The organism is Roseivirga sp. (assembly GCF_965216855.1).
Classification (GTDB): Bacteria; Bacteroidota; Bacteroidia; order Cytophagales; family Cyclobacteriaceae; genus Roseivirga.
The window spans coordinates 2522303-2752988 of record NZ_OZ244204.1 but is presented as its reverse complement, the minus strand read 5'-3'; the positions used below and the strand labels follow the sequence as shown (position 1 = coordinate 2752988).

Below are 230686 nucleotides of genomic sequence, written 5' to 3'. Positions count from 1 at the left end.
TCTTCAGGCACTCCGGCATGAACTTGTTTCTCCCTGTCAATCAACCAGAGTTGATCTGAGAGAGACAGTGCAGAGTCAAGGTCATGTGAACTGATGAGTATAGCTTTGTTCTTTTTGAAAGCCAGGTCACGCAGCAGATGCATCACCTCCAGCTTATTCGGAAAATCGAGATGAGCTGTTGGCTCATCGAGAAGGATCAGCTCTGTATCCTGAGCCAATGCCCGGGCAATCATCACTTTCTGTCTTTGTCCATCACTCAACTGATCGATATGCCGATTCGCAATATCTACAATACCCACCGCCTCCAGGGCATCGAAAATCACTTCTTTGTCTTTAGAGGTAAGCCCTCCCATCCAGCTGGTGTATGGGAAACGACCCAATGAAACGAGCGCGTAGACGGTTAAATTACCAATGGCTCCGGCCTGAGCTAACACCAGGCTCATTAACCTGGCTACTTCATTTGGACTATACTGTTCAAGACTCTTTCCTGCTATAGATATTGTACCTTCCAGTGGTTTTTGAACCCCGGCAATTGTTCTGATGAGTGTAGACTTTCCTGAGCCATTCGCTCCTAAAAGGCTGGCCAATTGCCCTTTTTCCAAATTCAGTTTAACTCCTGAAAGAACTGTTTTGACTTCCTTCTTGGATGTATAACCGACACTCAAGCCGGACAGGCTCAATATGGTTTGAGATAAACTCATGAGCCAAATGAGGATTTAAGGTTTCTTCTTCGAACAATAATCCAGATAACTATAGGGGAGCCTATCATAGCTGTAATAGCGTTGACCGGCAATACGGTGGATGTACCAGGTACCTGAGCGATGATATCGCAAACCAACATCAGCATAGCCCCTACCAGAATACATGAGGGAATCAGGATTCGGTGGTCTGAGGTATTTAAAAAACTTCTGGTTAAGTGTGGAACTGCAATTCCCACAAAACCGATTGGCCCACAGAAGCCGGTAATAGCGCCTGCTAACAGGCTGGTTACTGCAATGACATAGATTCTGGCCCATTTAATATTCAACCCCATACTCTGGGCATAGGACTCGCCTAACAGCAGAGCATTGAGTGTCTTTGATAAAAAGAAGCTGAGCAAAACACCAACACCGACAATAATGGCCAATATGCTGAGCTGTTCATTGGTGACTCCACCAAGGCTACCGAAGGTCCAGAGAATATATTCCTGAATCTGTTCCGGATCGCTGAAGTACTGCCAGATACTCACCACAGCTATGGTGATATTGGCCACCATAATTCCAACAATGAGCATCACCACATTATCTCTGATCTTAAATGAGATAAGCAGAATTAAGAACAGCACGAGACCCGCCCCCAGAGTAGATGAGAGTATAATCAACCAGCTTCCACCAATGCCTAATTGCTGAATACTGAAAATGGTGGTGGCTGACCCTGCCGCCAGCATTACTGCGGCTACACCAAGGCTGGCGCCTGCTGTGATACCCAAAACAGATGGTCCGGCCAGCGGATTTCTGAAAAGGGTTTGCATTTGAAGGCCACCAATAGATAAGGCAGCTCCTGCCAGAATTGCTGTGATGGTCCTTGGCAGTCTGATTTTAAGAATAATAGATTGCCAGGCAGGGTTTTCAACTGAGCCTCCTGTCATGATGTTGAATACCTGATCGAAAGGTATTCTCACAGAGCCAAGGCTGAGGTCGAGAATCATCAATAGCACAACACCTACAACCAATGCGGGTATTGCATAGGGCTTGAAGAGTCTGCCTCCAAGTTCAATATGGTGGTTGCTTTGACTCAACTTATCGTAAGCGGTTATAGTAGACCAACTCGTGCTCTGGAAATAAATCGGGATGGAATATCTTAATGATATCCTTCAGAACCACATCAGGATTAACTACAGCCGATTCATAGAAATCATTGCCTCCACCGGGTGTGTAGCGACCATATATGTTATAGATATGTTGGTTCTTGTATGATTTGAAATCGGCATAGCGACTATCCGCAGCCAGAATTTCATCCATTGTTGTGGCAGTGCTGGGTACCATCCAATATTCAGCTTCAAGACCGTATTCATATACAGTTTCGAAGTCAAGCCTAAGGCTGCCTGTTGATTCATTATCTGACCAGGGGTAGTCTACATTGGCGAGCTTCAGTAGTTGATGGGCAAAACTTTTACCTCCTGCTACGTACCATGCATCGCCCTCAGCAAGGCCGGTTATGGTCAATGGAGCTTCTTCCACCTCCTCTAGCTTTCCAAGTACCTCATTGTAGGAGCTTTCTATTCTGGCAAACTCTTCATTCACCAACTGCTCCTTATTCAAAAGTGCCGCCAGCATCTTGACCCATTCGGCTCTTCCTAACAAGGATCGCTCCTGCCAGTCTGCATTGAGAAGAACGGGTATTCCGGCATTTTCCAGCATCTGATAATTATCGTTCTGCGAATTGGGATACCCCACGCCCAACAAAACATTGATGCCTGAAGCAATCACCTCTTCCACGTTCATCATCCCTGCTTTCGCCATCTCACTGATTTTTCCCTGATCAATCAATTGGCGAATGGTATCGCTGGATACATAGCTTTTGGACTGAACCGCCTTGAGTTGAGGAAGGGCCTGCAACATTTCGAACATGCCCAAATGAGTAGTTGAAGTAGTTGCCAAACTGGTTGAGGGTATTTCAATTGTTCTGATGGCTGAATAACCATCAGGCTGTGGTGCCCCTTTCAGGACCAGAGCAAAGCGTACCGTGTCAACCAGGTCATTATAATGCCTGAAGAGTCGTAACTCCTTCCAGTAGTTATGATACTCGATATCAAAACCAATGGCATGTTGTATGGCTACTTTATGGGGAAAATGATCTTGCTGTAAGTCAAGCGTCCCGGCTTTGTCAGTGGAGCTTCCAGAAGAACAGCTGCCAACCAAGGCAGCGAGAAGAAAACACAGAAGGAGGCATTGCGCTCCACTGCGCGTAATTTTTTTTGTCAGTCTTTTCATACTATTGGCTTTTCCTCAGAAAGCGTTTTAGTGAACAATGACAAAGGCAGGTCTTCTGACTCTCCCGGTTTTCGTTGGCCTTCCCATCCTGCATATTCAGGACAGTGGCATTTCAACAAAACCCTTGAATGGGATTACAGCAGCTGGGACTGTTCAGGACTTTCACCTGATTCCCTTTTAATCCATACCAGCAACCCTGGCATGAAACCCCTGTTTGCTACAAAGGTAGAGAAATAAATTTTAGATTTGGAAATGACTTTTTTCCGAATACTCATTTTGGTCTTTCTGTTCACCGCCTCAGTTGATTCCATGGCTCAGCGTGTAGTAGAGAAATATCCTAACGGACAGAAGAAGTATCAGGGCCGGACAGAAAACAATTTAAAAACCGGCACTCACAAATACTGGTACGAAAACGGTGAGCTGCAAAAAGAGGAAAAATACAATGACCTGGGAGCTGTCATCCGGCTTAGAGAATGGAACGAACAGGGCGAGTTGATCAGAGACGAGAAACCGGAAGAAGTACTGGAAGGGTTTCGGGAAAAGCTATTCAATGAAACCAATTGGATTGGCCAGGATGGCATCTTTTTCCATAAACTCAAGGGAGCCAATGAGCTTCAGCAACGTACTGATTACAATGGTATCGTCATCCATTATGCTACTTATTTGGAGAATGGAAAGGAACTGGATAATTCATTCCGAACCAAAAGCCCATTATTGGTTCAGTTCAATTCAAAGAATCTGGTAGATGGCTTTCTTCGTGGCCTTCGCTTCTTTGAAAAAGGAGATAATGGGTATATCAAAGTACCTTATGATCTGGCTTATGGAAAAGATGGTGCTCCTGGAATTCCGGGTTATGCCAACATCTACTTTCACGTATTGGTATTGGATATTCGCTAAAATTCCTTCAGAAGCTTTTCAACTCTTTCTTTTAAAACCGGTAAAGCATCGGCTGGCTCGGTGAAATCAATATCATGAACCTGCCAATATTCAATACGATCTGAAAACTCCGGGAAAAACTGCTCCATCATTGGGCGATGCTCTACCTCATCCATTGCAATGATTCTTACTCCTGAACTAAAATGTCTGTGTTCTATTTGTTCCGGGAACTTCATCTTACCCGGGCTCAGATTGATTTGATGCAGGTATGATTGAGTATGAACAGAGAGCATGCCTTCATTGATCTTTCTGTAAGCCAAAAGACCTTTGGAATCGGCCTTCAAACCAAGACCTGTTGTCAGATGATTGAAATAGATTTCACAAAATCTGCTTCTATAGTAGTTGCCTGTACAAAGAAAGAGTACGTGAGGAGGGGATAGGTTTTTTTCATGCCCCAGCCAAATACTGAGGGCAGCCAGGCTCTGAGCATCAATGATCTGGCCTGTATCAATTAAATGCCTGATTTCTGCTTTATCGAACCAGAAACAGTCATGTTCAGGTGCTCCCTGCTTGTCCAAAACCTCTGCCATGAAAACAGAGATATATTCATTGGAATAACCTACTGAAGGACTTAGGGTAAGTAAATGATGGGCATAGCCGATTGCATAACCTGTTTCTTCCAGGAACTCCCGATGCGCTGCCTGCTCATGAGTCTCATTGGGCTCACAAACACCTCCCGGAATTTCGTAGGTCTCGAATGGAAAATCATGGCGCTGCAATCTTACCAGCAAAACTCTCTGGTCCTTAGTACCAAGTACAGCACCCGACCCTGGATGGTCGATCAGTCCACTAAACTCTGCTCTGGGAATACGCTCTTTCATGAACTGACAAGTAATGGATTTAATGTGAACTGTATATGAATTCAGTCCACTTCAGTGATATTTATTCTGGCTTCAGAATATAAGTCATAAACAGCAATGGTTGTGCTATGACCTCCGTGGCTTCCCCAAAAAGGGTATTTGCCAATCTGCTTTCTGTTTTCCACATATTCAGCGTGATAATCAGCTTCCAGGTCATCCCAGACTACCAGCATATATTCATAGCGCATTTTACTCTCTCTACCCTCTTCCAGCCACTTTTCAAAAAGTTCTTCATCAAGGGATTTAGGATATTCTCTGCTATCGAACATATTAAATTAAAGCTTAGGTGCTGACTGATTGATCATTTGTGAGGCAAGTTTAAACAATCACAGCGAGAATTAGTATCTGGCGATGCATCGCACCGCCAGACTTCTCAACAATTACCCGCCTTTTTGATTGATCTTAAAAAGATACCGTGGCAGCGGTTTCTTACTTTTTCCAATCGCATCTTAAAAAGCGGGGCTCGGAAGTTATCAGCCTTCTGCTGATAACCATGGTGTGCAACCATTAACTTTAGGGCTGGTAAAGCGGGTGAAAACACGGACCAGTGATTCATCAACATCTGCTTTACTCAACTCCCTTGAAAAAATTTTTCTATAGAAAAAGTCTACTTCTGACAACGGCACATGCATCAGCATTACATTTTTACCCAAAAGATTACTTTGAATATTACCTGCCACAGCTTCCAGTATCAGCTCAATCATGTCCTTTGGCAGCCAGGGAATCTTTCTTACCCTTGATGCCCTGAGTTTATCGTGACCCCAGTTATTATAGAAAATCAACAACTTCAATGAAGAAAATGGAAAGCCTCTCCGCTGACTACCATATAAAATGGCGTTGACAGGTACCTCTATATAGTAGGACCCTCCCATCAAACGGGCATAGAGTTTTAAAAGTGACCTGGCCTCATATTTAAAGAGGGTGCCGTCAAAGCTATATCTAAAAAATAGATTGGAGTACCTGATCTTCATCTTCAGCGGTTTTTAATTAGACACTATGATTTTGAACCTGACATGCTCTCCATTCACAAGCATGGTAAGGAGGTAAATACCCTGAGGCGCATTGTGCGGGACTATTTCCAAATGGTCTCTGGTTCTTATTATTTCAATGAACACTTCAACTCCATTGAGCTGCACCAACCGAATATCATCTACACTTTGATTTTCCGGGATATCTACAAAAATGGAAGCTCCTGAGGCTACCGGATTAGGCCTTGGCAAAAAGACCATCTTATCATGATAAAAGCTTGCCCTGACTACTTCAGAGTGATTCTCGTTCCCTACATTATCTACATCTACAAGTCGATAGTAATTAATGCCTTGCATGGGATTCATGTCCTTAAATGAGTAGTAAATTACTTCTGAAGACTCTCCTGCTCCTTCTTTATAGCCTATGGGTGAGAAGTTTTCACCATCCGCAGATCGCTCTAATCTGAAAAAGGAATTGTTGCTCTCCGAAAGTGTTGCCCACTCCAGCATAATATGGTCTTTGGATGGCTTTGCAGAGAATGAGAGTAAGTGAATATCCAGAGCAACATCTTCCGTAGAAGCCAGGGTGAAGAAAGCTCCGTCCGGTAAGTCGAGGTTAAAGTTCACAAAGCCATCATCTGCGATAACAAGAGATTGCATTACCACCTGGGCATCTCTGGAGAAATCACCATCGGCATCAATGAGCAATACAATCTTACTTTCGTCATTGGTGCCTGTGCCTGTAGGTCCTTCCAGGATACCTACATTAAATCGCATGGTGACATTACCTACAGATCCGGTTTTTTGGACCTTCCACTCCCGATTGAGTCGTGACTTCACTTGCAATGGATCGAAGTCAATGTTTTCATCTCTATCGTATAAGGCCTCTCCATCATGCCCCCACATTAAGGCTGTGAAATTGGTAGAGAAACTGCTTTCGTTCAGTGCGTTCGAAGTCTCCAGTCCATTGACTGAATCATCCAGTCCGATGCTCACAATGGCATCGGCTTGATCACTAACAGACTGAAGTTGAGAGAGGCAGTATCCATCATCCCTCACAATTCCGGCAATGCCATGGTGGTATGCAGTATTAGCCGATGCATCCCAGTAAACTGTAGTGCCATCTGAAGCAATATAATCTCCCTCGCCAGCTTCAAATGTACTTCCATCGCCATCAGTGTCAGAAGACATGGTGACACCGTATTTCAGAGCTAGGTAACTCTGAATCTGCTTCATGTCAGTTTCGGAGCTTAGCAATTGATCGTAGACAATCATTTCAGCAATGACTCCGCTAAATCTGGCCGTTGAATTTCCCAGGGCACCGACTTGAAGGTTGTTTGAACTGCCTGCTGCCTGATTGGCTGTGAACGTAGCCGACTGGCCTCCATTAATCAATACTCTTGAGCCACTACTGATGCCATCATCATAAATGACCGTTGAAATACTTGTGACTCCTGGAGCGAAGAGACCATTGACAGGAGATAATGCTCCGTCTCCTTTACCCACCGACTCCTCAAATCCGGCCGGAGATGAGCTGTCCTGAATAAAGCGGTCGTTGCCTCCGTTTTCTTCTCCCCAGACCGATCCTGCAAAGTCAGCAGTAGGTTTGTATACTGCAATCACTGCCAGGTCGGGTCGGGTTCCTGCATTGATATTCAGGTTGGTATTGAACAGGTCTGCTCCATCGAAAGTGAATGCCGGGTTGTAGTTGAGCAAGGTAGCTGTCGTTGAACCGGTTTCATTCACGGCATAGAAATTACCTGACAGGTCAGACCAATTGGTGCCCGGCTGGGCCATAAGCCAGAAAAGGAGATTGGTTCCTACATCGCCAGGTTTACAATCGATGATGATGACCTCACGCCAGTCTCTTTCAGTAGTAAGAGAAGCTGTAGTTACATCCGGAAATGAGCTGGAAGATTGATTATTATAGACGTTAGTGGTACTGTTCGGCCCTGTTACCAGGTCGAAGGCATCGTCCAAGCCATCACCGTCAGTATCTGACCCTGATGGTGTAGTATTGGCGGTGTAGTCTCCATTCGTATCCCAACCTTCAATCAAATCGGGAAGTGCATCATTGTCTGAGTTAATATCCAGATAGTCTGGAGTTCCGTCACTATCAGTGTCTCTGATGATAAGCGGATTATTTTCAAATGCATCGTCTATTCCATCTCTGTCGGTATCCACTCCGGTAGGTACTGCGGGGCTGGAAGTTGACGATTGAGCTTCGATGATATCGACTATCCCATCTCCATCGGCATCTATGTCTTTGTAGTTCGGTTTTCCATCTCCATCGAGATCGGGAATGGAGAGCGGTGTGCCTCCATGGTCTGAGTCAAACACATCGGCCCATCCATCACCATCTGAATCAGTGGTTGTATCTACCCTACCGTCCTGATTGGTATCAATTCCTCCGGCTTCAAGTAGATCGGGGATACCATCATTATCGGAATCAGTGTCGTAAGCATCTTTGAATCCGTCACCATCTGAATCGCCCACAGCCAGAGGGGTTCCGCCATTGTCTGAGTCGAAAGTGTTGGCCAGGCCATCTCCATCGGTGTCTGTAAAGCTATCTACACGGCCATCTCCATTGGCATCAGTTCCTCCTGCTTCAATGATATCGGGAATACCGTCATTGTCAGAGTCCAGGTCGAATTCATTGGGTACTCCATCCAAATCACTATCGCAGAATTCAGTAGGGCTGAGAATGCTGAAGGGTACCGGAGTTGTAGATATAGTTGACGAGGAGTAGGAAACAGTCAGGCCGCTTGAGAAGGTATTCTCAAAATATAGTAAGGTAAAACTATGAGCTCCTGCGGTGAGAGAAACTGTGCCTGGGACTGTAGTTCCGATTCCATGCAAACCATCATGATTAATAATCTGATTGCCATCAATCAACAATCTGGAGCCATCATCGGAAGAGAGGTAAAAAGTATAAGTGTCTTCAACATCAATATGAATGTACCCTGTGTAGCGAATGGAGTAAGTATCTGCATCTGATGGTGTATGTAGAACCTGAAGGTAAGTTGCATTAAAAGACCCTACTACTCCGGTAGCAAGAGCTCCTGAGCTTGGAATATTGCTAACCGTGTTACCGGATGGTGCTGAATCGTAAAATTCGTAGTTCAGGTAGCCGTAGCAATCTCGTTCGGCAGTATCCGGAATACCATCATTGTCATCATCCAGATCATTGGTATCCAAAACTCCATCTCCATCATGGTCGTTAGACTCCCTCCAATCCCTTTCAGGGCCACGGCCTGCTGTTGTGATATCAGGAAAATCATCAGAAGTCTGACTATTGTAGATATTGGTTGTTGAATTCGGGCCAACGACCAGATCAAAGGAGTTATCCAAACCATCTTCATCAGTATCAACCAATGAGGGAAATAGGTTAGCTATCAGGTCTCCGTCTGTATCCCATCCTTCAACACTATCGGGATATCCGTCATTGTCGGAATCCAGATCACGGTAGTCGGGAATACCATCTCCATCTGTATCGGTAAAAGGAAGGGGTGTTGCCTCGAAGACATCATCAATGCCATTTTCATTGGTATCAGTTCCTAATGGCACTATTGGGCTACCCGTTGAGGGTTGTGCTTCAATGATATCTACAATACCATCACCATCAGCGTCAATATCCTGAAAATTGGCTTTACCATCACCATCGGTATCAATGGCTGTGAGAGGAGTGCCTCCATCGTCTGAATCGTAGAGGTTCACCAGGCCGTCTCCATCAGTATCTGTCAAGTCGTCTACCAGTCCATTATGGTCTGTATCGGTTCCTCCTGCTTCTACCAGGTCAGGAATGCCATCACCATCAGAATCCAGATCACGCGAGTTGACGATACCGTCTCCATCGGCATCGCATCCCATGGAAACGGAGAGGATACTGAAGGGGATAGTAGTTTTTGTTATCCCTGAAGAGGCATAAGAAACAGACAAAGATTTACTGCTATTGCCTTGGAAATATTCTACCCTGAACAAATGATACCCCATGGAGAGAGAAACAGTTCCTGATCTTTCCTGGGCCAGATGTAGCCCATCGTTTTCCACAATCAATACATCATCTATATAGAGTCTTGACCCATCGTCTGAATTGGTGTAGAAGGTATAGCTGTTTGCAGTGCTTATTCTGATATAGCCGGTGAAGTATATGGTAAAAGTTGTGGCATCTACACTATGTGCTGTCTGAATCGTACTTACATCGAAAGAGGTTGCTATGCCATTAGCTACTCCTGAGGTGGGAGGGTTGGCTAAAGTAAAACTACCTGGTGCCTCGTCATAGAAAACATAATTGAGTTTGCCTTCACAGCTTGCTTCAATGGAATCGGGTATTCCATCATTATCATCATCCTGATCAAGTTCGTCAACAACACCATCCCCATCGTGGTCATTAGACTCCCTCCAGTCCTTTTCAGGGGTTAAATAGAAACTGGTAATATCAGGAAAGGATTCTGAAGTCTGGTTATTGTAAACGTTGGTCGTGGGGTTGGTGCCTGAAACCAAATCAAAGGCATTGTCTAATCCATCAAGGTCTGAGTCTGTGCCTGAGGCAACCGTATTAGCAACCCGGTTGCCATCTGCATCCCAGCCCTCTACTGCATCAGTAAGTGTATCATTGTCACTATCTGTATCGATATAGTCTGGCACTCCATCAGAGTCGGTATCGGTAACCGGCAATGGATTGGCTTCGAAGTTATCATCTATACCATTCTTATTGGCATCTACACCGAGTGGCAGATAAGGGCCGGGATTACTGGGTTGGGCTTCAATTATGTCCACAATACCGTCTCCATCTGAGTCTATATCCAAAAAGTTGTGAATCCCGTCTCCGTCAGCGTCAGGGCTGGCCAATGGAGTTCCTCCTGCATCTGAATCGAAAATATCCATCAAACCATCTGAGTCGGAGTCTACAGTGCTATCGGCAATACCATTTCCATCAACGTCTACACCTCCAGCTTCAATGATGTCATAGATCCCATCATTATCTGAATCGAGATCAAGGGAATTGGGTACACCATCGTCATCGCTATCGCAGTAAACAGAACTGGAAAGCAGGGAAAAAGGAAGTGCTGTTTTACTAATGCCTGTAGCAGAGTAGGATATGTTCAGGCTGTGAAGACCAGTATTCTGAAAAAAGAGTATGGTTATGGAATGGACTCCTTCAGTCAAGGTAATCGCACCGGTTTTTTCAGCTGCAGCACTGTGGAGTCCATCATGGTTCACTACTGTAGTGCCATCTATGCTTAATCTTGAGCCGTCATCAGACTTCAGATAGAAAACATAGGTTGTTAGGGCACTGACATAAAAATAGCCGGTGTATCTGATGGCGTAAGTATTGACATCGGCTGGAGTTAAGAGATTCTGGAGGTAAGCCACATTGAAATCTGAGACCAACCCTGTAGCAAGCGCACCAGTAGTTGGTATGGCGTTAACTGTATTTATAGAAGCTTCAGCAATATCATAGAACTCATAATTCAACCAGCCCTGGAATTTAAAAAGGCCCATACAGTTCTGCTCGTCCACATCGAGAATACCATCATTGTCATCATCAGGATCGAGATAGTTGAATATGCCATCATTGTCTGGGTCATTCGATTCTCTCCAGTCTCTTTCTGAAGTAATATGCCTTGTGGTAATATCAGGGAAATTGGCAAAGCTCTGATTGTTGTAAATATTGATAGTGCCGTTGAGCGTAGAGACCTTATCAAAAGCTGCATCTATGCCGTCACCATCCATGTCTGTGCCTGAGGGAGTGGTGTCAGCTGTAAAATCTCCATTAATGTCCCAACCCTCTACCTGATCAAGCGCACCATCGCCATCTGAGTCAGTGTCTTTGTAGTCCGGAATCCCATCACTGTCTGTATCGGGAATAGGTAAGAAGGTGGATTCGAAGGTATTGTCAATACCATCCGCATCTGAGTCGATACCCACCGGCCGAACCGGAGTTGAAAATACGGTGAGTTGGGCTTCCAGTATGTCGACAATGCCATCGCCATCAGAATCCATATCGGCAAAGTCTCTGATTCCATCGCTATCTGTGTCAGGTACAAGCAAGGCTGTGCCACCATTGTCGGAGTCGAATACATCGGCATAACCATCACCATCGGTATCTACAAATGTATCCACAAGCCCATTATTGTCAGCATCAATACCTCCGGCTTCAATGATATCCATAATGCCATCATTGTCTGAATCCAAATCATACTCATTGGACAATCCATCCCGGTCTACATCACAAATGGTGGTAGAAGTAAAGAGAGATCTTGGGATGACCGTTTTGGTGATAGTACTGGAAGAATAAGAAATGCTCAATTCCTGACCATCAAACTCTTCAAAATACTCTACTCTAAATGAGTGAATACCTGATGCCAGAAAAATAACTCCAGACTCTTCTATGGGGCCGTGAACACCGTCATTATCAACTACCAGAATATTGTCTATGTAGAGCTTCGAACCGTCATCAGAAGTAACATAAAACGAATAGGTATCTGTGGCACTTAGTTCTATGTAACCTGTAAACCGAATGGCATAGGTATCGGGGTCACCAGAACCCGCATTGAGTTCGATTTCGGCTACATCAAAATTATGATGCCTGCCAGTTGCCAGTGCTCCAGAGGTGGGAATATTGTCAACAGTGTTTCCTGAAGGCACACCATCATAAAACTCATAGTTGAGATAGCCCTGATATCTGACGGGGGCAGGACAACTTTTCTCCAGAGCATCAGGAATACCATCATTGTCAGAATCAAGGTCTACTCCATTGATTACTCCATCACCATCCTGATCATTGGTAGAGCGCCAGTCTCTTTCACTACCAAATTCACTGGTGGTGATGTTTGGGTAAGAGTTAGAACTCTTATTATTGCTCACATTATTTGCCCCGATAGTGCTCACCATGTCGAAGGCATTGTCGATACCATCTAAATCGGAGTCGGAGCCAGAAGGCACTATGTCGGCTATGTTGTCTCCGTCTAAATCCCAGGCTTCCACCTGATCTGGAATGGTGTCATTGTCTGAATCGGTATCCAGATAGTCGGGAATACCATCACCGTCAGTATCCGTCAATGGCAGGGAGTTGTTCTGGAAGTTATCATCTATTCCATCACCATTGCTATCATTTCCTGAAGGTAGCTGAGGGTTAGCGCTTGAAGGCTGCCCTTCAATGACATCTGCAATTCCATCGCCATCAGAATCAATGTCCAGAAAATCATATAACAGGTCTCCATCAGTGTCTGGAACGGGCAGATTTGTTCCGCCATTATCGGTATCGAAAGCGTCTACCAATCCGTCAGAATCAGTATCGGTGAGTGCGTCCGCGATGCCATTATCATCAACATCTACTCCTCCACCTTCTATGATGTCGAAGATTCCATCATTATCAGAGTCCAGGTCAAATTCATTATAGATTCCGTCTCCATCAGTGTCCGGATGAAGGGTGCTTTGAAGTACAGAAAAAGGAATCTCGGTTTTGGTTATGCTTGAGGAAGAGTATGACACAGTCAGTGCTCTACCCCCGGTGGCCTGGAAATAAAGGACTGTGAAAGCATGTAAACCCTGACTGAGTGATATAGTGCCTGTTCTTTCCGTTGCTCCATGAATTCCGTCATGGCCTACTACAGTATTTCCATCAATCAGCATTCTTGATCCGTCATCCGAAGTAAGGTAGAAGGTGTAAGAACCGGGTTGGGTAATATTTATGTAGCCTGTATAGCGAATGGAATAGTTTTCAATATCACCAGGAGTAATGACCTCTTGTAGCGCGGCAGCATCGAAACTGGTAACAAGGCCGGTTGCCAGTGCGCCTGTGGTAGGAATGTTGAGTGTGGAACTTCCCGAGGGAGCTGAGTCATAGAACTCATAATTCAACTGACCGAAATACTGCGTTTCCAAACCATCCGGCACACCGTCATTATCATCATCAGGATCTACATTGTTCACTACACCATCACCGTCATAGTCGTTGTTGACTCTCCAGTCTTTTTCACTGCTTAGGTAGTCGGAAGTAACATTGGGGAAAAAGGTTGAATTCTGATTGTTGTACACGTTGCCCGGAGTGGCCAGGGTACTCACAATGTCGAAGGCATCGTCCAAGCCATCGTCATCTGAATCTGTGCCGGAAGCAAGGGTTTCTGCAACATTGTCTCCATTAAAGTCCCAGCCTTCAACGCTATCAGCCAGTCCGTCATTATCTGAATCGGCATCCAGGTAATCTGGAGTGCCATCACTGTCAGTATCTGTCATGGGTAGCGTTGTACTTTCGAAGGCATCGTCTATGCCATCCTTATCAGCATCTGTTCCAGATGGAATTATAGGGCTACCGGTTGATGGCTGCGCTTCAATGATATCGGTGATACCGTCTCCGTCTGAATCTATATCTACAAAATCCAGAACTCCATCTCCATCCTGGTCAGGGTTGCTTAGAGGCGTTCCCCCAACGCTGTTATCGTAAATATCTGCCCAGCCGTCACCATCAGCATCTACAAAGACATCTACTTTACCGTCATGATCGAGGTCTGTTCCTCCAGCTTCAACTATATCGAGAATGCCATCGTTATCTGAGTCCAGATCAAACTCGTTGGGAATTCCATCTCCATCCGAATCACTGATTTCCGTGGTTGATAAGATGGAAAATGGGACAGCTGTTTGAGCAAAGGAACCTCCGGAGTAAGAAAAGTAAAGCACTTTACCTCCTGTAGATTGAAAGTATTCTATGGTAATCGGGTAGATACCGGCAGCAAACGGTATTGGCATCTCGAAAATACTTGTTCCCTCAATTGCTTCATGTATTCCATCGTTAGCAACCACCTCCAACCCATCTACAAACACAGTAGAACCATCGTCAGAAGTGGTAAAGAACTCGAAACCAGGTTCAATGCCCAGATGTATGTATCCAGTATACCGAACTGAAAAAGAGTCAGGGTCACCCGGGTCCACCGCCTCCTGAAGAGCCGAGACATCGATTGATGTTACTCTACCTGTTGAAAGGGTCCCAGTAGTGGGTATGTTGGAAGTAGAATTGCCGCTTGGAGTACCATCATAGAATTCGTAATTGAGGAAACCAATTGAAACCCTTTCCTCATCGTCTGGAATACCATCATTGTCATCATCCAAATCGAGCCTATTGATTACTCCGTCACCGTCTGTATCATTCGATTCGCGCCAGTCTCTTTCGCTGGTCATGTATTTGGTGGAGTAGTTAGGGTGAAATGATGAGCCCTTTCCGTTGTTAGTCACATTGAGACCTGTACCAGGAATAAAGACGTAGTCATACATACTGAGTAGCCCATCTGCATCAATATCACCTGTTTCGTTGTATGGGTGCTCTGGTATACCATCATCATTTGTATCCCACCCCTCAATTGAGTCGGCTATGCTGTCATTATCCGAATCGGTATCTAAGTAATCTGGAATGCCATCCGAATCTGTATCTGTCAGTGGTTGTGTGAAGCTTTCAAAAGCATCATCTATTCCATCACCATCTGTATCAGTCTCTGTAGGAAAAACAGGGGTGGAAGTGGAGGGTTGAGCTTCGGTAACATCTACTATTCCATCATTGTCGGAATCAATGTCCAGGTAATCGGCATAACCATCCCCGTCAGAATCCGGAATACTTAAAGGAGTTCCTCCAATACTGGTATCATAGATATCGGCCAGTCCATCATTATCCAGATCTGTAAACGTATCGACTATGCCATCATGATTACTGTCGGTTCCCCCAGCCTCTATAATGTCGAAGATTCCATCATTGTCCGAGTCTCTATCCAGATTGTTTGAGATTCCGTCTTGATCAACATCACAAAAATCGGTGGCTGAAACTTCTGAGAAAGGAACCAGGGTTTTGGGAATAGTTGGTGTTGAATAACTTAACTCAAGAATTTCATCACCAGATGATTCAAAATACTCGATACGGATCGGGTAAACACCAGGAGTCAGGGCTATGCTTGCAGATAATTCTAATTCTGAATGGAGACCGTCATTGTCAATGAGTAAAGAATTGTTAAATGAGAATCTGGATCCATCATCTGAATTGAGATAGAAGGTGTAGGTCTCTGTGGTGTGGATGGTAATGTATCCGGTGTAAAGCACACTAAAGGTGTTTACATCACCAGGGCTATGAGCATTGACGAGTCCGACCAGGTCTATGGAAGAGGCAAGCCCCGAACCAACCGAACCCGAAGTGGGCATATTGACCAATGTATTGCCTGAAGGGACTGAATTATAGAACCAGTAGTTCAGATAGCCCTGATTAGTGAGTGAGCCTGCACAACGATAGGCTTCATCCTTGTTCAGGATACCATCATTGTCATCATCAATATCCCGCAGGTCTGGAACACCATCACCATCATAGTCCTGATGAGCTTTCAGCATAGCAGGACTACCCAGATGAATGGAAAGAATCAACACCCCTAAAGTGTAGCTTCTTCTACAGGCAAGTTTTTGTAATGTGAACTTCAGAAATTTCTCCAGCCACTGAAATCCACTGAATGTTTCAGAATTTGTCATATTGCACACCGATCTCCTGAAAAACCACCACTTTACTGCTGCCAGCTCGAGTGGTTGTTTTTAGTCAATCCCATTTTTGAGTGAAAAAACTTTTGGCTTCTTCGGTTGAGGATTTGAAGGTATGTGCAAGGGCTGCTGTCTATCTCACGGACTTCCGTGAAATCCATGAAATACAGTTTTTATGACATAAAAAGCCGTAATCTGTATTTTAACTTTCTGAAGACTTGTTGGGGCTTTCTGGGGAAACGCGTGCTTTATTTTGGCAAATTACTGTTCAAGTTTCGAATGAGGGGATTAATAATGGTATTGACCAAAACAACTCGTTTTGGCAACAATCTAATGGTCTAAGTCCAGGTAAAATATAGAAGCTACGCTAGCTCATACTCCTTACGGAGTCTCCATTGATCGTAACATGAGGCTCACAAGAAATCTCAAAGTTACAGGAGTTCGCTATGAAACACATTTTGTGAGCTTCCTTGTGCAGACTTATCGCCAGGGGAATCATCCTCTCCTCTTCCACAATTATCTCGGGGCTTAATGTCACTGATTCAAAAGCACCGCTACCATCTTTATGTTCCACCATCTTACCCTTGGCCATATCTTTATAGGACAGCACATTGATCTGATTGGCCGAGCACAAGTGAAGGTACCAGAGCATATGACAAGTAGAAATTGATGCCAGAAACAGTTCTTCAGGATTATATCTGCTCTTATCTCCGCGAAATGCCGGGTCCGATGAACCGGGGATTGTTATTGATTTACCTTCAGCATACAATTCATGACTTCTTTCGTAGCCAGAGTAGCTTTTCGTTCCATTGCCCAGATTTCCAGTCCATTTATTCTCTAATTGATAAGCGTGATATTTCATAAAGATCGGTTGATGTCCTGATTCAAAGGTTAGACAAATGAACCAGACTTCTTGTGACATTTTACTAAGAAACCTGTCACGGCCAACGAGGTTCAATTGTCCCTATTGGACAATATCCATAAAGCTAAAGCAAACTAAGAATAGAGAACAACCCAAAGTCGGAAACAGGTTATTGTACAAAAAGACTGAATAGCGTCACTTCAAAAAGCAGTTTAAAAGAGAACTTTAATGGCTACCCGTTGATTCTTTTACCAAAAACTTAAAGGGTGTTGTATAGAAGAATAATTAATGCAAAATGAATATAGAAGACAAATTAGCAGAGCGAGGTTTATCATTACCAGATGTTTCTGTACCCGGAGGAAACTACGATTCAATCAACATACGTGGCCATGTAGGCTACATTGCTATCCAGTTTCCGATACAGTCAGGTGAGTATCTGTTTACCGGAAGACTTGGTAATGAAGTAACGACTGAAGAAGGTTACCAGGCCATGCAATTATGTGCATTGAATGTGCTGGCTCAAATCAACAAAAAGATAGGTATTGAAAAGCTATTGGGCATCAACCATATTGATGCCTATTATCAGTCGGCAGAAGATTGGGATGATGCTCCTCATGTTGTCAATGGAGCTTCTGACCTTTTCGTCAATGTACTGGGTGAAAAGGGTCGCCATTCCAGATCAATTGTTGGTATTCATAAATTGCCCAGAAATTTCAGCGTGGGACTAACCGTTAATTGTACGTTAAAAACAAGTGAGTAATAAAACCTGAGACTGTTTAATGATCCATGAATTACAGACTACTGTTTTAATTGTTCAGGCCATTACAGACCTATGATGCTATTAGAAGACGATTACCAGGCCAAGTTATTCCCTTATGCCTACAACATCCTGGGTTCAATTGAAGATGCCAAAGATGTTGTTCAGGACATAGTGGTACAACAGGTAAATGAAGAGTCAGTAAACATTGAGAAGCCAATGGCTTACATGGTAAAGTCCGTAATTAACCGTTCTATCAACCTCAAAAAACGGAATAAAAAACTGACTGATGATACTACCTGGTTACCAGAACCGGTGTCTACCGATTCGGCAGACTCTCTGGTGAACAGGGATGAAATTATATCCTACTCCTTACTCGTAATTCTCGAAAATCTAACAGCCAAAGAACGGGCCGTATTTATGCTGAAAGAGGGTTTTGACTACTCTCATGAGGAAATTAGTCAGGTGATAGAGATTAGCATTGAAAATTCCAGGAAGTTACTGAGCAGGGCTAAACAAAAAGTACAGGGCAAGCCTGTAAAAGAGCCCCATTCAAAATCAAAACGAGAATCCTCATTTTTCAAAAAATATGTGGAGATATTAAAGAATCGCGACATCAGTAACCTCGAAAAACTGCTGTCTGAAGATATTGCCTTAAGAGCAGATGGGGGTGGAAAAATAAAAGTAGTCAAAGATCTTTCCATAGGGAAAGCATCTACTCTTGACCTGCTTATCTATGTTTATCATACTTATCAGATTTCTCACGAAGTTGAATTGCGTTATATCAATCATCAACCGGCTCTGTTATTTCTCCAGAATGGCAAACCAGTGAATTGTCAGGTATTTGAATTAATCAATAACACCATTACCAACATCTATTCGGTAGTCAATCCAGACAAACTCAGACACCTCTAGTTACCGGTAATTGTCACGCTTTTACCGTGAGTTCTGTCATTCTGTTAACAACAAAATTAACAGATGAAAACATTACTCAGAATCGATTGCAGTTCCAGAACAAAGGATTCCCATTCGCGGCAAATGGCAGATTTCTTTGAATCCAAATGGCGCGGATCAAACCCTAAAAGCCAGGTGATTTACAGAGACCTTGCAAACAGTCATATTCCTCATATTCAAGAAAAGACAATCAGTGGTTTTTATACCCCTGAAGAATATATGAGTACAGAAGTCAGAGAAGCTACGGCCTTGTCTGACGAGCTTATTCAGGAATTGGAGCAGGCTGATGAGATTCTCATCAGCAGTCCGATGTATAACCTGAATATCCCCTCCAGCCTGAAAGCATATATCGATCAGGTAGTCAGAGTAAATCGAACCTTTAAAGTCGATCATAACGGTTATCATGGTCTTCTTTCGGGTTTAAAGGCACATGTACTAACCGTTAAGGGAGGAAGCATCAAAGGCACTCCCCTGGAAAAATATGATTTTCAGGAACCATACCTACAAGCCATTCTAGGCTTTATGGGTATAGAACTAGAGTCACTCTTTTCTCTCGAGGGAACTTCACATGAAGAACATATAGAGGACAATGTCAAAGCTGTAAAAATGAAGATCTCCAATCGATTCAATTAGACTGATGGATAATCAAAACAAAATACCTGCCGCGGTAAAGAACTTCATCATTGGTGGAGACACAAGCAACATCGAATTGTTGAATGCAACACTTCATGAGGATAATACCAATGTACAAAACGGTTTTTTGGAGAGAGAGGAGTTTATGTAATCAACAAGACACAATACCTGACCCTTATCGAGGAAAAAACTTTCGGTGGAATCCCCCGAGAAATAGAAATAGAGCCAATCGATGTTGAAGGAAATATTGCCATGGTTAAGGCTAAACTTAAGAGTGAGCAACTCACCTTCAAATCTTTCATCTCTCTCGTGCAATTAGAAAATAAGGACTGGCAAGTCATCGGAAATTTCCCTCATATCATACCCAATCAATAATGTCTAAGATTAATCGAATGACTACCAAAAACTATTTTGAAGATACTCTTGAAGATAAAGGCCTGATCATCAAACCTGAAGAGGGAGAAAAGTTGACGACTAACGGGATGTCCATACAATTCAAAGTTGAAAGTGAATTAACCAAAGATCAACTGGGTGTCTATGAAATTACATTGGCCCCTAAAACTATTGGAGCCAAACTACACTATCACAGGTTTATGGATGAAACCTTTATTGTTACTGAAGGCAAAGTCAATATTCATGTCGGAATGAAGGAATATGAGGCAGAGAAAGGAACCGTTGCTCATATCCCCAGGTTTACACCTCATGCCTTTCGTAACGACAGCAACCAGGAAGCAAAGCTCATTCTGCTATTCAACCCGGGACAAAGGCGCGAAGGTTTTTTTCATGGTTTACATGAAACCCTCAGCGAAAACCCTGTTGATCACAATAAGTTTCTGAAGCTTTATAATAAGTACGACAGCTTTCCGGTAGATGTAGAGAATATGGTACAAATAGAGCAGTAAATTGGGGATCAGATAGAGCTATCAGGATTACCAATCATACAGCCCGATAGGTGTGATCCACTTTCTAATACCTTTTAGAGAAAATTGAATAAGTCTGACTGGTAAAAAACAGCCCTGCTGGAGTTTGGAAAAACTTAACGAAACAAATTAAGATAGTCTTTGAAGAGATAGGCTCTCCCTCGTTGGCCGCCAGTAAATTCATTAAGTATTTCTAGCTTTTCTAAATCACTTATAAGCTTATAACAGGATGGCATTGAAGTACCTGTTATCTTTTTCACCACCTCAGCATTAAGATATGGTTTCTTATACAAGTAGTTAAGTACCTTTTGCCCGTTAGCCCCCCTGCTTCCAAGTGACTGAACTTTTGCCTCTACCGTTTTCTGTAGTTTTAATACCTGATCAAAAGTATCTATTCCGCTTTTTGCCGTATCAATGACTCCAACAAGAAAAAACTTCATCCATTGAGTGATATTATTAGTGTCCCTAACTGTAGTAAGATTGTCATAATATAACTTCCTGTTCTTCTCAAAAAAGTCAGATAGGTATAGGACTGGCCTTTTTAATATACCTCTACTTACCAAGAATAATGGTATCATTAGTCTCCCCACCCTTCCATTACCATCAAGAAATGGGTGAATAGTTTCAAACTGATAATGAACTAAGCCTATCTTCATTAATTCTGGAAAATAGACTACTTCATTATGGAGAAAACTCTCGATATCTCCCATGAGCTCTGGAACAGTCTGGTGAATAGGTGGAATGAAAGTAGCATCATTAATACTTGCTCCTCCAATCCAATTTTGGCTAGTTCTAAATTTTCCACGGAGTTTTTGTTCACCCCTTACGCCTTGTAAAAGAATTTCATGAGTATTTCTTATTAGCCTAGATGAAAATGGAAGGTTATCCAATTCGGCTATAGCCCAATTCATAGCTTCTGAATAATTTTGGACTTCCTCCCAATCATCACGTTTATCCAAGGGAATGTCCTCCTTTTCTAAAAGAGCCTCTTCAATGTTAGTCTGGGTGTCTTCTATTTTGCTACTCTGAGTGGCCTCTTTTAGTACATGCATACTTATAAACAGGTCTATATTCGGAACATACTCAGAATACATACTCTAAGCGTCCTAATTGCCTATCCGCTTTACTCAAAAGACTAACAAGTTCCATATCTTCAATCTGCCATTCCCTATTAATCGGATTGGGCTGAAAACTCTTATAATAGCCTTGATTTACATATGTGCCAGCTTTGAAATTCTTCATTTAAGTAAGCTTAAGTAAAAAAGTCCTTATTTAAGATTTTTTCCAAAAACTTAAATAAGGGTCTAGGTTATTTAAAAGTTCATCGGTTTTCTTAAGTAAGGATGCTGACTTTGAAAATCTGTTGAATAGATGAAAAAGAAAAAGTAGCCCCGCTAGGAATCGAACCTAGATCTAAAGTTTAGGAAACTTCTATTCTATCCATTGAACTACAGGGCCAAAGGGAAGGCAATTTTCAGGAATAGATTATCAAATTCCAAATTCAAGGATGGTAGAATCAACATTCCTTACCTCCTATTTCGGCTTAATAATAACTATCCTTCAGGTAATTAGGGAAGATGGTGAAATGCCTCTTTTTCACCTTCTCCATCAGTACCTCTCTGAACTCTTCCATATTGGTTTTATTGGTGGCAGAGATAAAAACAGAGCTATCTTCTCCTTTACCAATATAGGTTCTCTTCAGTTCTTCTAAAGTAGGTGGAGGGTTATCCATCTCTTCTCTCAACTCTTCATCAATGATCTTGAGCTGATCGATCTTATTGAACACCAAAATGGTAGGTTTGTCAGTAGCTCCTATATCCACCAGGGTCTGATTAACCGTAGCCATTTGATCCTCAAAATTGGGGTGTGAGACATCCACGACATGAAGCAATATATCCGACTCCAATACCTCTGCCAGTGTCGACTTAAACGATTCAATCAGGTGTGTTGGTAGTTTTCTGATAAACCCTACCGTATCGGAAAGCAGAAAGGGAATCTGATCGATAACTACTTTTCTTACGGTTGAATCTACGGTAGCAAATAGTTTATTCTCGGCCAGCACATCGGCCTTCGTAAGCAAACGCATGAGAGTAGATTTACCCACATTGGTATAACCAACCAGGGCAACTCTGACAATGGTACCTCTTGACTTTCGCTGAACTGCATTTTGTTTCTCGATCTTCTCCAGTTTCTTCTTCAACACAGAAATCTGATTTCGGATCATTCGTCTATCCGTCTCAATTTCTTTCTCCCCGGCACCACCACGAGTACCTGTTCCACCTCGCTGTCTTTCAAGGTGTGTCCACATTCTGGTCAATCTGGGAAGAAGATAAGTTGATCTGGCTAATTCCACCTGAGTCTTGGCCTGAGCCGTCTGTGCCCTTTGAAGAAAGATGTCGAGTATAAGTAAACTTCGATCATAAATCTTGACCTTCAGCTCCTTTTCAAGATTGCGGAGCTGAGATGGAGAAAGATCATCATCAAAAATGACCACCTGCACTTCTTCTGCCTTAACATAAGTCTGAATATCTTCCAGCTTGCCCTTACCTACAAAGGAACGAACATCTGGTTTATCCATTTTTTGTGTGAATGACTTCACCACGTTCAGCCCCAATGTCTCAGCCAGAAATGCTAATTCATCGAGATATTCAACAACCACCTCTTCTGTTTGCTCCCGGTTTACCAGGGCAACCAAAACAGCTTTGTCGTCTTCATTCGGTATAGTTTCAAATCCTCCCATAAACAGGGCAGCAATTTACCATTAATCGGCTCATTTGTGAAATGGACATTAAGAATCCGTCATTAGTCGAAGCTCAACAGCTTATGTAAAAAAATGAAACTAGCTTTGGCCTGAATTATCGTTAGTATTAAACATATTTGAATGGAGAGATTACCATGAAAATAATTGAAACAGGATTTAATGGTTTATATGAACTTGAACCTAATGTCTTTGGGGATAAACGAGGGTATTTCTTCGAATCATATAGAAGAGAGGTCTATCAAGAGTTAGGGATAGAGGATGATTTTGTTCAAGACAATGAGTCATTCTCCCTTAAGGGAACCCTAAGAGGTCTTCACTATCAAAAGAGGCCATATGCTCAGGCCAAACTGGTAAGGGTAGTAAAAGGTAAAGTACTAGATATTGCTTTAGATATTAGAAAGGACTCTCCCACCTATGGAAAACATCACCAAGTATTACTTGATGCAGATAGACATAATATGTTTCTCATACCTGAAGGGTTCGCTCATGGATTCGTTGCCTTAGAAGACTCTGTATTTTTCTATAAGTGTTCTAATTACTATAATAAAGAAGCTGAAGGTGGAATTTTATGGAATGATACTGACTTGAAAATCAGTTGGGGAATTGACAGTCCCATAGTCTCTGAAAAGGATCAGGTTTTACCTAACTTTGCCGCCTACAACGAGGAGCCGGTATTTTGAGCATTTTTTCCTTCCTATCGAAAAACAGAAATTCTGAACCTGATCTGGGGTATCTCCATACGGATATCCATTCGCACCTGATTCCTGGAATAGATGATGGTATACAATCAATCTCTGAGGGCCTGGAAATCCTTAGAGAGATGGAGACTCTTGGCTATAAAAAAGTCATTACTTCTCCCCATACCATGTGGGGTACTTACGACAATACTCCAGAGACAATTCTTGGCGGATTGGCTCAAATGAAGGAAGCTATGGCTCAGGAAGGAATTAATATTGCCCTGGAAGCCGCAACAGAATACTACCTCGATGAAAACTTTATGGAAAAGGTTCATTCAGATGAACAGCTTCTTGCCTTTGGAGAAAATCATGTGCTGGTAGAAACCGGCTTTATCAATGAACCACCGGAATTGAAAGAAGCCAGTTTCCATCTGACCATGAAAGGCTACAAGATGGTGTATGCTCATCCTGAGCGATATTTATACCTGCTGGAAAAACCTTCACTCATTGAGGAACTTTTAGATCGTGATATCATTTTTCAATTGAATGCCGTTTCACTGACAGGTTGTTATTCAAAACCTGTTCAGAAACTGGCAGAAAAACTAATTGATATGAAAGCGATCAGGCTGGTAGGCACCGATTGTCACAATATGGTACACATCAACCTACTGAAAGAAGCCACCACAACGAAATATTGGAAAAAACTGTTAGACCTGGAGCTATTGAATAATCAGTTATAGTATGAGAGTATTCATTACCGGAGCCACCGGTTTGTTGGGAAGTTTCATTTGCAGAGAACTTCTAAAACAAAATCATCAGATCAGAGCAGTCAAAAGAAACTCAAGTAAAATGACATTGCTTGAGGATATTGCCGATAAAATTGAATGGGTGATTGGTGACATGAATGACACTGTATTTCTGGAAGAGGCCCTTCAGAATATAGATGCCGTTATTCATGGTGCTGCCATCATAAGCTTCGATAAGCGATATGAAGACAGCATGTACGAAACCAACGTATTGGGTACTGCAGACTTAGTAAATGCCTGTCTGAAAGCCAATGTAGAGACCTTCCTCCACATCAGTTCAGTGGCTGCCATCGGGAGGAAAATGACACAAAAAGATATTACAGAGAAAGACCGATGGGAAGGAACCAAGTATGATTCTATTTATGCCAGGTCGAAGCACCTCCAGGAACTCGAAGTCTGGAGAGGAGCTCAGGAAGGCCTAAAGGTGAAAATCATTAACCCTTCTGTAATCTTAGGGCCAGGTCTTTGGGGACAGAGTGGTAGCACCTCAGTTTTCCATTATGCTTATGGAGAAAAGAAATTTCATCCGGCCGGAAACTCCAATTTTGTTGACGTAAGGGATGTTGCAGAAATAACCGTCAAGCTGCTGGAATCTGACATTCATGGAGAAAGGTTTATTGTTAGCGCGGGTTCCGCTCCATACAAGGAATTCTTTGGTACTTTGGCAAAAGCATTTGGTAAAAAAGGGCCATCAACACAGGTTAAACCCTGGATGTTGAAAATAGCCGTGAGCTTCGAGTACCTTCGCTCCAGAATCACCGGAAATGAGGCCATGATTACCAAAGACACTGCCATTCTGAGCAAGACCAAATTTCACTTTAGAAATGATAAAATAAAAAAGGCACTGAATTTCGAGTTTAGGAGTCTGGAAGAGTCCGCTAACTGGACGGCAGGAGAACTCCAAAAGAGGTACAATCTATAAATCAGTCTGTTGCCAACCAGGCCTTCGTTCAACATTAAATTTTAACAGAACTAAGTGGTTTTAATGTTCTGTTATTCGTACTTTAAGAAAACCGATTGACATAAATGCAGGAAGACTATCCGAGTAGAGAAGAGGAACGTGGGTTGATCAGTAAGTTTGAAGAGCTTCTCAAAAACAAAGGTTTTCATTTCTTCGATATTGAAGAATACGAAACAATCATTCACTATTACATCGACCGTTTACAGTTTGGAAAGGGATTGAAAGCCTGTCGCATGGCTTTGGAACAATACCCCTTCAGCCTGGAAATCAGTATTCTGATGTCCCAATGCCTCGTTGGAAAAGAAAAATACGATGAGGCCCTGCAAGTCATTGAAGAAGCTGAAAACCTTCACCCCAACGATGCAGAGCTGATGACCGTAAAGGGTAACATTTACTCCATTCTTGGCGAGTTCGAAAAGGCTGTTCAAATACTTTTGGAAACCCTTGAGTTTGCTGAAGATAAAGCAGAAGTCTACTATAACGTTGGTCTTACATACCAAACGAATGGCAAATATGAAGAAGCCATTGACTACTACAAGCAGGCTATAGAGACAGATCTCAATCATGAATCTGCTCTCTATGAACTGGCCTATTGCCTGGATGTCACCGGTAAACTGGAAGACAGTGTAGCTTATTATAAAGAATTCATAGACCGGGACCCCTATTCAGCTTATGCCTGGTATAACCTGGGAATTGTCTACAATAAGCTTGAAAAATTTGATGAAGCGGTAAAAGCCTATGACTTTGCTCTGGTTATAGATGATACCTTCTCATCGGCCTGGTTCAACCTGGGAAATTCCTACATGAATCTGGAGCGTTATCAGGATGCTCTTGAAGCCTATAAGAACACCCTGAGTAATGAAGGTCCATCCTCAGAAGTGTACTGCTGTATTGGTGCTGCCTATGAAAAAATGGAGCAGTATGAATATGGCATCAAATATTACCGAAAAGCATCGAAAATAGATCAGTTCTATGAAGATGCCTGGTATGGCATAGGCTGCTGTCTTTCCGCTCAGGAAAAATATTATGAGGCCATACATTTTCTCAATAAAGCACTGAAGCTGGACCCTGAAAATGCCAACTACTGGATGGCCATCGCCACTGCCGAATATAACGTGGGCAATGTAGTTTCAGCCATTGAAGCCTATCAGGAAGCCGCAATTTTAGAACCCGTCAATAATGAAATCTGGTTAGACTGGTCTTTTATTCATTACGAACAGGGAGAAATGAAAAAAGCCATTGAGCTGGTAGACAGGGCTTTGGAAGAAATTCCGGAAGATGCAGAGCTTATGTATCGAATGGTAGTTTACCAAATCACGGCAGGACATTACCGCGAAGCCTTTACTTATCTGGAAAATGCCTTAATTTTGGATTTCGAAAAACACGAAGTGCTCTTCGAATTTTTTCCAAAACTTGAAACGCAGAAAGCGCTCTTCAAGATTATCGATCAATACAGAAGTAAGAATTAAATGCATTACTTTTTAACAGATGTGCCCGAAAGGACACAAAAGCCAAGAGATAAAGGGTTTACAATGGCCATGGACAAAGGCCTAAGTGTAAGACAGGCTGAAGACTTCGTCAACGTTTGTGGCGACTATGTAGATATTGTAAAACTTGGGTGGGCAACCTCATATGTAACTCCAAGCCTGGACGCGAAACTCCAGGTGTACAGAGATGCCGGCATACCATTCTATTTTGGCGGGACTCTATTCGAAGCCTTCATTGTGAGAAATCAATTTGATGATTATCGCAAGGTGCTCGATAAATATGATATGCCCTTTGCCGAAGTATCTGACGGCTCTATAGAATTGGATCACGACACCAAGTGTGAATACATTGCTAAACTGGCAGAACAGGTTACCGTACTCTCGGAAGTCGGTTCAAAAGATGCTGAGAAAATCATTCCTCCTTATAAGTGGATTGAATTGATGCAGAAAGAACTCGATGCCGGTGCCTGGAAAGTAATTGGTGAAGCCAGAGAAAGTGGAAACGTTGGTTTATTCCGTTCAACCGGAGAAGTAAGGTCCGGTCTGGTTCAGGAAATTCTAACCAAAATACCTTTCGAGAAAATTATCTGGGAAGCCCCGCAAAAAGCACAACAGGTATATTTCATTAAGTTGATCGGTGCCAATGTGAACCTTGGGAACATCGCTCCTGAAGAGGTCATTCCGCTGGAAACCCTTCGACTTGGACTAAGAGGAGACACTTTCGATCACTTCCTCGATCGTAAAGTCTAAACCATGCGCAGGTTTGTTGATTACTTTTTGCTTTACCTAAAGGGTATTGCCATGGGAAGTGCAGATGTTGTTCCCGGTGTTTCAGGAGGTACTATTGCCTTCATTACAGGTATCTATGAACAACTGCTTAACAGCATTAAAAGTGTTGATAAACAGGCCTTTCTATATCTAAGAAGTTTTCAGCTTAAAGCGCTTTGGGAACATGTTAATGGTACCTTCTTATTAGTCTTATTGGCTGGAATAGGTACCAGTATAGTAACACTCGCTAAGGTAATTACTCATCTTCTGAGCTCTCATCCCATACAGGTTTGGGCGTTCTTCTTTGGGTTGATAGTCATTTCCGCACTGATCATTCTTAGAGAAATCAAGCAGTGGGGAATAGGAGTTATCATTGCCATACTTGTTGGTATTGCTGCTGCCTATTTTATTACCTCCTCCACTCCTGCAGAAACCCCTGATGCCAGCTGGTTTCTGTTCATTGCAGGAGCTGTAGCCATTTGTGCCATGATATTACCCGGGATTTCCGGAGCTTTTATTCTCCTGTTATTCGGGAAATACGAGTATGTGCTCAATGCCATCAAGGAGTTGAAAATTGTAGATATCTTAATTTTCGGCTTAGGCTGTATTGTAGGTATTCTCAGCTTTGCAAGAGTAGTCAGTTGGCTTTTCAATAAGTTTCATAACCTGACAGTTGGCGTATTATCTGGCTTTATGATTGGCTCTCTCTACAAAGTATGGCCATGGAAAAAAGCCGTTGAAACCTATGTAGACAGACATGGTGAAATAAAACCTTTGTACGAAGTCAACGTCATGCCTAATGACTATCTCAGTCAAACCGGGCTGGAACCTCATTTTATTGAAGCACTGGGCTTTGCTGCAGGAGGGTTCCTACTAGTGCTGGCCATGGACAGAATTGCTGCTTATCTTAACCCAAAAAACTGATATGAAACGCTTCGGATTGATTGGCTATCCACTCGGTCATTCTTTCTCTAAAAAGTATTTCACTCACAAGTTCGAGAAAGAACAGATCACAGACTGTGAGTACGAATTGTACCCTCTGGACTCTATTGATGAGCTTCCCGAATTAGTAAAATCTGTCAAAGGGCTGAAAGGGTTAAATGTCACTATCCCTTATAAAGAGCAAGTGCTCAAATTCCTCGATGAGGTTGATCCCAAAGCTGAAAGCATAGGTGCAGTGAATTGCATCAAAATCCAGGGCAAAAAGCTAATAGGCTTCAATACAGACTATATTGGTTTCAAGGAATCACTAATCAAGTTCGTTGGTCCAAATCCAATGCCCGATAAGGCACTTATTTTGGGAACAGGTGGGGCTTCCAAAGCAGTAAAAGCGGCCCTGGAAGACCTGAGCATTGAGCACCAATTCATATCGCGCAACCCTGCCGAAGGCCAATTGAATTATGAACACCTCCACAGTGAACCCTCACTTTTCAAGACAACAAGGCTAATAATCAATACAACCCCTTTAGGGATGGCTCCTGCCACCGAATCATTACCAGACCTGCCATATCATCTGCTTACAGAGCAGCACTATCTTTACGACCTGGTTTACAATCCATTGGAAACTGCCTTTATGCAAAAGGGGATCGATGCCAAATGCTGGGTGAAGAATGGACTGGAGATGCTTTATGGCCAGGCTGAAGCTGCCTGGAAGATCTGGAATTAAGCACACCTTCCTATTCTAAGTTTATAGAGCACGTATTATCTCTGAATTCTATTTTTAATAAAAAAAGAGTTAATAATATTTTATTATGAAATTTATTATTTAATTCAGCACTGTAAGGGGCTAGATATTACTCATTCAATTTTCAAAAAACATGAAAAAAGTATTTAGCCTGGCAATCCTGCTAATCGTTTTAGTGGGATGCCACCCGGAAGATCAACAGCCAGAACTGGTCAATCCTCGATCAGAAATGTTGCAGGTATTGGACTTTACAGCCCAACTGGTCAGTCATGCCGTAACTAGCAATCAAGCAAGAAATGAAGTTTTGGGGTATTCCTTTATAGAAAATGACGGGGAGGTTGAAGTCTCGTTTCGTGACCTTTTATCATCAGAACCTGTTCAGAAGAGCCTCGTAAACGGTGCTCCCTCCGGAAGTTTTGCCCAAGTCTTCAGGCCGTTGGCTGAACGCTGGCAATCAGATGAAAGACTTACACCAGGTGCTTCGACCGTCAACACCCTCTCTGATCTAGAAAACTATTTGAAGAAGAATAACCTGGGTCTATTTGGCCCTTATCTTTCAGAAAACCATGCTAACTCCAGCGAACCAATTACAGTTTCTTTCGACCCATTGGATGATACAAAAGAAACCAACTATGGCTACAGGTTAATCCCAAAAAAACAGGGAAACGCTTCGGCCGATCAAAATTTAAACCAAGTCACAAACTTCGACAATTATGAATTGGAAGTAGTTCAGAATATAGATGACGACTACGCGTTTAATCATCCTCTTCTGGTAATTGTCCCCATCGATGACGATGATGACGACACCGGTAACTATGTAACTCCTCCTTCTCCGGTATATGGTCAATCTCCCATGCCTATCCCTAGCACGGGTATAATATGTTCAGACTTATTAGAAGATGATTTACTAATGCCAACAATGGCCAGATTTAGACTACTGGACAATTTGAGAGGGGGGGTCTGGAACAGAAACCTGATTAACATGTACGCCATTACTAAGGATGACATAACCTTCGACATTAATAACAACGCATTGATCAACTCAGCTGTAGCTCAAGTATGGAAAGAATACAGAGTTAGCAGGAAAAACGCCAGACAAAAGAATTGGATTGTGACCAATACTCTACTTGACTCGAATTGGAAGCTTGATGAAGATAACATCTTCATTGCCTTTTCTTACAAAAGAACAAAAGTCTCCATCGATAAAGTTACTGCAGAGGTCTCAGGAACTTATGGAAATCCTGCAATAAATGGTAAGGTTGGGGTGGAGTTAAAATTCATGTCGAAGCATGAACTGCTATATTCATTCCCGTACGACAAATGTGCGACCCTGGCTCTGTACAAGACTCCTTCAACAAATGGACTTGAACAAGGCCTAAGAGTTCAAAGCGGAAGTGGTAAGCTTGAGTTCACTTTTGATATGTCTTGGTACAGATGAGAAAGGCCGTAACAATTATTACTTTATTTCTCTGTACACTAAGCCTTCACTCGCAAGAAAATCGCCTTCTAAGCAGATTTGACTTTGACGTGAGTTTTTCAAGAGTTAATGGTTGGTATAGGGTTTTGGATCAGGATGTTCAGGAAAACGATGATGGAAAAGCTTTTGGTATTTCAACCCACTTCGGGCTTACATCCAAAGTGTCTTTGCAGTTAAAATACCAGAGAGCCGAACTCAACAACGTAGACCTTCAGTCAATCTTCAGGCTAAGCTTTTACACATTGACAGCCGGAAGAAAGTTCAAGCTCTTTAGCTATGGCACCATCACCCCTAAGGCAGGAATAAGTGTTCAAAACTATCCACTCTATCATACCTGGATACTAAGCTATACATCTCCAGGAGGGAATGTTATAAGAAATGTTCAAAGAGAATTTCTCGGAACAGGTAGTTTTCGTTTCTGGACTTTAGGTATAGATTTCAGTTATCCCCTAAACAGTGAACTGGCCATTGGTCTGGCTTTGGACTCCTATTATTCGGCTTCTTCAGGAAAAGGGACGACCATCTCATCCATTTTTCTGAACATGAAAATATTCCATTAGATTCTTCTAATTGGTCTCTAACATCTCACACTAAACATGCTATGAGTTTCATTAGCATGTTTAGCTTTGTGTAATGGACTTCAAAATCACTTCTGAGTTCGAGCCAACGGGTGATCAACCCAGGGCCATAGAACAATTAGTTAATAATGTCGAAGCAGGCGAACCAGCACAGGTTCTGTTAGGTGCCACCGGTTCAGGAAAGACCTTTACCGTGGCTAATGTCATTCAGCAAACGCAAAGACCAACTTTGATTTTGAGCCATAATAAGACGCTCGCTGCACAGCTCTACGGAGAGTTTAAACAGTTCTTTCCTGAAAATGCTGTAGAATACTTTATCTCCTACTACGACTACTATCAGCCTGAAGCCTTCATTCCTAACAGCAATCTGTATATAGAAAAAGATCTCTCTATCAATGACGAGATAGAGAAGCTTAGACTCAGTGCCACTTCTGCCCTCCTTACGGGCCGAAGAGATGTAGTGGTCATTGCCTCCGTCTCTTGCATATATGGTATCGGTAACCCTGATGAATTTGGTAAAAATGTAGTCAGGCTTCAGGTAGGTGATATAGTTCCCCGAAATCAATTACTCTTTGCCCTGGTAGACATTCTCTATAGTCGTACCGAAGCAGAGTTCAAACGAGGTACTTTTAGGGTCAAAGGAGATACAGTGGACATCTTTATCGCCTATGGTGATTTTGCTTATCGCATATATTTCTGGGGTGACGAAATTGAAGCTATTCAGCAAATTGACCCGGCAACGGGGAAGAGATTGGCTGATGAAAAAATCATTACTATTTTCCCCGCCAACCTCTTTGTAACCGGCAAAGACGTACTGCATACAGCCATCAATGAAATACAGGATGATCTGGTAGAACGGCTCAACCAATTCGAAGAGGACAGAAGATTTCTGGAAGCCAAAAGGCTAAAAGAGCGGACTGAATTCGATTTGGAAATGATACGTGAACTTGGCTATTGTTCAGGAGTAGAGAACTACTCACGCTATTTCGACAGGCGCCATAAAGGACAACGTCCCTTCTGCCTGCTGGACTATTTTCCAGATGACTACCTCCTGGTAATTGACGAAAGCCATGTAACCGTACCTCAGGTCAGAGCCATGTGGGGTGGTGATCGTTCCAGAAAAGAGAACCTGGTAGAATATGGTTTCAGACTCCCCTCTGCCCTGGACAACAGACCATTGAAATTCGATGAATTTGAAGCCCTTACCAACCAGGTAATTTACGTTTCGGCTACTCCCGGAGATTATGAGCTCAGTAAAACCGAAGGAGAAGTAGTGGAACAGATTATTCGTCCGACAGGTCTTCTTGATCCAATGATTGATGTAAGGCCAAGTGTCAATCAGATCGATGACTTACTGGAAGAGATTGACGACAGAGTAAAGAAAGAAGAACGGGTTTTGGTTACAACGCTCACTAAAAGGATGGCTGAGGAACTAACCAAATATCTGGAAAGGGCCCATGTGAAGGTTCGGTACATTCACTCTGAAGTGAACCCACTAGACAGGGTTGAGATATTGCGTGAACTCAGACTAGGTATCTTCGATGTCCTCGTAGGTGTTAACCTGCTACGTGAAGGGCTTGATCTACCTGAGGTTTCACTGGTCGCCATTCTGGATGCCGATAAAGAAGGTTTCCTTAGAAATCAGAGATCACTTATTCAAACTATTGGCCGGGCTGCCAGAAATGAAAACGGCAGAGTCATCATGTATGCTGATACAGTAACACAGTCTATGCAGGAAGCCATTGATGAAACGAACCGTAGAAGAAGTATCCAAATGGAATACAATGAGGCTCACGGCATAGTCCCAAGAACAGTTCGCAAATCGAAGGAAGCTATCATGAGCCAAACCAGTGTAGCCGATTCAAAGAAGAACAAGAAAAACTACTATGCAGAACCGGAAGAGCATTCCGTAGCAGCTGACCCGGTAGTGGCCTACATGAGTAAACCAGCCCTGGAAAAAATGATTGAGAAAACTCAAAAGTCAATGGAGAAAGCCGCTAAAGAACTAGATTTTATGGAAGCCGCCAGACTCAGGGATGAGTTGAATGAGTTAAAGAATCTTCTCGAAAACAAACAATAAAATATTTCCTTCAATGGGATGTGACCTTTCAAAACTCAAGCGTCCAATGCTTTGAATTTTGATCGAAATATGAAAAAATACCTAATTGCCTCTTTGGTAGCCGTCTTAGTGATGAGCTGTAATCAGGAGAAGAATTTATTAATTGCCGAAAACACTGAATTAATTACCAAACTTGACAGTGTTTCTGCTGAACTTGAAAGTGCCCAGAAAGCCAGTGTTACATTAATGGAAGCTATGAGTCTTATGGATTCGATTAACCTGGGTAGGGAGATGTTGAAAGTGACTTTGGAAAGCTCCAGTCAACATGAAGATTTCCTGCTGCAAATGAATGAGTTAAAAGGTTATGTAGAAGCAACGAGCCTGCAGATTGATCAACTTGAAAAAGCAGCAAAGGAATCTAAAAGCATTCAGTACTCCTTTGCACAGACGATCAAGACGCTAAAAGCTGAACTTGAAAGCAAAAAGGCCGAAATAGCTTCTATTGAATCACAGCTCAAATCTGTTCAAGACAATAATCAAAAATTGGTTGTAATTAATAAATTGCAAACAGAAACCATCAGCAGTCAAGATGCAGAAATTGCAGCCAAATCATTGGAGCTTGAAATGCTGAATCAGCAGATAGTTGATCTGAGAGCTAGTTTTAAGTTAAGTGAGGCCGATGCTTATTACACACAAGGCGAGGCATATGCCTTGGCTGCACAACGAACCAAGTTAGCTCCGGCAAAAAAGAAGAACAGCTATCAACAAGCTTTGACTGCCTATCAAAAAGCCTACGATTTGGGTAAAGCTGAGGCTCAGCCAAAAATCGAGGCCATACAGGCTAAACTGAAATAAGTTTAGCCTTAAACTCTTTTTAACGTCATTCTGACAAGTAGCCCTGCATAACAGGGTTATTATGATTGCATTCAAACAATCATTCACTTGTTCAGAATGACGTTTTGTTTTACACTGAATTTCAATCGATTTACTTCAATTTACTTCTGAACCGGTGTAATTGACACCCAATTTCATTTAACTTTCATGTTTGACAGACATAAAGACTATAAAATTCAACCTTAATAAATCAAACTGACAGAAAATGAATAAGAAATGGATTCCAGGATTTTCCCTTTTGATCCTTGTTGCTCTGGTGTCACTGCTAGACTCCAGAACATTGGACGGACTGGATGACCCAAACATCAACGGAGCCGATACTGCCTGGATGTTGGCCGCGACCGGTCTGGTACTATTGATGACCCCCGGCTTGTCATTCTTCTATGGAGGAATGGTAAGCAGAAAGAATGTCATCTCTACAATGGTTCAAAGCTTTATCTGTATGGGAGTCATTACTCTTGTATGGATCACTTTTGGTTTTAGCCTCGCTTTCGGAGATTCAATTGGAGGTTTCTTTGGCGACCCTACTACATTCGCGTTCTTTAAAGGCGTTGGTGCGGCCACTCAATCGGAACTCGCCCCGACTATTCCCTTTGTTCTTTTCGCCTTGTTCCAAATGAAGTTTGCCATTATTACTCCTGCCTTGATTACTGGTAGTTTTGCGGAAAGAGTCAGATTTTCGAGCTTCCTCCTTTTCATCATCCTCTTTAGCATTTTCATTTATAGCCCTCTGGCTCATATGACCTGGCACCCGGAAGGTTTTCTGAGAAAATGGGGAGTACTGGATTTTGCAGGAGGAACAGTGGTACATATGTCTGCAGGATTTGCAGCCATTGCTGCTGCGATTATTCTGGGTAAAAGAAAAAATCATGGAGCCGCTCATAAGCCCTACAATGTACCTTTTGTACTCCTAGGAACCGGATTACTATGGTTCGGTTGGTTCGGTTTCAATGCAGGTTCAGCCCTGGGTTCTAATGGTGCAGCAGCATTAGCTTTTGCAACGACCACAGTAGCCTCAGCTGCAGCCATGCTCGCCTGGGTGCTTTATGATGCCTTTATGGGCAGAAAGATTTCCGGGATGGGCGCGTCTATTGGTGCCGTTGTAGGCCTGGTAGCGATTACACCGGCAGCAGGATTCGTGACGATTGGGCAAAGTGTATTTATAGGAGTGGCAGCAGCTATCGTCTCGAATATTGTAGTCTACTACAAAAATAAAACAGGTATCGATGACACCCTCGATGTGTTCCCATGCCATGGTGTTGGAGGTATTGTAGGGATGGTTCTAACCGGAGTTTTCGCTCAGGAAGTAGGGCTGATATACGGAGATACCACTACCTTCTTAAGACATATTGCAGCAGTATTCCTGGTAGGAGGCTTTACCTTTGGCCTTTCCTATCTATTCTTCAAGTTAACTAACCTGATTATTCCAATGAGAGTGAGTGAAACTGCTGAAGAGATTGGATTGGATATTACACAGCATGCGGAAAGTCTTTCAAAAAGCACGACTCCCGAGCAGATTTCGGAAATGATAAAAGCCGCTTCAGCGAAAAAGTAAACTGAACATAAACTACTGACTAAAACTAAAAAACCCGACTCGATGAGCCGGGCTTTTTTTGATATTAAGTTCTTCTTATTTACCGTCAACGTATCGCTTACTTACTTCATCCCAATTAATTACGTTGAAGAACGCGGCAATGTAATCAGGTCTTCTGTTTTGGTAATTCAGGTAATAAGCATGCTCCCAAACATCCAGACCCATGATAGGGTGACCTCCGCAGCCTACATTCGGCATTAGTGTATTGTCTTGATTAGCAGAAGAGCAAACCTCTACTCTGCCACCTGGATGAACGCATAACCATGCCCAGCCTGAACCAAATCTGGTAGCAGCAGCATTAGAAAAGGCATCTTTGAATCCATCGAATGAGCCATAAGCCTCATTAATGGCATCCGCAAGTTCTCCACTTGGAGCACCACCACCGTTAGGAGACATAATGCTCCAGAATAAAGAGTGATTGTAAAAACCACCACCATTATTCCTTACTGCTCCGTTATCGCTGTGATTCTCTAAAAGGTCTTCAATGCTCTTACCTTCCATTTCAGTCCCGGCAATTGCATCGTTCAATTTGCTTGTATATCCTGCATGGTGCTTACCATGGTGAATTTCCATCGTTCTTGCATCTATGTGCGGCTCAAGCGCATCATAAGCATAAGGTAATTTTGGTAGTTCAAATGCCATATTGTTTGTTTTTAAGTTTATACAAAAAATAAATTCTTATCTCAGTCGAGCAAAGAACTGCTTCAACAACTCCTCACTCTGTGTTTTTAACAAGCCATGACTTGTTTCTGTTCGCGGATGCAGTATTTTTTTGGGATGAAGAGAAAAGCCCCTTTTACTATCTTCAGCTGCATATACTAACCTTCCCAACTGAGCCCAATACAGAGCTCCCGCACACATAACACAAGGCTCTAAGGTAACAAACAAAGTGCATTCATTCAGGTATTTTCCTCCAATGGCATCGAAAGCAGCGGTTATTGCCAGCATTTCTGCATGGGCAGTCACATCTGTCAGTTGCTCTGTCATGTTGTGTGCCCGTGCGATAATTCTGTTTTCAGCAACGACCACAGCTCCCACCGGAACCTCCTCTTTTTCAAAGGCCATTTCAGCTTGCTTAAGTGCCTGCTGCATAAAGTGCTCGTCTGAATGAATACTCAGTTCCATAAGCTTTGTTTTCAGATCAATATTAAGCCCAAATGCTAAAACAATTGCTAAATTTGCCACTCATTTTTAAGACAGGAATATGCTGAGAACACATAATTGCGGAGAGCTTAGAGAAGAAAATGCAGGAACTGAAGTCACCCTTTCAGGATGGGTTCAGAAAATTCGTGACAAAGGAGGCCTGATGTGGGTCGACCTGAGAGATCGTTATGGAATTACTCAGCTTACATTGGAGGAAGGTAGAACTCCGTCACCTGTTATCGAAGCAGCGAGAAAACTCGGTCGTGAGTTCGTCATACAGATCAAGGGGAAGGTAGTAGAACGTTACGCCAAGAACGACAAGATCCCTACCGGAGCTATTGAAATTGACGTAGAGGAATTGAATATCCTGAATGCTTCAAAAACCCCTCCTTTCGTTATTGATGATGAAACCGATGGTGGTGAAGATTTAAGAATGAAGTACCGCTACCTGGATCTAAGAAGAGGTACTGTAAGAAGAAAGCTGGAACTAAGAAGCCAGCTTGCCATTGCGGTTAGAAACTATCTGGCCAATCAGCAATTCGTAGAAGTTGAGACACCTGTACTCATCAAATCTACCCCCGAAGGTGCCAGGGACTTTGTCGTTCCTTCAAGAATTAATCCGGGAGAGTTTTATGCGCTTCCTCAATCTCCACAAACTTTCAAGCAGCTATTAATGGTCTCTGGTTTCGACCGATACTTCCAAATAGTTAAGTGTTTCAGAGATGAAGACCTCAGGGCCGATCGTCAACCAGAATTCACCCAGATAGACTGTGAGATGTCTTTTGTAGATCGTGATGATGTGCTGAACACCTTTGAAGGATTAACCCGTCACCTTTTCTCCAGCATTAAAAATGTTGAACTGGGAGAATTTCCAAGAATGAGTTATGCTGATGCCATGAGTAAATATGGCAGCGACAAACCAGATATACGCTTCGGAATGGAGTTCATTGAACTTAATGATGTTGTTCAAAACAAAGGCTTTAATGTGTTCGATCAAGCTGAATTAGTGGTTGGTATTTGTGCCAAAGGTTGTGCGGAATATACGCGCAAGCAGCTGGATGCCTTAACCGACTATGTCAAGCGTCCACAAATTGGAGCTAAGGGACTGGTATATGTCAAATGCAATGAAGACGGTACTTATAAATCGTCTGTCGATAAATTTTATTCACAGGAAGACTTAGCACAGTGGGCAGAGAAAGCCGGTGCCAAAGCTGGTGACTTACTACTCGTCCTGTCAGGCAACATCAATACTACCAGAAAACAGATGAATGAGCTTCGTCTCTTTATGGGTTCTGAATTAGGATTGAGAAAGTCAGACGAATTCAAACCTCTTTGGGTGGTCAACTTTCCATTGCTTGAATGGGATGAAGAAACCAGACGATTCCATGCCATGCACCACCCATTCACTTCTCCATTAAAAGAAGACATTAAGAAATTGGATACTGACCCCGGTAGTGTACGAGCCAATGCTTATGACCTTGTGATTAACGGGGTAGAGATTGGCGGTGGTTCTATCAGGATACATGATAAAGCGACTCAGCAATTAATGTTCAAGCACCTTGGCTTTACAGATGAAGAAGCTAAAGCACAGTTCGGATTCCTGATGGATGCTTTTGAATATGGCGCTCCTCCTCATGGTGGAATTGCCTTCGGCTTCGACAGACTTTGTGCCATGTTTGGCGGCTCAGAAACTATTCGCGATTATATCGCCTTCCCAAAAAACACCAGCGGCAGAGATGTAATGATCGATTCGCCTTCTACCATAGCTAATGAGCAGTTGGTCGAACTAGGGCTAGGTTTGCGCTAAAAAACGCGCATATATCAACCGAAAGGTATAATTTGTAACTTCGGCCGATACATGTCACTTAGCTTTAAACTTACACCGAAGTTCTACATGCGCCTGAGTCTGGTTCTTGCCATACTCATCTGGCTCATTGTGTCTTTGATTGACGTGTTACAACTACTCGCATTCAGGAGTGGTGTTGATCTGGGAATAAGTCGCGAAGTACCGGTATTACTCATCGACTTTTTCTATGTCTTTGTCATTATATACTATAGACTTAGGATAAGAGAAGTCGATGGTGGAAACTTCGTAGATCTTCTTTGGAGGGTCTTTGCTACCGGTCTGGTTACAACCATCATTTCGCTGGTATTTAAGCTCTTCTACTCTTCTATTGCAGACTCGGTACTGGCCGAAAATGAATTTCTCAGAATATTCACCAATGGTATTAGTCAGGCAGTTATTTCCATATTCCTGATATCAACCTTCATAGTCTGGAAGAAACTCATTCTCTATCAGAAAAGCAGAAGGCTGGTTATCTATTGGAATACCTTTGAATGGCTGGTGATTGGCTCCATATTCTTTAACCTGAGCGGAAGCGAATTGCAATCAAGCCTCCTGTTCCAGATAATATTTATCGGCATGGCTCTAATGGCCATTATCCTTTCAGGTAATTTAAAATGGGTTGCCTATTTAAATTTTAAGCAAAAGTGGAAGGCCATTCTTCTGATTGTACTGATCACCATTTACGTCTTCTACTTCTTTGCTGAGCTGTATGTACCTCCTGCTGAGTCTTTAGCTTTCCTCAATTCTATAGATAACCTCTTTATCATTACGCTATTTACATTCCTCCTTTTCTACAGCGTATTCTCATTGTTGGTTATCCTATTCAATCTGCCTACTTCCTCTGTCTTCGAGAGGAAAATGGAAGAGGCCATTAATTTCCAGCGACTGAGTCAGTCTATACAGAGTGGCGAAAGTGAAGAACAGATATTCGACATTCTGCTTACCTCATCAATGAACGCTGTTTATGCCGATGCCGGGTGGATTGAAGTAAATCAGGACGAAAGCAATACGCAATTCATCAACCGCAATATCAGCAGAGAAAGTATTAATAAGATTAAAGAGCAAATCTTTAGCAGCAAGAGCCGCACGGTGATGAAAAATCCATTGAGCAGTTCCAATTCCGAAACTGATCGTGTACTGGTAGCCCTGAAACGCTCTAATTTCAAGTCTGTTTTTGTGGTTCCTCTAACTGTTCAGAACAGAGTGACAGGCTTTATGTACCTGCTCAATGAAGTGAGTGATGGCTTCAACAAGGAGATGATTAACATCATCAATACCTTCGCCAGCCAGGCAAGTGTCTCTATAGAGAACTTCAAACTAATGGGTGAAGCCATCTCCAATGAGCGATACAAGGAGGAATTGAATATTGCGAAGCGGGTACAAAGAGCCTTGCTTCCTGAAAAGCTGGATAGTGATAAGCACTTTAGTATTCATGCTTTTACCATTGCCGCTGCTGAGGTTGGGGGTGATTATTACGACACCTTCAAATTGAGTGACCACAGGTTTGCCATCGTCATTGGAGACGTTTCCGGTAAAGGAACTTCAGCCGCCTTCCACATGTCTCAGATGAAAGGGATTTTCCAGTCCTTGGCTCAGATGGATTTACCGGCAGATGAATTTCTATTCCGGGCCAACAAGGCCTTAAGCCAGTGTTTGGAGCGAACTTCATTCATTACTCTGACATATTTTATTCTGGACACCGCCAGTAAGAAATTACAGTTTGCAAGAGCAGGACATTGCCCCACACTCTACTACGACAAAAGCAAGAAAGCAGCAGAGTACTTCCAGAATAAAGGCCTTGGTTTGGGCATTTTAAGAAATGACTCGTTCAAGAAATTCATTCATGTAAATGAGTTGGAATTCGATAAGGATGATATCCTCGTACTCTACACGGATGGTATTTCTGAGGCATCAAACAGTAAAGGAGAAGAATTCGGGTTTGACAGAATGAAGTCATTGCTGGAAAAGAATGCCCATTATGATCCGGTGATGATTCAAAAAATATTTATAAGCAAGCTCTATGAGTTTTGTGGAACAAAAGACTTAGACGATGATTACACTTTGGTGGTGATCAAGTTTGACTGATATACGTTAGATAAAAAGGACATGATTGAAATTACAAAAGAGCAGGAAAACAATTATCTGCAACTATCCGTAGAAGGAGAGGCAGATGCGAGCTCAGCCATCAATTTAGATAAGGCCATCAGAGAAGCATTCGATGAAGGGCATCAAAGCATTCTGATCAACTGCACCAATCTTAACTACATTTCTTCTGCCGGACTTGGCGTGTTCATGTCGTACATAGAAGAGATATCATCGAACTCAATCAACTTCATACTATACGGATTGTCTGAAAAGGTTCTCAAGGTCTTTGGAATCCTGGGACTCGATCAGCTTCTGACCATAAAAGAAAACAAAGAAGAGGCACTGGAGGCACTCAATGGCATATAGTTTCGACATACCAAGCAGCAAGAATAAGCTTAGGCTCATGCGTAAGTTCGTCACCGATGTGTTGAATTCACATGACATACCGGAGATTGAAACCAACATGATGGTTTTAGCAGTAGATGAGGTATGCGCCAATATTATTATTCATGGGCTCCAATCAAACCCTCTGGAAAGTGTAAGGCTGAATATCAATTTTGCCCCGGATGGCGTTTGGTTCGAAATAGTAGACCGAGGAGATGGTTTTGACATCATCAACTATAATGAGCCCAAAATCGAAGACCTGATCAAAAAGAAAAACAAGGGCGGCATAGGCATTATGCTTGTTAAGAAAATCATGGACAACATTGAATTGAAGACAACTCCACAGGGCAATACCTTGCGGTTGTTCAAAAAAATTGATTCATAAAATGAGATTGCTTTTTATCGCAGGTATAGCATTTCTGCTTCATCTTGCCTGCCTCAACTCTCTTTTCTCTCAAACTATTGCCTCCATTGATGATGTTGAAATCAGCTCGGACGAACTGCTCTATGCCTATAACAAGAATAGACCGGTAGGCAACCAGATAAACCGGGACTCTCTTCTGAACTATCTTGAGCAATACATCAATTTCAAGTTGAAAGTAAGAGAAGCCAGAAAGCTGGGTTTAGATACCTTACCATCATTTCAGAATGAACTTCAGGGATACTTATCACAGATCAAAAAACCCTATCTCGAAAACCCTAATGCCGAAGAAGATCTCATCAAGGAGACTTATAGGCATATGCAAACTGACATTAATGCTGCACACATACTCATTAAAGTCTCTCCCACCGCCCTCCCTCAAGACACCCTTAGCGCCTACAATTTCTTAGATAGCTTAAGACAAACCATCGGCTCTCGTTTTGAATTCGAAGAAATGGCCAGAAAATACTCACAAGACGGAAGTGCTCAGGCTGGTGGAAATCTGGGCTGGTTTACGGCACTCCAAATGGTTCCTCCATTTGAAGACGGAGCCTACAATACACCCATAAACAAAGTATCAGAGGTGGTGAGATCATCATTTGGTTATCACCTCATCTACGTGATTGACAAAAGAGAAAACCTAGGAAAAGTAAGAACATCACACCTGTTTTTCAGCAAACAACGTGGTAGTGAAGCTGCCAAAATAAGGGCAGAACAGGTCTATGACTCCCTAATGAATGGGTCTGACTGGGACAGAATGGCCAGGAAATTCTCAGACGACACCGGCACCAAAAATGATGGAGGGAGATTACCATGGGCAGGTGTGAAACAGCTTCCCGATGATTATTTGGAGATAGTGTATAACATCGAGGAGTTAGGAGCCTTCACAAAACCAAGTGAAACCCAATTTGGATGGCACATCATAAAGCTCAATGATATTCAACCTTTGGAGCCTTATGAAATCAAAAAGCCAGAGATTGCTGCCACACTTAAGCGAATGGGTAGAAACACCCTAGATGAAAAGAAGCTTCTTTCCAAACTCAAGTCAGAGTCTAACTTCAATCAGAATCTGGACTCTCTAAATCTGATTCTTAACGCTTTAAGTTCTAAAGGTCTTAATGATGCCTATACTTCTGGTTTGGAAGGCGCTGTTCTATTCAGACACGGTAACCAGAGAGCCTCTCTTAAAGAGTTCCTCGAGGAACTACCTGCTTTTAACATTCAGTACTCTTTACCACAGTTGACAGATTTCTATCAAAAATTCGAGAAGGAATTCATTTTGTCTTTTGAAGACTCAATTGCCCCGACTAAATATCCGGAGTATAGATTCCTGCAGCAGGAATATGAAGAAGGATTATTATTATTTGAAATAATGCAACAAAGGGTATGGGACAAGGCCGCTCAGGACTCTCTCGGACTAAAACAATATTATGAGGATCACCAAAGTGATTATATCATAGAAGATAGAATAGGTTGTCTGATCGTGCAGTCACCCGACCAGGAGCTTCAAAGTGAACTAAAAGCAATTAAGTTCTCAGCTGACTCACTTGATTTTGCGCAGGAAATAGTAATCAGAGAAATTAATGACAGGCTGAACAAGGAGTTAAAATTTGCTAAAAGGAATCTTTTGGCTAGTGAATTCTCTAATTTTGAAGGAATTAAGAAGGAATTTGGAAGCTGGACTCCCATTAGAAATACTGATGATCTGTGCCTGATTCTTGAATATCTACCCAAAGGACCACAAGCATTTGAGGAAATCAAAGGTCTGGTTATGGCAGATTTTCAGGAACTACTGGAGACACAATGGGTCGAGGAACTCAGGAGTTCAGCGGAGATTAAAATCAACAAAAAAGAACTCAAAGCAATTACTAAAAATTGAGGTTTAAGATTTACATAGCGACAATCACCATGGCCATGGTAGCCAGTAGCTGTGAATATATCACTAGTGAATCAGGTCAAACCACCTCTAACAGTGAAACTCTTGTTGCCAGTGTTGGCAATTCTTACCTCTTTGAGGCCGACATAGCCAACCTCATAGAACCAGGCATGTCTATTGAAGACAGCTCAAGAATAACACAGCAATATGTCCGCAACTGGATTAAGAAGGAGCTCCTGATCAAAGAGGCAACGAATAATGTACAAATCGATCAATCTCAAATTGAGCGAAAAGTTGCTGACTATAGATACACCCTGCTCTCTTATGAGTACCAGAAACTAAAAGTGCAACAGTTATTAGATACCACGGTTACTGATCAGGAAATTGAGGAGTATTATCTAGAGAATCAGGATAACTTCGAATTAAGACAAAACATTATCAGAGGGCGTTATCTGAAGATTAACCAGCAAGCTCCAAAGAAATCAGATGTTAGGAGGTGGATCAAATCCTCAAGACCTCAGGACCTCAGTTCATTGAAAGACTATGCCTTTCAATTCGCCAATAACTACTCTCTGGAAGATTCTACCTGGTTAAAGTTTGATGATATTACCAAAAACTCACCCTTCTCTACTTTAACTAATAAGATTCAGTTTCTCCGAACGACTCAATATGCTGAAGAAACAGATTCTCTATATCTTTACCTACTCAAAATCGATGAGTATAAAATTTCCGAAGAAACCTCTCCGTTGGAATTTGTAAGGGCAGACATCAAGAACATTATTTTGAACAAGCGAAAAGTGGAGTTGGCAAAAAGCCTGGAGAATGAAGTTTTTCAAAACGCTAAAGAAAATGAAGATTACAAGATATATCGCTAGTGTGGTAGTATTGCTAAGTCTAAGCACGACAATGCTTGGACAGCAAGGTGAAGTGGTTGATAAGATCATCGGTAAGGTAGATGATAAGATTATCTTGAAAAGTGAGTTGGAGCAGGCATACCTTCAGTTCCTTAGTAGTCCAAATGCTCTCCAATTTGACGGGGATGCCCGTTGCTTCTTACTAAAAGACATGGTTGAAAGCAAAGTAATGCTAGCCATGGCAGAAATTGACTCTGTAATCATTGATGACGCACGAGTGGATTACGATATCCAGGGTAGAGCCCAGCAAATCATGCAAAGATTTGGGTCTGAAGATGCTATTCGTCAGGCATACGGCAAGTCTCTAGACCAAATCATGGAGGAGTTAAGACCTGATATTGAACAGCAACTACTGATACAACAGCAGGAGAGAGATATTGTAGCCGATGTAACGGTTACTCCCAATGAAGTTAGAAAGCTTTATAACAACATCCCTAAAGACAGCTTACCACTCTATTCAACAGAATACGAGGTTGGTATGATCGTAAAACAGCCTGAAGTAGATAATGATGAAATTGAGCAGTTAAAGAAGAAACTACTCGGCATAAGGGAACGCATACTCAAAGGAGAAAGCTTTGAAATTATGGCCACCCTAAACTCTGACGGGCCAACCAGCGCCAATGGAGGTAACCTTGGTTTCAACCAGAGAGGAACCATGGACCCTGCATACGAAGCAGCTGCCCTTTCCCTGAAACCGGGAGAAATATCTATGCCTTTCGAATCATCTTTTGGTGTGCACATTACCCAATTGATAGAAAAGAGAGGAAATGAATATAACAGCCGTCACATAATTCTTATTCCTAAACCGTCTCAGAAAGATGTTCAGGAGGCAGTTCAGTATCTCGATAGCCTTCGAGAACAGATTATTGCCGAAAAAATAACTTTTGAGGAAGCAGCGAAACAATATTCCGATGATGAGAGTACAAGTGTGAATGGTGGCTTTATGTCAGGTCAGTTTGGGTCTCTAAGAGTTCCGGCTAATGGGTTAGATCCTGAACTATATTTTGAAATAGACAAAATGAAAGAAGGTGAAATCTCAAAAGCAACTACCGTACAGGTAAGTGCTGATGATCAGGTAGCCAGAATTATCTATTTCAAAAAGAGGATTGCTCCTCACAGGGCAAACCTGAACGAAGACTATGAAAAACTGAAGGCGGCAACCATTCAAATGAAAAAAAGTCAGAAACGGCAGGAATACCTTCAAGACAAAATGAAAGAAGTATATATTGAAGTAGCTCCGGAATATAACCGTTGTGGCATCATCAATAACCAATAAGTATGAGCAACACGTCTGATGTGGCATTAGCCGACAAGTTCTTTGAAGACTTTAAAAAACTCAAGGCAGAAATTTCCAAGGTAATTATAGGGCAGGAAGAAGTAGTTAACCTATTACTAGCTTCAATATTCTGTCAGGGACACAGCCTTCTGGTCGGTGTTCCAGGCCTTGCCAAAACGCTTCTAATTCAGACTATTTCCTCAGCATTAGACCTAAGCTTTAAAAGAATACAGTTTACTCCAGACCTGATGCCTTCAGACATCCTGGGGGCGGAAACCATAGATAAAGACAGAAACTTTAAATTCATTCAGGGGCCAATTTTCGCCAACATTATTCTGGCAGATGAGATTAACAGAACCCCACCCAAAACACAAGCTGCCCTCTTAGAGGCAATGCAGGAATACTCCGTAACAGTGGCCGGCCAACACTTTAAATTGGATAGACCATTCTTTGTTCTGGCTACACAGAACCCAATAGAACAGGAAGGAACTTACCCATTACCGGAAGCTCAATTGGATAGATTTCTTTTCAACATTACCCTCACTTATCCTTCTTTTCAGTCGGAGGTAGATATTGTTAAAAACACCACTACCGATGAGACCCAAACTGTAAATCACGTGCTAGGTGCCAAAGAAGTGATTGAATATCAGCATCTGGTACGAAAAGTACCTGTTGCAGATAATGTGGTCGAATATGCTGTAGGCTTAGTTCATAAGACACGTTTCGAAAGCGAAAAAGCACCTCAAATTACAAAGGACTATATTGAGTGGGGAGCAGGGCCAAGAGCATCTCAAAGTCTGGTGATTGCTGCAAAATGTAATGCACTTATCAATGGAAAGTATTCTCCAGATATAGAAGATGTTCAGGCAGTTGCCAAGCCCATTCTAAGGCATAGAATTGTGAGAAACTTTAAGGCAGAAGCAGAGGGGCTAACTATTGATAAACTGATCGACAGTTTGCTCTAATCATACTTATAAAATCCTCTTCCTGATTTTCTTCCGTGATGCCCAGCATCCACTTTTTGTTGCTGGATTCTGGATGGTCTGAATTTAGAATCCTGATGAAATGCGTTGAACATAGAATCAGTCACAGAGTAGTTCGTGTCGACACCAATCAAGTCCATCAAGCGATAGGGGCCCATTTTGAACCCACTTGTTTCCAATAAGCGATCGATACCATTTACATCACTAACTCCTTCTTCCAAAACTTTTAGCCCTTCAACATAAAAGTGCCGGGCCACTCTGTTCACAATGAACCCGGGAGCATCTTTAGCATGAACCGGTGTTTTACCCAACTCAATTGCCAATTGATAAACTAATGATGCTACCTCAGGAGCAGTTGCTGCACCAGAAATTACCTCAACAAGCTTCATGATGTGAGCAGGATTAAAGAAATGCATTCCCACAAAATTCTGAGGCCTTTTTAGCTGCGCTGCAATTCTGGTAATTGGAATAGACGAAGTATTAGAAGCCAAAATGGTATGCTCCTCATTAATTTCCTCCAGCCGCTGAAATAGTTGCTGCTTAATCTCAAGCTTTTCAATAATAGCCTCAATGATCAAATCGGCCTTTAAGCTGCTCTCTTCAATGGCTAGTGTCAGGTTAGCTAATGCATCAGTCTTCTGTTGTTCCGTAACCTTACCCCTTTCAATCCCTTTATCAAGATTTTGTACGATCCGCTGCTCTGCCTTAGGTAACATGTCAGCATTGACGTCATACAGGATGACTTTGAATCCAGCCATGGCACATACCTGAGCTATTCCCTGCCCCATTGTTCCCGCTCCAACAATGGCTATTGATTTGATATCACTTAACTGCATTACAAGGAATTAAATTGCTTCAAGAAACGGATATCATTCTCGGTAAACAAACGAAGGTCTTTAATGCCATACCTTAACATGGTAATCCTTTCAATACCCATTCCGAAAGCAAATCCGGAGTATACTTTAGAATCAATCCCACAATTCTCCAATACATTTGGATCCACCATACCGGAGCCACCTATTTCTACCCAACCAGTGTGCTTACAGATGTTACAACCATCGCCATGGCATATCTGGCATGAGATATCAATCTCGGCACTCGGCTCAGTAAAAGGAAAGTAACTTGGCCTAAAACGAATCTGCGTATCACGAGTAAACATTTCTTTGACGAAATGATACAATGTCTGCTTCAGATCAGCAAATGAAACTCCCTTATCAACATAAAGCCCCTCCATCTGATGGAACACGCAGTGTGCTCTGGCAGAAATAGCTTCGTTTCTGAAAACCCTTCCAGGTGAAAGGGTTCTAATCGGTGGCTTTTCATTTTCCATTACCCTAATCTGAACACTGGAAGTATGCGTTCTTAGTGCGATATCAGGGTTCTTTTCAATGAAGAAAGTATCCTGCATTTCACGAGCCGGGTGGTTTTCCGGAAAGTTAAGGGCAGTAAAATTGTGCCAGTCGTCCTCAATTTCCGGACCACTTGATACATTAAAGCCTATTCGTTCAAATATCTGAATGAACCTGTTTCTGGTAGCCGTTAATGGGTGAATGGAACCAAACTCTCCAGTCACTGGAGGTAAGGTAAGGTCTGGATGGTCTTCTGTACCACCGCTTTTGCTTTCCAGGTTTTCAATGAGCTCTTGAAACTTGTCTTTAGCCAGATTTTTAAGATCATTTACTGCCTGACCAAATGCCTTCTTTTCTTCATTAGGCACATGCTTCATCTCAGCGAACAGGTCTGCAATTACATTCTTTCTGCCTATGAACTTTAGACGGTAATCTTCCAGTTCATCCTTGGAATTAGCTACAAACGCCTCTATCTCTTGAGAAAGCTGCTTTACTTTTTCATTCATAGACTCTGTATTATGATTTTCACACAAAAATAACAGGACTTCATAATTAACTGCCCTTAAAGGCCTATTTTTGGTTATGGAACACAACATTCTTGTAACGGGCGGTGCTGGCTATATCGGGTCACATGTTGTCGTCCGACTTCACGAAGAGGGTTTTAATCCCATTATTTTAGATGACTTTTCTAATTCAGAAAAATCAGTTCTCGATAGGCTTCATAAAATTACAGGAAAACACTTCAAATCATACGAAGGTGACATTCTTGATACTGGCCTGCTTGAGCAAATCTTTTCTGACAATCAAATAGAAGGTGTAATTCATTTTGCCGCTAAGAAGGCTGTGGGTGAGTCTGTTGAAAAACCATTGAAGTATTACAAGAATAATGTTTCAGGACTCCTCACTGTCATTGAAGCCATGTTGGCAGGTAAGGTGAAAAACCTGGTGTTTTCTTCTTCTTGTACAGTATATGGCGAGCCTGATGAGTTGCCTGTAACAGAGGCTTCTCCCGAAAAGCCAGCCAATAGCCCATATGGTAACACAAAACAGATTGGAGAAGAGATAATTCAGGATACTGTAACGAGTGGAGTTGCTCTCAAGTCCATCGCATTAAGATATTTCAACCCGATTGGAGCTCATCCTAGCGGAGAAATTGGAGAGCTACCTTTAGGTATTCCTAGTAATCTAGTTCCCTTCATTACCCAAACCGCTGCCGGAATTAGAGAAAAGATCACTGTTTTTGGCAACGACTACGACACTCCTGACGGAACTTGTATTCGAGATTATATTCATGTAATGGATCTGGCGGATGCTCATGTTCAATGCCTGAAGCATCTCGATAATACAGAATCTGACAACCACTTTGATGTTGTTAATGTTGGGACCGGAAAAGGGAATACTGTTTTGGAAGCTATAAAAGCATTTGAGGCGGTTACCCAAGTGAAACTCAACTATGAGATAGGACCCCGAAGAGCAGGTGATGTCGAAAAAATCTATGCCCAGGTTGACAAGTCTCGAAAACTGTTAGACTGGAGTACTAAATACTCATTATCGGACTCAATGAGGGATGCATGGAACTGGCAGAAAAGGATCTCTGACCTTTAAACTTATATACGCAACCACTAAACGAAGGAAGTATGCTTCCTAACGAACCTTATTATACTATTTTTGAACCCAAATTAGATTTGTAAAAAAGTAAACTATGAAAATAACAATTGTAGGAACCGGTTATGTTGGTCTTGTAACCGGAACATGTTTTTCAGAAGTGGGTATTGATGTCACATGTATTGACATTGATGAAAAGAAAATTGAAGGGCTAAAGAATGGCATTATGCCTATCTATGAACCCGGTTTAGAGCCTATGGTGAAAACTAACCTGGAGAAAGGTCGCCTACATTTTTCAACAAGTTTAAAGGATAACCTTAAAGACACTGAGGCCGTTTTCATTGCTGTAGGAACACCTCCTGGTGAAGATGGAAGTGCAGACCTTAAATATGTTCTGGCTGTTGCCAGAGAAATAGGGCAGCATATGAGCGACTACCTGGTTGTTGTAACAAAAAGTACTGTACCAGTAGGAACTGCCAAAAAAGTCAAAGATGCGGTTCAGGATGAACTCAATAAGAGAGGTTCAGACCTCAAGTTCGATGTTGCCTCTAACCCTGAATTCCTGAAAGAAGGGGCTGCAATTCAAGATTTCCTTAAACCTGATAGAATTGTAGTAGGTGTTGAATCCGAGGAAGCCAAAAAGATAATGGAGAAGCTATATAAGCCATTCCTATTGAACGGCCATCCAACAATCTTTATGGATGTTCCTTCAGCAGAAATGACCAAATATGCCGCCAACTCAATGCTCGCTACTAAGATTAGCTTCATGAATGACATTGCCAATCTATGTGAAATTATGGGGGCTGATGTTAATATGGTGCGCAAAGGTATAGGCAGCGATTCTCGTATAGGTACCAAATTTATTTACCCTGGAGTTGGCTATGGTGGCTCATGCTTCCCTAAAGATGTTAAAGCTTTAATCAAGACCGCAGATGAAAACGGGTATCAAATGAAAGTGCTCAAAGCAGTTGAAGATGTAAATGATACACAGAAATCTGTCCTGGTAACAAAAGTCAAGAAGTATTTTGGAGATGACCTGAATGGTAAAACATTTGGCGTTTGGGGTCTTTCTTTCAAACCTAAAACTGATGATATGAGAGAAGCTCCTTCTATCGTAATCATTAATCAGTTAATAGCCGCTGGTGCCAAAGTCAAAGCCTTTGATCCCGTAGCCATGGAAGAAGCTCATAGGGACCTCGGTGAAACAATCACTTATGCCAAAGACGAATATGAAGCACTGGTAGATGCTGACGCTCTACTGCTGGTTACTGAATGGCCTGAGTTTAGAGTGCCTAATTTCAATGTGGTAGGTAAACTTCTTAAAAACAAGGTGATTTTTGACGGACGTAATATTTACGACAGAGAAGAGCTTAAAGAATTAGGCTATACCTATTATGGTATAGGACTACAATAAAAAGAATATGAAAAGAGTATTAATTACCGGGGCGGCAGGTTTTCTAGGTTCCCACTTATGTGATAGATTCATTGCAGAAGGTTTCTGCGTTGTCGGAATGGACAACCTGATCACCGGAAACATGGAAAACATTGAGCATTTGATGCCCAATCCCAACTTCGAATTTTATCATCACGATGTTTCCAAGTACGTGCATGTCCCCGGTAAGCTCGATTATATTTTACACTTTGCCTCACCGGCTAGTCCGATAGACTATCTTAAAATACCAATCCAAACACTTAAAGTTGGCTCATTAGGTACACACAACTTGCTCGGATTGGCCAGAGCAAAAAATGCCAGAATGTTGATTGCATCAACTTCCGAAGTTTATGGAGACCCACTGGTACATCCACAAACAGAAGAATACTATGGCAATGTAAATCCTGTAGGCCCCAGAGGAGTATATGACGAAGCCAAGCGCTTTCAGGAAGCTATGACCATGGCTTACCATACCTTCCATGGCCTCGAAACAAGAATTGTGAGAATCTTTAATACTTATGGCCCAAGAATGAGATTAAACGATGGCAGGGTTCTACCTGCCTTCATTGGTCAGGCTCTCAGAGGTGAGGATTTGACAGTCTTTGGAGATGGAAGTCAAACACGTTCGTTTTGTTATGTAGATGATCAGGTGGAAGGTATATTCAAATTGCTAATGTCTGACTATCCCTACCCAGTTAATATTGGTAACCCAGATGAAATCACCATTGCTCAATTCGCAGAAGAAATAATAAAACTTACTGGAACCGATCAAAAGGTAATCTATAAGGACTTACCCAAAGATGACCCAATGCAAAGAAAACCGGACATTACTAAAGCCAGAGAAATTTTAGGTTGGGAACCGAATGTAAGCAGAGAAGAGGGTTTAAAAATAACCTATGATTACTTCAAGTCCTTACCTGAAGACAAGCTTTACAGAAAAGAGCACAAGGATTTTACCAAGTACATTAACAGGTAATTAATACGCTTTTTCCTGCCCCTTTGCAATACCAAAAATTGTCAGGAAAATGATCTTAAGGTCCAAAAGAAATGACCAATTCTGAAGATAGAACCTGTCTAGCTTGACCCTGGAATTCATCTGAAAGTAATCTGTAATTTCTCCCCTATAACCCATGGCCTGAGCCAAGCCAGTAACTCCAGGCTTGGATTCATGTCTTTTGGCAAATTTATGGACTGTGTCCTTGTATTGATTATTTAGAGAGATAGGGTGTGGCCTTGGACCAACAACCGACATTTGACCAAAGAGTACATTAATAAATTGTGGAAATTCATCTAAAGAACTTCTTCTCAGGAACATCCCGAACCTTGTCGTTCTTGGGTCATCTTTAGATGCCCATTGGGAATCTGCCTCATCATTTAGAAGCATAGTTCTAAACTTCCAACACAAGAAGTGTTCTCCATTCTTACCTTCTCGCCACTGTTTAAAGAGCACCGGACCTTTGCTTTCTAACTTAATTATAATAGCAAACAGAGGATACATCCATGATAGTACCAAAGCCACAACAAAGAAGGAAAAAACAAAATCAAACGATCTTTTGACAGCTCTATTGGCTGTATTGTCTAAAGGAAGACGATTAACATCTATAACAGATATAGACTCATACTTTCTCAGTACAAAGGTTTTGAGAATGTCCGTCTTAATTTCAGGCAGAAGTTTTACTTTTTTTGCGTTATCATCAGCAACAGCTATAATTTCATTCCTCAGATTTTGTGGTAAGTTTTCACTGATATAGATGAAATCATACTTCTTAAACCCAGAAGACATTATTTTTCGAACCGACCCAAGAAATGGATACTTATGCTTCCTTGTCGGTTTATCTAGTTCCGAAAAAATTCCTTCACAACGAATTCCATAATGAGGCTTTCTCTTTAGCAGATCATACAAGTTAAACCCCAGCCGATCATATCCGACAATAGCAGCATATCTAATATTCCCTCCAAAGGCTCTGTACCTGTCCAAGACCAGATGTATAAAAACACGATAAATAGTGAGCCAAACAAAAAGAAACAAGACAAGAGCCATCATAAAGTGACGATTGATTTCTGTTTCTCCGGAATTGAAAAGCCAAACAAGAGCAATTATCGACACGAAAATAAAGACACTAGTGAACGCCTTCTTGAAAGTACTGTAGTAGCTAACCGCGCGACCTATTTTGAAATCTTTATTCAGATATGAGAAAATGGGCCAAAGAGTTATGTAAACCAAAAAAATGTAAGAGTATGGTCTATTTAGTTGAAATGAGCCAAAAGCGACATAAAGCGAAACGAAAAAGACAATACTGAGAACCAGTATCTCACCCAGAATAAAAAGGAATGGAAAGTACCTATTGAATCGCTTTTTCACTTGTTTGTGTTTAATTCGATGATTAAAAATAGCATTGGAAAAAGTAATTTTCTCTATCTAATAATGAATTAATATGTTTTTAACATGAACTCCACCGCCAGCTCTATACCCGAATTCGAGTATAAATCTCCAGTATCAAATGCCATTAAAGCCTTGATTTTAGCAGATTGTTTTAACAACATGGTTTCAAACTGCCCTTCAATCAAAGAGTAAAACTGGTTTTTCCCATTTCGAAACACATAATTGAAATCGGAATCAATAATTACACCTTTCCATTGAAACCTGCCTTCGTACAGTCCTGCATAAGTTCCATAGTTCTCAGTATAAGTGAACATGGTTCTAATGCTAAATTTTTGAGATGGTTCAAAGAACATTCCAATATGATATGACCGAATTCTGTTGTTAATTATTTCATTCTGATAATTAGGAAAAGTACCTAGAAAATTCATGGCTCTACTGTAAGTAAGAAATAACGGGTTGGAAACAATGTTTCCCCTATATGTCCAACCAGACTGATATAGATAATTATTATAAAAATCGTCTCTTCCACCATATCTATATCCAAAATTGTCTTCAACAGTGACTACATCTTCTGTTGCGTCTGGAAGTCCCGGACCGCTCTGCCACTTGGTTTGTATATACTCCAGGTAGACTTTGCTCAAAAAAGAATTTTTTGGACTAGTGAACTCTAACCCAATCAAGTAGTCCGTAAGACTTATATATTGCATACTACCTAAGTCTTCAAAAGGCTTTTGATAATTCAGCCTCAAAAGTGACTCCCCTAATTTTTTTTCTATAGTCCACTCTGAAATACCTAAATGATTACCTATGGCATTAAATTCTGCAGCCGTCCCTCCCATGGGATCTGGATTCGGAATGCCTTGCCCCACAAACAATCGCAAGAAATCTTTAAAACTACTGGGTTGTTTTTCACCCTGAGGAGAGGTACCACCGTACTGAACAAAATGTATTAGAGAAGAGTAAATTCTTAAGCCGATAAGTTCCTTCAAATCGAGTATTACCCCAAAGTACTTTTGATGTAACAATGTCTTGCTGATGTACCGATCCTTCTCAAACTGCCCAATACTCATCCCTCCCTTAACTTTGAAATAACCATGAGTGAGAGGTAAATCGAAATAGTCAATATCAAGACCTATTTGAGGTACAGGAACAGCATTGGCACTCATCGCCATAGACCCGGTAGTCAACTGATTGTTCGGAATACCTCCCAAGACCTGACCTTTTCTGCCAACATAGAAGGAAATATTCTGACGTTTTATTTCAGCAAACAATTCTGTTATTACCTTATTCCTAAAAGAAAGTGAAGACTGAAAGGTCCAGTTTTTATTGAGCTTATTATCATACTCAATACTACCTTGGACGAAAAACCTCTGTTCATCGTTTACTCCTCCCCAGCGATTATAAACCAGATAAAAAGGAAGATAATCCTTTGAGGCTATCAATGCTCCCGTTGATATTTTAGCCCTTACTGAGTCTGTTTGGGCCTGAGAATGAACAGCTTGCACTAGACAAAGAGTGCTGAAAACATAGAACAAAGTTTTTACACTTATCTTTTTCACCAAATCTGATTACTTTTAACGCAATATAGCACAGACAAACTTGAAATGACTCTTTCCAGCCGAATGGTAATTTGATCAAAACTAAGGGTGATTAAATGAGATTAACCAATACCCAAAAAACCATTGGATTCTTTTTGTTGCTTTGTGTCATTTATGGCTGCTCAGAAGAAGACTTTCCAAGTATAGAAGACTTTTACTCTTACGACTTTGAAACAGACTATACCAATATAGACAGTGTATATGTTTCTGAATTTGATGGTGATAGAGTATTAGGCCCATTCAATAATTCTGGATTCTCAGTTCAATGGCAAGGCCTCCCCATGCACGACTATGTCAAATTGACCTTTGATCTTTACATCCATGATACATGGGAGGGAAATTCTAATGACTCTGGTACTGGCTTACCTGATCATGATGCCTGGATCATTGAGTTTGATCCTCACAAAAAAATTAAGTCATCAGATAAAATCTACTTTGAAACTACTTTTTCAAATGGTCCTTGTGAGCCTGGTTGGTGCTTTGGCCAGTCATACCCAAATGAATTTCCATTTTATCATGATGCAAGAACTGGGGCAGCAGTGAAATATATGCAGGGAAGATGTCTCTATGCTGATTCACCTTATGGTACATCTATGTATAAAATTGAAAAGATATTCCCTCACCGAGAAAGCTCAATGGTAATTGCTTTCTATGACAGGCTCAAACAAGATGCCCCATTCTCACCTCTTTGTGAAGAGAGCTGGTCTCTTGACAACTTAAACATATCATTAATCAGAAGGTAAATTGATGAGAAAAAACGTTTTCCTGATCCTTGTTGCTATCCACACTATTGCTTTTCTGAAAGCACAAACAATCCCTGTTGGCTCTCCTGTGATAGAATCTTACCTCAGGAGACAACAGCTTTTAGGTAAATTTGATTCATCATTTTCATTTAATTATAGGCCTATTAACCTTTCAAAAAATGGCTTGAGTATTGACACAGCGGTTTTTAACAAATACGATTACTTTAAAAAACTGTCTAACAGTAAGGGAGATACTCAAATAACTCTTCTACCCATTAGTCTAAATCTGGCCTTCGACAGCAACCATCCTGATAGTAGAAATGATGGCGCAATGATCCGGTCCAGAGGTATACAAACTCTTGTTTCTGGGGGAATTTATACTGAGGTTGGTCCACTATCGATACAAATCAAGCCTGAACTTATTATTGCAGAAAATAGAAACTATCAAGGTTTTCCATTATGGCCAAAGCATTACGAAAGTACCTGGCAAATAAGGTACATATGGTTTAATCAAATTGACCTCCCCGAAAGATATGGGACAAGCCCATATTATAATCTAGCTCCTGGCCCATCAAGCATACGTTTGAATAAATGGGGCTTATCTCTAGGTTTATCAACGGAAAACATTTGGTGGGGACCTGCTATAAGGAATAGCTTAATGATGAGTAATAATTCCCAAGGATTTCTTCATTTTACTTTTAATACACAAAAGCCCATTAAGACTCAAATAGGATCATTTGAATGGCAATTTGTAACAGGAAAGCTTGTCGGCTCTGGTCACAAACCTCCTGCCCACGATGTTGTATTTAGAGGAAGAATTCTCTACAGCCCTAAGCCCGATGATTGGAGATATTTCCAAGCCCTTTCCTTTTCTTATGCTCCTAAATGGATAAATGGTCTTTCATTGGGAATTACTCGATGGGTGCAGCAATATAATGAGAATGCAAAGTCAACTGGAAGTTACTTTCCTGTTTTCCAGAACCTTTTTCGTAAAAATGATAAAGAGGAATTTGGTTTCAATCTAACACAAGATCAGGCATTTGGCATATTTGGAAGATGGGTTTGGTTTGATTCTAATGCCGAATTTTATTTTGAACTTGCCAAGAATGATGCACCAATAAATTTCAGAGATTTATTGGTAGATACCGATCATTCAAGAGCGCTGACTGTTGGAGTTAGTAAGTTGTTTCCAACCATAAAAGAAAACGAGTTTTGGCAATTTAACTTTGAATGGACTCAAACTTCACAAACTGAAAGCCGCCTACTAAGAAATTCGTTGAGTTGGTATATTCATAGTAGGGTTAGACATGGTTATACTAACAATGGCGACATCTTAGGCTCTGCTTTAGGCCCGGGTGGTAATGCCCAGTATTTAGAGATTGCAAAAGTTAAGGTCTTCGACAGAATTGGCGGTGCTTTTGAACGCTATGTTCATAACAACGACTTTAATGTTGAAGCTTTCAGTAACGACTTCACGCGATATTGGGTAGACTATAACATCTATGGTTTTTATGAGCGTCAGCTAAAGAATTTCTTCATTAGCGCTTCATTATTCTATACCTATTCATTGAACTATCAATGGGAAGTACTATTTGACCCTAATGACCCTAAGGCATTCCCAGACACTCCAGGTGTTGATAGAAATAACTTAAACTTAGATATTAAACTGACTTACTCATTTTAAGCGGGATACCCAGGAGTCGTGTATTTCCTGAAAGGTCGTTTTTAAATCTTTGGTGATTGCCCAGCCAGGATAGTGATCTTTCATTTTGGACAGATTTGAAATATAACACATATGGTCCCCCGATCTATTTTGATCACTGTAGACATAGCTCATCTCCTTGCCTGAAATAGACTCAATAAGTGCGAAGGCTTCCAAAATAGATACTGAGTTATCTCTTCCTCCCCCAAGGTTATATACTTCACCATTTCTGGGATTATTCAGGAAACACTCTATAAAAGTCGAAACGTCATGAGAGTGAATGTTATCTCTAACCTGCTTTCCTTTATATCCAAAAATCGTGTATTGCTTACCAATGATATTGCATTTGATCAAATAGCTAAGGAAACCGTGAAGTTCTACTCCACTATGATTGGGCCCTGTTAAACAACCTCCACGAAGGCAACATGTTGGCATACCAAAGTATCTCCCATATTCCTGAACCATTACATCAGCTGCCACCTTAGAAGCACCAAAAATGCTGTGTTTTGACTGGTCTATAGTAAAATCTTCACTTATTCCATCAAAGTATTCTGGATCAGCATAATCCCACCTGGAGTCATTTTCAATCAAATTAAGGTTGTTAGGAGCATCTCCATAAACCTTATTGGTAGACATGTGAACAAATGGAATTTGAGTAGAATACTTTCTGGTAGCTTCGAGAAGGTTCATGGTGCCTACCGCATTAACATCAAAGTCGTCATAGGGTCGTGAAGCTGCCAAATCATGACTAGGCTGAGCTGCAGTATGAACAATGGCGTCAGGGCGGTTTTCCTTTACAAATTCCTCTAAGCCTTTCCTATCTCTAATGTCTATTTGAAAATGCGTATAGTTTTGAAACACACTAACCAACCTCCTTGCGTTCCAGGTCGTATCTCCTCCTTCACCGAAGAAGTCAGCCCTCATATTATTATCAATGCCGATTACCTGCCAACCCTTATTTGCAAAATGACTTACTACCTCACTGCCTATCAAGCCGGCAGACCCAGTCACCAATAATTTCTTCATCCTTATGTTTATTTGAGCCGATAAGGCTGCTTGTAGAATATCTTATATTTCAGGAATTCAAAAATAAAGCGGGTATTGGTAACAAAGTACCTTTTTGCCAATCTTTTCGGTTCCATCATTAGTCTGAATAGCCACTCTAAACCATTTTTTTGCATCCAAGATGGGGCTTGCTTTAAAGTACCTGCATGAAAATCGAAAGCGGCCCCAACAGCCATCATTGCCGCATTCACCTTATCCTTATGATTTGCAACCCATAGTTCCTGTCTTGGGCACCCTCTTCCTACCAGAACAATATTTGCTTCGCTCTCATTGATCTTGACAATATCTGCCTGATCTTCTTCCGGAGTTGCTTCTCTAAACCGATCAATGTGAACACCACTAATGATTACATTGGGAAATTGTCTGTCTATAAACTTTTCAAGTAAACCAAGTGTGCTTTCTGTACTTCCAAACAGATATACTCTCAGGTTTTTCTTATTCGCCTTTTCTAAAACCCTCAAAGTTAGTTCAGGACCATAAACCCTATCCTTCATACCAAGCTTATAAAAGCTATTTAATGCCCAACGCACTGGTTGACCATCCGGCACAATCATGTCAATCTGATCAATAACATCTCTTAATTTTGGATTAGTAATGCTTTCGATGAGGCCATGGACAGCCAATGCCGAAACACCGAAACTATTTCTTTCCTCAGCATGCCCAATGATGATGTCAGAGGCAGAGTCGTAGTCCACGTTGGCATACTCAGGCACAAAAAGCTTATGTTTTGTATAATGCTTTAACATTTACAGTATCCTATTATCTGGTTAAACCTTAGCTGTCTGTTCAAGAATCTTTCTGGTCTCTTTTCCCCATGAACTCCAATTGAGTTGAGACTCAAATTTCCTTCTGGCATTCAGTGAAAGCTCGATGTGTAACTCCTCATTGCTAATGAGCCTTTCAATTATTTCCACATAATCATTATAAACTGCATGGTGTGGAAGTAAAAAACCTGTTTTGCCATCTTCAACTATTGAGGAAACACCTCCGGTATTCGTTGAAACTACAGGTAGACCATAAGCCGCTGCTTCACAAAAGACTATACCGTATGTTTCGGCTCTTGTGGGCATAAAGTAAATATCAGCTTCTTCATACAACCGCCTCATCTTCTTTACATCTTCTTCAATATTTTTATTCAAAAATGGGATCACTTTCATATTGGGATGTTCATTAGGGGGAACACAACCACAAACTGTCAATGAAACTTTGTACCCTTTGTCCAACAAAGATTTAAAAGTCTTATGTACAATTGTTCCTCCTTTCCTATTCCAGTCTACCCCTATGAATAATAAATTGATTTGGTCTTTTAATGATCTGGAATTCAAAGAGAGATCATTATCCATGTCCATATTGGCTCCCAATTGTGTTACAAACACAGAATTTGCACCATAAAAATTCACGGCATATTGAGCCGCCCATTCCGAAGAAAAAACCTGAGAGGTTGAATTATCAATTGCCAACTGTTCAATTCTATTGCCCAGTTTTTTTACTAGTGGAGAAATTCCTTTTTCATCATGATAGTAGCTCCATAGCTGACCAAAAGTGGTATCTGAAAAATAGCAGATAGGAATGCTCGTTTTCAAGTAGGCAATCTCCAATGAAGCCACCGGAGCAAAAAGAACATCAACATTGAGATGTTCTAATTTCCGTTCAAAAAACCTTGAGTATGCTTTGCTTCTAGCCGGTAAATGAATGCTTTTTGTTTTAGTACCATATCGAAAAAGATGATAAACTTTGAACAGAAGAATACTCAGGTTCATTCTGATAGTGTCTACAAGGTTTAGTCTGATTGGACCCAGAGCATTCACTTCCTCAAACTGCTCGTTTAGCGCCTGGTACATTCTATAGTAAATGCCGGACCAACTTCTTTTATCTTCTGGATCAAGTGCTGTAATAAACCCAATACGTAAGTTACTTTTCAAGCTATTCTGATTTGACATCTATTTCTCTACTTCTGAGTCAATGCACTTTTTACCACTGTGTGAAATGTTTCGGCAAAGCTATCTTTTGAAAAGGCCATAGCCCTTTTGCTACCCTTTTTTATCCAAGACTCCTGTGATTCTTCATTTTTTAATTGAAGCATACACTCAACGAGTGAGTCTACATCATCCATATCGAAAATCAAAGCAGAAGAATTTGCTACTTCCATTAGCGCGCCTTGATTTGAAATGATAACCGGTATTTCTGACCTCATTGCCTCAATTACCGGTATTCCAAAGCCCTCCTCTCTGGAAGGAAATACATAGGCAAATGCATTTTTATATAAAGCACCCAATTGATGATCTGGCACAAACCCAGGCATCAGCACTCTATGACCGATTTCCAACTTATGTATCAAATTCAGAATCTTGGAATAGTCATCATGAAAAATCCCGACACCCCTACCTCCAGCCAAGACTAAATAGAAGTCCTTAAAATAGTCTCGTTCTATCAATTGAGCGAATGCCCTAACTAATACATCAATGTTTTTTCTACTTTCAAAAATACCAACATGAAGAAAGTATTTTGCTCCTTCAGGTAGATCAGAGATACCAGGTTTTTCGTCTGACAGAGGTAGCTCTTTAGGAGCCTGATAAACCACCCTTAGCTGATGTTCATCGGTAATAATCCTTTTTACCTTATCTCCAATATGATTTGTTGTGACGACTATCTGTGTATCACCATCAAGTCCTGCTTTTACAGATTTCAAAAAATAGGCTCTCCACAGCGGGTTATAGTTGCCTTTTAATTCCCAATAAAATGTATCGTGAAAAACGGTAATACTCCGGGCTCCAAACTTCGTGTATGGCAAGAGATAATCTATAGTTACTACCAGATCGACTCTTTTGAATAGGATTAGAGTAGGCAATACAACTTGCTTCCAAACAAAGTATAAAACGTGGTTCAGGATTTTCTTCAGTGGGTTAACCTTTCCGCGAAGAAAGCTTGTACTATTGAGCTTCCTCCAGTTAGGATATATAATGTATTCGACTTCCGATTGGTCCAACTCCTCCAGACCAGATAACAGCTGAACCGTATAGGTTCTAATCCCGGTTAATGCCTGAATTAAGTGAAAAGAATCTAAAAGTACTCTGGGCCTATTCTTCATCTGCTCATCTCAAGTCTCCCAGTGCTCATACCTTCTTCCCTAACTGACCTTCTAAATTTTTGATATAGGGTCTCCGCATGACCTATCAGCCACCATGAAATTAGGGAAACATAGATATAAGCTTCTGCATTAGCCGTGAAGAGTGGCAATAGCATACCAAACTTAACAGAAGCCGCTACAAATGGGATAACTCCATCCCTTCTTGAAGGCGAAAGTCTGAATGCTCTCCAGGAATTTCTAATGCCATAATACAGCATACCAATATAGAGAAGCATGCCAATGACTCCCATTTGCACACCATAGATCAGATATTGGTTTTCACCTCCAACTATCAGGTCCTTTTCAACTCCTCCTGCATTTCCACTCATAGCCAAACCAATACCCATAGGGTTTGAGATTATACTGTTTACTGCATTCAGCCAGTCAACTATATGTGTGAGACTTGATGAGTTCTGAAATGTTAAAGTATCCACCACAAAATATAGAATGTCATTCGCAGCAAAGAATACTATGTAGATACCAATGATGACTGATATGCTCAAAGCAACACCTATTAGCTTATAATATCTCAGCATCAGTGCCATAAACCCTAGCAAGAGAAAAAAGGAAGCAAATGATGCTCTTGAGTAGGCAAATAAGAGACAAATAAATGCGCAAAAGAGGAAGCCCAAGTATTTGAACTTATTCGACCTATATGGCACCGAGACCAGATATATTACACCAATAGATGCTACAACTAACATAGAAGCGGCCAACTCTAATGGGTGTGCAAAGAAGGCTCCATACCTAGGCCGGCCTCCTTCAGCTTCAAAAGTCCAGGCCAAACCGTAACTACCTTGTGGCTCTTCTCCGGTGAAAAAGGTATTATACTTAGCGTATCCAGCAATGGTGTGAAAATGAGTACCAATAGCTTTTTCAAAAGTCACTAAAACACATGCCAGGATAGTAGTAATGAATATTACCTTAACAACCTTATTCCACTCTCTGAAACTGATATTGACATTGCGCCCAAAACAGTAAAAAATACCGATTAGGAATATATTCTTAAGATAAATAGCTCGATTGGTTACTGTTGCCTCACCCAGGCCCAGAGCGAAAAAGAGTATTGCCAGCCCTATAAACGCCAGAAAAATTTTATCTAATCCTGAAATATCCCATGTCTTATCCAGAAGTCTCCTTTGACCAAAAATCCACAGTCCAAAGGCACTAAAAATGATAACCTCTTTAGAATATTGAATCAGCTTAATTATCAGAGGCGATCCAAAAGCATCAAAATTACTGGTTAAGAAAAGAGCATAAACTGGAAAGAAAGTAACGGCATACAAAAAGACACTTTGTAGATTTCCCCTTATTACCTGATGTATCGTATAGCCAAAAAAAGCTATATAAAGTATAAGAAGTATGGCGGCAACTAAAATCATCAGATCGACTCAGGCTAGAACCAAATTTATTAATAAATCAATGACTGAGCACTGAGCTATAGATATTAAGTAGGTTCGAATATCCTTTATCCTTTGAATACTTTTCGAAATAAGACTTAAGAGCATTTTTTCCAAAAGACTCAACCAAATCTTCGTCTTTATCCAGTCGTTCTACGGCCTTGAGGAAATCCTGGGTATGGTCGTATTTCAAACCATTAATTTCATTTTCAATCATGGAAGACATAGCTCCGGTATTTCTGGCGACTACCGGTTTCTGATGAGAAAATGCTTCAAGTATTACCATAGGCATTCCCTCATAATACTTAGAAGGGAACAATACTGCTTTACACTTTCTCATGTGTTCTAAAACTACACTCCTCTCTTGTTCACCCAAATAATCTACATTTTCGAACTCTTCAAATATTGCCGGCTCCTCAGCCTTACCTATGAGTATGAACTGAGCAGTTTTGTTGTGCTTAAATAGTTGCAGCAAATCCTGAAGACCTTTCGAATCATTGAGTCTTCCAACAAAAAGAAAGAATGAACCATGCTCAATATTTGTTCCTGCCTGAGTTAAAAAGTTGGGTTTAACTACAGCTTTTGCCTCCGGTAGCCCTCCTGATACAAGCTTCTGTTTCTGGAACTCGGTAAGGCAAATATATTTGTCTATTAAATTGTCCCAGGTACCCTTATTTCTATGATACTGAATAACATGTGCCTGAGCAGCAGTTGCGAGGTATGAACCCCGATAACACTTGTACTGAATAGAATGATAAAGACTCTTATTGATGCACAGCTCACAGACCTCACCTTTCTGGAATAGCAGACTGTTGGTGCATATCATTTTATAATTGTGCAGGGTTTGAACTACAGGAATATTCCGGGACCGACATACCTCATAAACAACAGGTGTAATTATTGGGAATGTATTATGCACATGACAGACATCAGGCTTTTCAGTATCGAGTAGTAGTCCAAATTCATTAGCAATCTTTGATGAGGCATTGAGAGAAAGTAACATTCTAATCCGCTCAAGCTTTGAAAAACTATCTAAATCGGAGTTATCCTTGATGAATTGGATTACCTCATGGCCATTTTCTTCCATGACTAACTTCTCTTCATTCAGTACGGCTTCCTCTCCCGTTTTTCCCTGATAAATATTATGAACCTGAACTATTTTCATTGATTTCTAAAAGTGCTTCATTCAGATATTTAGCGGGTCATACCATGTTTGACACCCCTCAATGCAAACCTTAGCTTTTTAAACCTTCCCCTTATCACAAAATACCCGAGCCTCAATACTATTTTACCCGTGAGGTTTAACCAGGCCCCGATTAAATTGACACCCCTTGCATACCTTCTAACCATGTATAAGTGGTTTCTGATGACCATGTAATGAGCAAATGGAGAAACATTACCCTCATTATGCCCCTTTCTGTTTTCTTCAGACATTCCAACTTCATGATAAACTATGGAAAAACCATCATAGACAAGCTTATACCCTAGTTTTCTGATCTTAAACGACCAGTCACTATCCTCATAATAGATAAAGAATTTCTGGTCTAACAGCCCAATTTGTTTGATAATCTCTGACCGGGTCAGGAAGCAGCAACCCGTGATCCAATCTACTTCATTAGACGTGTCATATTGTCCTCGATCCTTCTCATTAAAGCCTCTTGTTTTAGAGGTAAAAAAGAAATTGTTAAAGAAACCTCCCGCATTCCAAATTACATCTCTTTCCTTATTGTAAAGAATTTTAGGTTGAACAGCGCCTATATCCGGGTCAGAAACGAGCCTTTTCACCAACGAACTAGCCAAATCTGGTGTGACAATTGTGTCGTTATTCAGAAGCATGACAAGCTCAAAATCATTTTCGAGAGCAAACTGAATTCCAGTATTGTTGCCTCCGGTGAATCCTAAGTTTTCAGTATTTCTCAAAAGTGTAATCTCTGGAAAACTGGACATTAGTCGATCACCCGAGTCATCCTCTGAACCATTATCAACTACCACTACTGTAAACTCGGGATAATCCAGAGACCGAAGAGATTCCAAACAATTGGCAGTAACCTCATAACTATTCCAGTTAACTATCACTATGGCCAATGATGGGAAATAAGATGGGTCGGGGAGACTCATTTCTTTAATCTTCGCTTTGTATGTATGAAATTCAATACTTTTGAGATCTTCCTGAGAAGGGTCAAAGATGAAAAAAAATAGCGATTATTTAGAGTACCCGGATATTGATAAATATGCCCTAACCGAAAATCTGTCCAGAGAGGTTTTAGTTAAGGGCTTTGAGGTAGAGAAGCACTACCATCAATTGTTGAAAATTGAGAGCAATCCTGAAAAAAGAAGCCTCTTATATGATGAATTTTATTCGAAGCTTTTACCCATCTATGCTCGGGATAATAGTAAACTCTCTGGCAAAAATCCAAAGGAGAAGTATGTCAAACTATTTAAGCCAGAATTAAAGAATAAGTCAATTGTTGATTTTGGTTGTGGACAGGGTTTTATGCTACAGAGCATTGATGAGCGTCTTCCTGTTAAGCAACTTGTCGGTATAGATGTGTATATACCAACAGAGCTTAAAAAGCATTCGAAAATTGATTTTGTAGAAGCGAATATTGTCAACTATCAACCTGACAAACACTTCGATGTGGCTCTTTCTGACAATGTAATTGAGCATTTGGTGTATGATGATGCCAAGACACACCTCGGAAATATCTATGGGAGCCTAAACAATGGGGGGAAATTAATCATCATCATGCCCAACCGACTCTTCGGCCCATGGGATGTTACCCGAATCAAAGACTTCTCTCAATCAGGAAGAACTCCTGCACAAGGAGGTCATGTCAATGAATCTACCCATTCTGAGATGGTTAAACTATTACAAGAAATAGGCTTCACCAGGTTCTCAACTATTATCCCTGTTCCGAAACTTAAATATTACTTATTCAGAAGAATAAGAGTCAGTTATAAGTGGATTACGTTTATTGAAAGCTCTCCATTAATCATGAAGCTAATTAAGTCAATCAAGTTCAAGGGAGAGTGTATACTCAAGTTTCCTGTTCTGTTGATTGCTGATAAATAGGAACTTTTTAGGGAGCTGAAAAGGCCTTATTTGGCTTTTTCCAGAAGTCATAAATCCCCTTATCCAGTTCGTATTCAGACCAAACAAACCGCTCCCTTGAAGGCTGCGATTTTGCCCAGCTCCACATTTCCTCTAAGCCTTCCTGAAGAGTCGTTTTATCATTGAAACCAAGAATCTCGACTGATTTTTCCCAGGTGGGGTGCGCATTCTTCACTTCATGTCTCTGCTCCAAATATTGGATTTCTCCGCCTCCCATAACATCAATAAGTAATTCGGCTGCATTCTTAATGGAGTATTCTATACCAGAACCAAGATTTATAATTTGTTTAGAAGCCTCTGGTGCAGAAGCCGCATTCCAAAGTGGCTCCAAGCAATCGTTTATACAACTAAACGCTCGCTTTTGACTACCATCTCCAAAAACGGTGAGCGGCTGATCATTAATGTACTGGTACATCCAAATACCAAGCACATTGCGATAAACATCCCAGATGTTCTGTTTGATACCATATACATTATGAGGTCTTATGATACACCAGTCCAGACCGTGCTGTTCACCCGCTACCTTAATGTCCATTTCACAGGCATACTTGGCAATACCATAAGGGTCTATTGGTGCGGGCTGATGCGACTCATCAAATGGAGGCTCACCATCTCCATATACAGCCATAGAACTGGTGAACACTAATCTCTCCACTCCAAACCGAATACACTCATTAACTAAATTGGCGGTCGCTAATAGGTTATTTTGATAGTTATATTTACGAATAAATGGAGAAAGCCCTTCTGCTGCATAAGCCGCCAAATGATATACATACTGTGGCTGATGCTTTTTAAATATCTCGCGAATTTCTTCTGAAGCACAATCAGTCTCATAAAAAATCACCTTATCATTTACATTAGACTGATAGCCTCCACTTAAATTATCAATTCCAATAACATCATATTCCTTCTGATTATCGATCAACCAATCGGCTAACCTGCTACCAATTAAACCGGCCACTCCGGTAACCACAACACTCTTTCTCATTAAACATCTGTATTACTACCAACAAGCTTTAAAACTATTATTGATAGGCTTATCATTCTTTCACAATTTGAGGATTAAATTCTAAGCTAAAATCCACATTCGCAAGCTAAACCATTAAATTTGAAACCATCAGAAAAAGTAATCCTTTAAAATTTGACAGGATTGATTATCTATGACCCTTCAATATGAGTTTTGATAGAACAAAGTTAGGTACCTCTGACCTGGAAAAATACTTTCACAATAACGAAAGGCGACTAATACACAAATGGAATCATTACTTCGATATCTATGAACGTCATTTTAACAGGTTTAGAAATCAACCCATTGTAATCCTTGAAATTGGGGTTTTCCATGGAGGCAGTTTACAAATGTGGAAAGACTACTTTGGAAATAAAGTTCAAATCCATGGTGTTGATATCAATCCTGACTGTAAAAAACTCGAGGAAGACCAGGTTCAAATCCACATAGGTTCTCAAACAGATAGAGCGTTTCTTCGGAAACTGAAAGAGCAGATACCAAAAGTAGATATTCTAATCGATGATGGTGGGCATACTATGAAGCAGCAGCAAACCACCTTTGAAGAACTTTATGACCATGTCAAAGAAGATGGCGTCTATCTGTGTGAAGACACCCATTCGTCTTATTGGATTGAATATGGAGGAGGGTTAAAAAGAAGAAAAACCTTCATGGAATTTAGCAAGAACCTGATAGATTCACTCAATGCATTCCACAGCAGACAAGGTAGTTTTAAACCTGACTCCTTCACAAAATCTGCAGACTCTATTCATTTTTATGATAGTATCGTGGTCATCGAGAAAAGGAAACGGTCTGCACCAATTGATCTCAAGAGTGGCGAGGAGAGTTTTCCCTATGATTATCATCACAATGGATCTAAAACGAAATACAGAATCTTACTGTCAATCAATAAAGTCCTTCAGTTTTTGAGACTTCCAGGTTTTATTTGGAGGTAGCTTTTCCCCTCAACCCTGCTTTTCCGATTAGGTAATGATGTATCCAATAGTTGAAGAACTCTGATATGATTAAGGCTATAGCCAAGCCAATACTTCCAAAATAGTAAGAGCCCAGACTACTTAAGCACAGCATTAAACCAGTAGTTATCCAAATTGCTTTGGCCAAAATCTGCTTTTGTTCAGTTACCAAAATCTTGATCATATTTGGCACATTCAGCATACCAATGAAGGGCAGGAAAGATAACAACCTCATCAGGGTGATACTCAACTCTACATGTTCACCTGTCAGAAATTGAATAATCCACGAAGCGGTTACTGAAACAGCCACTCCAACCGCAAATGTGATTAAAAGTCCGTTTTTATAACTCCTATTCAAGTACCCCTCGTACGCTTCTATATTCTCGCTATAAAGCCTGGTGGCATTTTGAAGAATAGATTGAGTAAGAAAAACAGGAATCATCCTTAAGAGAATCGATACTCTTTGAGCAACAGCATAATATCCCAATTCGGTGTTGCTAACGAAGCTTCCTAAAAGGATGAAGCCTCCGTTCACAAGAATATAGGATGCTATAGTTGAGGAAAAAAACTGAAAGTTATCGGCAATTCTCGAACCTACTCTTTGAAAAGATACCCACTGAAAACGAATGGCTTCATATCGGTAGATAAAAAATAGTAAGAGACCATTCACCCCTACTCCTGTGACCCCCAGGCTGAAGTTTACCCACTTGGCATCGTCCGGATTTTTAACCAACAACAAAACCAAAACGAGATACAAAAGCTTAGCTATAGCATTCGTCTTAGAAATCCACGACAGACGATCAAAGCCCTGCAATATAAACATTGGGTATAAGGCATCATTGACAAGAAGCAAAACTGAGAATAGCAGAATCGTTGAATAGTCGGAAAAGAAGTTAGAGTACCCAGTCAGGATGTACACTATGATCATCAATAGAAATGCAATAGCCAAACGAGTGACTATTATTTCATTGATAATCTGCTGTTTCGATTCCTTTTTATCCCTAACCAGGGCAAGTTGCTTAGGCACATTGAGGCCAAAACCGTAGTTGACAAGAATACCAAAAAGTAAAATGACAGTGAGTGCCAGACTAATCAAGCCGTATTGATCTTCACCAAGCCTTTTGAACAGATAAGGAGTAAGAACAATGGCAGTTAGTAAATTGGCCCCGTGGTTGAGTGAGAGATGAAGGAAATTTGAGAACGTTTTCCCCTTAATTAACAATAAGATACGTTGCTGAAATTGACTCAAGTGCTTCTCTTTAATCTACTTCCTTCAGCGCACTCAGGTATATCTGCCTCAGCAAGAAATAGAAGGTCATAATGAGTACACCAAGAAATCCTCCGATAACAAGAGTCTTAAACAAACTCCATCGGTTATCATTTAGAGGGTAAAGTGGCTTGTCAATAATCTGAATCAAAGGCATTTGATTCCTATGAGCTACCTTCGCCAACTCCAATTGCTTTACAATCTCCTGATAAATAACACTATTGGCTTGAACATCTATTAGTGCCTTCTGATAAGGCACTTGCGAAGTTTTATATAGTGGGTTCGGATTGGGTATGTTCTCATCAATTTGGGCCAAATTAAAAATAGAAGCATCGAGCACACGCTTAACACTATCAGCCTGAGTTTGCAGAATATTTAAGTTAGCTGCGGTCTTCTTAGTCTTGGTTTCCAGATAGAAGCTATTTACATTTTTTACATGTTCATCAGTAAATAGCTTTGCTAAAACCTCATCCTTATGAGTAAAACCAACTTCAAGGATAGCCGCCCGTCTATTTGGCTTACCAACCGTCAGGAAGGTTTCATTAATCAGCTTCACTGATTCCTTCATTAGGCTATCCTGAGTTCGGCTAAAATTGTCTCTTGGCCTGGAAAAGTCTGTAAGCTGAATACCTTCCTTTTCCCAGGCTGACTCGAACTTATTGGACCTGGCGAATCTATCAATCATCAGTGCTTCCTGTCCATCGATATCTACTTGAGTCAATAAAGTCTTTTCAATCATTCTTCTAGACCTGTAGAGTTCCTCAATATTATCCATCTGAAACAGTACACTGCTCTCTGATAAAGAACCTATATTGACCCCTGCTAAAGAAGCTAAAGAGCCTAACTCTCCAAGACCTCCTCCAGAATCCTTGTCAAGAACAAATGTAGTTTTAGCCTCATATGATTTTGGCTTCAAGTAATTAAAAGCCAACAATAGAAGTATCATCACTATGGTACCAATTCCTATTTTTAGCCATTTAGACAAAAGAAATCTGATCCAAAACTGAAGTCTTCGAATCAAAAACCCCAGAGATATTTTCTCTTCTTCGATATAATGCTTTTCCTGAGCCATTTTAATTATTCTGGCTGATTTGATTAACAACTAAGGCCAGGGTAGCAAGACCACTGGTTATTGCCAGCACATCCTGAAGGCGCACGGGCACCTTTAATGGCTTTGTCGGTACGATTATCTCTGCACCAGGAGCTGGCTTTGGATAAAACTTCAGAAACAGGAAGCTCTTAGTTCTGGCCACTTCACCATTGGCATAAACCACATAAGTGCCTTTCTTTTTAGCTCTATAATCGAAACCTCCTGCATTATTAATGTAGTACTTAAGAGACTTCCCTTCTACAAACCTGCTCGTGGTTGGATAGAGAAGCTTACCTCGCATTCTGACTGTTTCAGATCTCTTGGGAACAATCAGAACATCTCCTTCTTCCAGTAATAGGTCTGAAACCGAACCAGGAAATTGAATAATTGACTGCAAATCAATACCTATTGCTTCTGCCTGTTTCAATTCAATATTGGTTGTTAGTGCATTTCTCTGTATAACTTCTTTAATTCTCTCCCGTTTGGCATAGTTTGAAAAGCTCTGATTACTCTCATTTCTCATTTCCAAATCAGCAATATCTTCTTCAATCCTAGAGATCATGGCCATTTCAGCTTCTGTCAGTAAGTCTGGAGACCTATCAAATTTTTCCTGTAACCTGATAAGATCGTCTATCTGCTTCTCAATATCCGTTGGCTCTTCATAGAATTCAGTCTTTCTAATGAGGGTCGCCCCTTCAATGAAAGCAAATTGGTTAAGCCCCCCGGCCCTTTCCAACAAGTCTGAAATTCTCTCACCTTGATTTTTGATTGAATATTGCCCTGGAGAATTTACCTGGCCTTCAACTGTAACCAACTGCTGTCTTGTATAAACAGGATTTCTTCTGATAATTACCTGATCATAGGGTGTAAGAATAAAGTCCCTACCTGTCTCCAGGTCTCCATTCAGGTCGATATTGAAAGTGAAAGTATCGGAAAGACCATAGGCCTCATCAGAAGCAGAAATCACCCTTCTTGAAACCTCTATATTACCCCCAAAAGCAGAAGAGGTAAGTCCTCCTGACAATAACAGTGCATCCCTTACAGTAGTCCCCTGAGAAAAGTCAATCAACCCTGGTTCATTAACCTCTCCAATTACTTCAATGAATGATTCCTCCTTCAAGTCATTGGTTGAAAAAATTGTCACTACGTCTTCTCTCCTCAGCTCGAAATCATCAGAGCCATTCAGCACGTTCGAGAGGTTGAAAGAAATAGTTTCGGTTGTTAAATCATCATTGGACCTCTTCACCAATGCTCTGGACAGTAAAGCATCTGGCCTGACTCCTTCTGTTTTTTCCAATAGCTGGCCGATAGTAAGCCCCTCTCCTATTGAATAATTCCCAGGCCTAAAAACCGCTCCCGTCACTACCACTCTATTAGCAAACCGGTTCAATACTTCCGCCACAAAGAATTGATCTCCAGGCTTTGTACTAAATACCTCAAATTGATCGGCATTTATATCTGCAACCAGTTTCTGTCCATTTTGAATCCGGTTTAATTTGACAGATTCTGTAAATGCATTCTCAGAAAAGCCTCCGGTATAGTTCAGTAAATCAGAGACAGTTTCATTCTCTAATAGTTCAAACCTTCCGGCTATTTTAACTGCTCCCGACACTGAAACTCTATTGGTGTAAGGTGCCACTAAGATCACATCGCCATTTTCAACCCGATTATCTCCTTCAATAAATCCATTCTGCAGAAACTGATACAGGTCAATTTTAGAAAGAAGCTGCCCCTTTCTGAAATGTCTGATTTCCCTTAAAGTACCGTTCTCAGTAACTCCACCCGCGGCATACAAAGCATTGAATACGGTATTTAGAGCACTCAAATTATAGGTACCAGGAATGGCTACCTGACCAACTATGTTCACACTAACACTTCTCACCTGACCTAATGAAAGGTTAAGGAATGTATTAGGGGTATTTCCCTTCAACCCATCATACAAAGTACTTAATCGTGCGATAACCCTTGTTTTAGCTTGCTGAATTGACAGACCACTTAAGGAAATAGGCCCAATATTCTCCAGGAGGATATTTCCATCTGGATTAATTTCTGCCTGATAGTAGCTTTCTGAAGCTCCATATATATCTATGAAGACCTCATCTCCCGCTCCCAACACATAATTATCTGGTGTGGGTATATTCTGATTGGTCTGAAATGAGAGGAATGAGCCCTTTCTGAAAACATCTAAGCCATAAATATCAGAATTGACATCGTTGAGCGCTTGAAGAGAATCAGTATAAGATTGTCTTAGCCTTGTAGATTCTACCGGAGCCCCTTGCGCCCTACTGGCTCTGGCTGTCTTTACTGAATTAATCCTTTCATTCAGCAGAGAAATATCAGAGGCCGAAAGACCTTGAGACTGTGCCAAACTAATTAAGTCCTGTTCGGAGTAACCCATAGCACGGGCCTGTTTAATATATGACTCAATCTGCTGATCTGACAATGATGAGATATTCATTGACGAAAAATCAGGCAACGTCTGGCCAATCAATTGACCATTAAAATAAATTAATCCAAAGAATAAAAGGAAAAGATTAGTTAAAAGATATGATCTCATTCTTGCGCTTAAACTTCAACGCAAGATAAGAGATTAAAGGAAAAGAGAGGGAATTGAAAGGAAGGAAAACTACCCAGCGTTTTTAGAAATAGAAACCACCTTTGTTTCTTCTCTCGAAACACGATTTCTTTCTTTAAGTTCTTCCTTACGTCTTTCAATTGCAGCCTTAAAGATAAGGTCAAGAATAGTCCCCAAAGCAACAACAGTTATTAAAATGGAAGGTATAACAACTGAGTCAGAAAAGTCTTTTAAAACTAAGGCAAGCAAGACAAAGATTATGTTAACCGTTACCAATATGCCAGTTGCCTGGGCATGATTACACCCTAGCCTGAGTAGGATATGGTGAACATGTGTTCTATCAGGGTGCATAGGGGATTTTCCTCTAAGCACCCTCTTTACAAAAACCCTGAACGTATCGGCCAATGGCAGTATCAATACCGCTACTGCAGTACCGATAGATCCTCCAAAAGAATACTCACCACCAGAAGTATGGTTAAAATCAATAAATTCGATAGCCATTATCGAAAGAAAGAATCCAATAAATAGAGATCCTGTATCACCCATAAAAATTTTCGAAGGGGCCCAGTTATAATTCAAAAAGGCTAATAGCGCACCGCAAAGAGAAAGGGAAATTAATGCAAACCCTGTTTGTTCATTCAAAAAGAAGAAAACCCCAAAAAAGAGAGAAGCTATTACACCTACCGAACCAGAAAGTCCATCAATGCCATCAATCAGGTTATAGGCATTGGTAATCACAATGATGGTAAAAAGACTCAGGATATAACTTAATCCAAGAGGAATTTGTTCAACTCCGAATAGGTTATAAAGTGAAGTAAATCTAATATCACAAATAGAGACAATGATCATAGCTGCAGCTACCTGTCCTATAAGTTTTTGATAAGCTCTCAGATTAATTAAGTCATCCCTAAAGCCAATAATAAACATGATAGAAATAGCGCTGAGCACATATTTTACCTCTCTCAAAGTTTCAAAAGGCGACCAAATGAGCACAGCAATGGCAAAACCAATAAAGATTGGAAGTCCCCCCATAGCCGGAGTTCTAGCCGTATGTATTTTCCTTCCTCCTGGATCGTCTAAAAAATTCCTCCTTTTGAAGAATTTAATGAATACTGGAAACATTAAGAATGTTAAGAGAAAAGAAGTGCCAGTTATGAGGAGAGTTTGTTCCAAGTCAAACTAATTTTGCGCAAGATAAATATTCTTAATCAATAAGACGTTCTTAACTCTAAAAGCATTTTTTTAGCTAGTTTCTTTCTATCAAAGTCCTTAGCAAGCTTTTCACAACCAGCTTTGAGATCATCAATTAGGGTTTTGTTTTCTCTAAGCTTGTTCAAAGCGTTGAGGAATGATTCTTGATTCTCAGGCTCAAAAAAAAGCCCAGCATTATAGCCTTCCACAATTTCACGAGCCTCACCATCAACACCAAGTAGTATTGGAACCCTCATTGCCGAGGTTTCAAATATTTTAGAGGGAATGACAGTTTTGAATAACTCAGACCTTTTAAGGGGAACAATCATTGCATCTAGAATACTTATGTATCTCCAGACATCCTTTTTTTCAATTGGATCAAGAAAGGTGACATTAGATAGATTATACCCTCTGGCTTGACTTACCAAGCCATTCTTTATTGCTCCAGAACCAACAAATAAAATGTGAATATCTGAATCTTCCAGAGATTTGGCACAATCAATTATGAAGTCCAGTTTATGAGCAAGTCCATGTGTTCCTATATAACCCAAAACAAACTTTCCTGCTAAACCTAAATTCTCTTGAAGTAGCTCATCAGACTTACTACTATCATATAAATCCAGGTTTGCACCATTTTTGATTACGGCAATCTTCGCCTCATTAATACCTCTATTTATTAAGTTATATTTAAAACTATCTGTCACAGTAATAACTTTCTTTGCAGACTTGTAAAGACTCAATTCCAATCTTTCTAGGGCTCTAAATAATATACCATCCTTCATGGCTCCTACGGTCTTGATAGATTCAGGCCAAAGGTCTCTCACCTCCATTACCCAAGACTTCCTTTTAAAGAAGGAAAGCCAACGACCTGAAAGGGCCACAAAAAACTGTGGTGATGTAGCAACGATAACATCCGTCCTGACAAAAAGCCCTGCGAAAAATGATGTGATAGCAAAGCTTATGTAGTCTAACGTTCTCTTTAAAAACCCTTCATTCGAAGCTATATAGCTCCATACACGCACTACCTTTATTCCATCAATTTCCTCTCTCCTATAAAACTTGTTCTTGTATCCCGGATAAACTTTTCCCTGCGGAAAGTTAGGAGCGCAAGTAATAACGGTAACATCAACTCCCTTGCTTACCCATTCCCTGCAATGCTCATATGTTCTAGTAGCTGGAGCATTTACTTCAGGAGGAAAATTGTCTGTGATAAAGAGTACCCTCATTATAACTTTTCCAGAATAGAAACAATCCTCTCTGCAGTTTTACCATCCCATAGCTCAGGAATACCTCCCTTTTTCCAATTTCCAGAGAGCAGTTTTTGCATAGCCGAAGGAATGGCATTTACATCTGTTCCTATCAATTCATTTGTTCCAATTTCACAGGTCTCAGGTCTTTCGGTATTATCTCTAAGTGTCATGCAAGGCACGCCCATTACTGTCGTTTCCTCAGTTATCCCACCAGAGTCTGTAACAACGGCCAAGGCCTTTTTAACTAAGTAATTAAACTCCAGGTATCCAAGAGGCTCTACTAGTTTAAGTTTTTCACTATTCAAGCCCAATTTTTCAAACACCTTGGCTGTTCTTGGATGAACTGGAAAAACTATTGGAAAATCTCCTGAATTGACGATTATCGTATCCATGAAGTTCTTGAGCTTGGCCTCTTCATCCACATTAGCAGGCCTATGCATTGTCATGACTAAGTACTTCTTTTCCTGAAGACCCAGCTGATCCCAAACATCTGGCTTTTGAAGTCGAGATTCATTCGCTCTTAAGGTGTCAATCATGGTATTGCCTACGAAGTGAACTTGCTCTTTAGAAGCACCAGCTTTATAAAGATTCCTATTCGCAGTTTCTGAAGTGGTAAAGAAAAAATCTGTTATGCTATCTGTAACCATGCGATTAATTTCTTCCGGCATAGTGAGATCAAATGATCTAATACCTGCCTCAACATGAGCTACCTTTATATTGAGTTTTTTTGCCGCAATTGAACAGGCCATTGTGGAAGTTACGTCACCTACAACAAGAGTAAGATCGCAAGGCTTCTCTAGAAGTAGTGCCTCATATCTCACCATAATTTTTGCTGTCTGTTCTGCTTGAGTACCAGATCCCGATTCTAGATTAACATCGGGTTCAGGGATATTTAATTGTTCGAAAAAAGAGCCTGACATTTTTTTATCATAATGCTGCCCTGTATGAACGAGGCGATATTGCAAAGTACCTCCTTCTTGTTGTCTCTTTTTTATCCGATGTATAATTGGAGCCACTTTCATGAAATTCGGTCTGGCACCGGCAATAATATCAATGAGCATAGTCTATTCTAATTATATTTTTTTTACTCCCTTTGATAATCAATTTTTTAGCTTGAACAAGTCGATTATAACCTGCAGCAAACATATAGTTTTCTAAATAGCATTCACCTACTGGGTCCATGAAAATCTCAAATCTTCCAACTCGAAAAGTATTAGTAGAGATTTCTGAAACTGAAACCTCTGGATGAAAATGAAGGTGGGATATGGAATCCAACTGATTTATTCCGTCAAGATTGGATTGGATCATGAATCCTCTAGATGTTACCTCAAATGTCCTTTGAACAAGAACGCCAAGTCGTTTGTAACCGTTATGACTTGCCGATATTATGGAGCTATTATCTTTATTCAAAGAGACGATGGCTCTTCTACCAACTCTAAATCCCCCCCAAACCTGTGAAGAGTTTTCATTACTTACTACCAAACAATTATGACTCCTTGATGAGCGCTCTAACTGCCTTTGTTCATTCTTCTCATAAGTTGAAATACCAGTATCAACTATAACGGGGCTTCCTTCATCAAATAGTAAAAAGTTCAGCTCATCTGCATGGGCATGTCCTGGTTGATAAGAAGGGGTTACCTGACCAACATCAACCAAAAGTCTAGCATCTCCCGACTCAAGCCATCTATAACCTGATTCCTTAAACAGGATATTATTTTTTAAACTCAATCCTAGGCTCTCAGCATAGTTTAAAAGCTCAGAGCTCTTCGGGGCGATGTTTGGTGCCGAATCTTTAACAAAGGGAATATCACCAGAAGACAATGTAATATTAACTAGCCAGTCCACCATTGCTTGAGCCTTCGACCTTAATTCAGACAGTATTTCTTGATTTTTCCATGGGTTGCCTTGAACAATACTCACAACATCGAGCAATCTGAACAACATGATTTGATGATACATCGGAGAACGTTCAAAGTGCCCACCATCGGCTAGAATTTGCTCTTTGAGTTCTTGCAGTAACAAAGCTTTTGCTCTAGCATAAATCTGCTCATCTTGAAAGTAATAGGCAGCAAATATTAAGGCAAATGCATTTTCAAGTAAATGATTTGCCAAAAGATGGTATTCTAAGTTGTTGAGGAGTAATTGAACCTGATGATACAACCTTTCATCAATTCCTTTATTTGTGACTTTATTTTTAGAAAGAAACTTAATCCAATTGATGATTCTTAAAGAAATAGGAAAGGGCTCGACCCCATCCTTTAAGTGATCCCAGTTATCTATATAGTTTTCAATAAGTGAAATTCCTTCCTCATAAGACAGGTCATCCGACAGAAGGAATTCAAAGTAATTAAGATTATATGTCCAAAGCTTTCCATACTCGTTGAAGTTCCAATCGATTTTGTTCCTGTCAAATTGCTTAGTGAGGTTTAAAAATTCAAACTCAATCTTATTCTCTTTATAGTTAATCAAGTCATCAAAAAGAGCTGCATTTAGATGTCCTACATGAATTTGATCTTTTGGCCTCGAAACATAATTCTTCAACTTAGGCTTTAACCCTAGTTTTCCCCTTAACCTATAAAACACCTGATATTGGATTTGAATCCACTTCAGGTGTTTTACAGTATTTAAAATGAGTTGAAACTTACCCCACATTTATCCAGCTACCAGTCTTAAGGCTCTGAATTGCAAGAATGCTCGCTTTGCTTACATTTATAACTTCCTCAAACGGAATGATTGGGTCACCTCCCTGCTTGGCGAATTGACTGAGCCTTCTAAACTGCTCAACATGCCCTTTATCTTGTTTAGTTTTAACCTTACCAAAACCTTTCACTCCATACCCCTTGGTCAATCTAAAATTGTCACAGACAAAAGTTCTCTCTTGAGAGTATACTTCAACTCTTTCTTTAGAGTAGGACTTTGAGCCATTAGCAAAGTAATTTATTGTTCCCTGAGATCCATTTTGAAATTTCACAAGCAAAGAAGCATTATCTGTATTTTCTTGAGGGTTGTTGCCTAAAGCGCTCATACAAATGGCAGCCACTTTACTTCCGGATAGATAAACCATTAGGTCAATGTAGTGACATGCTTCACCAATAATTCGGCCTCCACCAACTTCCATATCATGCACCCAGACATCTGATGGAATGAAGCCAGCATTCATAGTGGCTACCATATTAATAGCTCCGGCTCCATCTCCCAGAGCTGATTTTATTTTAGTCATGTGTGGGGAAAACCTTCTGTTAAAACCAACCACGACAGACTTACTATTGTCTAATGCAGCCTGCTGTATTTGATCTACCTCCTCTAAGGTTAGGGCTAAAGGTTTTTCAACAAATACGTGTTTACCAGCCTGCAATGAATCCAAAGTCATTCTAGCATGCATGTTGTGTCTGGTTGTAACCAAAACCAGATTTACATCTGAATCGTTGAGGATTTCGTTATAGTCGCTTGTAGCAAACCCAGCATTAAACTTCTTTGCTAATGTTTTAGAACTTAAACCTCCAGAACTGGCGATATATTTTGCCTGTACACCGTTCTTTTGAAGTGCTGGTAATATCATGGCATTAGTAAAATTACCAGCTCCGATAATGCCTAGCTCTCCTCCTTTAGATTGATATGGCCCAACAGCCACTTTGCGATCTAATTGCTTCTGATCGCTGCTATATTTTAATAGAGTAGCAATTGATTTGGAGGATCCAATATTGCCGTAAATCTTTTGGAAATCCTCTAACGGCAACTCTTCAGTAATGAGCGACTGAACGTCCAACTTCCCGCTCGCTATAGCGCTTAGTACCGCCTCAAAGTTTCTTTTTTCTGTCCATCTTACAAATGGAAGTGGATAGTCTTGACCTTTTTGTTCATATGCTTCATCATAACGACCAGGGCCATAGGAACAAGAAACCTGGAAGGTCAACTCCTTTTCATAGAAATCGGCTCTAGAAATATCCAAACCAATAACGCCAACAAGAATAATTCTTCCTCGCTTTCTACTCATTTGAGCAGAATTCGAAATGATGTCGTTAGATTTATTTGAAGCGGTAATAATTACTCCATCTGCACCCACACCATTGGTATGCTCTTCTACAATCTTTACCTGGTCTCCTCCCTGAGCTAAGTTAAATGCTTTGACTCCTTTAGCCTTTGCCAAATCAACCTTTGCTTGGTCAAAGTCGAAACCAATTACTTCGCAACCATTGGCCAGGAGAAGTTCGGCAGTAATTAAACCGATTAGACCAAGACCAATAACCACTACTTTTTCTCCAAGAGTTGGATTAAGTAGCCTAATGCTTTGAAGACCTATTGCGCCAATAACTGTAAAAGCCGCTTCTTGGCAGGTTACATTATCTGGAATTTTCGCAACCAAGTTCTGAGGTATACTCACATACTCAGCATGATTTCCATTTGAAGCAACCCTATCGCCTACCTTGAACTCTTTTACTCCTTTACCAACCGCAATGACCTCTCCTACATTACAGTAACCCAAAGGCAAGGGCTGATTAAGTTTGTTAAAAACCGTCTCGAGTGTCGGCATTAAACCATCAGTCTTGATCTTATCCAAGATCATTTTTACTTTATCTGGCTGCTGACGGGCTTTTTCAATCAAGTTGGCCTTTCCGAATTCAACTAACATTCTTTCTGTACCAAGGGAAACTAAAGAATTGGTAGTTTTTATAAGAACTGCGCCACTCTTAACTAGTGGCGCAGGAACTTCTTCTAATATCGTTTGACCAGATTTAAGGTCTTGTATGATTTGTTTCATTCTGCTGATTGATTGTAAAGGGCGTATTTGTCCTTTTCGCCCGGATAGTTTATTAGTACAGCCCTGTATTTACCCTTAAAAACAAACAGACTACCAGCTGCTGCTCCTACAGGTCCAAATACATCTATTAATTGGCGTATATCATTTAAATTTCCAGCACCACCAAGAAATGTAATTGGCAAATCAAGAAGATCTCTCATTTTTTCATTGAGCTTCATATCATAACCAGTCATGGTGCCATCATTGTCGATCGAGTTTACTACAATTTCACCAACACCGATAGACTGAAGTTCAAGTGCAAGGTCGAATGGATCTGACTTTATTTCATTTTTGCCGTTATTTGTGAAAAGCCTATATTTCTTATTCCAACCGCTCTTTTTTATATCTAGAACCGCAACAACACTTTGTTGACCTACAGCATCTGCCATTTCTTTGGCAAGGTTTGGCTGATCTACTAAAGCACTGCTCATAGCAACCTTTTCCACACCAAGATTGACTAACTTTAAGGCTTCCTCTGGAGTTTTTATTCCTCCGCCATAACAAAGCGGCATACGACATTCTGACGCCATCTTCTCAATTAAAGTGAAGTCGGGAGTTAATCCTTGTGAAGACCTGTCAATGTCAATCACAATCAATTCATCAACTTCCTTCTCATTAAAAATTCTAACTGCATTCAACGGATCTCCAACATATTTTGGATCCTTGAACTTCACAGTCTTAACTAAACCATTTTTATGGATAAGGAGAACGGGAGTAATTCTTGATCTGAGCATCTAAATATTAGCAAAATTTTTAAATACTTGAATGCCGTTATCATGACTCTTTTCGGGATGAAATTGAATTCCAACAACATTTTCCTTTTTAACAACACAAGCAAACTCTTGTCCATAATCTGCTTTAACCAAAACGTCCTCTTCATTACTTGGACTCATAAAGTAAGAGTGTAAGAAATAGAACCCCTTATTAAAGTTTACATCTTCAACAATCTCATTCGGCTTTGCTAAAATCACACTATTCCAACCCATATGGGGTAATTTTGGCTTATTATGAAGTTTATTTTGATCGATTTTTTTTACTCTTCCACTTATCCAGCCAAGTCCTTTTTCAGCTCCTTCTTCACTAGACTCTGCCATAATTTGCATTCCTACACAAATTCCCAATACGGGTATCTTATCGTTAAGTACCAGTTTATCTAAGACGCTTCTCAAACCAGATTCATTCAAGAGATTCATTGTTTGATCAAAAGCACCAACACCAGGGAGAATAAGGCGTGTCGCTTCCTTTAGCTTTCCAGGATCACTAGTAATAAAATAATCTAGATTAAGCCTCTTATAAATATTGGCAATGGCCTTGACATTACCAGATCCGTAAGCTATAATACCAATCATCTTTTACCACCCCTTACTAAACCTAGTCCCCTCATAACTTTAGCCCCAATATTATAAATGGATTCTTGGTTTTTATAATCCTTGTATGTCTTATTAGGCGCATCGAAGCATGCCTGTAGTTGGGAGACCTCCATATCTAATTTATTGGCCACAAATTCAAAATCATGATGAATATTCAAAGGATCATAAGGTTTTGATTTAAGTTTTTCCATTGCCTCTTCTCTTGTCATCTGGCCTGTGAGAATTAAACTGGTATACTGTACTTTCCTTACATCATAACCAAACTTTTCGTAGAGCCAATAACTCTCGTAGAACTTGGTAAATCTAGACTCAAAGTGTTTTTGAGGATATTCTTGCCAACCAAATTTTTCCTTCAATAATTGAACGGCCTCTGTTTTGATATAAGGCATGTAGTTGAGTGGAGTAACTACCTTTATATTCTTAATATACGGTAGATAAACTTTGTGCCATATAATATTAGTTAATGGGTAATTCTTGAGTTTACCCTCTCCGAACTGATTGAAAATGTCTTTAATCTGTCTTGAATCGGATTGGAAATACATCCATTCTTTAGGGTTACGAATACACTCCGTGGAATAATTTGCCCCAGTCAAAATATTATTGACCTTGTACTTGTCAGCAAATTTATACATGGTGGCAAAAAAAGCATGATCTTGTGGAGTGTCCACATGTGGAACCCCAGACCTAAAAAAGGCTCTTTGCAAATCCTTCATTTCCTCCCAGTCAATCACCTCAGTGAATAAATCAAGGTTGAGTTTCTCGATCATCACCTCAATATTATTTACTGCGGTTTGAGAGTTCCAGCCAGCATCAACATGAAAAACCAGTGGTCTTAAGCCAAGTTTTTCTACTGCCAAATACAAAAGATATGAGCTATCTATTCCTCCACTCATACCCATTATACAATCGAAATCTTTCCCCTTCCCTTCCTTCTTGATTTGCTGAACAATTGACTGGAGTTTATCCCATCCCTTTTGTCCTGTATTCCAATTAGGCTTTATATGACTATCAAATGTGTGACAATGGTCACAAACACCTTGTTCATCGAATGTAATTTGGGAGTCAGTCGTGTCCATTACACAATTAATACATACCTGTGGTTCTTTCAATGCAATATAAATATTAGTTATAATCTGAATTTAGCGCCCTTTTGGCGATCTCTGTATAGCTAAACTCTTTCGGACCTTTAAGTTGAGCCACACTCCGCATTCGGTCAAAAAGGGCATTATTATCTATCAATCGATTAATTGTTTCTATTATTACCTGTTCAGTTACTACATCTAAAAACATGCAATTGCCTCCAAGGTCTACATGCTCTATACCATGCCACCGTTTAAACACGCAAGGCAAACCAAGCCCTGTAGCTTCCTCCCACAATACTGAGTGCGTCCCAGGAAAGAATCCTAAATCAGCACACAGAAAGTACTTGTAAATCTCCTTGGAGTCAACCCAATCTTTATAAATAATGGTTGGGTTTTCTTTCATCTTATCTACAAATTCCTTTAGCTCCACGGTCGGTTTTCCAAACAATAAAAGTTTTACCTTATCACTTGTATAGGCTATTTTCAAGACGGCTTCCATTAAAACATGAATGTTCTTGCGTAGATCAATTTTCCCTCCGGTTACAATTACCAAGTCAGTTTCTTCTAACCCTAATTGTTGACGCATTTCTTTCCTTATAAACGCTTTTTCACTTGTTTTAAAAAGTGTGTCATCAGTACCAAATGGTAGTAATCCTATTTTTTCCTTAGTAATGCCATATACCTCATGAAGAAACTCATTTCTCAAGGGAAGTGTCCCATAAAACCTAGTTACAAATGGTTCAATTAGCTTTGCACAATATTTGTATATGATTCCATGAAGGATATTTCTTGAAACCAATCCCTTAGCACTATTGATCAGGTCTGTATGACAGTCTACATAGATTTCAACTTTGTTCTTCTTCGCATAATCTTTGACAGCACTGATACTGAGAAACTGACAATCATGCATAAAGATAACATCGGGTTGAAATTCGATAATTTCCTTTTTCAGTCCTTTGTATAACCTCAATTTACTTATCACCTTGTGGGGTAGCCATTTTTGGTAAGCTAACCTAGTGACAGGAATATTGTCTGATGAAATGTAGCTGGAAGCTTCTACATACCCCAGTTTCATAGAAGTGAGATAGGTTTCGGTACTGGCCAATATTTTCACGTCATGCCCATGCATTCTATGAATTTTGGGCAAAACGTTTTCTTGATAACCAAAATCATCAATATAGAAGGCTGCTAGACAGCAATGTAGTACTTTCATGATTCAACCTTGCTTAAAAAAATATCTGGATCATTGAAGTAGTCACCCATGCCGGCAATTTTATCATCAGTCCAATCCCACCATGCTGAATCAAGAAGCTTTTTAGCAGTAATTTCATCAAATCTCTTGCGGATCTCCCTGGCCGGTACGCCTGCCACTATCGAATAAGGTGCAACATCTTTTGTGACCACACTTCCCATGCCTATAACGGCACCATTCCCTATACTTACTCCTTGTTTAATCAATGTACATTCACCAATCCAAACATCATTACCCACCTGTGTTCTCAAAGGCGTTTCTCTCTTATGTTTGGCAAATTTAGCCTTGATGCTATCTCTTCCCTCATAGAACGCTGGTGACATTGATACCCATTCCATGGGGTGCATCCCCCCCCCAATGATGACTTTATTTGCAATCGAACAAAAAGCTCCAATATCAGTATTGATAATCTCACAATCATATCCACAAAATGAGTGTTTTCCAAAACTGGAATTTACCACCTCACTTCCTGCCTCCACTGTAGAAGTAGGATGAATATCAGAGTTAACTATAGCCTTTCCTCTAAATTTTTTAAAGAACTTAGACCAAAAATAAATTAGCTTACTCATTGTAATTGTTTGAAAAGAATAAATTTTTTTTAATCAAAGAACAAGATTTCTCAAAAGTCAATTTAGCCAAAAAGCAAAACGATAGGGGCAGCACATATTAGACCCATTATAAACAGACGATAAAAACAAAAAGAAATAAAGAACTATTCCAATTACAATAGGTGTTTGAAACACTCTATTCTTCCAATAATATACTACCGTCAGACTCAGTATTATGGATTTGACAAAAAGGAAATAGTTAAAAACCCTTGCTATTAATTGAAACTCGTAAAAAAGATTGAAAAGAATTACTCCAAAAAAAAATAAAACAAAGTAAATACTCAATTGCCTATTTTCTTGGAGTATTTTAGGGCTTAGCCAAATCAAAATGAAGTTTGTAACTATTTCAAAAAAGTACCCTAAACCAAGTGAAGTTTCATCAGCAGCCAACTTACCAGATTGATAATACCAAAAAAATTTGGCAAACATACCTCCTTGTGGCCCTAAGAATTCAAAAAATGAAGCAAAAGCCCCCATGAACATATTTCCATTTATTAAGAGAAATGTGACTACAAACAGAACTAGCCAAACCGCTCTGTTCGTTAGGCATCTATAAGGCAAAAAATATAGAGGAATCAAAAATAGTATACTCAAATGAAACAATGCACCAAGCAAGATAAAAAGCAGATATTTGATAAAATTTCTCTCAACCACATACCTTAATGAAAAAACCCAAATGGTCATCGCAGCGAACTGTCTCACACCGTTAAGAGACCAAAAGAAAAACTCATCTACAAATAGAAAATAAACGAACAGCGGTAAAATAAATCTTGGGACACTCTTGAACAGGAAATACCAGCTAATTAAAGCCATAGCTGCAAACAACCAAATATAATTTAACCCTAAATAAGCAATCACTTTCATCAGGTGAAAAAATGCCCACTCATAGCTTTGATCCGAAAACTTTAGCCCCTCCCTGATTTCAATTTGCTGAAAATCCAAATAATAACCCTGCCAATCTACTCCAACATCGTACCTAAAACCGACAATAAACGTGATCAAAATCAAAGCCAAAAAAGGACCTATTTCAAGCTTTGTTGGGTAAGAATAATGAAAATTAGAAATACCTACTCTTGATTCTTGCTCTGAAGTAAGTAATATCAGAAGAAAAAGTAGACCTAAGTATATGAAGAAAGTAAAAAAATCAAACACTGCTCAATGCTTTCTTAAATAGTTCTTGATAATCTTTCCCGATATTTTCCCAAGTCAGTTTTTCAACTACTTGTCTAGACTCCTTTTGGTATATATTTAAAGCTCCATTTAAAAACTTATTCATTACATGCTCCAAATTGTCCTCTATTGTATTTCTGTTTACAAACAAGGCTGATTTTTTATGTTCGAACAAGCCATCTATCCCTGTATTTTCATGACCTATGCACAAACAACCTGCCGCTGCCGCTTCTAAAAACACCCTTCCTAATGTTTCCGGATAGCTGGGCATAATAAAAACATGTGCAGATTTATAGGAATTTATGACATCCTCTTTAGGTAGAAACCCCTCAAGGTGGACACAATCATCAATTCCCAAGTCTTTGATAAGACCTCTTAAATTCTCCATCTCAGCCCCATCTCCTATAATTTTATACTCGAAGCAAAAGCCCTTACTTTTCAGGTTGGCTAATGCGTTAAGCACCATATCCAAATTTTTCAATTTCAAAAGTCGACAAACGCTTAAGAACTCAAGCTTGTCTGTTCCCTTTTCAGCTTGCGTAAAATATTCTTCATCTAGCGGATGTAGAATAAGTTTAGCATCCATTCCGCTCTTAACTAAATTATGGATAGATGGACTATGTGTGTAAACTGCTGACGAGTTCCTAATTACATTTTTAACAATCGGCAAGTTTTTGAATAGCCTCCATTGCGAATTAAGAATTCTCAAGTTGATAACATATGGAATAGAATATGCTCTATTCAACCAATATGCAACAATTGAATCTGGAAAAATATTTTGAGATAAAATAAGATCAACTTTCTCGAGAGAAGCAAAACTTTTTAAAACACGCTTTTTGAAAAAAAGTTCATTAATCGGCAATAGTGCCCAATTAACCCAAAAATTACTGGTGGGTAACACCAACCATGAATAGAAAATAACAACCTGGTTCTGAATCGTTATCCCCCCCATTTTTTTTAGAAATAAAAACTGTTCCCAACGCTCTCTCCTTTTAGCTATAAATCCAGGAACATAAGGTAAGTACTTCAAAATTCGAAACTCAATATTAAATTGGTTCGATAAATTCTTCTGCACTAATAAAATTATATCATTCTCTCTGTGAAGCTTAGGCAGTGGAATAATTGAAGCAATATTCAAAATCTTCAAAACCGAACTATTCTAATTATAATTCAACACTAATGGCCGACTTAAGACAAATTCTTAACAAACGGCACAAGATAATTTTTAAGATATATTCTTACCGGGATTACGACCAGACCCACAAAAGTAAACATTATCACAATTAATTTTCTACTAAGTCCTGACTTTGAACTTGGAATTAAAACAGGTTGGATAATGGCCATAGTAGGTGTGTCTCTGTTTATTTGTAGTTTTGCCTGCTCAAGTTCCTTAGCTAAGCTCAAATAAACCTCATAAGCAACATTATACTCTGCTTGAAGCTGTTGTAATTGAATTTTTGCGCTTTCAGTATTTATGTTTCTGTTTCCATCAATAAAGACTGCTAATTGTTCCTGCTTTTCAATGAACTGTAGCTTCTTATCATTATAGCTTTCGATGATAAAGTCTAAAGAATGTTGAGCGTTTTTTACCTTGTAATTAATCAATTCTCTTTCAAGAAGATCCTCAACATATTTTGCAAGCTGTGCTGCCAGTTCTGGCTCTGGCATTGAGACTGAAATTGTTACAAACCCATCCTTTAAATTGGAAACAATTGATATTTGCCCATCAATTCTTGAAAAATGTCTGAGTTCCTGTTCGGTCAGCTTAACCATGGACTCCCCATTTTGATTGAGAGTTGTTTTACTTTGTTCTTCCTCTTCAGGTTCAAACAAACTCAATATCAAACTAGGAAGACCAACTGTGTATTTTTTAATCGAATACAATAATGGGGGCTGATAATACTCTTCAAAATATTCACGATATGAAACTTTCTTATTGAATCTCTTCAAAAATAAGGGTGCTTCAAGTATTGAGAGTTTAAAATAGACATTGTTGAGAATATTGGGATATAGACTAGGAGGGAATTCATCATTACCTGAGGCGGTACCTAAATTGATTCCTGCCAAAGAGGCCAAACTACCCAATCCAGAACCATTTCCTCCTGTCGTCCCATTGGAAACTTGCGGGATAAAAACCGAGCTTGCTGTATATTCATCACCAGTAGACAGAGCAATTCCTATTCCGATTAAAAAAAAGATCCCTCCGTATAAAAGTATTGATCTTCCCTTTGTCAAAACCTGCTTTAAAAATTGAAAAACACCATCCTCCTGGAAGTTTTTGCTATCTTTGTTCATCCTTTTTTAAGATTAATTATCTTGAGACAAATTCTTCAATCTGTGAATATAATTTCAGAGAAAAGTCCTCGAAATTATTTTTTTTGAGAAGCTCCAAGAGTTGATTTCGATTGTAGTTCTTTTTCTCCTCCGAAAGGAAAAAGTCCTCTGATCCCAAGTCTCTAGCGAAGTCCTCTAAACTAAAGATGAGAAACCCTTCCGACTTTAACCACTTACTATGAATATTAGCAGTGTTCATGTATATCTTCAAGCCAAATTCAATTGCTAGGAAAATAGTGGCACCTGCACATTGACGTAAGCTATTGGTTACAAAGGCAGATGAGTACATAATATACTTTTTAAACTCATCTCTTGACATAAAGTCTTCGATAAAATGAACAACCGTATCTTTTCCAAATTCTTTAACCTTATCCGCATAAATCTTAGGTCCTCCGTAATTAAACAATACCTCGAAATTGGTATTGGAATAAGGTTCATTTTCCCTTATTAAATCGAATAATTCGATATGGTTATTTATCGAGTTCCTACTGTGACCTATTATTACTCGTTTCTCCCTTTCTTTTGAATTGTTTATAAGCTGATTAAGGTCTAGAACACGTTCGGAAGATGGCATTACTAAAAGACGTGGTAATTTTCCACTCCAATAAGTATTAAGCATCTGATATTCCATTTCTGAGATCATCAAAACAGTATCCACTCTTTCCAATGCTGCTCTAAATGACACTTTCATCTGGATCAGGTGACGGAATTTATTTATAATTCTTTTAGGAAGATTTCTAATCTGACTTTTCTCCGACAGGATGGCTTTGGTCTTTTGTGTATAAATTAAAGATGGGATTCTACCATAAAGCTCGTAACCAAAAAATCTCCAAATTACTAATACGTTGCCAGGGATAAATCTAAACAACCTGAGTACCCAATCATTCAATCCCCAAAACACAACAATGTTAACATTTGCAATTTTATGTTTGAACTCTCTATCCAGCTCTCTGAGTGTTTTTGCGTAAGTAACTATGTACTCTGACTCAAAATTCTCACTACCAAAAAATAAAATCTCATTTTCAAAAAAGTCACCCCCAAATAGGTTTTTTGAGCCTTTTATAAATTTTGGATCACAATGAATATGGAGTGCTTTCACCGTGTGAATTTGGACTTATTGAAAGATTAAAGAACTAATCTAAAATTGAACAACAGATATAGAAATAAACTTCCTTTACAATGGTTTGATTTCTCCAATAAAGGGCTTTGCTGGATTACCATAAACCTTTTCACCTGAATGAATATCTTTTATGACGTTTGAAGCCATCCCTACAAAACAATTATCCCCCACTTTCAAATAATTATTGAAAGTACTATTCAGACCAAAGAAATTGGCTCTCCCTATTTTACTATTACTACCAATAACATTATGTGCCGCCACAAAATTATAATCACCCAATGAGGAATCGTGCCCAACCAATGAGTTAGAATGTATAGTACAATGATTGCCAATTTGAACATTTGAATTTATAACACAATTGGCAAGAATAACAGAACCACAACCTAGCTTTGCAGATGAAGACACTATAGACGAAGGGTGCACAAAAGTATGAAACCTCTCTAGCGGAATCCCATAGCTGTTTAAAAGATCAATGCGCTCTTCCATAAGGTCAGGTCTATACAACTGAAAAATAAATTCAACATCAGTGAACGACTTATATTTATTGAAAACACTTCTAGTTTTTGACACAATAGGAAAGCCATTAATTTCAAGACCAAAACTTGGATCATCAAAAGCAAACCCAAGAAATTCAACATTTGCGTCCTTAATCTGAGCATCATAAATCTGCTCTGCTACGACAACTGCACTTCCTTTTCCTCCAATAATGATTACTTTTTTTCTCATTGTTCTTGTAGAATAAGCCTTACCAAATAGTCAATATCAGCAAAAGAATATCTTTGATCAATAGGCAAATAAACAACATTGTTCACGAATTGATACTCTAAATCTTTCTCATTGCAAATATCCAAAACATTTGTCCAGTATATGGGAGTGTATACTTTCCTAGATCTAAGTGAACTTCTTAAATCTACTCTGTTAGTCCAAAATGGATAAATCATCGGAACACTTTCTGCACTCAGTTCAAATGTGAAAAAATTTCCTTCCGACAGTCTCTCATGGATTCGTAAAAAGTTGTTCCTTCTAATTTCTGCTATTGATTCATAGTTAATGGACATCAAAATATGACTTGTAAGATTCGACATGAGTTTAATTGGTTGGTTCTTAAGTCTACTCTCATTCTTAGCAAAAGAAGTATATCCAGACTCTGCCCCTGTGTCTATTCGCTTCAATAAGTGTTCACTCCTGTCGCATGAAACATCTTGTTTTAACTCAACCTTCAAGGTCTCATCAATATACAAATAGGCTCCATCTGGCACACCAAAAAACTTACGAGGAGAATAAAAGGTATCTACATGCGCTATCGGCTTAGAGTAAAAAGACTGAGAATTATCAATTATTAGATTCTCACATCGACAGACAAGTTCTTTGATTAAATCATTCTTTAATCCAAAATAATTCACATACAACAAGGCTTGGTTCTTACCGACTTTAGAAAAATCAAAAAGGGGTTCAAAATTTTTGTCAATATGATAAAGCTCAATCTCAGTTTCAGTCCTTTTTAAGGGCTCAAATATGACATCACAAATAAAATATGGTAAATATACCTTGTCATACCCTCTTATCATAAGAATGTACTCTAATGCATTTCGAGCTGTGTTGAGTTTAATAGCTCCTTCATGAAAATGGTAAAAGTTACCAGCTTCCAGTCCAAAGTAACCCCCTATACTCTTCACAAAATTTCGTATTTCTTAATCAAGAGAGCAACTTGCTCTACGGAATTAAACATTATCACATCAATTATGGACAGCCATGGAATAAATTCATTATTCATTTGATCGTACACAATTGATTGAGGCTTAATGAAATATAAATCTAAATTTTTCATCCTAAAATCTTCTTTACTATATAAGCCTGCTCCAGAAATAGGGTTAACATATTGCGTTGCCGCTTCCTTCATACATATGTCCATCACTCTTTCCTGTCCAGACAAATTACTGTTATTATAATCAGAAGATGAATTAACAAATTCAACCTTCAAATCAAGGTATTTATTAATACTCTTTAGGCTTGAAATTGCTAATTTAGATATCAAAAAATCATGTTCTGAACCTTCAAGAACGACATGTAAAAGCTTAAAGGCATCTTCAAAAAAAGGGGCTCTCTTATAATTCTGCTCCACAGTTTTATAAAACTTATCCTTCCACCTATCATAGTGCTTAGAACTTATTCTAATATCCTTAATTTTCGTAAATGAACTTTGCCTTTCAAGCGGAACGCTGAACAAATAAGACCGATTATTTACCAATATATTATTTCGATTAATCCACCCCTGCTTGATAAAAGTAACATCATCATAGACTACAAAACGATCTACTGAGTTGATCAATTGAAAGTACCCTAGATAAGGGAAAACATAAGGTTGCATTATAGCTAATCTCAATTTCCTACTTTTTATTATTACAATTTTCTTGAGTTCTTTGGATTAGCATTTTCTTATCAATTATTTTCTTAGCCTTCAATATCATGGGAGGCCCAATAAATTTGCCATTCATTATTGCTACGCCTTTACCTTCCATTGTAGCCTTTTTAGATAATTCAAACAAGTCCAAGGCATTCAAATACTCCTCCTCGCTAGGTGAATAATATTGATGAATCAAATCCAATTCCTTTGGGTTTAAAGCTAGCATCCCTTCAAATCCTAATTTTTTCGATAATGAAATATTCTGTTCAAGGTCTTCAAGGTCATGTACATTGACATGAACCGTATCAATTGGAATAATCCCTTGAGCACGAGCCCCCATGGCAATCATAGCACGTGGTGTAAATAAACTAAGGTGCTCATCATCATGAATACCTTCTAAATCAGATATAAAATCTTCTGATCCGTAAGCAACAGCCACCAATCGCTTAGAAGCCCTACATATTTCTTGAACATTCATAACTGCTGCTGCCGTTTCTATAAGAGCAATAATCTTAAATGCGCCAATTGGCATTCCTTTTTCAAACTCTATTGTCTCTAATAACTTGTCAAAGAAATATATATCCTCTGCAGTCTTAGCCTTTGGATACATAAAACCATTAATTCCTTCAATGGTTAATTGATATACATCTTGAAGTAAATGACCACTTTCGCGATCATTAACTCTTGGAAAAACCACTCGATCATCTAACTGTCCATTTTTAACCAATTGGAGAATCTTATCCCTAGCTACTTGTTTGTTTTCCTTTGGTTGTACAGAATCCTCAATATCCAACAAAAGAACATCCGCCTGAGTTTGCAGTGCGCTCTTGAGTAACTTATCATTATGGGACGGTACGAAAAGCAAACTACGCATCAAAAAATTTTCCATTATGGTCGCTTTTTAGGAATTAGTATGTTTCTTCTAAAACTAAGCACCTCTTGTTTTTCTTGATTGAATACTCTGCTTTCCACAGTAACAATGCCTCTATCCCCCTTTGATTTAGAACTTCGCTTACTTAAAATTTTAGTTTCCACATAGATTGTGTCATTTACAAAAACAGGACCCTTATGTATTATATTTTCATAAGATAAATTGGCAATTGCCTTTCCACTAATATCAGGAACCGTAATGCCTACCGCTAAGCTAAAAACCAAAGTCCCAACTACCAGAACTTGACCGTGCTGCTTTTGAGAAGCATAATTTATATCCAAATGAACAGGATGATGATTCATGGTCAGCAAACTGAAAAAGTTATTATCACTTTCAAAGATTGTCTTGGAATTTGCATGCCTGATTACAGAACCTACTTCGAACTCCTCAAAATAATTACCGAACTTACTTTCCATAATTTCCTGCCAAAATTTGCTCTGATTTAATTATATGGGGTCTTTCAACTACTACTCCCTTATGTATAAAAGGTTCGTACCTCAAGTGAATCGGCTTATTAGATATGATCTCTACTATTTCTTTAGCCCTCTCGATATTCTTTTTATTGGTTTTAGAGTTAAATTCACTTAGCATCTCCAACTGCTTGGGGTGTACTATAAACTTAGACCTAAAACCCATGTCATATACATTTTCCAGCTCATCTTTGAATGAAGAATCAATATTCATAGAAGCCGTATCAATTGCCTTTAAACCAAAACTTCGTGCTAAATATAATAACTCATTACGAGCATAACTTGTATTTAAAGGGTTATGATTAGCTCCTATAAAAGACAGGAGATCATGTGTTCCCAAACCAAGACCAAATACATTTCTTTTTAAAGAACTCAAAAAATCTGGTAGATCATAGAAAAGTCTTGGATGCTCTATTAATATGATTATATTAAGGTTAATACTATCTGTTTGTAATAACTCTTGAATTTCCCTTTCACTTTTAATCTTAGGCAAAACAAACTTATTATAACCAGCTTGTTTCAGTCTATCGAATTGACTAGCGTCAATCGGCTGATTAAAGTCTGATCGTAAATTAATTCTGATCCATGACTCCAAATAAGTCTCTGGATTTTCGATTAAAAAATTGAGACCGACCTCCTTTTCTCTATCAACAACACTATCTTCCAAATCGATAATGATTTCAGCATTATAACTTCCCCTAACACGGTTAAACTTATCAAGTTTAGTTGACGGTAAGAAGAAAAACGAATCCATCATTTGATCAAAAAATTATCAATTAATCTGCAAACTCTTTCGATGTCATATTCTCCCAAATTCATAAACAATGGTAAACACAAAATTCTTCTAGAAACATCTTCAGAGATAGGGGTTTTTTTGTAATCGACCACATGTGAGTAAGTATTAACTGAAGGGTAGAAATATCTTCTAGGATAGATCTTGTGCTCACTAAACAACTCAATGATTGATACGAGAGTCTCTTCAGAATCGAAAATAACAGGGAAGTAGGAGTAGTTAGGTTCTCCCAACTCAAGCCTTTGAAAGTGTATGCTACCCAAACCACTCAAGAGTTCTTTATAGAGTTTATACTTTTTCTTTCGGTCTGCCAGAACTTCATCATAGTATTTTAGATTGGCCAACCCAAGTGCAGCGTGTACCTCAGTAACCTTACCATTAAAACCATCTTCAACAATATCTTTATCTTCGTTATGGCCGAAGAACCTGATTCTCCTTATCTTTTTATCTAAGCTCATATCGGATGTAATACAAGCCCCTCCCTCTGCCGTATTGAATAGTTTAGTAGCGTGTAGGCTTATAGCTGATATATCTCCAAACTCCAAAAGGCTTTTACCATTATAAGTTGAACCTATAGCATGTGCTGCATCATAGATAACCTTAAGATTGTGTTTCTTAGCTATTTTATCAATCGCCTCAACATCACAGGGATTACCAAAAACATGCACCGGCATTATAGCCACCGTTTTATCTGTGATACACTCTTCAATCTTACTTGGGTCAATATTAAGGGTATCTTGGTCTATATCAGCAAACACAGGTGTGCAGCCCTCCCACTTTATAGCACTTACAGTAGCAATCCAAGTAAAAGAGGGGATTATGATTTCTCCCTTTAACTCCAAGGCCTTAATAGCCATTTGTAAAGCCACAGTACCATTAGATACCAAGGTTAGATACTCTAGCCCTAATTTACTACTAAGGTCATGCTCTAGTTTCTGAACTAACGGTCCGTTGTGGGTAAGTATTCCTCTTTCCCAAACACCTTCTAAATAATGTACAAACTCGTTTAATGGAGCCAACGAAGGCTGAGTTACGTATATGGGTTTTGGCTTAGACATTTAGCTTTTCTTTAAATTGATGCAATAACCTTGATTGGTTCAGGTTTTGAGAATACTCACATTCCCTTAGTTCAGTTTGATTGCAGGATATTAAATCATAAAAATGTTCTAGCATATTTCTATATGCGTTGTCTGGACTGACTTTGATTTCTTCTGATTCAAAACCATGCTCAAATAATATACTTATCTCATTATCTGGTTTTGCTGTAAAAATTCGATTAGTTGTAATTCTGCCTTTTTGACCAATAAGTTCTACGGAGCATCTATAAAAGTTGTCGAAGCCAAATGATATTTGTCCGAAGCTACTATTTCTTGAGTGACTGAGGAAAGCCCCCCCCCAGAGGTCTATACCAGTATGAGGGTCAATATGGTTTTTAGCCGTATTAACATTCAAATCATTTCCTAAAATAATTTGAGCCAGCTTAATAGGATAAGCTCCTGCATCTAGTAAAGCACCACCACCAAGTTCTTTTGAGTACCTTATATTCGACTTGTCTGCAAAGGGTGGAAAACAAAAAGTAGAATTAAAGACTCTTAATTCTCCAAACTCCTTTCTTTGAAGCAAATCTTGGATAACTGACAACTGTTTATGAAAACGAAATTGAAAATTCTCAACTATTACGAGATTCTTAGCCCTAGCCAGTTTAATCAAGCTTGCTGTTTCTTTGTAAGAACAAGTCAAAGACTTTTCGCATAACACATGAATACCGTTTTCCAGGCAAGCCAGAATGTATTCATAATGAAGTGAGTTAGGTAAAGGAATGTAAACTGCTTCACAGCCGCCATTTTGAATCAATTCAAGATATGTTGGATAGTAGTCTATATCATTACGAAACCCTTGGGTAAAAGCATCTACTTTGGCCTTATCCCTACTAGCTATGGCTTTCAACTTGAAGATCGGTGCCTCTATAAGATTAGGAATGATTGCTCTTTTAGCAATATCCGCCAAGCCTAAGATTCCAATTGAAACACTCTTCATCTAAGCGAGTGTTAACGATGCAATGAGACTTCTTGACTGAATATTCAAGAAATTATTGAAACGAAGAAACGTTAGCATTTGATTAACAGTCATCCACATATAATTCTCTGGTAGATCCAAATCAATATCTTGAAGATGTACAATCATGTTTCTATTTTCCTCTTTGTAAAACCTTCCTCCTTCTTCGGACTGAAGAGAATCTACTAATCGATTTTGAGGCTCAGATCTCAATACTTCATCTAAGAAAGGGAGTTTTCCTTCTCCAGTTTCCCGATAATTGCCGGTTAAACATTGAACCGTAGGAGCCAATTCAACTACATCATGGTTACCACATTCTAGCTTGAGCTGAACTATAAAATGCATAACATTATTAATTTTTTTACAAACGAAGGCACACAACCCCGATTGCGCAGGTTCTACCATTGGTTGACACCACTGACTCACCTCTCTATTGCTAATAGTGACCTTTACTGGTATTACCGAGAAAAACCTCGAGTCCTTGTGATAAATTTTCTCATCGCTTAACACCCAGTCCTTGATTATTCCAAGTGGTACTTTACGAACCTCCAAATCAAATTTACTTTTTCTATCCGTAATTAGGCTGATGATCTTATCTAATGGATTGTAGCTATCTACATTTGCAAGAAAGGAATTAAGAAATGGCAAATCATTACTATCACTTCTACTAATCAAGTACTCGTAGAAATCAATAGTTTTCAGATCATACGAACCATATGAAATACCAGAAATGACTGTTCTCGTATCCATATTTACCAAATTATCTTCCTTCATTAGTTCTTTGAGCTGCCTAAGAGTAACCCAGCAGAACTCTTCTTTTACTCCTATCTCCTCCTCTACCTTTATAATAATATTTCTATTACGCTTTTTCAGAAAACGGCCACCTTGCTCAGATTGCAACTGATCAAGCAATACTGCTTCAGGTTTTGCATTTTGAAAGTATTCTAGGTATGCTGGTTTACGACCTTTATGAACTTGGCTATAATTACTTCTTGTTGCCTGAAGAGTTGGAGATAATTGAACATGGTTGATATTACCTGGCTCGATTTTAGCCTGTAAGAGAAAATGTAATACTCCATCAAATTCCTTTGTTAAGAAACCTAAGTAACCAACTTCTGGTTGGTTAATGATAGGTTGTTCCCAATAGTGTCTATTTCCCCAATTGGTTGAAACAGATATACCATCTATTGAAAAGAACTTTCCTGATTCATGCCTGAGTGCATCTTCCCTATTTAATATCCACTTGTCAAGTTGGTTAAAGGTGACTTTCTCTATTGAAACATTCACCTTTTCATTCCATTTTTTTGCCCAAGTTCTTATTTGTTCAACTGACATGAACTTAACCTGAGTTGAAACTGCACTTTTTAAAAAAAGAAACTCCTTACTCATTAAATAATGCCTAATAATTTCTACGATACTTCAATATAGCCTTCAGTTCATTGAAAATTTGGAATTTCAGAATATAGGCACCTCCCAAATACAAAGACAAGAAAAGTATGGTTGTAATAAAGACTTTAGAAAAGTCAGTTAAATTATGTAATAAACTAAAAGAATAATAGGTCAAAAAATAAACAAACAGAGCCAATAAAACCGTAGGTATTAGATCTTTAAGCTGCTCAATCAGACCATAATTGATTAATCTTCCTGAGTAGTAAGAATTTAAGATTACTGCAATAAACGAAGTTATTACACTCAGAATGATTAGGAATAATATTCCTTTAGTAAGGAACATAATTAAAAAAATAGTAATATATGATTTCTTTATTATTTCTAGCTTCAAAAAAAGATCACTTCTGCCTTTAATCTTTAAAATACCCAAATTGTATGAGCTCAGAGGATAACAAATTCCTGCAAAGCAAAGTAGTTCAAAGTATGGAATGGATTCACTCCATTTCTCTGTGAAAAGAAGATTGAATAGTGGTTCTGATGAAATATTCAGAATCAGCATAGCTGGTAAAACCCAAAATACCACCTGAATCATTAGTGCCTTGTATGATTTTTTAAGTTTCTCATCATCATTCTGAATCATAGCGAACATTGGAAATGTAACTTTATTCAACGCCGCCGATAAGTTACTTACAGGTAATCTTTGAGTCTCAAGTGCGCGAGTATAAAAACCCAAATCAGTTGAAGAGTAATATTTACCGATTAATATCTGGTAAATATTTTCATATATAGTGGTTACCAAACTGGATAAAGTAAGCTTTATCCCATAGTTGAAATGATATTTTAACTTTGCAAGATCAAATATTGCCTTAGGCCACCAATTACTTGAAAACCAAAGCAATAATGAATTAATAAATACTGCTGAAAGGTACATATAAACCAAAGACCAGACTCCAAAACCAGAATATGCCAAGGCTATACCAAGAATTCCAGAAATCAATTTGGATGGAATTTGGATTAACATTTGCTTTCGAAACTCCATTTCCTTGGTTAAGTGAGTTTCTTGAATGGATGTGAATGACGCCAAAGGAATCTGTAATGACAAAACTCTAAGAATTTTTACCAATCCTGGCTCAGAATAAAAGCTGGCAATAAATGGGCTTAGAAAGTAAACCACACAATAAATAAATACGCTAACGACTACATTCAGTATGAAGACAGTCGAATAATCACCATTATCTAAATTTTGACTTCTGATAAGCGACTGTGTCATTCCACTATCACTTAATGTCTGTCCTAGAGCAATAACTATGCTTATAAGCGCTATCTGACCAAAATCACTTGGCAATAACACTCTTGCCAGTACTACAGAAACGACAAAAGCAATACCCTTTGAAAGAAATTTCTCACTAAGAGACCAAAGAAGTCCCCTTAATGCTGTCTCTTTTAGATTTGACAATTATGCCTTTTGTAAAGAAGAATTATAAAGTAAATCATTCAAATATTCTCCGTAGCCTGATTTTTCGAGAGGGTTGGCTATTTCTTGCAGTTTTTCGGCCGAGATATAACCCATTCTGTAGGCAATCTCTTCTATACAGGAAATCTTGATGCCCTGCCTTTTCTCCAGGATCTGAACGAATTGGCCAGCCTGCATCAGTGAATCTATGGTCCCTGTGTCGAGCCAGGCTGTTCCCCTGTCCATGGTGCTCACCTTCAGCTTGCCCATTTCCAGGTACTTTTTGTTCACATCCGTTATTTCCAGTTCGCCCCTCGGGCTAGGTTTCAGGTTTCTGGCTATTTCCACAACCTGGTTGTCGTAGAAGTAGATGCCCGGCACAGCCCAGTTGGACTTGGGGTTGGCCGGTTTCTCCTCAATGGAAATGGCATTCATCCCCTCATCAAACTCCACCACCCCATAGCGCTCAGGGTCGTTCACACGGTAGGCATAAACAATACCGCCATCGGGATCGGCATTTTCCTTCAGAAGTTTGGGCAGCCCTGAGCCGTAGAAAATGTTGTCTCCGAGTATAAGGGCCACCTTGTCATTGCCAATAAAGTCTGCACCAATAGTAAATGCCTGTGCCAACCCCTCAGGCTTTGGCTGCTCGGCATAACTAAAATTACAACCAATTCTGCTGCCATCTCCTAATAGTAATTTGAAGTTAGGAAGGTCATGAGGTGTTGAAATGACGAGGATGTCCCTGATCCCAGCCAGCATGAGTATGGAAAGTGGATAATAGATCATTGGTTTGTCATAAACCGGCATCAGCTGTTTGCTAACAGCATAGGTCAAAGGATACAACCTCGTACCAGATCCTCCTGCTAGAATAATTCCTTTCATACCTGATATTGTTTTTGATAGTAGTTCTGATAGTCGCCGGAGGTGACATGGTCAAGCCATTCCTGGTTGTCCAAGTACCAATCTACGGTTTTCTCAAGGCCTTCTTCAAACTGGAGTGAAGGTTCCCAGCCCAGCTCATCCTTGATCTTTGAGGCATCTATGGCGTATCTTTTATCGTGGCCGGCCCTGTCCTTCACAAAAGTGATGAGTTTCCTTGACTCACCCTCTTTGCGGCCAAGCTTTCGGTCCATCACATCGCAGAGCAGCTCTGCAATGTCGAGGTTCTTCCACTCGTTGAACCCACCGATATTGTAGGCTTCGCCCACTTTGCCTTGATGAAAAATCACATCAATGGCCCTGGCATGGTCCACCACAAAGAGCCAGTCACGGATGTTGTCCCCCTTTCCATAGATAGGAAGGGGCTTGTTGTTCTTGATATTGTGTATGCACAGGGGCAACAGCTTTTCCGGAAATTGATTCGGCCCATAGTTGTTAGAACAGTTAGAAACCACCACCGGGAGATTGTAGGTATTGGCATAGGCACGGACAAAATGGTCTGAGCTTGCTTTGGAAGCAGAATAAGGGGACTGCGGATTGTAGGAAGTGCTTTCCAAAAAGAAGCCTGTATCTCCCAGGGAGCCGTATACCTCATCAGTGGAGATATGGTAGAACTGTTTTCCCTCAAAATTACCAGACCAGAGCTTTTTGGCCGCATTGAGCAAGTTGACAGTTCCGATAATATTAGTCTTGACAAAAGCCAGCGGGTCGGATATCGAACGGTCCACGTGGGATTCGGCAGCGAGGTGGATCACGCCATCAAACCCATGGGCAGCAAAAAGCTCATCGATAAAGGCTTCGTCAGTGATGTCGCCCTTAACAAAGGTATAGTTGGAAGCCCCCTCAATGTCTTTCAGGTTCTCAAGGTTTCCTGCATAGGTCAGCGCATCGAGGTTGTAGATGCCGTAGCCAGGGTACTTGTTCACAAAAAGGCGCACCACGTGGCTGCCAATGAAACCTGCTCCCCCGGTGATCAGTATTTTTTTTATCATCTAGAAAGTCTATCCACAACCAATGCTAGTGTAGCCATGGATCCTGCAACCGCGATAATTGACTGAAAATTAACTGGCTCCCTGTCCGGCTTTCTGCTCACGAAAATAGTTGATCCTGGTTCTACCTTTGGGTAAAATTTGAAAAACAAAAACCTTTTAGTCTGCTTCCTTCTGCCATTAGGGTATTGAATGTAGCTCCTACCTTTTTTGGCTGTCGATGTGAATCCTCCAGCATCATTGATGTAGTCTTTAAAACTGAACGTTTCGTCAAATCGAACATTGAGTGGAGAAATTACTTCACCAGCAATTCGAACCGTTTCCAACTTAGAAGGAATGGAGATCACATCTCCCTCTTTCACAATAAAATCATATTTAGAACCTGGGGTTTCGAGAATTTTAACCAAGTCCAAAACTGTAGGCTCTTCTTCTCTAATCTCTACATCCCTAATTAATGAATCCTGCTCCTGAATATCTTCGACAATTTCACGCTTTATCCGACTTCCAACTACATCTGCATCATTATCAGGTGCAATTTTATTCTGGATTTTATTTAGCCTCTCAATCAATCTGGTTTGACTGATGTTTTTCAGCTCGGACTCATCACTCAAGAGTTTAACTCTCAACTGTTGCAGATACTCTTGTGAAACTTGATCATTTGATTTAGCCGAAGAAAATTCAGTCTTTCTTACCAAAATAGCGCCTTCTGGATAGGCATAAGTAGTAAGTCCCTGCGCTCTTTTGATAATATCAGATATCCTCTCATCCTTCCTGCTGATTGAATAAGTCCCCGGAGTAATTACCTCCCCCTCTACTGTTACTTGCTGCTGTACAGTATAGCCTGGCGTTTTCCTGATATATATTTGATCAAAAGGTTCCAATAATTGATTCCGATCTTCATTATCCAATTCAAGAGACTTATCAATTTGAATGGTTAAAATTTCTGCTGTAGTGTTAAGCGAGGGATTTTTATTTCTCCTGGATATCTCTACCATAGCACCAGAAGCACCTTCGGTTAACCCTCCGGCTAGGATGATCAAGTCCTGAACAGTCATCCGTCTAAAGAATGGGTATACTCCACCCTCCAGCACTTCACCTGAGATTTGAACATAAAACTCCTCTCTTAAAGAGTAAATTGAGCTAATGCTAACAATATCTTCGCGAACTAAGGGTACATCCTCAATTTCACCGCTCATCAGGTCTTCTAAGTCAATAGGTATTACATCTTGAGAGAAGTCCTCATTCATCCGGTAAATGGTGGCTCGATTCATAAATACATCACCTCTCAAACCATCAGCCTTCTCAATCAATTGCCTCAGAGTTAAACCCGGGGTCAACTCATATTCCCCCTCTCTATAAACTGCACCATCAATCTGCACCCTGTTTCTATAACGATCAAGGATAGGAGTGATCTGAAATATATCTCCATCCTGGGGTTGAAATTGATCAAACTCAGAGGCCGTGACATCAACAACTTCTCTTTCTCTTAAGCCGTTTCTTCTAGCTGTCACTAGTGCCTTATAGGCTGTATTATTAAATCCACCAGCATAATCGAGCAAATCAGAAAAGGATTCTCCTGGTAAAACTTCATAGTAGCCAGGGCGTTTCACCTCTCCATCCAATTCTACTCTTGATTCATAAGGACGAACGATGATGACATCACCACTTTTCACCCTTAGGTTATTATTCTGAATCCCACTGATTAGGAAATCATATAAGTCCACTGTTGACTTGAGCTTCCCTTCTCTGACCAGTTGCACTCTTCTGAAAGTGCCTTTCTCAGTTGGGCCTCCGGCAGCATATAAGGAAGTAAAAACAGTAGAAAGTGATGACAACGCATAGTTGCCTGGTTGATTCACCTCACCCACTACTGAAACATTGACTGTTCTTACATTACCTAGACTAACTTGATAAAATATGGTAGGGTTTTCTCCCTTCAAGCCGCTATATATCTGACTTAAACGATTAATGATTTTCTCCTCTGCCTCCTTAATAGAGAGTCCGTTAACATATATTGGGCTTAACTGATCTGGTCTAATAGTCCCCTCTGGTGAGATTTCCAGGCGATTGTAAACTTGAGTTGCTCCCCAAAGGTCTACTACAATTTCATCACCAGCACCTAAGACATAGTCCTCAGGAGTAGGGATATTCAAATTGGGGGCAAAAGTTAAATTCTCTTTCTGAAATAGGTCAAACCCAAAAATTTTCTTTTGCTCTTCGGTCAAATCCGACTGTGATGATCCATAGGGTTTCTTGCCAAAAAGCTCACTTTCTGGCTGCAAAGTGGTTTGCCTTCCGGTAGCTAGTCCGGCTTTATCTAAATCTGAAGCTCGTTCCGGTTGCTGGCTGCGCAATTGCTCCACCCTTCTCCTCAGTTTTGTGATTTGCGACTCGGACATGCCTTGTTGTCTGGCAATGGCTTCTATCTGCTGTTCTGTATAACCACTACCTTCGGCTTGTCTCATATATTTGAGAATTTCTTCATCCGACAATTCATCTACATTAATTGTCTTCAAATCTCTTCCCATAAATGATTGGGCTTGCGTTTCATTTAGATGAAGCATTAAAAACAAAAAACAGATGAGGTATAAGCCTCTCTTGATTAATGTAGGTAGCATAGATATTTTTTGATTCGCAAGAATAAGCATTTTTAAACCTCTTGAACTTTTAAAGCAGAAATTTCTGCCTGAAGAGAATAGTTAAGCGATAAAATATTGAGTATCACCTTGCTACCCTTCCTCTTAATTAATTCACCTTTTTCACCCTTAAGAGGCCCTTCAGAAATCTCTAGCCTCTGACCCTCTTTAAGTTCAAGGTTTTCTGCCTTGGCTTCTGGGTAATCCTCCAAAAAAGCCCTAATGGCCTGAATTTCATTATCACGAATAATTACAGGCTTACTAAGCCAAAAAACAGAAGAAACAATACCCTGATCGCGAAGAACTTCTTGCCTTTCCAATTCGTCAACTTCCGCGAAAATGTAGGAAGTGAAAACTGGTTCCTTCACTTTTTTCCTTCGATCGGACCATTGCTTAATGACTGTTCTAGTCGGACAGTAAATATGTAACCCCTGTTCAGAGAGTCTATCTGCCACTTTCTTTTCATTTCTGGGCTTAGTATAAAAAGCTGTCCAATATTTTGAACCCAACTTATTCATTCCACAAAAGCAAATACTTCTCGTTTTCAAAATCCAAAGCAACGGATTCCTCCTCTGAATAATTGAGGTATTGTATTTTCTTGCTAATCATCCCTTCCACTTTCTCCACTAAATGCGTAAGATAGATTCGATCAGGATTACCTACAAAAACTAAACTGATAATATCGCTCTGTTTCCCTTTAGCAAGGTCTCCTGTGAGATAAACACTTTTCAAATCTCCAAGCTTTTCGATGACCTCTTCAACTATAGAACTAAGACCTGTTTGCTTCAGAAGAATCCCTCTTACCTCATTGAACAAAGTAAATTTGGTATTGGCTTTGTAGAACTTCTTATTTCCAATCAGTTCGCTCTCTACCATGCCTGCCTCTTCAAAACGTGACAGCTCTAATCTTACCGAGTTAGTACTTTCCTGAAACTCATCAGCTAAGCCTCTTAAATAAGACCGACTTTCTGGATTCAGAAAAAGCCTGAGCAATAGTTTAATTCTGGTTTTAGACGAAATGAGAGCTTCTAACATCTTAATTTATACAGCTTCGCCCGGTCAGTCACAACAAGCAACCTAGCAGTGAGTAGTAAAACTACTCATTCTTTAATAATCCCTAAAATAAACTGGAATAATTTTGTCGTTCAGAGTTCATCTCTCTGAAAACAATGGCTGAGCTCACCTCAGATAATTGAGCACGTTATGGATAATATGTTCCTGCTGATCGACTGTCATCTCAGTATGTATAGGAAGAGAAATAACCCTGGAGCATAAATCTTCAGTATTTGGCATATCTCCAGATTGATAGCCAAAATAAGAGTATGCCTTTTGTAAATGGTTAGGCACAGGGTAATAGATCATTGATGGAATTCCCAAAGAGCCTAGGTGGTTTACCAGACCATTTCTATCTACTCCATCTGATAATTTTAGTGTATACTGATGATAAACATGGGAACTAAATTCGGACTCGACCGGAGGTGTCAACCAATCAGCGTTTTTGAAAGCGTTTGAGTAAGTTGTTGCCACCTGATGTCGAGCAGAATTATACTCATCCAAGTATTTCAATTTAACGTTTAGAATAGCTGCTTGTAAGCTATCTAGCCGAGAGTTAACCCCAATAGAATCATGATAATACCTTTCACTCTGACCATGGTTCACAATCATCCTTAGCTTCAGAGCTAATTCGTCATTATCGGTCATGATAGCACCGCCATCACCATATGCACCTAAGTTTTTGGAAGGAAAAAAAGAGGTCGCGCCAGCATCGCCCATCGTACCGGCCATTGACTTGATTCCATTTGAGAAAGTGTACTGCGCCCCTATCGCCTGCGCTGTATCTTCAAAAACCAGGAGATTCTTATCCTTTGCCACCCTAAGTAGTCTTTCCATATCTACACACTGTCCATAAAGATGAACAGGGACTATTGCAACAGACTTATCGGTAACCTTAGACTCTAAATCTTCAATATCTATATTGAAAGTGTCAGGATACACTTCAACAAAAACAGGAGTATAACCTAGAAGGGCTATGACTTCTACTGTTGCCACATATGTATAAGAAGGTACCAAAACTTCAGATCCTTTTGGAAAATCGTAGGCCATCATTATACACTGAAGAGCATCAGTACCATTCGCACATGGAATTACATGTTTTACGTTAAGATATGCTTGCAGATTAGCCTGAAAATCCTGAACAGCCGGGCCATTAATAAATGCCGCTGAATCGAGTACTTTGTCTAATTCGGACTTAACCTCTTCTTTGATTTTAGCAAATTGACCTACGAGGTCAACCATTCTGATTGGCTCCATTATACCTGATAAAATTCCCTATACCACTTGATGAATTGTCCTACCCCGTACTCCAAGGAAGTCTGAGGCTTATAACCCAGATTATTGATCAAATCTTCAACGTCTGCATATGTTGCTGCCACATCACCTGCCTGCATAGGCATGAAGTTCTTCTCAGCTTCCTTGCCAAGTGCTTTCTCAATGATCGAAATAAAATCCATCAATTTGACAGGAGAGTTATTGCCAATATTATAGACTGTATATGGTGCCTTAGCTGTTCCTGGATCAGGGTTCTTGCCACTCCATTCTGGATTTCCCGTTGGAGGATTATCATTTACTCTTATAACCCCTTCAACAATATCATCTATATAGGTAAAGTCCCTTGACATTTCACCGTTATTGAAGATATTAATCGGTTTACCTTCCAAAATCGCCTTGGTAAATAGGAAAAGGGCCATATCTGGCCTGCCCCATGGCCCATAAACTGTAAAAAACCTTAATCCAGTGGTTGGCAAATTAAAGAGATGACTATAGGTGTGTGCCATCAACTCATTGCTCTTCTTACTGGCAGCATAAAGGCTTATAGGGTGGTCTACATTGTGATGAATTGAAAACGGCATTGTTTCATTCAACCCATAAACGGAAGAACTACTTGCATATGACAAGTGCTTCACCCCATTATGTCTGCAGGCCTCTAATATGTTTACAAAGCCGACTATATTGCTGTCAATATAAGCTCTGGGATTTTCAAGACTATATCTTACACCCGCCTGAGCCGCAAGATTAATAACCTTATCAAACTTCTCAGAAGCAAAAAGGCCATTCAATGCCTCTGAATCTTCTAGTTGCAATTTTATAAACTGGTAATTAGGGTGTACTGAACTCTGTACCAATCTACCGTATTCAACAGCTTCAATATCAATACCTGTCAGCTCCAATCTACCATGCTTAACACGAAGGTCATAATAGTCATTGACAGAATCTAGACCGACCACCTGATCTCCTCTCTCCAGAAGTCTTTTGGCAAGGTGAAACCCTATGAATCCAGCTGTTCCGGTAATTAATACTTTTGACATTATAGTCTTAAGGTTACTTTTTCTCTGGGAAGGAATGATTTCACATCGTAGACAATCGGATTGCCATTAAGCACGTCTATAAACGAGCCGCCAAATTCTTTGTGAGCTACAGCCAACACAACTCCTTCATAAGAAGTTTGATCTAACGTATCTTTGTTGATCAGATTCAATCCGTATTCATGGCTAACTTCACCGGCATTAGCCCATGGGTCATACACATCTACATTCACGTCAAAATCCTGTAGCTCCCTGATAATATCAATAACCCTTGAGTTTCTAATGTCTGGACAATTCTCCTTAAATGTAATCCCAAGAACTAGGACTTTAGATTTACTCACCACCGAACCGGCCTTCATTAACAGCTTTACCATGGCGCTGGCTACATATGGACCAATCGAATTATTAAGCCTTCTCCCGGCAAGCAAAATCTGAGGATAGTAACCCACTTTTTGAGCTTTCTGAGCCAGATAGTATGGATCTACTCCAATACAGTGTCCTCCAACAAGTCCCGGTCTAAAAGGCAGAAAATTCCATTTAGTGCCAGCTGCCTCTAAAACATCAACCGTATCGATACCCATCTTATTGAAGATCATCGCCAATTCGTTAACAAAAGCGATGTTAATATCTCTTTGGGAGTTCTCAATTACCTTTGCCGCTTCGGCTACCCGAATAGAGGCTGCTTTAAATGTCCCAGCTGTAATTACCGATTTATACAACGAGTCTACTCTCTCAGCTATCTCAGGAGTAGAGCCTGAAGTAACCTTTAGTATTTTTGTAACTGTGTGTTCTTTGTCTCCCGGGTTAATTCTCTCAGGAGAATATCCACAATAGAAATCCTGATTATAGGTCAGGCCTGAAGCTTTTTCCAATTCAGGCACACAATCCTCTTCAGTGGCCCCTGGGTAAACCGTAGACTCATAAATCACAATATCACCCTTCTTCAAAACCACCCCAACAGTCTGAGAAGCTTTAATCAGAGGAGTTAGATCAGGGTTATAATCATCGTCAATAGGAGTAGGAACTGTAACAATGTAAATGTTACAATCTTTGATATCATCCAGATGACAAGTGTTATAAAGACCTGTAGAGTCATCCTTATTAATCAAAACTGATTTGAGCAGGTCATCTTCTACTTCTAATGTATGGTCTTTACCACTATTGAGCTCTTGAATACGTCTCTCATTAATATCAAAACCAACTACGCTATATTTCTCTGCGAAGGCAACGGCAAGCGGTAAGCCCACATAACCCAAACCTATAACGGCAATCTTATCTGTCATTGTTCTTAGTAAACCTTGAAAAAAGGATTTAGAAGATTTGATTTATTATAATTCAATTCCTGGCCATCGATTGTTCTAACATGACCACCCAATGCCTTAATTATAGCATGGGCAGCCGCTGTATCCCATTCCATAGTCGGTGCAAATCTAGGATAAATATCGGCTTTGCCTTGGGCAATCATCATGAATTTTAATGAGCTTCCCATACTCACAACTTCTGGAGAATTAAGTTTATCAAGAAATTGTTCGGTCTCAACACTCAAATGTGACCTTGAAGCAACAACTTTGATTCCTTCAATTGTTTCATCCAATTCCCTAATTTCAGATAATGAAGTTGTTTGTTCTCCTTCATATAGAAAAGCACCCAAACCTACAGCACCATAAAACTGCTGACCCAATACCGGAGCTTCTACTACTCCCAATAGGGGTCTGCCTTGTTTAACAAGGGCAATATTAACGGTAAACTCTCCATTTCTTTTGATAAACTCCTTGGTTCCATCCAGAGGGTCGACAATCCATAGTAAATCCCATGCTAACCTTTCCTTTATGGAAATATCCTTCCCTTCCTCACTCAATATCGGAATCCCGGTTTTCTCAAGATATGATACAATTATCTCATGACTAGTTTGATCAGCCAGAGTCAATGGTGAGTGGTCTGACTTCAGACTAATCTCAAAATTATCCGAATTGTATATAGTCAATATGGCCTTACTTGCCTCCGAAGACGCCAGTCTCGCCATTTCTAGTAAATTTTCAATCTCCATTATTTAGATGATCATACCCGCAGCAACCGTCTCATTAGTTGTTTCATCAACAAGAATTATCGCCCCTGTTGATCTGTTTTTACGATAACTGTCATGTAGCAATGGTTTTGTCGTTCTCAAAGACACTTTGATTATATCATTAAGTGAAATCTTCTCAAATTCCTGCTCTCTATGAAGAGTGTTAATATCGAGCTTATAATGAATACTCTTAACCATGGATTTAACCTCATTGCTGGTATGCAATAATGTGTATTTGGATCTTATCTGAGGTTCTGAAGAGGAGAACCAACATAACATAACATCTACATCTTGAGAAACCGTAGGTTGATTTCCAGACCTTACGATCATATCACCCCTTCCAACATCAATGTCGTCTTCGAGGGTCATTGCTATGCTCATTGGTGCGAAGGCTTCTTCAATCTCTTCGTTCATTAAATGAATATGTTTGATGACAGAAGAAAAACCGGAGGGTAAGACTGTGACACTATCTCCCTTTTTAAAAACTCCACCTGCAACACGTCCGGCATAACCTCTGTAATCGTGATATTCATCACTTTTAGGTCTCAATACAGTCTGAACTGGAAACCTACAGTCTATATGATTGTGATCACTCGCAATATGAATTGTTTCTAATGTATAAAGAAGAGTGGAGCCTTTATACCAAGGCATGTGCTCTGACTTGTTTACTACATTGTCGCCATTGAGGGCGCTAATCGGGATGAATCGAATATCCTTTACATCCAGTTTGGCTGCAAAGTCCTCATAATCTGACTTAATCTTTTCAAATACATCTTCACTGTAATCCACCAAATCCATTTTATTGATACATACAATGATGTGTGGTATTTGAAGTAATGAGGCAATAAAGCTGTGCCTGCAGGTCTGTTCTACAATGCCCTTTCGTGCATCGATTAAAATGAGGGCCAAGTTAGCCGTTGAGGCTCCCGTAACCATGTTACGGGTATATTGAATGTGACCCGGGGTATCTGCAATAATGAATTTTCTTTTGGGTGTGGCAAAATATCTATATGCCACATCAATTGTAATACCTTGTTCTCTTTCGTCTTTCAATCCATCTGTTAACAAAGCCAGGTCAGTGTGACTCAAGCCTCGCTTTTTACTGGAAGAGGCAACATGCTCCAATTGATCTTCAAAAATTGATTTACTATCGAAAAGCAACCTGCCAATCAAAGTACTCTTACCATCGTCAACACTTCCCGCAGTTGTAAAGCGAAGAAGCTCCATATCCAAATAAGAATTATCCATTAGAAATAGCCCTCCTTTTTTCTATCCTCCATTGATGTCTCAGACCTTTTATCATCTGCCCTGTTTCCGCGTTCTGTTTGTCTCGCAGCAGCCACCTCGCCAATAATCTTTTCAACAGTATCAGCATCAGATTCGATGCCTCCTGTTATAGTAATATCACCTAGCGTTCTGAACCTAACCGTTTTATTCAGAACCTCTTCACCTTCACGCAATTGTAAGAACTCTGAAACAGGTAGCCAGGAATTGTTTCTCCAGACCACATCTCTTTTATGCGCAATGTATAACGAGGGGATCTCAATCTCTTCGGCAAGGATATATTGCCACACATCCATTTCAGTCCAGTTAGAAATGGGAAATACTCTAAAATGCTCTCCGTAATTTTTCTTCCCGTTAAAAAGATTCCATAGTTCAGGTCGTTGATTCTTTGGATCCCATTGCCCAAAATCGTCTCTATGCGAAAAGAACCTTTCCTTAGCTCTGGCTTTTTCCTCATCCCTTCTTGCTCCTCCCATTAGAGCATCGAATTGATACTCCTCAATCGCATCTAATAGCGTAGTGATTTGAAGCCAATTGCGAGAGGCATCTTTTCCAGTTTCTTCTTTTACCCTGCCTTTATCTATAGACTCCTGAACCAAAGGGGCAATCAATTCTGCTCCAATTTCATTCGCCAATTGATCGCGAAAAACAATTGTCTCAGGAAAGTTGTGACCAGTATCAATATGAACTAATGGAAAAGGTATTTTGGCGGGCCAAAATGCCTTTCTAGCCAGATGTGTAACAACAATAGAATCTTTACCTCCAGAAAACAAAATACCAGGCTTCTCAAATTGTGAATAGACCTCTCTTATCACATAAATGGCTTCCGCCTCTAGTTCCCTTAAGTGTGTTAAATTATACCTGGACATTTTGCCTTACAGATATTTTAGGTTCAACAATTTCAAGTAATCTATGAAGAGACTCTTTAGAAGGCTCTTCTGCCGTTTTAATGACTAGTTCGGGAGACTCAGGACGCTCAAAAGGAGAATCAATACCGGTAAAGTTCTTGATTTTCCCTTCTCTGGCTTTTTTATAAAGCCCCTTCACATCTCTTTGCTCACAAACCTCTAATGGACAATCTACAAACACTTCAACAAACCGGTCCTTCCCAACCAAGTCTCTCACCTTCTCTCTATCGGACTTAAAAGGAGAAACGAATGAAGAGAGAATTACAACTCCGGCATCCAGAAAGAGTTTAGACACCTCTCCGATCCTTCTGATATTCTCTACTCTGTCCTCTTCTGTAAATGCCAAATCCATACAAAGTCCATGTCTGATATTATCGCCATCCAAGGCATATGTCTTATAGCCAGACTCATGTAGTTCGTTTTCCAAAAGGTTTGACAGTGTTGACTTTCCAGATCCCGAAAGACCCGTAAACCAAACCAAAATCCCTTTTTGGCCTAAAAGCTTTTCACGCTTCTCTACATCAACCTTAAACTCTTGCTTAACTATATTCTCGGATACAGCCTCAGCACGTTTTAACCTTCTTTTCCTCTCTTGCTTTCTATCTAAACCAAAGTTGATTCTGTACCAAATGCGCTCATGCAAATAGTAAAGAAGCATCTTTGTCACAACCTCAGCGGCACCAATTTTGAGCCCGGTAGCCGGACTTCCGGAAATAACCCAAGCCAATATCATGGTATCGATTGTACCTACGATCCTCCATGTTATTGTCTTGGCCAAATGCCTTACTCTGCTATCCGCCATATCATTGGTTTGAAAATCACAAACCTAATCAATTAATAGCAAGTCGGGTAATTTTAAATGGTGACTATATCCCTTCTTACCCTATCATTATTATAGACTAATAATGTCGCAAACATAATATATATTTGAATTCCAGATGAACAATTCACTGATATTTACTCTAATCGGCAAAGAATTTCGCTCAGAATGGCGTCAGAAATATGCTTTGAACGGGATGGTCCTCTATCTAGCATCTACAATCTTTGTCTGTTACATGAGTTTCAACCTCAAAGTTGGCACTATCTCGCCACTAACCTGGAACGCCCTTTTCTGGATAATCATTCTATTTGCCGGGGTTAACTCTGTAGCCAAAAGTTTCATCCAGGAAGCGAATGGGAGACTCTTATACTACTATTCGATAGCCAAGCCTGAACAAATTATTGTATCTAAAACCATCTACTATGCCCTGTTGATGATGGGGCTAACTTTAGTCGGCTATTTTTTCTACAGTGCTGTAATGGGCAATCCTGTTTTCGACAAACCCATGTTTCTGGTAACCATTCTCCTTGCCTCAACTGGCTTTGCTTCTGCTTTAACCATGCTTTCAGGAATCGCCTCTAAGGCTCCAAACAGCAGTACTCTGATAGCGGTACTGAGCTTTCCTGTAATTATTCCGATGCTTCTGGTTATAATCAAATGTTCCAGAAATGCCATTGATGGCATAGACAGAGCTATATATCTCGATCAGATCCTGACTCTGGTTGGCATAAATGCCATTATAATTGCGGTATCCTACCTCTTATTCCCCTATCTTTGGCGCTCATAAGTCAAAGATAGTTGACCATGAAAAAGAAGTGGTGGAAAATCCTCTGTATTGCGCTCCTCACCTACGCCATAATAGGGGCTCTTTTGTTTGAAGTTCCCAGGCTGAAAATACTAAACGAAACTATTCGAAATCTTCACTTTCACGTTACCATGTGGTTTGCCATGATTATTCTGCTCACCACATCCGTTGTGTATGCCATCAAACATCTTCGGTCCAACAAACTCGAGCATGATCACATTTCTGTGGAGTTCGCCAATGCTGGAGTGTTATTTGGAGTGCTTGGAATTACAACCGGAGCTATCTGGGCTGGTTTTACCTGGGGAGAACCATGGAGTGGAGACCCTAAGCAGAATAGCAGTGCTATAGCCCTTCTTATTTATTTTGCCTATCTGGTTCTTAGAAATTCTCTTGAAGACCAGCAGCAAAAAGCAAGAGTAAGCGCTATTTACAACGTATTTGCCTATGCTGCATTAATACCATTATTGTTTATTCTACCCCGAATGACAGATAGTTCTTTACATCCTGGAAATGGTGGCAATCCCGGCTTTAATGCCTATGATTTGGATAGCAGACTTCGACTCGTCTTTTACCCTGCGATTATCGGATGGACACTGTTAGGGGTTTGGCTGGTATCATTGAGAGTGAGAATAAGAAGAATAAAAACGGCTCTAGAAGATTAGTAATATGAAAAAGTATTTGATCACACTCCATTTGTTCATGTCTCTGAGTGTTGTTGCCCAGGACGGAGCTTACTCTATTAATGAAGATGACTATGGCAACACCTCTGTTGAAATGGCAGATACCATGAGGTCCAATGGTAAAATTTATGTGGTGGTAGCAGTAGTCATGACCATCTTCACGGGACTCATTGCCTATACCATTGTCATCGACAGAAAAGTCTCCAGAATTGAGAAGGAGGTTTTCAACGAAAAAGGTTAATTCTTAGGCATTTGTGTTGTAGTTTTGCCCTATCTTAAGAAACCGAGGAGGAGATGAAAAAGTCAAGTATAATTGGTTTGGTAGTAATAGCGATTGCAGTAGCTATTATCATTTCAACATCTGGTAATGCCAGCTCATACGCCAACTTCGATGAGGCCTATTCTCTAGCCGCCAGCGGCAGTGCTGAATCCATTCATGTAGTAGGTGAATTGAAAAAAGATGCCAGAGGGGAAGTTGTCGGCCTACAGTCTAGTGACGACATGCTTTCTGTTGAATTTATTCTGGTAGACGAAAACCAAAAAGAGCAGAAAGTTTACTTAAATCAGCCAATGCCAACCGACCTCTTGAAATCTGATAAAGTGGTAGTAATTGGCGGTTATCAAAACGACAAGTTTGTTGCTAACAAAGTACTTCTCAAGTGTCCTTCCAAATACGAAGAAACCTCTCTCTAAGGCCTAAGGGTAAAGGATGAAAGGGTTTAGAAGTTTAATAGTCTGGCAAAAAGCTCATCATCTGGCGCTTGAGGTTTATAAAGCCTCTGAATCTTTCCCTAAGCCTGAACAGTTTGCAGTTACTAATCAGCTGAGAAGAGCGGCACTTTCGGTACCAACCAATATTGCAGAAGGCAGTGGTAGAAAAAGTAAAAAAGAATATGCCCAGTTTTTAAACATTTCTATGGGCTCGATTCATGAAACAGAATATTTACTGGAGTTCTCGAAAGACTTAGAATACATTGAAGAACCCCTGGCTACAGCATTCTTTGAGAAAATTGAAGAAATCAAGTCAATGTTATTTGTCCTTATAAAAAACCTTAATTCTTAACCCTTGATCCTTGCTACAGTTCATACCACAATAGGTAATATCGGTCATTTACTAGTTATCATCTCCTTTGTTACCTCTATTATTGCCGCGTTTGCCTATGGCAAAGCAGCTTTAAATAATGAAATAGGCAATGCTTCATGGATCAAATTTGCGAGATACACCTTCTGGATTCATGGTACGGCTGTTTTAGGAACTGCTGTTACCCTCTTCCTAATCATCTATAACAATTACTTTGAGTACCATTACGCCTGGTCTCACGCTTCCAAAGATCTGCCTGTTCATTATATGATAGCCTGTTTCTGGGAAGGGCAGGAAGGTAGTTTCCTCATCTGGTCTGTATGGAACGCACTGCTTGGTTTTATTCTCATAAAAACTAACAAAAAATGGGAAGCCCCTGTAATGACTGTTTTCGCAGCCGTCCAGGCTTTCCTTGCCTCAATGATCTTAGGTGTAGTAGTCTTTGGCGACATGAAACTGGGCTCGTCTCCATTCCTTCTTCTAAGAGATGTAATGAACGATACTGTCTTCTTAATCAACCCTGACTTTATCCCTGAAGATGGTACTGGATTGAATCCTCTGCTTCAAAACTACTGGATGGTTATTCACCCTCCCATGACATTTTTGGGCTTTGCCCTTACACTGATCCCTTTCTCATTTTGTATAGCCGGCCTATGGCGTAAGGACTTTAAAGACTGGATCAGACCAGCTTTACCATGGACGATTTTCGGAGGAGTAATTCTGGGAACGGCCATCGTAATGGGTGCTTATTGGGCTTATGAAACACTCAACTTTGGTGGCTATTGGAATTGGGACCCTGTTGAAAACGCTGTCTATATACCATGGCTTACCTTGATTGCCAGTATGCATACCATGATCATTTTTAAGAAAAATGACACTGCTTTAAAGACTTCAATAGTATTGGTGATTTCAACCTTCATACTAATATTATATGCAACTTTCCTAACCCGAAGCGGTATTCTCGGCAATACATCTGTTCATTCATTTACTGATTTGGGGCTATCCGGTCAGCTCCTGCTTTATCTCTTATTCTTTATCGCAGCTTCCATTTTCATTGCGGCAAGGGTTTGGAAACAATTACCAACCTCGGAAAAGGAAGCCAGTGCTTACTCAAGAGAGTTCTGGATATTTATTGGTGCCCTGGTACTGTGTCTTATGTCCTTCCAGGTCCTAATTCCTACTTCCTTTCCTGTAATTAATAAGATTGTAGAATTATTTGGAGGTATTTCCAGCCTGGCCCCACCAACCGATCAGGTGGCCTTCTATTCCAAATGGCAGGTATGGTTCGGAATAGGTATAGCGCTATTATCAGGTACAGGTCAATTCTTCTTTTGGAAGAAAATGGATAAAGAAAAGCTGAAAACAGCTATGACTTTCCCTGTTCTGATTTCTCTTGTCTTGTCAGCCCTCATTTTTGTTTTGGAAGACATTTATAATCCGCTCTACATTGTGGTATTGGTTGCCGGTATGTATTCCATTGTTTCCAACTTCAAGATCATGATCGATCTCATCAGGTCCAGAAGTTACAAACTGACAGGTGGCTCAATTGCCCATATCGGTATTGCCATGATGCTTATTGGTATTATGTTTTCAGAGGGTTACTCGAGAGTGATTTCTAAAAATACCACGATCATCAGCCGGGAGTTTACTGAAGAGCAAAACACCAATAACGTAGTCCTCTTCCTTAATGACCCCAAGCCTATGGCTGGTTACTCACTACTTTATAAAAGTGAAGGCCTCAAGGCTGAAGGCATTCCTGGTTATATCAGAAAGTCTTATCTGGACAACACTGAAAATGCCCATTATAAAGTTACAAGAGTAAACATTTCCAAAAACGGAGAACAAGTTGCTGCAGCTGGGGATACATTGTACTTCAGAACTCCTGAAAACACCTATCACGAAGTAGAATACACTTCCCTGAGTTCAGGCCGTAAGTTTACTCTTTATCCAAGAACTCAGAAAAATGAGGAAATGGGCCAGACTGTGGTGTCCCCTGATATTAAAAAACAATGGAATCGAGACCTGTATACTTTTGTAGCCCTAGATTCCGACTTTAATGATGAGAATACAGAGTGGAGCGAAAAAGAAATTATCACTGTAAAGCCGGGTGAACGTTTTTTCATCAATGATTATGTAGCCGACTTCAAGGGACTTGAAAGAATTCCCCGGGTTAATTTTGTAGACATGGGACCCGAAGATGCAGCCGTTAAGGCGAACATCGAGGTATTCATAGAAAATGACCAGAGGCTCTATTTGGAACCTAAGTTTATCATTAAAGACAACAACCTCGGTAGACCGCCTGAAGTAAATCAGGAAATAGCCTCTCGCGTTACTTTGGAAAATATCAACCCAGAAGATGGCTCCGTGGAACTTGGCATCGAAACCACTCAAAAAGACTGGATTATTCTACAAGCGATAGAGAAGCCTCAGATCAATATCTTGTGGATAGGCACCATTGTTATGATTGTTGGTTTTATAGTTGCTACGAGAAGACGCTACATAGACTTCATGAAAATGAGGGATAAAGGAATGGCGTAAATGAACAGTTGGTCTTCAAGTTTCTTTATCCCTTTCCTAAAGTATTCGAAACTTGAAAACCTCCTGGCCTCTTGAAGGTCAGGACTAATCAGGTAGCCTTCACTCCAAATAATATCATTTCCTCTTCCCTTCAAATTTCCCTATTTTGAAAGAATCAAATAGGGACTCATGACCAACAGAAGATCATTTTTTAGAAAAACCTTCCTCACCGCAGGAACACTCTCTCTTACCTCATTTTTTCAAAAATCACTGGCAGAAGATATCTCACAGGCTCTATTAGACCTGAATAATTTAAGCCCTGAAGCTGCCGCCCAGGACGAAGAACTATGGAGGCGAATTCAACAAGCCTACACTACATCTAACAGCATTATTAACCTGAACAACGGAGGAGTAAGCCCTCAGCCCAAAGTGGTTCAGGATGCCGCCAACAGGTATTATACTTATTGCAACGAGGCTCCTTCTTACTTTATGTGGAGAGTTCTAGACCAGGGAAGGGAACCGTTGAGGGCAAAGCTGGCTCATCTGGCCGGAACAGACCCTGATGAACTGGCTATCAACAGAAATACTACGGAGGCGGTCAATACAGTCATCTTTGGCCTTAATCTCAAGGCTGGTGATGAGGTCATCCTTACCAAGTATGACTACCCCAACATGATGAATGCCTGGAGGCAGCGTGAGAGGCGCGATGGCATTGTTTTGAAGTGGCTAGACTTTGATATCCCAATGGAAAGTGATGACGAAGTAGTTGCTAAGTTCAAAGCAGCCATAACCCCCAGAACCAAAGTGCTTCACATCACCCATATGATCAACTGGACTGGGCACATTATGCCGGTGAAAAGGCTTTGTGACTTGGCCAAAGCCAATAATCTTTATTCAGTTGTTGATGGCGCTCACACCTTTGCTCATCTTGACTTTAAAATAAGCGACCTGGGTTGTGACTTCTTCGGTACCAGCTTACACAAGTGGCTTTGTGCCCCATTCGGTACTGGTTTGCTATACATTAACAAACAAAAAATAAAAGATGTCTGGCCTCTGCTGGCTTCACCTGAGGGGCAGGAAGACAATATCAGAAAGTTTGAAAACATAGGAACCCGCTCTTTTGCCATAGAGCAAGCCATTGGCTCAGCCATTGACTTTCATCAAGCCATTGGTTCAGCCAGAAAAGAAGCACGCCTAAAATACCTTAAGCAGTACTGGGTAGATCAGGTCAGGGACATCGATAAAGTGAGGTTCTATACTTCCACAAAACCTCAATTCAGTGGAGCCTTGTTCAATTTTGGTATCGATGGAAAGGATGCCGGGCCAGTGCATAATTCACTTTTCAGCACACACAAGGTACATACCAGTCCCGTGAAGTATGAGAAAGTGAACGGACCCAGAATCACTCCACATGTATACACCTCTATATATGACTTAGATCGACTGGTTGAAGCTATTCATATGGCCGCAAAAGTATAGTTTCACTAACTTCGCTACGTGGCAAATCGAATTGCAATTATTGGCACAGGCAATGTCGCCTGGCACTTATCAAGGAGCCTGGAAAATGCTGGGCACCTGATCAGTCATATATATGATCGGGATTCTGAGAAGGCTCGTAAGTTTGGAATGGATTATTTCAACGCTACCACTGGTAGCAGTCTGAATATGTCTGAAATTGATGCTGAGATATTCATTCTGGCAATTGCCGATGACGCCATAGAGGACGTAGCCTCACGGATAAGCCTACCAAAAGAAGCTATTCTCTGCCATACCTCGGGCTCAAAGCCTCTTAGTACTTTGGGCTATGCCCCAACTGACAATGTTGGGGTCTTCTACCCTCTGCAAACCTTCAGTAAAGGGAAGGCGGTTTCCTTTGAGAATATTCCCATTTGCGTGGAAGGAGAAAACCGATTTACAACCGATGCCCTGCTTCGCCTCGGCCAATCCATTAGTGACAAAGCACAGGAAATATCGAGTCAGCAAAGGAGAGCTATTCACCTGGCGGCTGTTTTTGCCTGTAATTTCACTAACCACATGTTCACTGTGTCACAGAATATTATGCAGAATCAGTCCCTCGATTTTGAGATGCTCAAACCACTCATTGCTGAAACTATTAACAAGTCTTTTGAAATTGGTCCTAAACGAGCCCAAACAGGACCTGCTATTAGGGAAGACCTCAAAACGCTGGACTTACAATATGAGTCTTTGAAGACTGATCCGGAACTGGCTGAAATTTATCGACTTATATCTCAACATATTATAGATTCATACTCGAACTGAAATATCTTTGCTGCGTAAATAAGCGCAATGCGAGTCGCTAAGATTTTCAGACCATCATTTATCTATAACTACCTCAAACTCATTAGAGGTATCAATCTGTTCATTGTAGCACTGACACAATATCTTACGGCCTTATTTCTTTTAACCGACCGAGGAGATTGGTCTGAAATCTTTAGGGACCTCAACTTTTTCCTCATGGTATCCGCAACAGTAATGGTCACCAGTGCCGGATACCTCATTAATGACTACTATGATATCAAAATAGACTTTGTCAACAAACCGGAAAGGGTTGTGGTTGGTAAAGCACTAAGGAGACGCTGGGTCATCTTCGGTCATTCTGCACTCAACATTACGGCTATTGCCATTGGTTTTTTTATTTCGATACAGATTGGAATAATCATGTTTGGCGCGGCATTCATGCTGTGGCTGTACTCGAACCAATTGAAGAGACTTCCCTTTATTGGAAATTTTGTCGTGGCTGTCCTCACCGGAACAACTCTGATATTAGTAGCGGAATACTTTCATCAAAGGGCCTACATTATTGCCTGCTACGCCATATTCTCTGCATTTATCACCCTAATCCGTGAAATCATAAAAGATACTGAAGACATGAAAGGTGATGCGCGATACGGGTGTAAAACCATCCCCATTGTACTGGGTGTGGCCAGGACCAAACAAATTATTTATGCCATCATGATCGCCTTTGAAATTACAGTGATCTGGTTGCTTTGGGACTTGTCTTATATACTGCCAGTCATTCTCGCCATTACTTTATTACTTTTGGGACTTGGTGTCCAAAGAGCAGACACCATCAAAGATTTTCACAACCTCAGCACTTACTGCAAAGTGATTATGCTTTTAGGAGTGCTAAGTATGATTTGGATATGAATAAAAAGAGACTTTCAATTTTTGCTTCTGGGAGTGGTTCCAATGCTGAAAAATTCTTTGAGCACTTCAAAAGTCACCCAGAGATTGAAATCGTTTCGATTTTTACCAATAATAAATCGGCCGGGGTGATTCAAAGAGCAGAACGCTTTGGAATACCTCATCACATCTACAATCGTACTTATTGGGAAACCGGAGAAGTGATTATTGACATTCTCAAACATGAGCAGGTAGACTTTATAGTTTTGGCTGGTTTCATGCTTCTAATTCCGGGACAGCTAGTCAGTGCCTTTCCCAATCGAATATTTAATATCCATCCTGCCCTGCTACCCAAATACGGTGGCCAAGGCATGTACGGAATGAACGTGCATAAAGCGGTAAAAGCAGCAGGAGAAACTGAGTCAGGACTTACCATTCACTTTGTGAACGAGGCATATGACGAAGGACAGATTCTCTTTCAGGAAAAATGTCAACTCGATTCGACAGATTCTGCCGAAGACATTGCTGCCAAAGTGCTCAAGCTGGAGCACAAAAATTATCCAAAAGTGGTTGAGCAAGAAGTTCTCAAATCGATATAAAATCCCTAGTTTTGCGACTTACTTAATTCCCCTTCGTAATGTCGCAGGTAAAAATCCAATCCGCATTAATCTCAGTATTTTACAAAGACAATCTCGCTCCTATCATTGAGCTGTTGAAAGCCAATGGAGTGACCATATACTCCACTGGTGGAACTCAGAAATTCATTGAAGAACAAGGTGCTGAAGTAGTCCCTGTTGAAGACCTCACCAGCTACCCTTCAATTTTCGGTGGCAGGGTAAAAACACTTCACCCAAAGGTCTTTGGCGGTATTCTTCATAGAAGAGATAATGAAGGTGACATTGCCCAGGCTCAGGAATTTGAAATTCCTTCAATCGATTTGGTCATTGTAGACCTTTATCCATTTGAAGAAACGGTAGCCTCTGGTGCTGCTGAGCAAGACATCATTGAGAAAATAGATATCGGGGGAATCTCTCTTATCAGAGCGGCTGCCAAGAACTTCAAAGATGTACTGATTGTATCAAGCAGAGAGCAGTATCCTGCTGTCGAAGCTTTATTGAAAGAAAAGAATTGTGCAACAGATATGGCTGACAGGAGAAGGTTTGCGGCTGAAGCCTTTGATATCTCTTCTCATTACGATTCAGCTATCTTCAATTACTTCAATCAGGAAGAGAACCTTGACAAATTTAAGGTGAGCGAAAGATCAGGAAAGCAACTGAGATACGGTGAAAACCCTCATCAGGAAGGTCACTTCTATGGTCCATTGGAAGACCTTTTCGATCAGCTGAACGGAAAGGAGCTTTCATATAACAACCTGGTAGATATCGATGCTGCTGTCTGCCTCATCGAAGAGTTTGATGATTCTGAAAATGCTTTCGCGATACTAAAACACACCAATGCCTGTGGAGTATCCATTGGTTCTGACGTTAAAGATGCATACCTGAAAGCTTTTGCAGCCGATACAGTCAGTGCTTTCGGTGGTGTGCTGGTTTCTAATCAGCCAATCGATATGGCTGCTGCTGAAGAACTCAACAGCCTTTTCTTTGAAGTACTCATTGCTCCAGGATTTGATGCAGATGCTCTTGAATTACTCAAAGGCAAGAAGAACAGAATATTGCTGGTTAAAAAGCAAAATTTAACCGCGAAGAAACAATATAAGAGCCTTTTGAACGGTGTTATTGTTCAGGATAGAGACCTGGTAACCGATCAGGCTGCTGACTTCAAAACAGTAACCAAAAAAGAGGTTACCGAAGCTCAGAAAAAGGCTCTCGTATTCGCTTCCAAAGTTTGTAAACATACTAAGTCAAACACCATTATTCTGGCGACAGAAAATCAAATGTTGTCCAGTGGTGTGGGACAGACTTCAAGAGTTGACGCTTTAAAGCAGGCTATTGAAAAAGCCAAAGCGTTTGGATTCGAGTTGAACGGAGCTGTTATGGCATCTGATGCATTCTTCCCATTCCCTGACTGTGTGGAAATTGCTCACGGTGAGGGAATTGACGCTGTTATCCAGCCTGGTGGATCAATTAAAGATGAATTGTCCATCAACTACTGCGATGAACACGACATGGCCATGGTATTTACCGGCACAAGACATTTTAAACACTAATTTTGATTAGGCTAGGTTTTGATGAATCATTACATTAGTCGAATTATTTAAACGACAAGGAGACCAACTCAAATGGGTTTTTTCGATTTTCTAACCAGCGACATTGCCATTGACCTTGGAACGGCCAATACGCTGATTATTCATAGAGACAAAATCGTGGTAGACGAGCCGTCTATCATCGCAATAGATAAAAATACCAATAAGGTTTTAGCCATTGGTAAAGAGGCCATGAACATGCACGAAAAAACGCATGAAAACATTAAAACCATCAGGCCTCTGAAAGATGGTGTTATCGCTGACTTTGAAGCAGCAGAAATGATGATCAAGGGGATGATCAAAATGATTGACCTGAAGAAAAGGAGCTTTATGCCTTCTTCTCATCGTATGGTCATCTGTATCCCTTCAGGCATTACGGAAGTAGAAAAGCGTGCTGTACGTGACTCTGCCGAGCACGCCAATGCCAAAGAAGTCTATATGATTTACGAACCAATTGCAGCAGCCATTGGTACCGGAATCAAAATCGATGAACCTGTAGGTTCCATGATTGTAGATATTGGAGGTGGTACAACCGAAATCGCTGTTATCGCATTAAGCGGTATTGTTTGCGACCAGTCTATTCGTGTAGCAGGAGATACCTTTACCAAAGACATTCTCGATTATATGAGAAGACAGCACAACCTGCTCATTGGTGAAAGAAGTGCTGAAAAAGTAAAAATCGCTATCGGCTCTGCTTTGACTGAGTTGGAAGATGCTCCGGAAGATTATGAGATCAGAGGTAGAGACCTGATGACGGGTATTCCTAAGGTGATCAAGATTTCTTATTCTGAAATTGCTTTCGCACTAGATAAGTCAGTATCCAAAATAGAAGAAGCTGTGCTCAAAGCCCTGGAGATTTCGCCACCAGAACTTTCTGCCGATATCTACGACAGAGGAATTTATCTGACAGGTGGAGGTGCTATGTTGAAAGGACTGGACAAACGACTGGCCCTGAAAACCAAGCTGCCAATTCACATCGCAGATGATCCGTTAAGAGCTGTAGTCAGAGGTACCGGAGAGGCATTGAAAAACATCAATTCATACAGAGCAGTTTTAATGACATAATCTGAATGAATGGGTCAGCTACTTTCATTCCTATATCGATTTAGGGCATTTTTTACCTTTTTGCTCCTTGAGCTCATTTGTGTTTGGCTCATCGTACGGCATAACGATTATCAGAGAAGTAGTTTCACTAAGACCACGGCAGGTATCTCAGGTTCGATCAACGAGTCGACCAACAATATCTCTGAGTACTTCAGTCTGAAGAAAGTCAATAAGCAATTAGCTGAAGAAAATGCCAGGTTACGCTCCCTCTTGCTGTCGCAAGAGACCTTGCCAACAGACAGCCTTGTCGAACCTATTTTGGTAGCCAGTGATTCTCTGGACAGCCTGACGTTCGAACTCATCACGGCTGAGGTCATTAGAAACGATATTCGTAATACCAATAACTTCTTTATGTTGAACAAGGGCAGCTCTGATGGCCTTGAAGAAGGAATGGGGGTAATTAACTCTTTTGGAGTCGTTGGGAAAATCAGAGGGGTAAGTAAGAAGTTTGCCGAGGGTATTTCTTTACTCAATACTAAAAACCCAATTTCTGCTAAGCATAAAGCGTCAGGAAGAATGGGGACTGTGCTTTGGGAAGGTGTAAATCCGCAGGAAGCCAGGCTACTTTATCTTACTCCTGATATCAGGATTGAACCGGGAGATACAATCGTCACTTCCGGCTTTAACCCCATTTTTCCAAAAGAAGTAATGATTGGAACGGTGGTTAGTAGCTCACCAGACAAGAACAATACGTACCTGAACACGGTAATCAAATTGAGTGTAGACTTTGGAAGTCTTTCTTATGTCTATGTCATTAAAAATTATGATAAGCCTGAACAGGATTCTTTAATCATCGCAAACGAACAACTATTCCAATGAGCAAGCATGCCCTGCTTCTTATTATATCGTTTATTCTGTTGATGACCGCACAGGTCTTCATCTTCAGAAACTTTGTGGTTTTTCAGGTTGGATTTTCCTTTGTCTATCTACTCTTCTTGTTAAGCTTACCCAGTGAAGCCGGATTTACAGGAGGTATGGTGCTGGCTTTAATCAGTGCTTTAATTGTAGACTTATTTTCTCAGACGCTGGGCATACATGCTTCAGCAGCCGTCTTTATCATGTTCATCAGACCTTTCTGGATGGGCATAATCCTCCCCAGAAGTGGTTATGAAGTGAATGACCTGATGATCTTGAATAACTATGGAGTTCAGTGGTTTTTGGCCTATGCTGCCCCTCTGATATTTTCTTATTGCTGCATTGTCTTTTTTATTGAGGCAGGTTCAGCACAATTCTTCTGGCATACTATAACAAAGGCCCTGGTTTCCACCGTTGTAACATTGGTATTTGTTGTCTTTACGCAGTATCTTTTTTATCCGAAATCCAGCTAGGCCATGTTAGAAAACAGAAGATATATTATTCAGGGTATTTTCATTTTAATTGGAGTCGTTTTCCTGGTTAAGCTTTTTGCCTTACAGGTTGTAGATAAAACCTATCAGATGAAGGCCGAAAGGAACATCATTCATACCATCACTGAGTATCCCTTCCGAGGATTGATGTATGACAGGAACAACAAGCTGATTGTTTACAATGAGCCCATTTATGATCTGATGGTAGTACCCAGAGATGTTTCTGTTAATGACACTACTGAATTCTGCCAACTGTTCGAGATTACCGAAGAGGAGTTTGTGGCTAATATGAAGAAGGCCCGGTCCTATTCTCCTGTGAAACCCTCTGCTTTCCTAAAAAAGCTTTCGCATGAGAAGTATGCCAAAATTCAGGATCATATGTATCAGTTTGGTGGCTTCTATGTGAATCCCAGAACGGTAAGAAGGTATACCCAACCTATTCTCGCTAATGAGGTCGGTTACATTGGAGAGGTAAGTCCACAGGATTTAGAAAAAGACACCACAGATTACTACAAATCTGGAGATTACAAAGGCATAACCGGCCTGGAGGAGCACTATGAAGAAATACTTCGGGGAGAAAGAGGTGTTAGCCGAAAAGTCGTAAACGTTAACGGCATCGAGAAAGGTAATTATCGCAATGGTGAACTGGATACTGCTTCTATTCCAGGCAAAAACCTTATCACAACCATAGACCTGGACCTTCAGGCCTATGCGGAAAAACTAATGGCCGGGAAAAGAGGCAGCGTAGTGGCTATTGAACCTTCAACAGGGGAAATACTGGTGATGGTTTCTGCCCCATCTTATGACCCTAATCAGCTATCTGGAAAGAACTTTGGTAAGTATTTCGATGAAATCAAAAATGACACTACAGCTCCATTATTTAACAGGGCCATTCAAGCGAAATATCCTCCCGGATCAATCTTTAAAACAGTTCAGGCCCTCATCGCACTCGATGAAGGTGTAATAAATACAACTGATCCTATTAAGGTAAATCTGAATAATCTCGGAGATCATGCTCCTGCCGGTCTGTACGATGTATCTCGAGGGATTGAGTATTCTTCCAATAACTATTTCTGGGAGGTGATGAGACGAACAGTAAACCAGGGGCTTTCCAGCAGCTACTTTACAGATACTCATATCGGCATGGAGAAGTGGGCTGAAGCGGTTAGAAAATTTGGTTTTGGAAACAAGCTTGGTCTTGATATTAAGGGTGAAGTTCCTGGAACTGTCCCTGATGCCGACTATTACCATAAAATATACCCTAAGGAAAAAGGAAGCTGGGCATATAGTACCATTTACTCTTTATCCATTGGGCAAGGTGAATTAGAGGTAACACCTCTTCAGGTAGCCAACCTGGCCGCCATTATTGCCAATAGGGGTTATTATTATACTCCGCACCTTGTGCGGGAGCTGGAAGATAATGGAGAAGTGACTCAACTGGAGTTCGAAAAGCACTATACCGGTAAGGGAGATGACTACTACCCGGCCATTATTGATGGCATGACCAAAGCAGTGAAAAGGACTGCAGGAAGAGCCGTTATTTCAGACATTACCATTGCAGGAAAAACAGGGACAGCCGAAAACGGTGTTAAAGATGAGACCCTGGATCACTCCGTGTTCATGGCTTTTGCGCCAGCAGAAGACCCTAAAATTGCCATCGCAGTCTATACCGAAAACTCCGGATGGGGTGGTGGTGCATCTGCTGTTACGGCAAGTCTTATTATTGAAAAGTACATCAGGGGCTATATTAAAAAGACCTGGTTCGATAAAGAGAAGTACATTCTCAATAAAGAATACCTGATAGGATTAGAAACTGAAAATTGAGACGAGAGGGCGGACTTTTTGGAGACCTGGACTGGCTGGTTGTATTCCTGTATTTTATACTGGTTACCTTAGGCTGGTTCAATATTTTCGCCTCCGTTTATGATCCTGTTCAGGAGCAAAGCATTTTTGATCTTACTCTGGAGTCGGGTAAACAATTACTCTGGATAGGCACATCGGTTATACTGATTACCGTCATTCTTCTTTTGGACTTCAGAATTTACGAGTCCTTTGCTCCTATCCTCTATTTTGTAATGGTCTTGTTACTAGCGGGAGTTCTGGTATTTGGACGAGAGGTGAATGGGGCCAAAGCCTGGTTCGAAATTGGAGCCTTCAGGCTTCAACCTGCTGAATTTACCAAATTGGCCACAGCCTTGTTCATGGCCAGGTATGTTTCTACCAACCATGTTAAACTCACCGATTTCAGTACCCAGGTAAAGGTGTTGTTAATGATTATCATCCCTATTGGTCTGATTCAATTACAGCCAGATACAGGATCTTCAATGGTTTTTGCCGCTTTACTCATTCCTCTTTACAGGGAAGGCTTTCCTGCCATCTACCTGATTCTGGGAATCAGTATAGCCGTACTTTTTATACTTACTCTTCTGCTTCCACAGCAATATATCTTTATCGGTATCGGCACATTAACGCTACTGGCAATCCTGTTTCAGGAGAAAACAAGAAAGAGAATTTTCGCCACCTTAATTATGACCATTGTTGTCTCAGGTTTCGTACTGGGGACAGACTACTTTCTAAATGAGGTACTCAAAGAATATCAAAGAAAAAGGATTGAAGCCATTTTCCGTCCTGAGCTAGTAGATCCTCAGGCAGAGGGTTGGAACCTGGAGCAGTCTAAAATTGCCATTGGTTCCGGTGGTTTTTCCGGCAAAGGTTTTCTGGAGGGAACACAAACCAAGTTTGGTTATGTACCTGAACAGAGTACCGATTTTATCTTCAGTACCCTGGCAGAAGAACATGGCTGGCTGGGTAGTGCTGTCATGATTTTCCTTTTTATCGCACTCATATTAAGAATAGTTTTTATAGCTGAACGGCAAAAGTCAAAGTTTGCCCGATTCTATGGCTATGCCGTGGCAGGGATAATCTTCTTTCATTTTACCATTAACATCGCCATGACCATAGGGCTCTTCCCGGTTGTTGGTATTCCTCTGCCATTCTTTAGTTATGGGGGCTCTTCACTATGGTCATTTACCATTATGCTCTTTGTCTTGCTCAAAATTGATATGCATAGAGCTCAGGTGCTTTCAAGAAGTTAAATTTTGAGATATTAATTTCTTGCTCTGTTATACTGATTTCTGATAACTGATAGTCGACTTAAGAAAACCGTCTCTCCAACACTCCCATGAAAGCTTCAACTTCCTCGCTATCCATATCCCAACCATCGTTGAAAGCATTGGCTCTATTTAGAGCGTCCTGAAGGCTCATGGCCTGATCAATAGCTGCAAAAGCCTGTTTCATACGGGCATTATCGCCATGAAAGAGGTTATTCTGGAACATGAACTTTTCATTAAGGGTTAAGCTGGCCTCAATTGACTTGTTGACTTTTCGTTGAAGCTTTTCCGCCAGAGTCTGTCCTTTCGAGGATGATTCAAATCGATCGTTCAGTGTCGATGCCTGTTGCTCATCAGAAGCCTTTCGCACCGGCTCAGGTTGGGATGGCTTCGCAGGTTCAGGCTGAACCTCCTCTTTTGTCTCTTCAACCGGTGGAACCATTGGTTCAGGAATTGGCTTGGGCTCTTCCTTTACATCGAACAATGACTCCAACACCTCTAATGAATTTAGTTTATCTAAAAATGCCTTAGGATCGATTTCTTCCCGATCCGTGGCTTTCAGATCATCATAAGCCTGAAGAATACTGGCCTTCGTATCGAAGTCTCCAATCTGTTCAATCAGGTTTTTAAAAAGCTCCCGGTTATTCTTAATGTATTTAAGTTGAAGCTTAAAATCCTGTGGTTTGGCAGACCGGTCCAACACATGCTCAAGAAAGAGCCTGGGTTCAAAAGCGATAAGAATTGTATCGGAAATAGCCTGGGTTAGTATCGGTTGTAAGTGATGCCTGTCTATGCTAATATGGTTAGAAAGTACATTCATGAAGTTCTTCAGTGCCTCCTTTACCTTCTCATGCTTAAAATCAAAATAAGGGCTCTCCAGTTTCTCAACCTCCTTTCTCCATTGAGTAAATAAAGATCGAATGAGAAAGGAATTGACCTGCCTTGAATTGGTCAGGGAAATCAAATGTTCGCCATCAATTTTTGTATAATTTTGAAAGGTTTTATCGCAAATGGTTTCGCCAATTTTCTGGCTAACCGAAGGTACTTCTGACTGTTTTAGTTGATAAAGCATGTACGGCAGTTTTTCAAAGTTAAATTAAGCATAATGCCCAAAATCCTAATCCGAAATCTAAACAATACACTAATAGATGTTCCATCTAGTAACGACTCTATTCTTAAAATTATTCATGACAATCAAATAGATTGGATGTTTGCCTGTGGAGCAAAAGGTAGATGTACCACTTGCAGACTTGTTGTTCACAAGGGCATGGAGCATTTTGGTGAGCTCAAAGAGTCTGAGCAAAAGTTCAGCGATTTGGGTAGATTGAAGGAAAATGAAAGGCTGGCCTGTCAAAACACACTGAATGGAGATATTGAAGTGAGTGTTGCCGAACAAAATAAGTTTCCACATTTAACCTATACGGACTAACATGTTCATTGAACCGCAAAGCAATATTCCGGGAGAACATACTACAGGTAGTATCGAGGTCATCTGTGGCTGTATGTTTTCGGGGAAAACAGAAGAGCTGATTAGAAGACTCAGGCGTGCCACCATTGCCAAGCAAAAGGTTGAGATCTTTAAGCCGGCTGTAGATACGAGGTATGATGATGAAGACGTGGTGTCTCATAATAAGACAGCCATCCGCTCCACCCCCGTTCAGTTTGCCTCTGACATACTCTTACTGGCTGGTGATAGTGACGTAATCGGAGTAGATGAAGCTCAGTTCTTCGATCAGGAAATTGTAGATGTTTGCCGTAAACTAGCGAACAATGGCAAGCGGGTCATTGTAGCGGGACTCGATATGGATGCCAATGGTCAACCCTTTGGCCCCATGCCCTTCTTACTGGCCATAGCAGAGTTTGTCACAAAACTCCACGCCATTTGTGCCATAAGTGGTTCACTGGCCTCGTTCTCTTTCAAACTGACCGATAGTGAGAAAACCGTTGAGTTGGGTGAACAAGATATTTACCAGGCCAGGAATAGAAAGTATTTCTATGAAGGTCAAAAGGAAAAAGCAACGCTCAAAAAGCCAGGTGGGAAAGCATAAATTCATCTACATCTTTGCCATCATAGGCCTGTTGGTTAGTCCTGCGATATTTGGCCAAAACACCCCTGTATTGGGTTGGAAAACCCATTTCAGCTATGACCATATTCGTCAACTTTCACTGGGCTCCAATCAATTGTATGCTGCTACCGAGAATACCATTTTTGCCATAGATCGTGAAGAAGGGAGTGTTGAAAGACTCAATAAAATTAATGGATTAAGCGATGTGGGAATAGGAGCCATTCAGCTTCTTAATGATGGTGAAACCTTAATTATCGGCTATAATAATGGCAATATTGATATTGTAACCCCTTCCAGCGTCAACAACATCACCACGGTGCTCGACTTTGAAACTACTCAATCTAAGCGCTTTTCATCCATTCAAATCGATGGTCAGCTGGTCTACATGGCCGGTGGGCTTGGTATCATTGTTTATGATCAGAATCAGAATGAACTTCGTGAAGCTTATCAGAATCTTGGTCCGGGTGGAAGTCCGTTAGCCATCAATTCCGTAAAGATTTTTAACGATAGCATTTTCGCAGCAACCGACAACGGTCTTATGGCTGCCAGTCTGGCTTCTAGCATCAACAGGCAGGATTATAATAACTGGGAAAGAAGCCTGGAAGGAATCCGTTTTGAGCACTTGGCCATAACTGATTTCGGCTTTTTTGCATCGAGCGAGAATGACCTGTTTCTCCGACAAGGTGACGATTGGATCTTTTATCAGAATTTTTCAAATACGATCAGCTCACTTGAAAGTGTGGGTAATGAACTCCTGGTCGTCACCTCCTCAGAAATCATATCATTAACCGAGTCAGACCAAACCACTATTTATACCAGAGATAACTCTTCATTTAGTATCAATACGGTTTTGACTGAAGGCTCCTTCCTATGGATTGCCACAGAAGGTACGGGTCTGCTGAAACTGGCCAGGGGAACAACAGATCCCGTGTCTTTTAATATCAATGGCCCTTCTGTAGATATCTCATATAAAGCTGAGCGATTTGGGAAAAATATCTACACAGTCCCTTCTTCATTTACCAACCTGAATGACGAGCACACGCTCAACTGGTATGATTATAATGAAAATACATGGAAAAGCCCTTCCTTAGTCACTACCTCAAATACACCTATCGGTCAGATAATAGACGCCCTTGAACTGAACCAGGAAACCTACTTCGCTTCATTTAATCAGGGCTTGTTTAAACTGGACGGTTCCCAAGCACTTATAGACCCGAGCTCAGGCCCTGAATCAATCGACAATAGTTTTAACCTAAGCTCCATTACTACAGATGAAAATGGGCTGATCTGGACAACATTCTACGATCGGTCAAACTCAATCTTCACTTATGACCCTTCCAATGATTCCTGGCAAAACCATAGCCCTGATTATCCATTGGCAAGATTCTCCACAGATCTTTTCATTGGCCCTAATGGGGACAAATGGCTTACGGTAGACCCTGAAGAAGGAGGTGGTATTGTCGTGTTTAATGAATCTTCCAACCGTGAGAGATACCTGAACCGAAATGGTGGGCAGGGAGGATTACCCTCAAATGAGGTGACGGATATTGAACTGGATCAGGACTTCTTTGTATGGGTGTCGACAAGCCAGGGAGTCGCATTTTTCACTAATCCATTTACCATATTGGAAGGAGGCTCCCTAACAGCCTCGGTGCCCATTTATGAGAACAGGCTTTTGCTGCGCAATGAGTACATCACAGATATGGCCATTGATCCTGCCAACAGGAAGTGGTTTGGAACCCGAAATAACGGCATTTGGCTTTTCTCTTCTTCGGGTGAAGAACTCATCTACCACTTTACTAGTGATAACAGCCCCCTTCCATCCAATCTGATTCTTTCCGTAGCGATTGAACCCCAGTCAGGCGAATTACTCATTACCACTGACAAAGGGGCTATTGCTTTCAGAAGTGATGCTACTGAAGGGACAGACACGCATCAAAATGTTAAGGTTTATCCCAATCCTGTTTCTCCTAGTTTCAATGGTCAAATAGTCATTGAGGGGCTTGTCAACAATGCGCAAGTCAAAGTAACAGACATCTCGGGTAAACTGGTGAAGGAAATTAGGGCCAATGGCAGCACCGCCATCTGGAATGGCAGAGACCTTAATAACTCGAGAGTTAAGTCTGGTGTATACCTGGTTTTTAGTGCCAGTAGTGATGGCCTGGAGACTTATGTGACCAAAATTGTTGTCATCTAATGCTGCATCATACTCAAGGCATTGTGCTTGGCACCATCAAATACAGTGAGACTTCCATCATTGCGCGCATATTCACCCGGAAATTCGGGATGCAATCATTCATCGTGAATGGGGTAAGGAGTAAAAAATCGAGAGGTAAAACTGCCCTTTACCAACCCCTGAGTATTCTGGATATGGTAGTTTATCATAAACCGGATAAAGACATTCAGCGTATTTCGGAAGCTAAGTTTCAGGTTAGCTATCAGAGCATTCCTTTCGACCCAACCAAAAGAGCCATTGGTATTTTTCTGATGGAGATATTCGGCAAAGTGTTAAGGAATGAATCTGAAAACGAAAATCTCTTCGACTTCCTTGAGCAAGCCCTGATCTATTTCGATCATCAATCTGAAGCACTGAACAACTTCCACCTACAATTATTACTTAAAGCCACCACCTTTTTGGGATTTGGTCCGGAAGATGGAAAAGACCTTATTCATCAACTGGAAGAAGCGGGTTATCATTACAACCTGGTTAAAGATGAATTGGCTCTGCTCGATCGGTTGATGAACGAAAATATTGGGGCAGCTATCAGTATCCCCAATAGCTTCAGGAGAGATGTGTTAGACCATATCATCAAATTCTACCAAAGTCATACAGATAGTCTGAAAGAAATCAAATCAATTGAGGTATTGAAAACCATTATGACTAGCTGAATTCAACACTTATTGCTTATTTTGAATCTCAAACGTAATACTCATGAGCTCAATTCTATACGATGAAGTCCCTTCTTTGGACTTAGCACATTTCACCCAGGGTACAGCGGAACAGAAGGCTGCCTTTGTTCAGGCATTGGGAGACGCCTACAACAACATCGGTTTTGTGGCTATAAAGAACCATGGCCTGACTGATGAGATGACTGAAAAGCTTTACTCAACCATCAAGAAATTCTTTGCTATGCCTGACGAGGTGAAGCAAAAATATGAAGTTCCGGAACTGGCCGGACAAAGAGGATACATCGGAAAGGGAAAAGAGCATGCCAAAGGTAGAAGCACTGGTGATTTAAAAGAGTTTTACCATGTAGGCCAGGATGTAACCGATGGTGATCCTATCAAGGAACAATACCCTGACAACATCTGGCCGGATGAGATTCCTGAAATGGAGTCCATTGCTCTTGAGGTTTATAAAACCCTGGAGGCTGCCGGAGTGAAAATGCTTCAGGCCATTGCCCTCTATCTGGAGCTTGATGAGCACTACTTTGACAACAAGGTTCATAACGGGAACAGCATTCTAAGACCGATTCATTACTTCCCAATCGAAAATCCTGATGAGGTTCCAGCTGACGCAGTAAGGGCTGCTGAGCATGGAGATATCAACCTCATCACACTGTTGATGGGAGCTAGTGCGGATGGTCTTCAGGTATTGAGAAAAGATGGTGAGTGGATTCCCATCACTGCCCTTCCAGAACAGCTTGTGGTGAATGTGGGAGATATGCTCTCCAGACATACCAATAACAAATTGAAGTCTACTATCCACAGGGTAGTAAACCCTCCAAAAGAGAAAATGAGTACATCTCGTTTCTCTATACCATTCTTTATGCACCCGAGGTCAGAAATGGATCTGACTTGCCTGGAAAACTGCATTGATGAGGACAATCCGAAATTGTACGAAGACATTACTGCAGGCGAATTTCTGGAAGAGCGTTTACGTGAGATAGGCTTAAGAAAGAAATAAGCCTTGGGAGCGGTTAAGCGCATCCGATATTTCATCTTTCTTAAAGATGTATTTCTACTGGCCATCAGTGCTTTTGGTGGTCCGCAGGCTCATCTTGCTATGCTTCTCAAAATTATGGTGAAGAAGCGGGGTTATATCTCAGAAGAAGAACTGATGGAACTCTATGCACTTTGCCAGATTCTACCGGGACCAACTTCAACTCAAACCATTACAGCGATTGGATTCAGAATAGGAGGCGCCAACCTGGCTTATCTGACTTTGCTTGTCTGGATGATTCCGGCTGTAGCCATAATGACAACAGCTGCCATTCTGGTCGATAATTATCAGACCAAGAACTTCTCTCTCGAATTCACCAAATTTATCCAACCCATGGCGGTAGGTTTCATTAGTTACGGAGCCTATGTCATTGCCTCCAGAATGGTTACCACCAAAACGGCCGGAGCACTCATGGCTCTTTCCGCCATTGTCACTTATTTCATCTCTAAGCCGGCTGCTCTCCCTATTGTCTTGGTTTTTGCAGGAACGCTTACTGCCTTCAAATACAAGAAGCAGGAAATTGAGGTGAAGGAAAAGATTAAAATCAAATGGGGAAATTTCACACTTTGGGGTCTCGTACTTATTGCGGCCGCTATTCTCGGAGCCATTACCCAGGACAGAATTGTATTGCTCTTTGAGAATTTCTATCGTAATGGTAGTTTGATCTTCGGAGGAGGACAGGTTTTGATCCCCTTCCTCAACAAAGAGTTTGTGGAGTTCAAAGGTTATTTGAGTTCTGAGGAATTCCTATCGGGGCTGGCCATGGTTCAGGCCGTTCCCGGACCAACCTTCTCGGTTAGTTCCTTTGTAGGAGCACTTTCCGTACGCGACCTGGGAATAGGGGGGCAAATCCTGGCAGGTTTTATAGCTGCCTGCGGTATATTCCTCCCAGGCACATTTCTGATCTTCTTTGTTATCAGGTTTTGGGACAGCCTCAAGAAGTACCGTGTGGTACGCGCTTCATTAGAGGGTATTCACGCAGCGAGTGCGGGCATGGTGGCCGCAGCAGCCTTCCTCCTGTTCGAACCTATAGACAACTCTGTGCTAAACGTCTCGGTAGTAATTGGGACCTTCCTACTGCTCACTTATACCAAGGTGCCTCCACCTTTAATCATTCTGGCTGGTCTTCTGGCCGGATTCTTGATTTAGACATATTTGAGATTCAACCTTTCAGGCGTAATGTTTAATTGAGCATTCTGATGGAAAATCAATGGTACATTTCGTTTTTCATGACCTGCCGGAAAACCAAATACTTTTGGGCAACTCAGGTGATCAAAGTAAGAACTGATCAATTCGTTTAAGCTCATACTGAAGTAGCCATTAGAATCCTTCACATTTGTAAAGTCTCCAACCAACAAGCCCTTGAGATCATTCAACTTACCTGTCCTTTTCAGTTTATTAAGCATTCGGTCTACCGAATAGAAATCTTCTCCAATTTCTTCAAGGAATAGAATTCTTCCGGCAGTATCAATCTCATTACCTGCCCCAATAGATTCATAAATCAGACTTAGGTTACCCCCTGTTATTTGAGCCGAAGTAGTTCCTTCTATATTATGAGAATTTGGACTCAGATCAATTTCAAAATCGTGCTGTCCAAAGAGCAAGTTCCTGAGGAGAGCATCAGACGGCTCATCCTGCCCCAGAGTGTAAGCCATGGGCCCATGTACTGCGGGGATAAATAACTGACCCGCTTGTAGCAGGAAACTGGTTAAATCACTGAAGCCTATGGTCCACTTAGGAAATTCTTTAAATGCCGTAAAATCAATCTGGTCCAAAATACGAGTAGTGCCATATCCTCCCCGAGCAAAAACAATGGCTTTAATCTCCGGTGAATCTAATGCCCATTGCAAATCCTGAAGCCTTTGTTCATCTGTAGCGGCAAAGTAATCTGAATCGGCACTCAGGAATTGACCTCTATGGACTTTCAACCCCCAACTTTCCAACAACTTCACCCCTTCATCAATAGACTTCTCCAGTCTCTTGGCTGTGGCCACAACTGCTATTTGATCTCCTGATTGAAGGGGGGTTAACATGAATTGAAAATAAAAAAACCTCTTCGAATGAAGAGGTTTTGGCTTAAATATGTTTTTTAATCTTAGTTGCCTTTGCCGGTGTCAGTACCAGATATTGGTGCTGCACTGTCTTCCGGCTGATTCTGAGGCATTGGAACACCTAATTTTTTGAATACTAATTCAGTCACATCCAAAGCTTCATCAGCGGCCAAGATAATACCTGCTGAGCTACCGATTCTTGAGTTCAGGATCATAGCAAAACCATTTTCTTTTCTCACTTCTTCGATCGCATCCTGAACCTTAGAATAAACAGGGTTCATTTTTTCAGCTTGTTTTACAGCGTAAGCCTGATCTGCCTGAGCTGTGAATTTATCGAGCTGATCTCTGAGGTTGAGGATCTCGTTCTCTCTTTCCTGCAAAACCACTGTATTGGCATTAGGCTGTTGAGCCATTTGCTGTAGTTGGGTATACTTAGTCTGGAGTTCCTGTTGTTTAGTTTGAATCTGAGTGCCTAACTGCGTCTGGTAAGTTTCCAATTCGGAAGAAATTCCTTCAATCTCTGGCATATTATACACTATGTACTCTAAGAAAGTATATCCAATCTTAAATTCCTGAGCTTTCGCTGCTGCTGTTACCAGAACAAAAGCCACCATCACTAAAAATTTACGCTTCATCTTAACTTATTTAATGTTTTAGTTTCCTTTTTGTTGAGCTCCCAGTTCTTCCAGAATAAACTCTGTATAATCATGAACCGGGTTGCTGTATGTTATCCCTACATCGGCTGCCTTATCAAACATATAATCCAGCCCGTATTTCTTTGCTACTACTTCAACCGCCAGGTTGACTTTCGTTCTAAGCGGTGTCAATAGTTCATCTACTTTTTTATAGTAGAGTCCGTCAAAACCAAAAAGCTCTGTGTTTTTGTTGATTGCCTCCTGGTTCTTAGCCTCAATGGCCTTCTTCCTGTCTTCAATCATAGCCGGAGTAAGCAAAACCTCGTTAGCTCTTAACTCGGCTCTCATCTTTTCCAGCTGATCATACAAACTTCGTACCTCTTTGTCGTAAGTCTTGGCGAGTGCTTCCAGCTCCTTTTTCTTTTCAGCATATTCTGGAAGCTGATTTAAGACATATTCGGAATCATAATGTCCAATCTTCTGCCCATAGCCGTTGCCCTGAGCCAGCGCAAAATTAGAGATTAATGTCAATAATGCTACCGTGGATAATAATTTGTGCATAGCCTACCTAATTTGTTGTCCTATAGTGAAATGCACCTGAGAACCACCCACAACAGCAGGAGTCAGTGAATCATCCTGATCGAAGCCATAAGCCCAATCAATACCTAACAAACCAAAGGCTGGTAAGAACACTCTTGCTCCTACTCCGGCAGAACGGAACAGATTTCTTGGTGAGTACTCACTGAAATCAATCCAGGTATTACCTGCTTCTCCAAAGGCCAGCAAATAAATGGTAGATGTTGGCTGTTTGGATACAGGGTATCTCAATTCTGCTGTAAACTTGTTATAGATGATACCTCCTCTAAAACCGGTTTCCGGGTCAACAGGGTCAATCACGTTATCTTCATAACCTCTTAACGCAATTATATCCTGTCCAATTATAAAGTTATTAGCACCGTTCAGACCATTACCTCCCAGAAGGAATCTCTCAAATGGCCCTGAATCTGTTCTTTTAGAGTATGTACCAATGAATCCTAAGTGTGCTCTGGCGTTGATTACAAACTTATCATTCAACGGAATGAACATGGAGTAATCAAGCATCCACTTATGATACTCTACCTTCTTATATCTTTCACTCTCTGAAATCTCCGGTCCATAATTATCCGGGCTAATGACTGACCACGGAGGAGTCGCATTGATTGCCAGGGTGAATTGAGAACCGTATGATGGATAGGTCGGCTGGTCAATATTACTTCTTGAGATTGTCGTATTGAATGTTAAACTGTTTGATCTACCACTAGAGAAGCCAAGGGTGTTACCAAAGTTTGATACTTCATAAAACTGGTATCTGATACTATTCTGAATCTGGAAGTAATCATCAGGCCATGTTAACCTTCTACCCAAACCGATTGAGAAACCGGTTGCCTTTAGGAAGCCCAGTACTTCATTGTTATTGAAGAAGTCGATACTACGGTTGACGGTTCTGTTCACACTAACGGTGAAGTTGTTTGGTTTTCTACCGCCCAACCACGGCTCGGAGAACACAAAGCTCAGGTTTCTGAATCGTCTACCATTAGACTGAACCTGAACAGAAAGCTTTTGCCCATCTCCACTAGGATAAGGTCTCCATTTGTCCCAATTGCCAATATTACGGATAGAGAAGTTATTCAGAGAAAGTCCTACCGTACCGACAAAGCCAAACGGTCCACCAAAACCACCAGATAGCTGGATTTGGTCAGAAGACTTTTCTACCAGGTTGAAGATGATGTCCACAGTACCATCCTGAATATTAGGGATTGGCTGAGGGTTGATTTGCTCCGGATCGAAATACCCTAACTGACCTAACTCTCTGATAGTTCTGATCAGGTCTCGTCTACTGTATTTCTGTCCTGGCAAGGTTCTGATTTCTCTCAATACTACATGATCAGAAGTTCTGTCATTCCCTTTCAGTATAATTCTTTTGATAGTCGCCTGCTCTCCTTCATACATTCTCATTTCGAGATCGATAGAGTCATTTTCGGCTCTAACCTCTACTACATCGAGTTGGAAGAATAAGTAACCATCATCCTGATAAAGAGACATGATATCATCACCGCTTTCATTATCGAATTGGGTTCTCTGATCTATCTTTTGCTTGTTATAGATATCTCCCTTATTGATGCCTAGTTTCTCAGTCAGGTATTCATCGGTGTATTTGAAGTTACCTACCCAGTCTATATTTCTGATGTAATACTGTGTACCTTCATCCACCTCAATGTTGAGATCTATAAAATCTTCACTCACCTTGGTTACCTCGTCTGAGACGATCTCTGCATCTCTGTAACCCTTCGAGTTATAAAAGGCTACCAAAGCATTCTTATCTTCCCTGTATTTGGCCTCGATGAATTTGGAGCCTTTCAGAAAGTTGAGTTTCACATTGTCATTAATGAACTCTTTAAAGTCCTTGTTAGATACCTCATAAGTTGAATCAAGATAGGCCCCAATAGTATTAGGCCTTGTATTAAATACTTGCTCAAAAAGGCGATTCACCAACCAGAAACGAGGCTTCTCTTTGGTATTTCTCATAGCCTTTTTCAGCCTGGAGTTGTCAAAAGAGTCATTACCTTTAAAATCAATCTTATTGATTTTAACCTTGGCTTTCCTGTCAACAATAAACTTCAGGTTAACACCATCACTTAAAAGGCTGTCTGAATTCTGTTCAGTTTGAACGGTTACGTTAAGAAACCCTTTCTCAATGAAATACTTTCTGATAACCAATTCAGAGTTTTTAATCAGAGGTGCACTAGCCACTTTACCAACAACACCCAATTGATCTTTCAACTCGGAAATTTGTCCTGATCCAACACCCTCAACTGAATAATTCAGGATACGTGGTCTTTCGGTAATTTTTACTTCGATAAAGGCTCTGTCACCTTCAGTCTTCGTCAACCAGAACTGCACATCGGCAATAATTCCCTGATTCCAGAGCTTCTTAATGGCTTCTGATACCTGGCGGCCGGGAATACCAATACGGTCTCCCACTTTAATACCGGCAAAAGATATTAATGCGCGCTCATCAAGGACATTCAGCCCTGTGAACTTGATATCTGCTACTTCAAATACTTTTGGGTTAGAATAGTCGATTTGAACTCCCTCACCAGCGTTCACTCCATATCTTACCTGTGACCACAAGCTGCCTACGGTAATCATCAAGAAGGATACAACTACAAATACTTTTCTCATTCCCGAACTCACTTCTTTAATTGCTCGCTAGTTTTTCCAAATCTTCTTTCTCTTTCCTGATAAGAAACTATGGCTTCATATAAATGCTCCCTTCGGAAGTCTGGCCATAAAGTTTCGGTTATAAAGAACTCAGTATAAGCCATTTGCCATAAAAGGAAGTTGCTTATACGTTGCTCACCACTTGTTCTTATTAACAACTCAGGATCAGGTATTCCCGAGGTAACCAAGTATTTGTCTATCGTATCTTGACTAATTTCTTCAGCTTTCAGTTTACCGGCCTCAACATCTAAAGCCATTTGGCGGGCAGCCTGTGTAATATCCCAACGACCACTATAGCTAAGCGCCAGTACAAGGGTCATTCTTTTGTTGTTACTCGTTTTGGCAATAGCCTCCTCGAGTTCACGCTGACATTTTGGAGGCAGGCTAGCCCGATCTCCAATTGATTCTAAACGAATATCGTTGTCAGTCAGTGTTTTAATTTCAGAAGTCAGGGTCGAAATCAGAAGCTCCATCAATGCGGTAACTTCAAACTTTGGCCTATTCCAGTTCTCTGTTGAAAATGCGTAAAGCGTCAGGTATTCTACTCCCAATTCGGCACAACCTTCTGTCACATCACGCACGGCTTTTATGGCACTTTTGTGCCCAAACACGCGGGCAGCACCTTTTTTCTTGGCCCATCGGCCATTACCATCCATGATTACGGCAATATGCTTTGGAAGACTATCCTGCTTGATTTTTTCCTTCATCTACACACTTCTCGAAAAATCGAGTGCGAAGGTACAAAAATGAACCAGCATTTTAAATGCTAATACACTCTTTGTCAACCAGATTAGAAGAAGGGCTTCCAACAAACAATCTTGTAGAAGGTATAGCTCAGGGAAATAGAAGTGTTGAACATCCAGTCATCATCGTTGGGATTTCCTCCTACATAATTCTTAATGTTCGGATTATTAACTGATACATTATCGATAAAGTCGGAGTTGGTCTTGATCGCTGAAGTAGACAATCCCAGAACCCATCTCCGATCCAGACGCAGTTTGACACCTATGCCCACGGGTATTCTCAAGTTCATTCCGGTGTCGTAGCTATTGAAATCCTGGTCCTGACCTTCCATACGATAGAGACCGGCTCCAAAGAATACATATGGCGTCCAATACTGCTCCAGTTTCTCATTTCTATAATTTAGAAAATGATACTCAAGCAATAAATCAGTCATTACAAAGCTACCATCAAATGAGGCTCTTCTGTTAGCTGAAAATACGTCAAAGGCTTCATCGTCTGCACCTTTTATCTTACCAACACCGGCAGAGATTCTGTAACTCACCCCTTCATTGAGGTGTTTTCTGATGAAGAACTGTCCGCCAAGAGCATTATTGCTGAAATCATATTTTCTCACCACATCACCAACATAGTTGTTGGCCCCAATCTCAATACCTATTTCAGACAATTGAGCCCAGCTGGTCAATGAGAGTAACGCGAAGGAGAAAGTGAGCAATAATTTGCTAACAGACAGTTTATCCGTACGATATGTGCGCAAGCTAGACAACTGAAGAATATGTTTAATTGTAGTCGAGTTAAATATTGTTAAGTCAGTTTCGGGCATCCAGGCCCCAATTTAGCTTTTGTCTCAATGTGTCAAAATACCTTGTCTCGGGAAATCTTACCAGCTTTGCCTCAAACTCCTCTCTCTTAACGGTAATTTCTACCGTATCGTCTACACTATGCGATCTTGAGTCGAGCGAAACCATGACTTGTCTCGATCTTCCCTCAATTTCAAAGGTAATTTCACTTCTATCTGACAGAATAATAGGTCTTACATTAAGGTTGTGTGGGCAAACCGGTGTAATGATAAAGTTCTTAAGACTAGGGTGAATTAATGGTCCTCCACAACTCAGCGAATACCCTGTTGATCCGGTTGGGGTTGACACGATCAAACCATCGGCCCAATATGAATTGAGGTAATCTCCATCTACATAGGCATGAACAACTATCATTGAAGAAGTCTCTTTCTTCACTATGGTAAGCTCGTTGAGACCAAAGTTAAATGGTTCAAAAAGGTCTTGATTTGAATCGACATGAATCAATGATCTCGATTCAATATCATAGGTTCCGGCAATCAGTTTATCCAATGCCTGCTTGATCTCATTGCGCGGAATTGTAGCCAAAAAGCCGAGCCTGCCAAGGTTAATCCCTACAATTGGTGTTTCTGATTCTCCGGTATAGGTAATAGTATCCAGTATTGTTCCGTCACCTCCCAGACTCAATACAAAGTCGAACTCTGAAAGACTCTGCCCTTTTCTGAAGGTTTTAAGACTATGGATATTAAAGTCCTTTTCCGATAAGTCCTTTCTGTACTCTTCTGAAATAGAGAGGTCGATACCGTCTGACTGAAGGTATTCAATGATGTCGGAAATACAGCCCTGTGCTTCAGGGCCTGTACTCTTTCCATGAACCGCTATCTTCATGTGCTTAAATGTTGAGGTATTTCATGAGCATGTCAAAACGTTCCTTGTCGTTCGACTTTACCTCTTCTTCCTGAAATCTTCCAATTATTTTATACCCAAACCTCTCCAGTGAGGCAACAATATGAGAGACCTCATTCTGGTTCAGCTTTAGCGTTACTCTTAATTTTGAGCTATCAGATACATCACTACCTACAGCTACACTCAGAATACGTGCATTCTCTCCCTCAATAAGCCTGGATATTTCTGCCAGAGAGTAATCTCTATGGTTCACCAGAAGCACCAATATGGCTCCCTGGTCCTGAACAGCCGTAGAATCTGCTATGGCTCTGATGGTATCTTCTATGCCAACTACTCCTAAAAATGCTCCGGTAGCCCCCAAAACAGCAACCATTTGAGAATCAAAATCTGAAGCCATTCTGATTACATCGTAGAAATGCTGATGCTCCAGCACCATACACCCCTGATCCTCTAACTCATACTCACTGATGGTCTTTTTCGGATCGTTGTCTTCCAGAATGATGTCTTCAGTAATGAACCCAAGGAAGCGTCCTTTTTCAATAACAGGAAGTTGATTGGACCTTAACTCTTCCATCCAAATAATGGCCTTATTACCATCATCCGTCAGTTTGAGCGGGGGAATCATATGATTTATCAAGTCAGCTGCTACCATCTTCTGGTTTGTCAAACACGTCTTGGCGTCTAAAGGTTCTCTTAATTAACGAGAGCCCATTCAAACAATATTATAAAAAGAAACCCAATTTTTAAGCATTTGCAGTCCGCATTCTGTCAACACGGCTTCCGGGTGAAATTGTATTCCATAGGCCTTATCAGCCTTACTTTCAAAAGCCATAAGCTCACCGGTAGCAGTATTAGCCGTGGCATTAAATCCCTTGGGGGGTTCTTTCAAAATCAAAGAATGGTATCTAACTACCTGAATGTGTTTATTCAATCCGCTAAACAATACTTCTGGTGCGGTTTCTATTTCAGATAGCTTGCCATGCATGGGCTTGGCCGCTTTAACCAGTTGAACTCCACAATGAACTCCTATAGCCTGATGCCCGAGGCAGATTCCCAAAAGCGGTGTTCTGCCAAAATAGTAAGCTGTAATTGCTAAAAGCTGACCAGCAGATTGCGGCTTCTCCGGACCCGGAGATAATACCACTCCTGCATAGTGGTTGTCTTTGAAATTTTCAAACGGCTCATCATTTCGCCTCACATCAACCTCTACATTGAGCTGACCAAAATAGTCAACGAGATTGAAGGTAAATGAATCGTAATTATCAATGAGCAGTATCACACAGGGGAGAGTAATTCCTTAATTGAGTCAAGCATGTCCTGGGCAAAAGGCAACACAACGTCCAGGCTGGCAATCAGCTTTGGTCCTAACTCTGAGAGAAACGGATATAGTACCAATTCCTCATCCTGACCCGGTAGTTCAATGCCGAAGTTATTGACTAGCCAAAGCAGTATACTCACTCCTATTGCCCATTTCACCAGGCCAAGAATAGCCCCGGCAAACTTGTCAAAACCTCCTAAAAGCGTCATATCAATCATCTTTTTCAGCAGCTTGCCAAGCATATTGATCAGCAGAATTATAGCCAGGAAAATGATGAGAAATGAAATAAAAGGTAGTAGCTGGCCAAAATCTTCGAAGTATTCCGATAGATAAACCATTCCGGTTTCCATCAGTTTAAATCCACCAATTATGGCCAGAATAAAAGCCAGAACACCAATGATCTCAAGCAACAGTCCCTTCTTAAAGCCAAGAAAGGCTCCAAAAACGAGAGGAATGAGCAAGATGATGTCCAGCGTCTTCACTTATTGAGTCAGTAGTGTTTTAACCATGGTAGAAATAGCCTTACCATCAGCTCTTCCTGCAAGTGCTTTTGTGGCAGCCCCCATTACTTTACCCATATCCTGAGGGCCGGAAGCTCCGACATTCGCAATTATACTTTGCAATTCTGCCTTAAGCTCATCTTCAGATAACTGCTTGGGTAAATAACGCTCGATTACCTCCGCTTCATCCATCTCCACCTGATACAAGTCTTCACGACCTTGCTCTTGATAGATAGCTGCGGAATCCTTTCTCTGTTTAACCGCTTTTGCCAAAAGTTTCATTTCAGCATCAGAGGAAAGCTCACCATTAGCCCCCTTATCTGTTTCTGCCAGAAGTATCATTGATTTGATAGAACGAAGCGCTTTGAGTTCGTCTTTATTCTTAGCCAACATTGCTTGCTTAATGTCGGCATCAATTTGCTGTTTTAGACTCATCTTGAATAATTCTTGTGAGATTTGAAATCATTAACTTGCGCACAAAGTTATGCAATAAAGCCAATTTGAATGACTAGACTAAGTGTGAACATCAATAAGGTGGCTACGATTAGAAATGCCCGGGGTGGAAATAACCCAAATGTGGTACAAGTAGCCATGGATGCAGAGCGTTTTGGCGCTCAGGGAATAACCATTCATCCCAGGCCAGACGAGCGACACATTACCACAAAAGACGTTTATGACCTCAAGAAAGTAGTAAGCACAGAGTTTAACATTGAAGGGTTTCCTGACGAGAGGTTTATGGAAATCCTCAATGATGTTCGTCCTGACCAGGCTACTTTGGTACCAGACCCACCGAATGTCTTGACTTCGAATGCCGGATGGGATACTATTAAGAGAGCCGAAGAATTAAAGCCACTGATCGATCAGATCAAGCAAATGGGAATTAGAGTTTCGATTTTTGTAGAACCAGAGGTAGATATTATTGAAGGAGCCAAGGCCCTGGGTACTGATAGAGTTGAACTGTATACAGAAATGTATGCTACTGCTTACAAAGAAAGCCCTGAAAAGGCCATTAAAAACTATGCTGAGGCTGCCCAAAAAGCTCACGAATTGGGAATTGGAATTAATGCAGGCCATGACCTCGACCTTGAAAACCTCAATTACCTAGTGAAAACCATTCCTTACATAGATGAGGTCTCAATAGGACATGCACTGATCTGTGATGCGCTTTATTATGGACTTGAAAATACAATCCAACTTTATTTAAGAGAGCTTAAAATATGAGTTTACTCAATCATAAAATTCTGGGGGAAGGAAAGCCCCTGGTCATTTTACATGGTCTGTTTGGTTCGCTGGACAACTGGATGACGTTAGGAAAAAAATGGGCGGAAGACCGTCAGGTCATTCTTGTGGACCAGAGAAACCATGGTAATTCCTTTCATTCAGATGACTTCAGTTATCAGGTGATGGCAGAAGATTTACTTAAACTGCTTAACCATCTCCAACTAGATAAAATTACACTGCTGGGACATTCGATGGGGGGAAAGACGGCCATGGAGTTTGCAACACATCATGAAGAAAAGATTGAAAAACTCATTGTTGCCGACATCGGGCCTAAGTACTATCCAGTTCACCATCATACCATTATTAAAGCATTCTACTCTGTTCCGGTGGCATCATTGCAGTCGAGAAATGAAGCGGATGATATACTAGCTCAGCAAATACCAGACTTCGGTATCAGACAATTCCTGCTGAAAAACCTGGCCAGAGAAAAGAATGGCTTCCGATGGAAAATGAATCTGGATGTAATTGCGAATAAGATTGAAGAAGTAGGTAAGTCTCTCAATCAGAATGCCGGGTTCGGCAAACCTACACTATTCGTCAGAGGCTCGAAGTCAGATTATATACTGAATGACGACCTTAACCTGATTCACTCCATTTTTAGTGACTCCAGGTTAGAGACTATAGAAAATGCCGATCACTGGCTACATGCTGAAAAGCCACAGGAATTCTTTCAAATTGTCAACAGCTTTATGTGCTAATATGAGTCAGGGACTAGTCTACTTAATACCCAATGTAATTTCTGCTGACACACAGGAGGACGTTATTCCTCTACAGGTGAAAAATGCTATTCTTGATACCGATATCTTTTTTGTGGAAGACCTGAGAACTGCTCGCAGATATGTGAGCAGCCTAAAACTTGGCTTGACCATAGAAGAACTGGACTTCAGAGTTCTGGATAAGAAAACCACGATAGAGCAATGCTTTGATATCGCTCAGCTCGCTCTGGAGGGAAAGAATCTTGGGGTTATTTCTGAAAGCGGATGCCCCGGAGTAGCGGACCCCGGAGCTAGGCTGATCCATATGGCCCAACAGTTAGGTATTATCTGTAAACCACTGGTGGGTCCATCATCCATACTGATGGCCCTGATGGCATCAGGTTTCAATGGTCAGTCCTTCGCTTTTCACGGCTATTTACCCATTGATCGTAAAGAGCGACAACAAAGGATCAGGCAACTGGAAAAGGAGTCAAGAGAAAAGGATCAGACGCAAATCTTTATGGATACTCCTTATAGAAATGAAGCGCTCCTCTTCGACATTATAAAAACAGCCCGCGGAGACTCATTCCTATGTGTTGCACGCGATATTACAGGCGAGAAGGAGCTCATTCGAACCAAATCCGTGTCAAAATGGAACGCTAAAGAAATTGATCTGAAAAAGATTCCGACCATCTTTTTGCTTTATGCCAATTAGAGATTTCGAATTTTCTTTCAGAGTTCTCGCGATAAACCTATTTTTGCAGCCTTAAATTATAATTTATGCCATATCTATTTACCTCAGAATCAGTGTCTGAAGGACACCCAGACAAAGTAGCAGACCAAATATCTGATGCTTTAATTGATAACTTTCTGGCTTTCGACCCTGACTCTAAAGTAGCTTGTGAAACTTTGGTAACTACTGGTCAGGTAGTACTTGCCGGAGAGGTAAAGTCAAACACTTATCTCGATGTGCAAAGAATTGCGCGTGATGTAATCCAGAAAATTGGTTATACCAAAGCAGAATATCAGTTTGACAGCAAATCCTGTGGTGTCCTTTCTGCAATTCATGAGCAGTCTGAAGATATTAACAGAGGGGTAGATAGAGCTTCTAAAGAAGAGCAAGGAGCAGGTGATCAGGGAATGATGTTTGGCTATGCTACCAATGAAACTGAGAACTACATGCCACTGGCTCTTGATTTGTCACATAAGATACTTCAGGTATTGGCAGATCTTAGAAGAGAAAACAAAGAAATTACCTATCTGAGACCAGATGCCAAGTCACAGGTAACCATAGAATACTCTGACGATAATGTGCCTACTCGAATTGATGCCATAGTCGTATCAACTCAGCACGATGATTTTGATGAGGAGAATACCATGTTGGCCAAAATCAAATCAGATATCATTAACATTCTGATTCCACGTGTTAAAGCCAAGTTGCCCGAAAGGATACAGCGGTTGTTCAACGATGATATCAAATACCACATCAACCCAACAGGCAAGTTTGTCATTGGTGGCCCTCATGGAGACACTGGTCTTACGGGAAGAAAAATCATTGTGGATACCTACGGTGGCAAAGGAGCACATGGAGGCGGTGCATTTTCAGGCAAAGACCCTTCTAAAGTAGACCGCTCCGCTGCCTATGCCACACGACATATTGCCAAAAACCTTGTAGCAGCCGGAGTAGCCGATGAGGTACTGGTTCAGGTTTCTTATGCTATAGGTGTTGTAGAACCAATGGGTATCTATATCAGCACTTATGGAAGCAGCAAAGTAAATATGAGCGATGGTGAAATTGCTAAAAAGGTTTCTGAGATCTTCGACATGAGACCATATGCTATTGAGAGCCGACTGAATCTGAGATCACCTATGTATTCAGAAACAGCTGCTTATGGCCATATGGGAAGAAAGAATGAAACGGTAAAGAAAACCTTCATTAACTCCAGCAATCAACCTCAGGAGTTCGAAGTTGAACTCTTTACCTGGGAAAAACTGGACTACATAGACAAGGTAAAAGAAGCCTTCGGTCTATAAAGAAAGAAGCCCTGTCGGTAATACCAACAGGGCTTTTTATTCTCAATGAGTGCGTAGCTTAATGTGCTACGATTTTCTCTTTATGCTTCTTGATTTGTCTTCTTAATGCTTCCGCACAGTGGTCTGTTGCTGCTTCGAATGAACCATTTGTTTTCTGAGCAAATAGTTGCTCTCCAGGAACATTGAGCTTGATTTCCACAGTCTTATTTTGAATCCCCTCATTATTCAATCTAAGAATTACCTCTGCATCAATTGTCCTATCATAAAAGGTATCTAGTTTATCGAGTTTTTTCTGAATGAAATCGATCAACTTAACGTCTGCATCGAAGTGGAGTGATTGAACTTGTACTTTCATGATCTTATAATTTAAAGGGTTAAACTTATGCCTTTGGATGAGCCTGATCGAAAACCGACTTCAGCTTTTCCAAAGAATTATGTGTATAAACTTGCGTTGCCGCCAGACTACTATGGCCCAACAAATCTTTCACCGCATTTAAATCGGCTCCTTTGTTCAATAAGTGGGTTGCAAAAGTGTGACGGAGTGCATGAGGACTCTTCTTGTCCAATGACGGTACTTGTGTTAAATACTTTTTTACAATTCTGTAAATCATCATCGGGTATGCTTGGCCTCCATTTTTGTTAACGATTAAATATGAGCCTTGGTCATGTGAAAAGACATGATTTTTCTCAGTTATTAGATTTTTTAACAATTGGGATAGACTCCTGGAAACAGGAATAATTCGCTCTTTATTTCTCTTACCAAGCACCTTAATAGTTGACTCTGAGGGCTTAAAGTCTGAAACCTTTAACCCAATCAGTTCTGAAAGTCTGATTCCCGTTCCATAAAGTAATTCTAAAATTACCTGCTCGGTTTTTCCTTCTAATGAATCATCATATACGAGACGATCAAGAAAATCTGAGAACTCCTGCTCATTGGCAAAGCCGGGAAGCTCCTTTTTGACTTTTAAAGACTTGATTTTTTGAGTTGGATCCTTACTTACCATCTCTCTTTTAAGAAGAAACTTGAAGTACGATCTCAGGGAAGCAATTTTTCTATTGACACTTCTGGAAGAATTACCTTCATCCATCAGCGATAGTACCCATGAACGAATCATGAGTTGTGTTACCTGCTCTAAACCTGAAATGTTGAAATTTTGCTGAGCGTAATGCTCGAATTGATTTAAGTCATTTTGATATGACTTGACGGTGTGTTGGCTGTACCGTTTTTCGTATGATATGTATCGAAGGAAGGATTCAACCATGTTAGTACTGCGTCTTTACACACAGTACTAACATAGTAATTTATCACTACTAAAGAAATGATTAGTAGTTTTCTTTAGCGTACATTTTTTGCTTATACGCTGCCTTAATTTTTTCTGTTCTACGAGATACAGAAGGCTTCTCATACTGAGTTCTAGATCTAAGTTCTCTAAGAACACCAGTTCTCTCGAATTTCTTCTTAAAACGCTTAAGCGCCTTATCGATAGATTCGTTTTCTTTTACGTTGATTACGATCATAATTTATAACACCTCCTCTCGTTCGGGCTGCAAAGATATATAATTAACATTGATTTCAATACCTGGCCTCTTGATTATTTAAGCAAGGTCCTGGAAATCACCAACTTTTGAATTTCAGAAGTACCTTCTCCAATAGTACAGAGCTTTGAATCTCTGTAGTATTTCTCCACGGGATAGTCTTTAGTGTAGCCATATCCTCCAAAAATCTGAACAGCCTCATTAGAAAATGAAACCGCACACTCAGAGGCATAATACTTAGCCATAGCCGACTCCTTTGTCACGGGTTTACCCTCGTTTTTAAGCTGAGCTGCTCTGAATGTGAGTAGCTTGGCACTTTCCAATTGTGTAGCCATATCCGCCAACTTGAATGAAATACCCTGGAAATTAAAGATAGGCTGATTGAATTGATGTCGCTCCTGAGCATATTGCAAAGCCGCCTCAAATGCACCTTCTGCAATACCTAAACTTAGGGCAGCAATAGATATTCTTCCACCATCCAATACCTTCATGGCCTGAATAAATCCCTCTCCAACATTTCCAAGCATATTTTCTTCCGGAACTCTGCAGTCTTCAAAAATCATTTCAGCAGTTTCTGAAGTCCTCATACCCAGCTTATCTTCCTTCTTACCTCCTTTGAAACCAGGGGTTCCTCTTTCTACCACAAAGGCGGTCATCCCATGAGAGTCACCTACTTCTCCGGTACGCACAATGACAACAGCTATATCTCCCGACTTACCGTGCGTGATCCAATTTTTGGTACCATTGATCACCCATTCACTTCCATCCTTCTTTGCCGTAGTCTTCATATTACCGGCATCTGAACCTGTATTGGGCTCAGTAAGACCCCAGGCACCAATCCATTCAGCAGTGGCCAGTTTTGGTAACCATCGCTTCTTCTGTTCTTCATTTCCAAATTGTAGAATATGGCCAGTACATAAAGAATTATGGGCCGCAACAGATAATCCGATTCCCGGATCCAGCTTGGCGATTTCAGAAACTACGGTAATGTATTCGTCATAGGTAAAACCAGATCCACCATATTCCTGAGGAACCAAAACCCCCATTAAGCCTAATTCTCCAAACTTCTTAAACACATGAACTGGAAATTCCTGCTTATCATCCCACTCATTGCGGAATGGTGTGATTTCCTTTTCACCAAAATCCTTAATCATATCAGCAATCATCTGCTGATTCTCATTCAACTCAAAATCCATTGCTATTATAGTTTGACGAAAATTACCAAAAACGATTCACCAAACAAACGATCGTTAGGTTGAATAGTTTAACGAGAATTATTTTCTCTTCATCTACTTAATCTCACCATTTAGCTAAATTGACGATTCTAGAACAGGCAATAAATTAGATTTGACAAAAAAGGCACAATGAGAAAATTACTGATTACTGGAGGAGCCGGATTTATTGGAAACCATGTTGTAAGGCTATTCGTCAACCAGTACCCTGATTATTCCATTTTCAATCTTGATGCTCTGACCTATGCAGGAAACCTTGAGAACCTCAAAGATATTGAACAGGCTTCCAATTATCATTTTATTAAAGGAGATATAACCAATGAAGCATTTATTGATCGGCTTTTTGGCGAGCATCAGTTTGACGGGGTTATTCACCTTGCGGCAGAATCGCATGTGGACCGTTCTATATCTGACCCTCTCGCATTCGTAAAGACTAACATCTTAGGTACAGTTAATCTATTAAACTCGGCCAGAAAACATTGGAGCAATAATTACGATGGAAAACTCTTTTATCATATTTCCACAGATGAAGTTTATGGCTCTCTTGGTGATTCAGGTTTCTTTAAGGAAACGACCTCATACGACCCTCAATCGCCATATTCTGCTTCCAAGGCAAGTTCTGATCATTTTGTTCGGGCCTATGCCAACACTTACAAATTACCTGTTGTAATATCAAACTGTTCCAATAACTACGGCCCAAACCAATTTCCTGAAAAATTGCTCCCCCTCTGTATTCACAATATTCGGAACAATAAGCCTTTGCCTATCTATGGTAAAGGAGACAATATCAGAGACTGGTTGTATGTTATAGATCATGCAAGAGCTATTGATAAAATTTTCCATCATGGGAAAAGAGAGGAAACCTACAATATTGGTGGTTTTAATGAATGGAAAAATCTGGACATTGTTGAGCTACTCTGTGATATCATGGATAAAAAGCTGGGCAGACAAGTCGGTCAGTCAAGAACCCTGATCACCTTTGTAAAAGACAGAGCCGGACATGATAAGCGATACGCTATAGACGCATCCAAAATAAAGGAAGAGCTAGGATGGGAGCCTTCTTTGCAATTTGAAGAAGGTCTGGAAAAAACTGTAGATTGGTATTTGAACAATCAAAAATGGCTTGATCATGTTACTTCAGGCGATTACCAAAATTACTATCAAAAACAATATCAGGGATGAAAGGAATTATTTTAGCAGGAGGATCCGGTACAAGACTTTACCCCTTGACCCATGCTGTAAGTAAGCAGTTAATGCCAGTCTACGATAAACCTATGATTTATTATCCGCTTTCAATTCTCATGTTAGCAGGTATCAGAGATATCCTCATTATCTCAACCCCTCATGATTTACCCAATTTCAAGTTGTTGCTCGGTGATGGCAGTAGAATTGGCTGTTCCTTTTGTTACGCAGAACAACCAGAACCAGAAGGTTTAGCCCAAGCATTTACAATTGGTGAACAATTTATCGGCACTGACAAGGTAGCCTTAATCTTGGGAGACAACATTTTCTATGGTTCAAACCTTCCTAAGTTGCTAAGAGAGAATGCCGACCCTGATGGAGGGATTGTTTATGCTTACCGAGTCAATGACCCTGAAAGATATGGGGTTGTTGAATTCGATGAAAACATGAATGCCATGTCGATAGAGGAAAAGCCGTTAAAGCCCAAATCTAATTGGGCAATTCCAGGAATTTATTTCTACGATAATCAAGTAGTTGATATCGCAAAAAGCCTGAAGCCTAGTGCAAGAGGAGAACTAGAGATTACAGATGTCAATAAAACTTACCTCCAGATGGGAAAGCTCAAAGTGAGTACCATGGATAGAGGTACTGCCTGGCTAGACACGGGTACCATTGACTCATTAATGCAGGCTGGACAGTTTGTACAAATTCTTGAAAAAAGACAAGGCATTAAAATCTCTTGCATTGAGGAAATAGCATACCGTATGGGATATATCGATGCCGACCGTCTGGCATCTATTGCCCAGCCGTTAAAAAAATCTGGATATGGTCAATACCTCCTCAGTCTGCTTGAAGTGTAAACTTTACTCATTATAAAGGACAGTTAAGACGACATTTGCGACTGCAGACAATACGTCTTTACTAATGACTGACATATTATCATCTCTTGTATGATGGTATGGTCCGAAGTTGTCAGAGTTAGCTCTGTAGTCAATAATATCAATCATTGGAATACGTGCATATTTATTGACGAACACATGATCATCTGTCATGTACTGCATTCCCATGCTTTTAATAAAGTACTGTTCATAACCGAGTTCATGAGCAATGTTCCAGGTCTGTTCAAGGATTCTACCCGCGTTCCGTTGTGATTCTCCATCGTAATAAAAAGTAGAACCTTCGGCCCCTACCATATCCAACAGTATTCCATAATAGGCAGTGTAATTCGCCTTATGCTTATTTTTACTCCAATACTGAGAACCAAGGCAATACCATGCTTCTTTTCCAAAATCTCTTGGATTAATACCTTCTGACCTCACCTGATGCTCTCCCCAATCTTCACCATCAAATAGAATCATATCCACTCCAACAGCAGGGCCATTTTGTCCACTAATGATTCTGGCTATTTCGAGCAATACTGCTACTCCGCTCCCACCATCATTCGCCCCATCAATGGCGACCATGTCATCTTCAGGGTCTTTATCGCCAAAAGGACGGGTATCCCAGTGAGCGGCTAATAGAATTCGCTTTTTAACCTCGGGATTAAATGAAGCGATGATGTTCTTCAATCTCACTTCAGTACCATCGTATATATTGTCTGTGAATTCCTGTACGGTTACCGATGCACCATAGCTTTCAAACTTTGAAACAAACCAGTCAGCTGCTTCTGCATGAGCTTCAGTATTTGGTACCCTGGGGCCAAAATCTACCTGACTCTGAACAAACTGATATAATGAATCTTTATTCGATTCTGGAGCCTCTTTCAGGCTTAGCTGTTGAGTAGGAGTCTCCTTTCCCCCACCTCCCGAACTACAGGAAATGAATATGGAGAGGATCGACAAAAGAAGAAGCTTAGGCGAATTTTTCATAAATCTGTATTGAAGGTCTAAAAATAGAGGCATTTCTTATAAACTACGAATGATAGCACCTTTTGATATGAAATAAAAATCTACTATTTTTGCACCACTTAATGGTAAATTTCCAGAGGGGACACGAAGTCCCCTCTTTCGTTATCATACATGAAAGAGATTACAGAAACGATTAAAGAATTAGCGGAAAGGCATCTTGAAGATGACAGCTTTTTTATTGTTGATGTAATTTCCAAAGGGGTAACAGGAAAAACCAAAATTTTAGTATTGCTGGATGGCGATGAAGGAGTAACAATCGATGATTGTGCCCATTTAAGCAGAAAACTGGCCGAAGATATTGAATTAGAAGACATCATTGATGTAGCCTACATATTGGAAGTGTCTTCTCCCGGGCTGGACCACCCGCTGGCTTCTGCCAGGCAATACAAGAAGAATGTAGGCAGAAGACTGAAAGTAAGACTTTTGGAAGGCTCCACGCTTGAAGGGGAACTGAAATCAGTAAGTGAGGCAGGCATAATACTGGCTGCCGAGAAAAAAGAAAAGAAGAAAAAATTAATCGAAGAGAAAGAATTGAGTTTCTCTGACATTGAAAAAGCTAATGTGTTAGTGTCATTTAAGTAGATAAAATGGACAGTGGAATTTTAATTGAGTCGTTTGCAGATTTTGCAAAGCAGAAAAACGTAGACAGACCTACTATGATCAGAATTCTGGAAGATGTTTTCAGAACTATGATCAGAAAGAAATTCGAAGTAGATGATAATTTCGACATTATTATCAACGCAGATAAAGGTGACCTTGAAATCTGGAGATTCAGAGAAATCGTTGACGATAACTCAGAAGACATCTGGGATTATGATAAAATCAGTTTAACTGACGCCAGACAAATCGAGCCCGATTTTGAAATTGGTGAAGAAGTAGCTGAAGAAATTAAGTTAGTAGATTTCGGCCGCAGAGCGGTAATGACTGCCCGTCAGACGCTAATACAGAGAATTAAAGACCTGGAGAAAGACATCCTTTATCAGAAGTATAAAGATCTGGTGGGAGAAATCATTTCAGCAGAGGTTTATCAGATTTTGGGCAGAGAAGTACTTTTGGTAGATGGTGAGGGCAACGAACTCTCTCTTCCTAAGCACGAACAAATTTCTAAAGACAGATTTAGAAAAGGAGACAATGTAAGAGCCATTGTCGACAGGGTTGAAATGATCAATGGAAATCCGAAAATTATCCTTTCCAGAACTTCTGGAGAATTTCTTGAGAGACTGTTTGAAAGTGAAGTTCCTGAAGTATATGATGGTTTGATTACCATTAAGAAAGTAGTTCGTGAGCCAGGAGAAAGAGCCAAGGTAGCAGTTGAGTCATATGATGACCGAATTGATCCTGTAGGTGCCTGTGTAGGGATGAAAGGATCAAGAATTCACTCAATTGTGCGTGAATTACAAAACGAAAATATTGATGTTATCAACTTTACTGATAACATGGAACTATATATTTCCCGTGCTCTTAGCCCAGCTAAAATCTCAAGCATGAAGATTTTGACTGATGACGGCAGAGTATCGGTTTATCTGAAGCCTGATCAAGTGTCACTGGCCATCGGTAAAGGTGGACAAAACATTAAACTGGCTTCCAAATTAGTAGGTCTTGAAATCGATGTATTCAGAGAGTTGAATGAGTACGAAGAGGAAGATGTCGATTTGGACGAGTTTGCAGATGAAATCGATAGCTGGATTATCGATGAATTGAAAAGAATTGGTTTGGATACTGCCAAGAGTGTTCTCGCACTGGCTCAGGACGATATTGTTAGAAGAACTGAGTTGGAAGAAGAAACTGTTAAGTATCTGTTCGAAATATTAAATAAGGAGTTCGAACAATAATAGAATTTTTAAAAACCTTAAAAAGAGGGATATTTGAGTATGTCAGAAGAAAAAATGATGAGGCTCAGCCAGGTGGCCAGAAAGTTGAATGTGGGAACACATACAATCGTAGACTTTCTGGCAACTAAGGGTTTTGAAATAGAAAGCAGTCCGAATGCGAAAATTTCCGGGCAGCAATATGATATGCTGGCCAAAGAGTTCGCTGCGTCTGCTCATGAAAAAGAAGAAGCCTCTCATCTAACCATTGGAACCAAGCATGTAGAAGACATGGTAATAGATTCCAGTGGTGTGACAACTGAGCCTTATAAGGAACCAGCTAAGAAAGAGGAGCCGGCTAAGCCTGCCCCTGCTGAGAAAAAAGAGCCGGTTGCTGAAGCTCCAAAAGAGGAGCCTAAAAAAGAAGAACCTAAGGCCGAAGCTAAAGCTCCAGCCAAAGAGGAAGAAAAAGAAGTTAAGGCAGAGGAGAAGAAAGAAGAGCCAGTTGCCAAAAAAGAAGAGAAGAAAGAGGAAGACAAAAAGCCAGGTCTGAGAGTACTCGGCAAAATTGATCTTGGCGCTGAGAAGAAGAAGGAAGAAAAGCCTAAAGAGCAAGCCAAAGAAGAGCCTAAGGAAGAGGTGAAAAAACCTGAGCCGCCTAAAGCCCAGGAAAAAGAGCAACCTAAAGAACCAGAGAAAGTACAGGCAAAAGCCGATTCTCTCAGAGGTCTGAAAGTACTAGGTAAAATTGAGCTCCCTGTTGAAAAACCAAAGAAATCTAAAGAAGACGCTAATAAAGGAAATGCGGGAGATAATCGCGGTAAGAGACCACGAAAGAGAATTCAGCAAACCAAAGTAGAGCGCGCTTCCAAAGGAGCAAATGATAACCGAAGAGGTGGGGGTGGTAATCAAAGAGGCAGAAAACATGTGCCGAAAGAAGAACTCACCGATAAGGAAATTCAGGAGCAGATTAAAGAAACACTGGCACGTCTTAGTGGCGGTGGAAAAGGAGGCGGAAAGAGCCGTTCCAAATACAGAAAAGAAAAAAGGAGTGCTGCTGCTGAAGCTGCTGAAGAACAAAAGCTGAAGCAACAGGAAGAAAGTAAAATCCTTAAGGTAACTGAATTTATCTCAGCCAGTGATTTGGCTAGCTTGATGAACGTATCAGTTAATGAGGTCATCTCCGCCTGTATGTCACTGGGTATGTTCGTTTCGATCAACCAGCGACTTGATGCTGAAGCCATCACCATCATTGCCGATGAATTCGGTTACGATGTTCAATTCACTTCTGCTGATGATGAAGTAGAAGTAATTGAAGAAGAAGACGATGCTGAAGACTTAATGGACAGAGCACCCATTGTGACCATCATGGGTCACGTTGATCACGGTAAAACATCATTGCTCGATTACATCAGAGATGCCAACGTAACAGCCGGTGAGGCAGGGGGTATTACCCAGCACATTGGTGCCTACGATGTAGAAACCAAAGACGGAAAAAGAATAGCATTCCTCGATACTCCTGGTCACGAAGCCTTTACCGCTATGCGTGCAAGGGGTGCCAAAATCACTGACGTTGCCATCATCGTTGTAGCGGCAGACGATAATGTGATGCCTCAGACAAAAGAGGCCATCAATCACGCCCAGGTAGCTGAGGTGCCAATCGTTATCGCAATCAACAAAGTAGATAAGCCAAGCGCTAATCCAGATAAAATCCGTGAAGAACTCGCTAACCTGAATATTCTGGTAGAAGATTGGGGTGGTAAATACCAATGCCAGGAGGTTTCGGCCAAGACTGGTCAGGGTATTGAAGAGTTATTGGAAAAAGTACTCCTTGAGGCAGAATTACTGGAGCTTAAAGCCAATCCTAATAAAGGTGGAGTTGGTACAGTAATAGAAGCCTCTCTCGATAAAGGTAGAGGTTACCTGGCCACTTTGATGGTTCAGTCCGGAACAATGAAAGTGGGAGATGTTGTACTGGCAGGTTCTCACTATGGTAAAGTAAAGGCCATGTTTGACCACAGAGGAAACCGACTGAAAGAAGTTGGTCCTTCTACTCCGGTGCAAATGCTCGGTTTATCAGGAGCTCCTCAGGCTGGTGATAAGTTCAACGTAATGGAATCAGAGCGCGAAGCTCGTGAAATTGCCAATAAACGTGAGCAAATCCTCAGAGAGCAAAGTGTAAGAACCAAGAAGCACATTACGCTCGATGAGATCGGTAGACGACTTGCGGTAGGTAACTTTAAGGAACTGAATGTTATCGTTAAAGGTGACGTGGATGGTTCTGTAGAAGCCCTGAGTGATTCATTACTGAAGCTCTCTACTGAAGAAGTTCAAGTGAACATCATTCACAAGGCTGTTGGACAGATTTCTGAATCCGATGTTCTTCTAGCTACTGCTTCTGATGCCATTATCCTTGGTTTCCAGGTGAGACCTTCAGGTGGTGCAAGAAGACTTGCTGAGAATGAAGAAATCGAAATCAGACTTTATTCTATCATCTACGATGCGATCAATGAGATCAAAGATGCGATGGAAGGTCTGCTCGAGCCAACTGAGAAGGAAGTTATCACTGGTAACATTGAAGTGAGAGAAACCTTCAAAATCTCTAAAGTTGGTACCGTTGCTGGTTGTTATGTAACTGATGGTTATGTGAAGAGAAACAATCAGATTCGATTGGTCAGAGACGGTATTGTGGTTTACACAGGAGATATCGGACAATTGAAACGATTCAAAGATGATGTGAACGAAGTAAAATCAGGTTACGAATGTGGTCTGAGCATCAAGAACTTCAACGACATTAAGGAGGGAGATATCATTGAAGGATTCGAGATTCAAGAAGTGAAAAGAACGCTTTAAACGTTCAATGAATTATATTCAACCCTGTTCCCGATTTATCAGGAACAGGGTTTTTTTATGCTTACTTTCTTAATACTTACACTGCTTGCCCTATTCCTGATTGGTCTGGGATTTTACAAACCACATTGGGTGGTCTGGTGGATGGAAATTCAAAACAGGTTAAGAGTATTGATTTTATACGGCTCAATGGCCATTATTTTCTACCTCTTATACCTTCTCACATAACAGCAACTTTCTACTCTCCATATCTGTAGTCGCCAGAATGTAATGTTTCCCCCCATCTTTCAAGCCTGTCTTCTGACGGATAGCCTGAACAGACATAGGGTAATTTCGCACAGTTATATTGGCCTGATCTGAATTGAATTGACTTCTGAGTTTCTTTTTGTTTAACGGAAGTACATCCATCAATTTGAAGCTCCTTCCCGGAAATTCGGAAACGAACCTGTCACTCGTGTATAGATGACTATTAGGATGAAGTTTGTTCAGATTGAAGCGCTTAACCACAGACTTAAAGGCCCCTGCTTTGAGTATGGCCAGATTGGGCTCATAAATATATGTCTGAGCTGAGCTATAGTTGATGTTAACCTTATCTTCCTCGGAATATAAAAATTCCAAAATACTGGTATGAGTAGCCAGATTGACTGCCTTTACTTTGGTCTCTCCTGTCAATTCCTTCCTTAATAGGAACAAAAGTTCCTTCACCTCATTATTCAAAGCCACCACATGCACCTCCTCTACATGTTTGAGATCATTAATGGCTTTCTTAATGTCGAGCATGGGAGAAGCCTTGATCATAACGGTTTTGGCCTTCTCCAGCAGCAGGGGTAAAAGCTCAATTACGTTAGGGCTGTAATCATCAAGGAAAATGACCTTTTGCTCCTGATCATCACGTCTGGCCGGATCTATGTAAACCAGATCGACCTCTTTCATCTCCTGAAGGTATTTCTCTGCTGTGTTCCTGACTGTATTGATATTCGCTTTAAGCACACCAAAATTGTGACTCACAACCTGATGAAGCTCCTCATTCATTTCAACATGAGTGACTTCAGAGAACTGCCTTGATAAATAATAGGTATCAACTCCAAAACCTCCTGTCAAATCGGTCATTGATTTACCCGATATGAGGCTGGACTTATAGGTTGCGGTGCGCTGGGAAGAGCATTGCTCCATAGAAATGACAGCCGGCCAGATAAGCCCTTTTTGACCGAACCAGTCCGGGAGTTTTAATTGAGCCTTCTTACGGGCAACTATCTGATTGACAATATCTTTCATAGGCCAACCAGGATACTGACTGGCCCTGAGCATTAGGTCTGCCGGCTGATCATCTAAATGATCATCGATAAATTGTTGAATTTCTGGTTGAAGCAGCTCGATCAAGCCTTCACCATTTGCTTCTGTAAATACTCCACAATTTGAACAGCGTTAGTAGCCGCTCCCTTTCTCAGGTTATCGGCCACAATCCACATATTGAGGGTATTCGGTTGACTCTCATCCCTACGCAATCTACCAACGAATACCTCATCCTTTTTGTGGGCAGTTAATGGCATGGGATAAACATTGTTCTTAGGATCATCCTGAAGAATGATTCCCGGCATTTCAGTTAACAATTGTTTTACCTCGTCCATATTGAAATCTTCCTTGAACTCTACATTGACCGCTTCAGAATGTCCTCCCATTGTCGGGATTCTTACGGTAGTAGAAGTAATTCCAATATTGAAGTCGTTGAAAATCTTCTTGGTCTCATTCACCATTTTCATTTCCTCCTTGGTGTATCCATTGTCCATGAATACATCAATATGAGGTAGAACATTCATGTCGATCTTATGTGCATAACACATTGGCCCGTCTATGCCTTGTCGCTCATTCATCATTTGGTCTACAGCAGCCTTTCCTGATCCGGTTACCGACTGATATGTTGAAACGACAATTCTCTTAATTCCATAACGCTTTCTTAAAGGCTCAAGCGCTACCACCATTTGAATAGTCGAGCAATTTGGATTGGCAATGATCTTATCTTCAGCACTCAATTCTGAGGCATTTATTTCTGGAACGATCAGCTTATGGTCTGGGCTCATTCTCCATGCTGAAGAATTGTCAACCACTGTTGTACCAGCCTCAGCAAATTTAGGCGCCCATTCCAGAGAAGTACTTCCACCTGCAGAGAAGATCGCAAAATCGGGAGCCTGAGCAACGGCCTCCTCCATGGTGATTACAGTGTATTCCTTACCCTTGAATGTCTTCTTTATACCGGCTGACTTAGCAGAAGCTACCAATAACAGCTCATCAAATTCAACATTCCTTTCGTCAAGGACCTCCAGGATCTCCCCTCCCACAAGTCCAGTCGCACCTACAACTGCAATCTTCATAGTATCAATTAATTAAGATTCTCGCAACACGCGAAAAACGCGTCAAATTTACTACTTTAGTGAACCTGAGCACAAGAAATGAGAAATTGTTTTCTCCTAGCACTACTACTCTGCACGAATTACCTGTTGGGTCAAGTGAACTCTTTTCCCTATACTCAAGGGGTTGAGAGTGCATTTACTACTGGCACCAATGTAGAATTCCTTCCGAACTGGATTGGAAACGAGGTGTCTACCACCAGTAGAATCTATCAGGGAAGTGATGCCCGAACAGGTGCCGCTTCTCTCAATATCATCCCAACTTCTACCTTCTCAGGCGAAGTATTAATCAGTTTAGACTTAACCGGAATAAGCAATCCCAGAGTATCCTTCTATGCCTACTCCAAACAGAATGGCACCACTTCAACCAGGCCGGCTTTACTGAACTTCTCAACCTCCATTGATGGTGGAAGTAATTTCCTTGATGATGTAGCGATTGGTGACGACACCACTTTCCCAAATGATAATAGTACATCCTTTACGCTCTATGAATATGATTTGCCTGCTGCGGCCAGTGGTGAAGCTAACGTTGTCGTTCGCTTTATTGTTCAAAGGGGAGCAGGAAGTGGATCGGCAGCAGAGCTGGTTATAGATGACTTTGCCATTGAGGAACAGAGTATTCCTCTGTCAATCAATGACATATCCGTGGTTGATGCAAATACTACCAGTGTCACCTTTAATCAGGAAGTAGAACAAACTTCAGCTGAAAGCATTGGTAACTATGCCATAGACAATGGAATCAGCATTGTGTCTGCCACCAAATCCTCAGCTGAAGTAGTTACTCTAAATCACAGTTCACTCAGCAATAACAATTACCACCTGACCATCAATAATGTTGAAGATGCGGCTACAAACACTCCCAGCACTAATCTTCAGGGAAACTTCAGTTATGTTATTCCTTTAAGTATTGAGTCTGTCAGTGTTCTGGATAAGAACACGGTGCTTATAGATTTTAACCTTGACGTTGAACAAAGCTCTGCCGAAGTCATCACCAATTACATACTCGACAATTCAATGGGCTCGCCTGTTTCTGCAAGCAGAAGTGTAACATCAAATGATCAGGTCACACTCGTTTTTGACTCAGATTTAGAGGATAACAACTACACATTAACCATTGACAACGTCAGGGATATTTCCACTCTTGCCAGTGCCACTAACTTAAGCAATAGCTTCTCTTATCTCCCATTAGCGATTGCCAGCGTCAGCGCGATTTCTGATTCAGAGGTAAGCGTTGTTTACAATCAAGATGTAGAGCAGTCTTCAGCCGAAACGCTGGCCAACTATTCAATCAACAATGGCATCAGTATCAACTCGGCCACAAGAACGGCCGGTAACGAGGTGACTTTAACGACCTCAGTTTTGCCAAATAATAACTACCAACTCACTGTAAACGATGTGAATAACAGCATCGGCAACAGTACCGCCAACAACCTGCAAGGAACTTTCAGCTATGTAGTGCCTATTGCCATTGAGGGTGTCACAGCATTGGACAAGAATACACTTCTCTTAGATTTCAATCTGGATGTGGAAGAGACTTCTGCCGAAACTACCTCTAACTATACCTTAGATCATGCCATCGGTTCACCTGTTTCTGCAACACGAAGCAGTTCTTCAAACGATCAGGTAACGCTAGTCTTTGCCTCAGACTTTGATGCGGCTACCTATACATTGACTGTTAATAATGTCACTGATGTTTCTACATTGACTACCGCCTCCAATCTTAACGATACCTTCGATTACCTTCCGCTTGCAGTTGACAATGTTACCGTCATTTCTTCCACTACTGTTGAAATCAACTTCAATCAGGACCTGGAAATAACTTCGGCAGAAACTCAGAGTAATTATAGCTTTAACTTCGGTCGTGGAAATCCAACCTCTGTTACCCAAAGTATTACAGACGCCTCAATTGTCACTTTAACCATATCCGAGGCATTCGTCAACAATACTTATGAAATCACCATTAACAATGTATCTAACAGCGCAGGCAATGCCATTGCATCGGGTATCACAACAAATGCCCGATTTGAAGTGGCTACTCAGCCTAGACAAATTGTGATTAATGAGGTATTTGCAGATCCAACCGGAAGCAATGAACCTAACCCACTGACATTACCTAATGGTACTTCTGATGAATTTGTTGAGCTCTATAATGCCGGCAGCAATGCCATAGATATTACTGGTTTCCAACTATCCGGTGGAATAGTAGGCAATCATGTTCTAAGCCCGGGAGCCTTCGTCATCCTGACCAGTAGCGGCTCTGCCAGTAATTTCCAAAGTTTCGGGGATGTAGTAGTTGTATCATCCTGGAACACCTTAACCAACTCGGGTGAGCAAATAACGCTTTTAGATAATTTAGGTAATCAGGTTGATAGCCTCACATACGATCTTAGCTGGTATCAGGATAATGCCAAGGCAGACGGTGGCTGGAGTCTTGAGCAAATCAATCCTGAAAGAATATGTAGTGATCAGAATAACTGGATTGCTTCTTCCAGTCCTCAAGGAGGAACCCCTGGCACTCAAAATGCCGTATTTGACAATTCTCCTGATCTCCTGGGTCCGGGCATTGCCGATGTGACCATCAATAACAGTCAGGAAATTGTGGTGAGCTTTGATGAAATTATAGATGAGGGAAGTTTAGCCAGTGCCAACTTTACTATGAGCGGAACTGCCCTTGTAGCCAGTTCATCCCTCAATCTACCTTACGGCAGAAGCATTACGCTTGCTTTAAGTCCGGGTTTAACATCAGGCAATATTTATACGCTCAATATTTCAGGGCTCACTGACTGTGCCGGAAATAGCATTCTAGGCAATAGTTTTGACTTTCTTTTCGACAATGAGGCTCCGGTTCTTCAGCGATTGGTATTCAAAACTCCTACTGAGATCGATATGATCTTTGACGAAGAGGTAGAGGAAACACTGGCTGAAACAGAAAGTAACTTCAGCTTCAACCTGGGGATTGGGGCTCCTTCCCGAGCAACGCTCAATGCAGTATCAAGAAACCGTATTAGCCTGGCTTTAGCATCTAGCCTGAATGAAGGCTCTGCCTATAGCCTCACCTACCAAAACCTGACAGACACCCTCGGTAATACCATCCCGTTTAGTATTGAGAACTTTAGCTTTCAAAATCAGCTCGACACCCTTGTCGTGGTTTCCAGCCAACTCATGGATATCTATTTCGATGATATTGTTGATGAAACCACCGCTGAATTAATCACAAACTATCTGGCCGATGATGGACTTGGCAACCCGATTAGCGCAGCTGTTGATGGCTCGAATCCAAGGTTGGTACACCTGGTTTTTGGAAGCAGCTTTCCAGAAAATACTACTTCAGAACTTCAGTTTGAAAACATTCAGGATGCCTCCTCCAACTACCTGCAACTCCTGAACACTGTTTTCACTTATGATACAGACGATCCGGATATAGACTCAGTGGTTGTAGTAGATGAAAACACACTGCAAATCTACTTCGATGAAGTACTGGATAAGACAAGTGCAGAAATCATTAATAATTACTCTGCCAACAACGGAATAGGCACTCCGGCCGAGGCCATACTACAACCCAATGACTCTTCGGTAATCCTGAACTTTGCTGTCAACTTTGAGCAGGAAGTAGAAAATATTCTGACCCTCACAGCTATTGAAGACCTTTCAGGCAATGCCATTTCTACCAACCGAAACTTTAACTTCACTTACGACAGGCTTGCTCCTCGACTGGTAGGCATTGAGCTGCTATCTCCTACAGTTTTGGCTGTAGAATTTTCAGAAGAAGTGGTTCAAACTATTGCGGAGAATGTGAATAATTACTCCGTAGACAATGGGATTGGAAATCCGGTAAGTGCCAGAAGAACAGAGAAAAACACGAACATAGTAGAACTCACTTTTGTCGATTTAGGAAACTTTGCTACAAATACATTAACCATTAGCAATGTCTCTGACCTGTTCAACAATAACCTGCCTGTTAACCTCACCGCTACCTTTTCCAGCCTGATCCCCGAGTTTGGCCAGTTCACCATTCTTACCGACACGAGTATTCAGATTCAATTCACAAAAGAGTTGACTCAGGCCAGTGCAGAAAACGTGGTCAACTATGGCTTTGACAAGGGCCTGGGACCACATAGTCTTGTACAAGATGAATCTGATCCATCTTTAGTCACCCTTTTTCTGACTACCAGCCTAAAGGAAAATATCAATTACAGACTGGTGATTAATAACCTGGTAGACCTGGATGGAAATACCGTTCCTCCCACCACCTTCGACTTTACTTATGATGACCTCATCACGCAGATCAGCCTTCTGAATGCCAACTCAATTGTGATCGATTTTGATGTTGAAGTAGATGAGACATTGGCAGAAATAGTCGGAAATTATATTCTCAGTGAAAACATCGGAAATCCATTAACTGCTGTGGTGAATAGTCTCGATGCCAGTGAGGTAACCCTATTCTTTGATCAGGCGCTTACTGAATCGGCTAGTTATGAGCTAAGAATTCAGAATCTCACAGATACCTATGGAGGTATCATCCCTTCCAGCAAGAATACGCTGCTTTATGATATTACACCACCTACCATCAGTTCGGTCAATTCAACCTATATCAATGAGATTGAAGTGACCTTTAATGAGCCTGTCGACCGTACTACGGCTACCAGCCTCAACCATTATACTCTCAACAATGGCATTGGTCAGCCTACAAGCGTCAAACTAAGTACAGATGCCACCATAGTTACATTGCAATTCAGTACCAGTCTGGTAGATGGGCTCCTTTACACACTCACTGTGGACCGGGTAGAAGACTTACAGGGAAAGGCCATCAATGCCGCAACATTCGACTTTAGGTTCCAGTCTCCGGTTAGTCCCGGCTTTCGTGAACTAGTGATTAACGAGGTTTATTTTGATACCGATCTGGGAGCAGGCATCCCCAACTATGAATTCATTGAGATATACAATAGAAGTGTAGAGTCTGTCGAACTCCGGAACTTCGCTATTACAGACAAACGCGACACGGCCTATTTGAAAACCATGGCTATGTTACCCAATTCATATCTGACTCTGTCTTCGCAGGGAGGTAGTCTGAATTTTCAAAATTATGGTGAAGCGATGGGGCTCTTCAACTTCCCTTCTCTTTCTAATTCTGGAGAAACCATTTACCTGCTGGATAGAGATCTCAATGTATTGGACTCCCTTTCATACAACCTCTCCTATTATAATGATGATACCAAAAATGATGGAGGATGGACAATAGAACTCATCAACCCCGAAAAAGCCTGCTTCGATCTAAGTAATTACGCTGCCTCCGTTAACCTTGATGGTGGTACACCGGGAACCCAAAACTCAGTTTATAATACTTCTGCAGATAACACCGCTCCTACCGTCAGCTCCCTGGAAGTAATCTCGCTTACACAGCTACGGTTGAGCTTTGACGAGGCCATGGATATAGGAACATTGTTACCGTCTAATTTTTCACTACAAGATGGCATAAGTGTTAGCACTATTGCTATTGAAGATGCTTTTGGAGAGACCATTCTACTTACTCTCGATGACCCTTTCCTAACAGGATACTCCAGAACGCTTGATATTAGTGGGGTGCAAGACTGTACCGGTAATATTCTTAATTCGCAGGAAACTTTTATTCAGGGCTCAACCCCTTCGGCAACTGAACTTCTGGTTACTGAGATTATGGCAACACCTGCTCCCAGTAATGGCCTTCCGGTAAGAGAGTACTTTGAAGTCTTTAACAACTCAAGTGAGACACTTAATCTGGGAACCGTCATTTTTAAAGACGACAATGGAAGTTATGCACTCAATGATTTTAACCTGGCTCCGTCCGAATACATAATCATAACCAGTAATGCCGCAGTTGCAGACCTCACTCCTTATGGCGAGGTGATGGGTATCAACTCCTTCCCTACACTCACCGTGGCAGATAGAATCAGCTTGGAAAACATCAATGCCGAATTGATCTTCGAGGTAGCGTATGACAAAACCTTCTATCAGGATGACAGCAAAGACGATGGTGGCTATAGTCTGGAAATGATTAACCTCAGTCCATCATGCTTCGATCATGCCAACTGGACGGCCAGCACAGCAGCAGTTGGAGGAACACCGGGTGCTCAAAACTCAGTATTTAGCAACTCTCCTGATGTTTCAGCTCCGACAGTATTGGAATTCACAGTAACCTCAGACACCACTTTCGATATTCAATTCAGTGAGTCGATGAATGAGGCCACTTTGATTGCCGCTAACTTCAATTTCAGTGGTGGTCTCACAATCAAGAGCATTTCTAATTTTGAGGACTTCGGTAAAAGCATAAGAATCTTGTTAGATGCCCCCTTCACACGAGGAACGCTCTACAGTCTGTCCTTAAGTAATATCAGCGATTGTTCAGGGAATATGCTCAATCCGGTATCATTCGAGTTCTCAAAAGGAGCAAGTCCTTCTCCTGGTGAATTGTTGATTACTGAAATAATGGCTAACCCGACACCAGTCCAAGGTCTTCCGGAAGTTGAATATCTGGAGGTATTCAATATATCCGGTCAAATCCTTTCTCTCGATGGTGTGATTCTGGCCGATGCCACCAGCTCTACGGTTTTGGGGGATATGACCATTAATCCAGGCGAATATGTAATTCTCGCTCCGTCTTCAACCGCAGGTCAATTGAATAGCTACGGAAAAGTACTGGCCGTTAATAACTGGCCCAACCTCAATAATTCCACAGACAGACCGGCACTTTACACTCCTAATGCACAAGAGATTCATGCTGTTTATTATTCTGACTCATGGTATGGAAGCACCCTCAAAGCAGGAGGTGGATACTCATTGGAAATGATTGATCCTGATTATCCATGTCTGGAATCATCCAACTGGAGAGCATCAAATCATGTAAATGGTGGTACTCCTGGTACACTTAACTCCATTGATGGTAATAACCCTGATCTGACAGGACCAACGATAATCCAGGCCATAGCAGTGACTGATGCAGTGGTCGAAATAACTTTCAATGAAAAACTTAATGATGCCACCGTTGCCTTAGATAATTTCTCGGCTGATAATGGATTGACCTTTATCTCTGCTCAAATAGATGAAACCGAACGAGTAGTTACTTTGGTAACAGCTACCAATCTGGCCGCCAATACCCTTTACTCTATCAGTGCAGAAAATATAACGGATTGTACAGGCAACCTCATTCAGGCCACAAGTAATACAGTAAGCCTGATCATTGCAGGAAATGCCGAACCTGGCGATATCATTATTAATGAGATTCTCTTCAACCCGGTGAGCGGTGGATCAAGGTTTGTCGAGTTTTACAACAATTCAACAAAATACCTTAATCTCAAAGGGTGGAAAATCGCTGGCCTCACGAACACCAGAGTCATTACAGAAGACAACTATTTTATACACCCCTATAGTTACTTCGTTATTACTTCAGACGGTAACAATATTAAGAGCCAATATCCAATGGCTGAAGAGGCAACATTTATTGAAGTCAGCTCCATGCCAGGCTTACCGACCGATGAAGGAACTGTCTTCATCTATAACCTGACGAACACTGAAATCGATCGATTTGAGTATAGTGAAGATTACCATTCCAACTTACTGGCCGATCCAAATGGAGTTTCCCTGGAAAGGATTCTTTTCAGCGGGTCATCTAATGACCCTAACAACTGGTTCTCTGCCTCATCTACTGAGGGTGGGGCCACGCCAGGCTATGAAAACTCTCAGGCAAGAGACCCGCAGGCACAGCCGGGAGCAGTGAGGATTGACCCTCCTACTTTTGCACCTGATATAGCCGGAGCCAGCAATTTCACCACACTGAACTACTCTTTCGATGATCCTGGAAATACCCTGAATATTAAAATTGTCGATGCCGAGGGAAGGGTAATTAAAAGGGTTTCGCAAAACAGTATTGTGGGTACTGAGGGCTTCTTTACGTGGGACGGTACTACGGAAGAGGGTGGTAAGGCTAAGGTTGGCTACTACATGATTATCATGGAAATTATCTCCACCGAGGGGAAAATCAGCTACATCAGAGAAAAAGTAGCCATAGCCTCCAGGTTTTAAGTCGGCCATAGTTGACATAGCGACAAATGTTAGCCAATTGTTAAGGAAATTAAAACAATGTTAATTATCTTTCTGTTACTCAACTACTAAGAACCTACTGGATGAACTGCTTAATTAATCAGACTATTGACCGCTATGCAAAGAGCGGCAGGAAATTAGAGGTAATTGCCCGATACATTCGGCTCAAGTACCGTGTGAAAATCGAGTCATCAGCGTTATCAAAACGTTTAGAAATGCTCAACATAAATTACTAAAACATAAAGGCTCCTGAGGGGCCTTTATCATTTACATCTGATTTGGAAGTCGGAGCTCTTTTCAAAATAAAAAACATAAAATCCGATTTTACTCAACAGGAAAAGATGTTTTTAGGCTGTTTCAAAAAACTTCTTAATTCTTTGTAATTGCCTTCAGTCCATTTATTTTAGCGCAAATTTTTTAAGCCTAACCCATAAAACTATGAGCCAAAGTGAAAAAACGAGGTATTCGGAAAGTGAATTGAAGGAATTCGAAGCGCTCATTCTTGATAAAATTGACAAAGCCAAAGTAGAGCTTAACGAGCTCAAGAAAAGTCTTACAAAAGGAGGAGATTCCGGAGACGACATAACTAACCATACCACCAAGGTACTTGAAGACGGGGCAGATACTTTAGAAAAGGAGAACCTGAATCAGCTTGCTGCCAGACAACAGAAATTCATCAACAACCTTGAAAACGCTTTGATTCGTATCAAGAATGGCACTTACGGAGTTTGTGTCGATACTGGTAAACTAATTTCCAAAGAACGATTAATGGCTGTTCCACACACCATGCACTCTATTGAAGCCAAACTGGCACAAAGAAATTAGTGGACTTTCTGGGCAACCATATCGAAGCCTTGATCTTCTGTGCACCCAAGGCTATTAAAGTTGATGAAATAAAAACCTGCCTCTCTGAAATGTTCGAGGCAGACATACCCCTGGAGGATATTGAAAAGGGCATACAAGGTATTACATCAAAGTATAGTGCAGAAGAATACCCTTTTGAGGTAGTACAGAGTGGTGGTGGTTATCAGTTTTTAACCAAACCTGCTTATCAGGCCAGCATTGGTATTTTACTTAAGCAGCAGTCTAAACGAAGGCTATCGGCTTCTGCCTTGGAAACCCTTTCCATTATTGCCTATAAACAACCCGTTACCAAATCTGAAATTGAACAGATCAGAGGAGTCAACTGCGACTACACGGTTCAAAAACTATTAGAGAAAGAACTGGTAGAGATTAAAGGCAAGGCGGATAGTGTTGGAAGACCCATGCTGTATGGTACTTCTGATAAATTTATGGACTACTTCGGCATTAACGACCTCAAGGAACTACCTACCCCAAAAGATTTTGCAGTCAATGAGAATGAAATTGGTGATAGTGAACCTGAAGAACAACCAAGTATAGAAGAAGAATAACTACCTTTGCCCAAACTAAATACAGTAGTGATACTGCATAACTATGGGTAAAAGACCATTCAGACCAAAAGGCCATTCCGGCCAAAAGCAAAATAAACCAACACCAGACTATCAGGCTGTAGCTAAGCCATCCAAGGACGCATTTCCTATGCGTCTCAACAAATACATTGCTAACTCAGGAGTTTGTTCCAGACGAGAAGCTGATAAGCTCATTGAACAGGGAGAGATTACCGTCAACGGTAATGTCATTAAAGAGATGGGCTTTCAGGTAGACAGCAAAGACGTTGTTCGCTTCAAAGGAAAAGCATTGAAGCCCGAAAAACTGGTATACGTCTTACTAAACAAGCCAAAAGGCTTTATTACTACCACTTCAGATCCTGAGGGTAGAAAAACGGTGATGGAGCTGGTTAAAAATGCCTGTGAAGAGCAAATATTCCCTGTAGGTCGTTTAGATAGAGCAACCACTGGCTTGCTATTGTTTACCAATGATGGTGACGTGGCCAAAAAGCTGACACATCCTTCGGGAAATGTGAAGAAGATCTACCAGGTAACACTGGACAAACCCCTTACCAAAAATGACTTCACTACCATTGTTGAAGGATTTAAGCTCGAAGACGGTGAAGTAATGGTTGATGACCTGGCCATTCTCAATAATGAAAAAACCTTGATTGGTATTGAGCTTCATATTGGCAGAAACAGAATTGTAAGAAGGATTTTCGAGCACTTTGGCTATCGCGTTGAAAAGCTTGACCGGGCTGTTTTTGCAGGTCTTACCAAGAAAGATTTGCCACGAGGTAAGTGGAGATTCTTAAGTGAAAAGGAAGTTCGCTGGTTGAAATAAAAATAGTATGCATGCATACTATTTTTGACAGGTTTCTTATATTCGCAATGATGTGCAAACGATTTCAGAAAGGACTAAATAAAAAAGCCTCACAAGGAGGCTTTTCAGGTTGTGGTGCTGAGTGGATTCGAACCACCGACTCACGGATTTTCAGTCCGATGCTCTACCAACTGAGCTACAGCACCTGAATTGGAGGCACAAAAGTATATAAAAAGTTCATGCGTGCAAAACATTTTCAATAAATTCAGAATTCGTTTTAAAACGCCATATAAGCCCATTTAACATGCAGTATTTGCCACAAATTGCTTTCCTTATCATCGTTGGAGTTGCCAGCTGGCTACTCTTTAAGAGGATTACTCAAATACGGAAAAATATTTTCCTGGGAAGAAAAGAAGAACGCAACGACAATAAATCAGAGCGCTGGAAGACCATGTGGTTAGTGGCCTTTGGTCAGAAAAAGATGTTTAAAAGAATTATCCCGGCTTTTCTGCATCTGCTCATCTATATGGGTTTCCTGGTAATCAACCTTGAAGTGCTTGAGTTTGTCATTGACGGGCTGGCTGGAACTCATAGAATCTTCGCGCCCTTCCTGGGTGATTTCTACACGGTTCTGATCAACATCTTTGAATTCCTGGCAATTGGCGTACTTTTCTCATGTATTGTATTCCTAATCAGAAGAAACGTATTGAAGGTAAAGCGTTTTCATTCGGCTGAAATGAAGAAATGGCCTACCCTTGACGCCAATCTGATTCTGGTCATTGAAATCGTGTTGATGTTTGCCATCCTCACCATGAATGCCACCGATCAGCTGATTCAGGGAAATGACGAACATTATGCCCAAACCGGTCAGTTCTTTTTTAGCTCTATGCTGATTCCTCTTTTTGAGGGAATGAGCACCGCCAATCTTGTTATAATTGAACGATTTGCCTGGTGGTTCCACATTGTTGGTATCCTGGCCTTTGCTGTATATGTAACTTATTCCAAACACCTTCATATAGGTATGGCATTCCCGAATACCTGGTATTCAAACCTTAAGGCCAAGGGACACATGGAGAATATGCCCGTGGTGACCAATGAGGTTAAAATGATGCTGGGTATGCCTGCAGAAGGCGGAGAAAATCCCCCTGCTGAAATCGGAAGATTCGGAGCCAAGGATGTAAATGATCTAAGCTGGGTCAATATCATGAACGCCTACTCCTGCACTGAATGCGGTCGCTGTACTTCTGAATGCCCTGCTAATCAGACAGGCAAAAAACTTTCCCCCCGAAAGATCATGATGGATACAAGAGATCGTGCTGAAGAGGTTGGGGCAAGCATTGCAAAAGGTGGAAAAGGACTGGAGGATGGCAAGTCGCTACTGGGTGATTTTATCACCAAAGAAGAAATTAATGCCTGTACCAGTTGCAATGCCTGTGTAGAAGCCTGCCCTGTTAATATTGATCCGCTATCTATTATTCTTCAGATGAGAAGATACGTAGCCATGGAAGAATCAGGCTCTCCAGCCAGTTGGAACAGCATGTTCCAAAATATTGAAACCAGTTTTGCTCCTTGGAAATTCGCTCCAACCGATAGATTCAAATGGGCAAATGATTTAAAAACCAATCAAAACCAAGATTCATGAGTACTACAGATATAAAAGTTCCTACTATGGCCGAGATGGCTTCTAAAGGGGAAACCCCTGAGGTTCTTTTTTGGGTAGGTTGTGCCGGTTCATTCGATGACCGATACAAAAAGGTTACCATTGCCTTTATCAAGATCCTTGAAAAAGTAGGTATCTCCTACGCTGTGCTGGGTGAAGAAGAAACCTGCACAGGAGACCCTGCCAGACGAGCAGGAAACGAGTTTCTGTTTCAGATGCAGGCCATGTCCAACATACAGGTACTCGATGGTTATGGTGTCAAAAAAATTGTAACGGCTTGTCCTCACTGTTTCAATACCCTGAAAAATGAGTATCCGGACTTAGGTGGTCACTATGAGGTGATTCATCACTCTACATTCCTTCAACAGCTCATTAATGAAGGAAAAGTAAGTATGAAAGGTGGAGGAGAGTTCAAAGGGAAGAAAATTACTTACCATGATTCCTGCTACCTGGGTAGAGCAAATAATGTATATGAGGCACCAAGAGAAGTGCTCCAGGCCCTTGATGCAGAACTTGTGGAAATGAAGAGATGCCGTACCAAAGGACTTTGCTGTGGTGCAGGTGGCGCTCAGATGTTCAAAGATGCTGAAAAAGGTAATAAGGAAATTAATATTGAGAGAACTGAGGAAGCCCTTTCCACAGGAGCCAATATTATCGCGGCAGCATGTCCTTTCTGCATGACCATGATGCGTGATGGAGTAAAGAACAAAGAGAAAGAGGATTCAGTAGAGGTATTGGACCTGGCAGAGCTGATTGCCAAAAACGAAGGCTTATAAAAGCAAAGGGCCTGATCTTCCGGACAGGCCCTTTATAATTAAACTATACTAAACTAGCTTGTCTGAGACAGACAAGCTTCTTTATTATGGACGCGTCCTACAACCGATAGGTTGGAAAGCCCCAGCTTATTTTTGTATTCATCTCCTCAAAATTAATCAGGAGCCGACTTAACCGACCCCTGATCTGTTATAAGGAAAACAAAAGTTAAGATGAGCAAGGTCAACCTCTCATCCACTCAAGTATCATAAAGTCATAAAGACTCCTGCCGAAAAGCTTGGACTGGCCAACACTCTTTTGCCAGAGGCAGCGAATCCTATAGAAGCTGAAAGACCAAAGTTGTCTTTCAGTTGATAATTAACCTCGGGTGTAATAGCCAGATATTCAATATTATTAGAGAAAATACCGTTGCTAGGGGTTTCCACATCACTTCCATTATTGAGCGAGTTCACACTGTATATCTTTACTCCTCCGCTCCATTTGGTGCCGAGCTTATGACCTACCTCAATACCCCATCGGAATTCATCACTGAAGTTGTTACTTCGGTTATTGAAAGCCAGCAAGGTATTCACCCAGCCTTTACCTGAGTTTATTCCCCTACTGGCTTCGAGAGATAGCATCGTATTAAACTCTCCGTCTCCTGTCTGTAAAACGCCTGTTTCTCCTCCCTGATCATTACCCAGTGGAAGACCGAGGGTGAGTGTGGCACTTACTGCAATCGGTTTGTTTCTGGTTAATCCATACTTAAATGATATATCGGTATCACCAAATGAATTGACGGCATCACCCGGAGCTACCAACATACCATTGGCATTTACCTGCTCATTAAGAGTGGCTCTGGAAAAGAATGGAACATAGCCAATTACGGTAAATCGGTCCGTTACTCCGTATTCACCATACAAACTGGTGATATATATACTTGCCGTAGCAATGTCTATGATATCACCACTTGGAGCATAATAGCTTCCCGATCTGATGATATACTGGCTTAGCTTGAAGTAGCCCTTTCCTTTGGGTTGGGGCCATCCTCCGCCAGCCACCGCAAGGTGACCGGCCAGAGTCAGCGATAGTAATAGAAATATTTTCTTCATTTTCTTTTAATCTTGTAATTCACCCACACCAAAAAGAACCCCGAAAGGCTTACACCACACCAACACGTAGTCATAAGTATTGAGACCTACATCGTTGATATCTATTTCATAAGTCTGCGTACCAGAATTCCGTTGAATTCTCCCTACTTCATACCCACCGGTAATATTTCGGTTATTGTTAGACAGGTAAATAAACAGGCCCGGCCCACTGGAAGCACTGAAGTCATCCATAAAAGTGAGGGTCAAACGATCATCTGACTCTTCCAGCACAAAACCTCCGTTTACTGAGTAATTATTCGCACCAGAGAACCTTCCGCTCCTCTGGTTGGGCGCCTGCATGGTTTCCGCTCCGGCCATCACGGTAATTTGATCCTGTTTGCCCATGAACATTGCAGTTATTGTGGCTTCACCATTCATAATGGCTTCCGCCTCACCATCTTGTGTTATAGAAATTACATTGGCATCACTGGAAGACCACTGAATGTCTGCCATTTCCAGCATCCCCATATTGTTAAAGTAATCGGCTGAAAACTGAAAACGCTCTCCTACTGCCAGGCTTTGCAGGCGGGTACTGATAGACACTTGTTCTTCTACCAGCACATCTTCCAACACATCTGTTCCAACACAACCCTGTAGCAGAATGGTAAAAGCAAGCATCAGCAAGTACAGAGGTTTTCTAAAAAGAAATAAGCGCTCCATATGTTTAGTAACCATTCGGAGTGAAACGGTGTATGAACACCCTGTTTACAGTGGTTTGTATCAAGCCGGTGGATAAACTGTTGTGGGCATAAATCAACTTTGTTTTCATAGTATCTGGTTAAATGAAACTTTTATCATGTACTCCGTGAACGTAGAGACCCATCTTTTTGTCCTTTTAATTTCCGGTGAAAGGACATTAGAGCGACATTTGGAACATTAAAGGCACAAAATTGATTAATAAGGCATGTTAACCCCTTTCGAAAAATTAAGCGACCAATCCAGAATCTGGATATATCAATCAAAAACAGAGCTCGATCAGACAACTCAGCAAAATTTATTGGCTGATACTGAGCAATTTCTGAATCAATGGGCCGCCCATGGTGAAGCATTATTAGCCTCAGCTACTATAGAGTTTAATCGCTTCCTGATTATCGCCATTGATGAAAATTTCAATATGGCCAGTGGCTGTTCCATAGACAGTATGGTAAGACAGGTGCAGAACCTTGGAGAGTCGCATGGCGTAGATTTTTTTGATAGAACTCAATTGGCTTTCAAGAAAGGAGACAGGATTGAATTGATGGATATGAAGGAAATTAATCAGCAGGTGACTCAGGGTTTCTTTGACTCTGAAACGTTATACTTTAACAATAACATTCAATCAAAATCCCAATTGAAAGATCAATGGCTTATCAGGCCTGAGGAAAGTTGGCTAAAGAGATACTTTCAAACGGCAAAAAGCGTATAATAAGGTAGCTTTAGAAAATTTTGGCATAATTTACATTTCATGAGGAAAAATGGTTTCTTATTGCTGTTTATCAACCTTGCGTTGATTTATGCCTGTAGCTCTCAACAGAATTTTCTGGGTGTACAGGAAGATCCTAAAAAAAGTGCTCCTGCCCCATCAAACCCTTCGCTAAGTACTCCGCAAAATGCTGCAGATGTATTGTCAAAAGAGGTGGAGGAAACTACTCCCAAGATGCTCAGAACTTATGCAGAGGATCAAAATTATGTAAAGGCCATTCAGGAGTTTGAGGAGTTACTGGTAGAAAACCCTGATTCTCCGGAAATCAACTTCTATACCGCAGAGTCTTACAGAAAACTGGGAGACCTGAGAGCTTCAACACCTTACTATGAAAAGGCCATCTCGGCCGGGTATGAAGATGAAGAGTTGGAACTTAACTATGCCAAGGCACTGAAATCGGAAGAGCGATATGATGAAGCCAAACAAGTGCTGAGCAATTTTCTAAATTATGCATCATTAGAAATTTATAAAGAAAGAGCTCAGAGAGAGTTGGACAACCTGAACAAACTCGACAGCATAAGTCTGAACGTCAGAAATGTAGACCTGCAACCACTGGAAGCCATCAATTCAGAGCAATCAGAATACAGCCCTTTCTTTTTCAAGAACAAACTCTACTTTGCCAGTACTCGTGAAGAGTCAACTTTTCAAAGATATAACCTGCCGTTTAGTGATCTTTACAGTGTAGATCTTGAAGGTCTTGAGCCTCAAGGCAATAGTCTGGAAAAATTACCTGCTATTTTCAACACACCTAATGTCAATGAAGGCTCCATCGCTTTTTCACCTGATGGCAATACAGTCGTTTTTGCGAAGGGAAACCCTGAGGGTAAGAAAGAAAGACGCAGTGTTGATCTTTTCTTTGCTACCAAAAGAAACGGTGAGTGGTCTACCCCTCAACCTATGCCGATAAACAATGCTTCGGCCTGGGATACCTCTCCTACCTTCAATCAAAGCGGAACCACCATCTACTTTGCTTCCGACAGGCCAGGTGGCTATGGCGGCTCAGATATCTACAGGGCCACCTTAAACGCCAGAGGCAGATGGGCCGATGTAACCAATATGGGGCCTCAGATCAATACAGCAGAAGATGAGGTATTCCCATATGTTTCCCCTGACAACAAGCTTTATTTTGCATCAACCGGGCATGCGGGTTTTGGAATGCTCGATCTGTTCGTGGCAGAAAATAGTGGTGGCGTGGTTACTGTCAGGAATATGGGGCCATCTTTTAATTCCAGCTCAGACGACTTTGGTTTGGTTTACAGTGACTTCCCATTCGAAGGCTTCTTTAGTTCTAACCGTCCTGGAGGAGCTGGTGGTGATGACCTGTATAGTTTTGTAGACAATTCCAGCGATCTCAAAACTATTACTTATGTACTGAAAGGAACTACTTACAAGCTGGAAGAAGACAGTTCACAAACTATTCTGGGTGAAGTGAGAGTAAAACTTTTCAATGAAAATGAAGAGTTGGTTGACGATGTTTTAAGCAGTCGAGGAGGATCATACAGCTTCCCAATAGATCCTGAAAAGAATTATACCATTATTGGAGAGAAGCAAGACTTCTTTACCAAAAGACAAATCTTCTCTACCGTAGGGGAGGGAATTCCTCAAGACGAACTGGTAGAACGTTTTACGGAAAAAGTATTTACAGAAGATGTGACTCTTGAGCCAATCATTCTGGAAAAAGCCATCGTAATTCCGAATATCTACTATGATTTGGACAAAGCAGAAATTAGAAGTGATGCCGCTCAGGAACTGGACAAACTGGTTCAACTACTGAAAGATAATCCGAACATTAGTATTGAACTAAGCTCTCATACTGACTCCAGAGCTCCGGACCAATATAACCTCGATTTGTCTCAAAGAAGGGCTCAGGCAGCGGTCGACTATATTGCTTCACAAGGAATCGCAAGAGACAGACTATTGGCCAAAGGCTATGGGGAGTCTCAATTGGTGAATGGCTGTACCAATGATGTAGAGTGTTCGGAAGCAGAGCACGAGCAAAACCGTAGAACTGAATTTAAAGTTATCGAATACGATAAGAACTAATATTGTTCAGAAGTAATCAACCCTGAAAGCCTTCCTTTAAGAAGGCTTTCTTATTTTTGCTCCATAATTCGTTGAATATGAGCGACAGGTATATGCAAAGGGGTGTTTCTGCCTCGAAAGAAGATGTTCATAATGCCATCAAAAACCTCGATAAAGGTGTTTTCCCCAATGCATTTTGTAAAGTCGTTCCTGATTTAATCGCTGGAGACCCGGAGTATTGCAATATCATGCATGCCGATGGTGCGGGAACCAAATCTTCTCTCGCTTATCTCTACTGGAAAGAAACCGGAGACATTAGTGTCTGGAGGGGCATCGCTCAGGACGCAATCATTATGAATACCGATGACCTGCTGTGCGTAGGTGCTACTCAGAATATCTTACTCTCATCGACTATTGGCAGAAATAAAAATCTGATTCCGGGAGAAGTTATTTCAGCCATTATCAATGGTACTGAAGAGGTTCTTCAGATGCTTCGGGACAACGGAGTAAACATCATCAGTACAGGAGGTGAGACAGCAGATGTTGGTGACTTAGTGAGAACTATCATTGTCGACAGTACTGTAACGGCCAGAATGCGGAGAGATGAAGTAATCACCAACGAAAACATAAAGCCGGGTCAGGTAATTATAGGATTGGCTTCTTATGGTCAGGCTTCCTATGAGCATGAATATAATGGAGGAATGGGGTCAAATGGATTGACCTCGGCTCGTCATGATGTATTCCATCATTCTATTGCGGAAAAGTATCCGGAAAGTTTCGATCCTTCAGTGCCAAAAGATCTGGTTTACTCCGGAAGCAAGAAACTAACTGACCCTGTTGAAGGATCACCTCTGGACGCTGGGAAACTCGTTCTATCCCCAACAAGGACCTATGCACCAATTATTGTGGAAGTACTGAAGCAATTCAGGGATCAAATCGGAGGCATGATTCATTGTAGTGGGGGTGCTCAAACCAAAGTGCTTCATTTCGCCAAAGATGTACACATCATTAAGGATAACCTTTTTGAAATACCACCTCTTTTCAAGCTCATTCAACAGGAAAGTGGCACTGATTGGAAAGAAATGTATAAAGTTTTCAATATGGGCCACCGCATGGAGATCTATATTGATGAAATGTATGCCAACGACATTATTTCGATTAGCAACGGTTTTAATGTGGATGCAAAGGTTATTGGCCGAGTTGAATCTTCCGAAAAATTAAGCCTCACAATTAAAGATAACAATAAGATATTTCGTTATTAACAGCAGTTTTTTGCGTATAAGTCGCTGACATTCCTATCTTTGCGTCAATTCAACTCTGTGTAATTCACCGGGTTGATCACCAAAACACTGACGAGACTTGCTACTTAAAGTTACCAAGAGACTTTATGCATACATTTTATTGTCTGCACTTCTCTGCTTAGGAGAAGTTTTGCTGGCACAGACTCCTATTACGTCAGCCTCATTCAACAACGTTACTACCGGTTTAACTACTTCAAGTTATGTAGCTACTTCTCCATCTGATGCCAGTGGAGGAATTACTGCCAATACCAGCTATACTGTCAATTATGGACAAACCAGAAATCAGTTCATTACAGACTATACCTTAGGCGCCACTCTTTATGACAACTTTGTCCTGCCAGACACGCTAATCATCCAAAGAACTGATGCAGGGCGACAGCTGATTATATTTTATGAATATGGAAGCACCAATACAGCTCCAGACCCTGATGAAATTAATATTCAGCCGGAACAACAGGACAATGAAGATGCTCTTTATGAAAGTGGGCTTTCCAATGCCGGTTATGACAATATCCTGGTGAACTCCGCTACCAACTTTGCTAACGTGGAGAGAATAGATGTCATTTACTATTCAGGAGTAGTAACCTCCACTCCTGCCAATGCTGTATTTCCCATTATTGAAAGAGGAGGAAATGACGACATCCGGGTGGCTGCTATCAGGGGACTCGATGCGAGCGGGAATCCTAATGACTACTATCCCACTGTTGTAAGAATCCGCGATGATGATGGAGACTGGGGTAGCCTTGGAGTGAACCATACTTCCATAGTAATGAGAAGACAGGATGCTACTTCAAATCCGCTTCCTCAAACCATTCTGAGTAGCCAGGTGCTCAATGGAACAGCTATTGCTTTCGATGAATTTGGAGTTGGGGCAGATGAAATCGTTTATGGCTACTCCATTTTTGCTGATGACGTAACGGTCACTGGTAGTGATCTTGTTGATTTTTCCAACGCCACCAACTATCCAACCAACACAGGCTCGGCTTCAGGTTTAGATTTGATTGCCGGAATTTCTACGGCAGTAGCCAGTGATGACAATCTGAGAAAAGCTACCGGTCCGGGAGGATACAAGGCAGCGCTCAATACATGGTTAAAAGCCAATGTCGGTGTAACTACAGCCACTGATGCCTCAGGTGTAACCGACTGGCAGGACCAGTTCCTCGGTAATCATGACGCTACTAACCTCGGAACATCACCTACCTACCGTGATGGATCTGCGAGTGGATTACAAGACATTAACTTTAACCCGACTATAGACTTTATCTCCGCTACAGAAACTGGTCTTCAGATTGCGGACAACACTGATTTTAATACCGCTACCTCATATCAAAGGAAAAGCATCAACATTGCCATTAGAACAGGTGATGATGTAACCACCAAGCAGCAAATTTATGAGCAAGGAGGTGCTACCCGAGGACTGAATGTGTACCTGAGAGCAGGCAACCTTTATGTAGGCGCCTGGAACGGAGCCTCTGACGGAGCAGGATCCCCATGGTCCTTCGATGCAGTTTCTACTGCAGTTTCCACTGATACTGAGTACATCGTTTCAATCGAATTTGATGGGAATAACACCACAACAGGGAGTTTAAGGGTCTACCTCAACGGTCAATCAGTAGGAACAATAGCCAATGTAGGGCTTTTGTATGCGCATGCTGATGATATAGGGATAGGTGATGTTGCAGGAAGCTCCTTGTATGATGATGGTGGAAGTGCAGCCGCTTCATTCTATGGAAGTATTCCCGAATTAATTTACTGCAATGAACCCTCTGCTTTCAGTAGTGCCCAACGCAATAGAATTGAAAGCTATCTGGCCTTGAAGTATGGAATTACGCTTAATCAGAGTACTCCTATTAACTATGTCAATTCTGATGGCATTACCATCTTCAACACCACCAGCAATGCATCCATTGGAGGCTTCCTGGAATATAATAATGACATTGCAGGTATAGGCCGTGACGATGCTTCTGAATTCATTCAGCTGGAGTCACAAAGCGAAAATGCTGGTAGCCTTGTCCGCATTTCGCGAAACTCAGAGATTGGTGTAGATAATAACTGGATGATCTGGGGAAATGATGGTGGAGCTTTAACTGAAACAGCCACGGGAACGCCAGATACAGTTGACTTAAGACTTACCAGAGTTTGGAGAATGAGTAAAGTCGGCAACCTGGGCGTAGTAGATGTTTCATTCGACATAAATGATTTAGGAATTGGCACTAATCCCAACAATCTCAGCCTGCTGATTGGTGGTAGTTCATCTGCAGGAGACTTTTCTTCAGCCACCTTGATTACATCCGGAGCCATAAGCACAATAGATGGAAGAACCTTCATTACTTTTTCAGATGTAAATATTTCGAACGGAGAGTATTTCACTCTTGGAACAGATTACTTTAGATGCTCCCCTGGAGGAGTAGAGACCGACTTACTGATATGGTTCAGGGCAGATGAGGGTACAAACACCACCGTCAACGGAGCAAATGTCACATCTTGGGAGAACCAAACGCAGTTCACCAATAATGCCTCTGAAGTTAATCAGGGAGGCACGCCAGAAGAGCCTACCTATATCTCAAATGCTTATAATTTCAATCCATCGATTCGTTTTACAGACCCGGGAAACACCAATAACTCGTACTTAGAAACTGCATCTAACCCAATTACAGGTGACATGACCTTAATTTCTGTATTTGCGACCACACAGTCTGAAGGAACTACAGAATTTTGGTCCTCTCCGGCCTTAATTGGCGCTGAAGCCGGTGGGACAACTAACGATTTTGCTTTAGGCCTTTCGGGAGGACGTGTACACGCCAAAATTGCCGCGGGTAACGGCTTGGGAACCAGGAGTCCTGCCTCACCCACTTATTCTGATGGACAGGTAAGAATTGCAACAGCCACCAGAGTACAAGCTGCCAGCGGAGCATTAGAACTTTATATTGATTCAGAAAATGTAGCTTCTGGAACTTCGGACAATACAGTGCTTGACGATCCGGCCTCTATTGGAATTGGTAATCATACCGACCCTATAACAAGCGCCCAGTTTGCAGGTGATATCCCCGAAGTTATTATTTATGCCGATGACCTAACCGCAGATGAACGGACGAGGGTAGAAACCTATGTCGCCATTAAATACGGAATTACCAGAAATGATTCGGATGATGGAGGAACTGTTTCCATAGACGAAAGAGACTATAGAAGCGCATCCGGAACTGTCGTTTGGGATTATGACGGACAAGGCGTTAGTTTTTATAACGACATTGCAGGCATAGGCCGAGATGATATTGCATGCTTCGAGCAAAGACAATCCAGCAGTATTAATTCAGACGAAATTCTTACCATAGGCTTAGGAACCATAGCGGATGACAACATTTCCAACCCTAACTCCTTTGCTTCAGACGATAGCTACCTGCTATGGGGCAACGATGATGGTGCAACGGCATTTGCGAGCAGAACAACAGGAGTTACCGGTATAGGAACAGTAACCGAGAGAATGACCAGAATCTGGAGAGCAGATGAGACTTCTTCAGACGTTGGTAACACCGCCATTAGTTTCGATCTGACTGGCCTAGGCTATACAGGCTCTCTTTCAGATTATCAGCTGATAGTTTCGGACAATTCAGATTTGTCTTCCGCTACCCTCTATCAAGCAGCAACCTATTCCAGCAATGTGGTAACATTCACCGGTGTGAACCTTGCTGACGGACAATATTTCACACTAGGGACCGCCAGATCGCAATGTGGTCCAGGAGGAATTACCACCAACCTGGCATTATGGCTTAAGGCCGATGCGGAAGTCTACAATAACGGTACTACTGCAGCCACTAATGGCCAAACCATCAGCACATGGGCTGACCAAAGTACCAGCGGTACTAATGCCACAGTAGCCAATTTAGGTGGTGGTGCTCCACAGGCTCCTACCTTCAGCAGTGTAGATATTAATTTCAACCCTTCAATAACCTTCACTGATCCGGGCAACACCAATGCATCTTACCTGGCAGTTAACACATTGCCAGCCTCTGTAAACATTACCGCCATTTCTGTTTTTAGAACAGCCCAGTCAGAAGGCTCCGGCTCACATGATACAAGCCCTGCCCTCATTGGTGCCAGTGGTGGTACCGGAGGTAGCAGCCAAAATGACTGGAGTCTTGGTCTTAACAGTGGCTCTCCTTTCTTCAAGGCTGAAAGAGCGAATAACTCTACCGGAGCAACCTCTGGTTCTACCAATACAGATAGCCAGCCTTATATTTCAACCGGAGTAAGAACCAACAACGTTAACCCTTATACACTTTATGTCAACTCCGCTTCCGTGGCCACTTCTTCTCCCGGTAACAATACGCTTAATGATGCCGCATCGATAGGGATTGGAAACCATAATGACCCGGCTCAGACCTCTGCACAGTTTGCAGGAAACATTATGGAGACCATTGTTTTCTCCGGAGCATTGGATTCTGACCAACAAAATCTGGTTGAATCTTACCTGGCCATCAAGTATGGTATTACAAGAGTTGGTATTGACAATGGTGCTACGGGAGCTATTGATGAAAGGGATTACAGAAGATCAGATGGAACCACCGTTTGGGACTATGACGGACAGGGAACCACCTACTACAATGACATAGCCGGTATAGGTAGAGACGATGGTGCCTGCTTCACTCAAAAACAGTCATCGAGCGTGAATTCTGATGATATCGTTACGATAGGAATAGGTGGTGTCAGCGCCTCTAATAGTGAAAACGCCAACAACTTTGCCGATGATGGAGACTTCTTTGTGTGGGGAAATGACAATGGTGCCACAGCACAGGCGAGTGCTGAAACCAGTGATGTCCCGGTTATTATTGCCGAAAGAATGTCTCGCGTATGGAGGGTAGATGATACTGGTTCCGTAGGAGAAACAGAAATTCAATTTGATCTAACCGGCCTCGGATGGGGAACAGATGCTGAAGACTACAGACTCATGATTGCCGGAAGTGGAAGTGGTGGAACAATGGCTGGAGCAACACTGGTCACCGGTGGAACATTTAATGGTTCAGTATTGAGTTTCTCTGGAATTGATTTGGCCGATGGCGAATATTTCACCTTGGGTGTAGTGGAATCATGTGGGCCAGGTGGAGTTAACACTAATTTGGCACTATGGCTCAGGGCAGATTTGGAAGTATTCTCTGATGCGGGTACCACCACCGCGGTAAATGGTAATGATGTAATACAGTGGAACGATCAAGGTTCTACCAATAATGATGCCTCTGAGGTAGACCTTGGAGGGGCCTCTCCTGTTGAACCAGTCTACCAGACTGGAGATGTTAACTACAACCCTAGCATCTTATTTACCGACCAAAACACAACCAACAGCTCCTATTTATTAACCGGAAGCAATACAGTTACAGGCAATATGTCTTTGATCACTGTCTTTACCACAGCACAGAGTCAAGGTTCAACAAGCGACTTTAGCCAATCTCCTGCACTCATTGGCGCCAACTCTGGAGGAACGGATGACTATGGACTCGGAATGACGGGAGGAAGAATTCATATTAATGCGGCCAATAATTCTTCCCTCAATCTAAGAAGTCCCTCTGGAACCACATACATTAACGGAGAGCCTTACATAGCTATGGGTACCAGGGTACAGGCAGCTTCGGGCGCCCTTAATTTATATGTAAACTCCAGACTTGTGGCTAACAACACAGCTTCCGACAATACCTCTTTAACGAGCCCAGCCGGATTTGGTATCGGAAACCATAGCACCTCAACAAGCGCGGGTCAGTTTCAGGGAGAAATCATGGAGGCCATTGTATTTAGTGAAGTACTATCGGCTCAAGAACGACTTCAGGTTAGTTCATACCTGGCCATAAAATATGGTATAACGCTGACCAACGACAATGACAACGATGCTACAACAAATGAAATTATCACAGGCTCCATTAGGGAAGGTGATTACCTGGCTGGTGACGGTGGTGTCATCTGGGATTACGCAACCAGAGGAGCTACCTATTTCAATGATATTGCCGGTATAGGTAGAGATGACCTGGCTTGTCTTAACCAAACACACTCTAAAAGTGAGAATGACGATGCCATAGTTGACATTGAAATCGGCTCCTTCTCGGAAGATGATTCTTGGTTTATTTGGGGTAATGATAATGCAGCGATGGAAGCCCCTGATAATAAAGAAAGGCCTGAAACAATCAACTCAAGGTTAAATCGTGAGTGGCAGGCACAGGAAACGGGTACAGTAGGAACCGTAACTGTCACCTTCGATCTCACAGACATTACGGGTGCACCATCAGGAAGCAACGATCTTTCACAGGTAAGACTGATGATTGATCAGGACGGAGACTTTACGACAGGGGTAACACTGGTGAGCCCATCAAGCTTTGATGCCTTTAGTAATACGGTAAGTTTCGATGTAGACTTTACCGGAGCAACGGGCTATTATTTCACTTTAGGCTCTGAGCAGGTTGATGCATTGCCTGTAGAATTGTTCAGGTTCGAAGTGAATTCTATAGACAAGGCAGTTCAAATCAATTGGTCAACGGTAACAGAAACCAATAACTCTCATTTCACCATTGAAAGGAGTACAGATGGAAAAAGCTTCATTGAGGTTGCTGATATTACCGGTGCCGGAAATTCAAGCAGTATTCAAAACTATACTTACATTGATCATGTAGAGCAGTCAGGTACATACTATTATCGAATAAAACAGACTGATTTCAACGGGCTGGCAACTTATAGCGAATTGAAGGGCGTCTTGGTGACTTCTTCAAACTCTTATTATTTAAAAATATACCCTAATCCGAACGACACCGGTCTTCTCAAATATGATTTTGAAGTTCCATCCGAAAATGCGGAAGTTCAGTTAACTATTATTTCGACTTCAGGAGACATGGTATTAGCTCACAATCATTCAAATACTCTGGAAAGGGGAACTGTCGACATTTCTTCCTTAAGACCAGGAATCTATTTTGTCAGATTAAAATCCGGTAATTCAAGCTTTACCAAAAGATTAATAGTCAGATAGTTTAACAACCGCTCTTAAAGCTTAACCTATACTTAATCAGAAATTAGGCACTGAATATTGACATGCCATATTTTTTAACCATCTTTACAGCCCTTTCACCAAAAAATTTGTAGTTCACCACTACAAAACTGCATTTTATCTCAACCTAAGAATTCGAAGTACTTGTTGAAATTTTAAAATGGAACTGTCCATAGCTGGATAAGTACGTCCAGACTATTGACTTAAATAAGGGCTATGATGGCTGCAAAGCTGTTGAATAATATTCTTTCACTCACACAAAAACCAAGACTACCCTTGTTGGTAGCAATACTGCTTGCTGTTTCTACTCAGCTTGTAGCACAAACGCCTATTTCTGCCATTTATGTTACGGGTACAGCAGGTACAACCACCAGCTATAATGCCACTGCCCCAAGTGATGCCATTAATGACATTACACCTTCCAATCTTTATACTGTTCGGAATGGACAAGGAACTAACCGCAATGTTCGCGTTGATAGTTTTAATGTAGATAGCCGCTTTTATACCAATTTCCTTACTCCGGATACAGTGGCAATCCGAAGAACTGACGGAAGCCGGTTCATTAACATCTGGTATGAGCTGATTACTGATCCATTGACTTCTAACCCAAATCTCGACCTGGGTCCTGATGCGGTAAGTGATGCTGATGCGGTTTATCTAACCCGAAACCTGAATGCGGGATATGACAATATTTTGGTCAATACAGATGATGAAGGTGCCGGAGCAATTCAGGCTCAAACAGAACGTGTGGATATTATCTGGCGTACAGGCATTGTTACCTGTGAACCTGACAGTGCCATATTCCCGGTTATTGACCGGGGAGGAAATGACGAAGTTAAAGTAGCTGCCATTACATCTCTCGATGCGAACGGTGACCCTGATGGATTCTCAGACCTTGTCCTTATTCAGGATTCAGATTGGCCCGGAACTGGTCAATCTTTCGACAACTTCCTCATCTTAAGAAGACAAACACTGGGAGAAGACCCAATTCCGATCGGTAACATTGGTACCTATGTGGTGGGTCAATCGGCTCAGGTTGTTCAGGGTGTGGCGGTTTCATTCACCGATCTGGGCATTTCGGCAAATGAAGTAGTTTATGGCTATTCCATCTTTGCCTCCGATGTAGATGCTGTTTCACATGATCTGACCGACATCAATACCTTCCCGAACACAACCCTGGCCAGTAATAGTGGTCTCGATCTGGTGGCAGGAATTACAGCAGCAGTTTCTGCAGATGACTGCCTATCTCCCGCTACAGGTCCGGGCGGATACAAAGCTTCACTTGCTACCTGGCTCAAGGCGAATGGGGTAGATAGAAATGGCAATAATGAAGTAACCTCTTCGGTATCTCAGGGAGCTAGCGTTACCGACTGGCAAGACCACTGGATTGGCAACAATGATTTTAGTACCGATCAGGGTACCCCTACTTATAACCTCACAAGCTCCTTGGTTAACTTTAATCCTTCTGTGGAATTTGCCAGTGCCTCATTGGCTTTGACCAATGACCCGGACGAAGACTTCAACAGCTCAAGTTTTTATACCAGAAAGGGTATCAACATTGCCATTCGCACCCCAACACTTAGCCCTTTAAGTTCTAAGCAGGTAATCTATGAGCAGGGAGATGGAGACAGGGGTATAAATATCCACACCAATGGCACTACTCTCTATTTAACTGCCTGGAATCAGATTTCTGATGGAACCGGAGCCCCTTGGAATACGGGGTCACCCGTAAATACCATCTCCGTAGGTGGCCTTGCCTCAGATACAGAATACATTATTTCGCTTGAACTGGATGGCAACAGCTCTATCACCGGAACGGCCAGAGCATACCTTAATGGCTTGCAAATTGGTACACTTTCTAATGTAGGTTTGTTATTTGACCATAGCAGCGGTGATGTTACTCTAGGTTCCTCAGATGCTACTGAGTCTCTGGAATATAATGATGGAAGCAGCGCTAGCGCTTTCTCATTTCAAGGAGAAATTCCTGAATTCATCTACTGTAATGAACCAGGGGCCTTCTTGCTCTCTCAAAGAAGAAGGATCGAGAGTTATCTGGCTATTAAATATGGAATTACGCTTGACCAGACCTCACCTATTAACTATCTGAACTCTGACGGAACAGTCATCTATAACACCACACTCACAACCGCTTTGGGCGGATACCTAACCTATAATAATGATATAGCCGGAATTGGGAGAGACGATGGCTCGGAGCTTTCGCAACTACAATCGAGAAGTGAAAACTCAGGCTCTATTGTAACGATGGAAAGAGGTACAGACTTTCCCAACGACAACACCTTCCTTATCTGGGGAAATGACGGGGCAGACTTTGATGACAACACAACTACTGGCCTGCCTACAAACATAGGCAGAAGAGTAGACAGAGTCTGGCGTGTTGCCGAAACCAATAGTGCCGGTCTCGTTGACATTAGTTTTGACTTGAGTAGCGCCAGCTTTACCGGATCTAATTACAGCCTTTTAATTGCCGGAAATTCATCGGCAGGTTCATTTAGCAGTGCAGAAATCATCTCTGGAGGAACACTGAATGGCACTACCTTAACCTTCTATGATGTAGACCTAAGCAATGGTGAATTCTTCACACTGGGTACAGCATATAGTACTAATTGTGGTCCTGGCGGACTTACTGACTCAGAAGGTTTGAGTATTTGGTTAAAGGCAGATTTAGGCACAAGTGCAACTACCGACAGTGCAAGTGTGGCTTCATGGACCAACGTGGCTGGTAGTGGCAATGATGCAACACAGGGTACAGAATCCAGCAGACCTCAATTCAGAACTAATTACATCAACTTTAACCCAACAGTACAATTCGATGAAGGTAACAAGACTATGAGCGCTTCATCCGGATTCTTTACTCAAAAGTATTACATCGTCATTACCCCTGATATTGACATTCAGGATGAAACTGCGGCAGTCGCTCCATTGAGCTTTGGCGCTACTAATCGAGCGGGTACCTTATATCTGGGCGATGGATTAGCTGACCTGGGACAAACTGCCGATCAGGGAAACCTGATCTCACATTATATCTTCAGCCCCAGCTTCCTCTATGAGCAATATGTTGATGATACCAAAGTATTAACGACTGACAGCACCTATATCATTGGTGTGCAAAGTGACAGTGTTGCCAACAGCGTTTCTATTAATCTGGACGGTCAGATTTTAACCACCTCCTCCTATTTGGGATCATACAATGAGCCAACTGAAAGTGCTGAAGGATACCTGTTAGGAGCCAACTACAATGGTACAGCCAATGGCTTCTTCGGAAAAATTGCCGAGGTCATTTCCTTCAATGATACACTGACTGCCCTGGAAGATATTAAGGTACAGTCATACCTGTCCATCAAGTATGGTAAGACCATTAGTTCTAATAGAGATGGAGATGGTACAGCGGGAGAGACCGTTTCAGGAAGTGTCACGGAAGGCGATTTACTGGCTTCAGATGAGGGGGTTATTTGGGATTATTCAGATAAATCCACCTATCATAATAATGTGGCAGGCATCGGTAGAGACGATGGTTCCTGCTTCGAACAGAAGCAATCCAGAAGTATCAACCCTACATCCATTGTTACTATGGGGTTGGGAGAAATATCTACCAGCAACGCCACTAACCTTAACTCCTTCTCTGCCGATGACTCCTTTTTGATCTGGGGCTCTGATGGCTCTGATATTGACGATACACCTGTGACAACTCAGCTTCCGGGTACCGTAACTGAAAGAATGGACCCAATCTGGAGAGTACAGGAGACGGGTACCGTAGGAGATGTGACTATCTCATTCGATCTATCCGGTTCGTCAAATTACACCAGCCGATTGGCATCAGATTATCAACTGATCATCGCCTCTTCAGGATCTACCATGCCTGATCTGACCGGAGCCTCTACTTATTCCGGTGGTACATTCGATGGGGATGTATTGACCTTCACTAATATCGATTTTGCCGATGGTGATTACTTCACCCTGGGCACCGCAAGATCTACGTGTGCTCCAGGTGGGGTAACGGCCAATTTGGCGTTTTGGGTTAAAGGAGATGCCGGAACAGATGGAACTACCGATGGTAGTACAGTTTCTTCATGGAGCGATTATGGTGGTAGTGGACTCAACCTGAGTGCCGTTAACCTGGGAGGAACAAATCTGGTAAACCCAACCTATGAAATTGACGAAATTAACTTCAACCCTGCTGTAAGATTCTATGATCCAAACTCAACCAATGGAGTATACATGGAATCTTCAGGTTCACATTCTGTGACGGGCGATATGTCTGTAATTGTTGCATTTAAGTCCGGACAATTCCAGGGTACAGCAGATGACTTCCAGAACTCTCCGGTATTCTTAAGCACAGGCTCCAGCTCGGTTAATACTGACTATGGATTAGGTATGGCCAGTGGCAGACTCTATACCAATGCCGATAACAATAACACATTTAATGCGCAAAGTCCGTCATCACCACTTTACAATACATTAGAACCAATTATTGCTACCATGACACGGGTTCAAGCTGCTTCTGGAGCTATTGAACTCTATGCTAACTCAGCTAATGTTCAAAGCGGTACTTCTTCAAATACAGCACTGAATGCCAACAGCACTTTCGGAATTGGAAATCACCCCGGTTCGGGCAACAGAGATGTCGATGCTCAGCTGAGTGGCAGAATTGGAGAAGTCATAGTCTTTAGTGGTGTACTGGGAGCTACCGAAAGGCAAAGAGTAGAATCTTACCTGGCCATTAAATATGGTATAACCAGAGATGTAGCATCCCTATCAGCTTCAGAACAGGATTATTTGGCCTCAGATGCCACTACCATCTTCTTCGACTGGGATGAAAACGCAACCTATAGAAGTGACATTGCCGGTGTGGGAAGAGATGATGGCAGCTGTCTCACGCAGACTATTTCCAGAAGTGAAAACAATGACGCACTTGTCACTATGGAAATCAATTCATTCGGAACTGACAATTCATTCCTTATGTGGGCTAATGACAATGCGGATATTGAATCAAGAGACAATATTGAGTTTAACACGGCTCAGGTAAAAAGTAGACTAAACAGAGAGTGGAGAGTGCAGGAAACAGGAACTGTAGGCTCAGCAACCATTACCTTCGATCTGGCAGATATATCAGGCCCCACAGGCGTAGGAACTAATAACCTTAATGAGATAGTCATGATGGTAGATTCAGATGGTGACTTTACCAGTGGCGTAACTTTGATTGAAGCAACCTCGGTCGATGCAGTCAATAACACCATCACATTCACTTACAATTTTACTGATGGACAGTTCTTCACTTTGGGATCTACAGAGGAGTTTGCGCTGCCAATCGAATTAATTGCTTTTAATGCAACTGCCCTTGAGAATCAGGTACATCTCAGCTGGACAACGGCTTCTGAAGAAAACAATGCTTATTTCTCCGTGGAAAGAAGTAGTGATGGTGAGCATTTTAGTACCATAGGAGAACTCCAGGGAGCCGGCACAAGCAATACCATTTTGAACTATAGATATACTGACCGTGAACCTCTGATTGGCAGAAGTTATTATCGACTGAAACAAATAGATTTCAATGGCAACTTCAGCTATTCCAATATCAAAGGTGTACTGATCAGGGCACAGCAAGACTACTCACTGGAAATACGACCAAACCCTGTTTCCAAACACGATGAACTAACGATTGTCTACCATATTCCTGACAACGGTTTTACCAACAGTGGGGAGATCAGTATCATTAGTCTCAATGGTCAGGAAATGTTCAAAGAAAGTGTTAGTTCCGGAGAAAACGAGGTGACCACCACGCCAGAACATTTTACTCCCGGCATCTATCTGGTAATCTTGACAACTTCTGAAGGTACAAGGCTCACTAAGCGCTTAGTTATCAGGTAAGTCAAAGCGCTCTACGAGCACTTTATTTCCCAATGGAAAACATTTTTCCCAAAATCGGAAAAAAATCTACCGTTCACATAATGATTTTTGCTGAAAATACCTCAAATTTGACCTCCTGACCCCAACCTATCGATTTGGCATAGAATTGCATGTTGACACCCATGCAGTTCTGGATGCACAACTGCTTAACCGTAATTTTTATTAGTAGATCACCTTCATTGGTGAATGATTGAGGGCTTGCTATGGCACACATTTGTGCTCACCTAAATACTAACAGACTGACACTAAGAAGGACTTTGCTTTTTCTAGCTGTCCTTGTATTGCCTACTATTTATGTGGTCGCTCAAACGGGAGTTAGTTCCATCAACGTTAGCTCTACCACCGCAACATCATCAACTGTCACTACCACTTCTCCCTCTGATGCCAGTAACAGCATCGTAGCGTCCAGTACATATAACTTACTCTACGGACAAGGAAATGATATTGCTGTTACAGACTATACTGTTTCCGGAACTACATATGACAGATTCCTACGTCCAGATACCCTGGTTCTCAACAGACGCCTGGCCAGTGACAGACTGGTTAATATTTGGTACACCATCAATTCAATTAACACAGGACCGAACCCGGACGAAATTTCTATTAACCCAACTCCTACCACAGATGCAGATGCCATCTACTTAACAGGAACTCTCAATAGCGGATATGATAATATTCTGGTAAATGATGATGACCTTGCCGGTGGTAGTATTCAGGTAGAAACCGAAAGAGTGGATGTGATCTGGTACCAGGGAATCCAAACCTCATCACCTACTACTGCTGTATTTCCTGTGATTGAGAGAGGAGGAAATGACAACATTGCCATCGCAGCCATCACCAGCCTTAACCCGGATGGCACGCCCGCTTCTTACGGAACAGTAATCGGAATTCCTGAAAACTCATGGCCGGGAACCGGACAAACCTATTCTAACTATCTAATATTAAGGAGAGAAACTGCCGGAACTGAACCTATTCCTTTGCTGAACATAGGAACTCTGGTTGGTCAGTCAGCACAAACCGTTCAGGGGGTTGCTGTTTCATTTTCGGAGTTAGGTATTTCAGCGAACCAAAGTGTTTACGGCTATTCACTATTCTCTGCCGATGTTTGCAACGGATTCGTTACGGATACCGGAGATATATTATCTACAGGTGCTCAAACCATCAAATCGGGAATTGACCTTACGGACATTACTACCTTCCCAAGCGACACCAAGTCTGATGATTCAGGCCTCGATCTCGTTGCCGGTGTTTCAGCAGCTGTTGCCAGCGATGATAACCTGATAGAGACGGTTGGACCCGGAGGTTATAAAGCAGCATTAGCCACCTGGTTGAAAGCCAACGATGGCGCATTTGTTTCTTCGGGAGGAGCCGCCTCAACAGAGGGCAATAGCGTAGGTTTCTGGGAAGATCAGTCCATAGGAAACCATGATTTTACTACTTCAGGTACTGCCCCAACATTCCGTAGCACTACCAGCTCTATCAACTTCAATCCAACTGTTGATTTCATTGAAAACGTAGAGAGAGGGCTTACCCTGGGCAACAACGAAGACTATAACGTGAAGTCTGTCAACGATGGATATCAGAAAAAGAGTATCAACATTGTCTTCAGAACGGACGCTACAGATATCACTACCAAACAGCAACTCTTTGAAGAAGGTGGAGGAACGAATGGCCTTGGCCTCTACATCCGCAATGGCAATGTCTATGCTGCCGCCTGGAACAGAGGAAACACAAGTGAGCCAACAGCTCCATGGAATGATGCCACAGAAACACCATTTATCAGTACAAGCATAGCCACTGACACAGAATACATCTTAACCTTTGAAATGGATGGTGACGGATCTGGCCTCACTGGTACACTGGAAGCCTACCTTAATGGTCAGAGCTTCGGTACTATTTCGGGAGTGGGACTCTTGTTTAACCACTCTGGCGGCATTGAGTTTGGCGACTCTGACGGGTCCAGATATGACGATGGTACCAGTGCAGCCTCCTCTTTCGATGGAGAAATTTCCGAATTTATTTATTGTAATGAACCAGGTCAGATTCTTTCAGGCCAGAGAAATAGAATTGAATCCTACCTGGCCATCAAATATGGAATTACTCTGGATCAGAGTACACCAGTTAACTATTACAACTCCAATGGAGACATCATATTCAACACTACCTTAAATGCGAGCCTGGGAGGCTTCCTTGAATACAATAATGACATTGCCGGAATAGGTAGAGATGATGCCTCCGAACTGGACCAACCTGCCTCACGCAGTGAGAACGATGGCAGTATTGTAACTGTTGACAGAGGGTCAACCATCAGTACAGATGATACCTGGCTGATTTGGGGGAATGATGGTGGAGCACTGACTGAATCAAGTGTTCTCACTATGCCAGACACTATTGAAAGCCGACTGGAAAGAGTATGGAGAGCGGCTGAACAAAATGAAGTATTAACTACCAGTGTCTCCTTTGACCTGACCGGACTGGGCCTAAGCACCAATGCCAATGACTTCAGTTTACTTATTGCAGGAAACTCAACTAATGCTGACTTTTCTAACGCTACCGTAATAACAGGAGGTACTTTCAATGGCAATACCATCACCTTTACCGGGGTCGATTTAGACGATGGACAATACTTCACTTTAGGAACGCAGTATTTCCGTTGTTCTCCAGGTGGGGTTGAAACTAACCTCGCATTATGGCTGAAGGCAGATGCCGGAACCAGCAGTACAACCAATGCTACAGAAGTTACATCATGGACAGATCAGACCGGTAATAACAATGCCACTGGTACTTCAGGTACAGTTCCAGATTATTTGGAAAATTACATCAACTTTAACCCGGCATTGGACTTCGATGGAGGTAGTGAGTTTTTAGCTGCAAGTGCAGGATTCCACTCAAGGGGTTTTTATCTTGTCATCAATCCTGACAACAGCCTAACCAGTGCCTCTACCGCACAGGTACCATTAGGCTTTGACGACAGTAGTGTAAGCCCAACCAACAGCATTGGTGGTTTCTTCCTGGGAAGTATTTATGGATCAAACGATGTTCTGGGACACATAGTAGGTAATGGAGCAACCAGTTATACCCGCGTTCAGATTGACAACACGAAAACCATAACGGGCGGTGAAACACAACTCTTTGAGGTAAGAGATAATGCCGATGTAAGTCCTACCGGATCAGTCATTTTCCAGAATGGATTACAGGTAGATAACACCTCAGGCGCAGGGAGTTTCCTTGCCGTATCAGATGAGGAATATGTTTTGGGAAGATTCGAAACACCGAACTCCTTTACGCTCAATAACTTTTATGATGGTAAGATTGCTGAAATCATCTCCTATTCAGTGAGACCAACAGATGCTGAAAACGACAGAATTGAATCTTATCTGGCCATTAAATATGGTATAACATTAGACCAAACCTCTGGAAGAGACTATGTAAACTCAGCTGGGACAACCATTTGGGATGCCACCGTCAATGCCACTTACAACAACGACATTGCAGGTATTGGGCGAGACGACTTATCGTGTCTTGAGCAGAAACAATCGACCAGTCAGAACTCAGGCAGTATTGTGACCATGGGACTAGGTACGGTTTCAACCACCAATGCCGCGAACCCTAACAGCTTTACCGATGATGGTGATTTCCTGATCTGGGGAGATGATGGCGACTTTGCAGACCAGGCCAATGCCAATACAGTTGATGTTCCCGGTAACGTAACCGAGAGAATGGAAAGAATCTGGAAGGTAGAAGATACCGGAAGTACTGGTGCAACCACCATACAGTTCGATTTAAATGGACTTGGCTACAGCAGTAACCTCAGTGACTTTAACCTAATTATTTCCAACACTTCAACCATGGCTTCAGGAACTGTGGTACCAGCAGCCTCTTTGGTTGATGGAATATTGACTTTCAACAATATTGACTTAACCGATGGCCAGTTCTTTACTATTGGAACAGCAAGAACAGCCTGCGGTCCTGGCGGAGTATCTACTAACCTGGCCTTATGGCTGAAGGCTAATGAAGGGACCAGCACAACCACAGACGGAGCAGCCCTTTCTACCTGGGGAGACCGAGCTGGTTCTAACGATGCCATCGGATCGGGTGGTACGGAACCTAACTATGTGGAGAACTCTCTGAATTTCAACCCTTCTGTCAATTTTGATCAGACCAATACAGAACAAATGGTGGGTGCCGCAGGCTTCCATTCTACTGCTTACTATATGGTGGTGAACCCTGACAACACCATCAACAATGCAAGTACCAATGAAGTACTTATTGGTTTTGATGAACCAGCCACGGCAACCGATGATTTTGGTGGCTTAATTCTAGGTTCTGCCACAGGAGCTTTTACCGATGAAGTGATTACTCATGCAATTGGAGGAACTGGCACGAGATGGAGAAGAGGAATTAGCCAAACCGGATTTGGTACGGTAAACTCCAGCCAGTCCTATTTGATGGCTGTACGAGATAATTCGGGAGCTACTGACTCGGAACTCCATGTCAATGGTCTTGAGCAGGCCGATCTAAACAGTGGTACATTCCTGACCTCAAGTAACGTAGATTATGAACTTGGAAGCTTTGTGGCGACAAACGCCTTCACCACAACAGGACACTATGATGGGCAAATAGCTGAAGTGATTTCATTCTCAACAAGACCTTCAGATGCAGAACATAACCGTATACAGTCCTACCTGGCCATTAAATATGCTATTACTTTAGACAATTCAGGTGGAGGAACTGCAGGAGATTATACCCGTGCAGATGGAACAATTATCTGGGATGCCTCTGATTATTCAACCTACCATAATGATGTGGCCGGAATTGGCAGAGACGATGACGGCTGCTTTAGCCAAAAACAATCGACCAGCGCCAATTCAGATGATATTTTGACCATTGGTTTAGGCAGTGTAGCTACCACCAACGCAAACAACTCCAACAGCTTTGACGACAGCGGTGACTATCTCCTTTGGGGAAATGACAATGGATCTACCTTACAGTCTAATGCCGAGACTTCAGATGTTCCTTCGACCATTACAGAAAGAATGACCAGAGTCTGGAGAGTAGATGATACCGGAACCGTTGGTGCAACCGAAATCCAGTTCGACTTGACTGGTCTGGGATATAGCTCTAATGCAGAAGACTTTGCTTTACTGGTTGGCAATACTTCAACCATGGCAGATGCTACTATCATTACCGGAGGAACATTTAATGGTAGTGTCCTTTCTTTCTCCGGAATTGACCTGACCGATGGTCAATTCTTCACTCTTGCCACAGCCTTTGCTACCTGTGGCCCTGGAGGCGTTAATACCAATATAGCGCTTTGGATCAGAGCTGATGAAGAAGTTTATTCAGATGCCGGAACGACCCTGGCCTCTGATAATATTGACGTTCAGCAATGGAACGATCAAAGCTCTCCTCAGGATAATACCAGTCTATCTACTCTGGGAGGTGCAGGACCTGTTGAGCCGACTTTCCAAACCGCTGAGGTTAACTTCAATCCGGTTGTTCGTTTCACAGACCCTAACTCTTCTAACTCGGCCTATCTGGAAAGTAGCACCAATACTGTTTCAGGAGACTTTACGCTGATCTCGGTCTTCGCAACCGGTCAAAACCAGGGTACGTCAAATGACTTTGTTAACTCCCCTGCCCTTATTGGTGCAAGTGAAACTTCTGGCACATTAGATTATGGTATGGGTATGGAAAATGGTACTATCTGGGTCAATGCCAACACGACCACCACTTTCGATGCAGAAACCTCTAATACCTATAACAACAACTTCTTCCATATAGCCACAGCTACGAGAGTCCAGTCAACTGGTGCTATTAATATCTTTGTCGATTCACAATCAGCCGCTAGTGGTACAGGCTCTACCAGTGCCCTGACTGATCCAACCAGCTTCGGTATCGGTAACCATAGTGACGGAGACTTAGATGCTCAATTTGCAGGTGATATTGCTGAAACCATTGTTTTCTCCCAGGCACTTGACTCTGACGAGAGAAACCGGGTCGAAAGTTATTTGGCACTTAAATATGGTCTTACCCGAAATGGTGCTGATGATGGAGGAACTGCCACCATTGACGAAAGAGATTATCGCGCAGCAGACGGTGGTGTGATCTGGGATTACGATGTTCAGGGTACCACCTATTACAATGACATCTTCGGTATTGGCCGTGATGACCTCTCTTGCCTGGAACAAACACAATCGAAAAGTGAGAACAGCGATGCCCTGGTAACATTCAATATGCCAGGAGGCTTCAGTTCGACAGATTCATTCATCCTTTCAGGTAATGACAATGCAGCCATTGAAAACCCAGACAACAGAGAATACAACTCATCACAGGTTCAAAGCAGGCTGAACAGAGAATGGAGGGTGCAGGAAACCGGTACCATAGGAAGCATAGAGGTTACTTTCGATTTAGATAACATCACTGGACCTCTTGGAGTAGGAACCAACAACCTCAGCTTGATCAGACTGATGGTAGATGATGATGGAGACTTTACTTCAGGAGTAACTCTCATCTCTCCAACCTCATTCAACGGAAGTAACAACACTGTCACTTTCACTGTAGACTTTACCAACGGACAATACTATACCCTCGGTTCTGAAGAGAGCGCAGCACTACCAATCCAGTTAATCTCCTTCAATGCAAGCCTGTTGGAAAACAACTCAGTCAGACTTAACTGGGTAACTGCATCAGAAGAAAACAATGCCTACTTCGACATCGAAAGAAGCAGCAATGGTACAACATTCGAAGTAGTTGGAACTATTGATGGACAAGGCGACTCAAACAGCACCCACTACTATCAATTTGTAGACAATCAGCCTACCGAAGGATACATGTACTACAGACTGAAACAAGTAGATAACAGCGGTGAATTTGAATATTCAGACATGAGATCTGTCTTTATAGAAGAAAGACAAGTAATAGCCTATACAGTATATCCAAACCCTGTAACACAGGGTGATCAACTCTATATCAGGTACAAAACCGATCAGGACAGAACGGCTAAAATAGCGGTAATCGACATGAGTGGATCGACTCATTACACAGCTGAAGTTCAATTATCCAAAGACCAAGAAACAATTGCCATTCCTACAGCCAATCTGAGTAAGGGAATCCATTTAATAAGGCTGATTGACTCTGAAAACAATATCAGTAGTTTCAAAATTATAATCAGATAATTATATAAATATAATCTGTATTTTTAGAGTTGGTATAAAATAAGAGTTACACTTAATTTTGTACTTCTATTCCTAATCCATATTTTATATAGACTAACAGATCAAATGACTGTTTTTTAACTCATATTCTTTTTACATACAAAATTCTGTTGTGTAAATATTTTCTTATCAAACTAAAACCTAAACACAACATATATTCGTTTATTGCTATACTCAAACTATGTTAGACTATTGTACATCTTAATAATCAATTCATAATTTGATTATTAATATTTTAACTAAATGACACCAACCTCATGGTAGATCTGCTTGGGCTAGATCTATATGTTAAGTACAAAGGCTATAAAATATTGTCTAATTTATATGCTGTTAGTAGCAAAGGTTACTCCTGAAACCAAGGCGCAGACAGCTATATCGTCATACAATGTGACCGTTGTCAACCCTCCTAATTCTACTTACAGTGCTACCGCTCCCAGCGATGCAGGAAATGATATCAATCCAGGACAGACCTATGATGTTAGCTTCGGCCAGGGTAATGACTATACCTTAAACAGCTACACGATAGGAGGAACTACTTATAGTAATTTTCTTGAACCGGATACGCTTATCCTACAAAGGACCGATGGTGGCCGGTTTGTTAATATTTGGTATACCCTAATCGATATAGACATTCCATTATTATTTGGAGACACAGAATTGATTTTAGACGGCCAGGAAGTGGATGATGCAGATGCCATTTACCAAACAGGCAGTTTGATCAGTGGCTATGATAATATTTTGGTCAATGTAGACAATCAGGCTTCGGGAAGTATACAAGCACAAGTAGAAAGAGTAGATGCAATCTGGTATACGGGTATTGTAAGCTGCGCTCCTTCCAATGCCGTTTTCCCTGTGATCGAAAGGGGTGGAAATGACAGTATTAAAATTGCTGCCATAACTGCCTTAGATAGCGAAGGGAACCCATCTGCCTATAGCGACCTGATTGAAATTATAGACTCTGACTGGCCAGGCACAGGACTTAGTTATGACGACTTCCTGATTCTTAGGAGGCAAACTGTCGGACAAAATCCTCTTCCCTTATTAAATACTGGAGTAATTGCTGGCCAATCAGCACAAGTCATTCAGGGAGTTGCTGTTTCTTTCTCAGAATTGGGTATTTCTGCAGGACAGGTAATTTACGGCTACTCCCTGTTTGCCTATGATACTGACGATGTAAGTCATGACCTGACAGATATCTCCACCTTTCCTACTACCACAACTGCTGCTGCATCTGGTTTGGACTTAGTGGCAGGGGTATCTGCTGCCGTTTCATCTGACAACTGCCTGACCGTTGCCATTGGTCCCGGAGGATATAAAGGAGCCCTTTCAACCTGGCTAAAAGCCAATGAAACTGCAGATATCACTACTTCTACGGAAGGCTCAGTTATAACAGACTGGCAAGACCACTGGACTGGCAACCATGATTTTGTTACTAACGGAACATCTCCCGTCTATCGAAGCTCAACTTCAACCATCAACTTCAACCAGACTGCCGACTTTACCTCCACTCAAAGAGGTCTAACGACAACAAACAATTTCGATTTTAATGACAATGGTAGCAGCTACGAGAACAAAAGTATTTCACTGGTCTTTAGAACGAGTTCAGATATTAGTACACGTCAGGTAATTTATGAACAGGGCGATGATACCAAAGGCATTAATCTCTTTATCAGAAATGGATCGCTTTTCACCCATGCATGGAACAGAAGTAATGATGGTACCGGTTCACCTTGGAACACAACCGACAATACCTCAAGTATCGCGATATCTGCAAATACAGAATATATTCTAACCTTTGAATTAGAAGGTAATTCATCAATCACGGGTACTTTCAGAGCATATCTGAATGGTCAACTTATTGGTAGTGTTTCTTCAGTAGGCCTACTTTTTTCCCATACCGGAGATATTAACCTTGGTCTTTCCGGAACGAGCCAAAGATATGACGATGGATCAGATAGCAATCCTAATTCGTTTCTTGGAGAACTCCCTGAATTCATCTACAGTAACGAACCCGCAAATTTCAATTCAACCGATAGAAATAAAACCGAAAGCTATCTGGCAATCAAATATGGAGTTAGTCTGAATCAGAATACACCAATCGATTACGTAAACTCCAGTGGTAGTGTCATATTCAACACCACTTTGAACGCCAGCCTCGGAGGATATTTGGAATATAATCAGGACATAGCTGGAATTGGACGAGACGATAACTCAGAATTGGACCAGCAACAGTCTAAAAGTGAGAATAACGGATCCATTATCACCTTTAATAAAGGATCATCTTTTGATAATAATAACACCTGGCTGATCTGGGGAAATGATGGAGGTAATGCTAATGATCTTACAACAGCATCGGACTTCCCGGCCATTATCTCCAACAGAATTGAGAGAATCTGGCGCGTGGCCGAAACAGGAGAGGCAGGCTCTTGTGATCTTATATTCGACCTGAACGAAATTACTTTTAATGGTTCTCCCTCCTCCTCAGACCTAAGTCTTTTAATTGCCTCCAGTAGTTCAGGCGGTGACCTCTCCAATGCCACAATAGTTTCCGGAGGAGTCATTAATGGAACAACATTGACCTTTTCAGGAGTTAACCTTGAAAACGGAGAGTACTTCTCCCTGGGAACAGAGTATGTGGATTGTGCCCCGGGTGGTGTCAGCTCTAACCTTGCCCTTTGGTTAAGAGCAGACCTAGGGCCCAATACCACTTCAGGAGAAGTAACCAGTTGGGAAGATCTGGCCAATGGTAACAATGCTACAGGAAGTAGTGGATCTGTGCCTGATTACCTGAGCAATAGTATTAATTTCAATCCAGCTCTTGATTTTAATGATGCCAATGCTGAACAATTAAACGGCTCTGCAGGCTTCAATTCAACGGCCTACTATATTGTCTTAAATACAGACCTCTCTTATAGTTCTGCCTCAACCAATGATGCAGTTTTGGAGTTTGAGGTTCCGGCCGGAGCTACCGACCAATTCGGGAGCTTGCTTTTTGGTTCAGCTACTGGTGCCTTTACTGGAGAAATCGTGACACATGCCATAGGTGGAACTGGAACCAGATGGCGCAGTGGTGCTTCCGAATCCGGGTTCCGAGCAATTAGTAGTGATGAAACCATTCTCATTAATGTAAGAGATAATTCGGGAGCTACCGGTTCAGAAATTAATATCAACGGGATCAACGAAGCTGACCTCTCTAGTGGTACTTTTCTGACCTCTTCCAATGTTGCCTATAGCCTTGGAGGTAATCTTGCATCCAATGCCCTATTAGATGACAATTTCAACGGACAAATCTCAGAAGTGATTTCATTTAGTGTTCGCCCATCCGATACTGAAAACGCTAGGATACAATCTTATCTCGCCCTTAAATATGGCATTACATTAGACCAAAGTATTGCTCAGAACTATGTTAATACATCAGGAACTACTATTTGGGATGCCAATGCCAATGCTTCTTATAGCAATGATATTGCAGGTATTGGCAGAGATGATGCGGCTTGCCTGGCACAAAAGCAATCCGCCAGTTCCAATGCCGGGAGCGTGATAACGATGGGGCATGGGGGTATATTCAGTGATAATGTTTCTAATACTAACAACTTTTCTGTTGACCAATCTTTTCTTATTTGGGGTGATGATGGAGCCGATCCTGCTCAAAGTAATGCCAACACCACAGATGTTCCAGGCAATGTTACAGAGCGCTTACAAACCATTTGGAAAGTAGATCAAAGCGGGACAGTGGGAGAAGTGTCAATAGCATTCGATCTCAGTGGCCTCGGCTATTCCACCACAGCTTCTGACTTTCAATTGATTATTTCTTCCTCTTCAACCATGGCCAATGGTACCACCATTACCGGAGGTACCATCGAGGGAAGTGTGATTACATTCGACAACATAACATTCTCTGATGAAGACTTCTTTTCTCTGGGAACAGACAGAGTGAATTGCGCCCCCGGTGGAGTTTCAACAGATTTGGCCCTTTGGCTCAAGGCAAGTGAAGGAACAAATACTAACACGGATGGAGCGGATATCTCCTCCTGGTCAGATTTCAGTGGAAGCAATAGAAATGGAAGCATTACCAATCTGGGAGGTGCCAATCCTGTAGCACCAACCTATGAGGCCAACCTGATCAACTGGAACCCCGTCATTGATTTCACCGACCCTAATTCCACCAATGCCGCTTACATCAGTACAACCAATGGAAACAGTGTATCGGGAGACTTCACCTTAATAGCGGTCTTCGAAACGGGACAGTCTGGTGGCGATACCGGTGATTTTGAAAACTCCCCGATACTCATAGGTGCCGGAACATCAGGTACAGACCTTGACTATGGCCTTGGTTTAGCGGAAGGCAGGCTCCATCTAAATGCAGCAAATGACGACAATCTTACGCTGAGAAGCACTACGGGTACAACATACATAGACTTTGAGCCTTACCTGGTAACGACTACCAGAACACAATCTACAGGAGCGCTGGCCATGTTTATCAATTCTGCTGCAAACGCTACAGCCACGGGAAGTACCAACTCATTCACTAACCCTACGGCTTTCGGAATTGGAAATAATCCAGGAGGAAGTGTCGGCTCTCAGTATAATGGAAAAATTGCTGAAGTATTGGTCTTCTCTGATGACCTGGCAACTACCGAAAGGCAACAAGTAGAATCTTACCTCGCTATTAAATATGGCATTTCAAGAAGTACTACCGATGACTATCTGGCCTCTGATGGAAGTACCATCTGGAGCTATAGTTCAGCCGGAGCCTATGTCAATGACATCACTGGAATAGGTAGAGATGACGGCAGTTGTTTATCGCAAGTGAAGTCAACAAGTGAAAACAATGACGCCATAGTTACCATAGAGGTCAACTCATTCTCAGCTGATAAGTCCTTTCTTATCTGGGCAAATGACAATGCATCTATAGAAGACCCTGATAATAACGAATATAATAGCGCTCAGGTGCAGAGCAGATTAAATAGGGAATGGTATGTTCAAGAGAGTGGCACTACAGGAACAACCACCATAACCTTCGATATATCTGGCATCACCGGGCCAAGCGGTATAGGTACCAATAATCTAAACCAAACGAGACTGATGGTTGATGGGGATGGAGACTTTTCGTCTGGTGTTACCCTCTATTCCCCATCTTCCATTAATTCAGACGACAATACCGTGTCATTTCAGGTAGACTTGAATAACGGTCAATACTTTACCTTAGGCTCTGAAGAGGTATCCGCTCTGCCCATTGAACTTGTTGCGTTCAATGCCAGAGCAATTGAAGACAAAAATCAAGTCTCTATTCATTGGCAAACCATTGATGAACAAGGCCAATGTCTCTTCGAAGTAGAGCGAAGCAAAAATGGAGAAAGCTTTAGCTCCATTATCTCAGTAGAGGGCAATGAATCTCCTCAGAACTTCTATCAGGTCGTTGACCCTAATCCGCTTAGCCAGACTTCTTATTACAGACTCAAGTTTACTGATGAAAGAGGAATAACTGAGTATTCATCCATTGCTGCTGTATACCTGGAAAATGCCAGTGTTCAACAGGATGTACTATATCCTAACCCAGTGGCATATGGCGAACATGTGAACATTGGACTTCATGATCATGAGCCTAATGAGCAAGTGTTCCTGGAGATTTATGACATTGGAGGAAACTTATTGTTTCAGGAAGGCAAAGTGGTTGAACCTAATCACGAGCAGATTAAAATACCAACGGATAAACTCAACAAAGGCATTAACCTGATTAGGCTAAAATGCAAAAACGAGAATAAAACCTATCGCCTAATCATCAAGTAGCCGGTTCAAAAATAGAGGTAAAGACAAAGCCATTTATGAACAGCTCTGTCCTCTTTTTAGAGAAGACCTGCTCTATGGCTTCTGGAATATTCAGAAGCTCCTTTGCCTCGAGTTGGGCGGAAAGCCGAAAGAAAAGCAGCATCAATCTCAGCAGTACCTTATGCTTCAAACGATCAGGGGGCATAAAATCCGTAACCAGCAGAAGCCCTTTTGAAGATACTATTTGACTGAGTTTAGCAATGGCTGCTTTCAGATGATCAGCGTTGAAGCAATCCAGAAAAAAGTTGGCAATTACAACGTCATATGATCCGGAATGACAGAAGAAGTCACCCTCAATAAAATTGACATTAAGTTGTTTTGGGCAATTTTGCCTTGCCTGAGACAACATTGCGGAGGACAATTCCAGATAGTCTATGTCAGAGGCCTTTTCAAGGTCTTTGTGACTTAGCAATCTACCTGTTCCTCCTCCAACAATAAGCACCCTGGCTCCTTCCGGTATAGAATCCAGGAAATGAGCTTGTGACTTGATCAGCGCCTTACCAAATATTAACCTAGAAAGCAGGTCATAAAATGGGGCAACATAATCAAAGCGATTCTTCTTCATAGCAGCCAGATTAATGCAGGCAAAAAGAAGATACCATCACTCAGAATTCTATAAAGCTGATACTTTCGGAATAAGGAAGGCCTGGCTATGAGCACAACCAGGGTAAGACTCATTGAGGTAAGAATGAAGTAAGCCGATGCATAACCCCCTTCAAACCCAAAAAGCTGAATTAGTAACATGGACAGAATAAGAAGTGCCACAAGCAGCATTCTCACTTTTCTCAAACCCAATCTTGTAACAACGGACTCCTGCTCATCGGAAATATCAAGCTTAACTTCAAAGAGGGGAATGATCAACAGGTTACAATAAGCCAGAATCCAACAGATCATCAAAACTAATAAAACTGGTGCTGAAACCTGCTCAACCTGACTTAAAGGTGCGGTAGCCACTCCCGCTACATAGACAGTAGCCGCAAACAACTCTTTATTGACAGCTCTCTTTGCCAATACCAGATAGACGAAGTAAAGCGCACTTAAGCCGACCAAAACCAACCCAATTTCAATAGTAGCCCAAGGCAAAAATTGAAGATTATAAAGCCCTGCTATAAAGACGACCGAACCCGCTATTACTAATGCCTTAAAATGTCGCTGATGGAAAGCATGTCGGGGATTACTGGCTTGATCTTTAGATTTATAGGCATCTCTTAAATGGTCGAAGGTATAAATCAACCAAATAGCAATGGCCAGTCCCAACATCATGGATGCACTGATTTCCACCTCCATGAGTCTGGCCAGAAAGGCAGATGTAATGAGAGCCCCCGCTGTAATATCGAGGCTCAGGTTTTGTACAAGGTGGATAATTCGATTCATAAAAAAACCCCGGCTCTTTTGGAACCAGGGTCTAATTTATATGAAATGTTCTAATCTTAATTGGCAGACGCTAAAGCTTCGGCACCACCAACAATCTCGAGGATCTCTTTGGTAATGGCCGCCTGACGCGTTCTGTTATAAGTTAACTTCAATTCTTTTAAGAGTTCGGCAGCATTATCTGTCGCTTTACCCATTGCAGTCATCCTTGCACCATGCTCTGAAGCATTTGACTCAAGAACGGCCTTATAGAATTGAATTTTCAGTGACTTAGGGATTAGCTCTTCAATGATAAAATCTTTTGAAGGCTCATAGATGTAGTCGGTATTAGTAGTTGCCTCTTCATCTTTCTCCAACTCAAGAACAGGAAGGAATTGCTCAGTTCTTACAATCTGAGTGGCCACATTTTTAAACTCATTGTACAAAAGGTACACTTTGTCATATTTGCCCTCAGCGTAAGATTCCATGGCGTATTCAGCTGCTTCTCTTACATTATCGAAAGTCAGGTCTCCAAATACACCCCAGAACTTATCTACCATTGGGTAGTCTCTCTTTCTGAAGGTATCGTAAGCCTTCTTACCAATTGGCATTACTTCAACCTCTTTGCCCTGAAGTTCATCAGATTCGGTCAATCTTCTAACTGCCTTAATTATACTTGAATTAAAAGCACCACAAAGACCTCTGTCTGAAGTAACCGGCACAACCAACACTCTTTTTACTTCTCTCTCCTGAGAGTAAGTGTTCATGCCCTCTTCAGTATTACCTGAAGAAACATTTGCCAGGAGTGCAGCCAGTTTTTCTGAATATGGCCTCAGCTGAACAATACGGTCCTGCGCTCTTCTCAGCTTGGCTGCCGCCACCATTTTCATGGCTTTGGTAATCTGCTGGGTCGAGCTAACCGACTGAATTCGCTGTTTTACTTCCTTTAAACTTGCCATAGTCTATTTTTAAGGGTTACCCCCAAGTGTCAATTAATATTTAGAAGAAAGCTCCTTTGCAACTTGTTCCATAGAAGCAATGGCTGCATCATCCAGTTTACCAGCTTTCAATGCATCGAGAGCAGGCTTGTGGCTGTTTCTCATGATAGTAAGGAATTCCTTTTCGAACTCTCTTACTTTTTCTACCGGAACTTTGTCAATCAAACCTTTAGTAGAAGCGTAGATAATAGCTACTTGCTCCTCAACAGATACAGGAGAATATTGTCCCTGCTTAAGGATTTCCTGGTTTCTTCTACCTCTGTCGATTGTCAGTTTCGTAGCAGCATCAAGGTCAGAACCGAACTTGGCAAAAGCTTCCAATTCACGGAACTGCGCCTGATCCAGTTTCAAAGTACCTGCTACTTTCTTCATTGATTTAATCTGAGCCGAACCTCCTACTCTGGATACTGAGATACCTACGTTAATCGCAGGTCTAACACCTGAGTTGAAAAGGTTAGTTTCCAGGAATATCTGACCGTCAGTAATTGAAATTACGTTGGTTGGGATATAAGCAGAAACGTCACCAGCCTGAGTTTCAATAATCGGAAGGGCTGTCAAAGAACCACCACCTTTTACTTCACTCTTCAATGAAGGAGGAAGGTCGTTCATCGCTGCAGCGATTTCATCGTTAGCGTTAACTTTTGCAGCTCTTTCCAAAAGTCTTGAGTGAAGGTAGAATACATCACCTGGGTAAGCCTCACGTCCCGGAGGTCTTCTAAGCAGAAGAGAAACCTCACGATAAGCAACCGCTTGCTTAGAAAGGTCATCATAAACCACTAAGGCCGGTCTACCTGTATCTCTGAAGAATTCACCGATGGCAGCACCTGTAAATGGAGCAAAGAACTGCATTGGAGCAGGATCTGATGCAGAAGCTGAAACTACCACAGTGTAGTCCATGGCACCACCTTTTTCAAGGGCAGCCACAACACCCGCTACGGTAGAAGCCTTCTGACCTACAGCAACGTAGATACAGAATACAGGCTCACCTGCTTCGTAGAATTCTCTTTGGTTAATAATAGTATCGATTACAACAGCAGTCTTACCTGTCTGACGGTCACCAATTACCAACTCACGCTGACCACGACCGATTGGAATCATAGAGTCAATCGCCTTGATACCAGTTTGTAATGGTTCGTTTACCGGCTGACGATAGATTACCCCTGGAGCTTTTCTTTCCAAAGGCATCTCGAAAGTCTTGCCTTCGATAGGTCCTTTACCGTCAATAGGTTCACCCAAAGTGTTAACAACACGGCCAACCATACCTTCACCTACATTGATAGAGGCAATTCTTCCGGTACGCTTAACTGTATCTCCTTCTTTGATTTCAGCTGAATCACCAAGCAATACAGCACCCACATTGTCTTCTTCCAGGTTCAATACCAAAGCATTCAAACCATTGTCGAATTCCAACAATTCACCTGACTGCGCTTTAGACAGTCCGTAGATTCTGGCAACACCATCACCCACTTGCAATACGGTACCTACTTCTTCCAGTTCGGCTTCCGATTTAAAGTTAGAGAGTTGCTCTCTTAAGATTGCTGAAACCTCATCAGGTCTTACATCTGCCATTTTATAATCGAGTTAATGTTATCTAATTTCTTTAAAATGCCTTTTCGTAGTGGTTCTTAGTGAACTCCAAACGCAGGGCTTTTAGTTTTGAATTAATTGAGTCGTCAATCTGTCTGTCTCCAATTTTCAGGATAAAACCACCGATTAATGACTCATCTACTTTTTCAGTCAGTTCAACCTTCTTAGAGGTGATTCTCTCAACTACAGCAACAAACTCTTTTCTCAAAGCATCTGTCAAAGGGAATGTAGTTGTGATGTTAGCTTCCTCAATGCCTTTGTGCACATTATACTGATGATGAAACTCCTTGGCCACAGCAATCAGGTAAGCTTCTCTGTGCTTTTTGGTCAGGATGGTGAAGAAAGACATGGTCATATCGTTCACCTTACCTTTGAACACATTGTTCAGCACAGCCAGCTTTCTGTCATGTGTAATGATTGGGCTTTTCAGCATCAACACTAAATCGCGGCTCTCTTCTGCAATTCCGGTAAGGAGTTGCATGTCTTTATTCACCTCTTCCAAGACCTTCTTTTCAACAGCAAGGTCTAGAAGTGATTTAGCGTATCTGGAAGCAATTCTATATTCAGACATTCGTCCGGATTTAGTTTAAGTTCAAATCTTTTACATACTCATCAACCAAAGCTTCCTGAGCTTTCTGATCGCCCAATTGCTTCCTGATGACTCTTTCAGTGATTTCAAGAGAAAGTGCAGCTACCTGAGTTTTCACGTCAGCCAAAGCAGCTCTCTTCTCGTTCTCGATAGTTGCTTTAGCATCTTCCAACATTTTCGCAGTGATCTTGCTGGTTTCTTCTTTAGCCTCTTCTTTGATTGAATTAGCGGTTGCCATTGCTTCTTTCAGGATAGAATCTCTTTCAGCTCTTGCTTCAGCCAATAATTTCTGATTATCAGCCTGCAATGCTTCCATTTCCTTTTTGGCTTGTTCTGCAGAAAGCAAAGCACTTTCAATAGTTTGCTCTCTTTCTTTCAAACCACTCAAAATAGGTTTCCAGGCAAATTTGCCCAATAAGAAAAGTAGCAACAAAAAGGCTACTGTTTGAAAGATAAATAAACCGGTATCTGGACTAAGTATTTCCATGTTTCTTTTGTGTTTAAAGAACGATTTCAGACCGACCTAATGTCAGGTCTGAAATCAGTTCAAATGCTTCTTAAAGTGCTGAAACGATTTCTCCGTTAGTTGCTAACAAGAAACAAGCTACTACACCGAAAAGCGCAATTACTTCAATAAGGGCAGCGATGATCAACATACCAGACTGCAATTTACCTGCAGCTTCTGGCTGACGAGCCATACCTTCCATAGCAGAAGCACCAATTTTTCCGATACCAAGACCTGCGCCTATCGCAACAAGACCAGCACCAATACCGGCTCCCATAAGGGCATAACCAGCAGTTAATAAAATAGCTAACATAAGTTTGTTATTATAAATGAAACAATGGTTCCTTAATCAATTAGTGGTGTCCGTCATCTACAGCCTGACCGATATACATTGAAGAGAACAATGTAAATACATAGGCCTGAATGAGAGCTACCAATATTTCTATAACAGTTATTACCACAGAGAATAGAGTACCTACTACTCCTACGGCAACATTATTCAAAATAAAGCCCAGTCCAATGATCGCCAATACTACAATGTGACCTGCAGTGATTGAAGCAAACAAACGAAGGGTCAGGGAAATTGGCTTGGTGAAAATTCCAATTACTTCTACAATCAGAATGATAGGTCTGAGCGGAAGCGGAACACCAGGAGTCGCGAAAATGTGACCCCAATAGGCCTTCTTACCATTGAATTGAGTGATGAAGAAGGTGAATAAAGCCAGACACATAGTGACTGCAATGTTACCGGTAAGGTTAGCAGCACCAGGAGTAAGACCTAAAAGGTTATTGAATAAAATAAAGAAGAACAAGGTTAATAAGTAAGGCATGAAGCGCTCATACTTATCTGCACCAATGTTAGTCTTAGCAATATCATCTCTAATGAAAACAATAATTGGCTCGAAGAAAGACTGCATTCCTCTTGGAGCTCCAACACCTTGTTTATATCTCTTTGCTACAGACATAAATACCACTAAGAGTAGTACTACGCTTAATAGGAGAGAAGCAACGTTTTTAGTAATTGACAGGTCAAGGAAACCGGCAGAATCACCTTCGTGATGATCTTCAGCAGTTGAACCCTCTCCATGGTGTTCTTCTACCATGGCCTCATGTCCTTCATCATGATGCTCTTCGCCTACTTTCAGCAGCTTACCATGAGAGATCATGTAACCACCATGAGCGATCGGTTCGTGATGCTCATCGTAGAAATCAGAAGACATGAAAACCTTCAGACCCTCTTCATAATCGTAGATAATAACAGGCAGAGGAATAGTCACATGTGTGTGACCCAGGGTAACGATATGCCACTGGTAATCGTCCTGAATGTGGTGCATGATAAACTCAGTATCACCTCCTTCTTTCTCTTCTCCTTCAGTACCAGAAGCAGCCCATAGATTTGAAGAACTCGTTAGACCAAAAACAGCGACTAAAGCGCTAATGATCAATAATTTGAGATTGTTAGTTCCGTTTCTTTTCATCATTGATTTTCACCCTCTCCCGAAATCGCGCGCAAGTTAGACAGAATGGTATATATTTCAAACACTAAATAAAATAAATAGACTACGAAGAAGTTGGCTACCCACAGTACACGTTCTTCAAGGCCAATAAAGAGTACGGCCCCGATGAATATCATGCTGAGTAGCATTCTCAATACAGTCAGGCCTATAAATATATTCGGCCTTGATTGAGCATCGAAAGATGTGAGTGCCCACTGCGCAATGGCTGCCACCACAATTCCCAGCAAAGCTGAAAATATCATGATGGACCAAATTTGCGGATGAATCAGCGACTTCTCCATTTCTATCTGCTGGAGGCTTAACACAATTCCGCAAAGGATTATGCTAAATATCAGTGATTCAATGATTTGGCGACCCAAACTTTTCATGGCCGCAAAGGTATGGAGTTGAGCTCTAATTACCTGCCTTTAATTTCATTATCTGTTAATAAGCTTGAAGTCAGAGGACCGGAGACCACAGTACACAGCTTTACTGATTTCCGATCAACCGTCTACTGATTACTCTTTAGGAAGAGAGCGGTATAACTGATAAATGGCGCCACCTGTACCGATGAGCACCATCAGAATTACAAAAAGAGCATTACCATTATTCCACCACTGGTCCATCTTGTACCCCAACCAACCACACAGACCGATAGTAACAAACAGCTGAAGTCCTAACTGGGAGTATTTAAGGTAATTATTAGGCTCGTTTGATGGCTTTTTCTGTGGCACGGCTTTGTGGAGTAGCAATTTCAATATCCTTGGCAAGGTGACCCATTTTACATCCCCCATTAAAGGTTGCTCCTGGCTCTACCACCAATTGATTGGTTAAAATATCTCCGTTAATTACAGCGCTGGGTTTCAGAATCAGCATCTCAGAGATTTCAATATTCCCCCTGATCTTGCCTCCTACTTCGGCAGAACGGGCCACAACACTGCCATCTACATAGGCTTCGGCACCCATAACAAACTTCGCTTTGGCCTTCACGTTGCCGTACACTTTCCCTTCAACACGCACATTACCGGCAGACTCCAGGCTTCCTTCCAGTATGGTCTCTTTACCAATAGTGTTACTGGTCTGACTGAGGTCTTCAGTTGATTTTTTGTCTTCTTTAGAAAACATGGTTGGTTATTTGGTTTAGTTGATTTGTTAAAACGAAATAAACTCCTCCGGATTTACCGCTGAGCCATTATACCACAATTCAATATGTAAATGTGGGCCGCTAGTTAGTTCGCCTGTATTCCCAATTATTGCAATGATATCCCCTGCGGAAATCACATCGCCAACCGCTTTGGTTATGGCAGAGTTGTGTTTATAAATCGAAATGAGGTTTTCCCTGTGCTGTACGGCAATAATGTTTCCATCTGTCTGGGTCCAGCCGGTGAAGACAACTGTACCATCTGCCATGGACTTTACAGGTTCGTCCTTTTTTGAAACTATGTCTATTCCAAAGTGTTCAATCTGTGGATCGAACGGTGCGGAGATGTATCCGGTAATCGGGGTGAAAAAATACATGCCACGGAGCTCTACATCATCCATATTGGACGTTAGCAGAAAATCGCCACCTGTTCCTCGTTCAAATTCAGATTTAAATATACTATCTGTTTTTTCTAATTGTGTATAATCCTTATCAGAACTACTTGCTACCTCCTGGCTTTCAGGGATTTCATTGGTAGTCACATCTCCCTGCAATACCTTCTTAATACTTTGAATAAACTGATCCCTACTTTCCAGTTCATAAGAAAGAGAGTCCAGCTCAAAAGTCATTTCTACCAATTCCTGCCGGGTCTGTCGTTCGGCATATCGGGGATCGAACCACTGATCGAGAATGGTATTGACCAGATAAAAGCTAAGGGCAAAAACGGCTACCAAGGCCAGAAAAGCAAAGAAAATGATCTTGGCGTAGGTAAACTTATAGGTAGCCTTTTCAGAAAAGTTTTCTTCATTCTGAATAATCAGGATGTGTCGGGCGTTCAGCCAGTTAGAAAGAGTCTTCTTAAATCGAGCCACTTATTCAAAAATCAAGGATGACAAAAATATTGATTAATACTCAACTGCCTGACTAATATTGTATTAATTGCTCATTAATTTCGTTCCTAGACCGAGATTTCTCCCTGTTGAACAATCAGACTTTACATATCGCCAGATTTCTTTGTTTTATATTGGTTTTGCCCATTGTGGGATGTGCTTCTAAGGGATATCAGAACCTGAACGCCCGATACAATGGATATTTCTATGCAGACCTGTATGTGAGTGAAGTCTATCAGGGCTTCGAAGAGCAGTATCAATACAACTTTGACGAAATCCTCAATATCTTTCCTGAGGTGGATTCCTCAATTGTCCAGAGCAATAAGGAAAAGCTGGACGATGCCTTTAAGAAATCCAGCCAAAACATTGAATGGTGGGAATCCAGCGATTGGGTAGACGACAGTTACCTGATTATTGGTAAGATCAGGTACCTGCGTGCACAATGGCAATATGCCATCGAAACTTTTCAGTATATCAATCAGAATAGCAAGGATGATGCGGTAAGACAACAGGCATTGGTCGCTCTGATGAGAACCTATATGGATATGGACAGCCCAGACCAGGCACTGGAAGTTTCCCAATTTCTGGAACTGGAATCTCTGACTCCGAAAAACCAGATCGACTATCTGCTCACTGCAGCTTTCTACTATCAAAGACAGGATGAATATGATAAGGTGAAGGACCTGCTGGAAAGGGTTCAACCTCTTTTGGAAGATAAGACTTACAGGATCAGGGTTAACTTCATTCTGGGTCAGCTGGCACAGCAGAATGGTCAATTCAGAAATGCCTATGTCTATTACGACAATGCGCTTAAGGGCAATCCTCCCTATGAGGTAATGTTCCAGGCCAAACTAAACAAGCTTGCCGTTTCGGGTTTGGCTAACAGCAATTATGTAGATGAAGCCTATAAGGATTTTGAAAGAATGCTGAAGGATGGTAAAAACACTGAATATCAGGATATCATCTACTATACAATGGGCTTGCTGGAGCAAAACAGGAATCAATTACCGGAAGCCATTGCTCATTTCATCTCGGCCACCCAGGTTAATCAACCTAATCAAAGGCAGCAGGGGCTGGCCTTTCTCAGGCTTGGTGAAATTCATTATGAAGACCTGAAAAAATTCAATCTGGCCAGCGCCTATTATGATAGTGCGGTACAGAAACTGCCCAAAGATCTGGACGGTATTGAAGACATTACCAAAAGACAGACCGTACTCAAAGATTTTGTTGCTCAATTGAACATCATTGATAAAAATGACAGCCTGCTTTCTCTGGCATCCATGAGTAAGGTTCAGTTGGAGGCCTACATCAGCCGATACCTGGCAGATCAGGAAGCAGCAGCAGAGAAGGAGAAAAAGGAAAAAAGTCAGGCCAGCACAAGTGGCGTAAACAGAGTAGACGATTCTTCATTTCAGACTCCTGATGGTAGTGGCACCTGGTATTTCTATAATCAGCAGGCAGTTGGACAAGGGCAACTGGAATTTCAAAGGATTTGGGGAAACCGCCCACTTGAAAACAATTGGAGAAGATCAGTAAAACAGAATATAGGCATTGGCCCAACTGTAGCGGCACAGGCAGATAGTATTGATGATCCCAACCTGGGTGCGGCCCAGCCTGACCTGAAAAGCAGCAGAGAAGCTGAAATTGAGAAGCTTCTGGCCACTGTCCCGACTTCTGAAGAAGACAAAGAAAAAGCTCACATAGAAATTCAGGATGCCTACTTCAAGTTGGGCAGTATATACCGGTTTGGACTTGAGCAGGACCAACAGTCCATCAACTCTTATCAGACCCTTTTACAGAGGTATCCGCAGACCTCGTATAGGCTCGATGCGCTCTATGCCTTATACACCTTATACGAGCCCAGAGATGCTACTGAAGCCAATCGATACAAGCAGATGATCATAGATGAGTTTCCTGAAACCATTTTGGCGAAAACATTAATCAACCCAAACTACCTTCAGGAAAAAGCAGCCCGCAACAGAGCTCTTCAGGCAGAGTATGCTAAAGCTTATGAGGCCTATGAGGCAGGAAACTACCTTGAGGCCGATCAGCAATTACGTTCGGCTTTGAATTCTTTCGAAGATGTGGATTTCCTTCCCACGGTAGAACTTTTAGCTGCCATACTTAAGGCAAAAACTGAAAGTATAGTCTCCTATGAACAAGCCTTAAAAGACTTTATAGAAAAGTATCCCGATCAGCCGCAATCTCAATATGCCAAAACACTGTTAGCAGCTATTGCTCCGGCCAAGGATGAGCGACTGGGTAATCTGAACGAGGCCTTCAGCGAAGACTTTCAGCAAATACACCTGGTGGCATTTACTTTTACAGAAGGGAATAATAAATCTGCAACACTCAAAACAGCCATTGATCAATTCAATGAGGAAACCTTTAAAACAAAACTGTTTGCCAGTGCCTTAAACTTTGACCCCCAGAGTAAGATTGGAATAATTTTCGTGAACAGTTTTCAGGTGAAATCTGCTGCTGAAAACTATAGAAACGCATTACAAAAGCAGTTGGAAACATTGGACCTGCAAGACGACTCAAATTTTCATAATTTTGCCATATCGCAAGACAACTTCACACAATTGTTTCAAACCAAAGCGTTAGAGCAATACCTGGAGTTCCACAAGAAATTTTACAAATAGATGAGTGCCAAAGAAAAGCTAACCAAAAGACGACCTCTCCTCAAAAAACTGATTATAGTGCTTTGGGTTGGTTTCGCCTTGTTTATAGTCGGTTTTCCTACCTATATATGGGCGGTTAGCAAGAATGTAAACAACTGGTTTGGCAGCTTACCAAGTTACAGCCAACTGGAGAATCCGGATCAAAACCTTACCTCTCTTCTATTTACTGCAGATGGTGTACAGCTCGGTTCAGGTTATTATAGAGATAACCGAAACCCTGTTACCTATGATGAGCTGGGAGACAACCTGGTAAATGCTCTGGTAGCTGCTGAAGACATCCGCTTCAATTCTCACTCTGGCATAGACCTGGAGAGTATGTTCAGGGTGGCCTTTGGAGTGTTAACTTTCAGCCCTAAGGGTGGTGGTTCAACAATCAGTCAGCAGTTAGCTAAAAACCTGTTCAACACCAGGGTAATCCGGGAAGAAGACCGGGGAAAACTGGAAGGCAACAGATTTCTCAAACAGCTTATCTATAAGACTAAAGAATGGATTTTGGCAGTCCGCCTGGAGAGATCATATACCAAAGAGGAAATCATGGCCATGTACTATAATACCGTTGAGTTTGGAAACAACGCTTACGGTATTAAATCAGCCGCAAAAACCTATTTCAACAAGCTGCCAAAAGACCTGTCTGTTTCTGAAGCAGCTGTATTGGCCGGAATGCAAAAAGGAGTAACTACTTACAGACCGGACATTAATCCGGAAAACTCCAAAAGAAGAAGAAATACAGTAATGAGCCAGATGGTTAAATATGGCTTTTTAGCACCACAGGCTTATGATACTTTACGTTCTCAAGACATTAACCTCGATGACTTCCGTCAGCAAGATCACAATACGGGTTTGGCTCAGTACTTCCGGGAAGAAGCCAGAAAGGATCTCCGTGAGTTATGTGCCAACCTTGGATATGACCTCTATGGTGATGGTTTGAAAATCTATACCACGATTGACTCCCGTATGCAGGGATACGCTGAAGAAGCCATGGACAGCGCCATGACCTCTCTGCAATTGAAGTTCGATACCCTCCTTAGAAACGAAGGCAGAGACCTCTGGATCGACAGCAAGGGTAGAGAGCTGGATGACTTTTTCGAAGAGCAGGTTATTCCACGAAGCAATGCTTACAGAAACCTGGTCAATAAGTATGGCAGCGAGTCAGATTCAGTGGATTACTATATGAATAAACCGAAAAAGCTGAAGGTGTTCTCCTGGTATGGTGATGTCGATACAGTGATGAGCTCTATCGATTCGATCAGGTATTACAAACAGTTCCTTCAGTCAGGGTTCCTGGCCACAGAACCAAAGACAGGAGCTATTAAGGCGTGGGTAGGAGGAATCAACTTCCAGCACTTTAAGTACGATCATGTAAGATTTGGAAAAAGACAACCAGGATCACTCTTCAAACCTTTTGTTTACGCAACAGCGGTAGAGCAAGGCTATTCTCCATGCTATACTTTTAAGGATGAGGCGGTAGCTATTCCAACCGGCAATGGTAATGAAATCTGGGATCCCTCTAATGCCGAAGGTAGATTTAGTGGTGAAGAAATGACGATGAAGTTGGCCATGGCCAACTCTGTCAACTCCATCACAGCCCGTGTGATGGATATTGTAAAACCAAATAAGGTAGTCGATATGGCGGGTCGATTGGGTATTACCAGCAAAATACCCCCATATTACTCTATTGCCCTGGGTACTGAAGATGTCTCTCTTTATGAGATTCTCGGAGCCTATGGAACATTCGCTAACAAGGGTACTCATATAGAGCCTTATTACATCAGCCGAATTGAAGATAAGTATGGCAATGAGATTTATCGTCATGTACCAAGGAAGAGTAAAGCCATCAATGAAGACGTTGCTTATGTCATGCTAAACATGATGCAGGAAACGGTTAAATCGGGTTCTGGTCAAAGACTATACTGGCAATACGGATTGGTAGACAAAGAGCAAAAGAAAAACAGTATAGGAGCTAAAACAGGAACTACTCAGAATGCCTCTGATGGTTGGTTCGTAGCAGTAACCAATGAAGTAATTGCAGGTGCCTGGGTCGGTGGAGATGACAGAGCCATTCACTTTACTCAATGGCCTGATGGACAAGGAGCCAGAACAGCTATGCCTATTGTGGCACTCTTCATGCAAGATATTTACGCAGACTCTACCTTAAACATCCAAAAAACACTCTTTGAAAGACCTCCAAACCTCAGCATGGAAATTGACTGTGCGAGATTTACAGAAGTTCTTGATGCCAGTGATTCTACCGTCATGTATGACGATGATATTTACTAATTTCGGCCTATGGAGGTCACCCGCTTAGATCCAAAGGATGTCTTAAAACTTCCCGATAATCCCGGAGTCTATCGTTTTTTCAATGAAGAAGATGTATTGATATATGTGGGCAAGGCGAAAAGCCTTAAGAAACGTGTATCAAGCTATTTCAATAAGCAAGCAGGGGTTAATCGGAAAACCAGAAGGCTGGTTTCTGAAATCAAAGCCATAGAAGTTACTCTTGTCAATAGCGAGTTCGATGCCTTGCTATTGGAAAATAGTCTCATCAAGCAGAATCAACCCAAGTATAACATACTGCTCAAGGACGATAAGACCTTTCCATACATCTGTGTATCTAACGAGCGCTTCCCGAGAATCTACAGTACCCGTAAGTTTATTCCTTCCAATGGCACATACTTTGGTCCATACGCCAGTGTGAAGGCCATGAATAATGTCCTCAGACTAATCAATAGTCTGTTTACTCTAAGAACCTGTCGTTACGACCTGAGTGATGAAAACATAAAGGCGGGCAAGTTTAAAGTTTGCTTAGAGTACCATATCGGTAATTGTAAAGGACCCTGCGAAGGTCTGCAAACAGAAGAAGACTATTTAAAGGATGTAGATCAGGCCATTAATATCCTAAAGGGAAATCTCTCCGTACCCAAACAGTATTTTAAGGAATACATGTCTGAAGCGGCCGAGCAACTTGAATTTGAAAAAGCCCAGAAGTTCAAAGATAAGCTGGAACTTGTTGATAGGTTCCAAAGCAAGTCAGTGGTGGTTAGCCCCAAAATTGCAGACCTGGATGTGTTCACCATCGTATCTGATGAAAAATGGGCCTTTGTCAATTATCTCAGGATCAAAAATGGAACGATCAACCTCTCGCAGACCAGCGAGGTAAAAAAACGGCTGAGTGAATCCGATGAGGATATTCTTTCATTAATGATCATCGACCTGAAAGACAAGTTCCAAAGTACGGCCAAGGAAGTACTAACTAACAAAGACCTGGAACTTGAAACCGACAATTTTAAACTAATCCTGCCCCAGAGAGGTGACAAGAAAAAGCTAATCGAGCTCTCCCTTAAGAATGCCCTATTTGCCAAGAAGGAGAAATACAGTTCTCTTGAAAATGTAAAGGACAAGGGCAACAGAGTGCTCAAGCAATTACAATCCGACCTCGCATTAAAAGAGTTACCAACACACATAGAGTGCTTTGACAACTCCAACATTCAAGGAACGAATCCTGTGGCCAGTATGGTCTGTTTCAAAATGGGTCGCCCTTCCAAGAAAGACTACAGGCATTTTAAAATCAAAACAGTTGTCGGCCCTGATGACTTCGGTTCTATGAAAGAAGTAGTAGGAAGGAGATATCAACGCCTTTTGAATGAGAACTCGCCATTGCCTAAGCTGATCGTTATAGATGGTGGTAAAGGACAGCTTAATGCGGCTTGTGAGGCGCTGAAAGAGTTAGACCTCTATGGAGAGATTCCGATTATAGGCATTGCCAAAAGACTGGAGGAACTTTACTTCCCCGAAGACTCCTTCCCCATCCACATAGATAAGAAATCTGAAGCCTTGAGGTTAATACAGAAGCTGAGAGATGAGGCTCACCGATTTGCTATTACCTTCCATCGTGACTTAAGAAGTAAGAACAGCTTCAAGTTTGAATTGGAAGAGGTGAAAGGCTTGGGTAAAGCTACCGTTGACAAGTTATTGAAAGAGTATCGCACCCTCAGTAAAATCCAAAGTGCAAGTGAAGAAGAATTAGTATCCGTTGTGGGTCAGGCTAAAACCAATATTATACTCGACTACTTTGAACAAAAAAAGGAAGCTAATTAGCTTCCTTTTCTTATATCTTCAATCCTAACAGATTGTTAGTATTCCCACAAATTGTGCATTCTTTCCAGTAGCTCATAGCGCTTCTTCATGGCTTGCTCAATGATGCTGTAATCATAATCAGATCTACCATAAAGTGTCTGAATATTGTCATCATCAGAGTTCTGGAATTTGGTGATGTAAGAACTAAACAGTCTCAAATCAAATGCATGAGAGAAGTTGATATTTCTATCACGAGGGTTCTTCGGATTATACCAATAAGCCATATTCTTGTTTGTATCCGAATACACCTTTTCAATATATGCTACCAGATCCTCATATTTGATTCTTACGATTTCTCTCTCAGCGCCATCAACAGAAGCCTTTGGAGGAGCAACTAATGTCACAGAAACAATATCCCATTTGGCTAAAGATTGGTTTCTGTCAAAAATCAAATCTTCCTCAATCAAGAGAACATCCAAATCACCTTTATTAGCCGGATCTAGTGCTCTCGCCTGAGCTGCTGCCTGATACTCTAAATCAATGATTGAATCCAATCTGGCATTAGAGTAATCTGCAAACTTACCCCCATCTCTGGTTTTAAGTTGTGCCCTATCAGAAGCCCTAAGACTTTCATCATAGTTACCCTGGGCGGTCGACATATTCTTCAGATTATTTCTAAAGTCCGTCTCTGATAGAATAGCCTCTTCATCAAAACCGGTTACACCTGTTTCAAAAGTAGCATAAGGGGTAATCCCAACCTGCTGATCTAATGCCTGACTCTGAGCCTGGAAGTATTCCTCAATACCTTGAAGAATTACCTCTGTTACCCGAGATTCTTTGGCATTCCATGCTGAATTCAATTTTTCATTGAAATTCATCTTAGACCAGATTCGAATACTCCACATGACATCCTCATCTCTTATGGGACGTACAGAGAATTCGTTGTTGAGCTTTCTGGCACTATTAAGTCCGGCAACCCTAGTGGTACTTTCAATAGACTGAAGGAATTTGGCAGGATCAGTACCTGCACCCTGCTCGTCTTGTGCCTTTGCTAAAGTCACAAATAACAGTGCCAATAAAATTACCGAAACTCTTTTCATTTTAGTTAATATTTAATGTCATGTCAGCGGTGAACTTGATCGGAAGAGGCTCATCCTTATAGTTCAACCTTACAATCTCTTCAACGAAAACGACTATTCTGTCACCAGATTGCATTTGACTGATTAATGAGGATAAATCAACTCTTGTTACTGCTGATTCAATCGCAATACTTCTTTTTCTTGTCTTACCTCTTGCCAGTGAAATAGTAGCCTTACTTACCAGGAATCTGGCATCTTCAGGAAATCTCTCCTGGAAATCAGGCTCTGGAGAAAGGAACAATACCAGGTTAGATGGCTTCTCATCCAAACCATTATTAGCATCGTATGGCTGGCCATTAGGTCTAACATCGAGTCTTGGAAGTGGAACAGGCTTGGCCTGGAACTCTCTTGTACCAATGGGAAGACCTGCACTGGCAACAGCAATGCTTACTTCTCTTTGAGAAGGATCTACTACAATTTGTCCTTTCTGAGTACCGGTAGTGAAAGTACCACCAGTCACTCTAAACTGAGGCTGATAGGCAGGTCCCAATGCTGGAACATTAATGTTCAGATTATTAGCACAGCCCAGGTAAAGAACCTCAACTGACTGTGATCTTACATCAATAACCGGCTGAGCTACCTGATACTCATGTCTGGTAGTTCTTGTGATTGTTCCTCCGGTACCATCTTCTGCTACAATTTCTACCTCAAAAGATTTTTGAGCCAGACCATTAGCATCATATTCATTGGCTCCGGCAGTAGCTTTAAAGTTGATAATTCCTCTACCGTTGACCACGTCCACTTCACTACCGTTTAACTTAATCTCCGGTTGAAGTTTTGAGTTTCCGAGGGTAAGGAATGCTTCAGCATTAAAGTCCAAACCGGCCGTTACAATGTTTGATTCTGATAAGATAGTTGCCTGTGCATAGTCGATACCAGCAAAACGACCTTTCAACATTTCCTCATCAGAAATATCATTCGATGTGTTTCCGCTTGAAGGTCTCTGACTTGGTGTAGTGCTAGGTGTAGCTGATGCATTGTCATCTGGTGTGCTGGTATCATCTGAAGATGTTGTACCGGCAGCAGCCAGAGGCTGAACATCAGCAGCATCAGGAACTCCTGAAGCGCTTGCCTCCACAGCTGTTCCTACAAGGCCTCTAAGCTTGTTCAAAGCTTCAGCTTCCTTGCTGTATATCTGATTCTTGTAAAAAGTCAATTGAGCCAAAACTGAGGCCAATGGTGCCTTGTAGAAGTTGAAATGCGCGTAGTCTTCACCTTTGGCTTCTGCATTATTCTCATAGAACTTAATGTCGTTAGCATCAATAGCGATAGACTTCATCCACTCAGGATTCATACCTCCTTTACCCAGATAGCTTACCAGAGCATTCACCTTTCCAGGGTACTCGTCAAGCTTCTCCTTAAGGATTTCCGCATTTCCCTTATTCACCAAATAGTTAGAAGGTTCTTCGTACTTCTTTAGAGTCGATCTCTCATAAATATTTGAGGTATCTCCTCCGGAAGAAGCTTTACCAACCTCTAGTTTTAGTTCTTCAAGATAGTTAGTCAGTTCAATAGTAAAGGCTCTAACGTTTTCAGCCACTTTTTGAACTGCTCTATCACCTTCTTTATCTCCTTGATTGGCAACGTCTCTCTGAATGCTCTCGAGCGTTTGCTGATTGTAATCAAGGAAAGCAGAGTTCGAAACTTCGAGGCCATTCTCGATAAGTACGAACTTTTCCAATACCGTATCCTTAATCTGTAAGGCGAGAAGAGCAGTCAGCACGAGATACATCATGCCAATCATCTTCTGCCGTGGGGTTTCTTTACCTCCTGCCATAATAGATCAGGTTTAGTTATTGGTTTGTTTCATTGCAGAAAGCATCGCACCATATACTTTATTCAAAGAAGTAATATTGGTGTTCAACTGAGCCATTTGAGCCTGGAATTCCTCGGTTGCTTTTGCAGTATTCATAGCACCCTTAATCATGGTTTCCATGTTGGTCAAATAACCTTTCATATATTTTGCTACAGATTCAGTATCTGTCAACTCTGCTTTGTAAGCACCACTTAATGCTTGCAGTTGAGTTGCTGCTTCTTTCAACTGAACCTGATATTGCTCAGTAGCAGACTTCAACTGAGACTGGTTGGCACCAGATCCCTTAACCGTATTAGCTACCTCAGCAAAAGCAGCAGCTGCCTGAGAAGTAGACTGATCGATTTTAGATAATGAAGTAGCTGCAGTTTTAGCATTCTTAGCATATTCATCTGTAGCTACAGCCGCATTAGACATACTGGCCAAAGACTTAGCGTTCTGCGCTAAATTGTCCATACCTTCTTTCAGGTTCTGAAGTCCGTCTTTACTGATAGCAGCTTGCTTCAGCATTTTCTCAAGAGAGATATCATCTTTCTTAGGTTCAGCTCCACCACCTTTTACTGTAGCGTGATAAAGTTCTTTAGTATAGTCAGTTGCCTTAGGTTCGAAGGCACTGAATGCAAAAATAAGTGCTTCCACACTTAGACCTGTAATTAGCATGGGAGTGGCACCTGCCCATCCCTCAAGCTTAAACATCGCTCCGACAATTACGACCGAAGCACCAAGTCCGTAGATTTTCGGCATAACACTGCCGTAGAAATTCTGAGTAAATTTACTAGCCATTTGTTTTATCTGTTGGGTTGAAGATCAATGTTAGTTAATGTTTGGTTTTTATTACTGACCAAGATAATCCATTGCACATCTAAATCCAATGGAGGCAGAAGCCACATCTCTGTACTCAAATGTTCTGGTACCAGTCTGAAGGTAATATGAGATATCGTTCCAGGCACCACCTCTTACCACTTTTTTGCCGTAGTGTGGGCTGTTACTTTCAGTCAGTGAATCATAGGTGAACATAGGGTTAAGGTCCCAAACCAATGGATTATACACTGGTGAGAAATCATCTCTTACCCACTCAGCCACATTACCTGACATGTTGTACAGGTTAAACGGGTTTGGAAGGAAAGAATTCACAGGGGCTGTATAAGGATAACCGTCATCGGCATAAGCTCCTCTCCCAGGCTTAAAGTTAGCCAGGAAACAACCGTCTCTGTTTCTGATATATGGACCACCCCAAGGGTATTTTACAATTTCTTTACCACCTCTGGCCGCGTATTCCCACTCTGCCTCAGTTGGTAGTCTGAAGTTAGGATATCTGCTTTCAATTGGTGATGTATCAACAAAGGTACTTGACTCCGGACCGGTAGTAGCTCCTCCGCCCTGAGGGCCGGTAGCTCCCAGTGGACCTGCAGCTCCTGCACCAGCAGGATCCTGATTCTTTTTCTTACCGAAAGAGAACAAACCGCCTCCGCCTTCATTCTTGGCTTGCTGACCATTATTAAGGAAGATCGTTCTCCATGCGGAGAACTTCTCTGCAGCATCCCAGCTCACCCCTACAACAGGATAATCATCAAAGGCAGAGTGCTCGAAATAATATTGAGTCATGCGGTCACCGTAGTGGTAAGTAAATTCCTCATCCCAGACTTTTGGGTTAGGTACTACGGTAGCCAGAAATTCGCGGGTATAGTATCTGTCGCCTTTTTCTGCCAGGTCGGCAATATCATAAAGGAATTGACGATACTCGTTATTGGTGATCTCTTCAGCATCCATGAAGAAGGAGCTGACAGTAATTTGTCTATTGAAATTAATCTGAGAGGCTGCTACATCTTCATCAGCTTGTCCCATATAGAAAGTACCTCCAGGTATTTGAACCATACCATAAGGTAACTCCTGATACCACCCCTCTCTGTCGAGTACACCTAGTAGCTGACCTTCATCGATCAGTGCCTGCTCTTTACCCCCTCCTCCGAGGAAGCCTTCGAACATGCTACATCCGGTACTCAACAACAACAAAGTCAAAAATGTCAGACCCAGTACAGACTTTTTCATTGTTTTAGTTTTTAGCTCATTTAACCGATCCTGTTAACCCTCATTCGGCAAATGAAGCGCGAAAATTAATATTTTATTGTTAGTAATCCATCCGCAGATAGAAAATTCTATAAAGCTTAACCTTTAGTAAACTTCTGTTTAGTAACGGTATCTGGGAGTTCTTATGATGTTCCTTCCAAGATTTATTCCATTACTCTTAGTCGGGAATTTATATATAAGCATGATCTCCTGAGAGGTCGGCTCCTTACTATCCCTGTCAGCTAAGACTATGTCAAGTGCATAACCCAACGCCAGACTTCGATCTTTTAGTATACTATACCCAATCATCACTGAAGCAGACTCAGATTGTCGGTATGATACTCCAGCCCAAAGCTGGTCATTGTATCTACCTACAACACTCAAGTCCCATGAGTAGGAATCAAATCCTACAGATTTCAGCAGCAAAGTCGGTGTGATCGTAATCTGTGGGCTGAAAGCGTAATCGTAGCCCGCTGTTAAATAGTAGTGTCGAATTAATTGATTGGCAATTTGATCTTGTCCGAAGTCAAATTCTGGTTGAAGTAAATGATTTGTACTCAAACCACCAAAAAAATTTCCTTTTCTGTAAAGTATTCCTATTCCTATGTCAGGGCGGATTTGAGACTCTTTCCCTGTAAGGTTGGCAATGTCATCGCTGGGGTCTACCAACACCAGTTCATCAAAATCTAATCCACTGCTGAAAATTCCGGCATTTACACCTATACTCAATGAGGCATCTCCGGGAATAGAAATGTAGTATGAGCCTGAAAACTTAAGTTCGAGGTTATTGGAAGGTCCAAGATTGTCGTTAACTAAATGTACACCCATTCCACCATTCCACCACTTACTTACGGTGCTGTAACTGATGAATTGAGTAGTAGGTGCTCCACCAGGGTTAATGGTACCATCATAGCCGAACCATTGTGACCGGTGTATAGCAGTCAGGGTATTAGCATTGGCCAAACCTGTAAAGGCAGAATTGTAGTACATGGGATTAAACATGTACTGTGTAAACTGCGCATCTTGTTGCGCCTTTACATTGAAGGCAAATAGGAGAAAGAAAAAGGCAAAGCCAACAGCTCTTGACATAATCAGGTAACGCGAAAGTTAAATGATTTATTTAATCAGTTACTCAATAATACAAGAAAACTGGCTTTTGCCCTTAGGGGTTTCCTGAATTAAAGATTATTTGCCTTTTTGATGTACAACTCCAATGCTCCTGTCATGGACGGGGCATTAGGCTGAGGGGCTTCGATATCGATGATTAAATCGGCATCTTTGGCGGCCTTAGCCGTGGTTGGACCAAAAACAGCTATGCGTGTATTGTTCTGCTTGAACTCTGGAAAGTTTACCAGCAATGAGTTAATTCCACTGGGGCTGTAAAAGGCAAGAATATCGTATGTCACATCATCCAGGTCAGACAAATCACTGGCTACTGTTTCATAGATCACCGCTTCCGAATAGTTGTATCCGTTTTCTTCCAGATAGGCAGGAATATCTTCCTTTCTGATGTTGGAACAAGGGAACAGATACTTTTCGTTTTTATGCTTCTTGAGAATCTCAATCAGATCTTGTGCAGTTTTGGATCCGGTAAAGATTTTCCTTTTCCTCACCACAATGTACTTCTGCAAGTAGTAAGCCGTTTGCTCTGAAATACAGAAGTATTTCATATCGGCCGGCACTTCAATTTTCAGGTCTTTGCAAATGGCAAAGAAATGATCTACCGCATTTCTACTGGTAAAAATAATTGCTGTGTGCTTCAGAATATCAATTTTCTGCTTTCTGAACTCTTTAGCCGCAATAGGGTCCACCTGAATGAATGGCCTGAAATCTATCTTGATTCCATACTTTTTGGCTAATGCGTAATAAGGTGATTTTGGGTCTGCCGGTTTTGGCTGTGAGACGAGGATACTCTTCACTGGATTTAGCCTCTCCTCAAACGTGCTATTGGACATATTCTTCCCTGCTTTTATCCTTTGGCTTGGTTTAGATTATTAGAAAGACCCCTATCAAAGTAGGTAGTAATTCTGTGCTGCAAAGGTAAGAAAATATATATAAGTTGCTACACGCTCCAATACTTCGAATCTTAAAAAAGAGGTTTATCAGCCTGAAAAATAAGTATATACACACAGCGAAGCCCAAAATGTTGAAGCTGAAAACCGGGAAACTGTATCGGATGTAAATTGAAATACTCAGTAAGAAAAAGACAAGCAGCGAAAAGCTATGATTGAAGGCCTGGAATTCCTGAAAATGTCGGGTCTGTTCCAGAGGAATATTGAACATCCAGCCAAACACTCTGATGAATAGAAATTTTACAAAGAACAGGAACTGAATGGCGATGGAAAGCACCAACCAAATAGATATCCCTTGCCAAAAGGTAGGGCTAAAATCTGCGTTTACTGCCTCATGAATAGGTTCACTGAATAAGTAGAGACAAAGCAGAGCAAAGCTGAAGTTCAGGGAAAGTACTGCAGTGAAGAAGAAGCTTTCCGTACTGAATAAGCGAATACCGGAACCAAAGTCATCACGGTATCTAAAGACCAAAAACTTCTCGAAGCTGTAGAGCGAGGCAAAGAGTTTAGGATAGACAAGTCGTGAAACCCCCAAGATCACAAACAAAAGCATGGAAATGCTGATGACAATGTTTCTATAAAGTGACTGCTCGGCTAAGACTTCCTGCATTAGAATCTGGTGGTAAAACCAAAATGAATTTTAGACTGGTTAAAGTTAACAGCTCCTGTCGAATTGGAAGTACCCAGTGCATAAACAAAGTTGAAAATCCCGGTATTTGTAGCAAAGCTGATCCCCGTACCAAAGCCCAATACCCAATCAGCCTCCTGATTGGTTTGCCCAACAAAATTCTCCTCCAGATACCCTATATCCGTAAACAGTAGCAGGTAAGAAGTATCATCCAGGTAGAACCTCGATTCGAGATTGGTATAGGCAAACCTTGTGGCAAAGAAACTGGCCTCATTAAAACCACGGATGGACTTTAAGCCTCCTATTCTGTAAGCATCATTCTGAAACAAATTATCATTTGAAAGCCAGCCGGCATGGAGTGAGGTAAACAGGGTGGCCTTGGGAGACAATCTTGTATACCTTTCCATATCGAGATCATACTGATATTGCAGGGTCTTGAGATCTACTCCTGCATACAGTTCATTAGGAAGGCCTACATTCTGGCGAATAACTTTATTTCCTACAGACCCCTGAAGCTCGAATAGCATCCCTCCTCTCGGCTGAAAGACATCATCCAAAGTATTGAAGCTGTATCTCAATCCATAACGAGTCAATCTGAAGTCAAGAATATCGGGTAAAGTATTACTATTCTGAAAGCGGCTCACTGCATTCAAATCGGTAGCCGTAAAATGGGTAATTACTCCCAGACTGGAATTCATAGATAAGTTTAGATTAATATCTAAACCCAACTCACGCCTGTTGAAGGTACTATCTTGTTTCAGAAAGTTAAAATCACTTTTCAGGGAGAGGGCACTGCCCAATAAATTGGGGTGATCATACTCCAATTGTAAGGTTTGGGTTTCTTCTCTCAATCGTCTCCAGTGTACACCAATATGTTTACCGGTAGCAAAGGGGTTATAGAGCTCCAAATCGAACTGACCTGTTAGCAGCAGGCCATTGCGGTTACTTGAATTAGGAAGCAGCCCTATGATACCATCGATGGTATTCACTCTTCTTTTAGCCAGTTCAAGCACTACTCTACCCTCAGAATTCTGAAAGCTCAGCAGTGGTGCTTTGCTCAATTGAAGATATGGCAGTTTCCTGAGCTTGGGTACTATAGCATCAACCAGTCGCTGATCATAAATATCTCCCAGGCGAATGCCGAAATAAGCCCCGGCAAACTTAGATTTCATGATATCGTTCTGTACCACCTGAACGGAGTCGAAGGTAATCTTAGGCCCAAAATCGACTCCCAGGGCCGCAGAGAACCCATCATCAATAATGGTTAGTGAATCGAATTTCAATGAGGCGAATGGAAATCCATTGTTTTCGGCATAGACCAAAATATTCTCTTCCAACCGGCTCAGTTGTTTGGGGTTGAATGGAGTAGAGTTAAAGCGTGAAGCCTTGAAATTGAGCTTTCTCCATAAGTCTTCATCCAGATTACCCGGTCGCAGGCTGAGCCATTCAAATTTCGGCCCTACTTTCATCTCAATGATTAGTTCCTCAGCCTGAATGAAAGCTGTGTTCACACCAGCCAGTAAATAACCTTCCTGATGGAGTTGGTTCGAGAGCTTAACGGCCACGGCAATCCCTGACAACGAATCGGGCACATTTCTCTGGTATTTAAATTTGGAAAGTATCTGTTGCGTCCTATCTACAGCAGATATGTTGAGCCTGTAGACCTGCTGTGCCTGAACTTTTGCAGCTGACATAAAAACTGTCAGGATTATGAGTACAAAAGCAAGTC

Annotated in this window: 185 protein-coding genes, 2 tRNA genes, 1 pseudogene and 1 riboswitch (2 of these 189 cut by a window edge); of the genes and pseudogenes, 81 read left to right on the top strand and 107 right to left on the bottom strand. The window is 41.3% G+C overall.

From position 1 onward, the window contains the following. The 3 genes in view from ACOOEY_RS12170 to ACOOEY_RS12160 are tightly spaced (at most 1 nt apart) and all read right to left on the bottom strand, a layout consistent with a single transcriptional unit that may run on beyond the window. Positions 1–701 carry the 5' portion of an ABC transporter ATP-binding protein gene (locus ACOOEY_RS12170; RefSeq protein WP_420384989.1) on the bottom strand. The gene continues 325 nt to the left of window position 1, outside the view, so only the first 701 of its 1026 coding nucleotides appear in the window; it begins with the start codon at positions 699–701; its stop codon lies beyond the left edge, outside the window. Further along, a complete protein-coding gene (locus ACOOEY_RS12165; protein WP_420384988.1) occupies positions 698–1777 on the bottom strand; it encodes a FecCD family ABC transporter permease in 1080 nt (359 codons plus the stop codon). Before ACOOEY_RS12165 ends, ACOOEY_RS12170 begins: the two co-directional genes overlap by 4 nt. 1 nt (position 1778) lies before the next feature. Then, on the bottom strand, positions 1779–2972 hold the full coding sequence (locus tag ACOOEY_RS12160) for an ABC transporter substrate-binding protein (RefSeq protein WP_420384987.1): 1194 nt from the start codon (positions 2970–2972) through the stop codon (positions 1779–1781). Between the two features lie 27 nt (positions 2973–2999). Next, a riboswitch (cobalamin riboswitch) is annotated at positions 3000–3199 on the bottom strand. A 25-nt stretch (positions 3200–3224) separates the two neighbouring features. Between ACOOEY_RS12160 and ACOOEY_RS12155 the strand changes: the two genes are divergently transcribed. Further along, positions 3225–3869: an FKBP-type peptidyl-prolyl cis-trans isomerase gene (locus ACOOEY_RS12155; protein ID WP_420384986.1), complete on the top strand. Its 645-nt coding sequence runs from the start codon at positions 3225–3227 to the stop codon at positions 3867–3869. Here ACOOEY_RS12155 and ACOOEY_RS12150 read toward each other — a convergent pair. The 5 genes from ACOOEY_RS12150 to ACOOEY_RS12130 form a co-directional block, all read right to left on the bottom strand. Next, the gene (locus ACOOEY_RS12150; RefSeq protein ID WP_420384985.1) at positions 3866–4729 is read right to left on the bottom strand and encodes an NUDIX domain-containing protein; all 864 of its coding nucleotides are present in this window, start codon (positions 4727–4729) and stop codon (positions 3866–3868) included. The genes ACOOEY_RS12155 and ACOOEY_RS12150 overlap by 4 nt on opposite strands. A 41-nt stretch (positions 4730–4770) precedes the next feature. Further along, positions 4771–5037, bottom strand: a complete 267-nt coding sequence (locus ACOOEY_RS12145) for a hypothetical protein (protein ID WP_420384984.1) — start codon at positions 5035–5037, stop codon at positions 4771–4773. 204 nt (positions 5038–5241) lie between these two features. Further along, positions 5242–5739, bottom strand: coding sequence for a hypothetical protein (locus ACOOEY_RS12140; RefSeq protein WP_420384983.1), 498 nt, complete (start codon positions 5737–5739; stop codon positions 5242–5244). Positions 5740–5751: 12 nt separating this feature from the next. Next, positions 5752–16239, bottom strand: a complete 10488-nt coding sequence (locus tag ACOOEY_RS12135) for a PA14 domain-containing protein (RefSeq protein WP_420384982.1) — start codon at positions 16237–16239, stop codon at positions 5752–5754. A gap of 373 nt (positions 16240–16612) precedes the next feature. Further along, positions 16613–17107, bottom strand: a complete 495-nt coding sequence (locus tag ACOOEY_RS12130) for an OsmC family protein (RefSeq protein ID WP_420384981.1) — start codon at positions 17105–17107, stop codon at positions 16613–16615. 295 nt (positions 17108–17402) lie between these two features. On the opposite strand from ACOOEY_RS12130, the gene ACOOEY_RS12125 reads away from it, so the two are divergent. From ACOOEY_RS12125 to ACOOEY_RS12100, 6 genes are all read left to right on the top strand, one after another. Continuing rightward, a complete protein-coding gene (locus tag ACOOEY_RS12125; protein WP_420384980.1) occupies positions 17403–17867 on the top strand; it encodes a RidA family protein in 465 nt (154 codons plus the stop codon). A 72-nt stretch (positions 17868–17939) separates the two neighbouring features. Next, positions 17940–18779 carry a sigma-70 family RNA polymerase sigma factor gene (locus tag ACOOEY_RS12120; protein WP_420384979.1) on the top strand — a complete coding sequence of 280 codons (840 nt, stop codon included), beginning with the start codon at positions 17940–17942 and terminating at the stop codon, positions 18777–18779. Positions 18780–18842: 63 nt separating this feature from the next. Continuing rightward, a complete protein-coding gene (locus tag ACOOEY_RS12115; RefSeq protein ID WP_420384978.1) occupies positions 18843–19451 on the top strand; it encodes an FMN-dependent NADH-azoreductase in 609 nt (202 codons plus the stop codon). 4 nt (positions 19452–19455) lie between these two features. Next, positions 19456–19602 carry a hypothetical protein gene (locus ACOOEY_RS12110; protein WP_420384977.1) on the top strand — a complete coding sequence of 49 codons (147 nt, stop codon included), beginning with the start codon at positions 19456–19458 and terminating at the stop codon, positions 19600–19602. Then, entirely contained in the window at positions 19602–19826 is a 225-nt protein-coding gene (locus ACOOEY_RS12105; RefSeq protein ID WP_420388652.1) for a nuclear transport factor 2 family protein, read from the top strand. The genes ACOOEY_RS12110 and ACOOEY_RS12105 overlap by 1 nt, the downstream gene beginning before the upstream one ends. Further along, positions 19826–20353: a cupin domain-containing protein gene (locus tag ACOOEY_RS12100; RefSeq protein ID WP_420384976.1), complete on the top strand. Its 528-nt coding sequence runs from the start codon at positions 19826–19828 to the stop codon at positions 20351–20353. The genes ACOOEY_RS12105 and ACOOEY_RS12100 overlap by 1 nt, the downstream gene beginning before the upstream one ends. A 134-nt stretch (positions 20354–20487) precedes the next feature. Here the strand turns inward: ACOOEY_RS12100 and ACOOEY_RS12095 are convergent, their stop codons facing one another. From ACOOEY_RS12095 to hflX, 3 genes are all read right to left on the bottom strand, one after another. Beyond that, complete coding sequence (locus ACOOEY_RS12095; protein WP_420384975.1) at positions 20488–21423, bottom strand: Fic family protein; 936 nt, start codon at positions 21421–21423, stop codon at positions 20488–20490. 334 nt (positions 21424–21757) lie between these two features. After that, positions 21758–21829: transfer RNA gene (locus tag ACOOEY_RS12090), tRNA-Arg, on the bottom strand. 85 nt (positions 21830–21914) lie between these two features. Next, complete coding sequence (hflX, locus tag ACOOEY_RS12085; protein ID WP_420384974.1) at positions 21915–23111, bottom strand: GTPase HflX; 1197 nt, start codon at positions 23109–23111, stop codon at positions 21915–21917. 155 nt (positions 23112–23266) lie between these two features. Here hflX and rfbC point away from each other — a divergent pair, with 155 nt between their 5' ends. The 12 genes from rfbC to ACOOEY_RS12025 all read left to right on the top strand — a co-directional run bounded on the left by rfbC (position 23267) and on the right by ACOOEY_RS12025 (position 36078). After that, positions 23267–23812, top strand: coding sequence for a dTDP-4-dehydrorhamnose 3,5-epimerase (gene rfbC, locus ACOOEY_RS12080; RefSeq protein ID WP_420384973.1), 546 nt, complete (start codon positions 23267–23269; stop codon positions 23810–23812). Further along, positions 23809–24549: a tyrosine-protein phosphatase gene (locus ACOOEY_RS12075; protein WP_420384972.1), complete on the top strand. Its 741-nt coding sequence runs from the start codon at positions 23809–23811 to the stop codon at positions 24547–24549. Before rfbC ends, ACOOEY_RS12075 begins: the two co-directional genes overlap by 4 nt. 1 nt (position 24550) lies before the next feature. Beyond that, positions 24551–25537 carry an SDR family NAD(P)-dependent oxidoreductase gene (locus tag ACOOEY_RS12070; protein WP_420384971.1) on the top strand — a complete coding sequence of 329 codons (987 nt, stop codon included), beginning with the start codon at positions 24551–24553 and terminating at the stop codon, positions 25535–25537. A 104-nt stretch (positions 25538–25641) separates the two neighbouring features. Next, positions 25642–27045 (top strand): tetratricopeptide repeat protein, encoded by a 1404-nt coding sequence (locus ACOOEY_RS12065; protein ID WP_420384970.1) that lies wholly within the window; start codon positions 25642–25644, stop codon positions 27043–27045. Beyond that, positions 27046–27813, top strand: a complete 768-nt coding sequence (locus ACOOEY_RS12060; protein WP_420384969.1) for a phosphosulfolactate synthase — start codon at positions 27046–27048, stop codon at positions 27811–27813. Positions 27814–27816: 3 nt separating this feature from the next. Next, entirely contained in the window at positions 27817–28755 is a 939-nt protein-coding gene (locus tag ACOOEY_RS12055; protein ID WP_420384968.1) for a DUF368 domain-containing protein, read from the top strand. Position 28756: 1 nt separating this feature from the next. After that, the gene (locus ACOOEY_RS12050) at positions 28757–29497 is read left to right on the top strand and encodes a shikimate dehydrogenase family protein (RefSeq protein ID WP_420384967.1); all 741 of its coding nucleotides are present in this window, start codon (positions 28757–28759) and stop codon (positions 29495–29497) included. 151 nt (positions 29498–29648) lie between these two features. Continuing rightward, the gene (locus ACOOEY_RS12045) at positions 29649–30953 is read left to right on the top strand and encodes a hypothetical protein (RefSeq protein WP_420384966.1); all 1305 of its coding nucleotides are present in this window, start codon (positions 29649–29651) and stop codon (positions 30951–30953) included. A gap of 89 nt (positions 30954–31042) precedes the next feature. Beyond that, positions 31043–31552, top strand: coding sequence for a hypothetical protein (locus ACOOEY_RS12040; RefSeq protein ID WP_420384965.1), 510 nt, complete (start codon positions 31043–31045; stop codon positions 31550–31552). A gap of 73 nt (positions 31553–31625) precedes the next feature. Then, positions 31626–33650 carry an excinuclease ABC subunit UvrB gene (uvrB, locus tag ACOOEY_RS12035; protein WP_420384964.1) on the top strand — a complete coding sequence of 675 codons (2025 nt, stop codon included), beginning with the start codon at positions 31626–31628 and terminating at the stop codon, positions 33648–33650. A 69-nt stretch (positions 33651–33719) separates the two neighbouring features. Next, positions 33720–34484: a hypothetical protein gene (locus tag ACOOEY_RS12030; RefSeq protein WP_420384963.1), complete on the top strand. Its 765-nt coding sequence runs from the start codon at positions 33720–33722 to the stop codon at positions 34482–34484. 244 nt (positions 34485–34728) lie between these two features. Next, a complete protein-coding gene (locus ACOOEY_RS12025; RefSeq protein ID WP_420384962.1) occupies positions 34729–36078 on the top strand; it encodes an ammonium transporter in 1350 nt (449 codons plus the stop codon). A gap of 75 nt (positions 36079–36153) precedes the next feature. Here ACOOEY_RS12025 and ACOOEY_RS12020 read toward each other — a convergent pair whose 3' ends face one another. Together ACOOEY_RS12020 and ACOOEY_RS12015 are read right to left on the bottom strand one after the other, a co-directional pair. Then, positions 36154–36759 carry a superoxide dismutase gene (locus ACOOEY_RS12020; RefSeq protein ID WP_420384961.1) on the bottom strand — a complete coding sequence of 202 codons (606 nt, stop codon included), beginning with the start codon at positions 36757–36759 and terminating at the stop codon, positions 36154–36156. A 36-nt stretch (positions 36760–36795) separates the two neighbouring features. Then, complete coding sequence (locus ACOOEY_RS12015; protein WP_420384960.1) at positions 36796–37242, bottom strand: nucleoside deaminase; 447 nt, start codon at positions 37240–37242, stop codon at positions 36796–36798. A 79-nt stretch (positions 37243–37321) separates the two neighbouring features. Here ACOOEY_RS12015 and aspS point away from each other — a divergent pair, with 79 nt between their 5' ends. From aspS to ACOOEY_RS11975, 8 genes are read left to right on the top strand one after another with little or no spacing between them, the layout of a single operon-like run. Next, complete coding sequence (gene aspS / locus ACOOEY_RS12010) at positions 37322–39067, top strand: aspartate--tRNA ligase (protein ID WP_420384959.1); 1746 nt, start codon at positions 37322–37324, stop codon at positions 39065–39067. Between the two features lie 51 nt (positions 39068–39118). After that, positions 39119–41191: a GAF domain-containing SpoIIE family protein phosphatase gene (locus ACOOEY_RS12005; RefSeq protein WP_420384958.1), complete on the top strand. Its 2073-nt coding sequence runs from the start codon at positions 39119–39121 to the stop codon at positions 41189–41191. A 21-nt stretch (positions 41192–41212) separates the two neighbouring features. Beyond that, complete coding sequence (locus tag ACOOEY_RS12000; protein ID WP_420384957.1) at positions 41213–41557, top strand: STAS domain-containing protein; 345 nt, start codon at positions 41213–41215, stop codon at positions 41555–41557. Further along, a complete protein-coding gene (locus ACOOEY_RS11995) occupies positions 41547–41960 on the top strand; it encodes an ATP-binding protein (protein ID WP_420384956.1) in 414 nt (137 codons plus the stop codon). The genes ACOOEY_RS12000 and ACOOEY_RS11995 overlap by 11 nt, the downstream gene beginning before the upstream one ends. 1 nt (position 41961) lies before the next feature. Next, positions 41962–43875 carry a peptidylprolyl isomerase gene (locus ACOOEY_RS11990; protein ID WP_420384955.1) on the top strand — a complete coding sequence of 638 codons (1914 nt, stop codon included), beginning with the start codon at positions 41962–41964 and terminating at the stop codon, positions 43873–43875. After that, on the top strand, positions 43872–44747 hold the full coding sequence (locus tag ACOOEY_RS11985; protein ID WP_420384954.1) for a peptidyl-prolyl cis-trans isomerase: 876 nt from the start codon (positions 43872–43874) through the stop codon (positions 44745–44747). The genes ACOOEY_RS11990 and ACOOEY_RS11985 overlap by 4 nt, the downstream gene beginning before the upstream one ends. Beyond that, on the top strand, positions 44722–46062 hold the full coding sequence (locus tag ACOOEY_RS11980) for a peptidylprolyl isomerase (RefSeq protein WP_420384953.1): 1341 nt from the start codon (positions 44722–44724) through the stop codon (positions 46060–46062). The genes ACOOEY_RS11985 and ACOOEY_RS11980 overlap by 26 nt, the downstream gene beginning before the upstream one ends. A gap of 2 nt (positions 46063–46064) precedes the next feature. After that, the gene (locus tag ACOOEY_RS11975) at positions 46065–47027 is read left to right on the top strand and encodes an AAA family ATPase (protein WP_420384952.1); all 963 of its coding nucleotides are present in this window, start codon (positions 46065–46067) and stop codon (positions 47025–47027) included. Here ACOOEY_RS11975 and ACOOEY_RS11970 read toward each other — a convergent pair. Continuing rightward, positions 47024–47881, bottom strand: a complete 858-nt coding sequence (locus ACOOEY_RS11970; protein WP_420384951.1) for a 3-hydroxyacyl-CoA dehydrogenase NAD-binding domain-containing protein — start codon at positions 47879–47881, stop codon at positions 47024–47026. The two genes, ACOOEY_RS11975 and ACOOEY_RS11970, sit on opposite strands and share 4 nt — an antisense overlap. Beyond that, complete coding sequence (gene pheS, locus ACOOEY_RS11965; RefSeq protein WP_420384950.1) at positions 47881–48900, bottom strand: phenylalanine--tRNA ligase subunit alpha; 1020 nt, start codon at positions 48898–48900, stop codon at positions 47881–47883. The genes ACOOEY_RS11970 and pheS overlap by 1 nt, the downstream gene beginning before the upstream one ends. 76 nt (positions 48901–48976) lie before the next feature. Here pheS and galE point away from each other — a divergent pair, with 76 nt between their 5' ends. The 3 genes from galE (at position 48977) to ACOOEY_RS11950 (ending at position 52407) form a co-directional block, all read left to right on the top strand. Continuing rightward, complete coding sequence (gene galE / locus ACOOEY_RS11960) at positions 48977–49999, top strand: UDP-glucose 4-epimerase GalE (protein ID WP_420384949.1); 1023 nt, start codon at positions 48977–48979, stop codon at positions 49997–49999. A 97-nt stretch (positions 50000–50096) separates the two neighbouring features. Continuing rightward, a complete protein-coding gene (locus ACOOEY_RS11955) occupies positions 50097–51413 on the top strand; it encodes a UDP-glucose dehydrogenase family protein (protein WP_420384948.1) in 1317 nt (438 codons plus the stop codon). A gap of 7 nt (positions 51414–51420) precedes the next feature. Further along, positions 51421–52407, top strand: a complete 987-nt coding sequence (locus tag ACOOEY_RS11950) for a UDP-glucuronic acid decarboxylase family protein (RefSeq protein ID WP_420384947.1) — start codon at positions 51421–51423, stop codon at positions 52405–52407. On the opposite strand, the gene ACOOEY_RS11945 is transcribed toward ACOOEY_RS11950, so the two are convergent. Then, complete coding sequence (locus ACOOEY_RS11945) at positions 52408–53793, bottom strand: exopolysaccharide biosynthesis polyprenyl glycosylphosphotransferase (protein WP_420384946.1); 1386 nt, start codon at positions 53791–53793, stop codon at positions 52408–52410. Positions 53794–53861: 68 nt separating this feature from the next. Then, entirely contained in the window at positions 53862–55319 is a 1458-nt protein-coding gene (locus tag ACOOEY_RS11940; protein WP_420384945.1) for a capsule assembly Wzi family protein, read from the bottom strand. A gap of 149 nt (positions 55320–55468) precedes the next feature. Here ACOOEY_RS11940 and ACOOEY_RS11935 point away from each other — a divergent pair, with 149 nt between their 5' ends. Beyond that, positions 55469–56155 carry a hypothetical protein gene (locus tag ACOOEY_RS11935; protein WP_420384944.1) on the top strand — a complete coding sequence of 229 codons (687 nt, stop codon included), beginning with the start codon at positions 55469–55471 and terminating at the stop codon, positions 56153–56155. Positions 56156–56159: 4 nt separating this feature from the next. After that, the gene (locus tag ACOOEY_RS11930) at positions 56160–57839 is read left to right on the top strand and encodes a capsule assembly Wzi family protein (RefSeq protein ID WP_420384943.1); all 1680 of its coding nucleotides are present in this window, start codon (positions 56160–56162) and stop codon (positions 57837–57839) included. Here the strand turns inward: ACOOEY_RS11930 and ACOOEY_RS11925 are convergent. The 7 genes from ACOOEY_RS11925 to ACOOEY_RS11895 are packed head-to-tail and all read right to left on the bottom strand — an operon-like array spanning position 57831 to position 65567. After that, positions 57831–58883, bottom strand: a complete 1053-nt coding sequence (locus tag ACOOEY_RS11925) for an NAD-dependent epimerase/dehydratase family protein (protein ID WP_420384942.1) — start codon at positions 58881–58883, stop codon at positions 57831–57833. The two genes, ACOOEY_RS11930 and ACOOEY_RS11925, sit on opposite strands and share 9 nt — an antisense overlap. An 8-nt stretch (positions 58884–58891) precedes the next feature. Beyond that, on the bottom strand, positions 58892–59668 hold the full coding sequence (locus ACOOEY_RS11920) for a WecB/TagA/CpsF family glycosyltransferase (RefSeq protein WP_420384941.1): 777 nt from the start codon (positions 59666–59668) through the stop codon (positions 58892–58894). Between the two features lie 21 nt (positions 59669–59689). Then, positions 59690–60844 (bottom strand): glycosyltransferase family 4 protein, encoded by a 1155-nt coding sequence (locus ACOOEY_RS11915; RefSeq protein WP_420384940.1) that lies wholly within the window; start codon positions 60842–60844, stop codon positions 59690–59692. 26 nt (positions 60845–60870) lie between these two features. Further along, on the bottom strand, positions 60871–62010 hold the full coding sequence (locus tag ACOOEY_RS11910; protein WP_420384939.1) for a glycosyltransferase family 4 protein: 1140 nt from the start codon (positions 62008–62010) through the stop codon (positions 60871–60873). After that, on the bottom strand, positions 62007–63431 hold the full coding sequence (locus ACOOEY_RS11905; RefSeq protein WP_420384938.1) for an O-antigen ligase family protein: 1425 nt from the start codon (positions 63429–63431) through the stop codon (positions 62007–62009). The genes ACOOEY_RS11910 and ACOOEY_RS11905 overlap by 4 nt, the downstream gene beginning before the upstream one ends. Before the next feature lie 37 nt (positions 63432–63468). After that, on the bottom strand, positions 63469–64614 hold the full coding sequence (locus tag ACOOEY_RS11900; RefSeq protein ID WP_420384937.1) for a glycosyltransferase family 4 protein: 1146 nt from the start codon (positions 64612–64614) through the stop codon (positions 63469–63471). A 29-nt stretch (positions 64615–64643) separates the two neighbouring features. Beyond that, positions 64644–65567: a glycosyltransferase family 2 protein gene (locus ACOOEY_RS11895; protein WP_420384936.1), complete on the bottom strand. Its 924-nt coding sequence runs from the start codon at positions 65565–65567 to the stop codon at positions 64644–64646. Between the two features lie 67 nt (positions 65568–65634). Here ACOOEY_RS11895 and ACOOEY_RS11890 point away from each other — a divergent pair, with 67 nt between their 5' ends. Further along, on the top strand, positions 65635–66522 hold the full coding sequence (locus ACOOEY_RS11890) for a class I SAM-dependent methyltransferase (RefSeq protein ID WP_420384935.1): 888 nt from the start codon (positions 65635–65637) through the stop codon (positions 66520–66522). A 7-nt stretch (positions 66523–66529) separates the two neighbouring features. Here the strand turns inward: ACOOEY_RS11890 and ACOOEY_RS11885 are convergent, their stop codons facing one another. After that, the gene (locus ACOOEY_RS11885) at positions 66530–67549 is read right to left on the bottom strand and encodes an NAD-dependent epimerase/dehydratase family protein (protein WP_420384934.1); all 1020 of its coding nucleotides are present in this window, start codon (positions 67547–67549) and stop codon (positions 66530–66532) included. A 185-nt stretch (positions 67550–67734) separates the two neighbouring features. Here ACOOEY_RS11885 and ACOOEY_RS11880 point away from each other — a divergent pair, with 185 nt between their 5' ends. Beyond that, the gene (locus ACOOEY_RS11880) at positions 67735–68520 is read left to right on the top strand and encodes a class I SAM-dependent methyltransferase (RefSeq protein WP_420384933.1); all 786 of its coding nucleotides are present in this window, start codon (positions 67735–67737) and stop codon (positions 68518–68520) included. Here ACOOEY_RS11880 and ACOOEY_RS11875 read toward each other — a convergent pair. From ACOOEY_RS11875 to ACOOEY_RS11680, 40 genes and pseudogenes are all read right to left on the bottom strand, one after another. Beyond that, positions 68507–69787 carry an oligosaccharide flippase family protein gene (locus tag ACOOEY_RS11875; RefSeq protein WP_420384932.1) on the bottom strand — a complete coding sequence of 427 codons (1281 nt, stop codon included), beginning with the start codon at positions 69785–69787 and terminating at the stop codon, positions 68507–68509. The genes ACOOEY_RS11880 and ACOOEY_RS11875 overlap by 14 nt on opposite strands. A gap of 10 nt (positions 69788–69797) precedes the next feature. Continuing rightward, a complete protein-coding gene (locus tag ACOOEY_RS11870; RefSeq protein ID WP_420384931.1) occupies positions 69798–70877 on the bottom strand; it encodes an exopolysaccharide biosynthesis protein in 1080 nt (359 codons plus the stop codon). A gap of 1 nt (position 70878) precedes the next feature. Next, positions 70879–73353: an SLBB domain-containing protein gene (locus ACOOEY_RS11865; RefSeq protein WP_420384930.1), complete on the bottom strand. Its 2475-nt coding sequence runs from the start codon at positions 73351–73353 to the stop codon at positions 70879–70881. A gap of 168 nt (positions 73354–73521) precedes the next feature. Then, positions 73522–74592, bottom strand: a complete 1071-nt coding sequence (locus tag ACOOEY_RS11860; protein ID WP_420384929.1) for an MraY family glycosyltransferase — start codon at positions 74590–74592, stop codon at positions 73522–73524. Positions 74593–74678: 86 nt separating this feature from the next. Then, complete coding sequence (locus tag ACOOEY_RS11855) at positions 74679–75887, bottom strand: glycosyltransferase family 4 protein (protein WP_420384928.1); 1209 nt, start codon at positions 75885–75887, stop codon at positions 74679–74681. Next, positions 75887–76972 (bottom strand): non-hydrolyzing UDP-N-acetylglucosamine 2-epimerase, encoded by a 1086-nt coding sequence (gene wecB, locus ACOOEY_RS11850; protein WP_420384927.1) that lies wholly within the window; start codon positions 76970–76972, stop codon positions 75887–75889. The genes ACOOEY_RS11855 and wecB overlap by 1 nt, the downstream gene beginning before the upstream one ends. Then, complete coding sequence (locus ACOOEY_RS11845; RefSeq protein ID WP_420384926.1) at positions 76962–78563, bottom strand: heparinase II/III domain-containing protein; 1602 nt, start codon at positions 78561–78563, stop codon at positions 76962–76964. Before ACOOEY_RS11845 ends, wecB begins: the two co-directional genes overlap by 11 nt. Then, positions 78553–80670: a bi-domain-containing oxidoreductase gene (locus ACOOEY_RS11840; protein ID WP_420384925.1), complete on the bottom strand. Its 2118-nt coding sequence runs from the start codon at positions 80668–80670 to the stop codon at positions 78553–78555. Before ACOOEY_RS11840 ends, ACOOEY_RS11845 begins: the two co-directional genes overlap by 11 nt. Then, on the bottom strand, positions 80667–81443 hold the full coding sequence (locus ACOOEY_RS11835) for an AglZ/HisF2 family acetamidino modification protein (RefSeq protein WP_420384924.1): 777 nt from the start codon (positions 81441–81443) through the stop codon (positions 80667–80669). The genes ACOOEY_RS11840 and ACOOEY_RS11835 overlap by 4 nt, the downstream gene beginning before the upstream one ends. Next, positions 81444–82058, bottom strand: coding sequence for an imidazole glycerol phosphate synthase subunit HisH (hisH, locus tag ACOOEY_RS11830; protein ID WP_420384923.1), 615 nt, complete (start codon positions 82056–82058; stop codon positions 81444–81446). It lies immediately after the preceding gene. After that, positions 82055–83188, bottom strand: coding sequence for an N-acetyl sugar amidotransferase (locus ACOOEY_RS11825; RefSeq protein ID WP_420384922.1), 1134 nt, complete (start codon positions 83186–83188; stop codon positions 82055–82057). The genes hisH and ACOOEY_RS11825 overlap by 4 nt, the downstream gene beginning before the upstream one ends. Before the next feature lie 13 nt (positions 83189–83201). After that, on the bottom strand, positions 83202–84374 hold the full coding sequence (locus ACOOEY_RS11820) for a glycosyltransferase family 4 protein (protein WP_420384921.1): 1173 nt from the start codon (positions 84372–84374) through the stop codon (positions 83202–83204). Continuing rightward, positions 84371–84982, bottom strand: a complete 612-nt coding sequence (locus tag ACOOEY_RS11815; RefSeq protein WP_420384920.1) for a CatB-related O-acetyltransferase — start codon at positions 84980–84982, stop codon at positions 84371–84373. The genes ACOOEY_RS11820 and ACOOEY_RS11815 overlap by 4 nt, the downstream gene beginning before the upstream one ends. A gap of 57 nt (positions 84983–85039) precedes the next feature. Further along, positions 85040–86173, bottom strand: coding sequence for an EpsG family protein (locus ACOOEY_RS11810; protein ID WP_420384919.1), 1134 nt, complete (start codon positions 86171–86173; stop codon positions 85040–85042). Further along, positions 86166–87338: a glycosyltransferase gene (locus tag ACOOEY_RS11805; RefSeq protein WP_420384918.1), complete on the bottom strand. Its 1173-nt coding sequence runs from the start codon at positions 87336–87338 to the stop codon at positions 86166–86168. Before ACOOEY_RS11805 ends, ACOOEY_RS11810 begins: the two co-directional genes overlap by 8 nt. 41 nt (positions 87339–87379) lie before the next feature. Further along, positions 87380–88486, bottom strand: coding sequence for an exopolysaccharide biosynthesis protein (locus tag ACOOEY_RS11800; protein ID WP_420384917.1), 1107 nt, complete (start codon positions 88484–88486; stop codon positions 87380–87382). A 16-nt stretch (positions 88487–88502) separates the two neighbouring features. Further along, positions 88503–89624 carry a hypothetical protein gene (locus ACOOEY_RS11795; protein WP_420384916.1) on the bottom strand — a complete coding sequence of 374 codons (1122 nt, stop codon included), beginning with the start codon at positions 89622–89624 and terminating at the stop codon, positions 88503–88505. A 75-nt stretch (positions 89625–89699) separates the two neighbouring features. After that, positions 89700–90371, bottom strand: coding sequence for an acetyltransferase (locus ACOOEY_RS11790; RefSeq protein ID WP_420384915.1), 672 nt, complete (start codon positions 90369–90371; stop codon positions 89700–89702). After that, positions 90368–91321 (bottom strand): hypothetical protein, encoded by a 954-nt coding sequence (locus ACOOEY_RS11785; protein WP_420384914.1) that lies wholly within the window; start codon positions 91319–91321, stop codon positions 90368–90370. Before ACOOEY_RS11785 ends, ACOOEY_RS11790 begins: the two co-directional genes overlap by 4 nt. After that, positions 91318–92028, bottom strand: coding sequence for a WbqC family protein (locus tag ACOOEY_RS11780; protein ID WP_420384913.1), 711 nt, complete (start codon positions 92026–92028; stop codon positions 91318–91320). The genes ACOOEY_RS11785 and ACOOEY_RS11780 overlap by 4 nt, the downstream gene beginning before the upstream one ends. Positions 92029–92032: 4 nt before the next feature. After that, positions 92033–92938, bottom strand: a complete 906-nt coding sequence (locus ACOOEY_RS11775) for an HpcH/HpaI aldolase/citrate lyase family protein (RefSeq protein WP_420384912.1) — start codon at positions 92936–92938, stop codon at positions 92033–92035. Beyond that, positions 92938–93396, bottom strand: coding sequence for a MaoC family dehydratase (locus ACOOEY_RS11770; protein WP_420384911.1), 459 nt, complete (start codon positions 93394–93396; stop codon positions 92938–92940). Before ACOOEY_RS11770 ends, ACOOEY_RS11775 begins: the two co-directional genes overlap by 1 nt. Next, entirely contained in the window at positions 93386–94207 is an 822-nt protein-coding gene (locus tag ACOOEY_RS11765; protein ID WP_420384910.1) for an aldolase/citrate lyase family protein, read from the bottom strand. Before ACOOEY_RS11765 ends, ACOOEY_RS11770 begins: the two co-directional genes overlap by 11 nt. Continuing rightward, entirely contained in the window at positions 94204–95301 is a 1098-nt protein-coding gene (locus ACOOEY_RS11760; RefSeq protein WP_420384909.1) for a DegT/DnrJ/EryC1/StrS family aminotransferase, read from the bottom strand. Before ACOOEY_RS11760 ends, ACOOEY_RS11765 begins: the two co-directional genes overlap by 4 nt. Next, entirely contained in the window at positions 95294–96280 is a 987-nt protein-coding gene (locus tag ACOOEY_RS11755) for a Gfo/Idh/MocA family protein (protein WP_420384908.1), read from the bottom strand. Before ACOOEY_RS11755 ends, ACOOEY_RS11760 begins: the two co-directional genes overlap by 8 nt. After that, positions 96281–97687: an NDP-hexose 2,3-dehydratase family protein gene (locus tag ACOOEY_RS11750; RefSeq protein ID WP_420384907.1), complete on the bottom strand. Its 1407-nt coding sequence runs from the start codon at positions 97685–97687 to the stop codon at positions 96281–96283. It abuts the gene before it with no gap. A gap of 10 nt (positions 97688–97697) precedes the next feature. Further along, on the bottom strand, positions 97698–99143 hold the full coding sequence (locus ACOOEY_RS11745) for a lipopolysaccharide biosynthesis protein (protein WP_420384906.1): 1446 nt from the start codon (positions 99141–99143) through the stop codon (positions 97698–97700). After that, positions 99144–100025: a glucose-1-phosphate thymidylyltransferase RfbA gene (rfbA, locus tag ACOOEY_RS11740; RefSeq protein ID WP_420384905.1), complete on the bottom strand. Its 882-nt coding sequence runs from the start codon at positions 100023–100025 to the stop codon at positions 99144–99146. After that, complete coding sequence (gene rfbB / locus ACOOEY_RS11735; protein WP_420384904.1) at positions 100022–101074, bottom strand: dTDP-glucose 4,6-dehydratase; 1053 nt, start codon at positions 101072–101074, stop codon at positions 100022–100024. Before rfbB (ACOOEY_RS11735) ends, rfbA (ACOOEY_RS11740) begins: the two co-directional genes overlap by 4 nt. Further along, complete coding sequence (locus tag ACOOEY_RS11730; RefSeq protein WP_420384903.1) at positions 101071–103599, bottom strand: SLBB domain-containing protein; 2529 nt, start codon at positions 103597–103599, stop codon at positions 101071–101073. Before ACOOEY_RS11730 ends, rfbB (ACOOEY_RS11735) begins: the two co-directional genes overlap by 4 nt. Before the next feature lie 122 nt (positions 103600–103721). Next, on the bottom strand, positions 103722–104225 hold the full coding sequence (locus tag ACOOEY_RS11725) for a UpxY family transcription antiterminator (protein ID WP_420384902.1): 504 nt from the start codon (positions 104223–104225) through the stop codon (positions 103722–103724). Continuing rightward, the gene (locus ACOOEY_RS11720) at positions 104218–104742 is read right to left on the bottom strand and encodes a winged helix-turn-helix domain-containing protein (protein WP_420384901.1); all 525 of its coding nucleotides are present in this window, start codon (positions 104740–104742) and stop codon (positions 104218–104220) included. Before ACOOEY_RS11720 ends, ACOOEY_RS11725 begins: the two co-directional genes overlap by 8 nt. A gap of 144 nt (positions 104743–104886) precedes the next feature. After that, positions 104887–106017: a DegT/DnrJ/EryC1/StrS family aminotransferase gene (locus ACOOEY_RS11715; protein WP_420384900.1), complete on the bottom strand. Its 1131-nt coding sequence runs from the start codon at positions 106015–106017 to the stop codon at positions 104887–104889. Beyond that, on the bottom strand, positions 106017–107072 hold the full coding sequence (locus tag ACOOEY_RS11710; RefSeq protein WP_420384899.1) for an NAD-dependent epimerase: 1056 nt from the start codon (positions 107070–107072) through the stop codon (positions 106017–106019). Before ACOOEY_RS11710 ends, ACOOEY_RS11715 begins: the two co-directional genes overlap by 1 nt. Next, the gene (locus ACOOEY_RS11705; RefSeq protein ID WP_420384898.1) at positions 107072–108352 is read right to left on the bottom strand and encodes a nucleotide sugar dehydrogenase; all 1281 of its coding nucleotides are present in this window, start codon (positions 108350–108352) and stop codon (positions 107072–107074) included. The genes ACOOEY_RS11710 and ACOOEY_RS11705 overlap by 1 nt, the downstream gene beginning before the upstream one ends. Positions 108353–108357: 5 nt before the next feature. Then, positions 108358–109116: a 3'(2'),5'-bisphosphate nucleotidase CysQ gene (cysQ, locus tag ACOOEY_RS11700; RefSeq protein ID WP_420384897.1), complete on the bottom strand. Its 759-nt coding sequence runs from the start codon at positions 109114–109116 to the stop codon at positions 108358–108360. Positions 109117–109119: 3 nt separating this feature from the next. Next, positions 109120–110382, bottom strand: a complete 1263-nt coding sequence (locus tag ACOOEY_RS11695; RefSeq protein WP_420384896.1) for a sulfate adenylyltransferase subunit 1 — start codon at positions 110380–110382, stop codon at positions 109120–109122. Next, the gene (cysD, locus tag ACOOEY_RS11690) at positions 110382–111287 is read right to left on the bottom strand and encodes a sulfate adenylyltransferase subunit CysD (protein ID WP_420384895.1); all 906 of its coding nucleotides are present in this window, start codon (positions 111285–111287) and stop codon (positions 110382–110384) included. Before cysD ends, ACOOEY_RS11695 begins: the two co-directional genes overlap by 1 nt. Next, entirely contained in the window at positions 111274–111873 is a 600-nt protein-coding gene (cysC, locus tag ACOOEY_RS11685) for an adenylyl-sulfate kinase (protein WP_420388651.1), read from the bottom strand. The genes cysD and cysC overlap by 14 nt, the downstream gene beginning before the upstream one ends. 90 nt (positions 111874–111963) lie before the next feature. Continuing rightward, positions 111964–112128, bottom strand: a pseudogene (locus ACOOEY_RS11680) (DUF2061 domain-containing protein); the annotation flags it as partial. Between the two features lie 136 nt (positions 112129–112264). Here ACOOEY_RS11680 and ACOOEY_RS11675 point away from each other — a divergent pair. From ACOOEY_RS11675 to rodA, 16 genes are all read left to right on the top strand, one after another. Further along, positions 112265–112933, top strand: a complete 669-nt coding sequence (locus ACOOEY_RS11675) for a heme exporter protein CcmB (RefSeq protein WP_420384894.1) — start codon at positions 112265–112267, stop codon at positions 112931–112933. A 17-nt stretch (positions 112934–112950) separates the two neighbouring features. Continuing rightward, positions 112951–113613, top strand: a complete 663-nt coding sequence (ccsA, locus tag ACOOEY_RS11670) for a cytochrome c biogenesis protein CcsA (protein WP_420384893.1) — start codon at positions 112951–112953, stop codon at positions 113611–113613. Positions 113614–113617: 4 nt separating this feature from the next. Further along, complete coding sequence (locus ACOOEY_RS11665) at positions 113618–113872, top strand: CcmD family protein (RefSeq protein ID WP_420384892.1); 255 nt, start codon at positions 113618–113620, stop codon at positions 113870–113872. Positions 113873–113925: 53 nt separating this feature from the next. Then, the gene (locus ACOOEY_RS11660; protein ID WP_420384891.1) at positions 113926–114324 is read left to right on the top strand and encodes a cytochrome c maturation protein CcmE; all 399 of its coding nucleotides are present in this window, start codon (positions 113926–113928) and stop codon (positions 114322–114324) included. Positions 114325–114340: 16 nt separating this feature from the next. Then, positions 114341–114694, top strand: a complete 354-nt coding sequence (locus ACOOEY_RS11655; protein ID WP_420384890.1) for a four helix bundle protein — start codon at positions 114341–114343, stop codon at positions 114692–114694. 3 nt (positions 114695–114697) lie between these two features. Beyond that, positions 114698–117250 (top strand): heme lyase CcmF/NrfE family subunit, encoded by a 2553-nt coding sequence (locus tag ACOOEY_RS11650; RefSeq protein WP_420384889.1) that lies wholly within the window; start codon positions 114698–114700, stop codon positions 117248–117250. 168 nt (positions 117251–117418) lie between these two features. Beyond that, entirely contained in the window at positions 117419–118708 is a 1290-nt protein-coding gene (locus ACOOEY_RS11645; RefSeq protein ID WP_420384888.1) for an aminotransferase class V-fold PLP-dependent enzyme, read from the top strand. 18 nt (positions 118709–118726) lie between these two features. Then, positions 118727–119509 carry a Rossmann-like and DUF2520 domain-containing protein gene (locus ACOOEY_RS11640; protein ID WP_420384887.1) on the top strand — a complete coding sequence of 261 codons (783 nt, stop codon included), beginning with the start codon at positions 118727–118729 and terminating at the stop codon, positions 119507–119509. A 27-nt stretch (positions 119510–119536) separates the two neighbouring features. Further along, positions 119537–120397, top strand: coding sequence for a geranylgeranylglycerol-phosphate geranylgeranyltransferase (locus tag ACOOEY_RS11635; protein WP_420384886.1), 861 nt, complete (start codon positions 119537–119539; stop codon positions 120395–120397). Beyond that, positions 120394–120972, top strand: a complete 579-nt coding sequence (locus tag ACOOEY_RS11630) for a phosphoribosylglycinamide formyltransferase (RefSeq protein WP_420384885.1) — start codon at positions 120394–120396, stop codon at positions 120970–120972. Before ACOOEY_RS11635 ends, ACOOEY_RS11630 begins: the two co-directional genes overlap by 4 nt. A 38-nt stretch (positions 120973–121010) precedes the next feature. Continuing rightward, positions 121011–122540: a bifunctional phosphoribosylaminoimidazolecarboxamide formyltransferase/IMP cyclohydrolase gene (purH, locus tag ACOOEY_RS11625; RefSeq protein WP_420384884.1), complete on the top strand. Its 1530-nt coding sequence runs from the start codon at positions 121011–121013 to the stop codon at positions 122538–122540. A gap of 72 nt (positions 122541–122612) precedes the next feature. Continuing rightward, complete coding sequence (locus ACOOEY_RS11620) at positions 122613–123641, top strand: rod shape-determining protein (RefSeq protein WP_189628630.1); 1029 nt, start codon at positions 122613–122615, stop codon at positions 123639–123641. 9 nt (positions 123642–123650) lie between these two features. Then, complete coding sequence (mreC, locus tag ACOOEY_RS11615; RefSeq protein WP_420384883.1) at positions 123651–124499, top strand: rod shape-determining protein MreC; 849 nt, start codon at positions 123651–123653, stop codon at positions 124497–124499. Further along, on the top strand, positions 124496–125008 hold the full coding sequence (locus tag ACOOEY_RS11610) for a Rod shape-determining protein MreD (RefSeq protein WP_420384882.1): 513 nt from the start codon (positions 124496–124498) through the stop codon (positions 125006–125008). The genes mreC and ACOOEY_RS11610 overlap by 4 nt, the downstream gene beginning before the upstream one ends. A gap of 3 nt (positions 125009–125011) precedes the next feature. Then, complete coding sequence (gene mrdA, locus ACOOEY_RS11605) at positions 125012–126850, top strand: penicillin-binding protein 2 (RefSeq protein WP_420384881.1); 1839 nt, start codon at positions 125012–125014, stop codon at positions 126848–126850. Continuing rightward, positions 126847–128121 (top strand): rod shape-determining protein RodA, encoded by a 1275-nt coding sequence (gene rodA / locus ACOOEY_RS11600; protein WP_420384880.1) that lies wholly within the window; start codon positions 126847–126849, stop codon positions 128119–128121. The genes mrdA and rodA overlap by 4 nt, the downstream gene beginning before the upstream one ends. Positions 128122–128179: 58 nt before the next feature. Here rodA and ACOOEY_RS11595 read toward each other — a convergent pair whose 3' ends face one another. After that, complete coding sequence (locus tag ACOOEY_RS11595; protein ID WP_420384879.1) at positions 128180–129208, bottom strand: hypothetical protein; 1029 nt, start codon at positions 129206–129208, stop codon at positions 128180–128182. A gap of 33 nt (positions 129209–129241) precedes the next feature. Here ACOOEY_RS11595 and ACOOEY_RS11590 point away from each other — a divergent pair, with 33 nt between their 5' ends. Genes ACOOEY_RS11590 through chrA form a run of 6 tightly spaced genes read left to right on the top strand, consistent with a single transcriptional unit; the run spans position 129242 to position 135294 of the window. Beyond that, entirely contained in the window at positions 129242–129565 is a 324-nt protein-coding gene (locus ACOOEY_RS11590) for a 2Fe-2S iron-sulfur cluster-binding protein (RefSeq protein ID WP_420384878.1), read from the top strand. Between the two features lies 1 nt (position 129566). Further along, a complete protein-coding gene (locus ACOOEY_RS11585) occupies positions 129567–130184 on the top strand; it encodes a thymidine kinase (RefSeq protein ID WP_420384877.1) in 618 nt (205 codons plus the stop codon). After that, positions 130171–132399, top strand: a complete 2229-nt coding sequence (locus ACOOEY_RS11580) for a T9SS type A sorting domain-containing protein (protein WP_420384876.1) — start codon at positions 130171–130173, stop codon at positions 132397–132399. Before ACOOEY_RS11585 ends, ACOOEY_RS11580 begins: the two co-directional genes overlap by 14 nt. After that, positions 132399–133091 carry a DNA repair protein RecO gene (recO, locus tag ACOOEY_RS11575; protein ID WP_420384875.1) on the top strand — a complete coding sequence of 231 codons (693 nt, stop codon included), beginning with the start codon at positions 132399–132401 and terminating at the stop codon, positions 133089–133091. The genes ACOOEY_RS11580 and recO overlap by 1 nt, the downstream gene beginning before the upstream one ends. 43 nt (positions 133092–133134) lie before the next feature. Further along, positions 133135–134109, top strand: a complete 975-nt coding sequence (locus tag ACOOEY_RS11570) for an isopenicillin N synthase family dioxygenase (protein ID WP_420384874.1) — start codon at positions 133135–133137, stop codon at positions 134107–134109. A 3-nt stretch (positions 134110–134112) separates the two neighbouring features. Further along, positions 134113–135294, top strand: coding sequence for a chromate efflux transporter (gene chrA / locus ACOOEY_RS11565; RefSeq protein WP_420384873.1), 1182 nt, complete (start codon positions 134113–134115; stop codon positions 135292–135294). On the opposite strand, the gene ACOOEY_RS11560 is transcribed toward chrA, so the two are convergent. The 11 genes from ACOOEY_RS11560 to ACOOEY_RS11510 all read right to left on the bottom strand — a co-directional run bounded on the left by ACOOEY_RS11560 (position 135291) and on the right by ACOOEY_RS11510 (position 144789). Further along, positions 135291–136178 carry a S66 peptidase family protein gene (locus ACOOEY_RS11560; RefSeq protein WP_420384872.1) on the bottom strand — a complete coding sequence of 296 codons (888 nt, stop codon included), beginning with the start codon at positions 136176–136178 and terminating at the stop codon, positions 135291–135293. The genes chrA and ACOOEY_RS11560 overlap by 4 nt on opposite strands. 62 nt (positions 136179–136240) lie before the next feature. Continuing rightward, entirely contained in the window at positions 136241–136831 is a 591-nt protein-coding gene (locus ACOOEY_RS11555; protein WP_420384871.1) for an OmpH family outer membrane protein, read from the bottom strand. A gap of 18 nt (positions 136832–136849) precedes the next feature. Next, positions 136850–137392, bottom strand: coding sequence for an OmpH family outer membrane protein (locus ACOOEY_RS11550; RefSeq protein ID WP_420384870.1), 543 nt, complete (start codon positions 137390–137392; stop codon positions 136850–136852). A 3-nt stretch (positions 137393–137395) separates the two neighbouring features. Continuing rightward, positions 137396–140053 carry a BamA/OMP85 family outer membrane protein gene (locus tag ACOOEY_RS11545; protein ID WP_420384869.1) on the bottom strand — a complete coding sequence of 886 codons (2658 nt, stop codon included), beginning with the start codon at positions 140051–140053 and terminating at the stop codon, positions 137396–137398. Positions 140054–140061: 8 nt separating this feature from the next. Next, positions 140062–140799, bottom strand: coding sequence for an isoprenyl transferase (locus ACOOEY_RS11540; protein WP_420384868.1), 738 nt, complete (start codon positions 140797–140799; stop codon positions 140062–140064). 83 nt (positions 140800–140882) lie between these two features. Continuing rightward, a complete protein-coding gene (locus tag ACOOEY_RS11535) occupies positions 140883–141599 on the bottom strand; it encodes a DUF6089 family protein (protein WP_420384867.1) in 717 nt (238 codons plus the stop codon). 43 nt (positions 141600–141642) lie between these two features. After that, the gene (locus ACOOEY_RS11530; protein WP_420384866.1) at positions 141643–142518 is read right to left on the bottom strand and encodes an NAD kinase; all 876 of its coding nucleotides are present in this window, start codon (positions 142516–142518) and stop codon (positions 141643–141645) included. 4 nt (positions 142519–142522) lie between these two features. Continuing rightward, complete coding sequence (locus ACOOEY_RS11525; RefSeq protein WP_420384865.1) at positions 142523–143161, bottom strand: CBS domain-containing protein; 639 nt, start codon at positions 143159–143161, stop codon at positions 142523–142525. An 87-nt stretch (positions 143162–143248) separates the two neighbouring features. After that, positions 143249–143815 (bottom strand): anthranilate synthase component II, encoded by a 567-nt coding sequence (locus ACOOEY_RS11520; RefSeq protein WP_420384864.1) that lies wholly within the window; start codon positions 143813–143815, stop codon positions 143249–143251. Then, a complete protein-coding gene (locus ACOOEY_RS11515; RefSeq protein WP_420384863.1) occupies positions 143812–144336 on the bottom strand; it encodes a CvpA family protein in 525 nt (174 codons plus the stop codon). Before ACOOEY_RS11515 ends, ACOOEY_RS11520 begins: the two co-directional genes overlap by 4 nt. After that, on the bottom strand, positions 144337–144789 hold the full coding sequence (locus ACOOEY_RS11510; protein ID WP_420384862.1) for a GatB/YqeY domain-containing protein: 453 nt from the start codon (positions 144787–144789) through the stop codon (positions 144337–144339). It abuts the gene before it with no gap. A 69-nt stretch (positions 144790–144858) separates the two neighbouring features. Here ACOOEY_RS11510 and ACOOEY_RS11505 point away from each other — a divergent pair, with 69 nt between their 5' ends. The 4 genes from ACOOEY_RS11505 to metK all read left to right on the top strand — a co-directional run bounded on the left by ACOOEY_RS11505 (position 144859) and on the right by metK (position 148364). Next, entirely contained in the window at positions 144859–145575 is a 717-nt protein-coding gene (locus ACOOEY_RS11505) for a pyridoxine 5'-phosphate synthase (RefSeq protein ID WP_420384861.1), read from the top strand. After that, complete coding sequence (locus tag ACOOEY_RS11500; protein WP_420384860.1) at positions 145572–146333, top strand: alpha/beta fold hydrolase; 762 nt, start codon at positions 145572–145574, stop codon at positions 146331–146333. Before ACOOEY_RS11505 ends, ACOOEY_RS11500 begins: the two co-directional genes overlap by 4 nt. 1 nt (position 146334) lies before the next feature. Beyond that, positions 146335–147045: an SAM-dependent methyltransferase gene (locus tag ACOOEY_RS11495; protein WP_420384859.1), complete on the top strand. Its 711-nt coding sequence runs from the start codon at positions 146335–146337 to the stop codon at positions 147043–147045. 65 nt (positions 147046–147110) lie between these two features. Further along, positions 147111–148364 (top strand): methionine adenosyltransferase, encoded by a 1254-nt coding sequence (metK, locus tag ACOOEY_RS11490; protein WP_420384858.1) that lies wholly within the window; start codon positions 147111–147113, stop codon positions 148362–148364. A 58-nt stretch (positions 148365–148422) separates the two neighbouring features. Here the strand turns inward: metK and hpf are convergent, their stop codons facing one another. The 4 genes from hpf to ACOOEY_RS11470 form a co-directional block, all read right to left on the bottom strand. Continuing rightward, the gene (gene hpf / locus ACOOEY_RS11485) at positions 148423–148719 is read right to left on the bottom strand and encodes a ribosome hibernation-promoting factor, HPF/YfiA family (protein ID WP_420384857.1); all 297 of its coding nucleotides are present in this window, start codon (positions 148717–148719) and stop codon (positions 148423–148425) included. A 25-nt stretch (positions 148720–148744) separates the two neighbouring features. Continuing rightward, positions 148745–149626 (bottom strand): tyrosine-type recombinase/integrase, encoded by an 882-nt coding sequence (locus ACOOEY_RS11480; RefSeq protein ID WP_420384856.1) that lies wholly within the window; start codon positions 149624–149626, stop codon positions 148745–148747. A 61-nt stretch (positions 149627–149687) separates the two neighbouring features. Next, the gene (rpsU, locus tag ACOOEY_RS11475) at positions 149688–149882 is read right to left on the bottom strand and encodes a 30S ribosomal protein S21 (RefSeq protein ID WP_420384855.1); all 195 of its coding nucleotides are present in this window, start codon (positions 149880–149882) and stop codon (positions 149688–149690) included. Between the two features lie 74 nt (positions 149883–149956). Continuing rightward, complete coding sequence (locus tag ACOOEY_RS11470) at positions 149957–151096, bottom strand: acyl-CoA dehydrogenase (RefSeq protein WP_420384854.1); 1140 nt, start codon at positions 151094–151096, stop codon at positions 149957–149959. A 168-nt stretch (positions 151097–151264) separates the two neighbouring features. On the opposite strand from ACOOEY_RS11470, the gene rfbB (ACOOEY_RS11465) reads away from it, so the two are divergent. Both rfbB (ACOOEY_RS11465) and rfbA (ACOOEY_RS11460) read left to right on the top strand, forming a co-directional pair. Continuing rightward, on the top strand, positions 151265–152314 hold the full coding sequence (gene rfbB / locus ACOOEY_RS11465; protein ID WP_420384853.1) for a dTDP-glucose 4,6-dehydratase: 1050 nt from the start codon (positions 151265–151267) through the stop codon (positions 152312–152314). After that, complete coding sequence (gene rfbA, locus ACOOEY_RS11460; protein ID WP_420384852.1) at positions 152311–153174, top strand: glucose-1-phosphate thymidylyltransferase RfbA; 864 nt, start codon at positions 152311–152313, stop codon at positions 153172–153174. Before rfbB (ACOOEY_RS11465) ends, rfbA (ACOOEY_RS11460) begins: the two co-directional genes overlap by 4 nt. Before the next feature lie 3 nt (positions 153175–153177). Here the strand turns inward: rfbA (ACOOEY_RS11460) and ACOOEY_RS11455 are convergent, their stop codons facing one another. Further along, on the bottom strand, positions 153178–154182 hold the full coding sequence (locus tag ACOOEY_RS11455) for a M28 family peptidase (protein ID WP_420384851.1): 1005 nt from the start codon (positions 154180–154182) through the stop codon (positions 153178–153180). A 150-nt stretch (positions 154183–154332) separates the two neighbouring features. Here ACOOEY_RS11455 and rimP point away from each other — a divergent pair, with 150 nt between their 5' ends. From rimP to infB, 3 genes are read left to right on the top strand one after another with little or no spacing between them, the layout of a single operon-like run. Continuing rightward, positions 154333–154803, top strand: coding sequence for a ribosome maturation factor RimP (gene rimP, locus ACOOEY_RS11450; protein ID WP_420384850.1), 471 nt, complete (start codon positions 154333–154335; stop codon positions 154801–154803). Between the two features lie 5 nt (positions 154804–154808). Further along, positions 154809–156053, top strand: coding sequence for a transcription termination factor NusA (nusA, locus tag ACOOEY_RS11445; protein ID WP_420384849.1), 1245 nt, complete (start codon positions 154809–154811; stop codon positions 156051–156053). 39 nt (positions 156054–156092) lie between these two features. Then, on the top strand, positions 156093–158882 hold the full coding sequence (gene infB / locus ACOOEY_RS11440) for a translation initiation factor IF-2 (protein WP_420384848.1): 2790 nt from the start codon (positions 156093–156095) through the stop codon (positions 158880–158882). Positions 158883–159089: 207 nt separating this feature from the next. Here infB and ACOOEY_RS11435 read toward each other — a convergent pair whose 3' ends face one another. Together ACOOEY_RS11435 and ACOOEY_RS11430 are read right to left on the bottom strand one after the other, a co-directional pair. After that, on the bottom strand, positions 159090–160259 hold the full coding sequence (locus tag ACOOEY_RS11435; protein WP_420384847.1) for a class I SAM-dependent methyltransferase: 1170 nt from the start codon (positions 160257–160259) through the stop codon (positions 159090–159092). Next, positions 160256–161248 carry an aspartate-semialdehyde dehydrogenase gene (locus ACOOEY_RS11430; protein ID WP_420384846.1) on the bottom strand — a complete coding sequence of 331 codons (993 nt, stop codon included), beginning with the start codon at positions 161246–161248 and terminating at the stop codon, positions 160256–160258. The genes ACOOEY_RS11435 and ACOOEY_RS11430 overlap by 4 nt, the downstream gene beginning before the upstream one ends. Before the next feature lie 135 nt (positions 161249–161383). Here ACOOEY_RS11430 and ACOOEY_RS11425 point away from each other — a divergent pair, with 135 nt between their 5' ends. From ACOOEY_RS11425 to ACOOEY_RS11410, 4 genes are all read left to right on the top strand, one after another. Further along, a complete protein-coding gene (locus ACOOEY_RS11425) occupies positions 161384–169339 on the top strand; it encodes a lamin tail domain-containing protein (protein ID WP_420384845.1) in 7956 nt (2651 codons plus the stop codon). A 456-nt stretch (positions 169340–169795) separates the two neighbouring features. Continuing rightward, entirely contained in the window at positions 169796–170182 is a 387-nt protein-coding gene (locus ACOOEY_RS11420; RefSeq protein WP_420384844.1) for a TraR/DksA family transcriptional regulator, read from the top strand. After that, a complete protein-coding gene (gene scpB, locus ACOOEY_RS11415; RefSeq protein WP_420384843.1) occupies positions 170182–170769 on the top strand; it encodes an SMC-Scp complex subunit ScpB in 588 nt (195 codons plus the stop codon). Before ACOOEY_RS11420 ends, scpB begins: the two co-directional genes overlap by 1 nt. A 43-nt stretch (positions 170770–170812) precedes the next feature. Continuing rightward, positions 170813–171610 carry a pseudouridine synthase gene (locus ACOOEY_RS11410; protein ID WP_420384842.1) on the top strand — a complete coding sequence of 266 codons (798 nt, stop codon included), beginning with the start codon at positions 170813–170815 and terminating at the stop codon, positions 171608–171610. Between the two features lie 112 nt (positions 171611–171722). Here ACOOEY_RS11410 and ACOOEY_RS11405 read toward each other — a convergent pair. Beyond that, a tRNA-Phe gene (locus tag ACOOEY_RS11405) sits at positions 171723–171795 on the bottom strand. A 98-nt stretch (positions 171796–171893) separates the two neighbouring features. Between ACOOEY_RS11405 and ACOOEY_RS11400 the strand changes: the two genes are divergently transcribed. Together ACOOEY_RS11400 and ACOOEY_RS11395 are read left to right on the top strand one after the other, a co-directional pair. Continuing rightward, a complete protein-coding gene (locus ACOOEY_RS11400; protein ID WP_420384841.1) occupies positions 171894–173231 on the top strand; it encodes a 4Fe-4S dicluster domain-containing protein in 1338 nt (445 codons plus the stop codon). After that, entirely contained in the window at positions 173228–174025 is a 798-nt protein-coding gene (locus ACOOEY_RS11395) for a (Fe-S)-binding protein (protein ID WP_420384840.1), read from the top strand. Before ACOOEY_RS11400 ends, ACOOEY_RS11395 begins: the two co-directional genes overlap by 4 nt. Before the next feature lie 243 nt (positions 174026–174268). Here ACOOEY_RS11395 and ACOOEY_RS11390 read toward each other — a convergent pair whose 3' ends face one another. After that, entirely contained in the window at positions 174269–175114 is an 846-nt protein-coding gene (locus ACOOEY_RS11390; RefSeq protein ID WP_420384839.1) for a transporter, read from the bottom strand. 6 nt (positions 175115–175120) lie between these two features. Then, entirely contained in the window at positions 175121–175813 is a 693-nt protein-coding gene (locus ACOOEY_RS11385) for a DM13 domain-containing protein (protein ID WP_420384838.1), read from the bottom strand. Positions 175814–176057: 244 nt separating this feature from the next. Here ACOOEY_RS11385 and ACOOEY_RS11380 point away from each other — a divergent pair, with 244 nt between their 5' ends. From ACOOEY_RS11380 to ACOOEY_RS11350, 7 genes are all read left to right on the top strand, one after another. Next, positions 176058–176558 (top strand): hypothetical protein, encoded by a 501-nt coding sequence (locus ACOOEY_RS11380; protein WP_420384837.1) that lies wholly within the window; start codon positions 176058–176060, stop codon positions 176556–176558. A 39-nt stretch (positions 176559–176597) separates the two neighbouring features. Then, a complete protein-coding gene (locus ACOOEY_RS11375) occupies positions 176598–178658 on the top strand; it encodes an OmpA family protein (protein ID WP_420384836.1) in 2061 nt (686 codons plus the stop codon). A 77-nt stretch (positions 178659–178735) separates the two neighbouring features. Continuing rightward, positions 178736–179899 carry an AIR synthase related protein gene (locus ACOOEY_RS11370; RefSeq protein WP_420384835.1) on the top strand — a complete coding sequence of 388 codons (1164 nt, stop codon included), beginning with the start codon at positions 178736–178738 and terminating at the stop codon, positions 179897–179899. Positions 179900–179996: 97 nt separating this feature from the next. Then, positions 179997–186938, top strand: a complete 6942-nt coding sequence (locus ACOOEY_RS11365) for a T9SS type A sorting domain-containing protein (protein WP_420384834.1) — start codon at positions 179997–179999, stop codon at positions 186936–186938. 234 nt (positions 186939–187172) lie between these two features. After that, positions 187173–192839: a T9SS type A sorting domain-containing protein gene (locus ACOOEY_RS11360; protein ID WP_420384833.1), complete on the top strand. Its 5667-nt coding sequence runs from the start codon at positions 187173–187175 to the stop codon at positions 192837–192839. Positions 192840–193159: 320 nt separating this feature from the next. Next, the gene (locus tag ACOOEY_RS11355; RefSeq protein WP_420384832.1) at positions 193160–200056 is read left to right on the top strand and encodes a T9SS type A sorting domain-containing protein; all 6897 of its coding nucleotides are present in this window, start codon (positions 193160–193162) and stop codon (positions 200054–200056) included. A gap of 363 nt (positions 200057–200419) precedes the next feature. After that, entirely contained in the window at positions 200420–205885 is a 5466-nt protein-coding gene (locus ACOOEY_RS11350) for a T9SS type A sorting domain-containing protein (protein WP_420384831.1), read from the top strand. On the opposite strand, the gene ACOOEY_RS11345 is transcribed toward ACOOEY_RS11350, so the two are convergent. The 12 genes from ACOOEY_RS11345 to ACOOEY_RS11290 form a co-directional block, all read right to left on the bottom strand. Then, a complete protein-coding gene (locus ACOOEY_RS11345) occupies positions 205878–206489 on the bottom strand; it encodes a class I SAM-dependent methyltransferase (RefSeq protein ID WP_420384830.1) in 612 nt (203 codons plus the stop codon). The two genes, ACOOEY_RS11350 and ACOOEY_RS11345, sit on opposite strands and share 8 nt — an antisense overlap. Then, the gene (locus ACOOEY_RS11340) at positions 206486–207298 is read right to left on the bottom strand and encodes a hypothetical protein (RefSeq protein WP_420384829.1); all 813 of its coding nucleotides are present in this window, start codon (positions 207296–207298) and stop codon (positions 206486–206488) included. The genes ACOOEY_RS11345 and ACOOEY_RS11340 overlap by 4 nt, the downstream gene beginning before the upstream one ends. A 56-nt stretch (positions 207299–207354) precedes the next feature. Continuing rightward, on the bottom strand, positions 207355–208233 hold the full coding sequence (gene atpG / locus ACOOEY_RS11335) for an ATP synthase F1 subunit gamma (RefSeq protein WP_420384828.1): 879 nt from the start codon (positions 208231–208233) through the stop codon (positions 207355–207357). A gap of 33 nt (positions 208234–208266) precedes the next feature. Beyond that, complete coding sequence (gene atpA / locus ACOOEY_RS11330) at positions 208267–209841, bottom strand: F0F1 ATP synthase subunit alpha (RefSeq protein ID WP_420384827.1); 1575 nt, start codon at positions 209839–209841, stop codon at positions 208267–208269. Between the two features lie 31 nt (positions 209842–209872). Beyond that, positions 209873–210430 (bottom strand): ATP synthase F1 subunit delta, encoded by a 558-nt coding sequence (gene atpH, locus ACOOEY_RS11325; RefSeq protein ID WP_420384826.1) that lies wholly within the window; start codon positions 210428–210430, stop codon positions 209873–209875. 10 nt (positions 210431–210440) lie between these two features. Continuing rightward, the gene (locus ACOOEY_RS11320) at positions 210441–210935 is read right to left on the bottom strand and encodes a F0F1 ATP synthase subunit B (protein ID WP_420384825.1); all 495 of its coding nucleotides are present in this window, start codon (positions 210933–210935) and stop codon (positions 210441–210443) included. Positions 210936–211005: 70 nt separating this feature from the next. Beyond that, complete coding sequence (gene atpE / locus ACOOEY_RS11315; protein WP_420384824.1) at positions 211006–211266, bottom strand: ATP synthase F0 subunit C; 261 nt, start codon at positions 211264–211266, stop codon at positions 211006–211008. Positions 211267–211306: 40 nt separating this feature from the next. Continuing rightward, positions 211307–212434: a F0F1 ATP synthase subunit A gene (gene atpB, locus ACOOEY_RS11310; protein WP_420384823.1), complete on the bottom strand. Its 1128-nt coding sequence runs from the start codon at positions 212432–212434 to the stop codon at positions 211307–211309. Then, positions 212431–212838 carry a hypothetical protein gene (locus ACOOEY_RS11305; RefSeq protein WP_420384822.1) on the bottom strand — a complete coding sequence of 136 codons (408 nt, stop codon included), beginning with the start codon at positions 212836–212838 and terminating at the stop codon, positions 212431–212433. The genes atpB and ACOOEY_RS11305 overlap by 4 nt, the downstream gene beginning before the upstream one ends. Before the next feature lie 129 nt (positions 212839–212967). Continuing rightward, a complete protein-coding gene (locus ACOOEY_RS11300; RefSeq protein ID WP_420384821.1) occupies positions 212968–213183 on the bottom strand; it encodes an AtpZ/AtpI family protein in 216 nt (71 codons plus the stop codon). Continuing rightward, positions 213152–213574: a bactofilin family protein gene (locus ACOOEY_RS11295; RefSeq protein ID WP_420384820.1), complete on the bottom strand. Its 423-nt coding sequence runs from the start codon at positions 213572–213574 to the stop codon at positions 213152–213154. The genes ACOOEY_RS11300 and ACOOEY_RS11295 overlap by 32 nt, the downstream gene beginning before the upstream one ends. A gap of 27 nt (positions 213575–213601) precedes the next feature. Continuing rightward, positions 213602–214462, bottom strand: a complete 861-nt coding sequence (locus ACOOEY_RS11290; protein ID WP_420384819.1) for a M23 family metallopeptidase — start codon at positions 214460–214462, stop codon at positions 213602–213604. A 107-nt stretch (positions 214463–214569) separates the two neighbouring features. Here ACOOEY_RS11290 and bamD point away from each other — a divergent pair, with 107 nt between their 5' ends. From bamD to uvrC, 3 genes are read left to right on the top strand one after another with little or no spacing between them, the layout of a single operon-like run. Continuing rightward, positions 214570–217125 (top strand): outer membrane protein assembly factor BamD, encoded by a 2556-nt coding sequence (bamD, locus tag ACOOEY_RS11285; RefSeq protein WP_420384818.1) that lies wholly within the window; start codon positions 214570–214572, stop codon positions 217123–217125. Continuing rightward, a complete protein-coding gene (locus ACOOEY_RS11280) occupies positions 217126–219441 on the top strand; it encodes a penicillin-binding protein 1A (RefSeq protein ID WP_420384817.1) in 2316 nt (771 codons plus the stop codon). Positions 219442–219450: 9 nt separating this feature from the next. Beyond that, the gene (uvrC, locus tag ACOOEY_RS11275; RefSeq protein ID WP_420384816.1) at positions 219451–221259 is read left to right on the top strand and encodes an excinuclease ABC subunit UvrC; all 1809 of its coding nucleotides are present in this window, start codon (positions 219451–219453) and stop codon (positions 221257–221259) included. Positions 221260–221294: 35 nt separating this feature from the next. On the opposite strand, the gene ACOOEY_RS11270 is transcribed toward uvrC, so the two are convergent. The 8 genes from ACOOEY_RS11270 to ACOOEY_RS11235 form a co-directional block, all read right to left on the bottom strand. Continuing rightward, the gene (locus ACOOEY_RS11270; protein WP_420384815.1) at positions 221295–222338 is read right to left on the bottom strand and encodes a hypothetical protein; all 1044 of its coding nucleotides are present in this window, start codon (positions 222336–222338) and stop codon (positions 221295–221297) included. 1 nt (position 222339) lies between these two features. Next, a complete protein-coding gene (locus ACOOEY_RS11265) occupies positions 222340–224154 on the bottom strand; it encodes a GldM family protein (protein WP_420384814.1) in 1815 nt (604 codons plus the stop codon). 12 nt (positions 224155–224166) lie between these two features. Further along, complete coding sequence (gene gldL, locus ACOOEY_RS11260) at positions 224167–224973, bottom strand: gliding motility protein GldL (RefSeq protein WP_420384813.1); 807 nt, start codon at positions 224971–224973, stop codon at positions 224167–224169. Between the two features lie 51 nt (positions 224974–225024). After that, positions 225025–226239: an SUMF1/EgtB/PvdO family nonheme iron enzyme gene (locus ACOOEY_RS11255; protein ID WP_420384812.1), complete on the bottom strand. Its 1215-nt coding sequence runs from the start codon at positions 226237–226239 to the stop codon at positions 225025–225027. A 138-nt stretch (positions 226240–226377) separates the two neighbouring features. Continuing rightward, a complete protein-coding gene (locus ACOOEY_RS11250) occupies positions 226378–227346 on the bottom strand; it encodes a type IX secretion system membrane protein PorP/SprF (protein ID WP_420384811.1) in 969 nt (322 codons plus the stop codon). 89 nt (positions 227347–227435) lie between these two features. Further along, positions 227436–228212 carry a uroporphyrinogen-III synthase gene (locus tag ACOOEY_RS11245; protein WP_420384810.1) on the bottom strand — a complete coding sequence of 259 codons (777 nt, stop codon included), beginning with the start codon at positions 228210–228212 and terminating at the stop codon, positions 227436–227438. A 31-nt stretch (positions 228213–228243) separates the two neighbouring features. Beyond that, entirely contained in the window at positions 228244–228939 is a 696-nt protein-coding gene (locus tag ACOOEY_RS11240; RefSeq protein ID WP_420384809.1) for a DUF4271 domain-containing protein, read from the bottom strand. Continuing rightward, positions 228939–230686: the 3' portion of a ShlB/FhaC/HecB family hemolysin secretion/activation protein gene (locus ACOOEY_RS11235; protein ID WP_420384808.1), read on the bottom strand. 13 nt of this gene lie beyond the right edge of the window; 1748 of the gene's 1761 nt are visible here — the last part of the coding sequence; its start codon lies off the right edge, out of view; the stop codon is at positions 228939–228941. Before ACOOEY_RS11235 ends, ACOOEY_RS11240 begins: the two co-directional genes overlap by 1 nt.

Excerpts from the sequence above, each read along its gene's own strand:
- ACOOEY_RS12160 (WP_420384987.1), bottom strand. The coding sequence starts at position 2,972 with ATGAAAAGACTGACAAAAAAAATTACGCGCAGTGGAGCGCAATGCCTC.
- ACOOEY_RS12155 (WP_420384986.1), top strand. The coding sequence starts at position 3,225 with ATGACTTTTTTCCGAATACTCATTTTGGTCTTTCTGTTCACCGCCTCA.
- ACOOEY_RS12150 (WP_420384985.1), bottom strand. The coding sequence starts at position 4,729 with ATGAAAGAGCGTATTCCCAGAGCAGAGTTTAGTGGACTGATCGACCAT.
- ACOOEY_RS12145 (WP_420384984.1), bottom strand. The coding sequence starts at position 5,037 with ATGTTCGATAGCAGAGAATATCCTAAATCCCTTGATGAAGAACTTTTT.
- ACOOEY_RS12140 (WP_420384983.1), bottom strand. The coding sequence starts at position 5,739 with ATGAAGATCAGGTACTCCAATCTATTTTTTAGATATAGCTTTGACGGC.
- ACOOEY_RS12135 (WP_420384982.1), bottom strand. The coding sequence starts at position 16,239 with ATGACAAATTCTGAAACATTCAGTGGATTTCAGTGGCTGGAGAAATTT.
- ACOOEY_RS12130 (WP_420384981.1), bottom strand. The coding sequence starts at position 17,107 with ATGAAATATCACGCTTATCAATTAGAGAATAAATGGACTGGAAATCTG.
- ACOOEY_RS12125 (WP_420384980.1), top strand. The coding sequence starts at position 17,403 with ATGAATATAGAAGACAAATTAGCAGAGCGAGGTTTATCATTACCAGAT.
- ACOOEY_RS12120 (WP_420384979.1), top strand. The coding sequence starts at position 17,940 with ATGATGCTATTAGAAGACGATTACCAGGCCAAGTTATTCCCTTATGCC.
- ACOOEY_RS12115 (WP_420384978.1), top strand. The coding sequence starts at position 18,843 with ATGAAAACATTACTCAGAATCGATTGCAGTTCCAGAACAAAGGATTCC.
- ACOOEY_RS12110 (WP_420384977.1), top strand. The coding sequence starts at position 19,456 with ATGGATAATCAAAACAAAATACCTGCCGCGGTAAAGAACTTCATCATT.
- ACOOEY_RS12100 (WP_420384976.1), top strand. The coding sequence starts at position 19,826 with ATGTCTAAGATTAATCGAATGACTACCAAAAACTATTTTGAAGATACT.
- ACOOEY_RS12095 (WP_420384975.1), bottom strand. The coding sequence starts at position 21,423 with ATGCATGTACTAAAAGAGGCCACTCAGAGTAGCAAAATAGAAGACACC.
- hflX (WP_420384974.1), bottom strand. The coding sequence starts at position 23,111 with ATGGGAGGATTTGAAACTATACCGAATGAAGACGACAAAGCTGTTTTG.
- rfbC (WP_420384973.1), top strand. The coding sequence starts at position 23,267 with ATGAAAATAATTGAAACAGGATTTAATGGTTTATATGAACTTGAACCT.
- ACOOEY_RS12070 (WP_420384971.1), top strand. The coding sequence starts at position 24,551 with ATGAGAGTATTCATTACCGGAGCCACCGGTTTGTTGGGAAGTTTCATT.
- ACOOEY_RS12065 (WP_420384970.1), top strand. The coding sequence starts at position 25,642 with ATGCAGGAAGACTATCCGAGTAGAGAAGAGGAACGTGGGTTGATCAGT.
- ACOOEY_RS12060 (WP_420384969.1), top strand. The coding sequence starts at position 27,046 with ATGCATTACTTTTTAACAGATGTGCCCGAAAGGACACAAAAGCCAAGA.
- ACOOEY_RS12055 (WP_420384968.1), top strand. The coding sequence starts at position 27,817 with ATGCGCAGGTTTGTTGATTACTTTTTGCTTTACCTAAAGGGTATTGCC.
- ACOOEY_RS12050 (WP_420384967.1), top strand. The coding sequence starts at position 28,757 with ATGAAACGCTTCGGATTGATTGGCTATCCACTCGGTCATTCTTTCTCT.
- ACOOEY_RS12045 (WP_420384966.1), top strand. The coding sequence starts at position 29,649 with ATGAAAAAAGTATTTAGCCTGGCAATCCTGCTAATCGTTTTAGTGGGA.
- uvrB (WP_420384964.1), top strand. The coding sequence starts at position 31,626 with ATGGACTTCAAAATCACTTCTGAGTTCGAGCCAACGGGTGATCAACCC.
- ACOOEY_RS12030 (WP_420384963.1), top strand. The coding sequence starts at position 33,720 with ATGAAAAAATACCTAATTGCCTCTTTGGTAGCCGTCTTAGTGATGAGC.
- ACOOEY_RS12025 (WP_420384962.1), top strand. The coding sequence starts at position 34,729 with ATGAATAAGAAATGGATTCCAGGATTTTCCCTTTTGATCCTTGTTGCT.
- ACOOEY_RS12020 (WP_420384961.1), bottom strand. The coding sequence starts at position 36,759 with ATGGCATTTGAACTACCAAAATTACCTTATGCTTATGATGCGCTTGAG.
- ACOOEY_RS12015 (WP_420384960.1), bottom strand. The coding sequence starts at position 37,242 with ATGGAACTGAGTATTCATTCAGACGAGCACTTTATGCAGCAGGCACTT.
- aspS (WP_420384959.1), top strand. The coding sequence starts at position 37,322 with ATGCTGAGAACACATAATTGCGGAGAGCTTAGAGAAGAAAATGCAGGA.
- ACOOEY_RS12005 (WP_420384958.1), top strand. The coding sequence starts at position 39,119 with ATGTCACTTAGCTTTAAACTTACACCGAAGTTCTACATGCGCCTGAGT.
- ACOOEY_RS12000 (WP_420384957.1), top strand. The coding sequence starts at position 41,213 with ATGATTGAAATTACAAAAGAGCAGGAAAACAATTATCTGCAACTATCC.
- ACOOEY_RS11995 (WP_420384956.1), top strand. The coding sequence starts at position 41,547 with ATGGCATATAGTTTCGACATACCAAGCAGCAAGAATAAGCTTAGGCTC.
- ACOOEY_RS11990 (WP_420384955.1), top strand. The coding sequence starts at position 41,962 with ATGAGATTGCTTTTTATCGCAGGTATAGCATTTCTGCTTCATCTTGCC.
- ACOOEY_RS11980 (WP_420384953.1), top strand. The coding sequence starts at position 44,722 with ATGAAGATTACAAGATATATCGCTAGTGTGGTAGTATTGCTAAGTCTA.
- ACOOEY_RS11975 (WP_420384952.1), top strand. The coding sequence starts at position 46,065 with ATGAGCAACACGTCTGATGTGGCATTAGCCGACAAGTTCTTTGAAGAC.
- ACOOEY_RS11970 (WP_420384951.1), bottom strand. The coding sequence starts at position 47,881 with ATGCAGTTAAGTGATATCAAATCAATAGCCATTGTTGGAGCGGGAACA.
- pheS (WP_420384950.1), bottom strand. The coding sequence starts at position 48,900 with ATGAATGAAAAAGTAAAGCAGCTTTCTCAAGAGATAGAGGCGTTTGTA.
- galE (WP_420384949.1), top strand. The coding sequence starts at position 48,977 with ATGGAACACAACATTCTTGTAACGGGCGGTGCTGGCTATATCGGGTCA.
- ACOOEY_RS11955 (WP_420384948.1), top strand. The coding sequence starts at position 50,097 with ATGAAAATAACAATTGTAGGAACCGGTTATGTTGGTCTTGTAACCGGA.
- ACOOEY_RS11950 (WP_420384947.1), top strand. The coding sequence starts at position 51,421 with ATGAAAAGAGTATTAATTACCGGGGCGGCAGGTTTTCTAGGTTCCCAC.
- ACOOEY_RS11935 (WP_420384944.1), top strand. The coding sequence starts at position 55,469 with ATGAGATTAACCAATACCCAAAAAACCATTGGATTCTTTTTGTTGCTT.
- ACOOEY_RS11930 (WP_420384943.1), top strand. The coding sequence starts at position 56,160 with ATGAGAAAAAACGTTTTCCTGATCCTTGTTGCTATCCACACTATTGCT.
- ACOOEY_RS11925 (WP_420384942.1), bottom strand. The coding sequence starts at position 58,883 with ATGAAGAAATTATTGGTGACTGGGTCTGCCGGCTTGATAGGCAGTGAG.
- ACOOEY_RS11920 (WP_420384941.1), bottom strand. The coding sequence starts at position 59,668 with ATGTTAAAGCATTATACAAAACATAAGCTTTTTGTGCCTGAGTATGCC.
- ACOOEY_RS11910 (WP_420384939.1), bottom strand. The coding sequence starts at position 62,010 with ATGAAGAATAGGCCCAGAGTACTTTTAGATTCTTTTCACTTAATTCAG.
- ACOOEY_RS11905 (WP_420384938.1), bottom strand. The coding sequence starts at position 63,431 with ATGATTTTAGTTGCCGCCATACTTCTTATACTTTATATAGCTTTTTTT.
- ACOOEY_RS11900 (WP_420384937.1), bottom strand. The coding sequence starts at position 64,614 with ATGAAAATAGTTCAGGTTCATAATATTTATCAGGGAAAAACGGGAGAG.
- ACOOEY_RS11895 (WP_420384936.1), bottom strand. The coding sequence starts at position 65,567 with ATGAGTCTCCCCGACCCATCTTATTTCCCATCATTGGCCATAGTGATA.
- ACOOEY_RS11890 (WP_420384935.1), top strand. The coding sequence starts at position 65,635 with ATGAAAAAAAATAGCGATTATTTAGAGTACCCGGATATTGATAAATAT.
- ACOOEY_RS11885 (WP_420384934.1), bottom strand. The coding sequence starts at position 67,549 with ATGAGAAAGAGTGTTGTGGTTACCGGAGTGGCCGGTTTAATTGGTAGC.
- ACOOEY_RS11880 (WP_420384933.1), top strand. The coding sequence starts at position 67,735 with ATGAGTTTTGATAGAACAAAGTTAGGTACCTCTGACCTGGAAAAATAC.
- ACOOEY_RS11870 (WP_420384931.1), bottom strand. The coding sequence starts at position 70,877 with ATGGCTCAGGAAAAGCATTATATCGAAGAAGAGAAAATATCTCTGGGG.
- ACOOEY_RS11865 (WP_420384930.1), bottom strand. The coding sequence starts at position 73,353 with ATGAATATCTCATCATTGTCAGATCAGCAGATTGAGTCATATATTAAA.
- ACOOEY_RS11860 (WP_420384929.1), bottom strand. The coding sequence starts at position 74,592 with ATGTTTCCAGTATTCATTAAATTCTTCAAAAGGAGGAATTTTTTAGAC.
- ACOOEY_RS11855 (WP_420384928.1), bottom strand. The coding sequence starts at position 75,887 with ATGAGGGTACTCTTTATCACAGACAATTTTCCTCCTGAAGTAAATGCT.
- wecB (WP_420384927.1), bottom strand. The coding sequence starts at position 76,972 with ATGCTCATTGATATTATTGCCGGTGCCAGACCGAATTTCATGAAAGTG.
- ACOOEY_RS11845 (WP_420384926.1), bottom strand. The coding sequence starts at position 78,563 with ATGTGGGGTAAGTTTCAACTCATTTTAAATACTGTAAAACACCTGAAG.
- ACOOEY_RS11840 (WP_420384925.1), bottom strand. The coding sequence starts at position 80,670 with ATGAAACAAATCATACAAGACCTTAAATCTGGTCAAACGATATTAGAA.
- ACOOEY_RS11835 (WP_420384924.1), bottom strand. The coding sequence starts at position 81,443 with ATGCTCAGATCAAGAATTACTCCCGTTCTCCTTATCCATAAAAATGGT.
- hisH (WP_420384923.1), bottom strand. The coding sequence starts at position 82,058 with ATGATTGGTATTATAGCTTACGGATCTGGTAATGTCAAGGCCATTGCC.
- ACOOEY_RS11820 (WP_420384921.1), bottom strand. The coding sequence starts at position 84,374 with ATGAAAGTACTACATTGCTGTCTAGCAGCCTTCTATATTGATGATTTT.
- ACOOEY_RS11815 (WP_420384920.1), bottom strand. The coding sequence starts at position 84,982 with ATGAGTAAGCTAATTTATTTTTGGTCTAAGTTCTTTAAAAAATTTAGA.
- ACOOEY_RS11800 (WP_420384917.1), bottom strand. The coding sequence starts at position 88,486 with ATGAACAAAGATAGCAAAAACTTCCAGGAGGATGGTGTTTTTCAATTT.
- ACOOEY_RS11790 (WP_420384915.1), bottom strand. The coding sequence starts at position 90,371 with ATGAGAAAAAAAGTAATCATTATTGGAGGAAAAGGAAGTGCAGTTGTC.
- ACOOEY_RS11775 (WP_420384912.1), bottom strand. The coding sequence starts at position 92,938 with ATGGAAAATTTTTTGATGCGTAGTTTGCTTTTCGTACCGTCCCATAAT.
- ACOOEY_RS11770 (WP_420384911.1), bottom strand. The coding sequence starts at position 93,396 with ATGGAAAGTAAGTTCGGTAATTATTTTGAGGAGTTCGAAGTAGGTTCT.
- ACOOEY_RS11765 (WP_420384910.1), bottom strand. The coding sequence starts at position 94,207 with ATGATGGATTCGTTTTTCTTCTTACCGTCAACTAAACTTGATAAGTTT.
- ACOOEY_RS11760 (WP_420384909.1), bottom strand. The coding sequence starts at position 95,301 with ATGTCTAAGCCAAAACCCATATACGTAACTCAGCCTTCGTTGGCTCCA.
- ACOOEY_RS11755 (WP_420384908.1), bottom strand. The coding sequence starts at position 96,280 with ATGAAGAGTGTTTCAATTGGAATCTTAGGCTTGGCGGATATTGCTAAA.
- ACOOEY_RS11750 (WP_420384907.1), bottom strand. The coding sequence starts at position 97,687 with ATGAGTAAGGAGTTTCTTTTTTTAAAAAGTGCAGTTTCAACTCAGGTT.
- rfbA (WP_420384905.1), bottom strand. The coding sequence starts at position 100,025 with ATGAAAGGAATTATTCTAGCAGGAGGATCTGGTACGAGGTTGTATCCT.
- rfbB (WP_420384904.1), bottom strand. The coding sequence starts at position 101,074 with ATGATAAAAAAAATACTGATCACCGGGGGAGCAGGTTTCATTGGCAGC.
- ACOOEY_RS11730 (WP_420384903.1), bottom strand. The coding sequence starts at position 103,599 with ATGGGAAGAGATTTGAAGACAATTAATGTAGATGAATTGTCGGATGAA.
- ACOOEY_RS11725 (WP_420384902.1), bottom strand. The coding sequence starts at position 104,225 with ATGAATAAGTTGGGTTCAAAATATTGGACAGCTTTTTATACTAAGCCC.
- ACOOEY_RS11720 (WP_420384901.1), bottom strand. The coding sequence starts at position 104,742 with ATGTTAGAAGCTCTCATTTCGTCTAAAACCAGAATTAAACTATTGCTC.
- ACOOEY_RS11715 (WP_420384900.1), bottom strand. The coding sequence starts at position 106,017 with ATGGAGCCAATCAGAATGGTTGACCTCGTAGGTCAATTTGCTAAAATC.
- ACOOEY_RS11710 (WP_420384899.1), bottom strand. The coding sequence starts at position 107,072 with ATGTCAAAAGTATTAATTACCGGAACAGCTGGATTCATAGGGTTTCAC.
- ACOOEY_RS11705 (WP_420384898.1), bottom strand. The coding sequence starts at position 108,352 with ATGACAGATAAGATTGCCGTTATAGGTTTGGGTTATGTGGGCTTACCG.
- cysQ (WP_420384897.1), bottom strand. The coding sequence starts at position 109,116 with ATGGAGATTGAAAATTTACTAGAAATGGCGAGACTGGCGTCTTCGGAG.
- ACOOEY_RS11695 (WP_420384896.1), bottom strand. The coding sequence starts at position 110,382 with ATGGATAATTCTTATTTGGATATGGAGCTTCTTCGCTTTACAACTGCG.
- cysD (WP_420384895.1), bottom strand. The coding sequence starts at position 111,287 with ATGTCCAGGTATAATTTAACACACTTAAGGGAACTAGAGGCGGAAGCC.
- ACOOEY_RS11675 (WP_420384894.1), top strand. The coding sequence starts at position 112,265 with ATGAACAATTCACTGATATTTACTCTAATCGGCAAAGAATTTCGCTCA.
- ccsA (WP_420384893.1), top strand. The coding sequence starts at position 112,951 with ATGAAAAAGAAGTGGTGGAAAATCCTCTGTATTGCGCTCCTCACCTAC.
- ACOOEY_RS11665 (WP_420384892.1), top strand. The coding sequence starts at position 113,618 with ATGAAAAAGTATTTGATCACACTCCATTTGTTCATGTCTCTGAGTGTT.
- ACOOEY_RS11660 (WP_420384891.1), top strand. The coding sequence starts at position 113,926 with ATGAAAAAGTCAAGTATAATTGGTTTGGTAGTAATAGCGATTGCAGTA.
- ACOOEY_RS11655 (WP_420384890.1), top strand. The coding sequence starts at position 114,341 with ATGAAAGGGTTTAGAAGTTTAATAGTCTGGCAAAAAGCTCATCATCTG.
- ACOOEY_RS11645 (WP_420384888.1), top strand. The coding sequence starts at position 117,419 with ATGACCAACAGAAGATCATTTTTTAGAAAAACCTTCCTCACCGCAGGA.
- ACOOEY_RS11635 (WP_420384886.1), top strand. The coding sequence starts at position 119,537 with ATGCGAGTCGCTAAGATTTTCAGACCATCATTTATCTATAACTACCTC.
- ACOOEY_RS11630 (WP_420384885.1), top strand. The coding sequence starts at position 120,394 with ATGAATAAAAAGAGACTTTCAATTTTTGCTTCTGGGAGTGGTTCCAAT.
- purH (WP_420384884.1), top strand. The coding sequence starts at position 121,011 with ATGTCGCAGGTAAAAATCCAATCCGCATTAATCTCAGTATTTTACAAA.
- ACOOEY_RS11620 (WP_189628630.1), top strand. The coding sequence starts at position 122,613 with ATGGGTTTTTTCGATTTTCTAACCAGCGACATTGCCATTGACCTTGGA.
- mreC (WP_420384883.1), top strand. The coding sequence starts at position 123,651 with ATGGGTCAGCTACTTTCATTCCTATATCGATTTAGGGCATTTTTTACC.
- ACOOEY_RS11610 (WP_420384882.1), top strand. The coding sequence starts at position 124,496 with ATGAGCAAGCATGCCCTGCTTCTTATTATATCGTTTATTCTGTTGATG.
- mrdA (WP_420384881.1), top strand. The coding sequence starts at position 125,012 with ATGTTAGAAAACAGAAGATATATTATTCAGGGTATTTTCATTTTAATT.
- ACOOEY_RS11595 (WP_420384879.1), bottom strand. The coding sequence starts at position 129,208 with ATGCTTTATCAACTAAAACAGTCAGAAGTACCTTCGGTTAGCCAGAAA.
- ACOOEY_RS11590 (WP_420384878.1), top strand. The coding sequence starts at position 129,242 with ATGCCCAAAATCCTAATCCGAAATCTAAACAATACACTAATAGATGTT.
- ACOOEY_RS11585 (WP_420384877.1), top strand. The coding sequence starts at position 129,567 with ATGTTCATTGAACCGCAAAGCAATATTCCGGGAGAACATACTACAGGT.
- recO (WP_420384875.1), top strand. The coding sequence starts at position 132,399 with ATGCTGCATCATACTCAAGGCATTGTGCTTGGCACCATCAAATACAGT.
- ACOOEY_RS11570 (WP_420384874.1), top strand. The coding sequence starts at position 133,135 with ATGAGCTCAATTCTATACGATGAAGTCCCTTCTTTGGACTTAGCACAT.
- ACOOEY_RS11560 (WP_420384872.1), bottom strand. The coding sequence starts at position 136,178 with ATGTTAACCCCCCTTCAATCAGGAGATCAAATAGCAGTTGTGGCCACA.
- ACOOEY_RS11555 (WP_420384871.1), bottom strand. The coding sequence starts at position 136,831 with ATGAAGCGTAAATTTTTAGTGATGGTGGCTTTTGTTCTGGTAACAGCA.
- ACOOEY_RS11550 (WP_420384870.1), bottom strand. The coding sequence starts at position 137,392 with ATGCACAAATTATTATCCACGGTAGCATTATTGACATTAATCTCTAAT.
- ACOOEY_RS11545 (WP_420384869.1), bottom strand. The coding sequence starts at position 140,053 with ATGAGAAAAGTATTTGTAGTTGTATCCTTCTTGATGATTACCGTAGGC.
- ACOOEY_RS11540 (WP_420384868.1), bottom strand. The coding sequence starts at position 140,799 with ATGAAGGAAAAAATCAAGCAGGATAGTCTTCCAAAGCATATTGCCGTA.
- ACOOEY_RS11530 (WP_420384866.1), bottom strand. The coding sequence starts at position 142,518 with ATGAAGATAGCGGTTCATGGAAAGAGTACAGGCCCTGAAGCACAGGGC.
- ACOOEY_RS11525 (WP_420384865.1), bottom strand. The coding sequence starts at position 143,161 with ATGATTCCCCCGCTCAAACTGACGGATGATGGTAATAAGGCCATTATT.
- ACOOEY_RS11510 (WP_420384862.1), bottom strand. The coding sequence starts at position 144,789 with ATGAGTCTAAAACAGCAAATTGATGCCGACATTAAGCAAGCAATGTTG.
- ACOOEY_RS11505 (WP_420384861.1), top strand. The coding sequence starts at position 144,859 with ATGACTAGACTAAGTGTGAACATCAATAAGGTGGCTACGATTAGAAAT.
- ACOOEY_RS11500 (WP_420384860.1), top strand. The coding sequence starts at position 145,572 with ATGAGTTTACTCAATCATAAAATTCTGGGGGAAGGAAAGCCCCTGGTC.
- ACOOEY_RS11495 (WP_420384859.1), top strand. The coding sequence starts at position 146,335 with ATGAGTCAGGGACTAGTCTACTTAATACCCAATGTAATTTCTGCTGAC.
- metK (WP_420384858.1), top strand. The coding sequence starts at position 147,111 with ATGCCATATCTATTTACCTCAGAATCAGTGTCTGAAGGACACCCAGAC.
- hpf (WP_420384857.1), bottom strand. The coding sequence starts at position 148,719 with ATGAAAGTACAAGTTCAATCACTCCACTTCGATGCAGACGTTAAGTTG.
- ACOOEY_RS11480 (WP_420384856.1), bottom strand. The coding sequence starts at position 149,626 with ATGGTTGAATCCTTCCTTCGATACATATCATACGAAAAACGGTACAGC.
- rpsU (WP_420384855.1), bottom strand. The coding sequence starts at position 149,882 with ATGATCGTAATCAACGTAAAAGAAAACGAATCTATCGATAAGGCGCTT.
- ACOOEY_RS11470 (WP_420384854.1), bottom strand. The coding sequence starts at position 151,096 with ATGGATTTTGAGTTGAATGAGAATCAGCAGATGATTGCTGATATGATT.
- rfbB (WP_420384853.1), top strand. The coding sequence starts at position 151,265 with ATGAGAAAATTACTGATTACTGGAGGAGCCGGATTTATTGGAAACCAT.
- rfbA (WP_420384852.1), top strand. The coding sequence starts at position 152,311 with ATGAAAGGAATTATTTTAGCAGGAGGATCCGGTACAAGACTTTACCCC.
- ACOOEY_RS11455 (WP_420384851.1), bottom strand. The coding sequence starts at position 154,182 with ATGAAAAATTCGCCTAAGCTTCTTCTTTTGTCGATCCTCTCCATATTC.
- rimP (WP_420384850.1), top strand. The coding sequence starts at position 154,333 with ATGAAAGAGATTACAGAAACGATTAAAGAATTAGCGGAAAGGCATCTT.
- nusA (WP_420384849.1), top strand. The coding sequence starts at position 154,809 with ATGGACAGTGGAATTTTAATTGAGTCGTTTGCAGATTTTGCAAAGCAG.
- infB (WP_420384848.1), top strand. The coding sequence starts at position 156,093 with ATGTCAGAAGAAAAAATGATGAGGCTCAGCCAGGTGGCCAGAAAGTTG.
- ACOOEY_RS11430 (WP_420384846.1), bottom strand. The coding sequence starts at position 161,248 with ATGAAGATTGCAGTTGTAGGTGCGACTGGACTTGTGGGAGGGGAGATC.
- ACOOEY_RS11420 (WP_420384844.1), top strand. The coding sequence starts at position 169,796 with ATGAGCCAAAGTGAAAAAACGAGGTATTCGGAAAGTGAATTGAAGGAA.
- ACOOEY_RS11410 (WP_420384842.1), top strand. The coding sequence starts at position 170,813 with ATGGGTAAAAGACCATTCAGACCAAAAGGCCATTCCGGCCAAAAGCAA.
- ACOOEY_RS11400 (WP_420384841.1), top strand. The coding sequence starts at position 171,894 with ATGCAGTATTTGCCACAAATTGCTTTCCTTATCATCGTTGGAGTTGCC.
- ACOOEY_RS11395 (WP_420384840.1), top strand. The coding sequence starts at position 173,228 with ATGAGTACTACAGATATAAAAGTTCCTACTATGGCCGAGATGGCTTCT.
- ACOOEY_RS11390 (WP_420384839.1), bottom strand. The coding sequence starts at position 175,114 with ATGAAGAAAATATTTCTATTACTATCGCTGACTCTGGCCGGTCACCTT.
- ACOOEY_RS11385 (WP_420384838.1), bottom strand. The coding sequence starts at position 175,813 with ATGGAGCGCTTATTTCTTTTTAGAAAACCTCTGTACTTGCTGATGCTT.
- ACOOEY_RS11380 (WP_420384837.1), top strand. The coding sequence starts at position 176,058 with ATGTTAACCCCTTTCGAAAAATTAAGCGACCAATCCAGAATCTGGATA.
- ACOOEY_RS11375 (WP_420384836.1), top strand. The coding sequence starts at position 176,598 with ATGAGGAAAAATGGTTTCTTATTGCTGTTTATCAACCTTGCGTTGATT.
- ACOOEY_RS11370 (WP_420384835.1), top strand. The coding sequence starts at position 178,736 with ATGAGCGACAGGTATATGCAAAGGGGTGTTTCTGCCTCGAAAGAAGAT.
- ACOOEY_RS11360 (WP_420384833.1), top strand. The coding sequence starts at position 187,173 with ATGATGGCTGCAAAGCTGTTGAATAATATTCTTTCACTCACACAAAAA.
- ACOOEY_RS11350 (WP_420384831.1), top strand. The coding sequence starts at position 200,420 with ATGCTGTTAGTAGCAAAGGTTACTCCTGAAACCAAGGCGCAGACAGCT.
- ACOOEY_RS11345 (WP_420384830.1), bottom strand. The coding sequence starts at position 206,489 with ATGAAGAAGAATCGCTTTGATTATGTTGCCCCATTTTATGACCTGCTT.
- ACOOEY_RS11340 (WP_420384829.1), bottom strand. The coding sequence starts at position 207,298 with ATGAATCGAATTATCCACCTTGTACAAAACCTGAGCCTCGATATTACA.
- atpG (WP_420384828.1), bottom strand. The coding sequence starts at position 208,233 with ATGGCAAGTTTAAAGGAAGTAAAACAGCGAATTCAGTCGGTTAGCTCG.
- atpA (WP_420384827.1), bottom strand. The coding sequence starts at position 209,841 with ATGGCAGATGTAAGACCTGATGAGGTTTCAGCAATCTTAAGAGAGCAA.
- atpH (WP_420384826.1), bottom strand. The coding sequence starts at position 210,430 with ATGTCTGAATATAGAATTGCTTCCAGATACGCTAAATCACTTCTAGAC.
- ACOOEY_RS11320 (WP_420384825.1), bottom strand. The coding sequence starts at position 210,935 with ATGGAAATACTTAGTCCAGATACCGGTTTATTTATCTTTCAAACAGTA.
- atpE (WP_420384824.1), bottom strand. The coding sequence starts at position 211,266 with ATGTTAGCTATTTTATTAACTGCTGGTTATGCCCTTATGGGAGCCGGT.
- atpB (WP_420384823.1), bottom strand. The coding sequence starts at position 212,434 with ATGATGAAAAGAAACGGAACTAACAATCTCAAATTATTGATCATTAGC.
- ACOOEY_RS11305 (WP_420384822.1), bottom strand. The coding sequence starts at position 212,838 with ATGAAAAGTTTGGGTCGCCAAATCATTGAATCACTGATATTTAGCATA.
- ACOOEY_RS11295 (WP_420384820.1), bottom strand. The coding sequence starts at position 213,574 with ATGTTTTCTAAAGAAGACAAAAAATCAACTGAAGACCTCAGTCAGACC.
- ACOOEY_RS11280 (WP_420384817.1), top strand. The coding sequence starts at position 217,126 with ATGAGTGCCAAAGAAAAGCTAACCAAAAGACGACCTCTCCTCAAAAAA.
- uvrC (WP_420384816.1), top strand. The coding sequence starts at position 219,451 with ATGGAGGTCACCCGCTTAGATCCAAAGGATGTCTTAAAACTTCCCGAT.
- ACOOEY_RS11270 (WP_420384815.1), bottom strand. The coding sequence starts at position 222,338 with ATGAAAAGAGTTTCGGTAATTTTATTGGCACTGTTATTTGTGACTTTA.
- ACOOEY_RS11265 (WP_420384814.1), bottom strand. The coding sequence starts at position 224,154 with ATGGCAGGAGGTAAAGAAACCCCACGGCAGAAGATGATTGGCATGATG.
- gldL (WP_420384813.1), bottom strand. The coding sequence starts at position 224,973 with ATGGCTAGTAAATTTACTCAGAATTTCTACGGCAGTGTTATGCCGAAA.
- ACOOEY_RS11255 (WP_420384812.1), bottom strand. The coding sequence starts at position 226,239 with ATGAAAAAGTCTGTACTGGGTCTGACATTTTTGACTTTGTTGTTGTTG.
- ACOOEY_RS11250 (WP_420384811.1), bottom strand. The coding sequence starts at position 227,346 with ATGTCAAGAGCTGTTGGCTTTGCCTTTTTCTTTCTCCTATTTGCCTTC.
- ACOOEY_RS11245 (WP_420384810.1), bottom strand. The coding sequence starts at position 228,212 with ATGTCCAATAGCACGTTTGAGGAGAGGCTAAATCCAGTGAAGAGTATC.
- ACOOEY_RS11240 (WP_420384809.1), bottom strand. The coding sequence starts at position 228,939 with ATGCAGGAAGTCTTAGCCGAGCAGTCACTTTATAGAAACATTGTCATC.